The following is a 230,686-nucleotide window of genomic DNA, read 5'->3' on the forward strand; positions in this document are numbered from 1 at the left end:
GCAACCGGCAAAACCAAAGATGTCTCTATCTCGATGTACTTCTTAGCGGCTATCTTCATCGCTAAATTGGTGTTCATTGGTTAATTTTCGGCGCCTTAGTTAACCACCATTGAGTCACGCACCTTGAACGCTTGGTTTAATAATCAAGCCAAGCGTTCTAATCAAATGTTAAGAAAGCTAACTGTACGGAACCTACGACGTATTTAAACGCGTTACACCTCGTACTCCTTTTTTATGACCCTACGCAGTTTGTAGAAGTCATTATTTGACTGTCATTCGCTTGTGAACATAAAAACAAGCAGAGGAATATCAAATGAAACTTCTGTATACCCTAAATGAAAGACCCCCTCATGGGCTCACCCTGCTACTTGCTCTGCAACATATGCTAGCCTCCATTGGCGGCATTGTTGCAGTACCACTGATTGTTGGCGCGTCCATTGGTTTGCCCAGCACTGAAATCGTCTCGCTCATTAACGCGGCTTTGCTGGCATCGGGGATCGTCACCGTCGCCCAATGTCTTGGTTTTGGCCCAATTGGTATCCGTTTACCCGTAGTGATGGGCTCCAGCTTCGCCTTTCTCGGCGTCGCGATCTCTATTGGTAATGAAGGTGGCGTGAGTGCAATTATGGGCTCAGCCCTGATCGGCTCCTTCGTGGTGATTGCAGCCAGCTTTTACATGGATAAGGTAAGGAAACTGTTCCCTACCGTGGTAAGTGGTGTAGTGGTTACTCTTATCGGGCTAACCATTTTACCGGTTGCCATGAATTGGGTCGGAGATTCACCTGCCAACAGTGAACAGTTTGCCACGCTACCGAAACTCTTTTTAGCGCTGGTCTCTTTGGGCATTGTGGTTTGTGTCTCTGTTTACTGCAAAGGCGCAGTCGCTGCCTCCGCGATCGTGATCGGCCTTGCGGGCGGTTACATCGTGGCACTATCACTTGGCATGGTAAACCTAAACCAAATTAGCTCTGCTGCTTGGATTGGTGGTCCTGAACCTTTCAAATACGGCTTCACATTCTCAATGAGCGCCATCATTAGTATGAGCTTGGTGTACATCGTGGTTATTGCTGAAGCAACAGGTGACTTCATGGCGCTTGGCAACAACTGCCAAACCCAAGTCAGCGGTAAAGATCTAAAACGCGGTCTTCTGGGCGATGGGCTTGGTAGTACGCTTTCTTCAATTCTCACCGCTATGCCGCTCGCATCGTTCAGCCAGAATGTAGGTATCGTTGGTATCACTGGGGTTGCCAGTCGCTATGTGGTTGCTGCAACAGGTGGTTTGCTGATCCTCGGTGGTCTGTTTCCGAAACTCGCGGCGATTGCCGTCACTATCCCTAAGCCAGTATTAGGGGGCGTGGGTTTTGTTATGTTCGGTATGATTGCCTACGCGGGTATTCGTATGTTGATAAAAGCTGCGGACACTAAACGAAACGCGCTAGTGATCTGTGTCGGTCTGGCTTCTGGGCTTGCGGTAACCTTCGAACCACGACTGCTACAGCACTTACCTCATGATTTAGCGAACTTCCTACACTCTGGCATTACGACCGGGACAATCATGACAGTTTTGCTGAACCTGATTTTGCCTAAGTCGTCACGAGCTGAAGAGCAAGAAGCACTCGCCGAAAGCCAAGCTCAAGTAGAGCTAGAGATGCAAGAGCAAGCTGAAATGCGAGAACAGGAAAAGCACGCAGAACTACAGCAAAAAGAACAAACTGAAACAACAGAAGTTAAGGCAAACTAAACGCCTTAGATTGGCTAGTGGTTTCAGGCTTAACTGACTTAATGAGAAGTACGAACACTTACATCAGTTAAAGAAGCATACAGCAGTGGGTTGAGAAACGCGCTGCTTTATAAACCCTTATCGTTAACAATACAAAACCAAAGACCCTCTTCCCTGAAAAGGCTGAGATGGCTAAGGACTATTATGAATGGAAACCATCTGGATTAAGAATCCACTCGCAATTTACACTGGCACAAGTACCAATGCACAAGGCGGACTCGTCGTCAGAGGTAATACCATTGTCGAGTTAGTAGGCAAACATCAAGAACCAACTATCCCTGTCGACTACAGTGTTGATGCCTCGCGTCATGTTGTCACACCAGGGCTGATTAACGCCCACCATCACTTCTATCAAACTCTTACTCGTGCCTACCCTGGCGCGCTCAACAAAGAGCTTTTTCATTGGCTGAAAAGTTTGTACCCAGTTTGGGCAAACCTCGATGCCGAAATGATGAGCCTTGCCACTGAGCTGGCCTTGGTCGAACTGATGATGTCTGGTTGCACCACGGCTTCCGACCACCATTACCTACTTCCTAACGGGCTTGAACACGCCATTGACTTGCAAGTCGAAGCTGCCGAAAAGCTCGGTGTTAGGGCTATCTTTACTCGCGGCTCAATGAGTTTAGGAGAAGATGAAGGTGGGCTACCTCCAAGGCACACCATCCAGACTGAGCAAACCATCATCGATGATAGCCAGCGCTTGATCCGAGACTACCATCAGCGAGATGAAGGTGCGATGGTTCAAATTGCCCTTGCGCCGTGCTCACCATTCTCGGTCACCACAGATTTGATGAAAGAGACAGCTCGAATTAGCGAGCGTGAAAACGTGATGATGCACACTCACCTATGCGAGACCCTAGATGAAGAAGATTTCTGTATTGAGAAGTTTGGATTACGCCCGGTCGATTATCTCGAAGATGTGGGCTGGCTCAATGACCGAACTTGGTTAGCTCACGGTATCCACTTCAATCCGGAAGAGATAAAACGTTTAGGGGCGGCAGGCGTTGGTATCAGCCATTGTCCAACATCGAACATGATGCTTGCTTCAGGCATATGTAAGAACAACGACCTTGAAGCCGCTGGCGTGAAAGTCGGTCTCGGTGTTGATGGTTCGGCCTCGAATGATGGTTCGAATATGATTGCCGAAGTGCGAATGGCAATGTATCTACAAAGGCTGCAGTACGGCTCTGCCAATGTCTCGCACTTTGATGCACTTCGCTGGGCAACATCGGGGTCTGCACGTGCAATGGGCCGTACCGATATCGGTACTCTTGAGGTTGGCAAACAAGCCGATATCGCTATGTTCAAGCTTGATGATATTCGTTTCTCTGGCAGTCACGATCCGCTCGCCGCACTGCTTTTGTGTGGTGCCCAACAAGCAGACAAAGTAATGATAGCCGGACAATGGCGTGTCAACGATGGCGTAGTGATAGGTGTCGATATGGAACATCTCATGCACCGCCACCACGCCGCCGCAATGAGGCTTGGTAAGCTGGCAATGAGTGCCTAACCAAGTGTCGCTGCTATTACAAATTTGAGGCCTGCAATTGCAGGCCTTGTTTTTGAATTGAAATAGATTATACCAATCGTAGTAAATAATTGCTCACCCTAGCTTGTTAAAATGCTCGATAACTGCGTTAGAATTTTTGATTGTAGAATAACTACTTATCGAAAAATGCTGCCTTGTTCTCAAGCCTTTTTCCTGCGCTATTTTTGATCACTTATTTACTGTGATTGGTATTAGCTTTTTACGCCACACCCTTTTATCACCAACTGTGTGATGAATTTAGCGGCGTCTTCGTAATCTTGGTCATCGAGTTGGTCTTTTTTCATCACACTGCAAATCTGCCAGCCGAAATCAGCATAGGTTTGAGTCGCGGCCCAGATAGTGAACATCAGGTGATGTGCAGGCACGTCGTCCATCAGACCTTGTGCAGACCAAGTAGCAAACTTGTCGATGATCATCTGGGATTGTTTATAAAGCTCATCACCTATCTCTTTTGGTAATACTTTGGCGCCCGACATCACTTCATTGGCAAACACTTTGGAGGCGTGTGGGTGATCACGAGAGATGATTAATTTGGTTTGGATGTATTGCGACAGTGCTTCGACAGGATCATCGAGCTCTTCAATTGGACGAGAGGCTTCCAACAAGGGTTGCGTCACCGACTCCAATACCGCGTTGTAGAGTTTGTCTTTTGAACTGAAGTAATAGAACACGTTAGGCTTTGGAATGTCGGCAGCTTTGGCGATATCAACCATTTTGGTCGCAGCATAACCGTGCATCGCGAACTGCTCACACGCCACTTGAATGATTAAGTCTTGGTTCTTCTGCCTGATTTTAGACATATCATATCCCTACAACCGATTGATTTAGCTTTAGTGTCCTACGATACAAATAACTTTGACCGCCCCTTTATTGTGCATGAGACGGCCAATCGATTGGTTCATATATTTTAATAAATGAGAGGGAGGTTAACTTTAAAGTATCAAAATCGCTCGAAAGTCGTTTACGTTGGTCAGTGTCGGCCCCGTTGTTAGTAGCACATCAACCTTGTCAAAGAAGTCATAACTATTATTAGCATCTAAATAAGTTTCCGCTTTCAAAGACAGTGCCTCACTCTGTTGCCACGTATTCGGCGTGATCCAAGCCCCTGCGTTATCTTCAACCCCATCAATACCGTCGGTGTCCGCCGCCAGTGCGTAGATGTTGTCATGCCCTTTGAGTTCATTGAATAAACTTAACAAAAATTCACAGTTACGCCCGCCTCTACCATTGCCCTTAACGGTTACCGTCGTTTCTCCACCTGAAAGTAATACGCAAGGCGTCTTAAAAGGGTGCTGTCGACTAGCCACTTGTTTCGCCAGCGCAGCATGCACCTTAGCGACCTCCCTCGCTTCGCCCTCAATGCAATCACTTAAAACATACGCAGGAACTCCTAACCCTTCAGCTTCCGCAGCGGCAGACTCTAACGCTGACATCGGGGTCGCGATAATATGGTGTTCAGCGCTCTTCCAACATGAATCATCAGGTTTGATGGTCTCCGATTCTGGATTATTGAGCCACTCAAATACTGACGTTGGCATATCAATTCGATAACGCTCTAAGATGGCGAGTGCATCAAAGCGAGTCGTGGTATCCGGAACGGTTGGACCCGATGCAATCACACTGATGTCATCACCGGGTACATCTGAAATGGCCAATGAAACTACTCTTGCAGGATAGGCTGCTTTTGCAAGACGCCCGCCTTTGATTAGCGATAGGTGTTTGCGCACACAATTCATCTCATCAATTGCTGCGCCAGACTTAAGCAGAGCTTTGTTGATCTGCTGCTTCTCAGCAAGAGTGATATCACCACCGGGTAGACTCAATAGTGCCGAACCTCCGCCTGACAATAAGCAGATCACTGTGTCATCAGCACTTAAGTTCTTCACCAATTTTAGCATTCGCTGGCTCACCTCTAGCCCCATTTCATCGGGTACTGGGTGCGCCGCTTCGATGACTTCAATATGCTCACAGGGTGCGGTATGTTCGTAACGAGTGACCACCAGACCTTCAAGCTCTCGAAGTGCGAGATCATGCTTTTTCTTATCTCGCCATACAGCTTCTAACTCTGCTGCCATCGACGCAGCCGCTTTACCCGCACCGATCACCACCGTACGTCCAGCCTGATTGGAGGAGCGATAAAAAATAGATTCAGAAAGAAAAGGTTCGATGTGGTTTCGCGGTAGCGCTTCATTAACTGCGCTAGAGAAAAGGGTATGTAAAAACTGTTTAGCATCGATGTCCATCAGCCACTCCTTAGTCGACGGAATAAAAAAAGAACCCTAATACAAGGACACAGGTGCCTGCTAAGAAATAAGTTGGAAAGGAACAACTTCAACCTCTGCCTTATATTAGGAACGCGCATAAAAGGAGACGAAACTACGCGATTTATAAACAAACTGCTTGAGCCTGTGGGGTCGGCCACCCACCCTGGAGAAGTGGCAGCCTAAGTTCGTTACTCTGGTTTCATGAACCATGCATTCAATACCAGAGTAACGAATAGATTTACCCTAGATCGGGTACTATCGGATTGAGTGATCCGAGCGTTTTTCAATGGCTTGAATGAGTGCTGAGTGATCCCAACCTTCACCGCCCATATCAGCACACTCACCAAACAGTTGTTGAGCCGTCGCCGTATTCGGTAGTGATACACCTAATTCTTCGGCGCCAGTCAGTGCAAGGTTAAGGTCTTTCTGATGCAGCGAGATTCTAAATCCTGGGTCAAAGGTTCCTTCCACCATACGCTCACCATGCACTTCCAAGATCTTAGAGTTAGCAAAACCACCCAACAGCGCCTGACGCACGCGAGCAGGATCGGCCCCCGCTTTAGAGGCAAATACCAGTGCCTCAGAGACAGCTTCAATGTTTAACGCTACGATAATTTGGTTAGCGACTTTACACGTTTGGCCTGCGCCATTATCGCCAACCAAGGTAATGTTCTTGCCCATCACTTCAAATAGAGGACGCGCCTTATCAAAAGCAGCCTGTTCACCACCAACCATGATGGTCAGTGTTGCATTGATAGCACCCACTTCTCCCCCTGATACCGGAGCATCAAGATAGGACGCACCGCCTTCGTTAATGCGAGCTGCGATCGCTTTGGTGGCGATAGGAGAAATTGAACTCATATCAATCACCAGCTTTCCAGCCGCACCACCTGCAGTAAGGCCTTGCTCTACGCCGTTGTCACCAAACAGAACATCTTCAACTTGAGGTGTGTTTGGCACCATTAGAATGATCACATCGGCCTGCTCTGCCACTTCCGCAGGTGAGTGGTAAACCGTTGCACCAGCAGCGACAAGATCAGCAGGTGCTGGGTTGAAATGGTCTGAAAGAAGGATTTCGTGGCCAGCTTTTTGAAGGTTGCTCGCCATTGGTTTGCCCATGATACCTGTACCAATAAATGCAATTTTAGACATGTTGTTCTCCTTAACGTTTTAAGATAACCAGACGCAATTAACGGTACTGGTGCAGCCAACCAAGGCCTTCTGTAGTGGTCGTTTTCGGTTTGTACTCACAGCCCACCCAACCTTGGTAGCCCAATTCATCTAGGTAGTTGAGCACAAATGGGTAGTTGACCTCCCCCGTTCCCGGCTCATGACGACCTGGATTGTCAGCCAATTGGACGTGAGCTATCTGACCAATGTTCTGCTGCATAGTTGGCGTAAGATCGCCTTCCATGATCTGCATGTGGTAGATGTCGTATTGAATCGAGAGGTTGTCGCTCCCGACTTCTTTAATGATCGCTTTCGCCTGTTCCGTGGTGTTGAGGAAGAAGCCCGGAATGTCGCGCGTGTTGATCGCTTCAATCACTAAACTTATTCCTTCAGCCGCCAGTGCGTTTGCCGCATAGTGAAGGTTAATCACAAACGCAGAGTGCGCATCTTGCGGAGTCACCCCTTGCGGCACAATTCCCGCTAAGCAGTTCACCTGTTTGCAACCTAGCGCTTTGGCGTACTCTATTGCTTTCGGCACGCCCGCTTGAAACTCTTCAACTCTTGCAGGGTCAACCGCAATACCTCGGTCACCCGCCTCCCAATCACCAGCCGGCAAGTTAAACAGCACCTGTTCTAGGTTGTTCTCAACCAACTTCTGTTTGATCGCTTGCGCGTCAAAAGCATATGGGAATAGATATTCGACGCCTTGAAACCCTGCATCGGCAGCCGCTTCAAAACGATCCATAAAATCCACTTCAGTGAATAACATTGACAAATTAGCCGCAAATTTCGCCATGACTCTGTCCTTCTTATCTGTATTCTTTGGGCACTAAGCCTGTGCCCATTGACGTTCCGTTAAGCGACTATCGGCTTAACGGAAACACATTATTTGTGCGCAAGCGCGGTCGGCGCGTCTTCGTGAGTCTCCGCTAGCGGCTCAAACTCGTTGATGGCATTGATCTCAACACCCATCGAAATGTTGGTCACTCGCTCAAGAATCAATTCAACAACGACTGGCACTTTATGCTTGTTCATAAGCGCTTTAGCTTGTTCAAACGCCGGCGCAATTTGCTCTGGCTCGCGTACTCGAATCGCCTTACAGCCCAAGCCTTCTACAACGGCAACATGGTCTACACCGTAGCCTTCAAGCTCTGGCGCATTCTGGTTATCAAATGCCAGCTGTACACAGTAATCGATATCAAACTGACGTTGAGCTTGACGAATCAGACCTAGGTAAGAGTTGTTCACCAGTACATGGATATAAGGCAGATTAAACTGTGCACCTACCGCCAACTCTTCAATCATGAATTGGAAATCGTAGTCACCGGAGATAGCCACGATGTCACGATTTGGATCAGCAGCTCGAACACCTAACGCAGCAGGGGTTGTCCAACCTAGCGGGCCAGCCTGACCACAGTTGATCCAGTGGCGCGGTTTGTACACATGAAGGAACTGAGCCGCAGCAATCTGCGAAAGACCTATCGTACTCACGTAACAGGTGTCGCGGCCAAAAGCTTTGTTCATCTCTTCATAAACACGCATTGGCTTCATCGGTGCTTCTTCGAAATTGGTTTTGCGTAGCATGGTCGCCTTACGCTGCTGACATTCCCCCGCCCAATCGCTTCTATTTGGCAACTTGCCTGCGTCGCGCCACTCTCGAGCGACTTCAACCATCAGCTCTAGTGCAGATTTAGCGTCAGAAACAATGCCTAGATCTGGGCAGAACACTCGACCAATTTGAGTTGGTTCAATATCAACATGCACGAATTTTCGACCTTCAGTGTACACATCCACAGAGCCGGTATGACGGTTTGCCCAGCGGTTACCAACACCGAATACAAAATCCGAATTCAACATAGTTTCATTACCGTAACGGTGGGAGGTTTGTAGCCCTACCATACCGGCCATTAATTCATGGTCGTCTGGAATCGAGCCCCAACCCATCAGCGTTGGTATAACAGGAACACCAGTGATCTCTGCAAACTGCTGAAGAAGTTCAGAGGCACCCGCGTTGATCACGCCGCCACCAGAAACAATCAATGGCTTCTCCGCTTCCGCCATCATTGCGAGTGCTTTCTCGATTTGTTGTCTGGTTGCCGTTGGCTTGTAAGGCTCTAGCGGTTCATAAGAGTCAATATCGAACTCAATTTCCGCCAACTGAACATCTAACGGCAAATCAATAAGAACTGGACCCGGTCGACCAGAACGCATCAAATGAAAGGCTTTTTGAAACGCGCGAGGCACTTGGGCGGGTTCGAGTACCGTCGTCGCCCACTTAGTGACAGGCTGAGCGATCGATTCAATATCTACCGCTTGAAAGTCCTCTTTGTGTAGCCTAGCTCGCGGAGCCTGACCTGTAATACATAAGATAGGAATAGAGTCAGCCGAGGCTGAATATAGACCGGTAATCATGTCCGTTCCCGCTGGGCCAGAAGTACCGATACAGACACCAATATTATCCTGATTGGTGCGAGTATATCCTTCTGCCATATGCGAAGCGCCTTCGACATGACGAGCTAGAACGTGATCAATACCACCAAGCTTTTTCATCGCCGCATACATAGGGTTAATTGCTGCGCCCGGAACACCAAATGCGATGTCTACTCCTTCACGTTTAAGCACTTCAACCGCTGCTTCAATCGCTTTCATAATTGCCATTCGAACCTCCAGTTCAGATTGTATACAATTAAATAAACTTTTGTGTACTATGAGCCATTCTCAGCATTTATCAAGTCCGATCTGAAACATTTTTGTTACATCAAACGCGCGTTTTAAGTGAGCACTAACCCCGAAAAGCTTACAATTCATTGCTTTACATAAAATATCTTTACATAAAAATAAATTACAATTATCTCGAATGATAATTAAATGTTAAATAGGCTTTGATTGTTTACAGTTTTTGCCATATAAATAAACTTAAAAATAGAATTTTGTATACAAAATGACATCGTATTGTTCAAAGGAGACAGACAATGATGAATGACGTAAAAGAGAGAGAAGAGGCTTTGTGTATGCAGGTACTTGGCAATATGGACAACGCTGAGTACAAAAAGATCCTGTCTAAAGATGCTTTGATCTTCTTAGAAGCACTGATGAAAAAGTTTGGAGAGCGCCGTCAAAACCTGCTAACTGACCGCGAAGCTAAACAAGCCCAATTCGATGCGGGTGCATTGCCTGATTTCAGAGACGATACGGCAGCGATTCGTGACGACAAAACGTGGAAGGTCGCGACACCGCCACCAGAACTATTAGACCGCCGCGTTGAAATCACCGGTCCTATTGAACGTAAGATGGTCATCAATGCGCTTAACTCCGGCGCTAAAGTTTTCATGTGTTGCTTTGAAGACGCTTCATCTCCGACTTGGGAGAACATGGTCGACGGTCAAATCAACCTTAGAGATGCCAACCTTGGCACCATCAGTTACTACGATGAAAAGAAGCAGAAGAACTACCAACTGGTGAATAACCCTGCGCTGTTGATCGCGCGACCACGTGGTATTCACCTGCCAGAGCAGTCTATCCAGTTTAACAACCAACCTATAGCTGGCTGCTTAATGGACTTTGCTCTCTACTTTTTCCATAACTATCACTCACGTGCAGAACAAGGTTTAGGTGTGTACTACTACATTCCAAAGCTTGAAAGCATGGAAGAAGCACAATGGTGGGACGATATCTTCAGCTTCACCGAGCAATATTTCAAAGTACCAAAAGGCACGATTCGAGCAACAGTACTGATAGAAACACTTCCAGCTGTATTCCAAATGGATGAGATTCTTTATGCGATGCGTGACCACATTGTTGCAATGAACTGTGGCCGTTGGGACTACATTTTCAGCTACATCAAAACATTAAAGAACCACCAAGACCGTATTCTGCCTGATCGTCACGGTATCGGTATGGATCAAGAGTTTCTTAACGCCTACAGCCAACTGCTAGTGAGAACCTGTCATGCTCGTGGCGCGCTGGCGATGGGCGGCATGTCGGCATTTATCCCAGCGAAAGATCCTGCAGAGATGGAGCGCGTTACCGCCAAGGTTATTGAAGACAAGCAGCGAGAATCTAAAAACGGTCATGACGGGACTTGGGTCGCGCACCCAGCATTGGTTGACCTTGCAATGTCAGAATTTGACAAACATCTAGATGGTAAGGTCAACCAAATCGACTTCCAAAGCCCACAACATGAGATCAGTGCAGAGCTTCTGCTGAAGCCTTGTGAGGGAACCCGCGACGAAGCAGGCGTGCGTAAGAACATTCGTATCGCTCTCTACTACATCGAAGCATGGATTCAAGGCCATGGTTGCGTGCCAATTTATGGACTGATGGAAGACGCTGCTACGGCTGAGATCTCTAGAGCCAATATTTGGCAATGGATTCACCACGGCGTCACGTTAGACGACGGCCAAACCTTTACTAAAGAACTCTTCCACTCTTGGCTATACCAAGAGTTAGACACCATTAAACAAGAAGTCGGAGAAGCTCGCTATGCTGCAGGTCGATTCGAAGAGACAGCCGATCTCTTCTATCAACTGTCTACAGCAGAAGCGTTCGCCGCCTTCCTAACTTTACCCAGCTATGGGCTACTGCAAGCGTCTTGACCTGACGCCTGACCAGCTTGAACTTGTGTCGCTTTAATTCTTAAGCGAATCGGGAACAAGCTGGTTTAAGCCCCTGAAAAACAGGAGATAACATGGGAAGTTTGACTCTACAACAAGCGTTAACCATCATAGATGGAACCTTTAAAGCAGGCAGAAAGATCCATACTGAGCCGCTAACCGTTGCGGTTTTAGACAGCGGCGGCAAGCTCATCTCTCTGCAACGTCAGGATGGCTCTAGCATGATGCGACCAGACATCGCCATTGCTAAAGCTTGGGGAGCGCTCGCACTCGGTTGCTCTTCTAGAAAACTCGCCCAAGATGCTGATAACAGACCAGCATTTATCTCCGCAGTCAACGTGCTCGCACACGGAAACATGGTGCCTGTACCAGGGGGTCTACTCATTAGAGATAAAGATAGAACCGTACTCGGTGCCATTGGCGTCAGTGGTGATATCTCAGATATCGACGAAAGCTGCGCGATTAATGGAATTGGCTGTGCAGACCTTTACAGCGATGAGATGCTGCAAGCCTAATGGCATTCTGACTTACCTTTAAACGGGTATCTACAATCAATAAAAAAACCGAAGCACTGAGCTTCGGTTTTTCGTTTTAACTTGGCGGCACTTATTAAACACCAATAGCTAAACGGTTATAAATAGTTAAACGGCCATCAATAGTGAAGCGCCAAAGAACTTATTCGTATGCACTTAGCCATGTTTTCAGCAGTTGATTGGTATTTTTCTTCTGACTTGCGGAGAGAGTTTTCACCAACTTCTTCTGCATCTCAACATGTTCAGTCATCATCTCATCAATCAGGGTTAGGCCATTTCTTGTGAGCTTAACACTCACACTACGACGGTCTTCTTTGCTGTGCTCACGGCTAATAAGCCCCTTGGCTTCTAGCTTATCTAATCGGTTAGTCATGGCACCAGAAGTCAACATCATTGAACCAATGAGCTCTGATGGGGTGAGTCGATAAGGCTTACCAGAGCGTCGTAACGTCGCCAATACATCAAACTCGCCTAGCTTCATATCGTATTGTTTATGAAGGTCGGCAACTTGTGTCTCCATGTATTTGGCGATACGCATTACTCGGCCCATAATCGCCATCGGCTCTGTCTCTAGGTCGGGCTTTTCCTTTGCCCATTGTTCTACCACGCGGTCAATAGCATCCATTTGCAATCACGCTCCGTTATTAGTCTTAGTTGCTTCAAACTAGTTTAACATAAAGATACTTTACAACCACTAGTTATGGGTATACTCTTCACACCAAGAGTTATCTTAACGTAAAGATATTTTAGATGAATATACTATTAGCAATGATCCCCGCCTTCTTCTGGGGTACAACTTATGCAGTGACGCAGTTTACGCTACAGGAGTGGCCACCATTACTACTTGGTGCTCTGCGTGCTTTACCTGCAGGGTTATTATTGCTTGCTGTGAAACCTACTCTACCTAAAAAAGGCGAGTGGCAGATCATTTTCACACTAGGTTTAATCAATATTGCGACCTTCTTCGGTCTGATTTTTGTTATGGCTCTCACCTTGCCTTCTGCCATTTCAGGCGTAGGTATGATCTCAGTGCCTGTATTCGCAATGATTTTCCATTGGGTTGTTAAAAAGCAGCGCCCTAACCTGATTCAAGCTCTGTCGGGTGTAGGTCTAATTTCACTGGCGTGGATGCTGTTCAATCCAAGTCAGATCTCGCTCAGCCCTGTCGGGTTAGGTGCTATGTTTGCCGCTATCATGTGTATCATTGTGGGCAGCAGCATTACTAAATCGCTCGGCGATCGCATGCATTGGTGGAAAGTACTGACTTGGCAATTGATTCTTGGTGGTGTGATCTTGTCGGTGGCTTCGGCGACTCACGCTTTCATCGACCCGCAACCTTACGTCAACGCGGTAACGCACTTCGATTCGCGTAACTTTATGGGTCTGCTATGGGTAATTGGTTTGAATACGGCGCTGGGTTACGGCATGTACGTGTGGCTTCTGCAGCGTATGTCAGTGGTCGACTTTACCTTTGGTGGTATTGCTAACCCAGTCGCTGGTATCGTAATGGGTATGTTGTTGATGGGTGAATCATTCACTGCTACTCAGTACTCGCTAATGACAGGTATGATTGTGATGTCACTACTCCCTCAAGTCATCCTTGCGATTCGACAACCTAAAACAGTACCCGCGCCGAACAAGCCGATAAAAGCAAGATAACCGGTGCAAGCTGAAATAAAGCTACGCCATTACTAACTCCATTCAGATACAATAAAGCTCCAATGGCGACATTGGAGCTTTTGTTTTATTCAAACTTCATCAAAGCAATCTAATACCAATCGTAGTAAATAATTGCTCACCCTAGCTTGCTAAAATGCTCGATAACTGCGTTAGAATTTTTGATTGTAGAATAACTACTTATCGAAAAATTCTGCCTTGTTCTCAAGCCTTTTTCCTGCGCTATTTTTGATCACCTATTTACTGTGATTGGTATAATGCTAACGCCAGCTAAAGTAGCGAACTTCGTTACCATCTTCTGGAATCTTAGGAATGTTCAGAGACAGTAACAAAGAGACACCCGCCATCGCAGCACCAATAAAAAATACCGTTGCTGGCGATGCCAACCAGATAACACCAAACACCACAGGGATTACAACCGCTGCGATATGGTTGATGGTGAAAGAAACCCCTGCCGTTGAAGCCATGTCTGCGGGATCTGCGATCTTCTGAAAGTAGGTTTTAATCGCCAATGCCAGTGCAAAGAACAGATGATCAATCACGTACAGCGCAGCAGCCCACTCAGCACTCTGCACTAAACCGTAGCCAACGAATACACCAATTAGACCGACGTATTCAAACATCAATGCTCTGCGCTCACCAACGACTCCGATGAACTTACCGATACGTTTTGCAAACAAGAAGTTGAATAGATAGTTAATCAAGAACAGTAGCGTCACATCGCCTGCAGAATAACCAAACTTCTCTACCATTAAGAATCCCGCAAACACGGTAAAGATCTGTCGACGAGCACCACTCATAAAGGTCAATGCGTAGTAGAGCCAGTAACGCTTACGCAGCACCAATTTCTTATTCTGCGGGGTCTCGGTTTTAAATTCGGGAAAGCCAAAGGTCATTACCAATACGAGCAAAAAGCCTATCCCACCGGTAATACCGTAAACCCATGCAAAGTCGAGCTTCAGTTGCTCCAACATCACCCAAATCGAACTGTAAGTGATCAAAGACGCCAATGCTCCTACAGAGATCATCTTACCCAGCATTTCCGGCGCTTCTTCTTTACTCAACCATTGCAGCGACAGAGATTGTTTTAGGGTTTCAAAGTAGTGAAAGCCTGTCGACATTAAAATCGTTGTAAGAAGAAGCCCTGTCAATGTTGGAAACAGCCCCGTGATCGCCGTACCCACAGTCAGCATTGCCAGTGAGACCAACATGAATCGCTGCTCGCGAATAAAGGCCAACACAAGCACAACCGTAAACGCAAGAAAGCCTGGGATTTCACGCACACTCTGAAGTAACCCAATATCAGCACCGTCAAAGTTAGCTCGCTCAACAACAAAGTTGTTCAACAGCGCCATCCAGCTAGAAAACGCGATCGGGACAATAATCGAAATCAGCAATAAAAAGTTCTGCGGCGTCTTCCAGCTTGCAGTTTTATCGAACATCAACAAACTCCTGTTCGTTCATTTCACTGAGCGCTTTTTTCGTTAGCTGCTCAGTGTATGGGTTAATCTTCCAGTGATTTGGGCTCCAGCCCTTAACAAAGCGTTGAAAATCAGCCCATGCGGTTGCAAACATAGGGCGCCAAGCCGCTTCGACTTGCACTGCATTTAATTGTGGCCGATAGAGTGCCAGCGCATGAGCAAGCTGTTCAAAATAGACTTTTAACACCTCACTCTCTAGCTCGGCACAATCTCTTGGCCTAATCGCACTGCCCATAAACAGCGCCACATCCTTCATGGCACAGCCAAACCCTACGTATTGAAAATCGACTGCTGCCGCATTTTTATTTTCAACATCAAAACAGAAGTTGGCTAGCTTGGCGTCACCGTGAACGAGTGTCGGATAAGGACAATCCTTCAACTTTTTATCAATTTTCTGTGCGTTTCTCTTCAGATATAGGTCATCCAGCACGTTCAGTTCATCAGGGCGCGTTGCCAAATGCCAATAGGTACCAGTTTCCCACAAACTCGATACATCACTCGGGTTTATGTTGATATGTTTCGCGTGGAAATGCGCAAGCCAGCGTAAACAAGCATTACGTTGCTGCACCTCTTCACGACTATAACCCTCAACTTCACTCGCTAGCACATCAAAGTTGGATATGTTTGAGAAACCGATCGTCTTCAAGTCTTGCATGACAATTAGCCATTCACCTTCCGTTTGTTGACATTGCAGGCCAACAGGAACAGGACAATGTGGATCATACTCTTGAGTAAATCCTTGATACCAAGAGGTTTCAACCTGGTAGGACTTCACTTTTCTCTGGTGTGAAAGCTGGGTATTCCACCCCTTTGGATGTTCGGTTTTATCCGGAAGGGCGACATGTTTAACGATAACACTGGTCACGCCCTGTGCTTCTGGGAAGTGCAAGCGAACTAGCTCTCCGTACCCTCCCCATAAGCGCTGAATCACTTCGACTTGGTGGCGCTCAGAACCATGAATAGAGTAGGCAATAGCATTGTACAATCGTGTTGGAGAATCTGTGGTTGAACAAGGCATACTTTTGTCGTTATGCCTCATCCGCGAGTAGATGAGACCACTGTTTTTGCCTTGCCATGTAGTGCACAACATAGCTGCAGACAGGGACAATTTTAAAGCCCGCCTTTTCGATCTCTGGAAGTACCGCTTCCATCATCACTTTACCCATGCCTTGCCCTTGTAGCTCATCCGGAACGCGAGTTGAAGTAATGTGAAGCACCTGTCCTTGTTGCTGGTATTTCACCACGGCATACTGTTCGGGAGCTAGTTCTACCGTTATTGTTTGGACTTCCTGATCCCATTTTACTGCCTGCATTCTCAACTCCTTTAAATATTCGACATGCTAAACGATAAACATTTGAAGTATTGGATTGATATTAATAGACTAATGTTCGCACATATAGATGAAACGGTGCAGTGGGAATTACAAATAGACCTAAAATGGACACGACCACAACAGATTCAGTATCCAATCACTTCATATACTTAAATCTAGCACGTAAGAACCATCTATTGTCAGATAACACATGTTGGCGCATGGAGAAAATACAATGAACGCACCACTAAAGAAATCTGTGGAGCCTAATCAGTCACTACAAGACCCACGCAATCGCACCGTATCAACCATCAATAGCACGGACGCATTGGCAATGATTGAGCATGGCAGTGAACTGACTCTCAACATTACCACCCCAGTTGGCAGCAAGTTCCTAGCCACCACCAAATTTATTGGCACTCACAGTGAAAACTGTATCTTGATTGAAGTTCCTGAAGTCTCATCAGACGATCTCGACTTTTTCTTCCAAGAAGGCTTTTGGATGACTGTTCGCGCATACTCCCTTCGAGGTGAGGGCGCATTGATCCACTTTAGAAGTCAGATTCACCACAATATCGGTGAACCATTCCCACTGCTGATCTTGTCGACACCTAGCACCATGCAGGTAACACAGCTGCGTAAAGAGACTCGTTATGAGGTTAATTTGGCTGGCAAGATCAACATCAATGATCAGCGCACCGATTGCGAAATCCGCGACCTTTCAAAGAGTGGTTGTCGATTTGTCACTTCACCGACCTCAAGAAACCTTCAGGTGGCTGACCGCGTTTCGATTGAGATCTCGCAAGATAACTACAATGGCCCTTTATTGCCGCCGTTGCGAGGTGTGATCTGCAATCTTCAAAAATCAACCCACTACGCCAGATATGGCGTCGAGTTTGACGAAGTTGGACGAACGAATGCACGCAACCTGCTGAGCAAATTGAAATTTGATGGAACGAAATTGCGCTTAAGACAAGGTTAAAAGGCAACAAATGTTTATCCACCAAACGCCTGTTTACCAAACGACTAACTAATAAAAACAGCCATCGAATTTGATGGCTGTTTTCGTTAAGAACGATGACACAAGCTAGGCTGTTTCTTGTGTCTATCTGACTATTTTCTCAGCGCATTGAGTTTCGCTTGAGCAATACCAAAGATGGTATCAATCGGATAACTGCCCTCATCACTTGGTTCACCCGCAGGTTTCCCCGTAAATAGCTCGATCGCTTCAGTCACATGCTCAATAGCCCAGATGTTAAACTCACCTTTCTCTACCGCCTTCACGATATCGCTACGTAGCATCAGGTTATGAACGTTTGAACGCGGAATAATGACACCTTGAGTATTGCTGCGCCCTTTGATTTCGCACACATCGAAAAAGCCTTCGATTTTCTCGTTCACACCACCGATCGGCTGCGACTCGCCAAACTGGTTCATAGAACCCGTAATCGCGATGTCTTGACGGTTAGGCTGTTTTGAGAAAGCAGACACAACGGCACAGAACTCCGCCATACTCGCACTGTCTCCATCTACTCCACCATACGACTGTTCGAAGGTGATGTTGGTGGTCAACGGCACTTTGGCGGTCTTACCAAACACAGAAGAGAGATAAGCGGACAAGATCATCACACCTTTCGAGTGGATGCTGCCACCAAGATCAACGTTTCGCTCAATATCGATCACCTCACCATCACCGTAAGCAGTAGTCGCTGTAATACGGTTCGGCGCACCGAACATATGGTCAGTCGTGCTCAGCACTGACAACGCATTCACCTGCCCAATAGCTTCCCCCTCAACACGCATCAGAGTTGTGCCGTTAGTGAAAGTTTCCATTACACTATCTTGCAATCGACCAACACGCAGTAATTGATTGGCCAGTGCTTGTTCAACGTGACCTACACGGATCAGATTCGAATTCGAACTTTTGGCTACATAGTTCGACTCACGCAACAGATTAGCGGTATGCGCCGAGTGTAGAGACAGCTTGCTCTGATCACCTGCCTGGCGTGAACTGTGCTCAATGATGCGAGCAATCGCCTTGCGGTCACAATGCAGCATACCGTTGTCATGAACGATGCTCGAAATGAAGCGCGCATAATGCAGTTCAGAATCCGCAGTTCGTTTCATCTCATCTTCAAAGTCAGCGGTCACGCGGAATAGCTCACCAAATTCCGCATCGTAATGTTGAAGCAGTTGGTAAGTACGATAATCACCAAACAGAATGATTTTCACATCGAGTGGAATAGGCTCAGGATCAAGCGAAACCGCACCGGTTAAGGTAACCTCTTTCTCAAGTGAAGTTAGGCTTAACTGACGTGAGCGAAGTGCACGCTTAAGGCCATCCCAAACATAAGGCTGCTCTAGCACCTTTACTGCATCCATCAGCAACACACCACCATTCGCGCGGTGTAAGCTACCCGCACGAATCAAAGAGAAGTCAGTAAATACCGTGCCCTTAAACGTCGCCGTTTCCACATAACCAAACAGTGAGTGATAGTTCGGATTGTCTTCTACAACAATTGGCAGCTGCTGTTCTTTCTGGCTGACCAATACATTGACTTTGTAGCGACGAGGCAGCTTTTTATCCAACGAAGCTGTAGCGATTTCCGCCTGTTCGCTGCTCTCTTCTAGAAAGATTTCGGCATTCTCGACAATGTCTTTGCGCAGTGCCGTAAGGTACTTTTTGATCTCAGGGTACTTGCTGTAATCCTGCTTCAACTGTTTGATGAAGTGAGTGATTACATCGCGTGTGGTGTCATCATTGAGCTTCTGAATCTTCTCTGTATAGGTCTCTTCCAGTTCAGTGAGCTCTCTAGAGATGGTTCGCAACCCGACTTCGAGTGCATCAATGCTCTTGTCGAACTGTTCTTGCTCCTCAACAGAGAGTTGGTCGAAAGTCTCTTCCGTATGCAGCTCTTCACCGTTCATCGCCACAAACTGATAGTCGCCTTTCGAGGTGATGGTCAGGTTAATGCCCTTCTCTTTGGCCTCTTGACTGATCGCCTCAAGTGCCACCTGCTGTTTACTCGCAAGTTGGTTCTTTAGTGTATCTGCACGACCAAAATACATCTCGTTGTCGAACGCCAACGGCATCGCTTTTAGAAGCTTACGCATCAGCTTTTCGATGTCTTGTTTTAAGCTAATACCCACACCACTTGGTAACTTGAGCACCTTTGGGGTACGAATATCGTCGAAGTTCGCGACATAACACCAGTCGAACAACTGGTCAGGCTCTTGTGGGTGACGATTAAGGTAACGCAAAATCATGGTTCGCTTACCAAGACCATTACGGCCAATCGCATAAATGTTGTAACCCTTTTCCTTGATCGACATAGCGAACTCGACCGCTTTCTGTGCACGTTCTTGTCCGACTATTTCATCAATGGGAGCCAGTTCTTTGGTCGACTTGCAGGGCAACTTTTCAAGTTCAGCTACCTGATACAGTTGCTCTGAATTGAGTCTTTGAATCGCCATCGCCGCCTCCTTAATCCTTTATTTATGGGTATAGTTAAAACAAGTGTAGATGTAATTTCTTCTAAATTTAGTGACTTACGCTACACCACAGTTCAACTGAGCAAATAACGAACGATTTCACTGCAAAACAATGAAACTAACAGCAATCAATGACGCTGAAATGAACAAACACTCAAAATATCAAATGGTTTTTGTTTGCATTTGATAATAAATATCATTAACATTCTTTGGTCTTATAATTTAGAGGCTGAGAAGATGGATTTAGAACGATGCTGGATGCACTACCTTAAAGCGGAACAACTCATGGATCAGGGTCACTGGCCAGAAGCTCAACGTCTGTACGGTGATGTTCTGAGTTCGCTTCCCCACCATATTCAAAATGCCGCTTTCCAAAACGACATCAAACCTTGTCAGTTCGCTTGCTTACTGACAGGGTTGCGCGACGCCAGTATTTCTCAAGCAGAGATCCTCAATAAACTGGGTCAGCAGCAAGATGCCTTTGACACATTGAATCAAACCTACGCCTTGATGCAGTTCATCTCATTGGAAGACAACTCTCTCATCAAGCGTACTCATTCGCTGCTAGAGCAGCAGAGTGAAGAACTTCTCAGACATTTGATCGCTTTTTGTAGCGCACAACGCAATGCTCACTGGATGTTAGAGCTAGAGCAGCTTCAACGAGCGCATCACTACTTTGGACAATTGAAGTCGACATACGACACCTACCCATCACCTAATGTCTTAAACTGAATAAGGACGTATCATGTCAGACAAAGCCATCCTTAAGGTCAATAACCTTTCCGTGAGTTTTAAAACCAATGATGGAATCATTGATGCGGTAAAGGGCATTAACTTCACGCTCAACCAAAGCGAAACCCTAGCGATTGTGGGTGAGTCCGGTTCTGGTAAATCGGTATCTTCCAACGCTCTCATGAGTCTGTTGCCAGATAACGCCATCATACATCCAGAGTCGTACATCGAGTTTGAAGGCGAATCGATTCTCGATAAGTCCGAGCGTGAGATGCAAGCGGTACGTGGTGATCGTATCGGCATGATTTTCCAAGAGCCGATGACGTCGCTAAACCCTTACCTACGTGTCGGTATTCAAGTGGCTGAAGCCATCATGTGTCACCGCAACGTATCAAAAGCGCAAGCCAAAGAGCGTGTTTTGGAGCTATTTGATCTGGTGCACCTGCCGAATCCAAACCAAGCTTATACGAAATACCCGCACGAATTTTCTGGCGGTCAGCTGCAACGCATCATGATCGCTATGGCGTTGATTAATGAGCCAGACATTCTTATCGCTGATGAACCTACAACAGCTCTAGATGTAACGGTACAGGCCGAAGTGCTGTCTCTGATCAAAGAGATCCAAGCCAAAATGGGCATGGCGATCCTATTCATTACCCACGATTTAGGTGTAGTAAAACACTTCGCTGATCGCGTATTGGTAATGTGTAAAGGTGAATTGGTTGAAGAGGGCGAGACTGTGCCGCTGTTTGAAGCACCAAGACACGAATACACGCGCATGCTGATCAACTCAGTGCCAAAAGGTTCAAAAACACCGATTGAAGAGTCAGCGCCACAACTATTGGAAGCAGACGACATTCGCGTGAAGTTCCTCGTTAAGCCACACTTTATTAAAAGCCGTTGCCAATACTTTGAGGCAGTGAAAGGCATCTCGCTTAAGCTTAAGCAGGGTGAAACCTTGGGTATTGTTGGTGAGTCAGGTTCAGGCAAGTCGACCTTGGGCCGTGCTCTAATCGGTCTTCTGCCATCTACCGGCCGCATTGTTTACAAAGGCCAAGATGTGAGTCTGTTAACGGATAAAGAGCGCCATAACCTTAAGAAAGATGTGCAGATGGTGTTTCAAGACCCATACGGCTCCTTGTCACCACGTATGACGGTCGGTGAGATCATCACTGAGGGGTTAACCGTCCACCAGCCTCATCTGACTAAGAAAGAGCGTTTGGAACGTGCACGTAAAGCACTGGTTGAAGTTCGCTTAGAACCGAATTCAATCAACCGCTATCCGCATGAGTTTTCGGGCGGACAACGTCAACGTATCGCGATTGCACGAGCACTTATCCTTGAGCCATCGTTCATCTTACTTGATGAACCAACGTCGGCACTTGACCGTTCAGTACAACTAACCGTGATTGACCTTCTGAAAGACATTCAAGCCAAACACAACATCGGCTTCTTGTTCATCAGTCATGATTTGTCGGTAGTAAAAGCCCTGTCCGATCGCGTATTAGTGATGCAGAAGGGTGAAGTAATGGAGCAAGGTACAGCAGAAGATATCTTCCAAAACCCACAACATGAATACACGCAGAAACTCATCGATGCATCATTCGATCTTGATGAAAAACCAAAAAAAGATGCTGCGTAATTGGAACTAATTCACATTAACAACGTCATATAAATACATTCTGAAAATTTGCATTAATGGATTGCTACAGAGTGGATATAGCAAAAATTGGTTTGGCCGCCAAAAATGAAAAAAGTCGCACGGATGCGACTTTTTTTGTGCCTCTTTTTTACACCTAAAGAATGAACGATAGCTAAGCGCTCAATTCCTTAATCCCCATATTCCACAGAGTAAAAGCGTAAGTATCTGCCGATAGATCAATCGCTTTATTGAGCGGCATGCCTGCGCCGTGGCCCGCATTCACATCAATACGAATCATCACGGGTTGCTCACCTTTGTGTTTAAGCTGCAGTTCAGAGATAAATTTGTATGAGTGCGCAGGGACAACACGATCATCGTGGTCCGCCGTTGTCACCAATGTCGCGGGATAAGATTGACCCTCTTTAACATTATGAACCGGTGAATAACCCAGTAGGTACTCGAACATCTCTTTGCTTTGCGCAGACGTGCCGTAGTCATAAGCCCAACCCTCACCAGAGGTAAAGGTGTGGTAGCGCAGCATATCCAGTACACCAACCGCAGGCAGAGCCACTTGGAACAGCTCAGGGCGCTGAGTCATACAAGCTCCAACTAACAAGCCACCGTTAGAGCCGCCTCGAATCGCTAATTTGCTGGAGCTCGTGTAGTTGTTCTCTATCAAGAACTCAGCCGCGGCGATGAAATCATCAAACACGTTCTGTTTCTGCTGCTGTGTGCCGGCGTTGTGCCACGCTTTACCATATTCACCGCCGCCACGCAGGTTAGGCACTGCATAGATACCACCAAGCTCCAGCCAGCTCGCGACATTACCAGAGAACGAAGGAGGCAGGCTGACATTGAAGCCGCCATAGCCATACAAAATCGTTGGCGCAGAGCCATCGAGCTTAGTCCCCTTTTTGTAAGAGATAAGCATCGGCACTCGTGTACCGTCTTTTGAGCTGTAGAACACTTGCTCTGACTGGTACTGTTCACTTTCAAACGGCGCTTGTGATTTTTCAAACACTTTGGACTCGCCCGTCTCAACATCAAACGAGAAGATGGTTGGCGGCGTCACGTAGTTGGTAAAGGTGTAGTAAAGCGGTGTCTGCTCGCGCTCACCACCGAGCCCACTTGCCGCTCCTTGCGCTGGCAATTCAATATCACGCACCTTGTTACCTTGGTAATCAAACTGCTCATACTTTGACAGCACATCCACCATGTAGTGTGCCAATAGATAGCCACCACCGGTTGTGATATCCAGCGGCTGCTCTCGCTCAGGAATAATATCATTCCATTGCTGAGTCTCAGTATCTAGGCTCACCACACGACCGTTTGGCGCATCAAGGTTGGTGTACAGAATGAATTGGCTACCCTGGTTATCAATCAAATGGGTATCACTGTCGACGTGATCGACCACTGTGTGGATGGGTTGTGACTCATTGCTTAGGTCGATGTAGAACATACGATTACCCGATGTCGACTCTTGAGCCAAAATGATCAGGTAGTTGTCGTCTTCTGTGGTGTATCCATGGACGTAACGATGTGCTTGCTCTGGTTTGGCACCAAATACCGCCTTATCGCTGCTCTGAGGCGTTCCTAGCTCGTGATAGTAGAGCTTATGCTGCTCAGTTCGCGCAGAAAGGTGACTACCATCGGGTTTGTCGTAGCTAGAGTAATAAAAACCCTCATTACCAAGCCAAGATACGCCTGTGAACTTTGCGTCAACAATTTCTGGCTCGAGCTGCTGCTTGGTTTCTGCATCGATCACAAAGATCTTACGCCAATCGCTACCGCCTTCCGAAATACTGTAAGCCACCAAGCTGTAGTCTTTGGAAAACGACACCGAGCCTAATGAAGTAGTGCCATCTTCTGAGAAGGTATTTGGATCTAAGAAAACTTCTGGCTCGCCCCCATCTTTACGGCGATAAAGAATGCTGTGGTTTTGTAACCCATCATTTTTATAGAAGTAGGTATACTCACCGCGTACAAAAGGTTGCGAACTCTTTTTGTAGTCTTGTGCCTTAGCAATGCGCTCACGCAAGGCATCACGAAAAGGGATATCTGACAGATAACCGAAAGTGAGAGCGTTTTGCGACTCTACCCAAGCAGCCGTTTCTTCACTGGTATCATCTTCCAACCAGCGATAAGGATCCTTTACTTGCGTACCAAAGTAGTCGTCAGAGACGCCCTGCTGCTTTGTATGTGGGTAGGCGTTGTTGTTCATTCTTACCTCTTCCTTAGATTTCAAATGATAATAATTCGCAAATAAGATGACGAATTGATGCGGCTAAATCAAGTAACCAATTGCACCAAAACGTAACCTTAGAGTGAGATCAACTTATTAAAAGTAGTGCGAAATAGCCAAATAGCGGGCACGAATGTGCTCAATCAACATCTTGATCTTATTCGGTGGTTGACGGGTAAACGGGTAAACGGCGTAGATGCCCAGTTTTTTACCAACGATATCTGGGAACAGATCCACTAGCTGGCCATTACGGATATCGTGATACACCAAACAGCGTGGTACATAGGCGATACCGTGCCCACCTAGCGCAGCCTTTCTCAACGCCGTTGCGTTATCTGTAGAGAACGAACCTGAAACACGCACTATGTACTTATTATCACCTTGCCCCTCTCGAATGAACTGCCACTCACTTGCGCCGGTTGTTTGGTAGGCATATTGCAAGCAGTTATGTTTGACTAAATCAGTCGGGATAAGTGGTTTACCATTACGAGCTATATAAGAGGGCGAAGCACATACTACCCATTGCGAGTCCAGAATATGGCGCGCAATCAAGCTTGAATCTTCCAGATATCCGGTACGAATCACCAAGTCGAAACCATCATTTACCAGATCAACAAAGCGGTTATCGAGTGACATATCGACAGTCAGGCCCGGATGCATGTTACAAAACTCCGCCACAGCGTCGGCCAAAATCAAATCACCAGAAATACTCGGGACAGACATTTTGATGTGACCGCTGACATTTTCACCAAAGCCTGAAACAGCGTCCATAGCCTCTTGGGTTGCCTGCTTCACATTTTTGGCTCCATGCAAGATCGCCTTGCCCGCCTCAGTCAGCGTTAATTTACGCGTTGTACGATATAATAATTGAACACCTATTTCTTCCTCCAAACGAGCAATTCTTTTACTAACTACCGAATTTGTAAGGTTATTTTGCTCGGCAACCTTACTAAATGAACCCATTTCTACTACCTGTGAAAACAGGATTAAGTCGTCTGCACGCATATTATTATGTCAATTTTGGAATTAATTATTTTCATTATTTCCCTATATCTACAAAAAATAAAGGGGTAAATTCACGCCAAATTAACAAACCCATTACAACCACTGCCGTTGTAATAACAAAAAACAATAACGTGTAAGTCACTTCAAACCGACAAGGATTGAGGCAAGGACGAGGAAGTACCCATGAATGAAACTCTATTAGCTCTATTGGCATTTTCACCAATAGTTGTGGCAGCTATCTTGCTGGTTGGCCTAAATTGGCCAGCAAAAAAAGCGATGCCGGTGGCCTTTGGCCTAACCGTACTTATCGCACTATTTGGTTGGGACATGTCGAGCACTCGTGTGTTGGCATCTGTATTCCAAGGTTTTGGTATTACTGTATCGGTTCTCTGGATTGTGTTCGGCGCTATCTTCTTACTTAACACTTTGAAGCACACCGGAGCCATTACAACTATTCGTAACGGGTTTACCGACATTTCAGCAGACCGCCGTGTACAAGCTATCATCATCGCTTGGTGTTTCGGTTCCTTCATTGAGGGCGCATCTGGTTTTGGTACTCCAGCAGCTATCGCGGCACCTCTACTGGTTGCTATCGGTTTCCCTGCGCTTGCAGCGGTACTAATGGGTATGATGATCCAATCTACACCCGTTTCTTTCGGTGCGGTAGGTACGCCTATCATCGTTGGTGTAAACAAAGGTCTAGATACACACAACATTGGTGAAAGCCTAGTGGCTCATGGCTCAACATGGGATGCTTATCTACAACAAATTACATCAAGCGTTGCGATGATTCACGCAACTGTCGGTGTAATGATTCCTGTACTAATGGCAATGATGCTGACTCGCTTTTTCGGTAAGAACAAGAGCTGGACTGAAGGCCTAGACATTCTACCGTTCGCACTATTTGCAGGTGCAGCGTTCACTATCCCTTACGCACTAACTGGTGTGTTCCTAGGCGCTGAGTTCCCATCTCTCATTGGTGGTCTGGTTGGTCTTGCAATTGTTGTTACAGCAGCAAAACGTGGCTTCCTAGTACCAAAATCACAGTGGGACTTCGAGAGCGAAGACAAGTGGCCAGCTGAATGGCTAGGTTCTTTAAAAATCGACCTTGATGACAACACGGGTGAGAACAAGATGAGCATGGCTCGCGCTTGGGCTCCATACGTACTACTTGCAGTAACGCTTGTTGCGAGCCGTGTTAGCCCAGAGTTCAAAGGCTTCCTGAAGAGCGTTAGCCTATCATTCAGCAACATCCTTGGTGAAACTGGGGTGAGCACGGCGATTCAGCCTCTTTACCTACCGGGCGGTATCCTAGTATTCGTTGCTCTAATTGCTGTTCTGATTCAAGGCCGTAGCGCTGCGCCGCTGGCGAAAGCATTTGGTGAATCAAGTAAAACACTGATTGGCGCAGGTTTCGTACTGGTGTTCACCATCCCTATGGTTCGTATCTTCATCAACTCTGGCGTGAATGCGGCAGATCTAGCAAGTATGCCAGTAACAACAGCAAACTTCGCCGCTGACCTTGTAGGCTCTGCTTTCCCTGCATTGAGTGCAACAGTGGGTGCTCTGGGCGCTTTCATCGCGGGTTCAAACACAGTATCGAACATGATGTTTAGCCAATTCCAGTTCGAAGTCGCTCAAACGCTGACTATCTCAAGTGCGGTGGTTGTTGCTCTACAAGCGGTAGGCGCAGCAGCAGGTAACATGATTGCGATTCACAACGTGGTTGCAGCATCAGCAACAGTAGGTCTGCTAGGCCGCGAAGGTGCAACACTACGTAAGACAGTTATCCCAACGTTCTACTACCTAGTAATGGCAGGCATCATCGGTCTTGTGGTTATCTACGGATTCAACGTTACTGATGCTCTGATGCATTAAGCTTAAATTCGGCGGTGTTGTTAGCACCGCCACCCAACTTGGCGTCAGCGTTCATTCCCCGACACCGCGAACGTTTGTACTGGTTACTCGTTGACTACGCACCTTCTGAAAGCCAGCGACCTAGCAATTACTGTGTACGTTGACGCCATTTTATTTCCAAACGCCTGTTCCAACTGGCACCACATTCGACAGAGTAAGCCTTCAAGAGAGGCGAGCCCTAACCTTAGGATAAAGATTATGATTATCTCCGCATCTACAGACTACCGAGCTGCTGCCAAATCTAAGCTACCTCCATTCCTTTTCCATTACATTGATGGTGGTTCATATGGCGAGCACACTCTGCACCGCAACACAGCAGACCTAGCTGAAATCGCGCTTAAGCAACGTGTTCTTAATGACATGTCGGAACTGAGTTTAGACACTGAACTGTTCGGTGAAAAACTGGCGATGCCTATCGCACTTGCTCCAGTTGGTCTAACAGGTATGTACGCTCGTCGCGGTGAAGTTCAAGCAGCAAAAGCCGCAGACAACAAAGGCATCCCATTTACGATGTCGACAGTATCGGTTTGTCCAATCGAGGAAGTGGCACCTAAGATTGAACGTCCAATGTGGTTCCAACTTTACGTACTTAAAGATCGTGGCTTCATGAAGAACGTTCTAGAGCGCGCAAAAGCGGCAGGTGTAACGACGCTTGTGTTCACTGTAGATATGCCAGTACCAGGTGCTCGCTACCGTGACATGCACTCAGGCATGAGCGGCCCGAACGCAGCTGTACGTCGCATTTTCCAATCAATGCGTCACCCAAGCTGGGCATTCGATGTGGGTCTATTTGGTAAACCACACGACCTTGGAAATATCTCAACTTACCGTGGCACACCAACCAAACTGGAAGATTACATCGGTTGGTTAGGTGATAACTTTGACCCATCTATCTCGTGGAAGGATCTCGAATGGATTCGTGACTTCTGGGATGGCCCAATGGTGATAAAAGGTATCCTTGACGAAGAAGATGCAAAAGACGCAGTTCGCTTTGGTGCCGATGGTATCGTGGTTTCAAACCACGGTGGTCGTCAGCTTGACGGCGTACTTTCAAGTGCCAAAGCACTACCTGCGATTGCCGACGCAGTAAAAGGTGACACTAAGATTCTGGTCGACTCTGGTATCCGTACGGGCCTTGATGTAGTTCGTATGATGGCACTGGGTGCAGACTGTACTCTACTGGGGCGTTCATTTGTGTACGCTCTAGCAGCACAAGGCCAAGCGGGTGTTGAGAACCTGCTTGATCTGTACGACAAAGAGATGCGTGTAGCGATGACGCTAACAGGCGCGAAAACAATAAAAGATCTTACCCGCGATTCACTGGTTAACTTGACCAAGTAAGCGACAACAAGTAAGACGGAAGCCTAGGAAAACATTTGGGCCACCTCTCCCTCCTGAGTGTGGCCTTTTTTATACCTGTAACCTGGACGATCACAGTTGTTCAGCGAGCTCAGCAAGCGCCTTCGCATCCAGCGTTTGTGCCTGAGCACCTTGGGCAATCAAATCAATCACCTTGTAGTCACTCATATCACCAAACTCCTTGTTCAGGTAATCACGGAACGCCTTCTCGTTCGGCCATTTACCACGAACTACGTACCCCTCATCAAGGTCAAAATCTTCTGTTTCAAAGAATGAAAAGTCGGTGCTGCCGATGTTGTGACAGTAAAGAACAAGATACATCGCGTTTCCTTAACGAATTGAAATTAGTAAAAACTAACAGGGAGATAGAAGTCCAACTCAAAGGCTTCTTCACTGTTGAGAAAATGGTTTTGATGATAGTGAACATAGGCTGGTGTCGAACGCTGCTTGAAGCCTGAACTTGGTAACCATTGCTCTAAAACCTGACTGATCTGAGGCAACAGTTCACCATAAATACCAGTAAGACGAAATACCGCATGCAAACCACCCGGTATCACCATCTGATTAACCACACTGCGATATTTTATCGGCTCATCAATCGCGATACAGGCAACATAACGGCACTGATCCATTTCAACCCACGCTGGGTTGGAGTGATGCAGTCCAAATTGGCGACTAAAATCGCGCTCTTCAGCATTTGCCCACGCTTTTAAGATAAGCCAAGCATTACGTATCGAACGATTATAGCCAGTGTGCCTGACATAGGCCGCCAAACGCGGTGCCACCTCCATGATCTTAGGAGCAGGCAGTTCTCTCTGTGCGACACGATGGTAACCCGCCGCGATCTCAGCATCTTTAAGATACGGCTTTTCTGCTGTCTGTAGATCGTGTTTTCTCCACTCCCCCGGCGCCATATGAAAGGTCGCCTTAAATGCGCGGCTGAACGACGAGAGCGAGCTAAAACCACACTTGTTGGCTATCTCGGCAACAGAAGAGCCGGTATCAAACATCAACTGATTCGCCGCATACTCCATTCGGGTCCGACGGATGTATTGATGAATCGACTCTCCCACCACGCTTTTAAAGATTCGGTGAAAATGCTGCTCTGAATAGGCTGCAACTTCCGCCAACTCTTTAGCGGGCAAATCCTTGCTGATGTCTTGATGAATATAGAAGAGCACATCATTGATTCTGGATATGTGTTGGTGTGACATTTTCTAAATAGCATAAATGGACATATCTAAGAGCATAAATGGACATATCGATTTTTTCAATGCCATGTAATATCACTGGATAAACAAAAAAGCAGACACAACGAGATAACTACATATGGAAATCGCAAAATCATTACAACAAATCCAATCTTCCTACATTCGCGAAATTCTCGCCGCTGCGAGCGACAAAAACGTCATCTCCTTGGCCGGCGGTCTGCCAGATGAACAAACCTTTCCGATTGAGTTGATGAAGCCGACCCTAGAAAACTTGGCGAACATGCCAGAGGTATTTCAATACGGCTCAACCGCTGGTTACGGCCCGCTGATCGATCACCTTAGCGATACTTACCAATTGCCAGAATCACACACTGCGATGATCTGTACAGGCTCACAACAAGGTTTAGATTTAATCGCTCGTGCTTATGTTGATCCGGGTGATATGGTTGTGATGGAAGCACCAAGCTACTTAGGTGCGATGCAAGTATTCGGTTTAGTACAAGCGAACATTGTGACTGTTTCTCAAACTGAGTTCGGACCAAATCTAGACGAGCTCGAAGCCTGCTTCAAACAGCAAGCACCGAAAATGTTCTACGCGGTACCCGATTTCCACAACCCAACGGGCGTATGTTGGACACTAGAGAGCCGCCAGCAAGTCGCTGCACTTTGTGAACAATACAACGTCGCTTTCATTGAAGACGCACCTTATCGTGAACTGCGTTTTACCGGTTCAGAGCTGCCACTTGTGTCGTCGTTCTGCCCGGATCACTCTATCGTACTGCGTTCATTCTCTAAGATTGCTTCTCCGGGTCTACGTATCGGCGCAGTAACCGGCAAACGCAGCTACCTTGAGCCACTCATCAAAGTAAAACAAGGCGCTGACCTACACTCAAGCGTTCCAATGCAAGCGCTTCTGCTTGGTCTTCTTAAGCACCAAGATTTTGTCCTGCATATGGAGAACATCCGCAACCTATACAAGTCTCGCTACGAAGTGCTGTTCTCTGAATTAGAGCAGAAGCTGCCTCAAGGTTGTGCATTGAAACCTGTTGATGGTGGCATGTTCATTTGGGTTGAGATTCCAGAGTGCGATACTTTTGAACTGGCTAAGAGCCTGCTTGGTAACGGCGTAGCGGTTGTACCAAGTCCTGTGTTCTACCCAGATGCAAACGGTGCTAGAGCGGCATTGCGCCTTAACTTTACCAATGCGAATCCAGATGAACTGCGCGAAGCAGTGTCTCGCTTGGCAGAAGGCTTAACTGCGATTAGCTAGTTTCTAGCAGAGTTGATGGCGATTGGGGCGATTGCTGTTTCATCCTAATGGCAGCCAGTGCTAAAATGCTCCAAAATTAACAGTCGCTAGTTTAAAGGTAAGGTAATGAACCCAATTATTGCGCTATTAAAAGAGAACAACATCGGTGATGAGCAGATCAACAACATTTTCAAAACGTTGACTGAAAATCCGCTAGCTGCAATGGCAACCATCAGCCAGCTTGGTTTGCCTCAAGAGAAGCTACAACTTCTTATGGGCCAAGTAATGCAAAACCCTGCACTTATCAAAGAAGCAGTAGAAGAGCTTGGCCTAGACTTCTCAAAAGTAGAAGCAGCAAAAGAGCAGCTAAACAAGCAAGGCTAATACGGCTTTCACCCAATACAAAACGCGCCCAACAGGTTATGACATAACTTATTGGGCGCGTTTTTTTGTCACTGATGAAAACGATATAACGCAACTTATGGATGAATCTTTCACCAAGCGGAAAAAACAATAAAACCACACAAATAGCAGTGCTAAATAGCCCTAACTTTGGTTGGTTTTTGTGCTCGACAAGCTTAGCTATACTCACGCCGAAAACTATTTATAAATCCCTCACTGACAAGTGAGATTGCTCTGGAATTACGCTCCAGCTCGCGAAAGGAAAAATCATGTCTCAATATGTTGTATGCGCACTCTACAAGTTTGTCGCACTGGATGATTATCAAGATATCCGCCAACCACTTACTCAACTGCTTCTCGACAACCAAATCCGTGGCACTCTGCTGCTTGCCCAAGAAGGCATTAACGGCACAGTTGCGGGCTCACGCGAGTCAATCGATGCGCTGCTTGCTTGGTTCAAGCTTGATGAACGTCTAGCCGATGTTGTCTATAAAGAGTCGTTCAACGAACAACAACCGTTCAACCGTACTAAAGTTAAGCTCAAGAAAGAGATCGTGACCATGGGTGTTGAGGGCATAGATCCTCGCCATGTTGTGGGCACATATGTGAAACCAAAAGACTGGAATGAACTGATCTCAGATCCTGATGTGGTACTGGTCGATACCCGTAACGACTACGAAGTCGATATCGGCACCTTCAAAAATGCAGTGAACCCAAACACAGAAACTTTCCGTGAGTTCCCACAATACGTTGAGGAAAACCTAGATCCTGCTAAACACAAAAAGGTAGCGATGTTCTGTACCGGTGGTATTCGCTGTGAAAAGTCGACGGCTTACATGAAAGAGCAAGGCTTTGAAGAGGTGTACCATCTTGAAGGCGGTATCCTGAAATACCTTGAAGAAGTACCTGAAGAAGAGAGCATGTGGGAAGGTGACTGCTACGTGTTTGATGGCCGTGTTGCGGTTAACCACCAGCTAGAAAAGAGTGGCTACGACGTGTGTAACGCGTGTCGCTTACCAATCACTGAAGAAGACAAGCAGTCTGCTCATTATGAAAAAGGCGTAAGCTGTCCTAAATGTATCGACAAACACACTGAAGAGCAGAAACAACGCTTTAGAGAGCGTGAAAAGCAGGTACAGCTTTCTGCTGCTCGCGGTGAAACTCACGTCGGTGGCGATGCTGCTCAGTTGATCGAACAAAGAAAACAGCAAAAACTTGAAAAGAAAGCTCAACAGCGAGCAAACAATAAATAATTGTTATTTTTGAGATAGATAGGGCACTTTTAGTGCCCTTTTTATTGCTTTCGAGCTTTGCGTTCAGTGACACATTTCTTTAATGGTTATGCTTCTATACTGGTAAGCAAACAAATTAATGAGGACACTAGAATGCTCAATGACAACCACGCTTTTATCCTAGACTTCCCAGAGTTTAAACTCGATATCGTGCAGCTTAACCACGATGACCCGAAGTTCAAAAACAACATGCAGAAATACCACGAGCTCGACTACACCATTCGCGAGCTTGAAATTTCTGGCAGCCCAATCGATGACGACAACATGCACAATCTAAAAGTGGAACGCATGGAACTGAAAGACACACTTTACAAGCAGCTATCTCGCCACCATCAGCTTGCTGAAGAATCCAAATAACAAGAACTCGAATTCAAGTCACAGCAACACATAAATATGCAGATACAGGGACGTTCTTTCAACAATGAGACAAGGTGTCGAATCACTTCCATTACACTACACCCCCATTCTTCCTTCAGAAGTCGAGACGCAGTTTTCGGTGATAAAAGAGGCGCTTTATTCCCATGTTGAAGCCATCTTTGGATGGGATGATGAATTTCAGAGGCAACGGATAAGCAATGACTATCAACCAGACTGGTTTTATTGGATACACGACCAAGATGAGCGAGTCGGATTAGTCTGCTATAAGCCCTATCAGCAAGCCTATCACGTGCATTTGTTGATCGTGTTCCCGCAGTACCAAAATCGAAAACTAGGGTATCGAGTGATGAAAGATATCCAAGATCTCGCCATCAAAGAAGAGCGTGAAGCTATCACCCTTTCGAGTTTTAGATGCAATCAACAAGCGATCGCTTTCTATCAAAGGTTAGGCTATCAGATAACCGATGACAGCGAAGCGGACTTTGTCAGTCTAGCGCTTCGTATCACCAAGTAGAGATGGCTCTGAAGACCATCTCAGAACGTTTTTCAGTCGATTACTTTCGAATATCAAGCTTATCGATTAGAGATGAAAAGCCCCAACCATCTTCTCCAGCCACAACTTGCTCACCAGTTAGGTATTCAAACAAGGTCGGTGCCAGTGAGCCATTCGCTTCAATAGTCAGTGGGGTTGAGTTTTCGCCAATTGGGTCTCCCCAGAAACCAATGAAAGCGTCTTTTTCCAGATAATCTTCACCAGCGTGTCTCCCCGGTACCTTAGTGTTGTAACCCATTCCCTCTTTCGGGAACAGGTTCACACTACCGGCTCTGTCTTCCAAATAGATATTGGCTAACTGGTTTACTGAGTCAGGTCTTGGCGTAAAGCGTGTTAATTGTGTCCATTCGTTAGCTCTGCACCAAGTCGCAGGTTGAGACTTAACGGCGCGATTCAAACACTTATCCACTAGGCGAGAATAAACCGCAAACTCAGATTCCGTAGGTTGAGGAAGGTAAGGGTTAAGTTGCTGAGTATTCAGAAGCTTCGGACGCTGGCCAGCTTCTAGCGACTCATAGAACAGCTTGCCCCCTTTCCGGGTGATAATCTCATCCAAACGCTGTTTATCACGATTACCAATCACTCGTACCGAGCAACTATCCGCATTACAAGTGTCCTCGCGCACAACCATATAGTCTAGCGATTCAGGTAGACGCTTCGCTATCTGATCTATGATATCGATACTGGTCCCTGTAGGCGCAGCCAGTGGAGCCCAATCGGTCAGCTCTTGATAAACAGGTTGAACCTTCCAACCCTGCTGTGAATTGAAGAAGTCCATCATAAAATTACCACCAGCAGTAGAAGCGACGACTACATCCACCGCCTTAAGGCTTGGGTAATCAAGAGCGTTAGTGATCTTCGGCCCTTCCCCTTCATCAGACGAAATCTTCTCAACCACGATTGGGTAATCAAGCTCTTGCTGTAAAGCTTCGAGTACCTGTTTCTCTGGGTTCAGCGCGTAGAACACAGGTGTTAAACCGTGGTCTCCGGCCATACCCCACAGGGTTTGCGAATACACGCCTGCTGCTTTATAGGTATTCTCAACTTGTGTCAGCCAGTAATCCAAGCGGTTGAGTTCACCTGTCGGCATTAAGATCTCATCACTGAATGGGCCCGTGAAGTGCGCAAAATGATCCGGCCAAGGGTTATAGATCAAGGTGTAATCCGGCATACCTTGTCCATCTAACTCAGCATATTGAGATATCGCCTGTTCAACCTGTGCTTTTTTGGCAAGCTTAGTAAAAAGATCAAAGCCTGAAATCCTTTCGTAAGTTTGGATATCTTCGATTAACGCTTGGCGCATTTCCGTTAAAGTTAGCTCTACATCCGCTCGCTGCTCTAACTCTTTCAAACAGCGCTTCTCACCGTAGTCACGCAGAGATTCACCAAAACCGAGATTCACTAGGCCATCGTATGTGGTATGTGCATTCCAATCGTATTGAGCGTTGCAATTCAGTGTTTTTAGGTAGTTAAGGCGATCAAACATGGTTTGCACCTTATTGTCCGCCATCAACACATCTAACTGCAGCGCATCATTACCAAAAAAGTAGTAAGCACGGTCGATATCTCGATCAACAAAATGAAAGTTCGGCACCCCTGTACCACCTTCACCCGAGACGCGTGCGCCAGTTTTAATGATCGGCAGATTACGAACACTGATGGTTGGCGTCGATGACACACCCACTCGACTAATATTGGTTTTATGTTCGCTATACAGCTTCTTAAAGAAAGGCAGATAGTGTTGGTCTTGATACGCCTGTTCAGCCAGCTGCGCCATAAAGCCCACCTGTTGTACATGCGGCGGTTCAATCACTGGTTCGAGCTTAGGTTTATACTGCTCACGATTTTGATGATGCTGATTCGCAACCGAGATAAACGGCACACTAGGGTCAACCAACCCCTCAATCAAACCTTGCTGCAAGCCATCAACGGTCACTTGGACCGCAAAGCGGCGGTTTTGCTGCGAAGAGAGGAACTCAATCAAATCTTGTGGATTGTCGTCGAAGGCTTGCTGCATCCAATCATCGAGCGCTTCGGTTCTCTCTTCTTTGAAAACAAACTGTCGATAAGCCTTAAGCAAGTTAAGACGGACAAAATCGATCAGGGTAACTGTCAGCGCTTGCGCCTTGTTATTCGGCTTATTCGCATTTTCCTGCTTGCCATCTTCAACGATGGTCATCAATGCTGAACGAATGTCGCTTGGCTCCATGCCTTGCGCAGCCTTTTCAATCAAACCCACGACAATCGGTTGGATTTTATTGATGATCGCCAGATCTTCTTCACTATCCGTCAAATAGGTATAGCTATCTGGTAGGGTGTCCATGTCTCGCCACACACCGAGATCGAATAATGCATCGTAGATCACTACCATATTGGCAATAAACTTATCATCAACTCGAATCCCCTCGTGGTGCCCCGTCGCTTCTGTTGAAGTATCAGGATGTTGGTGATTCTCAGAATGCGTTTCTTTCTCTGCAGGCGCATCCCCGAAACGGTACAAGCTATGCTCAAACCCCTTTAACGTCGTTTCGTCGTAAATCGTCGCCAGATACTCTTTGAACACATCTTCATTGCCAATGCCCGCGTAGCGATCGTAATAGCTATATAGAAAGTACCCCAGCGGAATTGAATAAGCAGGATTTGATAGTTGAGCAATCACGCGCGCTTTAGTTTTCGCATCTAAAGGAAGCGCCAATATGTAAACATCTAACGTCACACCAGCGATCGTAAACAGCGTCGCATCACGGGTCAGAGTCGCTGAGTAACTCAAACTAGAAACAACCTGATTTTTCAAGACTTCACTTGAACTGAATACACCACCAATCACAGGCGTTTCTGAAAGTTGCGCATGCACACTTCCCGCCACAAAACTAAGCGGTAATACACTTAGCAATGCCGTTGAACAAGGAAAACGAAAAAGCTGTTTCATTAGGTATCCTTTGGCGAAGCAATCGATTTATAAGACTGGCGTATTGTTCCATTCCATGTTTATTAGTCAACCTTAGTTTGCAACGAGAAAAAATGACAATGCACCGATTAGCCAATGGATTAATTCTTACTTGTTGATTTATTTATATGAAACTTAGAGACCAATCACACTATTTGCAGTTATTTGTATCATTTATTGGAGCAATTTAACCTAAGATTAGAGCATTGATTTCCACTACGGCACATAAAATGAACAAGTTGGTCGGAAGACACTTAGAAGAGATGGCTGATATTCGTTCGACTCGAAAGCAGAAAATCGTTTACTCCTTTTCACTTATCTCGGCAGCGTTATTCATTTTCTACACTTGGGCTTATTTCCAAGATGGCTATTACACCCTTTCCGTCTTTGAAATGATGTTCGCCGTTATTGCTGTCATTAACGCCATCTATATCAAGAAAGTTCAAGAACCCCACTATTGTGAGATTTTGTTGAGCTGTGTGTTGCTGATTCAAGGCGTGGTGCTGTTTCTCTACAGCGGAACCATTCCAGAGCGAATGCTTTGGCTCTATCCGATTCTGGCCGCAGTGATCTTCATTAACGAATTTCGCATGGGTTTAATTCTCAGTGCCTCCTTCTTACTATTTCTTGGTGGTTTGGCGGCATTGATACCCCATAAATTCGTTCTACCGTTTAACAGCACTCACCGCTTTTCTCTGAGCCTGGTGACCATGAGTGCCGTGTGTCATGTCTCTTCATACTACTTCACTAAGGCTGTTGGCTATATTCAGCGTCTATACCAAGAGGGGATTGAAGACCTCGCCTATAGAGACCAGCTCACAGGGCTCGCTAACCGTTGGAGTTTTGAACGATGGGCGATTGAAAAGCTGAACACCGTCAATACCAACAACAGCGTCACTGCTTTAGTGTTTCTAGATATTGATAACTTTAAGACCATCAATGACAGCTTCGGGCATGATGTTGGTGACAGTGTGTTACAACATTTCGCTCAGCGTCTAAAGAATAATGTTCGCACCAAAGACAGATCGACTCATAAGCATGATTACTCGATTGCCCGTTTCGCTGGCGACGAGTTTGTGTTGATGCTTTATGATGTAAGAAGCAAGCAGGACTTGGATGGTATTTTACATAGAATCAGTGGCTTGTTTGATAACGAGAACCTTACTAATAACCAAATAGGTAAACTCACCTTGAGTATTGGAGTGGCGATGTACCCAACCGATGCTAAAGATCTTGCCGAACTGACGCGTTGTGCTGACAAGGCAATGTACTTTGCCAAACACTCTGGAAAAAACCGTTTCGCTTATTATCAAGACAATCTCACGACGCCTTTAATTGAAGATGTGAACCGTTTTGAACCGCCTAAACCTATCGAGTCAATACCAAGTAATGTCACTGCTTTGCACCAACAATCCAACTAGCCAGCCATATACATAGCCCATAAGCTGATAAGTCCAATAATCACTATCCAAATAACTTGGCGCTGTTTACTCGGGCTCATTTTTTTGGGCTTTAAAACGGAGTTCAGAGCCGCGTTTTTCGCAGACAGAAAGAAAGGTCTATCGAGTTCTTCTTTCTTTTTTCTGCGTCGACACGCCGCGTTTGCTACCTCAGTAAAACGCTGACGTTGATCTGTGGTGAAGTCGTTCTCAAAACCAACTCGGCCACTTCTATCGTTGTGTTTAGATCGCACAGCCATCGTCGCCTCCTTGACTAGACCATCCCTATTGTAAGTATAGTCAGTAATCACGAATTTTCTGATATTCAAGTATGCGATTATCACATTTATGCAGTGCAAGTAACGTTTAAAACGGCCTTTTAGCTCCTTATCACCTCATTGCTGCCTATAAGTAATAGTGCCAATGACTGGTCAAAATCGCTAACTCACACTGCGAATAACAGTTCAGTGTTCACTTGTTCAAATTTTTCAAACAAGCCCTTCAATTTTGCACTCTGTTTGAAGTAATGCTTCCTGCTTAAACTATGAGTATTGAAACGTTTGGAGATAACAACCATGGAAAATCGACGTATTACCCAAATCATAGGTGCACAAGCAACGTCTGACGGCGATGGTGTGAAGATCCAACGAGTAGCAGGTTTTAACAACGCCAACTTTTCTCCCTTCTTGATGGTTGATGAACTCAAATCCGACGAGAGTAAAGATTACGTAGGTGGCTTTCCTCCTCACCCTCACCGAGGTATTGAAACACTGACTTACATGCTTCAAGGTCACTTCCAGCACAAAGACCATATGGGTAATGTTGGTGAGCTTCGTAGTGGCGGAGCTCAATGGATGGCAGCTGGTCGCGGGGTGATTCACAGTGAAATGCCGATGATGGAAGAGGGTTCTCTGCATGGGTTCCAAATTTGGATAAACCAACCCGCTCGCAACAAGATGAAACCCGCTCAGTACCATGACTTTCAAAGTGACACGGTAACGGAATTCCGCAGCGAAAAAGTCGGACTGTTGCGTCTTATTGCCGGCAACACATCAATTGAAGGCACTCCGTTAAGCGGGCCGTTACAAACCACAGGCGTACCACTTACTATTAGTGACTGGCGCGCACAATTGGGCCAAGTAGCAAGACTGACCACAGAACGCCACCACAATGCATTCGTTTATGTTTATAAAGGTTTGGTTGAGTTAGGCTCACAAACTTTAGTTGCAGGACAATTGGCGTTATTGAGCAAGGCTGACACTCTGGAGATAAAAGCGAAAAAAGAGTCTGGTGTGCTGATTTTTTCAGGAGAGCCCATTAATGAGCCCGTTGTTCACTACGGACCGTTTGTAATGAATAGCATGGAAGAGATCGAACAAACTATCCATGACTTTAATAATGGCGTCTTTGAAACCTATTAAGAATTTTGTCTTCTCGTTGGAAGGCTACTAAAACGTGACGTTATCCACTGCCAAGAATATCGTTCACTAGTTCGCCACGCTCATTCAGAGCGTGGCTTTTTTTAGTCGCTAAAAGTGTTTAGCAACCCATGATATTACAGGTACTCACAAAGGTAAGCTGTTGCTTCTTCAACCTTAACGTCGAAAGAAGAGTCACCTGCCACTTCAAACGAATCACCCGATTTAAACGTCGACCAATCATCTTCACCTACACGCTTAATCGTTAGTGCACCTTTTACTACTGTCATTCTTTCTGGGGCAGCAGTACCAAACGTAAACTCACCCGCTTGCATCACACCTACACTAACATCTTCACCCTCTTGTGAAAAACCAAGAGACTTAACGCCACCATCGAAATAGGTATTTTCTTTAATCATTGTACTTCCTTGTCTTTATTCAGAACGGTGTGAGCTTATAAAATGCCTCATCACCAAAATTACGTGCTTGATTGTTTTAACGAATTCATCCGTTTCCTACAAGCAATTAATCGTCATAAGTTAGTGCTTTTGAGTGTTCAATCAACTCACAATAACATTGTGTTAAATACCAAGCCGATGTTAACTCGAAATACGAGTTTACTTCGCAATGTGGATCCTGCTTCTAACTTTGACAACTCTCATTGCAAACTGCATATCCAATAAATAAAATTGTCTTTTGTAATATGAAGAAAACAGCGGTAAAAATGGGAAAAAAGGATTTTAAAAGTAGGGATTTATTAACACAGGCGCTGTTTTACCTGCTTTTATTGGCTGGCCTTATCGTAGCCGTCTTTGCCAGTTATACCGCTTATCAAACGCATCAGAAATTCATCGATCCAAGCAATGTCTACGGCACATGGATTGAGGTAGGTGCGCCTCCTTATGACACCGATATCCTCTCGCTATCAGAGCAAGGGGTGGTGATGAACCACCGCCTGATCAGTACCAACTTCAAGTTCAATGGCAAAACCATCACCATCAACACCGGCTCTGGAGAAACCGTGTATGCGATAAGTGGCACCTACGATTCGCCTCAGCTTAAACGCTTGGTCCCAAATATTCCTACACAGCAGTTTGTAAAGGAGGGCTATGAACACACGGCTATCCCTCTAAATAGCAGCGCAGTGCAGCAAAGACGTGCTTCATTGGCCGAACAATTCAGAAAATAAGTCATTTCTTACCTACTCCTCTAAAAAGAGTGGCTTCAAAAAATACTACACCGCTTCCACTTATCAACATAAAAATATGCAATATCAAAAAATTGCACCACGTCATGTCGTAAAAACCCGCCTATAAGACTTTTCCACTAGCAGTGGTGATTTTATAAAACATGGACTCAACCTCTCACCCACTGCGCAACAACTTTGTAACAAGTTGTGATTTTTTCGTTGTCCATCGAAAACGGATTTATTTTCACTTATGAAATTAAAACTCTCTCGAATACTGAACTCGACGCCCCACCTTAAGGGCTGACATGAAGTAGCAACCGATTTAACCGATCAGCGTGTACTTCAACCACATTCAAGGAGTGAGAAAAAATATGATTCGTTTAAACACGTGTGCGACCGCCATAGCACTAGCGCTATCAGGCACCGCACTGGCCGCACCTACCGCACCAAGCATTGATATGTATGGTTCCAATAACCTGCAGTTCTCTAAGATTGAACTTGCGATGGAGACCACCTCTGGCTACAACGACATGGTTAAATACCACGACAAAGCCAAGATAGCGGTTAAGTTTAACCAATGGAGTGGCACCTCTGGCGACACGTACAACATCTATTTTGATGGCGTAAAAGTGGCGACGGGCGCGATCACCGGCAGTCAAACCACCGCGTCATTTGAATACGGCCAAGGTGGCTTATATCAAATGGAAATTGAGGCTTGTGACGCGACAGGATGTAGCAAAAGTGCACCAGCACAAATCACCATTGCCGATACCGATGGTTCTCACCTTGCTCCACTCACTATGAACATCGACCCAAACAATAAGACTTACAACACTGATTCCAATACGGTAGTGGGTACTTACTTTGTTGAATGGGGCATTTATGGTCGAGACTATACTGTCGACAACATACCTGCTGATAATCTGACCCACATCCTTTACGGCTTTATCCCAATCTGTGGTCCGAATGAGTCAGTGAAATCCGTCGGTGGCAACAGCTTCAACGCGCTCATGACAGCGTGTAAAGGCGTCAATGATTATGAAGTTGTAATTCACGACCCTTGGGCTGCCTTCCAAAAAAGCTTTAACCAGGCGGGCCATGAATACAGCACGCCTATCAAAGGCAACTACGCGATGATGATGGCTTTGAAACAGCGCAATCCAGACTTGAAAATCATCCCTTCTATCGGTGGCTGGACTCTGTCTGATCCTTTCTTTGATTTTACGACCAAAGCCAACCGAGACACTTTCGTCGCTTCTGTTAAAAAATTCTTAAACACCTGGAAGTTCTACGACGGTGTTGATATCGATTGGGAATTCCCAGGTGGTGGCGGTGCTGCAGCTGATTTGGGAGACCCAGTGAACGATGGTCCTGCTTACATCGCTTTAATGGCTGAGCTGCGTGCAATGCTAGACGAGCTCGAAGCTGAAACTGGCCGTACCTATGAGCTCACATCTGCGATTGGGGTTGGTTATGACAAAATCGAAGACGTGAACTACGGCGAAGCGATTCAGTACATGGATTACATCTTCGCAATGACCTACGACTTCTACGGCGGCTGGAACAACGTGCTAGGTCATCAAACGGCACTCAACTGCGGTAACTTCATGCGTCCTGGCCAATGTGATGGCAGTGGCATTGATGAAAATGGCGAACCGTACAAAGGACCAGCCTACACCACAGACAATGGTATTCAGTTACTACTGGCTCAGGGCGTGCCTGCAAACAAGTTGGTGGTTGGTACAGCAATGTATGGTCGAGGTTGGAAAGGTGTACTTCCATCGACTCTGAGCGATCCGACAGATCCAATGACAGGCGTGGGTAACGGTAAGCTTAAGGGCAGCACTGCACAAGGTGTGTGGGAAGATGGCGTCATCGACTACAAAGGTATTAAAGCCAATATGCTTGGGGCAAACAATCAAGGCATTAATGGCTTTGAGTACGGCTATGACGAACAAGCGGAAGCACCTTACGTCTGGAACCGTACCTCAGGCCAGCTGATCACCTTTGATGACGACCGCTCTGTGAAAGCGAAAGGGGCTTATGTGCGTAGCCTTGGCTTAGCTGGTCTATTCTCTTGGGAGATTGATGCAGACAATGGAGATATCTTAAATGCGATGCACGAAGGCTTAGCTGGCGGTACGACAAACCCAGTTAACCGCAAACCAACCGCATCGGCAGGTGCAGACCAATCAGTTGAAGGTCCAGCTTCTGTTTCTCTAGATGGCAGCGCTTCAAAAGACAGCGATGGCACCATTGCGAGTTACGCTTGGTCTCAAGTGAGCGGCACAGCAGTAACACTGGCTAACGCTAATGCCGCTGTTGCAAGCTTCGATGTTGCTGAAGTCGCTCAACAAGAAACACTGACGTTCAGCCTAACGGTAACGGACAATGAAGGCGCAACCTCGACAGACACTGTGGTTGTAACAGTGACACCGAAGAACACTGTGCCAGTTAACACAGCTCCGGTCGCTGCTATCTACGCACCGGCTGAAGTCAATGCTGGCGATGTTGTGGTCGTGGATGCTTCGGGCTCAACCGATGCAGACAACGACGCATTGAGCTTCACTTGGGATATACCATCAGAGCTTAATGCAACGGTACAAGGTGCCTCTGTAAGTTTCGTTGCCGCTGAGTACACTCAAGACACACTGCTGAACTTCTCTGTTACTGTCAGCGATGGAACCGAAACCTCTGTGGCTTCAGCTTCGGTGAAGATTCTTAAGAAAACGACGGGCGGTGGCACATGTAGCAATGCTTGGGATGCGGACACTATCTACAATGGTGGCGACCAAGTGACTCAAGGCAATACGCTTTGGGAAGCGAAATGGTGGACCAAAGGAGACGATCCTTCACAATCTGGCCAATGGGGTGTTTGGAAAGAAATTGGCCCAGCAAGCTGCGCTAACTAAGATCATTTAAAACCCAAGTTCAGCTAAAACCTAGGCTCAATTAAAACCTAGACCTAATTAAAACCAAAGGCCAATGTCATTGCAGATTGGCCTTCTTCTAACATTTATCTAGAACGACGCGATCAAATCAATGCGTCGAAGCTTTCAAAGACTTGTGGGCACTTCATCACTCGACCATGTCCTTGACCTTGCGTGGTCACCAAAGTCACTCGCTCCATCTCGTTTGCAGCGCGCTCAGAGACTGAGTACTTGGTGAACTTATCTTTTTCATCGTGCACGATGATCGTATTCGATTGACGAAGCGCCAGTTTGCCGTAAGGGTCAACCGATTGGATTGGGTAGTTAAACTGCTCTTCAACTTCACCCACCACAGCTTCAAACAGTTTCATTGAGTAACCAGAACGAGCCACGCTGCCGAACAAGTTGTCTAGGTAATCCAGTACTGGTGCTATCAGAAGCAGTGGTTTGCTCTCAAGCTTCGCGTGTTTGCACTCCAGAGCCGAAGCGGTACCCATACTGTGTCCGACTAAACCAGCAACGTCTTCTATGGTATCTAGAATGGCTTCCAAACCGTTCACAAATGCAGGGATGTGACCATAAACACCATCACTACCACCATGAGCTGGGTGATCGTAAGCAAGCGCGGTAAAGCCTTTGGCCGCAATGTGTTCCATTAGAGGGTAAAACTGACTTGCCGTACCCGACCAACCATGCGTCAGAACCCAAACAGGGCCACTACCAAGTGTATAGGTTTTTAGCACACCGTCGCGGGTTGCAACTTCACCTTTAATCAAACCTTGTGGCTCGCTGTTTTTCGGCTCTGAACGCACAGGCGTCAGTAGCAGCTTACGCGCGGTTTTCTTGGCGTGGCCTGGGGCAATAATGTAGTGCAAGTTAGTTGTCGCACCAATCAGGCTGCGTTTAATGCTGAATTTTGTCGAGGTGTTGAAATAAATTTTGTCACTCATGACCGTTCCTTTTGTCCACTCTAAAATGAGTTGGCCTGTAAGCTCAGTCGAAAAAGAACGACCGTGCTTTTTGTTGTTTTAAAAAATGGCACCCGTACACTAGGTGCCAGTTTGTCTGTATTCTTTTTTAACGACTTACCGTCACGATTTAGCGCTTCCAACTCGAGATTAAGCGCTCTACCCCACTCCAAAAATGGCTGTGGCTCGCCTGTTGGCCGTGCAGCGAGTAAAATAAATTCGCGCTTAAATACAAGCCATACAACTCAAAGATGGCCTGTTTAGGTTTCAAGTCGGCTCGAAATTGCTGATTATCGATAGCTTTGGTTATCTGAATCGTCAGGTAGTCAATCCAAACCGCTATCGATTTCTGCAATGCTTGCTGGATAACCGACTTATCACTACCTACATCTTTCCATGCATCAATAAACATACAACTGCCTTGAAAAGAGTGATTCCAACCAAGCCAGTTGTCGAGTAACTGTTTGAGTTTCACCTCAATATCACCATCACCTAACTCACGGGCGGGCATGATGACGCGTTCAGTGAACACTTGATTCGAGTATTCAAGTACCGCTAACTGCATGTTCTCTTTAGAATTGAAATGAGCAAAAAGACCACTTTTCGACATGCCGCATTGCTTCGCCAGCTCGCCGATGGTCAGACTCTCCAAACCATTCTCGCTCGCCAAAGCAAATGCATGACTTAATATATGCTCTTTTGTAATTTTTCCTTTACTCATCATTCATCACATCAAATTGAGACCTGTCATTTTTAGCACGTTCGTTCTTTTTTGCAATTATTATTTTGCTTCTGCTCAAAATTTGATTTCTTTGTTGCCGATGTTTGTGGAAAAATGCAAAGTTATCAATGCGTTTATTTCATCGTCGCTTACTGCTGCGTTTGCTCTTTTTACAACCTCTTGCAAGGACTGCATATGACTTCACTTTGGCAACAATTCGCGTTTTCAGCCTCGATCACTGGGCCTATCTGTCTGATGTTGGTACTCGGTGTCATGCTCAAACGTGTTGGGTTGATCAATGAGAACTTTATCGACGTCGCCTCAAAAGTGGTTTTCCAAGTCACCCTTCCAGCGATGTTGTTCTTGAGTATCGTTCAATCTGATCACGATTTCGCTGCCAGCGGTAAGCTCGTGGTGTTCGGAGTCGTCGCAAACTTTCTGTTCTTCCTATTTACTACGCTGTCCACTCGCCTAGCTTTTGCAGAACCAAAAGATCAAGGTGTCATCGTGCAAGGGGGCTTTAGAGCGAACACCGCCATCATAGGTTTAGCCTACGTAGCGAATATTTACGGTAATGATGGCGTTGCACTGGCTGCAATTTATGTCGCTTCTTTAACTGTGCTGTATAACATTCAAGCCGTAGTCGCTCTGACACCAAAAGGCCAAGAGTCCGGCCAACAAGCGGTACAAGTTATCGTAAAAACCCTGACCAAGAACCCTTTGATCATCGCTATCTTGCTTGGAGTCGTGTTCTATGCATTGGCGATTCCCGTTCCCAAAATGGTGTCTGATGCGGGTCAGTACTTTGCCAACATGACGCTGCCGCTCGCCCTTTTATGTACTGGTGGGTCGTTAGATATTGGCTCTCTAAAGAAAGACCAAACCTCCACTTGGTTTGCCACTAGCTATAAATTGGTACTGGCTCCACTCGCTATTACTCTCGCGGCACTACTTTTTGGCTTTAAAGAGCAAGAGCTGGGACTGATCTTCCTTATGAGTTCAGCCCCAACCGCCGCCGCAAGCTATGTGATGGCGCGCGCAATGGGGGGAAACTCAACCTTAGCAGCCAATATCATTGCGCTGACAACAGTGATGTCACTAATCACTTGCACGCTGGGTATATTCACTTTGAAAGCAACTGGATTGATATAGCTGCGAGTCGCTTCAAACAAACGGGCTTTGATTGGGTAGAAACCAGACTCTCTTTTGATTTAACGCTAGAGCAAGACCCAAGAACACTGCTAACTTCTTGGAAAATTTTTCTAAGAGTCTTGTTATGTCTACAACTAGTTCAAAATCGTCTACATATATTGCCAGCCTAGAGTTAGGTCGTGTGGTCGCTATTTTGGCGATCATCGGCTTACACTGCCAAATGGCCCTCTCTTATGCGTTAATCGATGAGGTTCCATGGGTAGGTTATACCCTCAACCAAGCGGCTCGTTTTGCCGTACCGTTGTTCTTCCTCATTTCCGGTTACCTTATTCAGCCTAAGCTTACGTGCTCGCCATGGGAAACTTTGATAAATTATTCCAAACCACTGCTTAAGGTTTGGTTAGCTTGGAGCATCATTAGCTTATTGATGCCGTTCAATCTCGGTAAAGTAATGGAAGTTGGCTACCTAGCCGAGCGAGAAGGCTACTGGGGCTTCCTGATGTCGACACCACTGAATAGCTTATTCGAAGGGGGTTTAGTGCACTTATGGTTTATCCCCGCCCTCATCTGTGCGGTTGCGATTCTCGCACTGCTCATCGAAATGAAGCTAACCAAAGCGATCTTGCCTTTGGCGCTAGTGTTATACCTCTACGGCGTCTTGGCGGGTAGTTACGCACCTTTGACTGAATTGGAAGCGCCGATTTTCACACGCAATGGTCCCTTCTTTAGCACACTGTTAGTCGCTGTTGGCTTTATGATTCGACAAAACAGTTGGCGACTCACTTCGATGCAATCCATCGCGATGGCCGTATTAGGAATGGCAATCCACTTTGGCGAAGCGGCTTGGTTGATGGGATATGATGTCGCATTCAATATCAATGACTTCTTAGCGGGCACGGCACTGTGGGGCATCGGCGTGTTTATGTGGTTGCTTGCAAACCCAACCGTCGGTGACAAGCGTTGGATTCAGGCTATTTCCAGCCGTATGCTTGGTATTTATGTTAGCCATCTACTGCTGATCATCGTGATGTTTAATATCTGCGGAATGCTCGGTATTACAGGCTTGTCTAAGGATGTTCTCACGTACAGCATGACGATAATTCTCAGCTTCGGCTTAGTCGTCGTGCTTGAGAAAAGCCCTTTGCGCAGTGTGCTACTTCGCTAATTCATTGTCTAGCTTAGCCAACTCATGGAGATAGACCAAGGTCGTGGCTTGCAGAGAACCACGACCTTTTTCTTTAACTGCTACGACCAAAGGCTCGCGATTCCCATCCAATTTTATCCTATACTCATTCTTAATAAGTCTTTATTTTTCAGGAAGAAGAATGACACTATTGCGGCTCATTACGCTTGGCTTTTTCACCTATTCAACACTTGTTTTTGCCACTCCTTGGACTTTTGTAAAAAGTGACGATGGGATAACAATCCATAAACGCGACCACGGCAATGGCTTGGTAGAAATACGAGCTCAAATGCAAGTCGAGACCAGCTACTCCGGTTTCCTGCTATTACTTGAAGACAGCGATAACGTGCCCAACTGGATCGATAATGTGTCCCACACTGAAGTGCTGATGCAGATCTCTGCCAACGAAAACATTGTCTATACCCAATTCAAAGCCCCATGGCCAGCCCGAGATAGAGACATGGTGACCTACTCCAAATATGAAGTGGAAGAGGGTCAATTTACTCTGACTATTAAAGACGCGTCGAACTACCTTGCAAAAGAGTCTGGCTATATCCGCATTCGCGATGTGGACGCTGTATGGACACTGCAACCTCTCACTAACGGCTTCACACACATCAACTACATAGCTTATGCAAACGCCGGGGGCATATTACCTGATTGGCTAATGAATCGCTTGTCGGCAAACAACGCCTTTAGCACCTTTCAAAAACTCAAACGTCAGTTGCCAAAGTACCAAGGGAAACAGCACCCCAACTTAAGCCAATAGCGTGTTATTTTCAGTCGTCAGAGAATTTACCAGCCAATGCTTTAATTACGCCTCGCCAAGTCGCGAGCAAGAATCAAAGCCAAGCCAGTTAAGACAATCATCCATGGTGGAGGTAGGCGTAACGCCATGGCAATCCTTACATGAGTTTATCAAATGGAAGATAAATCAAGTTTAGGACAACCAGAGACACCATGCTGCCAAAGGTTAAATACATGCCTCGCTTTCTGCCTTTTAGACTACGCGCCAGAATACTTTTACCGTGAATAATACGACCGACGATAAAAGCGATACCGATAATATGAATCAACCACACATTGGCACCATTGAACTCTAACAATGCCATTAGAATCACAGTTATCGGGATATAGTCCATCGCATTACTCTGCGCAGAGCGAGCGATTTGCAGCGATTCAACACCACCATCTGCATGGGCGACCTGATTCTTCCTTCTCTGCTTGATCACTTCAATGGCTAACCAAAGCATAATAAGGGCGAGTAAAGAGGCATATAACGCTGTAACCATGGTGTTTCCTTTTCCTAAGCGATAACAATCAATAATGAGCAACTTAAAGGAGTATCAAGTTTGCTCGTCGGTTTGTAAGAGATCTCTTACAGCCACTGTAAGAGATCTCAAATAAGCTTCGCAGAATATACTCAAAACACAAACTCAACTTATTGTTTTCTAATGTTCCGCGCACAATTCTTCCTATTTATTGAGCTAAATTATCAATTTTCTCCATTGCGAGTAACATCACTAACGTGTTTAATTGAATTGTCGACAGGGAGTTGGCAGGAACAGGAAAAACCTAACGGATTAGGTATCTTCAGGAAGAAGATTTGATAACACAGGAAGCGTTATCAGCAAGGAAGTCGCACTCTAGGATGAGTTACTTATCAGGATGATAAGATCAAGGACACCGCTAGGAAGGCGATGAATTGGATAGGTTAATGGAGTTAACCAAGTCAAGGAACGATGCAGGGAGCATACGTTACCTTATTTAATAACAAATAAGATACAACGTTGGTAGCAGGATGGCTACGTAAAAGAACAGACCCCGTTTGGTGTATGCCAAACGGGGTTTTCTTTTTATGACTTCAAACATTAACCATTTGAATTAATTAGAGTTCTATCACACTACGCTCCAATAATTGGGTCTACGCTTTTACGCGTACTGATTCGGCCAACCACATGGAGCGTAAATTATGGCAAACACAAAGGTTTTCGCCTTTCTATTCGCGATTCTTCCTTCATTATCTTTTGCCAGTGAGATAGGTGCGGTTCATTCGCTCGACCTCACGCAATCTTTCATCGGCTATCTCTGTCTTGCCATTTTTGTCATCGCTTATGTGTTTGTAATGATGGAGGAATACCTTCAGCTGAGAAAATCCAAACCTGTTCTGCTCGCGGCTGGCCTTATTTGGATTGCGATTGGCTTAACCTACCAGAATTACCAACAAATCGAGGTAGCTCAACAAGCATTAGAGCATAACCTGTTGGAGTACGCGGAACTGTTACTGTTCTTATTAGTGGCTATGACCTACATCAGTGCGATGGAGGAGCGACGCCTGTTTGATGCACTGCAAGCTTGGATGGTAGGCAAAGGCTTTAACTACCGTTCACTGTTTTGGCTCACGGGTATTTTGTCGTTCTTCATCTCTCCAATTGCCGATAACCTCACCACGGCTTTGCTCATGTGTGCTGTGGTTCTGAAAGTTGCAGGTTCGAATCCGAAGTTTGTTAACCTCGCCTGCGTTAACATCGTCATTGCTGCCAATGCAGGAGGCGCATTTAGTCCATTTGGTGACATAACGACTCTGATGGTCTGGCAAGCGGGCTACGTGAGCTTCTCCGAATTTATGCCGCTGTTTATTCCATCAGCGGTCAACTATCTCGCGCCCGCGTTGATCATGTCTTATTTTGTTCCGACCACACAGCCAGACACAGTCCACCAGCACGTGGAGCTCAAACGCGGTGCCAAGCGAATTGTATTTCTATTCATCATGACAATCGCTACTGCGGTTGCCTTCCACGCCGTCATTCATTTCCCTCCAGTCATTGGCATGATGATGGGACTGGCTTATCTGCAGTTCTTTGGCTTCTTCCTCCGAAAAACCCTTCCTAAATCGTTAGCCAAGAAAAAAGCGATGGCAATCGCCAACCACGACGAAGCGGCACTGAAGCGCTTGGGCTCAGTGGTTCCCTTTGATGTATTCCGACGTGTTTCACACGCAGAGTGGGATACTCTGCTGTTCTTCTATGGCGTTGTAATGTGTGTCGGCGGGTTGAGTCTACTTGGATACTTAGAATTAGCTTCTGGCGTCATGTACAGCCAATGGAACCCAGTTTGGGCCAACATCATGGTGGGAGTACTATCTGCAATCGTAGATAACATTCCGGTGATGTTTGCGGTGCTCTCTATGGAGCCAACAATGTCGATCGGTAACTGGCTTCTTATCACATTAACAGCGGGCGTTGGAGGGAGCTTGCTCTCAATTGGTAGCGCCGCAGGTGTAGCCTTGATGGGAGCAGCTCACGGAAAATATACCTTCTTTGGTCACCTTAAGTGGATGCCTGTTATCGCGATTGGTTATGCATTGAGCATTTTCGTGCATCTCATGATGAACTCGAGTCTGTTTTGACACCAAATTTAGTCGATTATTGGCAATGAACAGGCACCTTGAGGGGCTTGAAACGGAAATCATCGCCGAAGTGATTCAAGATCACTCGGCGAATTACTGTCGCGGTTCGGGGACGCGTGTCCAAACGTTACTCAACTGTAGGCCTGGACAGCCGTTGCAGGTCAATTTTTTGCCGTCATTATGGATGCGCATGACTAACCCAGGCCCCATTTTGCTACTCGCGGAGTTGAGCTCAATACTGATCAAGTCATCATCAACGCTGTAGTCACGCGTGATGCTGGTATCCACTGTTTGATAACGTACTTTCCCTGATTCAAAGATCAAATAACTTTCGTTATCTGGGTTTTCATATATACCGCTGAAAAGGATCAGTTGAGGGACCTCAAATGGCTTGGTCGTTTCGCTCAAACATCCAGTCAACAAAACACTGCTACACCCAATCGCCGTAATCATTTGTCGGTTCATAGAGGCTTTCTACTTTTATATATTTTTCCTAATTTATAAATGATAAGCAGTGAACTATTGAAACACCAGAAAACAATAAGAGTATTTATTCAACTTATTGATAAAATACCTTCTAATCGGAGCAATGCTGATTTTCTCTCTATGCCTCCAGCATAGCCTGTCAGTTTACCGTTTTTACCAATCACGCGATGACAAGGCACTATAATAGAAATTGGATTTTTTCCGTTAGCCAACCCAACCGCTCTTACCGCTTTGGGGTTACCAATCTCATCCGCAAGTTGTTGGTAACTCCATGTTTCACCAAAAGGAATACGCGTCAAGGCTTGCCAAACTGACTGCTGAAATGGCGTTCCCTCTGCCGCGATAGGTAGTGAGAAATGGTTCAGTTTCCCAGAAAAGTAATCATCGAGCTGACGCTTAGTTTCTGCAAACAGCGCAAAGGTATCATCTTGTTGACCAAGGTCTTCTGGCTTCGTGGTATAGGTTTCAAACCAAACACCCAATAATCCCTCCTCACAGCCTTGTATCGTCACAACACCTAGCGGACTCGAGTAGTAAGTAAATCGTTTAATCATTGTTTTTTATCCTAGTATCGGGAATGACTGACAAGTTTAGAAATGGCTCCAACAATGGAAGGTCGCATAGCTGCCCCACGGTGATACCTTGTTTGCTGTTATACTGACATGTTGATCGATAAATTTCTTTACGATCAAATCGCCAGTGAGTAGGTGATCCGGTTCACTCAAACCTCTCAACAAGGCATATTGCACTGTCCATGGTCCTATTCCTTTCAGAGCCAGCCATTTGCTTGGGTGTTGATGCGGGTTTTCAACCATATACATAGCAAATCGGTGCAAAGTGTCTTTGCGACTCTGTGGCATTCTTAAAAAGCTGATGTCTGCGTGCAACACTTGTTCAGGAGTTGGAAAGTAGAGAACTCCGTCTTTCGGTGACAGCTGTTTGGCCAGTAAATTCAATTGACCGATAGCGGCTTTGACCGAAACTTGCTGCCCTAAAATCGCACGCACACCCGCTTCCCAAGGTGACCAAACACCGGGGATACGAATACCCGATTCTTTAACAAGAGTAGAATCTACCTTACCTAGGTGCGCTTCAACTTGGTTGATATCGACATCAAGATCGAACATACGACGTATTTGGCGGATAAGGTTACGCAACTGATTCATCTGGCTAAGTTCAAACTCTACTTCCAGAAAACTGCCAGCTTGCTTGTTGCTGTTAACGCAACGAATGCAAAACTTAGCGGTAGCATCATTGATGGTCACCGTGCGTTGGTAATAATCATCTCCCACCTCTTCGACACCCTCAATCATACGCTTGCGATAAAAGTTAAGCATATGAGGCCAATTCACAGCGCCTTTAACAGGCAAACGCACCGTGTTAGTTGAGCTTTTTTCAGCACCAGATTTTCGAATCTGCGATGGCGAAAGCTTCATCACCTTCACAAAAGCATCATTGAAACGGCGCGTACTCTTAAATCCACATGCAAAACCGATGTCGGTAATACTCATCTGACTGTTATGTAACAGCTGCTTCGCGAACATAAGCTGGTTATAGATGGCGTACTGTTTTGGCGAGACCCCCATATATTTGCTAAACAAGCTTCGTAGGTAACGATCAGAGATACCCAAACGTTGGCACAAAGCAACACTGCTCCCTTCAGCCAATTCGCCATCTTCAATAAGCTTAAGTGCCCGCAAAAAAGTGGTTTCTACGCCTTTCCATGCTGGCGAAAAAGGAGCGCTATCTGGGCGGCAGCGCAAACAGGGACGATAACCCGCTCGCAGCGCTTGCGCTTGGTTTGAGAAATACTCAACATTTTGCTCTTTAGGTGGCGAAGCCGGACAGATTGGACGACAAAATATGCCTGTCGTCTTTACAGCAATGAAAAACAGACCATCAAAGCGCGCGTCTCTAGCAAGACGGGCTTGTTGACACTGCTCGCGGCTGAGGCCGCTGTATCGATGAATGTTGCCTTCCATGTGCCTTTTAAAATCCATAACGTCAAGTGAATAAAGAAAGTGTATCCACAAGCCGAATGAACGCTAGCCACTTTCGGAAGTGAATATGTATTAAATTTAATTTTTTAATTTGCTTTTGACAAAGTTGGACTAATCTTAGAAGTAAGAAAAGGTTTCTCTCGCAACGTCACAGCTCTCACTTGGGCGCCTAAGATGCCAAGGATGGCTGAACCAACAAGGATAATTGGCTATGGATCTGCACACCTGTCGCATTGTTCTTAAGAACAAGCAAGTTCTCACCTGTCAGTCTGTTGAACAATCTCTCGGTTTTCTAGAAGGCACTTCCGAAAACGGCATTTCAATGATTGAGATTGATGCGACTGACGGTCATCAAATCCACTCTTTCCTGTCTCACTCGCTGGAAGAGTCCATTGAGAACCTAATGAATTTATGACATCTCGCATGTGTCACTCGCCTTCAAAGGCTTAAAACTATAATGGCTCTCAACCGAGAGCCATTATTTTATGCATTTAATCTTGCTGTTCGTTTCCACCAATCAACAATGGTTACTCAGACAACGGTTACTCAGACGTGGTCTCCGCAGCTTGCTGCAGAGTGTAAGCGGTAGACGGGTCGATCTCTTTCACCAGTTCTTCTACCTGCACAATCGCATCCACCGAGGTACTCGATTTACGGTAGCTGAGGTAAATCGGGCGATACCAATCTTCTACGCCTTTAACCTTATGTAGCTGCCCTGATTCAATGAAAGGCTCAACCAAAGATACCGGTAGATAAGCACTGCCGCCTTTTTCCAAAATAAAATCCAAAGCAATACGCGCTGTCGATGTACGCAAGTATGGTGCAGAAACTTTAGGGTGGCGATCCGCATGTTCAGAACCAAAGCGAGTCCCCCAATCGACATACACATATTTGCCTTGAAACACGCTTTCAAGATCGTCAGGCTCTGTCGATACCAATACTAAGACTAAATCCGCAACCTTTTTACAATTCAGCTCTTCAGCTTTAATCTGATCAAACGCAAAAGCCATATCTAGCGTACGCTCCAGCAGATTACGGTTGAGCTGCTCACGACCCATGACTTCAGCCATGAAGCCGTAGCCACCGAACGAGTCAGTAACCACACTCAAACAATTTTGCAAGTACGCATCCCAAATATTAGGGGTACCGCCCAAGGTCAATTGCAGCGCCTTACCACTTTCCAATGAGAGCTCAAACTTAGCCTGTTGAAGTGTAGAGACCATAACTTCTGCGTAGCCAATTAAACGCTCGCCAGAGGACGTCAACTTTATATTGTTGCGATCACGAATAAAAAGCTGAGTATCAAAATAGCCTTCAAGTTGCTTGATACGGGCACTCACAGCTGCTTGAGTTAAATACAAGTTTTCAGCGGCACGACCAAAGTGGCGCACCCTTGCGACCTCTAGAAAGGTTCTAAATACTTTCACATCCATCAAATACATCTCTGTAATAAATCTGCTAACTAGCGGATCTAGGATTGTTTATCGTGAGGGAAAAAATGTTTTGTTTTCCATTTTTACCTTTTAACAATATGTTCGCATGAGCAACAAAACACTAATTTCAATCCAACCACATTACTGAGGCTGTTATGTCTGAGACCGAATTCCGACACGGAAAAAAACGTTTTTATGACACCACCAAATTCCCAAGAGGGTTTGCTAAGTCAGGTGATTTTACTCTTGTCGAAGAAGAAATCCTAACCTTGTTTGGTGATACCATGTTAGCACTTGAGTCCGGTGAACTTGCACCGATCAACGCTGAAGAAAAACACTTTGTAAAAGTGTTATCGCACCCTCACAAGGCGAAGTCTAAGTTAGAGCGTGTTTGGTTAAAATACATCCAACTTGCTCGTGGACGTCGTCGCTTCCACACTCTTAATGGCTGCAAACGTGGTGAAGTGCCAAGAGAAGAGTACGACAACGAGTTGGTGTTGGAAGATTAATCTTCTGAGCTCAAGGTGTATCTACGCCTTGAGCTTACTTGTTAACACAACATCTAAAAATTTAGCGAATCAAGACACCTTAACAATATTTTTATAAGTTTCATAATGATAGCGTACAATAATTTGCTGTCAGGGTTGTTCACATCTACGATTTTCCTTCGAGTTTGAATACCGATTAATTTGATTTAACCTTCCATTCAAAAAATCATCCATTTTTCTAACCTGTGAATTATCCGCTAATTCCCACTCATAACATTCTCAAAAAAGCCTTTTATGACAAGCAGATGAAGCTTGTTTAACGATAATAATTATCCCCGTGAATACTATGCAAGTTTGACACTTAGTGTCACATATATCATTAAAAATCTAAAAATTTGACCTAAAACAATGGCAGAAATAGATCACTTATTTTATAATGCGAATTAATGTTTCAGCACACTATAAATTATTTATCTTAGGGGCTAAAAAAATGAGACTTATTCCTTTAAACAACGCGGCACAAGTAGGTAAATGGGCAGCTCGTCACATCGTTGATGCCATCAAAGCATTCAACCCAACAGCTGATCGTCCATTCGTTCTTGGTCTACCTACCGGTGGCACACCACTAACGACTTACAAAGAGTTAATTGCACTATACAAAGCAGGTGAAGTTAGCTTTAAAAACGTTGTTACTTTCAACATGGATGAGTACGTAGGCATCGCTCCTAACCACCCTGAGTCTTACCGTACTTTCATGTACACAAACTTCTTCAACCACGTTGATATTCAAGAAGAGAACATCAACCTACTAGACGGCCAAGCAGAAGACATCGATGCTCACTGTGCTGCATACGAAGAAAAAATCCGTTCATACGGCAAAATCAACCTGTTCATGGGCGGTATCGGCATCGACGGTCACATCGCATTCAACGAACCTGGTTCTTCTCTAGCTTCTCGTACTCGTATCAAGACGCTAACTGAAGAGACGCGCATCGCGAACTCTCGCTTCTTCGACAACGACATCAACCAAGTGCCAAAATACGCACTAACTATCGGTGTTGCGACTCTACTAGACGCTGAAGAAGTCATGATCCTGACTATGGGTCACAACAAGGCACAAGCTCTACAGGTTGCTATCGAAGGTTCTGTAAACCACATGTGGACGGTTACAGCGCTACAAATGCACCGTAAAGCTATCATCGTTGCTGATGAGCCAGCTCAACAAGAGCTAAAAGTGAAGACTCTACGTTACTTCCAAGAACTAGAAGCCGAGAACATCCAAGACCTATAACCTAAGGTTTTGTTGAAACAAAAAGCCACTTCGGTGGCTTTTTCTGTGCCGGTCATTTTAACAGCGAGGCGCAAATTTGAGCGCATGGAAAGTGCTAGCCAAAGCGACAAGAGACTTTGAAAGCAGGGAGGTCATGAAGAAAGCGAGCTTTCCCTAACTCAAGTTGGCAACCCATAGGGGAAGGTTGGACTAAGCCGAGCTGACTACACTCAAAGGCTAATACTTAAAGAAAGGGAAAGCGGTGCAATTAGGTAGTTGAAACTAAAGAAACTGTTAATTAAAACAGAGAAAATAACTAAACAATCAATGCGTTATCACGACAAAGAGTGTTGATAAGATCCGTAATCGCCAAAACGATGGTCGACTGAACTTTTTGATTATGGCGCCCCATAAACATATCGAGCATTGGACCTGACATCGACTCGACCAATTCAGCATCGTACTCAATCGGCATTATCTTTTGAATAGCGTGTGTTTTGTTCAGTTCAAATAGAACATTCGGGTCAGTGAAAGAAACCTCTTCACCTTGAATTTTCGCCCACTCTTTCAAAGTGACAAAAATCTCTAGGTCATCATAGACATCTTTACTGATCACGCCCAACCCAAGCAGTAATTTAGCACGAACCATGATCTCGCCTAGCGGACCTCCGCTATTGAGGAGAGGCTCGACGACAAATTTTACTGCTGTGTCATCTTTCTGGAAAATGCCTTTTAGAACCGCATCTACCGTATCATCCAGTGCATCATAAGCCGCCATAAAACAAGCATTAGCAGTTGTCGCCTCAGCTAGTGCTTCTAGGAGTTCTGTTTCATGGCTAGGATGTATCGGCATAACGGCTCTGTAATAAGAAAGTGCCACAGGAGTGGCACTTTGATGATTTATCATTTCAATGCTTGGTAAGCTTGTTCCGCTAGTTTAACAACTTCTGAGTCGATATTCAGCTCAGAATAATGCGCTAATGTCTCAGCAAAACCTTTTTCTGCGAACATTGCTTGAAGTTCAACCGCTTGAGGGTCATCTTCGTTCTTGTAGTGGAATGCCGCAGCAATCGCTTTAATCAGGTTCTCATTGGGTAAGCCGTATTCTAGCGTACCGTTCAATGGTTTGACTAGACGATCTTGTGGGCTAAGTTTGCGAATTGGTTGACGACCAACACGGTCCACTTCATCACGAAGGTATGGGTTTGCAAAACGCCCTAGAATTTTCTGGATGTAAGCTGCGTGAGCTTCTGGGTCGAAACCGTAGCGCTTGATCAGAACCGCACCACTCTCTTCCATCGTCGCGGTTACTTGCGCGCGGATTTCGTCGTTTTCGATAGAGTCTTTGATTGTCTCAAGACCAGCAAGCACACCAAGGTAAGCGGTAACAAGGTGACCGGTGTTCAGCGTGAATAGCTTACGCTCAACAAACGCCATTAGGTTATCCGTGCACTCCATACCAGGGATACTTGGAATTTCACCTTTAAACTGAGTTTCGTCTACTATCCATTCGCTAAAGGTTTCAACCGTTACTGCGAGAGGATCTGTCTCACCCGCTTCTGCTGGCGGTACGATACGGTCTACCGCTGAATCAACGAAACCGATGTTCTCTTCAGTGAACGCCTTCATCTCATCAGACAGGTGCTCAAGAACCGCAGCCTTCAGTTGGCTAGTACCACGAACCATGTTCTCAGCTGCGATGATGTTCATTGGTGCCGTGTTGCCTGCTGCTGCGCGCTTCTCAATGCCCTGTGCAATCGACTTAGAGATGATCTTTAATACTGTAGGGCCAACGGCAGTCGTGATTAGGTCTGATTCGGCGATGCAGTCAACCACTGCGTCTGTCGCCGAGTTTACTGCTGTCACGTTCTTAACTACTTCAACAACACACTCTTCGCCAACAATCTTGACTGGGTACTCTTTACGCTCGATTAGCGCATTAACCACAGTCTCATTAACGTCTGCAAACGTGACTTCAAGACCTGCGTCAGCAAGCAATTTACCAATGAAACCACGACCGATATTACCAGCACCGAAATGTAACGCTTTCATAATTTTTAGACCTTTTAACTATGTAATCTATATAGGTGACGGTTCAACAACATACTTCTAAACCGTGAGCTATCTAGACTGGGAAAATGAGGCCAGGGGGGGGGGACTGGCCTCGGTTCACTCAGGAGCTTGACTTAAAGCTTCTTACTATCCATTTAGAATCTTCAGAACATCCTCTGGGTTGGTGGTGTTCTGCAAGCGTTCCACTGCTTCTTCGTCATCAAGTGAATTCGTGATAGCCATCAATACCATGTTGTGCTCGTCACCTTGAGCAGCGATACCGATTACCATCTTCGCGATGTCGTCTTCGTCTTCACCCCACTGAATACCTTCAGGGTATTGACAGAATACGATGCCGGTCTTTTGTACGTACTGTTTCGCTTCAATCGTGCCGTGTGGTACTGCAATAGACTCACCTAGGTAGGTCGATACCAGTTCCTCACGAGCGAACATGCCATCTACATATTCAGGTGCTACGTTGCCAAGTTTCACAAGTTGCTCACCAGCAAACTTAATCGCTTGGTTTTTGTCTGTCGCTTTAAGACCAAGGAATACCGCATCGCTTGTTAGCGCTAGGCCTTGTTCTTTTGACGTCTCTTGCGCTGGCGCTGCTGCAGGTGCTGCTTTTGCTCCACCGCTTTGTGCTTCAACAAGCTCTGCTACTAGGTTGTCGTATACCGCACCGTCTAGGAAGTTGCTTAGAGACATGTGCATTGCACCTGGAATGGTGTTGCGAGCACGGTCAGTTAAGTCTTTATGTGTAATAACAATCTGTGAATCTGCTGGCAGGTTGTTAATCGCATAGTTGGTTACAGTGATGTCTAGACCTGCTGCATCCACTTTCTTACGAAGTAGACCTGCACCCATTGCACTTGAACCCATGCCTGCATCACATGCGACGTATACTGCTTTCACGTCTGCTAGGTTGATGTCTGCACCTGTTGTTGCACCTTTAGAAGACGCTTTCATGTCTTTCATCTGTGCTGATGCTTTCTCTAGTGAGTCTTCGTCGTCACCTTGCGCTGATGTTTTTAGAAGAATTGACGCGACAAGGAACGATACCGCTGTTGCTGCGATAACCGATAGAATCACACCGATGTAAGAACCTTTTGGTGTCATCAGTAGGATTGCGAAAATAGAACCAGGAGACGCAGGAGAGATTAGGCCCGAGCTGAACATTACGTTAGTGAATACGCCCGCCATACCACCAGCAATAACCGCTAGGATTAGACGTGGGTTCATTAGTACGTAAGGGAAGTAAATCTCGTGGATACCACCTAGGAAGTGGATGATAGATGCACCCGCCGCAGACTGCTTCGCGCTACCTTTACCAAAGACCATGTAAGCAAGCAGTAGACCTAGACCTGGACCCGGGTTTGCTTCGATTAGGAAGAAGATTGAACGACCAACCTCTTCAGACTGCTGAATACCTAGAGGAGAGAAAATACCGTGGTTGATTGCGTTGTTTAGGAATAGGATTTTCGCAGGCTCAACGAAGATAGATGCTAGCGGAAGTGCGCCGGCTTCAACCATTGCGTTAACACCAGCAGCTAGGCCGCCAGAAAGCACTTTTACTGCTGGACCAATTGCTAGGAAAGCAATGATTGCACAGATCATACCGATGATACCGGCAGAGAAGTTGTTCACTAGCATTTCGAAGCCGCTCTTCACTTTACCGTGAACAGCTTCATCGAATTTCTTAATTGCGATACCACCTAGAGGGCCAACAATCATCGCTCCCATGAACATTGGAATGTCCGTACCTACGATAACACCCATAGTTGTGATAGCACCTACAACCGCACCACGGTCGCCGCCCACCATTTTACCACCGGTATAACCGATAAGTAGTGGGAGCAAGTAAGTGATCATAGGACCAACCATAGACGCTAACGTTTCGTTAGGAAGCCAGCCAGTTGGAATAAATAGTGCGGTAATGAAACCCCACGCAATGAATGCGCCGATGTTTGGCATTACCATATTGGATAAGAATCGACCAAAGTTTTGGACCTTGATCTTCGCTTCTGGTGATAACATAGGTAGAACCCCGTAATGTATTGGTTGGTCAAATGACCGAAAGTGTGTGCTCAAAAGTTGAGTAAAATCTAACACAAGATTATAAAAACGCACGTTGATGAGACTTTAGTGATGCAGATCACGCACAAAATACAACAAGGAGTTAGTAGTAATGATTCAGATCACAAAAATAGGCTGAATCTAAATTACACCGCCAAATTAATGAGAATAAATATCAATTACACACGACAAAGATCACACTTTTTAAATTGATAACCAAAAATAAATAGTGATGCAAATCACAATTTAAATAACAAGTCTCAATTAACCACATCTCACAGGCTAAAAATCAATCATATTGAGTTCACTTTATATGCACCTCAGTTAATCAAAGTGCCACTTATGTAATTTAATTACACAATTGGTATATTGGTAACTTTGAATACTAATTGAAGTTGAGTTCCTCCGTTCACTAGAACTCCTACTCTCCTTCTTTACAATTAATGATATAAAGAGAATTGCTAAACACTTCAGATACCGACGGTTCAAAAGAGTGCCCTTTATGACATCAGATAAACTATCAACATCAGCGCTTGCTAAGCTGAAAGACCTAGAACCTAAAACTCTTTTTAGTCAATTAAAGAGCGCCGGCTATATTGTGCGTGGTAGAGATAAATGGGTATTAACCGAACGTGGTGAAGCGTTTGGAGGGGAATATGTCGATCACACAAAGTTTGGACAATTTATCGTTTGGCCAGAAAACCTATTGATCGATACCGCTTCTACTGCAGGAACCACTCTAACAGCGACGCAGCTGGGCCAATCCCTCCAGTTAAGTGCCAAAAAGATCAATCTACTCCTTAATGAGTTGGGCTGGATTCGCCGTGAAGAAGATGGATGGCACATTACCAATACCGGGCTGAAGGTCGGCGGAGAACAGAGAGAAGACAAAGCCACTAATAACGTCTTTGTAGTTTGGCACGATACTGTGGCGAAAAACAAACGCTTGAAACAGTCTGTGGTTGAGTTTCTCGGTAAAGATGCCGAAAGCCATTCAACCGATGTTTCTTTCTCTAACTTTAGACAAAAATTCGAAGCCAAACATCGCACCTTAGATGGGCACTATGTTCGTTCAAAAGGTGAACTTATCATTGATAACTGGCTTTATATGGCGGGTGTCGTCCATGCTTATGAGCGACCTCTTCCGATTACCACTGAAGTGGTCAGCGACTTCTATTTACCCTCAGGTAAGGTGTATATCCAGTTTTGGGGCAGTGACAAGGGTGCCATCGACACCAAGCAAAAAGAAACAAAACAGAGAGTATATAAAGAGCACGGCTTCGCTCTGATAGAAATCTACCCAGAAGATATTCCTAACCTCGACAGTGTGCTTCCTCCTCTTTTGAGACAATTTGGCATTAAGGCGTATTAAAAACGCTTTCAGCCCTTTTTACTGCGAATAACCCAACATACCTCACATGATTATGGACATTTAAGTCCATAGTCATTTGAGATCTTCGCTATTTTTCTCCCTCGCGAGTTCCTTTATCTTACACCCATCGATTTGAGCTACCGCAGATTCTCGATCATTGGGGCATGTTCGATGACCAGTTAGGTTGTCCGTTTATTGTTGACGTTACTGAACATTAAACCCTAAAACATTTATTCATATAGATACTAGGAGCCAACATGACTCATCCAATCATCAAAGATTTGAACACACGCTACACCGCTAAAAAATACGATGCTGACAAACGCATCTCTGCGGAAGATATGGAAATCATCAAAGAAGCGCTGCGTCTATCTGCGTCTTCTATCAACTCTCAGCCTTGGAAATTCATCATCATTGAGAGTGACGAAGCAAAACAACGCTTCCACGATACATTCGAGAACATGCACCAGTTCAACCAACCGCATGCGAAAGAAGCGTCTCACACCATTCTTTTTGCTCACGATCCTAAGTTTACAAAAGAGAAGTTTGCTAAGCGTGTTGACGCTGAAGTCAGCTCTGGTCACCTTCCGGCAGACATGTACGACACGTTCATGGGTGCTTACGCATTCGCAGACATGAATACAGACGAACAAGGCTTCAACGGCAACTGGACTAAAGCTCAGGTTTACATTGCTCTGGGTAACATTCTGCACACACTAGCGCGTCTAGGCATCGCTTCAACTCCAATGGAAGGTGTGGATTCAGCACTTATCGGTGAGAAGTTCGCTGAAGAGCTAGAAGGTCACGTGGTAGACGTTGCATTGGCTATCGGCTACCACAAAGATGGCGAAGACTATAACCATGGCCTACCAAAAGCACGCCTAGCACTAGAACAAGTGGTAGAGACGCTATAATCCCTCTTTAAGACTCGCGATTAAAAATAGCACACTACACTGCTTTTTTTGGCCAGACATACGTCTGGCTTTTTTACGTTTGCAGCGAAAGAAAATCGAAAGAGAACACCTCAGGTACTGAGACGTTAAGTTAAAATGAAGCCAACAGACCTCATTAAACGAGCCGTTAACGACAGAAACTTGAGAGCAAAAAAATAGGCTGTTCAAACACACTGAACAGCCTGATGATTAACTCAAGAAGAGCGATGCTGAGTTACAAATTTAATAAAGATAAAAGGTAGCACGGGTTGCGAGGCAGTGGTGTAAGTGACTGTAAGCCGCTTCGCTCAACATTTCCTTACTTTGTTAAAACATTGAACTTTGCCTATAAAAAAAGCTCTACAATTCACGTAGAGCTTTTCTTTTAAACGACCAATTTAAGGCGGTTGATACATTTACTGCATTAACCAATAAACGAGATGTAGCCTTGTAGGATGATCAGGTTAACAATATCGATGAAGAATGCACCGACAATCGGCACCACCATGAACGCTTGTGGCGATGGACCAAATCGGTTCACCAGCGAGCCCATATTCATCACAGCGGTTGGGGTTGCACCTAAGCCGAAACCACAGTGACCACCTGACATTACCGCAGCATCGTAGTTTGACCCCATCACTTTAAATGTCACGAAATACGAGAACAAACCCAGAACGACCGCTTGAACACTCAAAATCACCAAGAACGGAATCGCTAGGTCAAAGATGTTCCACAGTTTTAGGCTCATCAACGCCATCGCTAAGAACAGAGAAAGAGACACGGTACCTAGAATATCAACCGTTTCACTGTCTGTTTTGTGCAGCTTTGTCACTTCAAATACGTTGGTGATGAACACACCGATAAACAGAGCGTAAACAAAATCAGGAATCATCAACCAAGCAATCTCAAAAGTCGCCACCCACTGTTCTAGGTATTTCGCACCTGTGATACAGATAAGGAGAATGAACAATACTTCAATCACCTTCTTGGCTGTTACTTTATCTTCTTCATATTCGTTGTACGTCACCAGCTCTGGGAAACGCTCGTGCGTTTGTGTACCCGTGCCGTACTCAGATTCAAGGTTGTTTTTGTCGATCAACTTTTGTGCCACCGGGCTACCAATGATACCGCCAATGATCAAACCAAAGGTTGCCGAAGCCATCGCAATTTCTAGCGTATTAGCAATACCATAAGTATCAGCGAAAGTTTGAGACCAAGCAGCACCTGTACCGTGTCCACCAGACAGAGTAATTGAGCCCGCGATAAGCCCCATGAGTGGGTCTAACCCCAACCCCGTTGCCAAGGTGACGCCAACTCCATTCTGAATAATGATGTACACCGATGCCACAGCTAGGAATAGGAACACCTTTGCGCCCCCTTTCATCAACTGGGTATAGTTCGCCGCTAGACCAACGGTTGCAAAGAACATCAACATGAATGTGTTTTGCAACGGTAGAGAAAACTCAAGATCAATACCGTTGAAATGAAGACCTGTAATTGCAAGCGCAACGATTAAGCCGCCGACAATAGGTTCTGGGATATTGTACTTTTTGAGAACCGGAAGCTTTGCGTTTACAAAATGGCCTAGAAACAAAACGCTAATTGCGATTAGGAAAGATTCTAGTGGGCCTATTGAAATTAAATGATTCATATCACCTCTATATTTTTACGTTCCTCATCTTCCCTAATGAGTCTAGTCTTGTCTGTAGCTTTTAGTGCTGCTCTACCTGTGTTTATGAAAATGATGAATTAGTGAGTTTAGAAAACGCTCCACAATAGTGTGAAAGACGACCAAGATGTTAGTCCTAGGTCAATTTTAGCGAGGATCAGGGTGTTTTTTGACCTTAATCACCTCTAAAATTCACCCCGACATCTGAAAAATTTTTACATTAACTATCATTCTGGAAACCTAAAAAAGCAAAAAGGAGCTATTGATAGCTCCTTTTGCATTACCAGCGTGGGTAATTAGAATTTTTTCGGTGCGTAACCAGTCATAACCTCTAAACGAAGCTCTTTACCGATCTTCGTCATTGGATGAACAACGACAAGTCCCTTTACAGACTTTTTCAGTTTACCCATGTCCGCTTGCTCAGCCTTGGTAATTTCACGGCTAAAAGGCATATCTAGCAGTGCTTTACGCTCTTTGTTTACATCGTAGCTTTGCTTGTGTTTCAGCTGTGCGATTTTCTTGGTTAGCTTTTTGATTTCGTCTTCAAATTGACGAACAACAGGACGATCATTACGAACCTTAGCAGCCGCTAACTTGTGGCGACACTTGTCTAGACGGTTGTTAATTTGTTGAAGTTCGTTTTTAGCACTCATAATAATTTCCTAAATTAAGCAAGCCAATGCGGATTGGGGCGCGGAGTATAGCACAAGGGTTGACGCGAACCGAAATTTATCTGCTAAATACACACCAAGCTAAATATAGCCTACACTCACAAACGATCGTTAGACTCTAAATTTCGACACTAGTGGTCAAAAACAGAACAATAGGAAGGGAATATGCAGGCCATCAGGAAGACTATGACACTCGGTATTGTAACATGTACGCTACTTGTCACTGCTTATGCGTCATCAGAAACACGGCTCCCTGATAACATTACTATCGAATATCTGAAGCCTACTAATCAACAAGATTCGACTATTAAAAAAGCTATTCAAGAGAGTGAAATTAACGACACACTTATCACGTTGTCAGAGCAACTGTTTCCATTCAAAACACCATTGGTCATTCGGTATGGTGGGAGCGAAGGTCCGATGTACGACCCCAGTACGCATATCGTACACATGCCATACACCTTCTATGCGGAGTCAGTGAACTACTACCGTAAAAACCAGTACCAAGAGAAGTATGATAAATCACCGCAAGCAGGGGCCGTTGATACTTTACTGCACACACTTCTACACGAAGCTGCTCATGCTTACATCTACGATCACAAAATACCGGTTCTCGGGAAAGAGGAAGATGCTGCCGACAACTTTGCGACTCTAATGCTGATTGATTACATTGAACATGGAGCTGACGCAGCAATAAGTGCGGCAGACTTATTCGCTTATGAGTCAGATGATCGACCTGAGTACTACGACATGGGTGATTACATCGATGAGCACAGTTTCGATCTACAACGCTACTTTTCGACACTCTGTCTCGTTTATGGCAGCGATCCGGATACTCACCGCAATCTATTGGATGAAGTTGAAAACGACTACTTAAAAGATCGCAAAGAGTTTTGTATCGAAAACTACGATACCCTGAGAACCAATTGGCACCACTATTTAACAGCCCCAAAAGACAATTAAGTTCACTAATAATGAGAGCACGTTTGCCTCCACGCTTCATGAACGCAGTTTCGTGGCCGTTTGATCGAAAGTAAATGACGTAGCGTATAGCTATCACAACCAATCTTCACAAATCACAGCAAGTTTGGTGTTTGATACTCTTTTACTTTTTGGGGCAAACTCTCTATGGAAACAAAAATCGACTACGCAATCTTCCCATTGCCGCTCTTTATTCTCCCCGGCGGCCGACAACGCCTGAGAATTTTTGAGCCAAAATATCTGACTATGGTGGCGCACGCCGCTCAAGGAGACGGTTTTGTTATAGCTAGCCACGATAACCGCAATAACAGCCCACTTAAAGATTGGGGTACTAAAGTAAAAATCGTCGACTTCAACCTCTCAGACGACAAGTTACTCGAAATTGATGTGGAAGGTGAGTCATTGGTTAGACTCTTCAATACTCGAAGAGATGATACTGGCCTTTTGAAAGCAGACTTTGAGACACTTCCTCATTGGCCAAACCTGGATTGTCAACTTCCACCTGTATTCAGTAACTTTCTCGTTCAACTGTTTAGAGAACATGATGCAATAAGGGAGCTTTACCCTCACACTAATTTCGACGATCCACAATGGATTTGCGCGCGCTTATTAGAGGTGATGCCATTACCAATCGAGAAGAAAGTCCGCTTCACTTCACCATCCAGTTTCCCTGCAGTGGTTCCTTTTTTAAATCAGATAATTACTGGTAACGACTAACTCAAACTTTTTTCTTTTTGTTTGATCTAATCATCACTTTCCTCCGTAGATATTGCAAAACCCGGATGAAGGTTAGTCTATTATGCAATTAGGTAAAATAAAAAACGAAAAAGCCAAGGAGTCTGTCATCGCGTCCGACAGTAAAGTGCCGCCAGAGTTATCCAGCTGGCTAGTTTTAGTTGCATCTCATAGAGACAAGCAAGCTTTCACACGCCTGTTTGAATTCTTCGCACCCAAAATTAAACGTTTCGGTATCAACAAGTTAGGTAGCGAAGCGTCTGCCAATGAGCTAGTGCAAGACACCATGACTAACGTGTGGAAAAAGGCGCATCTCTACAATAGCGAGAAAGGCGCCGCAACCACGTGGGTGTACACCGTAATGCGTAACGCAGCTTTTGATATGTTACGCAAGGTGAAAGCGAAAGCGGAACAAAATGTCGCTGATGACATTTGGCCTATCGATGCAGCACTATCTGAAGCAAGCGACGATGAGAGCGAATACAGCGACCACTTGATGAGTCGTCATGTACGCAATCAAATAGACAAGCTGCCTCCAGCGCAGCGAACCATTGTTGAAGGGGTTTATTATCAAGAGCTGTCTCAAGAACAATTGGCGCAGCAACTCGGAGTGCCACTCGGCACAGTGAAATCAAGACTGAGACTCGCACTCGCCAAGTTGAAGCTTCATATGGGAGAACAGAACCATGATTAAACATCACCCAACAGTACAAATACTCAAAGACTTCGCGACTGGTGAACTTCCTGACTCTCTCTCTTTGGTCGTATCCAGCCACGTCGAGATGTGTGAACAGTGCCAAGCAGAAGTGTTACGCCTAACTGAAATCGCTGCAATCGACAGCTTCGGTTCTGATGAAAGCATTGCCGAAGAGCTGATCGAAAATCAAGTTAACGCGGTACTACACAGTGCTACAGACGACCATAACTCAGGTCTAGACATGAGTTTAATCAACTCGATTACTGCTAATGAACAATTGGAAGACGTCGAGGCTGCTCAAAACCACTCACCGCAGAAGATTACGGTCGCTGATACGGAGTTTGAGCTGCCACGAGCACTCAACCAAGTCGCGAGGAAAGATTGGCTCCACTTGGGCAAGATTTCGCGTGCTCGCCTCGATTTTGAGGATGGTGAACATCACACCAGCCTTTTGCATATCGATAAGGAAGGAACCGTTCCTTGTCACACACACAAAGGGTTTGAAATTACCTTACTTTTGGAAGGCAGTTTTGAAGACGAGATGGGTGAGTACCACAAAGGCGATTTCATCTGGCTTAATGGTGAGCATACCCATCAACCTTTCACCAAGGAAGGGTGTGTGTGCCTAACCGTTTCAAGTGATGCTCTATACTTCACAAAAGGTGTGAGTCAGTTGTTCAACCCAATTGGCAAATTCATTTATTAACAATTGAAAAATATCAATAGAAATACCAATCTTATATACAACGTTTTGAGTAATGTTTAAAAGGATTTGACCTATGGACAAAAAAATAAAAATCGGTATCAGCGCTTGTGTTGCAGGACACAAGGTTAGATTCGATACAGGTCATAAACGCTCTCGTTTCTGTACGGAAGATCTGGCTGACTATGTTGACTTAGAGCCAGTGTGTCCGGAGATGGGAGTGGGGCTTCCCACGCCTCGCCCAACAATTCGTCAAACCAGAATGTTAGATGACGTTATTCACGTCTCTCGTCCAGATGGCACTGGTGACGTCACTAACGAGTTGATCGAATACGGGCAGAACTACGCAAAAAACAACGAACACATTGCGGGCTTCATTGTGTGCCAAAAAAGCCCAACTTGCGGCATGGAGCGAGTAAAGGTTTATCACCATCACGGTCGCGGTTCTGAATCAACAGGCATAGGCATGTTTACCAAGCAGCTAATGGATCACAATCCACTGCTGCCTATAGAAGAAAATGGTCGCTTGAACGACCCGATTCTTCGCGAAAACTTCATGACACGAGTGTTTACGTATCAGAAATGGCTCGACTTGGTCGATGAAGGTATCACCAAGCACAAGCTCATTCAGTTCCACAGTGCCCATAAGTATCTAGTTATGTGTCATCACGTCGAAGGCTACAAAGAGCTCGGCAAGTTGTTGGGCGAAAGTGACCTAGAAATCAACGAGTTGGCGGATCGTTACATAGAAGGCTTGATGACTTCACTGCAGCACCATGCTAACCGAGGCACGCACGCCAACACGCTTCAACACTTGCAAGGCTACTTTAAGAAGCAGCTCAGTAGCACCCACAAACAAGAGCTTTCGCGACAAATCAACGATTTCCGTGAAGGTACGATTCCATTGCTGGTGCCACTTACGCTGATTAATCACTATTTGATGGAGTACCCAAACGAATACTTACAATCACAGGTTTACCTAAACCCACATCCACAAGAACTTAAGTTGAGATACGGATATTGAGCACTCTACTCTGGATACGACGCGATCTTCGCGTTCATGACAATCCGGCTTTGATCTCTGCAATTGAAAACGGCGCTACTCACGCCGTTTTTATTTCTACACCTAAACAGTGGCAACAGCACCATTTAGCACCGATTAAAGCCGACTTTATATACCGCCACTTAACCCTGCTGTCAGAACAGCTCACCACACTTGGCATTGAGCTTGTTCATCTAAAAGCATCCGACTTTGCCGACCAAGCAACTACGCTTGTTAACTACTGCCACGAGCATAACATCACCCAAGTGGTCGCCAACTCTGAACCAGAAGTGGACGAACTACAGAGAGATGAAGCGGTACGTGCCCTAGACATCACATTGACCACCTTTGATTGCGACGTGATTGTTCCCGTAGGACGAGTCCTTAATCAGCAAGGAGAGATGTTTAAGGTATTTACCCCTTTTAAAAAAGCTTGGCTCAAGTATGTTCAAGCCTCTGGCATCGATTGCGCTCCCTATCCGCACGTTAACTCGGAAAGCGCACGATCGAATCGAGAAACCTTTTCAAGGGAGTACGACTTTGATTTCCCAAGAGAAGAATCTTCTCGCTGGCCATTAGCTGACGATGTGTTGGGGCAAGTGGTGCCTCAATTTCTTGCAGAAAAGCTCTATCAGTACGCGGAAAATCGAGATTTTCCATCAATAAAGGGCACCTCTGGCCTATCGCCTTACCTTGCCATTGGTGCGATTAGTCCTCGTTGGTTGGCGATTCAACTGATTCAAGAACACCCAGAACTGCTGGTCGACACCCAGTGCGCTGAGTTCTCTTGGCTCAATGAGCTTATCTGGCGTGATTTCTATAAACATCTGATCTTCCACCACCCGAGATTGGTTAAAGGTGAGAACTTCCAAGAAAAGTACGATGGGCTGACCTGGCACAACAACCCGGAAGATTTCCAGCGCTGGTGTGAAGGTAAAACCGGCTACCCTCTGGTTGATGCTGCCATGCGCCAACTGCTCGAAACAGGGTGGATGCACAACCGTCTCAGAATGGTCGTAGCTAGCTTTTTAACTAAGCACTTATTGGTAGATTGGCGGTGGGGCGAGCGCTTCTTTATGGAACACCTGATTGACGGTGATTTCAGTGCCAACAATGGTGGATGGCAGTGGGCTGCGAGCACTGGCTGTGATGCACAACCGTACTTTAGGATTTTCAACCCGATAACTCAGAGTGAAAAGTTTGATCCTAAAGGAATTTTTATCCGTAAATATCTACCAGAACTGCAAAACATTCCTGATCGAGACGTGCACTTCCCGCACACGTTTATCGCGAAGAGTGGACGAGGCAGTCGTTACTGGGGACCTATTGTTGAACACAAACAAGCACGGCTAAGGGCCTTAGAATTTTACAAATAGCACGACAGACGAAAGTGAGAGTGAACTCATGGAAAATTCACGATGGCTAGATAATTTTCTTGATATGTATAGACAGCTAGGCACTGACGATTTTGGTGCATTACAGGATGTATACCACCAGCAGATTGAATTCACAGATCCACTTCATCAAGTGAACGGGTTAGACGCGCTAACCCGTTATTTCGAGAACATCTACACCAATGTTGCCACCTGTAAATTTACGATCATCAGCGCGTTCGAGTCTGGCGAACAAGCAGCCGTTTACTGGTCCATGGAATTTACCCACAAACAGCTTAATGGACGCAAGCCGATAATCGTAGAAGGACACTCTCACCTAAAAACGAAAGATGGTCTTGTGATATCTCATCGCGATTATCTCGATGTGGGTGCGATGCTGTACGAGCACGTTCCCATTCTTGGTTGTGCAATCAAATCCATTAAGCGAAGAGCGAGCCAATAACATGAGAATCCTTATTACAGGCGCTACTTCAGGCATCGGTCGAGAGCTAGCAATCAAGTACGCTCAACTCGGTCATTCCGTTGTCGCTTGCGGTCGTAGTCAAGACAAGCTCGATTCATTGACCAGCGAACAAATCAACATTGAACCACTCTGCTTTGACCTTCTCGATTACGACAACTACCCAGACCTCACCTCAGGTGAAGCTTTGGATATGGTTATCTTAAACGCCGGAGATTGCGAGTACATTGACGATCCCGTCAACTTTGATGCCAAACTCTTCGAGCGCGTCATCAACATCAACCTGATCTCTATTGGCTACGCCTTAGAAGCTTGGCTTAAATGCATAAAGCCAGCAGGCAGAGTTGTACTCGTCAGCTCCAGTGCAGGCTTTTTGCCATTGCCACGAGCTGAAGCTTATGGAGCTTCAAAGGCTGCCTTGACCTATTTAGGTCGTACGCTGGCTGTCGACCTAGCAGCACACAATATTCACGTTTCTATCGTTCATCCTGGTTTTGTAGATACCCCACTGACCGAGCGAAACACGTTCGCTATGCCTATGATTATAAGTAGCGAACAAGCCGTTCAAAGAATCATCAGTGGACTCGAACAAGGAAAGAGCGAAGTAGATTTTCCTCGCAGGTTTGTCTTCATCATGAAGTGCCTGCGATTTTTACCCAAGTCGGTTTGGCATAAGCTTGCCTCAAGGATGGTATAACAATGAAAAAGATTGCCATTATTGGCTCCGGTATATCCGGACTCACTTGCGCACACGTATTAGATAAACACCACGACGTCACGGTTTTTGAGAAAAATGACTATGTAGGCGGGCACACAGCCACGGTCGATATTGAACACCAAGGCAAGGCATTTTCTATCGATACAGGTTTCATTGTTTTCAATGATCGCACCTACCCTAACTTCAACAAGTTACTCAAACAGCTTGGCGTCGATCGTCAAGAAACAGAAATGAGTTTCAGTGTTCACAACACGGGGACTCAGTTTGAGTACAACGGTCACAGCATCAATTCCCTGTTCGCTCAGCGCAGTAATATCTTCAAGCCACAATTTTGGACCCTGATTCTCGAGATCATTAAGTTCAACAAACTGTGCAAGGAGCGCTTTCAAAACCATCAATTCGTCGAAGAAGAAACGCTAGGCGACTTTCTAAACCACTACCGTTTTTCAGACTTTTTCAGCCAACACTACATACTGCCTATGGGTGCGGCTATCTGGTCCACAAGCCTAGAAGAGATGGAACAGTTCGAACTTAAGTTCTTTATCCAGTTCTTCTTCAATCACGGGTTACTCGATATCACCAATAGACCGCAGTGGTACGTGATTCCTAAAGGTTCACGCTCCTACGTCGATGTTATTCTATCTCGCCTATCTAAACCCGTTCAGCTCAACAGCCACATCAAGCAGGTGACCCGCTATGAAAGTGAAGTCGCCATCGAATTTGAATCTGGCGAAACACAAATTTTTGATGAAGTGATCTTCGCTTGTCACTCTGACCAAGCACTGGCGCTGCTCGGCGACGCGACTGAACAAGAGAAGGCGGTGTTGGGTGAAATTCCATACAGCCGCAATGAAGTGGTGCTTCACACCGACACTAAGCTGCTACCTGATCGCAAGCTAGCGTGGGCGAGTTGGAACTACATGCTAGATGGCAACAGTAAACGACCAGCCTGTGTCACCTACAACATGAACATTTTGCAAGGGATTGAAGACGATACCACCTTCTGTGTCACCCTCAACCAGAGCGAGGCCATTAACCCAGATAAGATCATTCGTCAGTTTGTCTACCATCATCCGGTACTCAACTCCAACACTGTTCAAGCGCAACAGCAGCGTGAAACCATGTGTGGGCACAATCGCACTCATTTTGCGGGCGCTTACTGGTACAACGGCTTCCATGAAGATGGTGTGCGCAGTGCGCTCGATGTGACTAAGCGTTTTGGATTAGAGCTATGAGCACGCTAACTCGCCACTTCGACGACAACACTGAGCGCAGTGGCATCTACTGGGGCAGCGTAAGGCACCGCCGTTTCGGCGCCATTACCCACGAGTTTAGCTATCAGTTGTACATGATGGGGCTCGATCTGGATGAGATCGAGCAGACAACAGCGCGTAGCTGGATATTCGGTACCCGTTGGTTCAACCCTATCCGCTTTGTTGAGACAGATTATGTCCCGGAGAAGACCTTCGACGGAGACGAGTCGCTAGACAATCATGAATCTAAAATTAATGATAAAGCGTCAAATCGCTATAAAACGCAAAACAGTAATGAACTAAAAACTCTAAAGCAGCGTATAGCACTCAAAGTGAAAGCACTGGGTGGACAGTGGAGCGATTCCAACCGAGTCACCATGCTCGCACAGTGCCGTTGTTTTGGGATTTATTTTAGCCCGATCAATTGCTTCTTTTGCTATGACGAAAACTTGAAGTGCCGTTACATGCTGGCAGAGGTAAGCAACACTCCTTGGCGCGAACGACACTATTACTTGATAGACATGCAGCAAGAAATGAAGGCGAAGAAAGACTTCCATGTGTCACCATTTATGGATTTAGACATGACTTACCACTGGAAGATTAAGCCTCCATCACGCCGCACTTTAGTCCATATTGAAAATCATAGGGACGAGCAATATCCCGGAGACAAAAAGGTATTTGACGCTACATTGGCACTCGAAAAACAACCGATGACTGCCGGTGATATACGACAAACACTGATTCGAACTCCGGCCATGACCACTAAGGTTGTGCTAGGCATTTATTATCAGGCTTTGAAACTGTTTCTTAAAAAGGTGCCCTTTATCCCGCACCCAGACTCAGTATCTAAGCCGTCATAATACAAGAATTAACTAACACGAGAATTTTCTCAGCGAGGTCTACATGGAACAGCTTGCCAAACAAAATCACAACATCAAGCAGCAGCCTCAAACCGCAGTGCTGAATAAAAACTGTAAGTACCGAAGCCTTGTTTTCACTATTCTGGAACGCTTACAGGGAGCTCAACTCGAAGTCATCGAAGGTGATGAACATTCAATATTTGGTGACCGAGAAGCCAGCCTTCACGCCGAGATTGTCATTCACGATTCTAGTTTCTTTAAAGATGTCGTCCTTAACGGCAGTATTGGCGCTTCAGAGGCGTACATTGACGGCAAATGGACAAGTCCACACCTAACTCGTGTCATTCAAATCATGGCTCGCAACCAGCAGCAACTCGACGAGCTAGATGACAAGACACAGTGGCTGTCCAAGATTAAAAATCTGTTTTTGAGAAAGCAGAACGCCAATACAGAGCAAGGCTCGAAACGTAACATTCTGGCTCACTACGATATTGGCAATGAGCTTTACGAGCGCTTCTTAGACCCATCAATGCAATACTCTTCAGCTATCTATAGTGAACAAGCTACCCAGCTCGCAGACGCTCAGCAAAATAAGATGCGTACCATTTGTGAACGCTTAGAGTTAACACCAGAAGACAGTGTGGTTGAGATAGGCACTGGGTGGGGCGGACTTGCGATATTTATGGCGCAAAACTACGGCTGCCACGTTACAACCACAACTATCTCTGATGCTCAGCACGAACTTGCCAAGCAGCGCATTGAAGCACTCGGACTAAGCGACAAGATCACTCTGCTTAAAGAGGACTATCGCAATCTATCAGGTCAATACGACAAGCTTGTCTCTATCGAGATGATTGAAGCGGTTGGTCATGAATATCTACAAACCTTCTTTACTACCTGCTCTCAGCTTCTCAAGCCAACAGGCAAGATGTTGATACAGGCAATCACTATCGCAGATGGACGTTATGAGAAATACCGTAAAGGGGTCGATTTCATTCAGAAATATATCTTCCCAGGTGGCTGCCTACCCTCTGTTGCTGTCATGACAGGTCACCTTGCACAGAGCACCGATCTTGTCGTCCAAGAAATTGACGACATCGGCTTACACTACGCGCGCACGCTAAACGATTGGAATGTCGCGTTTGAGCAGAGCTGGGATGAACTGCACAGCCTAGGGTATTCAGAAGAGTTCAAGCGATTGTGGACCTTCTATTTCTGCTACTGCGAAGGCGCCTTCCTTGAACGCGTGATCAGCACTCATCACATTGTGGCGCGTAAGCCTCGCTACTATGGAGCAAAAGATGAAACGGTTCTGGATTATTAACCTTGTTCTGTTTCAAGCCACTTGGGTAAGCAGTGCTTTCTTTACCGAGCAAGCGGTCTTTATAGCGCCACTATTGGTGGCGCTGCATTTTCTTCTTTCACCCACTCGTCGTGACGACCTCAGAGTCTTACTCTTGCTACCAATCGGTCTGATTCTCGATAGCTTAATGATTGGCCTTGGCGCCTTTTCTGCACACCCAAGTATCGCTAACCAAACTTGGTTCCCGGTGTGGCTCGCCTGCTTGTGGGTGATGTTCTTAATCAGCTTTAACCATAGCCTCAATTGGCTAATGAAATGTCCGAAAGTGATCCTCATTCTCCTCGGTTTCGTAGGAGGTACTAGTAGCTACTGGGGCGGCATCAAGGCAGGTGCCCTTCAGTCCACATGGCCAGATGTGTGGGTGTTATCCACGCTTGCGGTCAGTTGGGGATTAGTGATTCCCTTGTTAGTGGTCGGCTACTCGTATCTAAACAAGCCTAATATGGCGGAGACAACGAGGTGACTTATGGCTTATTCATCACAGGGTCGTGCTAAAGTTCAGCGCCACCCTTATTCGCAATGGAAGCGTTACTTACTGTCAGCGCTTGCAACCCTGTTTGCGTGCAGTGCACTTATCTTCCACAACGCCGCTAACGCCTCTCCCGTCGGTGATTTGAATAAGCAGGGCGAGGGAGAGATGACTTATCTCTTTTGGACCCTCTACAACGCCGAGCTGTACACCACACCCACTCGCTCTGAGCAAGCACTGAAAATCGAATACTACCGCGACATTGATAGCAAAGATCTAGTCGATGCAACGCAAGATCAGTGGGAAAAACTCGGCTACTCAGACAGCAAAATCAAGAGCTGGATCGCTCCACTCTACGAAATGTGGCCGAACGTAAAACAGGGCAGCACACTGACTATTCGCGTTTCAGAAAACCAGCACAGCCAATTCTATTTCGACGAACAACCAATCGGCACCATTACAGACACCCAATTTGGACACGCCTTTCTCTCTATTTGGCTGTCAGAAAACACGTCGGAACCAAAACTCCGCCAACAGTTGTTAGGGCTCAATAAATAAAATAGGACATAATGAATGAAAACAGGATGGCTACTTTTACTTTGCTCTCTTCTAATAGGGTGTGGCTCTGCCAACTTATCCGAACATACGGGCACCACACCTGAACTCAAGCTCGAACAGTTCTTTGACGGCGACCTAATCGCTTATGGCATCGTGCTCGATCGCTCTGGTAATCTACTACGACGTTTTGAAGCGGATTTAGTAGCAGAGTGGCAAGGCGACCAAGGGGAAATCAAAGAGTGGTTTCGCTTCGCTGATGGTGAACGGTCCACTCGAATCTGGAAGCTGGTTAAAACTGGCGACAACACCTACACAGGCACAGCGGGTGACGTAATCGGCGAAGCTTATGGTGAAACCCAGGGCTCTGCCCTTTACTGGAAGTACACACTAGAAATCGAAGTCGACGGTTCACTGTATGAAGTGACGCTGGACGACTGGATGTTTTTAATGGACGACAAGCGCCTGTTCAACAAAACCGAAATGTCCAAGTTCGGTTTCAAGGTCGGTGAAGTCATACTGTTTATCGAAAAACGCTAGTCGTCCATAGCACAGATTACACAAGCCTCGACTCACTCTTTGAGTCGAGGCTTTCTGTTTCCATCATCTCAAATCAACCTTCACAGCGCTGGTTGAACCTACCTATCACTAGATTGACCTTTCAATAGCTTTTGCCTTTCATACTTGATAGCTATCTCCTATTAGAACAATAGAAACGTCCGAATTTACCCTCTGAGCCTGTCGAGGCAATATATCTCCATCGACGCAAGGCAGCGTCAAAACAACAAATTAAAGAGAGTAAAATCATGATCAACACAGAAATCAAACCATTCAACGCAACGGCATTCAAAAACGGCGAATTCGTAGAAATCTCAGAGCAAGACGTGAAAGGTAAGTGGGCAGTATTCTTCTTCTACCCAGCAGATTTTACTTTCGTATGTCCTACTGAACTTGTAGACCTACAAGAGAAATACGCAGAGCTTCAGTCTCGTGGCGTGGAAGTTTACTCAGTATCAACTGACACACACTTCTCTCACAAAGCATGGCACGACACTTCTGACAAAATCGGTACTATCGAGTACTTCATGGTAGGCGACCAAACTGGCACTATCACAAACAACTTCAACGTAATGCGTGAAGGTCAAGGCCTAGCAGACCGCGCTACGTTCCTAATCGACCCAGAAGGTGTTATCCAAGCAATGGAAATCACTGCTGAAGGCATCGGTCGTGACGCTGAAGACCTACTACGCAAAGTGAAAGCGGCTCAGTACGTTGCAAACAACCCAGGTGAAGTTTGCCCAGCGAAATGGAAAGAAGGCGAAGAGACACTAGCGCCATCTCTAGACCTAGTAGGTAAGATCTAAGCATCTGCTAACCCGTTCTACAGGCGTGCCTTAGCCTGCCTCCTAAAGGGCTTTGGCGCGCCGCTTTAATTCTCAAAACCACATCCATGCGATGTGGTTTTTTTGTTTTTATTCAATACTTTGGGTCGCCTTGATGGCTTTAATAAGTTTTTCCAATTATCGATAGGTTTTACCTACCAAACTAATAGAAACGTCCGAATTTACCAATTGTGATGGTCAAGGCAATATAGCTCCATCAGCGCAAAAGAGCGCCCCCGAACAGAAAAGAAAAGTAGGCATATCATGTTAGACCAAGCAATGAAGCAGCAACTGCAAACATACTTAGAATTCCTAAAAAATGACGTTAAGCTCGTTCTTAGCCTGGATGAAAGCGAAACAGCAAGCAAACTAGAGAAGCTGGCAAACGACATATCAGAACTCTCTGACAAAGTTGTGGTTATCCGTGACGATAGCGCGAGTGACCGCAAACCAATCATGCAAGTGCTGAACACCGAGAAAGGCACAAGCATCGGTTTTGCTGGCCTACCTATGGGTCATGAGTTCACTTCATTAGTATTGGCATTGCTACACAGTGGCGGTCACCCTATCAAGCTTGAAGACGATGTTATCGAACAGATTAGAAACCTTGGTCAGCCATTGAATGTTGAAATCTTCATTTCGCTTTCTTGCCAAAACTGTCCTGAGGTTGTGCAAGCGTTCAACATGATGTCTGCAATCAACCCGCTGATCAAAACAACCATGATTGATGGCGCAGCCTTCCAAGACGAAGTGAAGTCACGCGACATCATGGCGGTACCAAGTGTCTTCATCAACGGTGAACTGTTCGGGCAAGGCCGTATGTCTCTGGCTGAGATCCTAAACAAAGTCGACTCTGGCGCAGCGCAGAAAAAAGCGGCGAGCCTAAGCAAGCAAGCACCGTTTGACGTTCTTGTTGTTGGTGGTGGTCCAGCAGGTTCTTCTGCAGCAATCTACGCAGCACGTAAAGGCATTCGCACGGGTGTAGTTGCAGACCGTTTCGGTGGTCAAGTAATGGACACAATGGCGATTGAAAACTTCATCTCAGTGAAAGCGACCACAGGTCCTAAGCTGGTAGCAAGCCTTGAAGAACACGTAAAAGAGTACGGCGTAGAGGTGATGACCGAGCAGCGCGCGGCTAACATCATCGACGCTGAAGACACAGAAGACGGTTACATCCATGTTGAGCTAGAGAGCGGTGCAACACTGCGAGCTCGCTCAGTAATCACAAGTACCGGTGCACGCTGGCGTGAAATGAACGTTCCGGGTGAGCAAGAGTACCGCAACAAAGGCGTAGCGTACTGCCCACACTGTGACGGTCCACTGTTCAAAGGCAAGAAAACAGCCGTTATCGGTGGTGGTAACTCAGGTATCGAGGCTGCAATTGACCTAGCAGGTATCGTTGAGCATGTAACAGTTCTTGAATTTGCAGACACACTGCGTGCTGACCAAGTACTTATCGACAAGGCGAATTCAACGCCTAACATCGAAATCATCAAGATGGCACAAACAACACAAGTGCTTGGCGATGGTAACCGAGTAACGGGTCTTGAGTACAAAGACCGTAACACTGATGAGCTTAAGCGCATCGACCTAGCGGGTATCTTTGTTCAAATCGGCCTAATGCCAAACAGCGAATGGTTGAAAGGCACTAAGGTTGAACTATCACCACGTGGTGAAATCGAGATTGACGCACACGGTGCAACATCAATGAAAGGTGTATTTGCAGCAGGTGACGTAACAACCGTACCTTACAAGCAGATCATCATCGCGATGGGTGAAGGTGCAAAAGCGAGCCTAGGTGCATTTGACCACCTAATTCGCAACCCAGCGCCAGTCGCTAAAAAAGTGACAGAAGTAGCGTAATCAAATAACGCTGCAAGCCTAAAAAAGAAAAAGCCACCACTGAACTCAGTGGTGGCTTTTTGTTGTTACAGCCCTTCAAACTCATCAATTGCAATGCGCGCTTCTGCCAGTGAACAGCCAGATTCACTGACCAATTGAGCGACGGTCATCGAAGGCGTTTTTTGAAGCAACTGTTGTAAACAAACGGTTGGTTTAGGTAATACTTTATCAATCGCAGTCACCATCCAAAGTAAGGGAGCATCGCTAAGTTGCTCCCTTAATTTATGTAGCTGCGCCTCTTCACCTACTAACATCCAATTCCGAGAGCGTCGAATGCGTTTTAACTGACAACCATTCGCGGCTGCTAGGGCAATCACCTGTGCCTTATCTGACACTCGGTGGACAAAGCTATTGAGTACAACTGAAAACATAGTGTGGGTTACGAGTCTATCTCTACCGTGATCTCGGTTTTTACAGAATTGGCAATGAAGCAGTTACTGTGTGCCAGATGATGCAACTTTTCGAGCTGTTTATCCGTCGGGCGCTTATCACCAACAAATTGAATTTGGGGTCTAAGCGTAACATGACTCACCCAAGCACGCCCCGCTTTATCCTCTTCAAGAACACCAATCGCGTCATCAATGTAAGACTCGATCACGTATTTACGCTTAGCTGCAATGCCCAGAAACGTCAGCATATGACAACTGGCAATCGCCGCAATAAAGGCTTCTTCGGGATCAACATTCTCTTCAACAGAGAGCGGTAATGGCACAACATGAGGCGATGACGACGCAGGTACAATAACACCACCATCAAATTCCCACGTATGCCCGCGACTGTATTGATTATCGCTAAATACCTCATCGTCGCCTTTCTGCCAGCGAATCAGGGCACCATAATCAGACATGTTTTCTCCTTAGCGATCCGCAGGGTGGTTCACACCATCGTTTGTCACCACATCACCGATATCAAAAGGGTTCACTCCTTCCAAACAACCAATATTGAACCCGTATTCATTTGGGCTAGAGCGACGTTGATGATGGGTATAGATACCGCAGTTCGAACAGAAGTAGTGCTTCGCGGTGTTAGTATTGAATTGATATAACTTGAGATGCTCTGCACCTTTGAGGATCTTGATACCATCCAGCGCAACAGAGCCAACAATCGCCCCTTTACGACGACAAATAGAGCAATCGCAGCGACGCGGCTTTTCGATGCCGTTAGGTAGGCTGAGCTCTAACTCCACCGCACCGCAATGGCAGGTCGCTTTATGAAATGGTTTGATCACCGTGTTGCCAACTTTTTTCATTGTTCTCTCCAGTACATCCATGTATTGCTCACATCATAACCAGTCTAGTCAGTTCTGTCCGCAGTCCCGTTTTCAGTTCGAGAGTTTTGTCATATCTCGTTAATTAATTGATTTATCGGTCAAACGGCCAAAATTATCGATTAGGAAATCCAAAAATAGTCGAATTCGCTTAGGTTGATACTTCTTGCTGATGTACACCACATTCAAGTCTGCGCTTGATACAGAGGTCGAGGTATTGAAGTTTTTCATATAGCCGTTGAGCAGCGTGACAAGGCGTTGGTTATTGATGTCATCTTGCACATCCAACACTGATTTGAGCGCAATACCCTCACCTTTTAATGCCCAGTAGCGAATCACTTCGCCATCGTCTGAGAATCGCTTTGGTACAACGGTAATCGACTTCTTCATGTCGTGATCTTGGAAATGCCATGTTTTCAGCTCTTCATTACTGCGTAGCATTGCTAAGCAATCATGGTCTGCTAAATCTTGAGGCGTTAATGGCGTTCCATGCTTGGCAAGATATTCAGGAGAAGCACACAGCACACGTCGGCTCGGGGATAAACGTCTTGATATCAAACTGCTGTCGACTAACTCTCCGTAGCGAATTACCACATCCATGCCCGACTCTGCAATATTTGACAGGTTATCGTTCAAATATAGGTAAGGGATCACGTCGGGATATTGCTGACAGAACTCAGAGAGAATAGGAAGAATATACTGCTTGCCGATGTCTTTGGGAGCGGCGATTTTTAAGGGGCCTTTAACCTCTTTAACACCGTTTTGAATCAGATTTTCTGCTTCGCTAACGTTATCCAATATCTCCAAGCACGCCTTGTGATACAGCTCGCCAGAGTCAGTCAAAGACACATGTCGAGTACTTCGATTCAACAGCTTCACGCCATATCGCTCTTCCAGTGCCTGCAGCCTTGCGGTCATGGTCGCAGGAGATAAGCCTAGCTCTCGCCCTGCTGCCGCTAAACCTTGATGCTTCACGATACTGACGAACATCGCCATGTCTGAAAACTTATCCACTCTTACGCCTACCATTCATTAAAACCGAACAATGAATTCATATTTTAGTCAATTATCAAATCCAGTCGAATAAATAAAATAGTCCCTATCAGCAGAAGATAGGAATCCTGAGCATGACAAAATTATTCCATAAGACACAATTAAAAGGTCTAACGCTACAAAATAGTGTCGTGATGGCACCCATGACCCGAGCTCGAAGCAGTCAGCCGGGCAATGTACCCAACGATATGATGGCAACCTATTACCAACAACGTGCTAGCGCAGGGCTTATCATCACTGAAGCGACGCAGATCTCTGATGACTCTCAAGGTTACTCATTCACTCCCGGCATTTACACCGATGCACAAATTGAAGGTTGGAAATCAGTAACCACAGCAGCAAAAGCACAAGGTGCAGCGATATTCTGTCAGCTATGGCATGTCGGTCGAGTATCTCACCCAATCTTTCAAAAGGGTGAACTGCCGATTGCACCGTCGGCTTTGGCTCCAACAGAGACGCAAGTTTGGATTGCTGATGAGAATGGCAACGGCAGCATGGTCGATTGCATTCAGCCAAGAGAGATGACCCAAGCAGACATCGATCGTGTGGTGCAAGATTTTGCGAACGCAGCAAAGAAAGCCATCGAAGCAGGGTTTAATGGCGTTGAGATCCACGGTGGTAATGGTTATCTTATCGATCAATTTCTAAGAACCAATTCAAACAAGCGCACCGATAACTACGGTGGCAGCCGCGAGAACAGACTTCGCTTTTTGATTGAAGTGGTTGATGCTGTTATTGCAGAGATAGGTGCCGATAAAGTCGGTGTGCGCTTGGCGCCTTTCATTACTTTCAAAGACATGAACTGCCCAGACATAGTGCCAACAATTTTGGAGGCTTCAAAAGCGCTGCAAGCTCGTGATATTGCTTATCTACACTTGTCAGAAGCCGACTGGGATGATGCACCGGTTATCCCTGAAAGCTTCCGTGTCGAACTAAGAGAGCTGTTCTCAAACACCATCATCGTCGCAGGCAGCTACACGCCAGAGCGAGCCGAAGAAGTGTTAAGTAAAGGCTACGCGGATCTCGTCGCATTTGGTCGCCCATTTGTGGCTAACCCAGACCTCGTATCACGCCTACAAAACGGCAGTGAGTTGGCACAACTCGACGGAACCACTCTTTTCGGTGGCAATGAAAAAGGATATATCGATTATCCTGCGTTAAAAGAGTCTCAACCTGTGTAGACGCTGAATGACAGGCAAAAGAAAGGCTCGCGTGACTAGTGCGAGCCTAATGCTGTTTAGGGGGTAAACTGCATAGATTAAAATGGAGATTATTTGTTTAAGTGTGTCGCAGTTCAAACCTAAATTTGGGCGACTCTCCGCTTGTAAGTCTCAGTTTTAAATGATTAACGAGAATTAATCAACTTTTATAAGTTAGGTTTAGGTAAATTTAAAAACCTTATTTTTTACAATGACTTATTAAGTTAACTAAGCTAAGCCTCTCATTTGCCAATACCCTTCACCATGGGTTGCCAGATCACGATGCAAAAACTCTAGGATATCGGCAACCTTACCTGCAAGTCCTTGTGGCGGATTAAACAGCAGCAGTCCGCTACCAATGAGTCGATCATCCCCTTTCGGGTCTCGCAATCTCAGTTCAGCCTTAATGGGGTTTGGTAACTCTTCCGCTTGCATGGCATCAAAGCAGTGACTGAGGATCAACGAGCTCTTATCTTCAGTGTACAGTGGGTACCAAATTAATGCCGACACCTTATCTGACTTCTGATACGCCTTAGCCAGCGCATCGATAACCGCAAGGTACTCATCGTCACTCTCATAAGGCGGATCAATCACTACCAACTGATGCCTGTCACTCTTGGCGACGATATCAGGAAGTGCTTTCAACCCATCTCCAGCACTGACATGCAACGCACTTGAGACGCCACGTTGCTGCTGAATCTCTTCGATATTTGAACGCAACAAATCGGCTTCAGATTGCTGAATATCGGAGAAGTAGAAGTTATCTTGGCTGCGCCCATGTTGATAAGCAATCGCTGCCGAACCGGGGTAATCAGTAATCAGTTGATTAGGGTTGTAGTACTCCAAGATCGAGATAAATGATGAGAAGGCATTTGGTAGATATCCCTTGTTGCGCCATAGATACCCGACGCCTTCGGCAAACTCGCCCGCATGATTACTCGGCGCTGTGGTTAGGTCGTATCGCGCAGTCCCTGAGTGCGTATCAATCACGATTAAACTTGAGTGCTGCAGCATGAGCATTTTAACGAACTCGCTCAATACTGGGTGCTTAAGCGCATCACCGTGATCACCTACATGACATTGATGTCGATATTCCATTGCTTCGCCTCATTTCCAACTAACATCTTATAAACATAAGTCATATTGGATAGAGGTGCTGCGCCAATTTGCGAATTTTTGAAATAGAGTCGCTTTATCTAAACTATTGACCGCACTAAAAATAAGGCCCCAAAACTGAAACCAGTCTTGAGGCCATGTATTACGTTGAACTCTCAATGCGATGCGCTAGCTTAGCTCGTATCATATTGGATTAAGGGCGGCTATCTTCCAACTCATCAACCGGCTGCACTTGGTAATGGCAGGGCTGTAAGCCAAGCAATTTAGGTAGGGTGATACCCACTGAGATTGAAGACCAAGTACCACTCGCGATACCCACAACCAGTGCAATCGCAAAGCCTTGTAGCGCCGCGCCACCAAGCAACCAAAGGGCTGACACCGTCAGTAGTGTCGTACCGGAAGTCACCATAGTACGAGAGAACGTTGCTTTGACTGACTCGTTAAGCAAGTTGTCGGTATCGCCGTTAGGGTTTCCACGCAGCATCTCACGGACACGGTCAGCAATGATGATTGAGTCATTCAGTGAGTAACCCAGAATCGCTAATACCGCCGCCAGCACCGTTAGGTTGAACTCAAACTGAGTCAAGGCGAATAAGCCGAAGATAATCGTCACGTCGTAAATGATCGCAGCCAAAGCACCTAGAGCTAAACGCCATTCAAATCGTACACTTAGGTAAAGCATGATCATTAAGAAACACACCAATACCGCTAAACCACCTTGGTCAACCATGTCTTGACCCACTTGAGGGCCAACCACACTGCTGTTAAGCACTTTCACTTGGTCACTCACCGATGCCAAAGCGTCAACTAAGTTGATCTGCGGTGCGTCTGTCAGTTGGCTGTAGCGAATGGTCCAGCGGTCTTGTTCTGCCATACCGACCACTTGAACGTCTTGTTGGAACGCGGCATCAAGCTGCGTTTTCAATGCGTCTTTGGTCACTTGATCAGAAAGTTGAACTTCAGCAACCACGCCACCAGTGAAGTCCAAGCCCCAGTTAAACCCTTTCACTGCTACCAACATTACTGAGCTCATGAACAGCACAATAGAGATTACCGACATCACTTTACGAAGAAGAGTCATATTACTGTCTGAAAAATAGCGGTTTGACATAGTCATTTTTGAAGTACTCATACTTAAATCCTTACATCGTGGCGTTGGTCACGACCCCAAACCAAATTGATGATCGCTCGTGAAGCAAAAATGCCCGTAAACATACTGGTTAGAAGACCTAAGCCCAGTGTCAAAGCAAAGCCTTGAATGGGTCCGTTACCAATAGTGTAAAGAGCGACAGCGACAATCATGGTGGTGAAGTTAGCATCGAAGATAGACGAGAACGCGCTATCGAAACCGCGATCAATGGAACTCGCAAAGCTGCGCCCTTCTTGCATTTTGTCTCGAATACGTTCGAAGATAAGTACGTTAGTATCCACCGCCATACCAACGGTTAACACCAAACCAGCGATACCCGGCAACGTTAATACCGCACCCGGTAGCAGCGCAATCAAACCAAATAGCGTTACCATGTTCAGGATTAGCGCGCCATTCGCGACCCAACCAAGGCGGCGATACCATAGCGCCATAAATGTGAGAGTAAGACCAAGACCAAGAGCCAGAGCAGCGAAGCCATTAGTCACGTTTTCCGCCCCTAAAGATGGACCTATAGTGCGCTCTTCAATAATAGTAACTGGCGCAGTTAATGAACCCGCGCGAAGCAGTAGAGCCAGCTCTCGCGCTTCTGCCATAGTGCCTGCACCTGTGATTCTAAAGCGGCTACCCAATTGAGATTGGATGTTTGCAACACTGATCACTTCACTGGTTTTCTCGCTATTACCGGCTCTATCGCGGCTGTACTCACTGTACACAGTCGCCATAGGTTTACCGATGTTGTGACGAGAGAACTCAGACATTTTCTTACCACCCGCAGAATCTAGGGTGATGTTGACTTCTGCGCTGCCCATTTCACCAATGCCGCTACGTGCATCAATGATGTGCTCGCCACTCAATACCGCTTTGCGAGCGACAACGACACGGTTACCATCGGTATCTGTTAGCGTCTGAGTATTGCGCGTCGGGTTATCGTGAACCGAGTAGAACGCCAGTGAAGCCGTCGCGCCAATCACGTCTTTCGCTGCGGCTGGATCTTGTACACCTGGCAATTCAATACGGATGCGACTCTCACCTTGGCGCTGAATTGAAGCTTCGGTGATCCCCAACTCTTCAATACGGCTGCGCATGATTTGCAGGTTTTGTTGCACCGTAAGGTTACGCAGCGTGCGTTGTTCATCTTCAGATTGCGTCAGGGTCAGCTTTTTGTCTGAACTGTCACGTAGCCATTGTGGGAACTCTTCACGAATCAGCTTTTGCGCCTTTTCGAAGTCCGCCTCGGTACGGAAGTTGAATTCCACTTGGTTGTTGACCACTTCGCCACGGGCATAACGCACTTGGCTAGTAATCTCATCGACCATAGCCTGAGCTTGCGCGTGATAAACAGGTGCCATATCCACTTCCAATAAGAACTGCACACCACCACGCAAATCAAGGCCTAGCTGGATCGGAGCAAAGCCCATATCAGTCAACCATTGTGGTGCTGCAGGCTCCATAGCTAGCGCGACGGTTGCGTTGTCTAGCAGACGCTCATTCAGCACTTCTTTGGCTTTCGCTTGCTGCTCGGCATCTTCTAAGATCACCACTAAACGGCTATCTTTCTGATAAACAGACTTAGCTTGAATGCCCTCAGTCGCGAGGTATTGAGTCACCTGTGTTGCATCAATTGTCTGCTCAGAGCGGTTGTTAATTTGAACCGAAGCGTCTTCACCATACCAAGACGGTAGCGCGCTCAGAATCATGATGATGATGGTGGTGATAAGCACCATATATTTCCACTTCGAGTAGTGGTTGATTTGTTTTCTTGGAATGCGTTTTTTCACAGTCAAGATCTCTTATTTTAACTAAGTTTTGCGAACGCGAACGATGGCTAACCGCAACCAGACCAAACTGATTGAACGGCAGCAGAGTGCATTCGCGAATTGTTTTGAGGATTGGATAGAACAACGGACACAAGGGATCGTCGATGCGACCAATCAGGGGCAAACGATTAGCTAAGAAGTTCTCGGAAATGTGAATATTGGATGTTGCCCTCTTTCCACCCCGACAAACGGGAAGGCGGAGAGCCGACCATACTGGTCCAGTGTTGTTTGAGATCCAACATCGGGGTTGTCTCTAACAACGAAGCCAGTAGAGAAGGGGGAGAGAAATCAATCAGCAGGTGATAGACAGGCTCGATATCACTCGAACCATCTTGTTCATTGCTGAGTATTCGACGAAACGTGCTCGCTTGTAGACTCGACTCAGAGTCATGATAGTGCGAGCTGTCCTCTATCGGAGGCGTGAACTTGGTCTGCTCACAGGCGTGTCGTACTTTAAAGACGTCTTTTTGAGAAGTTTGTGTCGGTTGCTGACACAAGTGACCACTTGAAGTCGTGATTTGAAAAGGTTTTGCTGGAAACGAATAGCCGTGACTGTTCACTAAGCCAAAACTCAGTACTAACAGCATCAACAGTAAACGCGTGCCCAACTTCAGCAATTCAAAACAATCCTAAATGGTAGAAACGACGACAATATATAACAGCAATGAAAGATACAATTGATTTAAAAGCCGCGTTAATCATATTTGACACAAAGTTGACAATCTTGAACCCATAAAAACCCCCAATAATTGGTGTTCAACTATTGGGGGGTTAGTTCATACGCTTGGCCTTTACTCTGCAATTTTCACGCTACGTAGTCAGTGCTCGGCTATTTTTTAGGACGCAGAATATTCTTGTAGTGGCGGCTATTCTCACCAAACAATCGTTCAGCGAGCGCATCCATATCTTGACGAGAGATAGAATCTACCGTGCTTTCGATATCAAACAACGCCTCAACACCGAAGTCATAAATAACATAGCGGGATACAAACCAGGCTTGGTCCACAGGAGCCGCTTCTAATGGTGCGAAGTCATTCACCAGTTGTTTGCCCGCCGCCTTTAGTTCATCATCAGAAATGCCTTTCAGCAAATCGGCCATGACTTTATCAATCGCAGTCTCAATTTTATCCGCACTGTCCGGAGCAATTAACGCACCAATAAACCAGTCGTAACTGCGCTCACCATCTTGTGAGATCGAGTAGTTATAAGGAGAATAATCCAAACTCAACTCTTCACGGACATACGCATCTAGACGTGTGGTTAAAATACGTTGCATCAAATCCGTCATAAACACCTCTTTAGCGGTTACCCCAACCTGCGCCTGAGAGTTTGAAGTCTCTGCAGCAGGAATATCGGAGATCACTCTCAGAATGTATTCAGAGCTAGTTTCGGTGTTGACTGATAAGTCGATACGCTCTCTATTCGGTAGTTTATAAGGCACTGAAAAATCAGGAATCGACGCCTCTTGCAAAGGGATAGAAGCGACATATTGGCTGACGAGTGGCTTCAAGATACTTGGATCAATATCACCGACAACCACTAACTGATTGCGGCGGTCTTTGCTAAACAAGGTGCTATGAAGTTGGCGAACTTGTTCAACCGAGACATTATCTACCGCGCTGCCATCAATCAAATAGTGGCTGCTATTGAGTTGGTAGGTATTGTGGTTCATCGCCTGTTCAAACTGCCCTATTGGGCTCTCTAAATAAGCTGTTCGACCCTGTATAAACTCTTGTTTTACCGCATCCAACTGTTTTGGTGAGATATTCGGTGAGGTGGCGATCGAATAAAGCGCGGCAAAAGCTTGCTCCAAACCATCTTGGTAGAGTTTAAATTCAATGCCATGACGGGTTGCATCGATAAAGGAGTACAGATCGATCGTTTCTCGATCAAGATGCGCTTCAAGCTCGGAACCCGTAAAGCTACCTAAACCACTTCGAGCAATGGTGGCAATTGCAAGCTCTGTCGCTGGGTATAGGCTCGGATCGAGCGCCATTTTTCCGCCAAGACTGGTGTAATACATCCCAACCTCGTCATTGGCATAAGTGTCACGCAGATACCACATATCCACACCATTACTGAGGGTCCACTTTTGGATGTTGGGATCAGCGTATTCCTGCTCGACAAGCACCACTTCTCCGGAGATGCTTGGAACAGCAAAGCCGTGATCATTCGTAGCTTGCGTCACTTTAGCTCCAGATGCAGCATAAGCGGCTTTAAGGCTTGCTGTCGTTTGCGTGATAGCATCCTTATCTTCACTACTATCGACCCCAATAACTAAGAAGTAGTTGCTCGACAGTAGACTGCGGATATTGGCATTGATGGTGTTTACATTAAGATTCTCGACAAAAGCTCCTAAGCTGGCCTTTTCATCTTTCGCCGATTGCAGTGGCCCTTCAACCACTAAACTACCCACCTTGTAGTTAGCGAAATCCAGCCCATTCATGGCATCCCATTCACGTTCTACATTTTTTAGCCAATCTTTGTAGTACTGTTTCTCACTAACGATGTCATCTTCTGAGACACCATGGTCTCGTAGTGAGGCCAGCGCAGAGATAAATTGTTGCTGAGAAGCCTCACGAGATCCGACAGGGAAAGCAACACTGGCCAATGAGTAACGTTGATACTCCATTGAGTAGCGTTCTGATAAGAGCCACTGAGTAGGCAGAGCTGCATCATTAAACACCGCCCCCAAGCGCTGCTGAATAAGACGCTGCGAGAGATCATCTAACCAGCGTTGATGCTGCTGCTCATGAGTGTAGACCACTTCTGAGCCTCGATTGAACATTAGACTGAGGCTTGGCGATTCCCCACTTTTCACATACTCGACAAAGTCATGTTCATTAAACGAGGTGATTTTCTGCTTCTCTGGCCGAGGTGTTCGCCCACGCTGCCAGTCAGAAAACTTCTCTTTAATCAGTGCAACTGCGTCTTCTTTGTTGATGTCACCAGCAACCACAACTTCAACGAGCTGAGGCTGATACCAGGTTTGATAGAAGCTTCTTAACTCTTGCTGATCTGCCGCCAACACTGAGGCTTTAGTACCCAGGGCATCCTTAGATTGGTATTGACCACCTTCAACGAAGTAGTCGTAGAATTTATCGGCTAGTTGCTTGTCTTCAAGTCGTGCGTAGCGAAACTCGCCCAGGATCACACCCTTCTCTTTTTCCACTTCAACGTCAGCAATATCCAGACCATCACCTATGTCGCGCATCCAAGTCAACGCTTGAGTTAATTGAGTGTTATCTGGCAGATCGAGCTGGTAGACAGTCTCTTGGTAAGAGGTGTAAGCGTTTAAATCGGCACCAAAGCTAACGCCTGCATCTTCGAATAGGCTGATGACATCGTTTTGCGAGAAGTTTTCACTACCATTAAACGCCATATGTTCAATAAAGTGGGCATAACCCTTCTGTTGTTCAGTTTCTTGGAACGAACCCGCGTGTACCACAAGTCGAACCGATACAGGCTGTTCGTGATCGCGGTAAACGTGATAAGTCAGTCCATTTTCCAGCTGACCAGAAGCCCATGCAGGATCGGATTGGATTGGGTGCTCTGTAGAGATAGAGCTACAACCGATCAAGGTCACGCTCAATCCGGCTAATAAACAATAATTTTTCATAACAACCTCTTACATGCCATTGCGTGACAATATACAGGTCGGATAAATAATTATCGTTTAATACTAAATTACATGAATACCTTTGTGATCAAGATCGTCGTTCTACAAAGCTCGACGTCCTATCTGTTATACCAGTCGCCTAGTTACATCCCTTTAAAAAGCGCTTGTGATGAACGGCTTACCGGTAATTTAATCCCTGATACATAAGCAGACATCTGCCCTGACAAACTCTTGCTGACCTTATCAATAGCGGCAACTCGCACCACTACCGATCGATGTATCTGCCAAAAAACATCCGGCTCTAACTGACCAAGCAACTCTTTGAGCGACGTGCGCAGAATGAACTCCTCAGCAGCGCCAGCTTTTCCAATCTTAAATACTGACACATATTTATCTTCAGCCTTGAAATAGAGCACGTCTTCCACTGAGATAAGATGGATATCATCACCCGAATGGGCTTTGAGCCAGGTGAGATATTGCGGTGTGGCGACCGTTTGAGAAAGCTGTTGGATATGCTCCATTAACGATCCCATATCAACGGAAGAGGAGTTAGATTTGCGCACCTCCAAGCGCTGTTTGAGTTTTTGACAGCATGAAAATAGTCTTTCCTCGTTGATCGGCTTGAGTAGGTAATCTGCGGCATTACGCTCAAACGCTTGCAACGCATATTCGTCATACGCAGTAATGAAGACTACCAGAGGTGGGTTCGCCAGTTTTTGCAGCTGCTTTGCGAGAGCCATACCGTCAAGCTCTGGCATTCGAATATCCAGAAACACCACATCCGGTTGGTGTGCTTCAATCATCTGTTTCGCCTCGGTCCCATTTTGTGCCCGACCAAGGATGTCGAGCTCTGGCCAAACATCAGCTAAGCTCTTATCTAGGTGATGGCGAAGCAAGGGCTCATCGTCTGCAATGATGGCAGTAAAGCCGGTGTTGTTTGCCATATTCGCCATTATTCTTCCTTAAAATTCACACTGTAAATCGCCATTTCTATTGGCCTAAGAGCGGCAGTCTTAACTGAGCCACCACACCACCAGCAGCTTGCTCTTTGATTGATAAGCTTGCCTGTTCATCAAATAACATCGCGATACGTTGGCGGATATTACTCAACCCTACACCATGACCGCCGCTATTGGACGATCTCGAAAACCCTAAGCCATTATCAACCACATCGATCATTAGACACTCTTGATCAGTACTGAATCGAATCGAAATCTCACCGCCTTCAGCCTTGGGCTCTATCCCATGAGTGAGGGCATTCTCAACCAAGGGCTGAATCAAAAATGGCGGGATCACTTGTGTTGAATCGACTTGGCTCTTGTCAATATTGAAGGTCAAGCGCTCACCCAAACGAATTTTCTGAATATTCAGATACGCATCCAGCAGGTCACTCTCTTGAGCAATGGTTGATTGTTCACTTCGACTATTACGCAGTGTGACTCGCAAAAGCTCTGTGAGCTTATCCAACATCAGCTTTGCCTTATCACTGTCAGTCTCAATCAAAGCGCTGACTGTTGCCAGAGTATTGAACAAGAAATGCGGTTCAATTTGGCTTTGTAGCTGCTTTAACTGGCTGAGTACAACCACTTTCTCTTGGTCGGCTTGGCGACGTTTAGCCACTTCTAATTCATTGTCTGCACGGAGCTTTTGTTCTCTGGTGTAGAAATAGTAGTAGCTGACCGAGCAGAAAATGACACCGAGGAAGATCACCGACTTAAGCTCTGATATGCCTTCCCCAAAAAAGCTATTCAACCAGTAGTGCGCGTTGAGTGTTCCGACCGTTAGAGCAAACACCATTGAGATGGCGATCTCCAATAAGCGTGACGTATCAGGAAACAACTTAATCAGAACAAAAGAAGAGAACACCGCGCTATAACCAAAGCCAAAACTTATCATGGCACTGGTGAACAGCGATCCTCCCCAGATACTTTGAGTTGTGACGCTAATCGCAATACAAAACAGGGTGGTTACTAACCAACTCTTAAACCAAGAGTACTGTTTACATCCAGATTCACTCATTAAAATCGTCCTTTTATATTTAACAAAATCATATGGCTATCGGGCAAATTAGCGTAAGCAGAATCCTTGTTTCCACCTAAAAAGCGTGCGGCAAGTTCCAGTTCAACCGACGCACTGCCATTGTCTATTGCTTGATAGTTAATCCATTGTGTTGCAATGATGCCGCCATCTTGAGGTGCGAACATCAGGTCTAGAGTTGGGGTAACATCATCTAGCCACGCCCATACAGAAGCATCATCAGCAAACCAGTGTCGCCAGCCACTTGGTTCTAATGACCAGTGCGCCATCAGATTGTGCTCAACAATATTGGCGTGCTGATATCCCTGTGCGTAAGCACTTGCCAAAGGCTGGGTGGAAGGCAACTGCGATAAACCTTGTGCTCTATGGATTGCGGCTTGCCACTCGGAATCACTCCATGCGCGACTGTCATACCAATATTCGAGTACGATGTTGTGCCCGGTATCGTTAGCCCATGTCAGCCCGACAAGAACTTGAAAGGCGTCACCCTGCTCCTCCAGTTGAACTGGCTGATATTGTTCATCAGGCAAACTGTACCCTAGGCTGTGGCGTTGGTAGACCATCGACCCATGAAACTCCCACGCTAGGTTAAGTACCGACACTAAGCTCGCCCCAAGCAACCCATGTCTGACATCGTCATAATAGGCGAGCCATTGATACTCATGGTCACCAATTAAGTTGTAGCGCTTAACCCCCACACCTTGTTGTTCACTGGCTCTTTCAAGTTGATTAACCTCTTGAGAGCCCCAAGAAGAGTCACTGTAGAGCAGAGTCCACTCACCGCTATCGTCAAACACAGAGAGTAATGCGACGCCCGCGCCCTCCTCCGCAACAATACCTACCGGATTTTGTCGGTAGGGCTTTATCACATCCAATGGGCGGTAGCCGTAACCGACGCCCCAGTCGAGACGCATTTTGCCTAGCGTGACGTCGATATACTGGTCTCCGAACAGCCAATTAGACAAGCTAACACTGTGCTGCCAAAACAGCTCTCGCACAATCAGCTGTGTATCACTGTGACTATCGGGGATCTCTTGTCGGCTCTGTTCGTGGTAAAGGTCGTCGCCTTTAATCGAGAACAGGCCAAGCCATTGAGCATAATTCACTTCAAGATCGAGTAACGCATTCACAGACTGGCGATGATATTCAGGCTCATTCAACCATGGCGTGTCCCGTGATTGCACCGCTTCAGCGCTGACCTGCCAGTCCCAAGCTAGGCTGAGTTGGTCATCACCTGCCAATACGCTCGCGCTCAATAGAGAAGTTGCAGCGGTACTTATTGCGACAGCTCGCGCACACCCGCGTTTGGCACTCCCATCTCTCGTTTTCAAACAAGCCAAAGTGTTCATCGCCACCAACCTACAGTCCAGACACGCTATTACGAGACAGATATGCAGGGTTGTAGTACTTATCCGCCAGTGACTGTTCGCTGATCTCTTGATACTCAATCAAGGTGCGCTTATTCGGCTGAATCTTATCAAGCAGACTCATCGCCACGACACTGGGTAGACCATTGCGCTCTCCTTCATCAAACCATGCCTGTTTGGCTAGCTTTCCTGATCTCAAGTACAGATCAGCCTTGATTGGGAACGCGCGATCAGTGGTTAACCACAAGTCGATCGACTGATAACTCGCACCTTTGGTTTTGGCGGTCAATTTCAATTTATGTGTCATGACTTGCTCACCACTATCTAACTCAATGCTCTCTTGCTGCACCCACTCACCTTGATAATCTTCACTCCAAGTCAGTGTTGAGATGTCACCCACCGAGGCTTCACCCAAAAGTTTCTGCATTGGTGTGATGCGAATAGGTCGACGCGACTTCGGCATGAGCAACCAGTAGTTGTCTTCAATCATCAGCATCTTTTGACCGGCTTCCACTGCCGATTTGAATATCACCAATGATTCTCGGTTTGGACGCGTGTAGACGTTGTACTGGCGGGTCTTATCCAACTTATCATTGTCAAAGAGATGCACCACAGACACCACCTTCGAGGCTTGCTCACTGTTGAGTCGGTAGCGATCGGCTTTCGCAATCATCTCTGTTACTTGGTCGGCATCAACCGCCCAACTCGATCCACTAAACACAAACGACAACATCAATAAACACGTCATTACTGTGTGATGCCAAACTGTTTGGCTTGCGCGTCTATTCGAAATGGCATTTAGGTCATTAAACATAAGTCAGCGCCTCCGTGATAGGTTTGTTTACACCTTTGCGAGCAGCGAAATAAGCTGCAATAAGACAGATCGCAGTCACACCAGCCATGGCGTAGGCCACTAATTCAAATGAGAAGTAGATATTTAACGGATAACCATCAGTTCGACCTGGAGGCGGTGGCATTTGCACATCCACAACCAGTAATAGAACCGTCACAGCTGCGCTGGCGAAGGCGCCGAGCAAACCACCAAGCAGTGCCAACAAACCCGCCTCTTTCAAGAATCCGGCAATGATTTCAGATGGATAACTACCCAATGCCGATAAGGTCCCCATCTCTCGGGTGCGCTCTGTGACCGACATAGTCATGGTGTTAAACAGAGAAACGAAAACCACCAACGCCATCACCGCCCCCATGATGCCGAAGATCCGATCGTAGAGATCTTTCACTTTGACGTAGAAGAACGCGCGATCTTGCCACGGAGTGATCTCGATCTGCGAGCTGTCTGTATCGCCGTTACGCTGTGCCAGCTTTTGTTGCAAGCGTTGATCAACCTGACTTGTCAATTGAGTCTCAAACAAGAATACCGACAGCGTGCTCACTCGATCTGTAGCCAGTAGCTCTTGTGCTTGGCTGATATAAACGTACAACTGGCGTTTATCTAGCTCAGGAACGCCAGTCGAGTAGATTCCTTGCACCTTAAAATCGAAGGCGTTGAGGGCTCCATCACTGGTGGTCGCGAGCAGCGTAACCCAATCGCCAATGCTCACCTTCAAGTTGCGCGCTAAGTCTTTCCCTAGCATCACTTGCGGCTCGGAATCGTCGTATCTTGGAGAATCAATACTGGTTAGAGTTTGCCCTTGTCGAACATCTAAAAACGGGCCCTTCATGTCGAATTCACGTTCGTTAACGCCCGTTCCCATAAAGATGGTTGACTTCGAGCCGTTAGAGACAAGGCCACTGAAGTAGACACGTGGCTGAACACCGCGCACATCGCTGTCGCCAATGATCATCTTTGTCAGTTCATCTGCGTTGTCTAAACCATTGCTCAACGGCGTATCTTCGTCCTGCTCAAAATAACCCGGTGTGCTGAGTGTTAAGTGCCCAGTATCGCGCGCGGTCGACTCTCGCAAAGATTCATAGGTATAAAGTCCATACCCACCTGCGGAAGTGAGTGCAAACACGGCAATCGCGACTATCAAAACCGACAACAAACTACGACGTCCATTACGCAGGAGATTGAGCCACGCGAGGCGCAGCGAATGTAGAAGCCCAAACTGCATTAACTTGCCCATGAGACGGCCTCCTGCTTCATTGTTGAGGTCACGATCTTGCCGTCCACCAGCTCAATCACTCGATCGCAACGGCTGGCCATTCTTGGATCATGGGTCGCGACAATAAATGTGGTGCCAAACTCGTGGCCAAGCTCACGCATAATGTCGATCACTTTATTGGCGGTGTGGCTATCCAAGCTTGCTGTCGGTTCATCGGCGATCACTAACTTAGGCTTGTGAACCAAAGCACGAGCGATCGCGACGCGCTGTTGCTGACCACCAGAGAGATTATCTGGCCGATGGTGAACGTACTGCTCTAAGCCAACACGCATCAGCATCTGCTTTGCTTGTTTATGCTGTTCTTCAAGGCTTAAACCATTGAGCATCAGAGGGTAAGCAACGTTTTCTAGCGCCGTCATGACAGGCACCAGATTGAACTTTTGAAATACAAAACCTAAAGCGTGGCGACGAAAACGCGCAGCGGGAATAGCTTGTTCAGGGTAGGGCTGCCCTTCTATCGAAATCATCCCTTGGTAATCTCGGTCCAACATTCCTAAGATATTGAGCAAGGTACTTTTACCTGAACCTGACGGGCCGCATAACGCCACCATCTCGCCTTGCTCAATCGCTCCTGATACTCCATTAAGGGCATGCACGACCTGTTCACCCGTTCTGTATCGCTTTTTAATCGCTTCGAACACTACCATCTTGTTATCTCCCTTGTTCGAACGGATATTATTGAGCCTGACTGACGAGTGCTTTCGCCGTCATGGTTTCAATATTGCTGCTATCTTTCTCTTCCATTACAGCCAACCAAGTCTGTGCTTGTGCGAAGTCTTGTGCTCGAATCGAAGCGGTAATCGCATAGCGGTAAATCCAAGCGGTAGCAGCAAAGTTTTGGTGTGAGAACTCCTCTTCAGACAGCAGGTCTAAATAGAGGTCATAGCCACGGTCAAAATGGTTAAACATATCTGGAAGTGAGGTATAGGTGGTCGCCGCCATCGCGCGGGTGAGATAGGCTTCTGGCAAGCCTTGAACTCTCGCCTGTTCAGTCACAGGCTGTTCGATGCTATTTAAGAGAGTCAAAGACTTATCGATGGTCGCGAGCCCTTTTTCGACATACTTCATCTTATTCCAAGGCAGAAAAGCATCGCGCCCTTGCAGGGTTTCTGTACTACCCAAGTAGACCAAGGTCAGCGGTGTTGCCCCCTCTTTGTCGAGGATCGATTTCAGCGCATCATGCGCTGCTTCAACCATCTCTTCATCACCTTGAGCAGCTTGATTATACATAGAGAGTGCTTCTGGCGTTGGGTTTGCCCATGCCGGTGCATTTACTGCTAGCCCAAAGGCAAGTGTTGATACAAAGAGAGACGTTTTAATCGATTGCAGTGAATTGACTGGGGTGTGACTTGCTTTCATCTTGGTATTCCCTTTCCTGTTTTGATGATGAAAGGTTAACCACAAACTGTCACGCCGTTTTATCAATGCGACGAATGGCAATTATGAGGAGTGAATGGTTGAGTTGGGAAATGAATGGAAAATTCGAAAAGAAGGAATACAACAGATAGGTCAATACATAATCTGATATTGCCCAATTTAGGCCTAAATCAGAGCTGACTCATTTCTGCCCCAAAGTGCGTTAGCACTAAAAATCCAGCCTATTTCACACGCTGATAACTGGCTTAAAAATTCTAATAGATTGGGTTGCCATCTTTTGTAACTTGTGATCATTTGAGCTAAAAAATTAATTTTAAGCACACTTCACCATTCTATGGTTAGATTGCTTGTATCGGGTAAGTGATTGTATTCATATCATCCTACCGTATTTTGCTATAAAATTTGAAAATTAGTGAGACTTGTGCACAGAAAGACTCATGAATTTCATTGTGCGCCTTATGGAGATGAGAAATGAGTAACGATGTCAAACAACAGAGCAATCCATTTTCTACTGGAGGTGGTGGCGTAAACTTTGAAACTAGAGTTCAAGCAGCTTTTGTACTGTCATTGCTAACAAAATCTTGTGTTCCTTGTTTATCACAGTCTATGAGGGCAAAAGAGTTAAAATTTCAGAATAAATATGATGGTGTAAATACGGATGACTTTGTTTTAGTTGCGACTGATAAAGCAAATAACAAAAGTCAACTTTTTGCTCAGATTAAGCACGAAATAACTATAACTGCGTCTGCTGATTCAATGTTCGCTGAAGTTATTAACAGTGCATGGAAAGATTTTAAAAGTACTAGGTTTAACTTTGAAAATGATTCAATTGCATTAATAACTGGACCAATGCCAAAGCTTGATGTTAATAATACTCTCCCTATATTGGAATGGGCTAAATACTCGTCAAACTCAGAAGACTTTATTAAAAAATCAAAAACTAAAGGTTTTACCAGTAAGGCAAAGCTCAACAAGCTAAACATATTCAGATCACAATTAACCAATGCTAATGACGGAGATGAAATTACTGATGACGAATTATGGCTATTCTTGAGATCTTTTCAGTTAATTTCCTTCGATTTAGATGCCAAATATTCAACCGTTGCAAATTTGTTATGCTCATTAATTGAATATTACACTGATGAATCACCATCTCTTGTTTTTTCTAAATTAGTTACTTGTGCACAAGAATTTAACCAAAATGCTGGAACATTAACTCAAAACAATGTGCCTGAAGAAGTTAAATCATTATTTAATATGGCAAGTAAAGTTAATTTTGAAAGTGATTTCATAAAGTTTAAGGAGCGTAGTGATCATATTTTTGAAGGAATATCAAATACTATTAATGGTTTTCATATAGATCGAGAGGAGCAACTGGCAAAAATATCTGAACTATACGGTGTAAATGACTTTATTTTTGTTACCGGCACTAGAGGTGTTGGAAAGTCAGGTGTTGTAAAAGATTTTATCTCAACGAAAGGTAAAGATGTACCAGTTTTCTATTTAAGAGCTGAAGATTTAGATAAAAGCCACCTTAATGATGTATTTACATCTATCGGAATGAATTCCACATTAGGGCAAATTGAAGGGTACTTCTCGTTACTTAACGAAAAAATACTTGTTATTGAATCTCTAGAAAAAATTTTAGAGCTAAATCACCAAGATGCTTTTTTAGACCTGCTTCAATACATAAAAAATCAATCGGGTTGGACTATTATTGCTACTGGGCGTGATTATGCATATCAACAACTTACTTTTAATTATCTTCAGCCTAGTGCTATCCAGTTTGACAGTGTAAATGTAGAGGGGCTTACCACTGTTCAAGTTACCCATGTCTGTGAAAATATTCCTGAACTAACAGGGATAATATCTAATGATTCATTAGTTGAATTACTTAAAGTACCATTTTTTATCGAGATTGCAGTAAGAGCCATTGGTAATGGCGCACAATTTAAATCTGGTGACACTGAAGTAAACTTTAGAAATACTGTTTGGGCAACAGTCATTTCAAAAGAAGCAGATAGAAAATCAGGAATGCCGTATAAACGAAGAACAACGTTTATTAATATTGCAAAACAACGTGCAAAGAAAATGCTGTTTGGTATTAGAGCTAATGAGTTTGATCCAGAAGTAGTTGCAAAATTGGAAGAAGATCATTTAATTCACCGTGACCAGAAGTCTGCCACTATCAGTCCTATGCATGATGTCTTAGAAGATTGGGCATTAGAAGAATACATTGATGGCGAGTATGTTGAAAATTCACATGACTTAGTTAACTTTTTATTAACTATTGGTAATGAGCCGGCAATAAGTAGGGCTTTTCGATTATGGCTTTATAGCAGATTAAAGTCTGATAATGCAACCGATGAATTTGTTGAAGAAATATTAACGACGGATTGTATAGAAAGTTATTGGAAGGACGAGGCTATTGCAGCGATCATGCAACATGAGTCGCCAGAAGTTTTTCTGCATTCACTGAAGTCTCAGCTTTTAAAAGATGATTGTGCACTCTTGATCCGGTTTTGTTTTATTCTCAGAATAACCTGTCAAAGACCAAGCTCACTATATAATGATTTATTGGCTAAAGATGAAAAATCAGGGATTTTAAAATCTTTGTTTTTACAACCGTATGGTAATGGTTGGGAAGCACTGTTTGATTTTATCTATGAGGTTAAACACGATTTAAGCGACTCTATGCTTACTCAAGTTGTTGAAGTCATCAATGAATGGTGTGGAATCATTAATATATATGATGATCTACCAAAAGCCTCTCACAAGGTTGGTTTGTTGAGTTTATGGTTGCTTGAACAAGTTAAAGATTCTTATCGTGATAAAGGGCGAAGAAAAAAAATACTTAATGCTTTGTTAAAAGTTTCAACAGCAGTTAAAGACAAATTTGATGAATTAATGGAACAGGATGTTTTCATATCCAAGGTAAAACCAAGAAGATTAGCCTATGTTGACGAGCTGACGAGTTTGGCCCTTGTAGGCATTAACGTGCCTATGTTGTGTAAACGTTACCCCGACTTTGTTGTTAAGCTTTCACTGCATGAGTGGTTATTGCAAAAACCAGAAGATGATGAATTCGGTTACGGTTCTTATGGCCGAGTTGATGTTGAAGAATCTTTTGGTTTAGATAGAGAACGAGATTTTTTTCCTGCAAGTGGTTCTAAAGGGCCTTTTAAGTATCTTCTTCAATCAAAACCTAGACTAGCGTTAGATTTCATTATCAAGCTATGCAATATAACGGCACGAAAATATTCAGAATCTGAATTTTCTAAACCTCATGATAATGAGGAAGAGACTATTTATGCCTATGAAACAGTCGTAAAGCAAGTAGATATAACACTCAATGATGGCACAGTAGTTAAGCAGTATTCATCACCTTATCTGTGGAAGGGCTATCGAGGACAGTCTACGTTGCCTTACCTGCTACAGTGCGGGCTTATGGCACTAGAGAATTGGTTAGTTGAATATATTGACAAATGTGGCGAGGACAATGAAATACAATGGATTTATGATTACTTGCTGAGAAAGAGTAACTCTGTCATGCCTACATCTGTATTATCTTCTGTAGCCACAGGCTTCCCTAATAAAGTAGGAAAAGCAGCATTTCCTTTACTGAAAACCGCTAATTTATACCATTTAGATTTGATTCGAAAGACTCAGGAAAGGGGCGGAAATGAATTTCATTTCTTTGGCTTTGACAGAGATCCAATGTCGGAAATCTACATAGAAGAGAGGAGACAAGCTGCACTTAGACCATGGAGATGCGAGTCATTAGAAAACCTATTAATAAGGTTTCAATTCGTAAATGAGCTTAGGGATGACGCCTTAAAAATTGTCGATGAATTGAAAGCTGAAGCGGTTGACCGCAATAAAAATATTCTTCGGTATATGTTACACCGAGTTGATACAAGGACTTGGGAGGCTGTTGAGGATAAGGATAATAATCGAATATTGCTTCAAAGCTCGTCTGAACTTCCGGCTGATTTAAAGCAAGATCAACAAGAATTTAATGAAAAAAATGCAATTGATAGCATTGTAATTAGTTTAAATTTATGGGGACGAAAGCTATTCGAAGATAAATTACTAGAAGAAAAATATTTCTCTTCATATCAAGATGCATTAATAGCAGCAAAAGAATTACTCAATTCCCTCCAAAAAGGTGAAATACACAACTTTGCCGATATGGCTGTAGGTACAATAACAACCGTTGCTGCCGTTTGTGTCCGTGATGTTCTTTTAAACTTGAGCGATGAAGATAAAGAGTGGTGCCTAGGAGTTATCCTAGAGTCAATATTTATGCACGCAGATAATATGAATGGAACAACAGCACATGATAAAACTGATCATTATGGCTCTGGAGCGTGTGCATTTGTCTTACCTAAGTTATTTGATTTAGAGCTAGATTCAGAACAAGAAAAGTATTTGAAGTTTGCTTTGGCTACAGCGTTAACACATGAGAACATTAATGTTAGTGCTTATGCAGCTAAGGGCGTAAGGGAATTTCTTTGGTCAAGGGATGCTCAATTAGCATCCCGTTGTATAGGTGGAATAGTTGAGTACGCAAGATTCAGAAAAGAAGATAGTGTGGTACGTAGGTTCTATCATTTACAAGGTGCTGAGTTGCAAGCCGCTCACGAAAACTGGAATACTCTTATAACAATATTTCGCAATGAATTAATTGATGGGAAGTTTAAGCTTTCGGTTAACGATATTTCTTTGGAAAGCCACTGTTCATGGTTTTTTCATTTACCAATGTTAATGGTTCCATATTGTCCTACGGATGATGATCAGATCCAGTTGGTTAACAAGTTAGTGAATTTTGTATTTGATACTGAAAATCAAAATCATCGTTTAAGTGGTGATGAAAAAATAAATCATGACATAATAAAACAGATCCAGGATTGTCTTTCTGAACATATTATTTTTTCAAGAAATAATAATTACATGCCCTTTAAGGAACTATTGGTATTGGGCTGTTCAAAAGCCCCTAGTTTTATTTATTCGTTAACACTCTCATATAATGTAGTAGTAGAAAAAGAAGATGATTATGACGCTGTCTGGTCACTTTGGAGTTTGTTAGCACCAGAGGCACATAAGATAGCCATGAATGATGTCAATGATCGTTATGTAGGGTTACAGAATGATTTAAATCAGCTATTACGTGGACTAATGCATGCGGATACTCCTTGGCAAGGTCATCCTAATGAAGAACGTGACATGAAAACTGGGGCACACTATTTATTGGGATTTGCCAACCAATCTGCGGGTAATAGCCACGTTTTTGAAGCTTTAGCATCTTTAATATATCATTTTCATGGCGTGTTCTTTGATAAAGGCATTCATTTGTTAGCTTCAAAATTCTCTGTGAATTCAGATCTTATAGGTAAGCAAATTAATACTGCTTATTATTTAGAAATGTCGATAGGACGATATCTTCAGATAGAAAATAGAGGTCCATTAAATAGAAAAATGTATAACTCATGCCTTGAGCTACTAAATGGAATTGTAGAAACTGGTTCTGCAAGGGCTTATTATCTACGAGAGCACATGATTAGATCGAGAAAAATACGTGTTTAGTTATACTAATTTTCGCTTGCTCAGACTTGATCTTACAGTCATCAAGTGCGTCTTGGTGGCTGTAGGCTGTATCTGAGCCAGAATATTTACAATGTAGGTCTTCGATATTTTTCTCGTCTAACTTAGTAGACATAGGGCAAAGTCCTAACTCATTTTTGTCCAATAGTGAGTTTCAGTTCCAACTCTTTCACTGCATCCCTAAGTTCACACAAACAAAAATAGCCGCTGATTCGCGGCTATTATTAGTTATCTAAACCAAGCTTTTGTGAGTTTTACTTCTTAGTCTCTTCAACCACTGCTTTCATCAATACCGAAGTATCCATGCGACCTTCGCCTTGAGCAGATAGAGCTTTGTAAGCATTATTGGTTTTTTCCGTCAATGGAAGTTGAATACCTTGGCGCTCAGCTTCATCTAAACAGAAACCTAAATCTTTGATCATCCAATCAATCGCAAAGCCAAAGTCGAATTTGTTTTCCGACATCGTCACCGCGCGGTTCTCCATCTGCCATGAACCAGCAGCGCCGTTTTTAAGGCAATCAACTAGAGTTTGAATATCCAAGCCTGACTTTTCAGCAAGCACCAAGCCTTCAGATAGGCCGTTCAATACACCTGCGATACAGATCTGATTAACCATTTTCGCGCGTTGGCCTTGACCTACTTTACCCATCAGAACCGACGATTTCCCGTAAGCGTCAAATACAGGCTGAAGGTCATTGAATAGCGATTGATCACCACCACACATGATAGTCAACACACCGTTTTCTGCGCCCGCTTGACCGCCTGAAACTGGTGCATCCATGAAACGAACACCGGCTTTGCTAGCCGCAACTTCAAGCTCTTCCGATAACAGTGCAGACGTCGTAGTGTGGTCAACAAGGATTGCGTTTGGCTTCATTGCGGCCAATGCGCCCGTTTCGCTGGTTGTCATACTGCGAACGTCATCATCGTTGCCTACACAAACCAACACTACGTCAGCTTCTGCTACACACTCCGCCACGCTCTCAGCGGCTTTACCTTGGTATTTATCAGCCCAATCGAGTGCTTTGCTGTGAGTACGGTTAAATACCGTTACTTCGAAACCGGCTTTAACTAGGTGACCTGCCATTGGGAAACCCATGACACCCAGTCCGATAAAACTTACTTTCATTTGTTGCTCCTTTTTATGAGGCGGGCGCTTCATGGTGAAAAGATCGAATGCTCTCGATCAGTGCATCAATCAGTAGCGTCAACGCCTTAGGCTGATATTTTCTCTCTTTGTACACTAAATACGCCTGTCGGTCACCTCGATGGTATTCAGGTAGGAGTTGAATAAGGTTCATATTAGGTGAGATATGACGAAACGGCAGTGAAGCGACGCCTAAGCCATTCTCAACGGCTTCTGCGACTCGATGGATATCATTGACCACAAACTTGGGTTGAATGCTGATATTGCGCTCAAGGGTATCTCCTTTATAAAGCGGAATGTCCGTCACATGGTCAACACTGACCCAATCTTGCTCCGCCAACTGTTCTGGTGTGGTAACGGCACCTGTGCGCTCTAGGTATTTCTCGCTAGTAAAAAAGCCGTGCTTAGCTTTAAACAGGGGACGCGCAACCATCCCTTCTAGGTTGGAGACATTAAAGGTCACGAGCAGATCACGATCCGTTTCCGGGACTAAATGTTGCTGACTCAGGACTAAATCCAATTGAACCTTTGGATACTGGATCAGAAAATTCTCAATGGTGTTGCTCAGAGAACTGCCATAGAAATTGTGTGGGACGGTCAGCTTGATCTTGCCTTGAATCACATCCTTGCCTTTGAGCAGATCCAAAAAGCCGGCTTGCAGCGACTCCATACCACTACTAAGGGATTGAAACGCCGCTTCTCCGTCTTCAGTCGCAACCAACTCTCGCCCTTTCTTCTCTAGTAGACGAACCCCAAGTCGCTCCTCTAAAGCAGATAAACGGCGGGACATAGTTGAGACTGGAAGCTGTAGTGAACGCGAGGCAGACAGCAAAGAGCCTTTCTCTACCACGGCACAAAATAAAAACAGATCATCAATATTTCCATATATGGAATTCATAGTTCTTTTTATGCCTATTTTTCTCATTTGTGGATAGGAGTAACCTTAACTCAACGAACAAGAAAAATCATCAGGATCAGAGATGAACAAAAAACTTCACTATGTCACTGCAACACTCTCTTCATTGGTCATGGCAATACTGATGTCAGGCATTATTTCAGGCGCCAAGATGGGCTTCAGCCACGATTGGCCTCCAGTATGGTTAAACAGCTTTTTGTTGGCGTGGCCATGTGCACTGGTACTTAGCCTTACGCTACTGCCAAAAGTGAAAAAGCTTGCAGAATGGATATGCAAACCAAGAAAGTCACAATCGTCTCAGGTAGAGCTATGTGATGAATAGGGAGGCGATGAATGGTTTTTGAAATGATTAAAGCCAAAAAGCACCGATTTTTTCATCGTTCCGGCGGAACAATGATCAAGGTAAAATCGCAGACATAAAAAAACCGAGCACATGGCTCGGTTTTTAGTAGAGAAATGACAGCTCAGTGAACGGTCACGACAACGCAGAATTACAGCTCAGCGTTGTGGTAAACCTGTTGTACGTCATCACAGTCATCTAGAAGGTCTAGGAACTTCTGGAATTTCACTGCATCGTCACCCACTACTGGCGTGTGAGTTTGAGGTACGAACGTGATCTCTTCAACGTCTAGTGTTAGATCTGGGAAAGCAGCTGTTAGTGCAGTCTTAGTCTTGAAGAACTCTGTTGTTGGAGCGAATACAGTGATTACGCCATCTTCTAGCTCAACGTCAGTTACGTCTACGTCTTCCATCATCAGCGTTTCTAGGATGATTTCGTCATCTTCGCCTTTGAATTGGAATACCGCTTGGTGAGCGAACATGTGAGAAACAGAACCTTCAACACCGATTTTCGCACCAGTCTTAACGAAACATTGGCGAACGTCTTGGAAAGTACGGTTACCGTTATCTGTTAGACAGTCAACGATTACGCTTGTGCCGCCAGGGCCGAAACCTTCGTAACGAGCTGGTACGTAGTCTTCACCACCACCGCCGTTTGCTTTATCGATCGCTTTGTCGATAACGTGTGCAGGTACTTGGTCTTTTTTCGCTTTAGCAATCAGGTGCTTAAGCGATAGGTTCATATCTGGATCTGAACCGCCATTCTTCGCACACATGTAAATTTCTTTACCGTACTTGGAATAAACTTTAATTTTTGCGCCTGCTGTTTTCGCCATAGAGGCTTTACGCACTTCAAAACTTCTTCCCATCGGGATCTTCTCTCTGATTCAATTAACGGGGCAAATTCTAGCAAAATACCGCATCATTTCAATTCTGCGGCATTGCTGGGGTAAGCGTGGTCTGCAATTATGCGACACCCATTACCTGTTTGTATTTCTCTACAGACTGCTCAAACCAAGCTTTCTCTTGTGGGTCGGTGAGCTTCATTGCTTCTTCAACAATGGCTTCAGGGCCACATTTTGCCTGCTTCAATTGCCATACGAGGAATGAAGCTTGCTTATCCAGCTCGATCTTGTTTTTCTCATCGGGTGGAAGAAGGGAAAGGTTGATAGACATTTTCAGCCTCAGTCTGTAGTAAACTTGGCCGAGAAATATAGCATATAGGGGTCGAGTAAAACCAATATTATAAGAATAATTCAGTAAGAAAGAGGCTCACACAGAGCCCCTAGCTTGCCTATTTAAGCGATGATGGCACTCTCATCACAAATAAATCACAAATCCCCTAAATGCTTGACGTAACTCGTCAACAATATCGTTGTTAGACATCCGGTCTGAACTCATCGCATTTGGCCGCGCAGATAAAATCGTTGTTATGGAGCCCCTTAATCGAGTGACTCCACCATGTCACGGTCACTTTGCCCCATTCCAATAATATTGAAGGGTGATGAAACTCTTCTTCAGCCAATTCTGCGACTTGATTGCTGAATGCCCACGCCAGCTTAAAATTCTTAAAGCGATAGGTTTTCTCCAACTGAGGAATGCCCGCTCTCACGACAATCTCCCAGTCATGCAGCTCTTTTAGTAGAGTCTGTTGCTCTGATTCATTCAACGCTTTGGCATCACTGGTACAGGCTTCGCATTTTAATTCATTCAGCATGTGTCGCTTCCTTTGGTTCAAAAAGTGGTGGTAACAGCCCAGACTGACGAGCTAAATCAGTTTGGGCAATGAGGTCTTGTTGGCTTAACTGAAACAAGTGCGCTAAACCATCAATAACAAAATATTTAGGCTGCATGATGTCTATTCGATAAGGCGTTCTGAGTACAGTCTGAAGATCGAACGTTTCTCGAATGACGTTTGGCTCTTCCAATGCATACAGTGTTTCTGCTGGCGATGACAGGATCCCACCACCATAGATTTTAGTTTGTCCTTGCTCTTTCACTAAACCGAACTCAACGGTAAACCAGTATAAGCGAGCAAGATAAGCACGCTGCTTTGGCGTCGCAGCTTGACCCAAGCGGCCATAGTGTTCGGTGAACGACGCAAAACTGGCATTGGTCAGCATCGCACAGTGACCGAATATTTCATGGAAAAAGTCTGGCTCTTGCAGATAGTCGAATTCGTCACGGGTTCTTAAAAAGGTCGCGACAGGGAAACGCTTACTGCCAAGCAGTGCAAAGAAGCGGTCGAAATCAATCAAAGCGGGCACAGGTTCTACCTGCCAACCTGTGGTGGAGGCTAATACTCGATTGATTTCAGGTAGTTGTGGTACTCGGTCTAAAGGCAAATCCAATAAGCGTAACCCCTGCAAATAGGCGTCACAGGCTCGATTTTGGATCACATTTAGCTGCCTGCTTACCAAGTCATGCCAAATCGCATCTTCTTGGCTGTTCCAATCTACCCACCCATCTTGGCTGACAGGTTTAGAATGATAATGAGTCACTGCTTCCCTCCAATTGCTTCCCTACTTTAAGCGTATCTGCCCTCCCCTTAACCGCCAGTTTGCACAGATGGATTGGCAACACGAAAGCTGTAACAAATATTTTACATTAGTTTTAGTTATATGATTTTATTGAACTTTTAAACGAATAACAGTGGGACTAACACCACCTTGGTAACTTAAGGGCTATACAAGTGAGGTGCTAGCGTGTTGATAGCCATTGTTTGACTTTGGAGATCGTCGGTACAAGACTGAATCTATTAATTTTTTATCGAAGAGGCGCTCATGGATAAGAGTGAACCAATCTGGCAACCAAGCTCAGAACGCATTGCTCAAGCGAACATCACAAGGTACATGGATCAGCTAAACCAACAGGGGTTAAGTTTTGATGGTTACTCCGCACTGCATCAATGGTCTGTTGAGCAACCAGAGCGTTTCTGGGAGCAAACCTGGGAGTTTTGTGGTGTGGTAGGTTCACAAGGAAAACATACCGCCATTTTAGGTGAACCACGTTGGCAGCAGTCACAGCCCAATCGAGATACCTTGTGGTTCCCCGAGGCCAAACTCAACTACGCCGAAAACCTGCTTAAGCATGCCCACCAGCAACAAGACACTCTTGCGATATGGTTCGAAAATGAGTTGGGTGAACAGACTCAATACACTTGGCAGGCACTGTATGACGATGTCTCTCGTGTTCAACAGTGGCTGATGGAGTGTGGTGTCACCAGAGGCGATACCGTCGCTGCGTATACTCCGTATTTACCAGAGGTGGTGGTCGCGATGCTCGCCGCGACCAGTTTAGGAGCAACTTGGACATCAACTTCACCCGATTTTGGTGTTGAGAGCGTTTTGGAGCGCTTTGGGCAAGTTCAACCTAAGGTGATGTTTACTTGCGATGGTTACTCTTTTAATGGCAAGCACTTCGATATGTCTGAGAAAAACCGTGCGCTTTCTCAGCAAATATCCGGGTTAGAGCAAGTCTGCCAGATAAGCTACACCAACAAAGCCAGTGCACCAGCGTCCCCCTCTCACCAAAACTGGCAAGCGATTATCTCTTCTTACCAAGCTAGAACCATTGAGTTTACTCAAGTGGATTTTAATGAGCCGCTGTTTGTTCTCTACTCCTCTGGGACCACAGGCAAACCAAAATGCATTGTGCACGGCGTCGGCGGCACACTGCTCAACCACCAGAAAGAGCATCAACTGCACTGCGACATCAAGCCACACGATCGCGTATTCTATTACACCACCTGTGGCTGGATGATGTGGAACTGGCATGTCTCTGCACTGGCGAGTGGGGCTTGCTTGGTGATATTCGATGGCAGCCCAATGTGCCCAAATCCAAGCGTATTATGGGATCTGGCTGCGCGAGCCGACGTAACCCTATTTGGTACCTCAGCGAAGTATTTAGAAGCGCTCGAAAAGGTTCCATTTCACCCTGAAGAGCACACCGCTTTGCCTGCGCTGAAGACGCTCTGCTCTACCGGTTCAGTGCTCTACCCTGAGCAGTTCGATTTTGTCTACCAATCGATAAAGTCAGACTTACATCTCGCTTCGATTTCTGGTGGCACAGATATTTGTGGCTGCTTTGTGTTGGGCAACCCTATCTCAGATGTGTATCGTGGTGAGTGCCAACAGGCAGGGCTTGGAGTCGACATTAAGGTGTTCAATGCTTCCGGTCATGAGGTCAATAACGAGCGTGGCGAGCTGGTGTGCTGCAACTCACTCCCCAACTTCCCACTTGGCTTCTGGAGTAATAGCGGAGAGCGCTATCACAACACTTATTGGGATAGGTTCGAGAATGTGTGGCATCACGGAGACGAAGTAGCACGCAGCGCTCACGCAGGCTACCAGTTTTATGGGAGAGGCGACACCACACTCAACCCCGGTGGTGTGAGAATTGGCACTGCCGAGATCTACCAGCAAGTGAATACTATGGATGGTATCATCGATTCTATCGCCGTCGGTAAAGATGTCGACCGCAATGAACAGATATGGCTGTTCGTTCAACTAGAGTCGCAAGCAAAGCTAACCGAGTCTTTAAAGACCGACATTAAGAGTCGTCTGAAATCGGCATGCTCACCAAGACATGTCCCAAGCCAGATATTTGCGATTAGTGACATACCTAAAACCCGCTCCGGCAAACTGGTAGAACTGGCGGTCAAACAGGTCGTTAACGGGCGTGAAGTTGAGAATATAGGCGCGATCGCCAATGCAGAAGTACTAGAAGAGATAAAGCAAATAATTATGAAAAAGGGATAGCCGCTCATACGGCTACCCCTTTTACAATCTCGTTGCTAATTATCCCTCAGATTAACTGCCCGCGTCTTCTTGGTTCTCGGGCAGAGCATCAACAAAGGCCTGCTGTTGGTTACACGCTGCAACGATCGCGTTAATCAGCGGATAAGGCGACATATCTACCCCAAACCTTTGTGCGTTATACACTTGTGGCACCAGACAGATATCAGCAATCGAAGGTGTATCAGTCACACTGAAGCGACACGAACCGTGCCTCTCTCTATGCTGTGCAAGTTTCTCTTCAAGCGCCGAGAACCCTTGCCCAATCCAGTGGTGCATCCATTTCACCTTCGCTGATTGCTCACAATCTAGCTCTCGCTCCAAGTACTGCAGAACGCGCAGATTGTTAAGCGGATGAACATCAATCGCGATGTCTTGAGCTAACGCCAATGCGTGATAGCGCAGCGGCGTTTGCGTCGGAATCACCAAATTAGCGGGGTACTCGTCATCCAGATATTGAATGATAGCTAAAGATTGATTGAGGCAAATTTCGCCGTCCACCAGCACAGGCACTAACTCGGCGGCATTCAAGCGGTGATATTTAGCACTGTGCTGCTCACCGCCTTCACGCAACAGATGAATCGATTGTGACTGGTAGCTAAGCTGTTTTAGGTTGAGACAGATCCTGACTCGATAAGCCGCCGATGATCGCCAATATCCGAAAAGCTTGATCCTTTCACTCATCGCTTACCCTCTACTTACGAGCCTTGATACTTAATCACTTGCTGATCAATAGCACCGAAGACCGACTGCCCTTCCCTATTCAACATCTCTAGTTTGATCGAGTCACCAAAGGTCATAAAGCGCGTCTTGGGTTGACCATCGCGGATGGTTTCAATCATGCGCACCTCTGCGATACATGAATAACCAACCCCGCCCTCTTGAATGGACGTGCCGTGATCAGTGCCTTGTTTATTCGACACCGTGCCAGAGCCTATGATGGTGCCTGCCGACAATGGACGCGTTTTTGAAGCGTGCATAATCAGCTGCGCAAAATCAAACGTCATATCAACCCCCGCATTGGGGCAACCAAACGGCTCATTGTTATAGGTCGAAATCAGAGGGAGATGCACCTTGCTCTGATGCCAATCTTGACCTAACTCGTCAGGGGTAACGGCTACAGGTGAGAACGCAGATGAAGGTTTTGATTGGAAAAAACCAAAACCCTTGGCTAGTTCGGCTGGGATTAATCCTCGCAAGGAGACATCGTTCACCAGCATTAACAAGCGAATCGACGCTTCTGCCTGCGCGCGATTTGCTCCCATTGGCACATCACCAGTGATCACGGCGACTTCCCCTTCAAAGTCTATCCCCCATTTATCACTGGCAAATTCAATATCATCGCGAGGGCCAATGAAAGAGTCGGAACCACCCTGATACATCAACGGATCGCTCCAAAAGCTCTCTGGCATCTCCGCACCACGCGCCTTTCTGACCAATTCAACATGGTTGACATAAGCGCTCCCATCCGCCCATTGGTAGGCTCGCGGCAGTGGTGATTCACAATCCATTGCCTCAAAAGGTTCGCTCTGTTCGACGCCCTGATCGTTGAGTGCTTCATAAAGCTCAGACAGTGGTAATTCTACCTGTTGCCAATGATCCATGGCTGTCTGCATCGTCGGCGCGAGATGCAAAGCGTGGAAAATCTCCGTTGCAGGGACACATCGAGAGAGATCTCGGCTCACGACCATCAATAGTCCGTCGCGAGTCCCATTTTTCTTTGTTGCTAGTTTCATCCTTGCTCCCTACTTCTCTTGCCAACTGTAGACATACTGTTTGTTCTCTACCGCATCAAGCTCATCAGCGAACGACAAAGCATGACGCGTATCAATCATGACGGCCACTTCATCGGTAAAGGTTTTCTTATGCTCTAATCCCGCTTTGAAGGCTTTAGGATGTGGGCCATGCGAAAAGCCTGCAGGATGGAACGTCACCATCCCAGCCTCGATGTTGTCGCGACTGAAAAAGTCCCCCGCATGATAGAAAAGCACTTCGTCATAATCGTCATTGTTATGGTAAAACGGCACTTTCAGTGCACCGGGGTCACTCTCTATCGGACGTGGTACAAAGGTACAGACCACAAATCCAGCTCCCACAAAAGTCGTGTGGGCAGATGGAGGTAAGTGATAACGGTGTGACATTAAAGGTCGGATATCGCGCCAATTGACCTTCACAACCGCCAGATCACCATGCCAACCAATCGCATCTAACGGATTAAATGGATAGGTGATCACACTAGTCTGGTCATGGCGCTTCACATGAACTTGTGTCTCGTTTTCTGAGTATTGAGCTTGAAACGCCTCATCGATAGAAGGCACCTCAAGCACGGCAGGATCGAACACCGCATGATTGCCAACCATGCCTTTCTCCGGCAAGGTATACGCAGCATCGGTGTTTTCAATCATCAGGATAAACATCGGCTCATTTGGCTCTAAACGCCAGCTGGTGGAGCGCGGGATCATGACGTAGTCACCATCCCTCACTTCTAAGTGTCCGTAGTCACAATAGAGATGCGCGCTACCTTGATGAATGAATAACAGCTCATCACCATCGGCATTACGGACTAGGTGCTCCATACTCTTTTCAACTTTCCAAACCCGAATCTTGCAGTCCACATTGTGCAACAAATGTGGCACCTGCCAAGGCGACGCCTGAATAGCGGATTCAACGCGAGTAAAGTCAAACGCGCGAGGACGTAGATCCCCCTCCCATTGCGACCAACCCGTGGGAGCGTGTTGATGATGGAAATGTGCAGCGGGGCCAAAGAAGCCGCTTCGACCAGCTTCGCGCTCATAAATCGCCTCCTTAGGAAAGTCGGCGTGCGCTTGCTTAGAGCAAGTGCCCTCACGATGAGGAAAAGGGATCCATTTACTCATCGGTCAATACTCCGCGTCGGATCTGATCCTCTTCAATCGATTCAAACAGCGCTTTAAAGTTACCTTCACCAAAGCCCTCGTTACCTTTGCGTTGAATGATCTCGAAGAACACCGGCCCAATTACGGTTTGCGTGAAGATCTGAAGCAAAATGCCATCTTTGGTGGGTGCGCCATCGATCAGGATACGCAAATCACGTAGGCGATTGGTATCTTCACCATGGCCTTTAACGCGCTGGTCGACTTTCTCATAATAGGTGTCAGGCGTTGGCATAAAATCCATGCCTCGGTCACGCAGGGTCGAAACCGTTTGATAGATGTCGTCAGTAGTCAGTGCAATGTGTTGAATCCCTTCGCCGTTGTATTCGCGAATGAACTCCTCAATCTGAGACTTATCATCAGAAGATTCATTGATTGGGATGCGGATTTTGCCACACGGTGCGGTCATAGCTCGGCTAACAAGGCCAGTGAGTTTGCCCTCGATGTCGAAGTAGCGAATCTCTCTGAAGTTACCAATGCGCTCATAAAAACCTGACCATAAATCCATGTTGCCCTGCTTCACGTTGTGGGTCAGATGGTCTATCTCGTACAAACCGACATCGGCATCTGCTAGCCTTTGGTCCGCATCATCATAGAAACGGAAATCGACGTCGTAGATACTCTGCTTTCCATAGCGGTCAACAAAATACAGCAGGCTCTCGCCGATGCCATATATCGCAGGGATACTGAGCTCCATCGGGCCAATATTAGTGATGTACTCCTCTCCACCTTTGACCAGTGCTTGTTTCAGCGCCACATTAGCATCATGAACACGAAAAGCCATGCCACAGACCGATGGACCATGCACTCTCGCAAACTCCTCCGCTTGGCTGTGAGGCTGCGCATTGACGATAAAACTGATGTCCCCTTGTCGATATAGCCACGCCTCTTTTGAGCGGTGCTTGGCAATCTCAGCAAAACCCAGTGACACAAACAGCGCCTTAAGTTGCTCTATCCCTTCATCATTTGCGGCTGTGTACTCAACGAATTCAAAACCATCCGTACCTAACGGGTTGTAGCTATCGACCATGTCTCTCTCCTTGTTAGAATTGAAGCACGTAGAACGCGCTTAACTTAAACTTGGAACAGAACTCGTGAGATTGAAAATCCTCAACAAAATCAGCAAAAACGCCCTCTAGCACGAAAAAATGTAAAGAGAATGTTACACACAAAAAAGAGAAGGCTGAAAGCTAGCTCGAACAAGTGCTTGAAGAGCAAAGGTCGGGTTTACACGGCAATCTAAGTGTGAATGAATTGTTACATGAGACGTATCTGCAAAATCCAGTATCGTGCTGACAATAAAATAAAGCGAAAATAAAACGGGCCATACAACTTGTCTTATATGGCCCGCTTACAATGAATAAACAGTTAGATGATTTGCTGCTCGACACCATCCTTGTCTGGCGATTTCTTCGATACTGTCAAAAACTTCTCGGCTGCAGTCTGTAGCTTATGCTGATTAACAGGCTTAGCGATAAACTCATCCATACCCGCTTCGAAACAGAGGTGTTTATCTCTTTGAACCACGTTGGCAGTTAAAGCCACAATCGGCACATGCCGTTCAGACCCTTCCTCTATGGCGCGAATCATTTTGGTTGCTTCAAACCCATCCAGTACAGGCATCTGACAGTCCATAAACACGATTTCGTAATCAGTTTTTTGATACATCTCCACGCCGATCTTGCCATTCTCTGCGATGTCTACTTCAAGACCCAGTTTTTTGATCATCATTTTGGCAACTTGCTGATTCACCCGTGAATCTTCAACCACCAGCGCTTTACCTTCAAACTGAGGTAGCGGCGCTTGCTCTACTTGAGGCGCAGCTGCGGGTTTCGATGACTCAGTTGCAACAGCTTTATCAGCTACAACAGTGTTAAAGGCGGCTTCACCGCGGTTAAAGTAGGTAAAACCTTGTTCAGAGTCTCGATTGGAGAGAACACGGTTCACTGTCCACTTAAGTTGGTTGTCTTGATATGGGCGTGCGATGTATGCGACATACCCCACCAGCTTCGCTCTCTGTTCGTCTTCAAGATGCGGGTCAGCGGATATCATCACGAGTAGTGGGCACTGGTCTTTAAATCGTTGAGTTAAAGTCTCGGCCAATTGGAAACCATCGACTGATGGCATCACTTTGTCGATCAATATCAAATCATACGGGATATTTTTCTCTAGCGAGTTAGCAACAAGCTCCACGGCCTTATCAGCACCATCACAGCTCTGTGACTGACAACCAAGTGCCTTCAATTGTGCTGAGGTAATACGCATATTAAGTTGACTATCGTCCACCAGAAGCACCGAGACCTTGTTCATGTCCACCTGTGTTTGCGTCACTTCGCTGCACACATCAAAGTCAGCCGAGAAGTAGAAAGAGCTCCCCTTGCCTTCGATACTGTATAGCTCAAGCTTAGAGTCCATCAGGGTGACTATTTTCTCACAAATAGCGAGACCGAGACCGGTGCCCCCGTAGTTACGAGTGGTGCTGCCATCGGCTTGTTGGAACTTCTCAAAGATGCTGCGCTGCTTGTCTTCCGCGATACCTATGCCGCTATCCTTCACTTCAAACTTGATTCGCGCTTTGTCTCTGTTTGGTGCGCCATTCAACGATGGCTCTAGAGACAGAGAAAGAGTGACATGCCCCTGCTCTGTAAACTTAATAGCATTACCCACTAAGTTGTTCAGAACCTGACGAAGTTGGGTACCATCACCTTTGATCACAGCTGGAATACGCGGGTCGGTAACCAATTGGAACTTCAAGCCTTTCTGTTCAGCTTTGATGCGGAAAGTCGATTCTACATCATCGATAATATTTGCAATCCGGAAGGGTTCAGCTTGCAGGTCGAGATGCCCCGCCTCAATTTTTGAGTAGTCTAGAATATCGTTGATTAAATCCAACAGTGTTAATGACGATGTGTTGAGCATACGCACATACTCTTTCTGCTCTTTGGGCATATCCATATCAACCAACAAGGATGACAAGCCTATGATCCCATTCATCGGTGTACGTATCTCGTGACTCATATTCGCCAAGAATTCACTTTTGTTTTGGTTGGCCACTTCAGCGGCTTCTTTAGCTTGCTTTAACTCTTCATACTGTTGGCGAATACGTTCTACTGATTGGTTATAACTGTACTCGAGAGTAGTGATCTCATCAGAGCAAGCATGGTCTACCGGTGCTAGCTTTTTCGGTCCAACTTTCTGGTCCTGTTCATCTATCTGGGCCGAAATTGTCATCAAGCGTCGAACAACTAGGCGATAAACGACCGTCAGGCAGACGAGTGAAAGTAGGAACACCTTGATTGCCTCAAACACAGCCAAAACTAAGACGCGATCAACAAAGTCATTCAAAATCAAATTGAGATCGGACTGCACCGTCAGTTTTGCGAGAAGATAATCTTTTCCCCCCATCTGATAAACCATATCCCAAGTTTTCGAATACGCTCTTCCGATAATCGGCTGGCCTAACTCGATCACGGCTTGGTTGCTATCTTCGATAAGCAGGTAACTGACGGTAGGTAGCCGAAAGACACTCTCCGCCTGGACTTGCAGTTGGTCACGATCTTCCACCCACAGGCTTGAGGTTAATCCAGGGAGGTGACCCGTTTTTACGTGGTCAATTTGGGTACTGATGTAAGAAACGCGATCTTGGTACTCAACATATAGGCTGAGCCCTGTCACAATAACAGTGAACAAAGTGCTGATAGCGATGATTATCCCGATCAATTGACGAGATAGTCCTATATAGCGCTTTCCTTGTTTCACCATAAATAAATTCCGTTTTTTAAGTTTAGTAAATTACTATTACTCAACTAGTATAATAGTAGTCGTCCTACAAATAACCAGGGAAGGTTATGAAAAAATATCTTCTTTCAACTGCAATAGCAGCTTTATTTTCAAGTGGTTACGCTATTTCATCAGAACCACTTCATTACTACATCATTGCGAGCCAAGCTCAACCTTTTCAGATAGAAAAGGAAGGGGGTGCTCACGAAGGCATAGTCACCGATATTGTTGAAGCCGTATTCCAAAACAGTAATTACGACATCAACTATCACACCTACCCGTTTAATCGCATGATCTCTAAGCTCGAAGCTCGCGAGAACAATAACTGGGTAACCTATGGCAGCCCAAGCTGGGGAAATATCCAAGCGGAGAACCTGTCAGACATTCCGATTTACAATGTAAAGCACTCACTCCTGAGTAGCGGGAAAAAGCCATTTGAGTTCAAGACCATCGACGATTTAGAAGGCAAGGCTATGGTACTCTTACTCGGCTTTGAATACCCAAACCTAGACCCTTATATTGCTCAAGGCAAACTGAATGAGATTCGAGTAAAAGACTATACCGCTGCCTTCCGTGTTCTTAATCGCACTCCGGGCGATACTGTATTTGTCGAGATGGAGTCACGCATCAAATACAACCTTAACAAGCAAAACCTCGATATCAATGACTATCAACTACAAAGGTTTGGCTCGGTGATCAGTGATTACCCAATTCACCTCGCCTTCGACCCTCTAATGAAGCCTGAACTGCAATCATTTATCAATCAGCGCTTGGTAGAAATGAGAGACAATGGGCAACTTGATGATATCGTTAGTAAATACCTTTAATTAGCTAAATACATCAACCAAAGCAAAGCCAGCCTCAAGTCTATCTTGGGGCTTTTTAATGATGCACTTTAAAACTCTCTCTAGGGCGTGAAAACAGGAGTGGTACTGAAAGGAAGTCACGCTGTCCGTGGGTGTCTAAAGGCTTTAAGCAGACAGGCTGATCGTTTAGCTGACTGCGAACACTCATCAAGATCTTACCGAGATGATTTTGGCCTGTACCGTCTCCCCCATCGCCCCAGAAGCTGTCTTTGTGCGAGTGCTCCTTGATGACAGAGTCTCCGGTGTTTATAAGAAATAGAGCAAAACAGGGATTCTGTTTGAATTTCTCCGTCACAATAAAGCGCATTACATCGACGCGAATCTCATACCAATCTTCACGCACGTGCTCATCAAAATCGCGACTCAATGCAAAAGCTTCAGCGGGAGAGTTGGCCATGTAAATCTGCTGTCTGAGCTTCTCGCAGTTAAACTTCATTGCTTGGTAATAATGCTCGCTGGTCGCCCATACATCATCGCCGACACGAATCGGACAGGCCGCGAAATTTGAAAGGTAACCGTTTGGATCTTCAGGCTCGTAAAACAGAACCTCTTTGCAGTTCGCCATCGTCTATTCCTTACCAACAGTGCATCTCAGCGCTTATCTTTTTCTTTAAAACTAGTGCCGCGTACGAGTGGTGTCAAATAGAGGGTATAAGTGAAGTGTAAGTCTGTGAATGGAGTTTGATTAGCCGAAAGGACAACGCTCTGTAAATAGAGTGGGAATACAGATAGAGCGACGCTTAGTCGCTCTAAAAGGAACAATCAAAGATTAATGAATCAAACCTAGTTCTCTCGCTTCTTCGAGGCTCAGACCGCTTTCTCTGATTTCTCTAAGAGCCTCTATACGACGGCGAGCTTCAGCCGATTTCATCTGTTTCTCTGGTTTTAGTGATGATACTTCTTCATCATCATCCCACTTGTTGGCAATGTTCGTCATTTCATCATGGTTAATTGAATTAATGGACATGTTTTCCTCCGAAAAGCACCATGTAATGGACAGCTAATCTGTAGCAAATGCCATTTACGTTGTTAAGATTTTCTGTACCGAAATGTGATGGTTACAACGCTTCAAAAAGCTAATTAATAAATACCTCATTTAAACTTTGCCAAGACAAATTTATGCCATTACATTTAAAAGATTACCCATGAAAAGTGTGGGTTGATCTAACTCTCATTTTTCGCCCTCTAGCCTCTAATTTTCCTCACCTGAAACTTCCTGAAACAGCGACAGATTAATTTCGAGTCACTTCAATGTTTCTGTGATCTAAACTGTTCCTAAACGCACAACATGATATTGATAATTATTATCAATATCATAACGAGCGATACCTATGTCCAAGGAAATAAAATCTGCGCCACTACTAGAGGTAAAAAACCTCTGCGTGGACTACATCACCGATGACGGTGACTTCAATGCGGTGAAATCCGTCAGTTTTCATATTAGCAAAGGGGAAATTTTTGGCCTCGCCGGTGAGTCTGGTTGCGGCAAAAGCACCATCGCCTTTGCCATTAACCGTCTGCACAAGCCGCCCGCGTTTATTTCCGGTGGAGAAATCTTGTTTGATGGGCAAGATCTTCTAAAACTCTCAGACTCGCAGCTTAATACTCTACGATGGAGCGAGATTGCCATGGTATTCCAAAGTGCCATGAACTCGCTCAATCCAGTCTTAACCATTCAAGAGCAGTTCGCCGATGTGCTTCGACACCACAAAGGGATGAGCGACGAGCAAGCTAAAGACCGAGCCGAAAAGCTCTTAGACTTGGTGAACATTCCACGCAGTCGTCTTCCTGAATATCCGCATCAGTTCAGTGGCGGAATGCGACAACGCCTGGTTATCGCAATCGCGCTAGCACTCAACCCTAAGCTGATCATCATGGATGAACCAACCACGGCGCTGGATGTTGTAGTACAGCGGGAAATCTTGCAGAAGATACACCAACTACGTGAAGAGTTTGGCTTCTCTATCCTCTTCATCACCCATGACTTGGCGCTAATGAGTCAGTTGTGTGATCGCATTGCCATTATGCGTTTTGGCCAGATTGTCGAGGTCAACGACGCGCATGAGATCCGCAATCACCCACAGCATGAATATACCCAAAAGCTGTGGAGTTCATTCCCAAATATTCACCAACAATCACACGCGATTGCGAACTAGGAGAGCATGATGCAACAGCCAATTATCCAAGTTAAAAACGTCGTTAAAGAGTTCACTGTCGGTGGTGGATTGGGTAAAGAAGAGATTTTTCGAGCGCTACACGGAGTTAGCTTTGATCTCTATGCCGGTAAAACCCTAGCGCTGGTGGGCGAATCGGGCTGTGGAAAAAGTACCTGTGCCAGATTGATGACCAAGGTCTACCCCGCGACTGAAGGTGAGATTTTGTTCAATGGTCAGGACATTTCTACGCTCAAAAGCCGCAAAGAGGTTCTCGACTACCGCAGCAAGGTACAGATGGTCTTCCAGGACCCATTCGGCTCACTCAATCCGACCCATACTATTGAACATCATCTGACTCGCCCACTTAAGATTCATAAACAGGTCGACTCTAAACAAGCCCTTGAGAGCCGCCTCAAGGAGTTATTAGAACTGGTTGAGCTTCCTATCGAAACCTTAGCTAAGTATCCGCATGAGCTCAGTGGAGGGCAGAGACAGCGTGTGAACTTAGCAAGAGCATTAGGTGTAGGCGCACAAGTCATCTTGGCTGACGAGCCAACCTCAATGCTCGATGTGTCGATTCGTTTGGGCGTACTCAACCTCATGCAGCGAATGAAGAAAGAGCTCGGTATCGGTTTTCTTTATATTACTCATGATCTTGCTACCGCTCACTACATCGCTGAAGAGACCGCCGTCATGTACAAAGGGCAGATCGTCGAGTGGGGCTCAACTCAATCGATCCTCACCAACCCGCAACACCCATACACCAAGCTGCTGATCTCAGCCGTACCGGATCCCGATCTTCCATTTGGCGAACTGGTAAAAAATGAACCAAACTATTCGGTAGATGCGGACCTCGTGCGCGAGCGAAGTAGCATTATTCAGCATAAAGTGAATCAAGTTGCTGAAAATCACTATGTAAAACATTGGGATAGTGTTGCATGAATGAACTAGACGCATGGTTAGAGAGCGTTGAAAATTGGTATCGTTCTCGAAAGCATGATCAAGTACGTAAACTTGAGAGTCTGATCTTAACGCCTCCAGACGCGATCTGGGGGCCGTTAATCGATGATAAGCAGAGCAAGGCCATTGCATGTTGGCTTGATGGTTGTTTGCGGGTCTATACCCACTACAAGCAATCCACTACCGACCAGTCAGAGAAGGCCTTTCAGTTTGTGATGTTTGCCTACAGCAAACTTCAGGCAGTGTCGATCAACGCAGCAGCTGAAACGGAGCTTCGTGATTGGTGCACTAAACGTATGCAGCATTTGTGCGTGCTCGCGCTTGAATTTGCCAACCAACAACAAGATCCACGATGGCAAAGCGAGTCGGAAAAATTGATCGAATCTCATATCAAGTTCATGACTCACCACCCTCATAACCGTGATCACGCCGGTTACTCCCCCTACCCTCACTGATCACGGAAAGATGATCAAGGTAATTAACAGGCGTTTCGATCTCACTCTTGATCATGCTTTCGATAATCAAACAAGATCAATTTCGTTGATCGGGAATTTACCTACTGATTTTTAAGCAAAAAAAAGCGAGCTCCAATGGAACTCGCGAAAAATCTATTCAGTATGATGTAACAAAATATGAGCCAATCTATTAATCATAAGAAAGGACAAAAGGTTGTCTATTCGGGATAAATAGTAACCAGTAGCTGCGTGGCCAATGTCAGTGAATTGTCAGCGTTAGGTGGATTTACCATCAACGCCCAATTAATTTCATTGAACGATTCATAACATCATTGTTTACTCAGCCTTGACCAAACACTCTCAATCCTAGCCAAGCACGAATCTAGTGACCGATAGCCATTTCATCAAGTGCCAAAAAGACGTTTTCGTCTAAATGCCCTTCATGGATCTGTTTACACACTTTGCGTCTTACAGCCAAACCTGAGATCAAACGTTCGATCGATAAATGTTTGTTGGTATCTCGATCGTTGTACAACTCAATCGTGCGACTTAACGTTTCGTACGGAACTACCTCTTCCGCGACTCTTAACCAATCAAGCTTCTCTACAAGCTCTGAGCACTCTTCTTTAATCGAGGCGTGTGAATGTCCTGTCATAGCTGAAAGTGCCGTTATACTGCGTTCTAGAGCCTCTGGAGAGGTATACTTGGAGAGAGTAATGGTAATTTCATCAGCATTGATCTCTACAGAGTGTTTGCGCAGCTTCACTCGACGACCCAATTTGCCTCGTGGAGACGGCGCTTTCCGCTGGATAGGCTCAAACTCACCATCAATTATCTCCGACAGCTCTTCCAGTTTCTGTTTGGAAACCATTTCGTTACGCAGTGGGTTTGGCAGTGTCGGCGCCATATTACGTTTACCCGCATTGGTGGTACGAGCACGCGAATAACGCAATACTTCCTCAACATTACATTTAATATCAACCTGGTAGTCGACGGTTTTGTCTTTTTCGATCATTGAAGTGATCGTTAGATGGTAACCCCATAAATTGACTAAGAAAGTATCGTTTTGATCGCTTACTTCACCCAACTTTCTTAATTCTCGGATCAAGTCCATTGAAAAACGACGCCAATCGATGTTTCTCGCCAGTTTTTGGTTAAGTTCACTAAGCAACATGCAATCTGAATGACGGCGTGCCATACGGCTTCTGAAGTAAGAGTAGAGCTGGAATACCAAGGTATGCTGTTTCAGGATCTCTGGTGGAAACAGGAAGAAATAGTCTCGAGTAAGCAGCTCTTCGTAAAATGAGGGCTCCCAAACAAGAATGTACAGATTCGGTTTAATACGGATTTCACCGTCAGCGCCTTCTGTTGGTGCTTCTTCTGATGCCGTGATGGTGCGCGCTAGAAAGCGGAATCGGTCACTTTTGAAGCCCTCAGGCATATTCTCACTCAACCAACGGCCTGTTAGCTCATGTAATTGAAAATCAGTGAATTCAATACGATCAATGCTATCGCGAATCGAATCTCGAGCAGGGCCGCTATCCTTCTTACCACGCAAAGAAAGAATATCAGTAATGTATAACGGGGTTTTGTTTGGTGTTAATTTCGCATCAAGATGGTAGTCATCTTGATGGTGATCATGGTACTGCACGGTCAATGTAAACAAGGCAAAAAGCGTCATGAGATCATCAACAGTCATGATGTTCTTTGATGATCTTGTTTCGATCACAGCGCGTGTTCCAGAGATCGAAACCATCGACTTTTGGTAGCTTTTACGAGTACGTGGTGGCGCTAACGCTTGATCGATAATACCGGCCCAATTCGTTGGAGAGACAATAAACTGATCCGCTTCATCCTTCATGGTTGGTGGCGTATTTAAGCCATGTTCATTCAGTAATCGTTTATTCACTTTTGTTTGAGCCAACGCTTTAGAACGTTTCTGTTTTTCGTTCTGTTTAACGCTTTCAGTCACTAAGCTTGTAGCGCCCAGTACAGAAATTAATTGGTTTGGATTAACAAAGCGATGAAGCATGGTCTTTCCGGCCAAGCCTTCTTCAAAACGCACAGGGATCTGCTTGAATAGACCAATGTTGACGGCTGCTCTTAGTCGTTGCTGAAGAGCAGCACGAGTAACTTGACCATCTGTCGCATCAATGATTTCCGTTGTGGATACATACCCATCTTTACTGCTAAAGCCACGTAGGGATATAAGATTAAGGAGTTCAACAATACTCTTGGTCACCCCTTTAAAATGTTGGTATTGATCTATCCATTCTACTGCGCTTTCTGATACCTCAAATAAATGACCATCTTTGTGGCTTCTCGCCTTAATCAGTAATTTTTCATCTGGTTTCATTTTTGATCCGTATCACACTGGCCGTAATTTCACTATAGTTCCTGAAGAATAAAGAAAAAATGATCATAAATAAAGAGAATTTATTATCTTTTAAATAACTGATCTTTTTGATTAATCTGATCTTAATTGATTAAGTGATCTAATGATCTAGCTACAAGTTAATCTGTAAGTTATTGAATTTTAGGAGTAAAAATAATTTTCGCTTGAAAGCATGATCATATAGAGCCTGAAAACATGATCAAAGAAACATTGAAAGCATGATCAGTGAATGCCAGAACAATGATCACTAAAGAGATGTAACGATGATCATACTAGTTCTGAAAGCATGATCATTAGCACTCTACAGTTTATCCACAAGTGAAGGGCAAACTTTAAACGCAGTATATCGAATGTGGTTGATAATTTGAGTATCTTCACTGGAACGATGATCATGAAAAGGTCTATTTCAAGGCGATTCAGACATAATTGTTGAATGTTTAAACGTATTCCACACTCGAAGTATAAAGAAATGGCCTCATTCTGGTTTGATATTCTTACAGGAAGCATGATCAGGATAGTCAAAGGGATTTTAATTTCAATTGTGTGTCGATTGATTTATCGAGTAGAAACATGACATTTGAGCTCAAAGCCCAGTCTATCTACATTCCTCCGTAATTTAGCGTTAAAAATTCATGCTTCCGGAGCTATATACACTTGATCATTTTTCCGTAAATGGATCTTGTGCAAATTCAACTCGTGGTGATCCAATGTTTGGTTAATCCCCCTTGATCATGCTTCATAATGTGGAATTTTACGAAAGCATGAAAAAGAATGCACCTTGATCATCGTTCCGATTCTTAAACGTTTCTAAAGTGTAGATACCGCCATCCTGGTCTTAGTTTGTTTTTGATTCGTAATTGTCTATGGTCGATCGAGTCAAATGTACTTGTATTTTTTACTACTTATAAACCGCTTTAGTAGAAATCACATTCACCGTAGTTTGTGCTTGAATTTCAATCGTTCCGAGGAAAAACGACCTATTTATCATTTACATTGTAAATCAGTGACAATGTAACAATTTAAATGTATACCTAATCCTTAGCATCTGATTCTGGATTTTTTCTATCTAATCTGATTTCCTAACATAGAAAACAGCATATTCCATCAATCTTATGTGATTTTACTCATAAATGAATGTTCATGTTTTTGTTGGATTTATTGTTATTTGCTGTACAATCTTAACTAAGTTAACCATAACGGAAATTGGCAATGAAAAGAGAACAAACGATTGATAAGCTCTATCAGCTAGCCGAACAGACTCAACAAGTTCAGGCTGACCGAATTGAGATCATCTTAGAGGAGCGAAGTGATGAGCATTTTCCTCCAATGTCTAAGGCGATGATGGAGACACGCTCTGGTCTGACTCGTCGTAAGTTGGATGAAGCGATCACAAAGCTTGAATCTGAAGGTCATCAGTTTACAAAAAATAACGCCAACCACTACTCAATTTCTCTTACCGAAGCACACATGCTAATGGATGCTGCGGGTGTTGCTAAGTTCCACGAACGTAAGAAACACGCAGATAATAAACCTTGGATCATCAACGTTCAGAACCAGAAGGGCGGCACCGGTAAATCAATGACTGCAGTGCATTTGGCGGCGTGTCTATCTCTTAATTTAGACAAACGTTACCGCATCTGTCTGATCGACCTTGACCCACAGGGTTCTTTACGTTTGTTTTTGAACCCACAAATTAGTGGGACAGAGCATGACAGCATCTATTCAGCGGTTGATATCATGTTGGATAACGTTCCTGAAGGGCAAGAAGTTGACTCAGAGTTCCTACATAAGAACGTTTTACTTCCTACGCAATATCCAAATTTGAAGACTGTGTCTGCATTCCCAGAAGACGCAATGTTCAATGCCGAAGCTTGGCAAAGTCTGTCTCAAGATCAGTCTTTAGATATTGTTCGTCTATTAAAAGAGAAGTTGATTGACAAAATCGCAGACGACTTCGATGTGATTATGATTGATACTGGTCCTCACGTTGACCCCCTAGTATGGAATGCTATGTACGCATCTAACGCGCTATTGATTCCATGTGCTGCGAAACGTCTTGACTGGGCATCAACGGTTAACTTTTTCCAACATCTGCCAACCGTTTACGAAATGTTCCCGGACGACTGGAAGGGGCTCGAGTTCATTCGGTTGATGCCAACAATGTTTGAAGACGACAATAAGAAGCAGGTCTCTGTATTAACAGAGATGAACTACTTATTGAATGACCAAGTTATGATGGCAACCATTCCTCGTAGCCGTGCATTCGAAACTTGTGCAGATACTTACAGCACGGTTTTTGACTTGACGACCAGTGATTTTGAAGGTGGTAAGAAGACACTTGCTGTCGCTCAAGATGCTGTTCAAAAGAGTGCGCTTGAACTAGAGCGAGTATTACATAGCAATTGGCCTTCACTTAATCAGGGATAATCAACATGGCAATTAAAACATCTGATCTAAATGCGAAGCTATTTGGTAAGGCGAATAAGCGCCGAGTAGCGACTCCTCAAGAAGCACAAACGGCAGCAAAAGAGCAGGCCCAAGTTATCGAGTTGGCAGTTGCCGGCGAACAGATGGTCTCGTTTGAGCTAGTACGTATTCCTGCTGAGCAAGTTGAAACCCAGACCGTTGTATTTGAAGAGAACGCTCGTGAGCAGTCTTTCCTAAATGAACACGCACTTTCTGACGTTTTAACTACTCTGAAAGAGCGTGGCCAACAATATCCAGCCGTTGGTCGTAAGAACAAAGATGGCAAGATTGAGGTTTTAGACGGCAGCCGTCGCCGTATGTCTTGTATTCTTGCGAACAAAGAGTTTCTTATCTATGTCGCCGATAACATCAACGGCGAACATGCTAAGTTCCTTTCTGATGTGGCTAATGCACACAAACCGTTGTCTCTTTATGAGAAAGGTAAAGAGATGCAAGCGAAGTTAGATAAAGGCGAAGCTGAAGATCAAAAAGCGTTAGCGAAAATGTTTCAGTGTAGTGAAGCATTGGTGAGCGGTGCTTTAAAGGCAGCATCACTTCCGTTGGAGCTGCTACAAGCATACCCAAATGTGAGCGATTTAGGCCGTCCAACAATCGTTAAACTGCACAAGCAATTTGGCGCTCTTAATGAAGAGCAGAAAAAAAACTTACTAGCCAAATGCGATGCGACAGATGGTTTTGTTTGGCAGCGTAGCGAGGCTCAAGGTGTTACTCGTCTAACCAAAGACGTGACAGAAACACTAGAAAACTGGATTTCTGAACTTGCTCCTGCACCAAACAAAAAGGCGACGCCAAAGGTTGAGCTTGTTAAAGGTCGTGCTTCTTACAGCCGTAAAGGTTCCAACCTCGCATTGAATCTTAAAAAGATTGATGATGCGACTATGGAAGAAATTCTCTCTTTTGTTCAATCTAAGCTGAACTAAGCTCCTCACTTACCGATTAAAAGCCGCTTGATGCGGCTTTTTCTTTACCTGTGATAAACTGTGTTTAGATGAATTTGGACGCAATTTATGACGACTCTCCCTTTCTTAACTCAACTTTCCACAGTAGCCCTAAATAATAACCACCGCTATGGTGTTCTACTTGAAGGCGATCCAGCATGGCAATCTCAACAGCTTGAATCTTATCTGTTTCATTTTGACTGTCCCATCGCTTTTGTTTTGGGTGAACTTAGTGTACCCGGCGCAAAAAATATCGCCTTTAATAAAGGTCAACAACTATTAGGGCAAGAGTGCCAAGTACTGATTTGTGATTTTAGATCTGGATTTGATGCTAATAGTTTTACCGCAGCGTTAGGTGCGTTAGTCGGGGGAGGGGTGTTATTTGTCATCCCACCAGCAAACCACGAAACTACTTTATCGCAAGTTTGGCTGACACGTCAGTTGGATAAGCTGATCTGTTTATCGCAAAGTGCGCTGTCACAAGATTCTGAAATGCCAGCGCTACCTGAAATGATTGTCACACCAAATGGTTTTGATAAGTATGAGCAACAAAAGCTCGCGATAGAAGCGATTGAAAAAGTGATGTTTGGTCATCGCAAGCGCCCACTTGTTTTAACCGCCGACCGTGGCCGTGGTAAAAGCTCCGCGTTAGGTATCGCATCGGCCAATATTATTAAGGCTAAAAAATCTGTAACGATTTTAGTCACTGCACCTAACGTCAAAGCGATACAGCCTTTGTTTGACCATGCGCAGAAACTGCTTCCTAACTCTTCAATGGAGAATCGACATACGCTCGTTCATGAACAAAGCAAAATTGTCTTTGTTGCTCCAGATGAATTACTCAGAACGCAGCCTGCTTGCGACCTGTTGCTTGTCGATGAAGCTGCAGCAATTCCGATACCCATGTTGAAGCGTATGGTTGAAAGCTATCATCGCATGGTTTTCTCAACCACGGTTCACGGATATGAGGGAAGTGGACGCGGCTTTGGCATCAAGTTTGAAAAATGGTTGTCTGAGCATCGCCCTAATTGGCGCTCGTTTAAACTTGAACAACCAATACGTTGGAATGAGAACGATCCTTTAGAAAGTTGGTTATTTGATACCTTCTTGTTGGATTCTGACATTGAGGCTCTACCAAAGGATGTTGAACTTGATGGGTTGTCTTGGCATCAGTTTGACAAACAAACGTTACTCAGCAATCCCAAAATTCTAGCTCACTGTTTTGGGTTGTTGGTCAGTGCTCATTATCAAACGTCGCCCAATGACTTGACTCAACTTCTAGACAACCCTCAAATGTCACTGTATGCGCTGTTTTCAGACCAAGATTGCTTGGGGTGCATTCTAACGGCTGAAGAGGGCGGATTGTCACATGAACTCATTCAAGATGTTCAGCTTGGCAAGCGTCGGCCTCGCGGTCATCTTACTCCAACACTGCTAGCCAACCATTTAGGTCTTGATAAAGCGGCGGCTCAAAAATGTCTTCGAGTGATGAGAATTGCGGTTCATCCTGATATCCAAGGGCGAGGATTAGGACGTAGAATGATTGGCCTCTTGGTCGAAGCAAACCGTCACTTCGATTACATAGCAACAAGCTTCGGCGCAACCAGTGAGCTTGTCGATTTCTGGACGAGTAACGATTTTGTCCCTTTGCATCTTGGGCACCAAAGAGATCAATCAAGTGGCTGTCATTCATTACTCATGTGCCGTGCTTTGCACGAACAAAGTCGTCATTGGGTTGAAGAAGGGAATCTTTATTTTAATTCCAGCCTTCGCTATCTGTTATCTACGACATACAGATCACTTGAGCTAGCGATTGTACGCTCGCTGATATCCTCTCAACCGCGCCCCAATGTTGTTGCGGATATTAATCCTCTGCTTGGTTATTACGTCGATGGTGGGAATAGCTTTGATAGCATTGGTTTCATGCTAGAGAATTTGATCTATAGCTTGGATAAAGTGCAGTTAGACCGAACGAGTGATTTACTGCTTTGGAAAGTTGTTCAGAAAAGAACTTGGACAGAGTGCAGTGAGTTAGCCAATCTTGCCGGTCGCAAGCAAACTGAGTCAGCCGTTCGTCGCGATCTTGGATTGCTGCTCTCCAGTTTACAGTGTAAATAGCGCCTCAACTTAAACCACCTCAATTACCGATTTACAGTGTAAAGTGAATGACAACTCAATTTACACTGTAAAGTCACTTCCTCTAAGTGTACTCATTGTTCTCTTATCTTCTGTTAGCCATTTGAAATTTTCGAAAATTGTACTAGCGACACTGAAATTGGATGTGTTGAACAATAGGGAGAATATCCTGTATGCCAGCACATAATTGGGTTTTGACGATCTCGTCCGGGACAATTTAGTGCTTTAAGTCAACAAGTTGCTACTTGATGTGTAGTAGCTCATTACTGAGAAAATGCCCAGTAAAGTGACTTATCCCTTGTTATTGAATAAGGAATATGTTCACAAAACAGTATCTTCTATAAACTGAAATCATACTGTTTTGCTAAGGAAGTGGCAGTCGTATGTGGGACAACATAGTTACATTGTCTGATGATGGAAAAGAGGTGATTGCTCGTTTGCAATCTGGTTTTGTCGTCGACAGCAATTTTGACCAAAAAGAGTTTCCGGCATCATTGGATAAATTGGATGCGAGTCAATTTTATTGTTTAGAAGATGAAGTCATTCGCTTTGTCAATTCAGCAAAAGAGGGTAAAGGCGAAGCATACGAAGGCGTGGCTGTTGCTGAAGTACGCAATGCAAGCATGGTTGTCGAGTTGTCTGACGATGAGATGCTTGCCAGTATTACCGTCACTGGTGCTTATGCCGGAAGAGGGCTAAGAGGTGCTGAGATTGTACATGCACTTGCCCAGGCTCATGTGACTAAAGGCATAAATAAGCTAGCGCTGAAAAAGGTGCTAGTGATGAGCAATAAACTTAAACCGGGAGAGAAGTTTACCCAGGCTGTTGCTCAAGGCAAACAACCCATTAAAGGGAAAGACGCCAAATTCGAAGCACTCGTCCCTGACATTACACATCAAGTCCTTAAGCCACGTAGTAAAGAGTCTGGAAAAATTGATATGCGGGACTTGGGCGCAACCATTACAGTTGGAGAAAATGATCCTGTGATGAGGCGAACGCCTGCAACCAAAGGGACTGCTGGTTTTACTGTTTTAGGAAAACTCCTTCCTCCGCTTCCTGGTAAAGATAGCCTGCTTAAACCCGGTAAAGGAACCACAATCTCCTCAGACGATCCAAATCTGCTGGTCGCTAGCTGTTCAGGGTTGCCACTCATCAAAGAGCGCACCATTGAAGTGGATGAGGCGCTATGTCTAAATAACGTTAGTGTTGCGACAGGGCACATTAAGTTTAAAGGTAATGTTTTTGTCTCAGGCAATATCGATCCTGGAATGGTAGTGAAGGCGACAGGGAGTGTCACGGTAGGGGGATTTATTGAATCCGCTGAAGTGCAAGCGCAAGGTGATATTAAAGTCGCCAAAGGTATCATTGGTCACACGGTTAAGGAGGGTGAGTGCAAAAGCTGTAAAGTGTTAACCAAAGGAGCCATTGAAGCGAGCTACGCCCAGTACTCAGAGCTGCAAGCTGGTACCGATATTAGGCTAACAGTACACAGCATGAGTAATGAAATACGCTGCGGTCGTGACTTGATTATCGTTGATGGAGTGAAGAAGCACGGCACATTGAGTGGCGGAGAAGCCAAAGTCGGTGGCAAGGTCGAGTGTGTCTTCCTTGGCGTTGAGGGCGATACTGCAACCAAGGTTCATTGTTTTGCTCGCTATGACAGCTATAAGCAGAAGATAGGGGAGTTGAGAGACGTTTATAAAGCGGCTCAAGAGAAAACAATGGATGTGATTCGTCAGGAGTTGGAATTCAAAAAGCGACCTAAAGCGGAGCGGACGGACGAAGAGGCGCAGCATATTGAATCGATGAAAGAGCGCAACAGTCAATCGCTCGAATCTACCAAACAGCAGATTGATAGTCTTGAAGCTGAATTTGATACGCTACTTGAAGAATGTACTGTCGAGGCGCACGAAAAAGTCTACACCCGTGTGACGATTCAATATGGAGACGAAACTGTCACGACTAAGCGTACTCATGGTGGCAGTGTGTTCTCGTTCAACCAATACGAGATTCAATGTTCGTTCAAGATGGAAAAAGAAGATATTGGCGAGCAGTTGTAGTTGCGTCATTCATTTCCTCTAATCAAAGAACAATAAGAATAAAAAAAGGAGCCAATGGCTCCTTTTAACAAGCTAGGGTGAGCAATTATTTACTACGATTGGTATTAGCTAACTGCTCTCACTTTCCCTTGTTTCAGGTCAGACAGTACTTTGGCTTTTGGTCCATCAGCAATGATGCACCCTTTCTCCATTACAATCACACGGTCTACAACATCTAGCATCGACGTCTTGTGAGTGATAAGGATAAGTGTCTCACTCGGTAGCAACTGATTGAGTTGGTGTTTGATGTGCATTTCAGAACGGTTATCCATCGCGCTGGTTGGTTCATCCATGAGCAGCACGGGAGGACGGCCTAGGAAAGCACGAGCGATAGCCACCGCTTGACGTTGTCCCCCTGATAGCAATCCGCCACCTTCACCGACCTGACGTTCTAAACCAGCAGGATCTTGTTGAGTAAAGTTAGTGACACCTGCTCGGTTGGCAGCGTCCATCACATCACGATCATCCACTAATGGTCGACCTAGCGTGATATTGTCACGAATAGAGCCATAGAAGAGGTTGCTGTCTTGGGGAACGCAGCCTATATTGCGACGTATGTCGACGTGGTGTAACTGGTCGATATCTGTATCATCGATGCGCACGTGGCCCTCTGTAGGCTTGTACAGCCCCATAATCAGACGCTCTAGTGTTGTCTTACCTGAACCAATGCGACCTATGATGGCAACTTTCTCTCCCGGCGAAATGGTTAAACTCAGATCGCGCACAGATGCGATTGGAGAATCAGGGTAGTGGAAGGTCACTTTATCTAGAGCAATATGGCCTTGAATAATTGGGCGATGGATATAGCGTTTACCTTCTTCCTGTTCGTCAGGCATAGCCATGACTTGTTCGATCAACTTCATCGATGACTTCGCTTGGTTGTAACGAGTGGAAAGAATCGAAAGCTGGACTAACGGGCCAATCGCACGGCCACTCAGCATCGTCGCTGCAATCAAACCACCCATAGTAAGATCGCCTTCGGCAATCAAGTACACACCAAAGATGATCATTCCCACGTTAGTACTTTGTTGAACGAACCCAGCTGTATTCTGAATACTATCGGTAATTCTTCGACTCTTAATATTCCAGTTCGCCATGTGAGCAACGGCTTCTTCCCAACGGAATTGAAACTGACTTTGCGCACTGAAGAGTTTAACCGTTTCTAGACCTGCTAAGCTTTCGATAAGGTTTGCATACTTTTGTGAAGCAAGACGTGAGCCTTCTTCGATAGTGCGGCGTAAAGGCCCTTGAATGATGATGGCATAGACAACCAGAATCACGACACCGACAATCGGTACATACACCAGATCTCCAGCCATTAGCCAAATCAGAGTCAGGAACAGAATTGCAAAAGGAAGATCTATCAAAGAGCCAATTGTCGCGGAAGTGAAAAACTCTCGAATCGATTCAAACTCTTGTAAGTTCTTTGCGAAAGCGCCAACTGAAGCCGGTTTCGCTTCCATACGAATCCCCAGAACCTTGCTAAACAGTTTTGAAGAGATAAGAATGTCAGATTTTTTACCGGCAATGTCGATGAAGTAGCTGCGCATTAATTTGAGCAGTAGGTCGAAAGTGAAGACGACAAAGATACCACTCGCCAATACCCAGAGCGTCTCAAAGGCGAGGTTCGGAACCACTTTGTCGTAAACCAAGCGTGTGAACATAGGTGCCGCAATCGCGAACAGGTTGATCAGAATCGAGGCGATCAACACATCACGGTAGATTTTCTTCGACTCCCAGATCGTGCCCCAAAACCAATGACCGTGACGTGTCTTTAGAATCTCAGGTGAGCGTTCGTCGTAACGGAACTGTTTTTTTACTAAGAAGTAGCGTCCTATAAACTGTTCTTTTAGCTCATCCAAAGGAATGAGAATCGGCACCATGCCACTTTCCGCGGTGATGATCTCGGCTTCTTGTTTCTGAAAGTCAATTCGGTTTAGAACACACGCTTCCCCCTGCTTGAGTAGCAGTACCGCAGGTAGAATCAACTCTGGGATACTCTCAAGGTTGGAGCGATTCTCCTTGGCGACTAACCCTGCACGCTCTGCTGATCGAGGAAATAAAAAAGGGGTAAGTTTACCATCCGCAAGAGGCAGCCCATTGATGAGCGCCTCTGGAGAGTTTGCTAGACCGTAGTATCGGCTGACGTATATCAGCGAATTTAGTAATGGATCTTGCATTAAATAACCACCTTACTACTTATCGACGATGAAGCCTTGGAAAACTTCAACGTAGTTATCTGACAATGTATCAAGCTGCGTTTGAGTCTCGATACGTGAGGCGATGGTGGTGATCCCTAAGTTATGCGCCGTTCTAGAGATCGACGTTAAGGTGAATTTCTGTTTCTCGTCATCCAAATTGTGAGTGTAGAGATAATCCAACTTAACGTAACCAGGCCTGAACTCATTGATGTACTCCAGAGACTGGAAGTTGCGACCGTAATTGTCGACACCAAATACTGCGTTGGTATTACGTATCGCGGTACACAGTAGGGCTGTGTAGTGCGGCTCGTTGACGAAGCAGTTCTCAGGGATTTCAAAATGAAGCATGTGACAGATAGTTGCGTTCTTGCTTAGTGTCTCACCGACCCAACGGATGAAGCTTGGCTCAGAGATACTGCTTGCGGAGATGTTGATCGCTACAGGGGTTGTGATCTCTTTAGCATGTATCTTCTCAATCATTTTCTCGATTACGTACTGATCGAGCTCGTGGCTTGCGCCGAGCTGTTCAAGCGCGAATAGGTATTGAGCCGCGCTGTATCGAACCCCATCTTTTTCAATTGCAGAGAACACCTCTTGGTGAAAGGTCTTGCCGAAACTGTTATTCGCCGCTTGCAGGCGGAAAGTGAAGAGATCATTAATGATTGCTTCTTCAACCAGTGTGCGCCACTGCTGTTTGCCCATCACAGCGCCATGATCATCGGCAGTGATGTAGCCGTAAGCCATTTCACGGTTCGCTTTTGCGACAGAGAGTGCGTTGTCCACCAGCGACATGATCTCTGTACTGGTTTTGTTTTGGCTACTATGAGTGACGCCGAGTGAGATGTTCGCGCGGGCGGTTCCTGTTGGATCGGAACCTAGCCCTTGGACACAGTTAACGATACTGTCTGCGATGAGTTTAAGTTCGCTTTCATCAATGTTCGGCAAGATAAAGCCAAACTCATCTTTTGAAATTCGAGCAATAGTAAGATCTGGTGACGAAATAGAAGATTGTAAGTGCTCGGCGAGTTCGTGGACCAATGCATCGCCCTCTTGATAACCCTTATCATCGTACTCGTCAGCAATGAATTGGGCTTGCAAAACAGCCAAGCCACCAACGCTAGATTCCGCCAACCATTGATTAAGTTGAGACATGTAGTACGCACGGTTACCCAGTTGTGATACTGGGTCAATGTAGGCACGTTCACGCAGGCGCTGAGCTTCTTGAGCTTGATTTTTAAAAGCTTGTTCAACTTGCGCCGACATATGGTTGATACCGTCTACGACTAAGATCAGATCTTTTGTTTGTGGCCGTTCAAGTGGTTCGCCAAACTGGTTTTGCGCTATCTGGTTCATTTTGGCGATGATCAAATCCAACGGTTTCAGCGATCGTTTTACGATCCATGAAATAGCCAATAAGCCAATGACAAAAATAAGAGCAAAGACAGTCGCCAAGCGAGTAAAAGATTGCCAAAGTTGAGCATAGGCAGGACCTGGGTGGCTGACAATTTCCACTTCCGCCAACTGCATCCAACCGCTGGTGATAACACGGCGGTCATGAATCGGTTCAAACAGATTGAGCGAAGTAAACCAGCTAGGTACATTGCTTGGTTTTACTGGATATGAACGCAGGATGTCGTCACCACTATCGAGGAAGATGAGTCTCACAACAGAATAGGAGCTGCCATCAAACAATGCATTGATGACCGACTCAACCGCGATTGGGTCTTTGTCCTCAAGATAAGGAGCTAGTGCTAAACCAACGGTATTGATGGTATTACTTACCTCTGAACGCTGTTGCGCTTCTAGGTGACCTCGAGTGGTATTAAATTCGATCATAAATACTGACGTCATCAGTAATATAAAGACCGCTACCATCCCGACTACAAGCTGTTTATATAAAGTCATTGTACCTACTCATCGTAATTGATAATGGGTTTGTTTAATTTTAGAGAGCGCTTGCGTGAACGAAGATCGTTCCACAAGCTCAATCTGGATGATTTACCTGCAAGTTGTCCGTTTCCTGCTGAAGACTTCATTAGCCATAGGTTTTTACCGTTAAAGCTGTATATCGGCAGCAAGTCTCGACGAGTTGACGCTCGTTTAATTTCTGGATTCAAGTTATCCAAAATGACGGGTTCTGCGCTGGGCGTGGAGTAGTAGGCAAGTACCATGTGAAACTGATTCAGCTCCAACGCTTTTACGTAGACCAGTCTTAACTTTTTGTCGGGAACACCGAGCTCCAATAGCGAGAAGTATTTAGCGATGGTGAAGTCCTCACAGTCGCCTGCATTACTTCCTAGAAATTCGAGTGGCGTAGCCCAGTAATCTTTTTGACCCCAAAGCACGATATCGTCGACAAAGTAGAGCTGGTTGAAGAATCGATTTACCGATTCCAGTTTTTGTGTCTCACTTTGTGTGGCGAACTGAGCAATATTAGACCGCCATGTCTTGACTCGCATAGCGGCCCTTTGCCCATAGGTTTCCGATACCGCACTCACCCAGCGCTGCTCAGTGGTGTTTAACGCAAATGATGCACAGGACACACTCAATGCGAACAACGCAATTGCGGAACGAATTTTCATTAGTGAACAGCCTTTTTACATTGGCAGTCATCTGCGTAGAGAGGGAAAAACATCAAACCCTTACTCTTTTAATGCATTGTTTTGAGCGCTAAGTATTGGCTTCAACATGTAATCTAGAACAGTGCGTTTACCTGTAATGATGTCAACCGATGCTGTCATGCCAGGAATAATCGGCAGCTCTTCGTTGTGTCCAAAGCTGTATTTCTCAGTACGCACACGTACGATGTAAAAACTGTTGCCCTCTTCATCCTGAGTCGTATCTGCACTGATGTGTTCTAGCACGCCTTCAAGACCGCCATATTTAGTGAAGTCATACGCACTGAACTTAACGATGGCTGGCAGTTCTGGGCGTAAAAAGGCGATGTCTTGCGGTGCAATCTTAGCTTCTACAAGCAGTGAATCTTCGGTTGGGACAATCTCTACTATATCCATACCTGGTTGAATAACACCGCCAACAGTATTAATACCTAAAGTCTTAACGGTGCCTGTCACCGGGGAGATAACCACTGTCCGATTGACTCGGTCTTCCAAACCAACGGCGGACTCGGTGAGGGCAGAGAGTTTATCTTGCGCTTGGTTAAGCTTCTCTTGCTGCTCTGAACGGAATTTAAGTGCTGCGTCGACGCGGCTGAGCATAGACTCTTTAATAGCTGAGCGCAGCACAGGGATTTTAAGCTCGCTAGAGGTTAGCTCTCGACGGGTATCATTTACTTGTCGTTGCAGTTTAAGAAGTTCGATACGCGGTACCACACCCTCATCAGCAAGCGGTTTGGTGATATCCAACTCTTTGCGTGCAAAGTTGTAGCTTTGGCGTAGGTTAGCGACACGAGCTCTAACCTCGACTAAGTCTTGCTGCTTTTGCTCGACTTGTTGCTCAAAAACGGAGAGTTGGTTACGCAAGTTATTGAGATCTTGGCGGTACTCGGCTCTTTGGCGTTGGATTAAGTCAGGTTGTCTTTCAATAAACTGTGGTGGGAACGCCAGCTTACCGTAGTTGAGTGTGACGCTCTTTTTCCAGTTGTCGACAGAGAAGTCTTCATCGATGACAACACTGGTGAGAGACGCCGAAAGCATTAGCACACTTGCTGTGAGGTTAGCCACTTGTTGCTCTCGTTCACGAAAGTCGGAACGAAAACGGGTATCATCGATAAGAAGCAGTTGCTGTCCTTTTTGTACCTGTTGGCCTTCTTTGACAAGGATCTCTTTAACCAAGCCACCTTCAAGGTTTTGTACGACTTGAATTTGAGAAGAGGGGATTACTTTGCCTTGGCCGACCGTGACTTTGTCGACTTCTGCCCAAGAAGCCCATCCAATCGCAGCAACAAAGAACAGAACGATAACCCACAGCATGATGCGCGCGCTGGTTGGTGTATTGAGTAACAGTGCGGCTGTTTTATCATCGACATACTCAAGTTCAGTATCGTTCAGCTTGTTGTAACTTTTTTGGCTCATAACAATCCTTGTCTGCGAAATTTAGTGCAAGCCTATTGAGTGTATTCTTAGTTTTAAGAAATGTTAAGATCTTGTTCCCATAAAGCGTTGTATTTATATATGTTTCATTACTTATCGGTTTTTGAAATCCGTTTTATCTAGTTGGTGTTTACGTAATTTGTCATACAGCGTTTTCCGAGAAACTTGTAACTCTTGTTGAACCTCTTTAAGCATACCCTGGTGGCGATGTAGGGCTTCTATTAAGATAATCTGTTCAAAGTTATCGGTTCGTTCGCTGAGTGAGAGCTGTTTGATCGTCGTATTAGCTTTCTCTTCGTTTGGGCTGCAGTTATCTTGATCTAGCTCCTCTGGCGGCTTTGCTTGAGTGAGTACTCTAAGCTCCGCTTCTTGGCGTAGTTGACGCAAATTCTCAGGCCAAGGCTTAGCAATCAACCGCTCAACATCCTGTTTGGTGATGATAGGGGGCGGTAATTGATATCGACTAGCCGCACCTCGCGCGAAATGTTTAAACAGTGAACCGATATCCTCCGGCCTTTCTGTCAGTGGTAGCAGCTCAAACTGACGAAACTCTCCCTTTATTGTAGCGGGTACTGCGGTGGATGCGATAATGATACAAGTTGCATTTGAATTGCACTCATTTTCATGAAGCAGCGTTGATTTTACTTGCTTAAACCACTCCCATTGCTGAGACAGTAATACTTCTGTTTCATGGATATAGAGAGTTCCTCCGCGATGTTTGACACACAGCTGTTTGAGAAATTCGCAAAATGTTTCTTGGTCTGACTTTGGTAGGTTGAACGCGGCGATAGGGTAGAGCTCGCCTCTTTGATGGCTGTGTAAATCGTGAGTGTATTGTGCGGTTATGCGTTTCCCCGTTCCTATCTCGCCTTTGATAATGATGATCGGATCTTTGTTGATGTCGAGTGTGATCAACTCACGTCTTAGCGTCACCATTGATGGAGATTGCCCAATGAGTTTTGGGCCTACATGCGTTTGCATTGCGAGCTCTTTGCGCAGGAGATTATTCTCTTCAACCAGAGCGAGCTTATCTGCGGCTTTATGAATTGCAGCCATTAGAGCATCAACAACGAATGGTTTTTCAAGAAAGTCACATGCTCCTACCTTCATCGCGGTCACCGCGGTTTGTACGTCGCCGTGCCCCGTTAATACAATCACTTGAAAACGAGGGTTGTGTTTTAAAAGTTGCTCAGTGAATTGAATACCGTCCATCACCGGCATATGTATGTCGGTGATGACGACACCCGCTTGGGTTAGTGGGATCTGTTTTAGTGCTTCTACAGCGTTAGGGAAACAGCAAATCTCAATACCTTCAATGAGCATTGCTTGTTCTACCGAATCACGAATCGCGGGTTCGTCGTCAATAAAATAGAGTGCAGGCATGGTTGTCAAAGCGACATTCCTTGTTATGAGTTATTGTCATCAGCACGACTAATCAGTGCTTGAGGTTTTATTGCATGCGTTGTGCAAGGGAATTGTTAGTGAGAATACCATGCCACAAGGCTTGCGCGGTGTCGCAGTGATGGTGCCGTGATACGCTTCAATAATCCGCTTTGAGATCGATAGACCGAGGCCGAGCCCTTCTGGTTTAGTGGTGAAGAAGGGATCAAAGAGTTGAGATAGCTTTGATTCTGGTAGTCCGACGCCATTGTCCCAAATATCAAGGACACAGGTTTCCGGTTCTAGCCGCCAATCTAGGCCGATCTGAGGGCTAGGTTGTTGATGCAGTGCTTGGGCGGCGTTATGGATTAAATTCACTAGCACTTGCTCCAACTCGGTCGGATGAATCGCAATCTGAATATCGTCACTGATCGAGGCCATTCTCAGTGTAATACCGTGCTTGATAAGGAGCGCGCTTAAGATTCCCGTGGCATTGTTGACTGCTTGGTGAAGGTTGGCGGTGTGATGTTCTTGCTTGGTAACCTTACGGGTGAAGACTTTTAAGCGTGCGATGATGTCGGTGATGGATAGATTAAGCGTCAGCATCTTTTCTAAGTTACTTTTCACCATATCATTACGCCCCATTTCAAGCAGCTTGAGACTATTTTCGCTGTAAGTTCTCAAGGCGGCCAGTGGTTGATTTATCTCGTGGTTAATGCTCGCTGAGAGTTCGCCTAAGACCGCAAGTTTAGCCGCTTGAGTCAGTTCTTGTTCTGTCTGCTTGAGCTTACTTTGCGACTCTTGGTATTGGTGTATGGTTTGCTGTAGCTGTTGGTTTGATTGTTGTAAGTAAAGGGTACGCTTATTCACCGTCTCTTCGAGCTTATGGTTGAGCGTTGTCAGTGCCACTTTTGCTTTGTAGGTTTGGCGCCACGACCAAGCGATCAGCAGCACTAAGCTATATATCACTAAGAATATCGCGTCGATCTGCATGACTTTTTTCATCTCTGTGTCGCGTTCCTTCAGTGCGATGACTTGATATTGCTGACTACTGGCTGCTGCCGGGTAGATGTTAAATGTGCCCATCCGACTGAGTTTTTCATTTGGCAAAGCAATATTGGCTTGTGGTAAATCGAGGAAGTCATCAATCAACGTGATTTTGTCTAATCCATACTGACGCTGCTCGGCAATTTGCTGTTGCTGAATCGGGGTAAGTGGTTGCAGGGAGTGATAGAGCCAATGCGGCTGGCTTGATAAGAACACCACTTGGTTGTTGTCGAGTACGACAATGTCGAATCCGTCACTGGTAAGAATCTCCTCGATGTTTTCTAGGCTCACTTTTACTGTTAACACGCCCACAATCTCTTGTTTTATGTACAAGGGAGAGGAGAGAAAGTAGCCGCGCACATTCGATCTCGCGCCAAGTCCAACGTATTGGGAGTTCAAACCGTTGATCGCCTGGCTGAAATAGGGGCGAAACGCAAAGTTCTCACCGACAAAGGTTTTTGGATCCTGGTAGTTGCTCGATGCGACTACGGTACCGCTATCGTCGTGAATGTAGATGGTATCGGCTAAGCTCTGGTTAGCCCACTCTTCCAATAACAGGTTGAGTTGTTGAGCTGACGTTTGTCTTGAAAAATACCCAAGGATTCGAGGGTCATGACTTAGGATCGCGGGAACTTGCTTGAATTTTGCGATCTCAGAATCGAGTTGAAGACTGGCCTTGTTGGCGGCTTCTTGCAGCTGTTCACCAACCAGACGTTGCTGAAATTGCTCTGCCAATAAATGGGTGGCGGCAAACCCCGCTGCACCCAATGACAGTGAAGCGATAACAAAAGGGGTGAAAAAACGGGATATTTTGAAGGCCAAAGTGAACTCAGATCTGGTTGAAAGTGTATATAGATTAACAACATGGCAATCTAAGTACCGAGATCTTGGTAACACCGAATCCAAGAGATAGTACAATCGGCTACCACAGGCTTGTATTTCGTTATGCGAAAGCGCAGAATCACAAAAAAATGAAAAGGAGCAACGAAATGGAACTGAAAGATATTCGCCGTGAATATGCTCAGGGTGGATTGAGACGCAAAGACTTAGCGGCTGATCCGATTGACCAATTTAATCTTTGGCTTGAGCAGGCTATTGAAGCCAAACTTACCGACCCAACTGCGATGACAGTGGCAACAGTCGATAAGGACGGCCAACCTTTTCAGCGCATTGTGTTGCTTAAGAATGTTGATCAACAAGGTTTCGTTTTCTACACAAACCTTGGTAGCCGTAAAGCGCAGCAGCTAGAGCACAATAGCAAGATCAGCTTGCACTTCCCGTGGCACCCACTAGAGCGCCAAGTACACATTACTGGTACTGCAGAGAAGCTAAGCGCAGTGGAGAACATGAAGTACTTCTCTTCTCGTCCAAAAGAGAGCCAACTGGCGGCAATCGCAAGTAAGCAGAGCAGCCGAATTTCTGCGCGTGGTATCTTGGAAGGCAAGTACTTAGAGCTTAAACAGAAATTTGCGAAAGGTGAGATTCCAGTACCGAGCTTCTGGGGAGGCTTCCGTGTTCGAGTGGACAGCATTGAGTTTTGGCAAGGTGGTGAACATCGTCTGCATGACCGTTTCTTGTTCTCTCGCCAAGATAACCGTTGGGATATCGATCGACTTGCGCCGTAGTCAGGCGTTCCGAGTTTACCAAAAACACCGCGCTGTACTCTTAAAGGGTTGGCGCGGTGTTTTTTTGTCGCTCTTGTCGAGTTAGGGTGAGCAGCTATTTATGACGATTGATATTAACGGGTCGTCGTTACTTCACTGTGTAGCACCACAGAAATCTGCCGATTGAGCAGGCTTTCCGGGATCACCGAGCCAAGACCTGAGTCCAGTGCAAATTCAATCAGTTGGCTCTTACTTTTGGCATCGAATTTTTGTTTAAGCCGCGCCACGTGCCCCTCGACGGTTTTGATCGAAATCGTCAGGGTCTGTGCAATGTACTGAGGCTTTTTGCCAAACAGCAGCAAAAATAGTACTTCAGATTCGCGTGCTGTGAGTTTTTTATTGAGTTTTGACTGACGAGGCTCTGAACCCGCAATCGAACCATCACATGTTTTGGCACTGGTTGCTTGGCAAACCCAGTGACCTACCTCCAAAATGGCAGTATCGGTGAGCTCTTGACCATAGAATATTGTTCCCTGCACTTTACCATCATCATCGAACCAAGGCGTTTTGGTGAAGATGTGAGCGTGCCAACGGCCATCTGGATAAGGGTGAATATCTAGAATTTTTAAAGTCTTACGTGTTTCCATCACGTACTTATCTTGCGCTCTGAAGTCTTGCGCACATTCCGTTGTTTGGCTTGGCATATCAAAATCGGTCAAACCTGCGCTGCTTTGATTGTCGGGCAAACCAATCAGTCGATTGTAGGCTTGGTTAGCATAAACAAAGACAGAGTCCGTATCTTTGCACCCCCAGCAGCCCGGCAACTGTTCAAACAGAGAGCGTTGTATGGAGTTAAGTGTTTTCGACAAAATATCATCTCAGTTTCGGAACTAAGTTAATAATATCAGTTTCTTATAACGCTGTATTGCAATTAATGAACGTTGCTTAAACGGAGAGCAAGGGAAGAATGATCAAGGTAAAGGATATCTGCGAGCATTTGGATATGACGAATTGATCCACCACTGCACATAGGACAAAAAAAAGGTTCATCGCGGCTTTCCGGGGAAAGCCGCTTTTATCTTCAAGAAGAAGTAGTCAGTATCTCGATAACCATACCCCATTCGCTTGATTAGCTTTATCTTGTTGTTTATCCCTTCAAGCGTGCAGGTATTTAACGGATAACTTGCCGATGCGATAACCCCGTGAAGATATGGTCTGAGTTTTCGTGCGAACTCTTTTAATGGCTTAATCCCACTCTCTTGCACTTGTTCCCACCACGCGTCCCAGAGCTCCTTAGCGCGCCCTTCTGATTCACAATACCAAAGCTCTTTGAGTTGAGCTCCGAGTATATAAGTGGTCATTAAGTCCTTATTGATATTCAATATTTCAGTAAGATAGCTTTCTTGGCGTGTATTTAAGTTGCCTCTATTTTTCAGCAGTACCCAGCGTGAACGCTTCACCCATTGCCTCGCTTTTTTGTCTTGCTTAAGTTTGTTGGCTTGGTCGACTCTAACTCTATCCATCACCTCGCGACCGAACTTAGCGACAACATGGAATAAGTCGTAAACGATTTTTGCGTTCGGACAGTGTGCTTGAACTTCAAGATCGAAAGCCGTATTCATGTCCATCGCGACGGCTTCGATATTTATCCCATGCTCGCCTAATTGCTCGAAGAACGGTCGTATGTCTTTGCGGCTACGACCTAATCCTATCCAAATGACTTGGTGAGTCTTAGCATCAGCGATGACCGTGGCATATCGATGTCCTTTAAAGATGGCGAACTCGTCCATGACGAGTTGCCTTAGGTCTTCCCATTTTATTGACGGTACAACTTGTCTAAGCCGGCGTTTATCTATCTCTTTAATTGTGTGCCAATGAACGCTCGTTAACTGGGAGATATGCTTAATAGGGAGAAGAGGTAATAGTTGTTCTATATAGCTTTTTAGGCGCTTCGTTATGCGAGCATAAGGCTCTAACCAAGATAGAGACTCTGTTTTTATGCCGCAGTCGCGACACTTAATCCTTCGAGTTTGAACGGAAAGTTCAACTGGAACACCGAGTAACATGGCATCCTTTACATGACGCCATTGATACTCATGGATAGCTTCGTCTTCAAGACCACAGAGGCATTTAGCTTCAGAGTTAGGTTTAAGAGTAAGGGTAATAAGTGTTGCTGTCTGGTGAGACTTTACTATTTGAAAGCCTTCCCAGAATGAAGATAGGAAAGTATGATTCGGCATGGAAACGGTAGTTTGTGTATGATTTTTGTTTGGCGACTAAACCATATCACTTACTACCGTTTTTGTTTTAAGTTCCCGCTAATCCGCGATGAACCAAAAAAAAGCCAGCCTGAAGACGGGCTGGCTAAAGACAAGATTTTCTTGTCGACGTGTAGAAGATTTCAGATTAACTCACGAGGGCCATGAAAATTAATCTGAGGTATCAGTGAGATACCCAGAGTGACTTACTACTCTGCCGACAAATCTACTCTTTGCTCCACGTTTACAAAAGGGGGGATTTCCCTCAATCACTCAAGAAAGTCAATCGGTACGAGGATTGAAATAACCAATGGATTGTTCTGGCATCATCATTTTGGTGCTTAGTAAAGTTGGTTTTACATTCTCCGTAGTTTATGTGCTCTTGATCATCTTTCCGGAGGCATGATCACGATGATCGCAACACTAATCTAACGACGATCCCTTGTGCTAAATGACTCTCATGATCATTTACAAATTCATCTTGAGCTAAAATCAGAGTATTATTCCCGATCCGTAATTATCAAAACTGCTTTGACATGCCAAAACTACCTATCATGCCCAATCTCGATCTTTCACCGCTAGGCTTAGTCGCTCCTCGCCCTGCTGAGATCGTGACTCTGCCATCTCATATGGATTGTCACGAGCACCAGTATTCGCAAGTGGTGATTGGGCTTAAAGGTCAAGCTGAGTTCGAAGTCAGTGGTAAGGGCAACTTAGTTGGGCCAGGACAAGGCTGTGTGGTAACGGCTTGTTCTGATCCTTACGAATCCCCTCATAATTTCTATATAAAACAATGAGTAGACGCACATCGCTCATTCTGATCTAATGAATTTCGCCAAAAACACACCTGAACAAATGGATTTAATAGGGAGCCCTAACGATGCGCGACATTCAAATTCTACAGCAAACGATTGAGAATCAATGCCCCGAAATTCACAAAAAACGACTTAGTTCTCTGATACTTGCAACCAAAACGGTTCTTGATGGCTCTGAACTAACACTCACCAAAATTGGAAGAGCTCTCGACACTGATACCACAGTGAAACATGCTATCAAACGTATCGACCGATTACTTGGTAATAGCAATCTACACCGTGAAAAAGAGTCCATATATAAATGGCATGCCTCCTTCATTACCCGTGCCAATCCTTTTCCCGTGGTTCTGGTTGATTGGTCGGATGTTCGAGAGCAACTGCGCTATATGACATTACGCGCTTCAGTGTCTGTTAAAGGTCGTGCCGTCACGCTTTATGAGCAGGCATTTGAGTACAAAAACTATAACTCACCCAATAGCCACCAACACTTTCTCGATAAGCTGCAGTCTTTACTCCCAGAAGGTTGCACACCTATCATTGTTTCCGACGCAGGCTTTAGAAATACTTGGTTTCGACAAGTCACCAACAAAGGTTGGTTCTGGGTTGGACGTGTACGTGGTGAAGTCTCGATTAAGTGTGGCGAAGACTCATGGCAATGGAATAAAACGTTTTACCCTCAAGCAACAGATAAGCCGCAGTTTTTAGGGGAAAGCCAACTGGCTAAACGCTCACCGCTTAAGTGCTTTGCTTACTTATATAAGAGTCATCCCAAAGGCAGAAAGGCCCATCGGCACAGCCGAACGTGCCAAAAACACTCGGCAGGAAAAGTGTTCCATAAAGGAACAAAAGAGCCCTGGCTTCTGGTCACTAATATCCCCAACCATGTGCTTAACGGCATTAAAGTAACCCGTTTATACGCCAAAAGAATGCAAATTGAAGAGTCATTCCGAGATCTAAAAAGCCCAGCCTACGGATTGGCGCTCCGCCATAATCGAACACGTTGCACCAAGCGCATTGATATCTTATTGCTTATGGCATTGATGGCCGAAATCATCATGTGGTGGAATGGCTTAATCGCCATGCAAGCGAAATGGCATTATGACTTTCAAGCCAACACCATCAAGCATCGTCGGGTACTCTCCATTCCAAGGCTTGGTAAGGAAGTTCGTTGTCATAGAAGATACCGAATACAAGAGTCCCAATATCAATGGGCAATGGTGGAATATCAGCGCCTAACGCATACTTGTGGGTTGGGAGAATTATGAGGGGATCCGCCAGGTTCTGATCATGCTTTCGGTGGCGTGGTGGGTCAGTCTGATATTTTGGTATTGAATATGCCTATGCCAAGTAATGACGACCCTTTGATGTTAGAGAAGATCAATCAGCTTGCGTCATCTAACGTTTACTTTCAGTTGGATGGACAGATTCAGAAGCTGATCCAGATGCTGGTGCAGGAGATGCAAGCAAGTCCTGACGATCTCTTGTTAAGCCGAGCCTGTAACGACACGGTGATCGCATTACTGCAACGTCATATCTCTGAATTTGAAACATCGATAAAAGAATCACGCTTTGATCTTGAAGCGTTGGATCGCTACATCGAACAGCATTTGGCGAACAAGATCTCTGTTGCGCAACTGGCAGGCAGTGTATTTTTAGGCGAAAGTCAGTTCCATGTGCTGTTTAAAGAGCAGATGGGCATCACGCCACATCAGTATGTACTAGGCAAGCGAATCGACCGTGCGCGCCGCTTAATTGAACAAGGAAACCTTAGCCTTGGTCAAGTTGCTGAGCTAGCAGGTTTCTCCGGCCAGTCCGCCTTTACTCACACTTTTTCCCGTCTTCAGGGGATGTCACCATCTCAATACAAAAAGCAAATAAGTGTTAAATAGTGAAACAGAACGGCACATTCGTTTAAAGTTTCATATGTGATGATGTTTTTGTTTTGTTAATAAAGCGAGTTTTTAGCAAAAAACTCGGAGTTTTTGACAAGTATTCCTTATATACTCTCAATACACTGCAGCCATTGTAGAAATCTCGGACGTCTTTTTGTTCGGGTGTGAGATTAAGGAAAACGCATGTTTACAGCTACTGATGTGTTAAAACCAGAGTTCAACGAGCAACCGCTTAGTGAGCTATGGTCGCTTATCTCACCATTATATATGGTGGATGAAACCCAATGGCTAGAGCAGCTTCTGCCGCTAGCTACGCCTTCTGAGTCTGAAAAGCAACAAATTACGGACAAGACAACCTCGCTTATCGAAACGATTCGAGCAGACAAAACGTCGATTCAAATGATCGATGCACTGCTGCTTGAATACAGCCTAGATACGCAAGAAGGTATTTTGTTGATGTGTCTTGCTGAAGCTCTGATGCGTATCCCTGATGCTGCAACTGCGGATGCATTGATTCGTGATAAGCTCAGCGTTGCTGACTGGAAATCTCACCTGAAGAACTCTGACTCTGTGTTTGTAAATGCATCCACTTGGGGTCTAATGCTAACGGGTAAGGTTGTGGGTCTTTCATCAAATGAGCAGAGCCCAACTCAGGCGGTAAACCGTCTAGTCAACAAACTTTCTGAGCCGGTGATTCGTAAAGCGATGCATCAAGCGATGAAAGTAATGGGTCATCAGTTTGTACTGGGTCGTAGCATTGCTGAGGCACAGAAGAACGGCAAACCTATGCGTGACAAAGGCTTTACCTATTCATATGACATGCTAGGTGAAGCGGCACTGACGACTGCAGACGCAAACAAGTACTTCAAAGATTACCTAATGGCGATTGAAGCTGTAGGTCGAGACACTTATGTTTCTCCAAAATCGAACGTTTCATCAAAATCTAGCCCTGCGCCATCAGTATCTATCAAGCTTTCTGCGCTGCACCCACGTTACGAAGTTGCGAATGAAGAGCGTGTACTGACTGAGCTTTGCGACACGCTAGAGCAGTTACTGCGCCGCGCAATCGAGCTTGATGTTGCAATTACCATTGATGCAGAAGAGGCGGATCGTCTAGAGCTTTCCCTAAAACTGTTTGAGAAGCTTTACCGCAGTGAACTTGTGAAAGGCTGGGGTAAATTTGGTCTGGTTATTCAAGCGTACTCTAAGCGTGCCCTGCCGGTATTGGTATGGCTGAACCGCTTAGCAAAAGAGCAGGGTGATTTGATCCCACTGCGTTTGGTAAAAGGCGCGTACTGGGATAGCGAAATCAAATGGTCGCAACAAGCGGGCTATGATAACTACCCAGTTTACACACGCAAAGAAGCGACTGATGTTGCTTACCTAGCCTGTGCACGCTACCTATTAAGCCCAAGTGTTCGTGGCAATATCTTCCCGCAGTTTGCAAGCCACAACGCGCACACTGTGTCTGCAATTGCTGTAATGGCAGACCACAAAGATTTTGAATTCCAACGCCTGCACGGTATGGGTGATTCTCTATACAACCACGCGATGGAGGCTTACCAGCAGTCAGTGCGTATCTACGCGCCAGTGGGTAGCCACAAGGATCTACTTCCTTACCTAGTTCGTCGTCTGCTAGAAAATGGTGCGAACAGCTCGTTTGTACACCGCTTGGTGGATGCTCGCTGCCCTGTGGCAGAATTAACGCAACACCCAGTGGATATGCTTCTAGCGTTCGATACGCTGAACAATACTAAGATTCCACTGCCACCATCTGTGTTCCCAGAGCGCAAAAACTCTTACGGTGTCAACATTGATATCGAAAGTGAAGCGCACAGTTTTGAAGAGCAAGTAAAAGGCTTCTTGAATAAACAGTGGACGGCTGGCCCGATCATCAACGGTGAAGCTCTTGCCGAAAGCATGATCAAGGCTGATCAGAATGTTGAGCAAGTAACAGCACCTTACGATCGTCGTATCAATGTTGGTCAGGTGGCTTTCGCAAACCTTGATCATGTTTCCGAAGCGATCAGCGGCGCAGATGCGGCGTTCGCCGGTTGGAATGCGACTTCTGTTGAAGTTAAAGCTGCGGCTCTTGAGAAGTTGGCTGACTTGATGGAAGAGAACCTTGCTGAGCTGGTGGCAATCTGTCATCAAGAAGCGGGTAAGACAATTCACGATAGCATTGATGAAGTGCGTGAAGCGGTCGACTTCTGTCGTTACTACGCAAAGCAGGCAGACAACCTACAAGAATTTGAACTGAAAGGCTTTGATGGCCAAGTTCGTTTGGCATCTCGCCAAGGTCGTGGTGTGTTTGTATGTATCAGCCCTTGGAACTTCCCACTGGCGATCTTCCTTGGTCAAATTACAGCTGCATTAGTTGCAGGCAACACTGTCGTTGCAAAACCAGCAGAGCAAACCAGCTTAATCGCTGCTCGCGCAGTTGAGTTGATGCAACAAGCTGGCTTCCCGGCAGGCACAATTCAGCTTCTACCGGGTCGCGGTGCAGAAATCGGTAGCGCACTAACTAGCCACGATGCGATTGCAGGTGTGGCGTTTACAGGCTCTACACCAACCGCTCAGCGTATCAACGTGTCATTGGCAAGTCGTACAGCTAAACCTGTTCCATTTATCGCGGAAACAGGCGGCCAGAATGCGATGATCGTTGACAGTACGGCGCTTCCAGAGCAGGTAGTACGTGATGTTATTCGTTCAGCGTTTGCTTCTGCAGGTCAGCGTTGTTCAGCACTACGTGTGCTTTACATCCAAGAAGACATTGCTGATCGCGTTGTTGCTCTTATCCAAGGTGCGATGAACGAGTTGAGTGTCGGTATCCCACACCTGCACAAGACTGACGTTGGCCCTGTTATCGACAGCAATGCGAAACAGAAGCTAATGGCTCACCTTGAGAACATGACCAAAACGCAGAAGCGTGTTGCTCAGTTAACCCTAAGTGATGCGTGCGATCATGGTGACTTCGTGCCACCAAGTGCTTTTGAGATCAACGATATTAGCTGCCTAACTGAAGAGCAGTTTGGCCCTGTGCTGCACATTGTTCGTTACAAGGCGAGCGAATTGGCGCAGGTGGTTGAACAGATAAACCAAACAGGCTTCGGGCTGACTATGGGCATTCATAGCCGTAACGAAACCACTTACCGTTGGATTGAAAAACACGTTCGCGTGGGTAACTGCTACATCAACCGCGACCAAGTGGGTGCGGTGGTAGGTGTTCAACCATTCGGTGGTCAAGGTTTATCAGGAACAGGACCGAAAGCGGGTGGACCACACTACCTATACCGCTTTACCGATGTTCACTTTTCTCAAGCGCAGGCATAAGGAGCGATATCATGGTTCATCAAGTGACAGGTTTTTCCGATGCATTTCAAGCGTGGGAACAGTGGAACCTAACCGATTTTGATCACAAGAGTGCTCAAATTCTGGCATTAAAATCTGAGATCGAGAGTCAATCAGCGCCACTTGCGGTGGTTGCGGGTTATCACATCGAGCACGCTTCTTCTCTGTTAGCAGAAGAGCATTTGCTCGTTGGGCCTACGGGCGAAACTAATGAGTTATACGCTGCGGGTCGTGGTGTGGCTTTGGTTATCGTCGATGATGCTCAAGATTCACTACCAAAACTGCAAACTGCAACGGCAATGCTGACGGCTGCGCTGATTGCGGGTAACAGCGTGATTGTGTGTAGTGACGACACTCAGTTCAATACTCTGATTGCGGATGCGGCAAAACAAGCAAATCTGCCATCAAACCTTGTTCAAACGACATCATTCGATGCGTCTCAACAGCTGCTTTCTTGTGATGTTCGAAGTGTGGCGTATGTGGGCAATCCACAAACTGAACAAGCGATTAATTTACAACTTGCTAAGCGAGACGGCGCAATCGTCGGTTTAGTGTCTGAAACGGATCTAACAGCAATGCATGTTGCTCACGATCCACACCTATCGTTGCGCTTTATTACAGAGCGTACACGAACCATAAATATAACAGCCGTGGGTGGTAATGCGACCTTGCTCGAGCTTGGGAGTGAAGCCCACTAACCTTCAATATTACTGATAAGTGGAGGCAGCTTCGGTTGCGCCGTGATATCAGGAACCCTATCTGACAAAACTTGGCCAACATCGTGTTGGCTAAGTTTTATTGGCTAGGCATGGAAGGATTTTTCTAAATGAGGACTATCAAATGATAGAAAACAGTTTTGCAATAACGTCAACGTTCATTGCGTATCTAATTATGATGCTAGCAATCGGGGTTATTGCTTACAAACGTACATCTAACTCAACTGACTACTTTCTTGGTGGTCGTGCACTAGGCCCTTGGCCTGCAGCACTTTCTGCTGGTGCGTCGGATATGAGTGGTTGGCTACTATTAGGTTTGCCTGGCTACGCGTATGCAGCAGGTTTCGAAGCTTTCTGGTTGGCTGGTGGCCTACTAGTGGGTACTTGGGCTAACTGGTTAATCAGTGCTAAGCGTCTACGTACTTACAGCATTACAACAGATGCATTGACTCTGCCTGAGTTCCTATCTCGTCGTTTCAATGATACGTCTAAGCTGATCCAAACAATTTCTGCTTTCTTCATTCTTCTTTTCTTCCTTTTCTACACGAGCTCAGGCTTGGTAGCGGGCGGTAAGCTGTTTGAAACCGTATTTGGTTTAGACTACACAACTGCGGTGATCATCGGCACTGTATGTGTAGTATCTTACACGCTATTTGGGGGCTTCCTTGCGGTATCTTGGACTGACCTTGTTCAGGGCCTATTGATGTCTGCAGCGCTACTTATCGTGCCTATCGCAGCGATGAACGGTGGTCTTGGTCAACTGTCTAGCGACCTGCACAACATCAACCCAGAGCTGCTAACGCTATGGAATGATGCGAAAGGCGAGCCTCTTTCAGCGATTGCAATCATCTCTCTTGCTGCATGGGGCCTAGGTTACTTCGGTCAGCCACACATCCTAGCGCGTTTCAAAGCAACACGTACTAACAAAGACTTAGGTACAGCGCGTCGTATCGCAGTGGTATGGACTGCACTGTCTATGGCTGGTGCGATGTTAGTGGGTCTAGTTGGTCTAGTGTACGTCACCAACTCTGGCGCACCTAAATTGGATGATGGCGAGAAGATCTTCATGCTTCTTGTGAACGCAATGTTCCACCCTGTTATCGCAGGTATTCTACTAGCAGCTATCCTAGCGGCAATCATGAGTACTGCGGATTCACAGCTTCTTGTATCTTCGTCTGCAATGGCAGAAGATTTGTACAAGCAAATACTGAAGAAAGACGCGACATCTGAAGATATCGTACGTGTCGGTCGTTTTGCGGTTGTGATTATCTCACTTATCGCACTGTTCCTAGCGATGACACCAGACAGCTCTGTTCTTGGTCTTGTATCTTACGCATGGGCAGGCTTCGGTGCTGCATTTGGTCCAGCTATCGTACTTAGCCTGTACTGGTCTCGTATGAACCGTAACGGCGCTCTAGCGGGTATCGTTGTGGGTGGTGTGACTATCGTAATGTGGAAACAGCTAACAGGTGGTTGGTTCGACGTGTACGAAATCGTACCGGGCATCATCTTCTCAGCTATCTCTATCGTAGTTGTGAGCCTAATTACTGGTGAGCCAGAAGAGTCAGTTAAGAAGCAACACGAGAAGTTTGAAAAGCAATTAGTTGAACTAGACTAATTCTTCACACGCCAATCTATTGAAACAAAGAGTCACTTCGGTGGCTCTTTTTTTATGTCTGAACATTTTTGTCACACCGCAATCTTGTTGACTAAGCGGCAAGTTTGTAAGCATGTGCCTAGCTTCTCTCCTTTTGGCGTAGTGTATTTCTCCATAGCTTTGGGGCCAAATGCTTGGTCGATGCCTCAAACTAACAGAATGAAGAATTAGAATTGTCTTTGCGATGACTTTCTGAGCAAGTTTACATTGTAAATTATCGCTGCTTTGTGATGGAGTTTTTCATCGGATTGAATCAAGACTAAGCCCGCCTTGCTTCAAAAAACCGTTTACCGTTATGGTATTTTTTTGAACTTGGCGCTCATTTTTGTAAATCATACGGTGAATGTTTGAACTGAATTGGACATGATGTGTCAATTGTCAGTAATGAGGACAAGCCGGATAGGATAAAGGTATGCCAGATCTATATTGCAAAACATGTAAGAAAACCACTCACCATAAGTCGATCATGAAGCGTTGTGAGATCGCACCGGAAACCTTATCGGGTCGCATGTTATTGCTTACCTCAAAACTGTTCAGTGGCACTCAGTACTATGATATGGAAGTTCAACACTTTTGCAGAACGTGCAATAGCCGAGCAGAAGAGCTTCCTAAGAAAGAGAGCGAAAGTGTCGCTCCGCAAGTCGGGTTAGCTTAGTCTTTTACTGCAACTCTTTGACTGGATTACATCTCGCTAAAGACGGATAGAGTGTTGAGCTTAGTGATAAAAACCTCCACGAGGGAGGTTGATGTGTTTAAGTGGCTTGCTTGAGGCTCTGTGGTGCAACGAGAAAGCCGTCTAACTTTACTTCCCAGCCATAGCTAGAATATTCGTATGCGAGTGCTTGCGCGACCTCTTTAGATACGGTCGCGCGGACCCATAAGCCAATGCCGTAAGGTTTGTATTCGATTTCTTGTGTTTCCATATAGAGCCATCCTTTCTCTTAGTGCAATCTATTATTCACATTGCCTCCCAAAGATACTTTTCTCTATAGCTCAACTTATTTGTTAAATAGGTCAATTTTATAACACTATATTAACGGTCTGAATTTGAATTTATAATTCACTAGTATATTCGATTATCTTTACATCTTTGTTGTGAATACAGTGTTGCGGAGCTGTTTTTAAATTCTGTGAGCCGTGCTCTGCAGGTTTTGGTCAAGCATGGAATATACTCACCCTATATTGAGACTGTTTATAGAGATGTTATGCCTCAACACCAATTGGATCGTATTGACAAAGAGATACTACGAATCTTGCACATGAAGGGCCGACTGCCAGTTGTTGAACTGGCTAAGCAGGTAAACCTCACCACTTCTCCATGTTCGGATCGTTTAAAGCGTCTCGAGAAAGAGGGCTACATTACTGGTTATCATGCCGAGTTATGTTCAGAGAAACTTGGACTTGATGTGCAGGTGTTCATTCATATCCGTTTGGACCAAACCAGCTTTTCGATTTTCGATAAGTTTGCACAGGCCGTAGAGATGATGCCAGAAATTGAAGAGTGCTATTCGCTCTCTGGGGATTTCGACACCATGATCAAAGTACGAGTTAAAGATATGAAGGCGTATCAGTCGTTTATGTCGACGAAGCTTGGTACGCTACCGGGCGTCATACAGACGAGAAGTGAAGTGGTTATCGAAGAGCATAAAAAGGGCTTTGGCGTGAACCCTGAGTTACTCTCTACCTTGAGCTAGTTCTTTGTTCGTCCTGATTTTGAAATATAAAAAATGGAAGCTATATGGCTTCCACTTTACGTTTTAAAGCAGACGTTTTATTGTTTAGAGAGTAATCGCTGCCGAGATAACGCCGATGACGCCACCAAAAACACCACCCCATACGACAAGCCAGCCAAGGTGCTCTTTGATCATTTTCTGCACCATCTCTTTTACTAGTTTAGGTGTCAGTTCGCTCAAGCGCTGATCGATGATCGCCTCGATGTTCTCTTTGATTTCGTCCATCATTGCCGGAGACTCAAACTGCTCTTTGAGGGCATTTTTCACAGTGTCACTTTGGCCAATCTCAATGATGGAAGCCTGCATCTTCTCGACAAACGGTTCTTTCAGCGGTTGAAGTGCTTCTGTGCCGCCAAGCATGGCGAGCATTCCACCAAATTGAGAGTTGGCGATCACTTCGACTAAGGAATCGAACGCAGGGTTAAGATCAATCTTCTTGATCACTGGTTCTAAGTTCAGTGATTGGCCGCTAGCCATTTCACTGCTTAAGAAGCGGTCGATGTTACTTTCGGTAAAGAACTGTTCCATCATCAGCTGCTTGATTGCCGCTTTAAACTGTTCAAAACGAGCTGGAATCACACCAGAGCCATACAGTCCCGGTACTTTTTCAAACAGCATGTGAATAGCAAGCCAGTTGGTAATCGCGCCAGAAAATGCGAATAGGCCAGCGTAAAGTAAGTATTGGCTAGCGGTGAAGTAACCCGCAGCCAGCAGAGCTAAAGCCACCGCGTTAGTGATAACACTCTTGTTCATAGTTTTTCTCTAGATTAAGTCTTGCGCGCATTTTAAAAAAAATTAGGCAAGAAACAAATAGAAAGCGGCGAGCTTGTTCATCGATTTAGGTTAATCATGGAATTTAGCTTGCTACGAATTTTATCTTACCGTGGATTACAGCTTGATCGTTGACTTTGTTTGATAGTCAAACTACATTGACAAACAAGTATTTTGATAATCAAATTAAAATGGAATAATAATGAATCCTCAAGTTAAGCATTCACACCACTTTTCTGCGCGTAACCAAGCGGGTGAAAGAAGGACTTTTTATGTCTTGTTATTAACCGTAGTCACTATGGTGGTGGAGATTGGGGCAGGGACAGTATATGGCTCCATGGCTCTGTTGGCCGATGGTTGGCATATGGGGACTCACGCTGCCGCATTTTGTATCACGCTGTTTGCGTATCGCTATGCGAAGAAGCATGAAAACAGTGACCGATTTTCATTTGGTACGGGGAAAGTGAGCGTATTAGGTGGTTATACTAGTGCCATTGCGTTGGGTATTGTTGCCTTGTTGATGTTTACCGAATCGGTGCACCGCCTGCTGAACCCTCAGTCTATTCAGTTCAATGAAGCGATAGTCGTGGCTTGCATTGGTTTGGCTGTGAATGTGGCGAGCATGTTCCTATTGGGCGATCATCATCACGACCATCACAACCATCACGACCATGACCACAGCCACCATCATCATGATCACAACCTCAGAGCTGCTTATATGCATGTGTTGGCCGATGCGCTCACCTCTTTGTTGGCGATCGTCGCGTTGTTATTTGGCAAATTCTACGGCTGGAATTGGTTAGATGCAGTTATGGGTATGGTCGGTGCTGCCGTCATCTTAAAGTGGACAATGAACCTACTTAAACAGACGAGTCCGATCCTGCTTGATGAGAGCATTGACTTAAACTATCGCCGGCAGATTATTGAGGAGCTTGCCCCAGATGCTGAGGTGATCGATCTGCACATATGGAGAATCAGTGGTCATCACTATTCGGCAGCGATTGCGCTGCAATCTGATGGTGATTTGAGTGTGAATGACTTTAGGCAACGACTGGCGAAGTTTGATAAGATTAATCATCTTACTCTTGAATTAAATTAGTCATTTGTCATGCAAAACCTTGAACACCTAAGCCAGCTTATTACCGAATTTTACGACAAGATGTCTTCTTGGGAGCAATCGGTTGTGAAAGAGACGGGCTATTCATTAGCTCAGGTACACACTATCGAAGTACTGGGTGTTCATGGTGCTCTGCGTATGAAAGAGCTCTCTGAAAAACTTGGAATCACGACAGGAACGCTGACGGTTCAGATTGAAAAGTTGGTCAAAGCGGAGTTAGTGAAGCGCTGTGAGCACCCCACAGACAGGCGCGCTATCGTGGTTGACTTAACGCCAGCAGGGCAAGCGATTCATAATCAGCATAACCAGCTGCACCTCGACCTTGTGAATGACTTAACCAGTGGCATCTCTTCCAAAGAGACTCAGATTCTGACGGCATGCTTAGAGAAAATGAATCGCAAGTTTTAGTCAATAAAAATCCAGTTAGTAAAAGCTAGCCAATAAAAAAGGCTAGCCTCCCCCCGAAGTCTAGCCTTATTCCAGAACGCGCAAGCGAAGCGTCTTTGTCTGTTAGTCATATTATATAATTACGACATAACATTCTGCCACGTTCAATTTACGACTATCTAACAAATTAGTGTGAATCGTCCCGCATATTTAAAACTGCATACAAATTAGGTATTGGGCGTCAGTTCCAAATCATCTCCGATGAAGCCACCCGTTTGGTGATTCCACAGTTGAGCATAGATGCCATCTTGTGCGATGAGCTCTTGATGTGTACCTTCTTCAACGATGTTGCCTTGGTCGAGTACGATCAAGCGATCCATTGCTGCGATAGTCGACAAGCGGTGCGCTATTGCAATTACTGTCTTACCTTCCATCAGTTCAATCAAGCTCTCTTGGATTGCAGCTTCAACCTCAGAGTCGAGTGCAGATGTCGCTTCATCCAGTACCAATAGCGGTGCATTCTTTAGTAGGACACGAGAGATAGCGATACGTTGACGCTGACCCCCTGACAGTTTTACACCTCGCTCACCCACTTGCGCGTCGTAACCTAAGTTGCCGAACGGGTCGGTGAGGGTTTCGATAAACTCATGTGCGTGAGCCTGCTTAGTGGCTGCATATAACTCTTCGTCGGTTGCTTCAGGGCGACCGTAAAGGATGTTGTCTTTGATAGAGCGGTGTAGCAGTGAGGTGTCTTGCGTCACCATACCTATGTTGCTGCGCAGCGAGTCTTGTGTGACGTCAGTGATCCCTTGCCCATCAATCAAAATTTGACCTTTTTCAACGTCATGGAAGCGAAGCAGCAAGTTGACCAGCGTTGATTTACCCGCACCGGAGCGTCCTACTAGCCCCACCTTTTCACCTGGCTTGATATTGAGATTAAGATTATTAATGACCCCTTTATTTTCACCATAGTTGAAACTCACGTTATCAAAGTGGATGCCACCTTGGGGTACTTGCAGTGGTTCTGCATTCGGTTTGTCTTCAATAGCAATTGGCTTTGCTAGCGTTTTTATGCCATCGATGACGGTGCCCAAGTTTTCAAATAGACCACCGATTTCCCACATGATCCACTTAGACATACCATTGATACGCAGTGCTAAACTGACCGCAATAGCGATTGCACCAACGGTGATCGCGTCATCTAACCATAGATAAATAGAGATACCAGCAATACTGAAAACCAGAAGGTAGTTAGCAAACTCAACCCATACGTTAAAGCCTGTCACTAAACGCATTTGACGGTAAACCGTGTCGAGGAAGCCTTCCATTCCCTCTTCTGCATATTCCGTTTCACGCTTGCTGTGTGAAAACAGTTTAACTGTGGAGATATTGGTGTAGCTGTCGACAATGCGACCTGTCATCAGTGAACGCGCATCGGCTTGTTCAGACGAGACATCTTTTAGCTTAGGTACAAAATGCAGCTGAATACCGACGTAGACGAATAGCCAGATAAGCATAGGAGCCATTAAACGCCAATCGGATTCGGCCAACATGAACAGCATTGCCGTAAAGTAGACCGTCACATAGACGAATACATCGACCATCTTGGTCACGGTTTCGCGAACGGCCAAAGATGTTTGCATCACCTTAGTTGCGACACGTCCAGCAAAGTCATCTTGATAGAAAGAGAGGCTCTGCTTAAGAAGGTAGCGGTGAGCAAGCCAACGAATCGACATCGGGTAGTTGCCCAGCAAAGTTTGATGAAGCAAGAGAGAATATACCGCGATCATGACTGGCATGATGACCAACAACAGAACCCCTAAACCAATCAAGGTTGATTGGTTATCAGCAAGGAAGGTCTCTTTGTCACTGGTCGATAACCAATCCACGAGCTGACCCATATAACCAAATAACGCAACCTCGATGATTGCAATAGTCATGCTCATTAAGCCAAGAAGCAGTAACGGCTTTTCAAAGCCACGTGTGTAATGTCGACAAAAAGCCAATATGCCACTTGGGGGCTGTATGGGTTCGTCTTTTGGAAAGGCTTGGGTAAAGCCTTCAAATTTCTTATACATAGGTTTCCCTTAGTCAACCTCAGCATCTGTGTGCAAAGTTGTAATTATTGTGGTGATTTTAGGTCACGAGTAAAACAAGTCTATGGCAACGCACAAAGCGAAATCACAGTTATTTTTTATTGAGTTAGGGTTGATGTGATAAGAGACGTTGACTGACTGCCGCGGGATCAACGTGTTATGCAACAGGGTTATCCTAACGCTAATTGGGTTAAATTGTAACCAAAACTGACACTTAGCGTAATATTGATGTATGAATATAGTACGGTAAATGGACAGATGTTTGTGTTGAGAGTTGCGCAGTAAAAACTAGGGAAGATCGGCTATTTCGCAGGAATTATTGAGGTTAGCTAATGAAATTATCAATAATTCAGTGATTTTTCTCGTAACAACCTGTTTACAATTGGCGGGTAAATTCCAGATAGGGACAGTTGAGATGTTAAACCTACATGAAAAATCACTGCAGACAACCAATGTACAAAATGCAAACTGTGTAGTGATGGTGCCACCTAAAGAGTTTCGTTTTAACGAAGAGACCGCGCGTGACAATGAATTTCAGCAGCGCGTTAACTTGACTCAAGAAGAAGTAAAATCGCAAACCATGACTGAGTTTAAGGAAATGGTGAAGGTACTTCGCAAAGAAGGCGTACAAGTAGTCGAGTTTGATTATCCTGAACTTGGTGTTGAAACACCGGATGCGGTTTTCCCAAATAACTGGTTTAGTACTGTTAGCGATGGCAGCTTATATACTTTCCCAATGGCGTGCGAAAATCGTCAACATGAAGTGAAGCCTAACGCTCTCATCGAAGCGCTCGAAGCGGCTGGTCGTATCGTCAATCATGTGGATACGCTTGAATCTTATTTACAGCAGGGTGCTTACCTTGAAAGTACAGGCGTAATGGTGATCGATCACATCAACAAAACCATCTATGCGGCCCTTTCTCAACGCTGTGATAGAGAAGTATTGGAAGATTACGCAAAGCGTATCGGTTATTCGCGAGTGGTTTCTTTCCAGACAGCTTTGCCTTCAGGTCAACCGATTTACCATACCAATGTGATGATGGCGATTGGTGATAATTTCTGCGTAATCTGTGATGAAGTGATTCCGGAGTTCGAGCGTCGCTTCGTTGTGAAGTCCCTTGCTAAAGACAAGCAAGTGATCTCGATTTCGATTGATCAAATGAACCGTTTCTGCGGCAACATCCTTCAACTTGAAACGGTAAATGGCGATAAAGTGATTGCGATGTCGCAGTCGGCTTTTGATGCGTTCTCTCCTGCACAACGCGCTCAGCTCGCGACGCACGGAAAACTGCTGCCATTCAATGTGAAAACCATCGAAGATATCGGCGGTGGCTCAGTACGCTGTATGCTTGGTGAGGTGTTCTTACCTACCAGAGTGAATCGCTTGTAATTTTCAGAGAACAAAAAACCACTTCAGTTGAAGTGGTTTTTTGTATCTTGATTGTCCCTAACGAAAACTCTTATGTTCAATGAAGTGGCTGGAACGCTGCACCACTTCTTTCGAGTACACCAGTGCGGTGTGATTAAGGTTGAGCGCGCAGGTGTCGGTTGCTCCTTTTAGGTTGGCGTCCTCCAGTGTTACCGTGCCATCACCTTGATTCTTTCCGAGTACAATTCGGCCTACCCCCGCATCATAAGTGCCAGTGATAACGCCAATCGGGACATCGTTATCATAGTCTCCTAGCCCGTCATTTAGGATGTGTTTGGTGGAGCCAAAAATGAATCCGAGTCCATGATTTGACAACATTTTGGCGATGGTTGCGCCGTTGTGTGGCGTTCCTGCGGTAATGATGCAGGTATCGGCAAACTTTGGCTGATAATGCTTGAAGTAGTGACGAATCAGTAAACCACCCAGTGAGTGCCCAAAGAAGTAGACCTCATCATTTTCATCAAAACGGGCAGTGACAAATCGATTCAAGCGTTTGGACGCGGAAGGAAAGCGCAAAGAGTTATAGGCAAACTTATGAGTTTGAAAGCCGCGCTTTGTAAAGTTTCTATCTAGATACTGCATGATCAGTGCAGGCATATAGAGGCCGTGAATTAATATTATGTGTTTGTTTTTATTGTTCATTTCACCTCCGATTAATGCTCTCTTCAGTGTATTTATTTGCCCAAGCAAACTCAATACAAATCGATCGCGACGGAGTGAAAACGGTACATGATAAAGCGGAATCATCAGTGGCTTTAATTAAACAAGCCTCAAGTGACAACGCATGGTCCAAAAAATCCGAGTGCTGCGCAACACTCGGATTTTTTGACTTAACTCGCTTTGTTTTTTGACTTAACTCACTTTGTTTTTTAGCCAATCACTAGGAAGAAGAGAGCGGTTGCGACGATACCGATCAGTGCGTATGGGAACTGAGTCGTTGCGTGTTGCATTGATGTACAACCTGAGCCTTGTGCTGACAGAACCGTTGAATCACTGAAGAAACAAGAGTGGCTGCCCGCCGCTGATGCTGATAGAAGTGCCGCTACAGTAAGGTGCAGTGGTACGCCAAGCTGTTCACCTAGAGGTAATACGATTGGCATTGCGACTGCGAATGTGCCCCATGAAGATGCGGTCGCGAATACGAGCGCTCCGGTGATCATGAAGATGATTGCAGGAAAGTAAGACACGGATAGGTAAGGGCTTACTGTTTCGATGACATACTGGGTCACGCCTAGAGAATCGTTAACCGATTTTAGCATGAAGCCGCCAATTACCGTTGCCAGTGGCAATAACATTACTTTGATACCGTCGTAGACTGCTTCGAACATATCGTTCATTGAGATAAGACGCTGCACACCGTAGAAACAGATAGTAAATATGATTGCGACAAACACACCAGCGAGTAGATCGATACCGAAGTACCAGCTCGCTGCAACCAACACCACCATTGGTAGTAAGAAGTTGATTAGGCCCATAGTTGGACTAGTGTGCGCCGAGGTATCCTCGCCAAAGTCGATGTCTGCTGCACCATCTGGGCGAACTTGTCCTTTTTTCGCGCGCTCTTCAGCCACCTTCATTGCACCCAAGTCAGGCAGCTTTTCCATTGCAACGAGAAGCACAATTGCTAGTGTTACCCAGCCATATGCCATGTAAGGAATGGCTTCGATGTAAGTTTTGATACCTTGGCCTGCTTCAGCAACGTCATTTGCTTCCAGCAATGAACTAAAGAAGATTGCCCACGTTGAAATTGGTACCAGAATACAGATAGGGGCCGCGGTCGAATCTACGAGGTAAGAGAGTTTCTCACGAGAAATGTTGTAGCTATCCGTGATCTTCTTCATTGAAGAGGATATAGCAATCGCATTTAGGTAGTCATCAATGAAGATCAGAATGCCGAGGAAGAAGGTCATCAGCATGGATTGCTTACGACTCTTAACCTTAGTTACCAGCATGTCAGAGAAGCTTAGGATACTGCCGCCCTTTTCTAGAATTGCAATTAAGCCGCCCATCAGGCCACAAACAAGCACGATCCATGCAATGGTTTCGTTCATCATCACATCCATGGAGATGCCAACGAGCAACTCCACCGCTTCGGTTGGGTTCAGAAGCAGAACACCTGCGATTGTGCCGCTAAATAGTGCTTCTACGGTGCGATGCGTCGTGAGTGCGAACACCAACACCAGAGCCGTTGGGAGCAAACTCATCCACCCGTAAGCTTCTCCTTCTTGGTGGTTCAATCCAATTGAAGTGAAGAAGACAAACGTCGCCACTACCAGTAGGGATACCATAATGTGTTGAGTGTTGATCTTCAGCGGCGCGTCCAACGCCTTGGTTTGCGTAGTCATACGTATATTTCCTTTATTTATGCTGAGTGCAACATCCATTCGATTTCTAATGGGGTGATTTCGCGTTCAAAGTCGGCGAGTTCACTCCGTTTGCAAGCTATATATAAATCGATAAAGTCTTTAGAGATGTACGGAGCCAGCTCACTGCGTTCTAGCTGGTCGAGTGCTTCTGACATACGCAGTGGTAGGTCAATTGCATCATCACTGAGGGCTTTAGGACATTGGTCTTTGGTATAGTTTTCACTCGCTAATACCGCGGAAAGTACTACTGCAGCGAGAATATAAGGGTTAACGTCAGCTCCTGCTATACGATGCTCAATTCGGCGATTTTTACTATCGCTGATGGGCACGCGCATCGCAACACCGCGGTGGTTTTCTCCCCAATCGGCTTTCGTAGGTACGTAAGCGCCAGGAACAAAACGGCGGTAGGAGTTTACGTTAGGACAAATCAACGCCATGGAGTCGGATGTTTGAGCTAACATCGCAGCCATAGTTTGATAAAAGAGGTCACTGGCTTCGCCATCGGTTTGGCTAAAGTGGTTGTTGCCGAGTGCATCCACCAAGCTAAGGTGAATATGCATGCCATTGCCAGCTTGGTCGCTAAACGGCTTAGCCATAAAGGTGGCATCAAAACCGTGCTGGTGGGCAATCTGGCGGATCAGACGTTTGGCGATGATCACTTCATCACATGCGTTGAGCACATCTTTTGAGTGGTTAAAGTTAATCTCAAACTGTCCCGGTGCGGATTCAGAGAGTGCGCCAGAGGTATTTAACCCCTGTTCTTGGGCGACCTTGTTAAGGTCGGAGAGGAAGTCGGCGTAGTCATCGAGACCGTCTAGGTCGTACACCTCAGTATCTTTCTCACGTGACTTTTTGGTTGGGTTAATAGCCGTTTGTAGAGCACCCATCTCGCCACGCTTTTTGTCGATGAGGTAGAACTCCAGCTCTAAGGCAACGCACGGGTACTGGTTTTTAGCATGCAATTTATCGAGCATGTCTTCAACGATATTACGAATGAATAGTGGATTGGGTTGTTCCGCTGTCTCATCCATCATACTTAACAACACTTGACCGACTGCCTCATTTGCCGTTGGCATCAGTGTGCCAGCGACAGGGAAACAGATGTTGTCTGGCTCGCCTAAATCTTCGCCTAAACCAGCGCTCTCTACCACATTGCCTTTAGTATCAAGAGTAATAGTAGAGAGTGGTAGCGCAACCCCCTTCGATAACTTATCTAGTGCTTCAACTGGGATTCTTTTCCCTCTTGGTGTGGCATTGATATCGGTGAAAATGAGGTCAACAAACTCGATGTTGGGCCATGTTTGTCGAAAATTTTTAACTTCCTGTAGATACGATTCCATTGAGTTCTCCAACTAGCCTCTGTACAGCAAATTTAACGAAACAAAAAACAAACAACTGTGTTGCGCATATTAGACAAAAGTCTATGTGATTTGTTTTATTTGCTTAAAATACAATGATTTATTTTGATTTATCTTTCAGTTGCAAGGTTTTAGAAAGATGTTTTTGTTAACTATTTTGTAACAGGTGGGTGCTTTTTGCTCAATATAATGAGCAAAATTAGATGTTTTTTTAACCAAAAAAGGGGCATTGGTCACGTTTTGGTCAGAATATCCAACATTGGCGTTGATAATTTTGTACATGGTTTGTAGTGTGAGTGTTAAATAAATCGAGCACGGAAATGACATGTCTACACAAAGAAAACCCATTATTGGAATTGTTAGCTGCGCGAAAGAGTTGGGTGGTTATCAAATACAAGCCGTTAATGATTTCTATCTGGCGGCAGTAAAAGATTTCGGCGGGTTGCCGCTGATGTTAGCACCAGATATGTCGAATGAAGATATCGAACAAATCTTCGAAATGTGTGATGGCTTTTTATTTCCGGGCAGTCATTCGAACGTAGCACCGCACCATTACAACGCGACGCATCAAGAGGCGAAGAGAGATGAAGCGCGTGACGAGCTCTCTTTTTCATTGCTACGTAAAGCGATCGATAAAGACATTCCATGTTTAGGGATCTGCCGTGGCTTTCAAGAGATGAATGTGGCGCTGGGTGGATCGTTAAATCCAGCAGTTCACGATTCGGGCTTTAATGATCATCGAGAGATCGACGTCGACGACTTTGAAGAGAAGTACGCACCATCACATGCAGTACTGGTGCAAAAGCAGAGCCTTTTTGAGAAATGGCTGACAGAGAATCACTGGGAAACCACAGTCTTTTTTGAAGTAAACACGCTTCATAATCAAGGTGTTGACCAACTTGCTCCACAACTGCAGGTAGAGGCGAAAGCACCAGATGGTTTGGTGGAAGCGTTCAGCCTTCCAGGACAAAAATTCTTCGTTGGCGTGCAGTGGCACCCAGAATGGAAAGCGAAAACCAATCATTTCTCTCAAATTTTGTTCAAAGAATTTATGATGGCTGCCTCTCTATAAGTTAGGAGCCAGATACATGGACAATCAAGAGATTGGTAAAAATATTGTTCAGTTAAGAAAAGAACATGGATTGTCACAACGAGAATTAGCCGAGCGAGCTGGCATTACACATAGTGCTATCTCCTCTATTGAGAACGCTAAGGTCAGCCCTTCAGTGAGCTCGTTGCAAAAAATAGTGAACGTTTTTTCTTTGTCGCTATCGGAGTTTTTCACCTTTGAAAAGCCAGCCAGTGATGAAGTAAAGGTTGTCGTTACCCCTGATGATTTGGTGGAGATGGGCAGTGAGTCTGTTTCAATGAAGCTAGTTACCAATGGCAGTAAAGATCAGGTCATCGGGTTTTTAATCGAAGAGTATGCCCCACATGGAACGACTGGTGCGGCAGAAATTAAACATGAAGGCGAAGAGATCGGGACCATTCTTGAGGGTGAAATCACACTTGAGTATAAAGACCAATCTTACGTCCTTAAACAAGGCGAGTCGTACGTCATTGATACAACTCAGCCGCATAAGTTTACAAATCACACAGACAAGGCTTGTCGAATGGTAAGCGCGCATACGCCAACCACATTCTAAGTGGGCCTTGCCTTGTTGTGATAACAAGGAGAGCGTATGAAAACCCAGGAACAATGGATTGAATTACAAAACAGTCTAAACATCGAAAATCGAGCATTCATTAACGGCGAGTATACTCTTGCCATCGGCGGTCAAATGCTTGATGTCATCAACCCAGCAACGGACGAAACGCTTACAGAGATCGCGCGTTGCCAAGAAGAAGATGTTGATCTTGCGGTAACATGCGCTCGTCAAGCCTTTCAAGCGGGTGAATGGAGCAACAGTGCTCCATCTCATCGTAAAGCTGTCCTAAGTTTATTCGCTGATCTTATTGATGAGCACCGTGAAGAGCTAGCGTTACTAGAAACACTCGATACCGGTAAACCTATCAATCACAGTGTCTCTACCGATATTCCGGGCGCTGCAGGCTCTTTGCGATGGTACGCCGAAGCGATTGATAAAGTCTACGGTGAAGTCGCACCAACCGAAAAAGATGTACACGCCTACATCTCTCACCAACCTATTGGTGTTGTCGCCGCGGTGGTTCCATGGAACTTCCCTCTATGGTTAGCCTGTTGGAAGCTCGGCCCTGCGCTCGCGGCTGGTAACAGCGTCATTCTCAAGCCGTCAGAAAAATCCTCACTCACTGCAATCTTCCTTGGCAAGCTTGCCAATCAAGCAGGTCTTCCTCGTGGCGTATTCCAAGTCATTACTGGCTATGGTCATGAAGCTGGGGATGCACTAGCTAAACACCATGATGTTGACTGCATCGCCTTTACCGGTTCAACCCGAATCGCTGGTCAGTTAATGGTTCGCTCTGGTGAGACTAACCTCAAACGTGTCTTTGCAGAAGCGGGCGGTAAGAATGCCAATATTGTGTTCGAAGACTGTGACGATCTTGACCGCGCAGCGGCTGAAACGGCAGGTGGCTGCTTCTATAACCAAGGTGAAGTGTGTGTCGCAGCAACTCGATTGTTGGTTCATGAAAGCATCAAAGATCAGTTTGTTGAGAAGGTGATTGAAGCGTCTAAAGCCTTCACGCCCAAAGACCCAATGGACACCACTTGTTCGATGGGCGCGCTGATCGATCAAGGGCATAAAGCCAAGGTGCTGGAGTACATCCACCTTGGTCAAACTGAAGGTGCTACGCTGCGCTGCGGTGGTGATGTAGATGGTAAAGGCGCGTTCGTTGAGCCAACCATTCTCGACAATGTAGACAATAAGATGCGTGTCGCGCAGGAAGAGATTTTTGGCCCTGTGTTGTGCGTGATTCCTTTCAAAGATGAGCAAGAGGCGATCGCCATTGCTAACGATTCTAAATATGGCCTAGGTGCCGCTCTTTGGAGCAGCAATATTAATCGTGTTCACCGTGTGGCTAAGCAGCTTCAAGCGGGTTCAGTCTGGGTCAATAACTACAACGAAGGTGACATGACTGTCCCATTTGGTGGATTCAAAATGAGTGGCAACGGCCGTGATAAGTCACTGCATGCCATTGAAAAATTCACAGAAACCAAAACGACTTGGATTCGCCTACACCCTTAAGCCTGCTGACGAATAACAAAGGAATAAAGCAATGAATAAGCATACGGACTCGTTTTACGCGCACTCAGTACCAAACATGCCAGATTTCCCACAACTTCAAGACAACATCGAGTGTGATGTGTGTGTGGTTGGTGCCGGTTTCTCTGGTTTATCTTCAGCACTGCATTTGGCAGAGAAAGGCTTCAAAGTGGTGGTTCTAGAAAGTGCGAAAGTTGGTTTTGGCGCAACCGGTCGCAACGGCGGTCAGATCGTTAACAGCTACAGCCGAGATGTTGATGTGATTGAAAGCCGTTACGACCAACCTCAAGCTAAAGCACTGTGTGACATGATATTTGAAGGTGGCGACATCATTCGTGGCCTTATCGATAAGTACGATATTGAATGTGACCATAAGCGCGGTGGCCTATTTACAGCACTAAACAAAAAGCAGCTCGCTGGTCTAGAGCACCATAAGAAAAACTGGGAGCGCTACGGCAATGATCAACTGACTCTGCTTGATGCCAATGAGGTAGAAGCAGCAGTCGGTACTCAGGTTTACACTGGCGGTCTGCTCGATATGCGTGGTGGTCACATCCATCCGCTAAAACTGGCTCTCGGTGAAGCAGCAGCGTTTGTATCTCTGGGTGGTCAAATTTTCGAACAGTCTGCAGTAACCTCGCTAGAGAAAGGTGTAAACCCTGTGGCTAGAACGGCTCAGGGCAGCGTGAAGTGTAAATACCTAGTGTTGGCAGGTAATGCTTACCTTGGTGGTCTTGCACCGAATATCAGCAACAAAGCGATTCCGTGTGGTACCCAAGTGGTGGCGACAGAGCCGCTGACTGATGAGCAACTTAAGCAAGTACTACCAAGTGACTACTGTGTTGAAGACTGCAATTACCTACTGGATTACTTCCGTCTAAGTGCTGATAAACGCCTGCTGTTTGGTGGTGGCGTAGTGTACGGTGCTCGTGATCCAGAGAATATCGAAGCCTTGATTCGTCCTAAGCTAGAGAAGGTTTTCCCTCAATTGAAAGGGATTAAGATTGATTACACTTGGACGGGCAACTTCCTTCTAACTTACTCGCGTATGCCTCAGTTCGGCGCATTCGACGACAACATCTACTACCTACAAGGTTACAGCGGCCATGGTGTCACTTGTACTCACCTTGCAGGCAAACTATTGGCGGAAGCCTTAACCGGACATGCAGAGCGATTTGATGCTTTCGCAGCATTGAAGCACTACGCCTTCCCGGGTGGCCGCCACTTCCAAATCCCATTCACAGCAGTGGGTGCAGCGTATTACAACCTAAGAGACAAACTGGCTATCTAATCCAGACACAGATAAGGAACATCGAATGAGTAGAGTAGTGAAATTTGCAGCCTTACAACTGACTAAGAGCTGGGATCTGGAAGATAATCTGAACAAAGCCAAGCAAGCGATTCGTGAAGCAGCAAGTAACGGTGCTAACGTCATTCTGCCACAAGAGCTGTTTGCGGCTCCTTACTTCTGCAAAAAGCAGGAAGCGAAATACTTCGAGTTGGCAGAAGAGACAGAAAACTGCTCACTGATTAAAGAGATGAGCGCACTCGCTAAAGAGCTGGGTGTGGTGATCCCAGTGAGCTATTTTGAAAAAGCGGGCAACACCTTCTTTAACTCGTTAGTGATGATCGATGCGGATGGTACGGTACTCGACAATTACCGCAAGTCACACATTCCAGATGGACCGGGCTACAGCGAGAAGTACTACTTCAGCCCTGGTGACACAGGCTTCAAGGTTTGGAAGACCAAGTATGGCACCTTCGGCGCTGGCATCTGTTGGGATCAATGGTTCCCAGAACTGGCTCGCAGCTTAGCATTGCATGGCGCTGAAGCGATCTTCTACCCAACTGCGATCGGTAGCGAGCCACAAGACCCAACCCTTGATTCACGTGATCATTGGCAACGCACGATGCAAGGCCATTCTGCTGCGAACTTGGTCCCCGTCATCGCGTCAAACCGAGTGGGTACTGAAGTGGATGATGGTATTGAGACGACCTTCTACGGCTCATCTTTCATCACCGACCATACTGGTGGCAAGCTTGCTGAAGCGCCACGTGAAGGTGAAGCGATCATCTATGCAGAAGTCGATTTAGCGGCAACGGCGCAGGCGCGTCACTCGTGGGGATTATTCCGTGACCGTCGACCAGATTTGTACGGCAGCGTCGGCAAACTGGCGGTATAAGGGGGCACTATGCAGCTATCGACCACGCCTCGACAAGATGGCTTCTACTTTCCGGCAGAGTTTCAGCCGGTAAGTGAAGTGTGGCTTGCTTGGCCTGAGCGAAAAGACAATTGGCGTGAACAAGCACAGCCTGCACAGCGCACCTTTGCCCGCATTGCCAACGCGATTTCGGAAGTAACCAAGGTGTGCGTAGCGGTTAGCTGTAAGCAGTTTGATAGAGCTCGTGCTTTGCTTCATTCCGACGTTCGACTTGTCGAGATCCCATACAACGATGCTTGGATGCGTGACATAGGTCCAACGGTAGTGGTGAACGAGCAAGGCGACCGCCGCGGTGTCAGCTGGCAGTTCAATGCGTGGGGCGGGGATTACAATGGTCTGTATGACAACTGGCAGCAAGACGATTTAGTCGCGAGCTCGGTGTGTGACATCATTGGCCTTGATCATTATCGAGCCCCGTTTGTTCTAGAGGGCGGCGCCATTCATACCGACGGCGAAGGGACCCTGTATACCACTCAAGAGTGTTTGCTTAGTCCGGGGCGCAACCCTGAGATGAGTCAGCAACAGATAGAAACGAACCTAAAAGAGTATCTTGGTATCGATAAAGTTATCTGGCTACCAAAGGGGCTGTTTAACGACGAGACCGACGGTCACGTCGATAATCTGATGCACGTTATTGCACCGGGTAAGGTTGTGTTGAGCTGGACTGATGATCCAAGTGACCCGCAGTTCGACCTGTCACGTCAAGCGGAACAAGCACTTAAATCGCAAACTGATGCTCAAGGCCGAAACATCGAAGTGATCCGCTTGCCGTTGCCGGGGCCTTTGCATTACAGCGAGGCTGAAGCCAACGGTGTTGATAAAAGTGAAGGCATGGTGCGCGATGCGGGAGAACGCTTAAGCGCCTCTTATGCAAACTTTCTTATCGTAAATGAGTATGTCTTTTTACCTCTGCTCGATGATACAACCGACTCGCAAGCGATAGAGATACTGCAACAGGCAATGCCTGAGCATCAGGTGATTGGGATCCCATCACGTGAGGTGTTATTGGGTGGTGGCAACATCCACTGTATTACCCAGCAGATCCCTGCTTAGCCATCATCAATTAAAATTACTAATAGCCGCGGATGACTGAATCAGTCAACAGAGAGCGGCACTGTTTAGCTGTCAAAAGGAATCACCATGCAACAAATTAACAACCAAACATTGCTATCGTTTATGGTGTCGGACCAAGAGCAGGGCATTGCTGTCACCAACCCTGCTACTGGTGAAGTGTTGGGTTATGCCCCAGTCTCTTCAGAGCAAGCCATTTTAGATGGTGTTGAACGCGCAAGTGTCGCGCAAAAAGAGTGGGCGGCAATGCCTGCAAAAGCACGCGCTGCTCTATTGAACAAGTGGTATCAACTGCTGCTTGAAAACAAAGAAGATCTTGGCCGTCTAATGACGCTAGAGCAAGGTAAGCCGCTCGCAGAAGCGCAGGGCGAGGTACTCTATGGTGCAAGCTTTATCGAGTGGTTTGCTGAAGAAGCTAAGCGTACTTATGGCGAAACGATCCCTGCCCCGAGTGGTGATAAGCGTCTTGTAACGATCAAGCAGCCAATTGGTGTTGCATGTGCAATCACGCCATGGAACTTCCCAATTGCAATGATCACTCGCAAAGCCGGGCCTGCACTTGCTGCAGGTTGTAGTTTCATCGTGAAGCCATCGGACTCGACACCGTTGTCTGCATTCGCTGTCGCTGAATTAGCGTACCAAGCGGGCATTCCGCGCGATGTATTGCAGGTGACTCTGGGGGAAAGCTCTCGTCAGATCGGTGCGATTTTTACTTCTCACCCACTGATTCGTAAGTTCTCGTTCACGGGCTCAACTCAAGTGGGTAGCGTTCTGATGCAGCAAAGTGCCCACGACATCAAACGCACCTCAATGGAACTGGGCGGCAACGCGCCATTTATAGTGTTTGATGACGCAGATATCGACGCAGCCGTAGCGGGTGCGATGGCATCTAAGTTCCGTAATGCAGGTCAAACGTGTGTGTGCGCCAACCGATTCTATGTTCACAGCAAAGTCTACGATGAGTTCGTGACCAAGTTTGATGCAGCGGTTCAGCAGCTCAAGGTCGGTAATGGCTTAGATGAAGGCGTGAACATTGGCCCTGTGATCAGCGAGTCAGCGAAAGCAGGCATTCAAGCTCTGATTGATGGTGCAATCGAGCAAGGTGCGCAGCCAGTTTCGGAAGTGCCGAATCTTGATGGCCTGTTCATGCAGCCGGTGGTACTCAAGAACGTAACTCATGACATGCATATTGTCTCGCAGGAGATCTTTGGCCCTGTCGCCCCTGTGATTGCATTCGATAATGATGAGCAATTGATCGAGATGGCTAACGACACCATCTACGGTCTCGCATCGTATTTCTACAGCCAAAACATCCATCGCGTTTGGAAGATTGCTGAAGCGCTCGAGTACGGCATGGTCGGCATTAATGAAGGCATGATTTCTACCGAAGTGGCTCCGTTCGGTGGTGTAAAACAGTCCGGTATCGGACGTGAAGGGGCAAAACAAGGTATCGATGAATACATGGACATCAAATATCTCTGCTTTGGCGGCAACTAATTTAAGGACAAAACAATGACTAACCAACAACTACACCAAAGAAGAAGCCAAGTAATCGCTCAGGGTATGGGCGCACTTTATCCACTTTACGTTGAGAAAGCAGAGAACGCCCATGTGTGGGACGTAGATGGCAACAAATATATCGATTTTGCTGCAGGCATTGCGGTAACCAATACCGGTCATTCAAACAAACGCATCAGTGAAGCAGTGAAAGCGCAGCTGGATAACTTCTCTCATACTTGTGCGATGGTGACACCTTACGCTTCGTTCGTTGAACTGGCGGAAAAACTGACTGAACTGGCACCGGGCGATAGCGAAAAGAAAGCGATTTTCCTAACCACGGGCGCAGAGGCAGTAGAGAACGCAGTGAAAGTTGCACGTGCCCATACTGGTCGTAGTGGCGTTATCGCATTTAAAGGTGGGTTCCACGGTCGTACTAACATGACAATGGGTCTGACAGGTAAAGTCGCGCCATATAAAGCGGGCTTTGGTCCTTTCCCGAATGAGATCTTCCATGCACCATACCCAAATGCCTTCCATGGCGTGAGCACCGAGCAGAGCCTGCAAGCGCTTGAAGACCTGTTTGCATGTGATATCGAGCCATCACGTGTTGCAGCTATCATCTTCGAACCTGTTCAAGGCGAAGGGGGCTTCTACAAAGCGCCAACTGAATTCGCACAAGGGCTACGTGAAGTGTGTGATAAGCACGGCATCATGCTCATTGCCGATGAAATCCAAACTGGCTTTGCGCGTACCGGTAAAATGTTTGCTACGGAATACCTAGGCATTGAACCAGACATGATGACTATGGCAAAAGGCATCGCAGGCGGTTTCCCTATCTCTGCTGTGGTAGGCAAAGCGGATGTGATGGATTCGGCACTGCCGGGTGGCCTTGGTGGTACATACGCAGGTTCACCTCTGGGTTGTGTAGCGGGTCTTGAGGTTCTTAAAATTATCGAAGAAGAGCAGCTGTGTGCGAAAGCGATGGGCATTGGTGAGGTGGTTAATGCTCGCATGACTCAGCTTCAAGAGTCAGTGCCTGCAATTGGTGAAATCCGTACTACGGGTGCGATGATGGCGATTGAGTTTGCTTGTCCTGAAACGGGCAAACCTCTGCAAGACCTTACCAAAGCCGTTATCAGCAAGGCACAAGAGAATGGCTTAATTCTATTGTCTTGTGGCGTGAAGGCGAACGTAATCCGCTTATTGCCACCATTGACGATCGAGTCTGAGGTTCTTAGCGAGGGTTTGGATAAGCTCGAGAAGATCATTCTTGAAGTTGCGTAACTCAAGTTATTCATTTTAATTCAGAGAGAGCACCATTGAGTGCTCTTTTTTTGTGCGGATTTACAATGTAAATGTGGCTTTTCACGAGTTTACTCATGTCTGAGAGCTTTTGAGTCTCTTTACTCTCTGAGCGTCTCTCAGTTTGTTTAAACTTTTTTCTGCAAAGGTGCGTAGGAAAATCAAAAAATCACCCTGTTAAAATGGCCTCTAGGTGCCTTAAATTGGCTATTTTGGGGTGTTTTAAATACTTGTTTTTAAAGGTTTTTAAAATCGTGACTTGGTCTCGTCCTAATGTTACGTTTCGGGGACGCAAATAAGGAGCGGCCATGAAAACCAAAAAACATACCTATCATCAGCACGATTTCTCCCATCAAGACCTTAGTTATTTGGCTTTTGAGTCCTGCACTTTTTTGGAGTGTAACTTTCATAGCGCCCAACTAAAAGAAACCACGTTTAAGCACTGCAAGTTTATTGAGACTTCCGACATGGAAGGCTGTCAGTTCAACTTTGCTGATCTGAGAGATGCGAGCTTTCAAGACTGTAAGTTAGCGATGGCAAACTTTAGTAATGCCAATTGCTTTGGTATTGAATTCAGGAGCTGCGATCTAAAAGGTGCGAATTTCTATCGAGCAAATTTTTCCAACTATATAACGCAAAAAGTCTTCTTCTGCTCGGCTTATATCACAGGCTGTAATTTGTCTTATACGAACCTAGAGAGCGCCAATTTAGAAAAATGTGAGCTGTTTGAAAACCGCTGGATAGGCGCACATTTGGTGGGAGCGTCGATGAAGGAGTCGGACTTGAGCCGCGGTGTTTTTTCAGAAGATGCTTGGACTCAATTTAGTTTCCAAGGCGCAAACCTATGTCATGCTGAGCTAGAGGGGCTTAACCCGAAAAGGGTGGATATGACAGGTGTTCAAATCTCAGAATGGCAACAAGATCAATTGCTTGAAGCTATGGGTATTGTGGTGATGCCGGACTAAACGTGCTGTGGCTAGTCTCAAATGAGCGACTTAAGCGCTCATTTGAGTTAGAAGCCTGCTAGTTAGAAACATTGTTGTGATAATCAGGCTCAGACAGATTCTCAGCAAAGCCTATCTCACCGATGATATACAGAGCACTGCCAATCGCATCGAGAGTATCATTGGAGTTTCTCTCAGGCACGTTAACTACAGTGATGTTGTCGTAATCGTTAGAAGTCGAGCTGGTCTCGAAAGATGCGTAGTTGTTACACACTATGCTTTGGCAATCATGATGCAGCTCTGGCGCTGCTGGTAAGTGTTGAGTTGATAGGTTGTGGATTGGCAGGTTTTTAATCGAACTGATATCCAAGACTTCCGAGCTTTCTGCACTTGAACCCTCTGTGCTTGAAGTTCCTGCACTTAGGGCGTAACCAGAAAATATTAGTAATAACGGTGTAATTACTTTCATTATAAAACCTTGAATTACTCATAACCTGGGTCAATAGTATCGGATTTAAACCATAATTGCACAGTGTTTTTTATAGTCTGTATTCGATACCGCATAACGCTAATCGCTTCGATAATAGTCATTAACTCTTCAACTAAGTCGGACTTTTTAAAGGCTGCCAATCATGCTTTTAGCCAACACTATCAATATGAATCATCACTGAATCTGGTCGCCAGTACTCGAATTCGCAATCCATCAGCTCACCATCTTGCTTGTAGTTCACACGGCAAATCTTCAGCACTGGTTGACCTTCTGATAGGTTGAGTGCCTTGGCGACATGGGCGGGCGCGGAGGTGGGTATCACATCAAATCGAGAACGCTGGGTTTCGTAACCGTAGTTCTTCTTGTAGATATCGGTGAGTGACATCTTGAGATCGTGCGAGAGGATCTCAGGAAACAAACTTGCCTTCAGTACGTTCTCCACAAACAGCACCACTCTTCCGTCGATGTAGCGCAGCCGTTCAATAACATGAACTGGTGTGATGCTTTCCACTTTCAGTGCCTTGGCGTATTCACCTGCGGCCATTTCTGAACGGGTATTGATAAGACGAGTCTCCGCAATTCGATTTTGATCGCGAATCATTTGATGAAAGTGAGAGCGAGATAGAGGGTTGTATCGGATACGCTCAGGAGACACAAACCAACCACGTCGATCCTCACGATAGATTAGCCCTTCAGTCTCAAGAGAGATAAGCGCATCTTTGAGCGTGATGCGAGTGGTAGCAAAGAGCTCACTGAGTTCTCTTTCTGAAGGAATCTTTTGCCCCTCTTTATAGATCCCAGACTGGATCTGTTCGCGGATACTGTTTTTGATTTTTCCTAATTGTGTCTCTGAATGGCTGTTGCCCGGCATTCTCATTGTTGATCTAGTCCATGATTCGCTGTTGTTACCAGTATATGTCGGCTGTTTAACAGTAATGTGACAGCACGTTGTGGTTAAAAGCTGGGCTGTTGAAATAGTTCTGCCATATAAATGCATTTGAACTGTCAAATAAGTTGCCATAAACCGTAACAATCCGCCTCTAGCATACAAAGTGAACTTACTGACCTAGTCCAGAAGGATAGAGACAATGAAAACTTTGCTTTGCCGTTCAACGCTATCACCATCAAAACTGATTGGCGCAACCTTGATGACAGCGACCATTTCAATGCCAGCGATGGCGAATGACGCAGATTTAGACGCACTAGTAAAAGCCGCTCAAAAAGAGGGCGCGGTTTACAGTGTGGGTATGCCAGACAGTTGGGCGAACTGGAAAGACACTTGGGCGGACCTAAAGGAAAACTACGGCTTAAAGCACCAAGATACAGATATGAGCTCGGCGCAAGAGATCTCAAAATTTGAGGCTGAGAAGCGCAATGCAACCGCTGATATTGGTGATGTGGGCTTTGCTTTTGCTCGCGTTGCAGTGAAGAAAGACGTGACTCAACCCTACAAACCATCAACTTGGGATGACATTCCTGAGTGGGCGAAAGACAAAGATGGTCACTGGGCACTGGCTTACACAGGCACTATCTCGTTCATCTCAAACAACAATCTAGTCAAAGACGCGCCTAAGACATGGAGTGACCTACTTGAGGGCGACTACAAGGTGACGGTCGGTGATGTAGGCGTTGCAGCACAAGCAAATAACGCAGTACTCGCAGCCGCGTTTGCCAACGGTGGCGATGAAAGCAACCTAAAACCTGCGATTAAGTTCTTTGGTGAGCTCGCAAAACAGGGTCGTCTGTCTTACACCGATCCAAATATGGCGAACCTAGAAAAAGGTGAAGTTGAAGTGGCGATCATGTGGGACTTCAACGCACTGAACTACCGCGACAAGATTGATCGTGAGCGTTTCACCATTAGCATTCCACAAGATGGCTCTGTTATCTCGGGTTACACCACCATCATCAACAAGTATGCGAAGAACCCTAACGCGGCGAAGCTTGCTCGTGAATACATCTTCAGCGACCAAGGCCAAATCAATCTAGCTGAGGGTTACGCGCGTCCAATTCGCACCAACATCACTCTGCCTCAATCAGTACAAGACAAGCTTATTGCGAATGAAGAGTATGGCAATGTTCACCCTGTGACTGACTTCTCTGCATGGGAAAAATCAGCACGTCGCCTGCCACGCCAATGGCAAGAAAGCGTTCTGATTCACCAGCAATAATCCCCATTTGAGTAAGAGAATAAATCATGAGCAATAAGGTCATCCTTGTTGTTCTAGATGGACTGAATTATCAGGTAGCCCGCAATTGCATGGGCTACCTGAATGGTCTTCTAGAACTGAGTCACTCGCCCAGTAATCAGAGTGATTCACCAAGCCCATTTCAGGGCAAAATGCGTGCGACGCTTTATCCGATGCAGTGTGAACTGCCATCTATGTCGCGCCCTCTCTATGAGTGCATCCTTACCGGTGTTCGTCCTGTGGAGAGCGGCATCGTTAACAACCAGATTGTGCGCCTTTCCAATCATGAGTCGATCTTTAGCTTGGCAAAAGCGCAGGGCAAAACCACCGCTGCTGCAGCGTATCACTGGGTGAGCGAGCTTTATAATCGTGCGCCATTCAATCCGGTTCGAGATCGTTTTACTCATGACGAGAGTTTGAACATTCAACACGGCTGCTTCTACCACTGGGACCACTACCCAGATGAGGCGCTGTTTCTAGATGCCGAGCACTTGCGTTTAACGTATCAGCCAGATTTCTTATTGGTCCACCCAATGAATATTGACGATATGGGCCACAAGCATGGACTGGACTCTCGCCAGTATCGCAATAGTGCGCGTGGCGCCGATATCTTCCTATCGAACTACATAAAAGGTTGGATTGAAGATGGCTATCAAGTGATTGTGACTAGCGATCACGGTATGAACGACGACCTTTCTCATGGTGGCATTCTGGCGGAAGAGCGCGAAGTCCCATTCTTTGTGATTGGTGACAAGTTCACACATCAAGATTGCCAAGTAAAGCAGACCGACATCTGTGGCACTGTGTGCCAACTCCTTAATTTAGAACACAATAAATCTTACACTCAGGAATTGTTAGCACTATGAGCAGTCCTGCCATTACCCAAAAATCGAATTCACTAAACGCAAACGCGTCGAAACCTAAGGCCTCTTCTTGGTTCAAACGCTTTAAGCCCGCTTTATGGTTGGCGCCGTTTGCGCTGTTTTTCTATCTGTTTCAGCTAGCCCCTATGGTTTGGGTACTGATTAACAGCTTCTTTTACGACGGTGAGTTGTCGCTCGAAAACTACACCGAGGTGTTTGATTCTGCTTTCATGATGCAGGCTTTTGGTAATAGTTTGTGGCTGTCCGTGTGGTCGAGCGTGTTTGGCTTAGCGATTGCGACTCTGTTGGTTTCTTCTCTGCGTCGCGTTGACTGTAAAATTCGCGACGGCGTGATCGCCTTTACCAACATGAGCAGCAACTTTGCCGGTGTCCCGCTCTCTTTCGCTTTCATCATCATTCTTGGTACCAACGGTGCGATAACTTTGTTGCTGAAGCAATATGGTCTATTGGGAGATTTTGACCTGTACGGAAAGTGGGGCTTATTGGCGATCTATATCTACTTCCAAATTCCATTGGCGGTGTTGCTGTTGTATCCGGCGTTTGATGCGTTGAGCGACGATTGGCAGGCAGCATCTGCATTGCTTGGCGCGCAAACGTGGCAGTACTGGCTTAAGGTTGGTTTGCCTGTCTTATCTCCAGCGCTATTCGGCACTTTTATTATTCTGATCGCTAACGCGATAGGTGCTTACGCCAGTGTCTATGCACTCACTTCTGGTAACTACAACGTCATTACTATTCGAATCGCGAGTCTGGTTTCGGGTGATCTGTTCCTTGAACCAAATCTAGCCGCTGCAATTTCTGTGATTCTGATGGCGATGCTGGCATTTATCACCGTGATTAACCAATGGCTTATCAGTAAGAGTTATGCAGGGAAGAAAAGCTAATGCAAAACGTTAATACTCGCTTTCATAAAACGGTGGTTTTCTCGATCGTTGGCATCATGATGATTCCAATTCTTGCCACGTTCGTTTACTCGCTGTCATCACGTTGGGGAGCAACTATTCTGCCTGATGGTTTTACTCTGGATTGGTACGTTAGCCTACTGACGGACCCGCGCTTCCTACAAGCGTTTGGTCGTTCACTGTTTATCTGTATCGCGGCATTAGCACTGAGTGTGGTGCTGATTCTTCCGGCAATATTTGTGGTGTTCTACTATTTCCCGAAACTGGACAAAGTAATGAATATCATGATCTTATTGCCGTTCGCTGTGCCACCAGTAGTCTCTTCTGTCGGCCTGCTACAGCTGTATGCCGATAGCGAAATTGCACTTATCGGCACACCTTGGATCTTGATTGGCACCTACTTCACCATTGCGCTGCCATTCATGTATCGCGCTATCGCTAACAGCTTTCAGGCGATCAATCTGCATGATTTGATGGATGCCGCGCACCTGCTCGGCGCGAGCACCACAAAGGCTTTCTTATTGATTATTTTACCGAACCTGAAGAAGGGCTTGATGGCTTCTCTGTTCCTATCGTTCTCGTTCCTACTGGGAGAGTTCGTGTTTGCCAACATCTTGGTTGGAACACGTTACGAGACGCTACAAATCTATCTATACAACATGCGTCAGACCAGTGGTCACTTTACTTCAGCCTTGGTGATGACCTATTTCCTATTCATTTTCTTACTGACTTGGATGGCAAGTCGTTTTAGCCGTGGAGTCAAATAATGAGTTATGTAAACGCACACAATCTAACGAAACGCTTCGGTGACAACACCGTTTTTGAAGACATTCAATTTACTATCGAGAAAGGTGAGTTTATTACCCTGCTTGGGCCAAGTGGTTGTGGTAAATCTACCCTGCTACGTAGCTTGGCTGGGCTAAACCCAGTCGATGATGGCCAAATCTGGGTCAATGGTGAAGACATTACTCACCAAGCGCCGCAACAGCGCGGCATCGGTATGGTTTTTCAATCCTATGCATTGTTCCCAAATATGACGGTAGAGGGCAACATCGCCTTTGGCTTGAAAATGAAAAAGCTGGCTGGCGACGAAATCAAACGTGAAGTAGCAAAAGTGATTGAGCTGGTGGACTTGAAAGGTAAAGAGACCTTCTATCCACATCAGTTATCAGGTGGTCAGCGTCAACGCGTTGCTCTAGCGCGTGCTCTGGTGGTTAAGCCACGTATTCTGTTGCTTGATGAACCGCTTTCTGCATTGGATGCCAAGATCCGTAAGCACCTTCGTCAGCAGATCCGTGATATCCAAAAAGAGATGGATCTGACGACTATCTTTGTTACTCACGACCAAGAAGAGGCGATGATCATGTCAGATCGCATCTTCTTGATGAACAAAGGCGAGATCGTTCAGGCAGGCACACCTGAAGAGATCTACACTCAACCTGCGAATGAGTTTGTCGCAGGCTTTATGGGACACTACAACTTAGTCCAAGCGAACAAAGCTAAACAACTTTTCGATATCGACACCGACTGGAAGGTCGCGATACGCCCTGAATCTATTTATGTCAAAGAGCTGGGAAGACAATACGGTGCACATATTTCAGCACCCAAAACGGGTACGATCCGTAATCATCAGCTGCTGGGCAACGTGATTCGCTATCAAGTTGATGTGGATGAGTGTGAGCTCACTGTCGACCTATTAAATCGCTCTTCTGAGCGTTTATTGGCTAACGGTAGCCAACTAGAGTTGCTATTTAATTTAAACGAAATTCAGCCTGTGAGAGCCTAAGATGTCTAAGCCTTTGTATGTATTTGATATGGATGAAACCCTAGTCAACGGCGATGCTGCGATGATGTGGAATGAGTTCTTAGTCGAAAAAGGTATTGCGAGTGATGCAAGTTTTGTTGAAGAAGATCAGCGCCTTATGGGACTCTACACCCAAGGTAAGCTGGATATGGAAGATTACCTAACATTCGCCATGCAGCCGCTTGCTGATATGACAACACAACAAGTGAATGCCTTGGTTGAGGAGTGCGTTGACACCAAAGTTCTACCTAATCTGTTTAAGCAGACTCTGCCATTGATAGAGCAACTAAAGCGCGATGAAATCGACATGCTGATCATCTCTGCCAGTGTGACTTTTTTGGTTGAAGTCGTAGGACAAAAACTCGGCATTTCTGAGGCACTTGGTATCGATCTGGTCGAGAAGCAAGGGCGCTACACATCCAAAATAGAAGGCGTGCCGAGCTATCGAGAGGGTAAAGTGACACGCTTAGAGCAGTGGATCGCTGCACAACCGACAACGTACTCAGAGATTCATTTCTACACTGACTCGATCAATGATCTGCCGCTTTGTGAGTATGCGGATTATGTGTATTTGGTGAACCCATGCCCACGACTGAAGGCATTGGCCGACAGACCGAATTGGCAGACCTTGAATTGGGACTGATGCCGATTGTGGCCGCTTGAACAAAAAACTCTGACATCGCGTCGGAGTTTTTTGTTTTTACATCGAGACAAAGCTTATGACTGAAAGGGTTTTAGTCACCAAGAGGTTGTCGGTCGCCCCCTCCTCGGTAGGAGTCTAAAGCAACTTTCAAGCGGCGCAATTTATCGCGCGAGCGGTTCTTGTGATTGACTGCCATGCCCATTGAAAGTACATCCACTAACGCCAGCATCGCGTAGCGAGACGCCGATGGTTTGTAGATGAAATCAGTTTCCATGTGCTTAATAGGTAATAAGATATCCGCAATGTTTGCTAGTGGTGTATCTTGTGGCGTAATCGCGATGATCTTAAGTCCATATTGTTTCGCTAGTTCGGCAGTTTCGGTGATAACGGGCGTAAAGCCTGTCGCGGAAATCATCACCATCACATCATTGGCATCGGCTGTAGCGGCAACCATGCGTGACATTAAGCCATCGTTGTACGACACCACTGGATAGCCTAAACGAAACAGTCGGTGTTGCAGCTCTTGAGAGGCAATAGTTGAGCCGCCACCCATGCCAATAGCAATAATCTGTCTGGCGTTGTGTAGCCAGTTTACCGCGGTTTCAATGTCTTGTTCTTTGAACAGAGTGCGGTTGATGTCTAGGCTCTGCTTGATCGACTCGTAGATACCTTGATAACCCGTTTGGTTCACAGGTTCGAGAATAAAGCGCTGGCCAACTGTTAGGGTTTGAGCAAGCTTGATCTTCATGTCACGTACGTTGTTACAGCCAATCGCCTTAGCAAAACGGGTAATGGTAGCTTCGCTCACTTGCGCGTTTTCAGCGAGTTCTGTAATGCTGGCTTTGGCGGCAAACTCAATGTCATCCATGATCAGCTTGGCGACTTTTTTCTCGGCATCACGAAGAGCGGGAAAACGCTCGGTTATCTGTGAAATGATATCTACTTCTAAACTCAAGAATCCTGATCCTTTATTGATGGGGCTATGCCTTAGCCCCGTTAGTATATCTGAATGTTTGGCTGATTCTAGCCTATTGAAAAATCGAGCTAGAAGCAGGTCTCTACCCAGTTTGTTACCTGATAGTCGTCATCGCTGATAGCAATGTAACGCCACTTATCGAAAGTCAAACATGGGTGTGAGGTTGAGAACGCAATCATGTCACCCACTTCAATCTCTGAAGAGCCGTCCGTTTCCACAAAGGTATGTTGATCCATCACGGCAGTCGCCGTCAGACCTTTTACTGAGATAGCGTCACCATCGCGATATCCGCGTTCAGCAATTGGTAAACCCGCATCAAAAGCCACATCACGTTTACCTAGCCCAACCACCAGTTTGGTTGGCTCAGGACGAGAGATAACATATGCCCAAACCTCAAGCGCCGACTCTAAATCCCCACCTAATTCACAGGCGTAACCTTGGTTTACCTGCGCTCGTTGCAACACCTTGCTTTGAGCATCTAGGTAGATCCCAGTATCGTGAATGGCATAGCAGCCTGGGCGGATGATCGCTAAGTAATCGGTCAGATTTGCCAAACATTCTGCCACCACATCATACCAAGCAGAACCTGCACCAGTGATGATTGGCTGCCCTGTGATCAGCCCATCTGATGTAAGGCTTTCGACAGAGCTTAGCGCTTGCTTTATGAAGGTACGAATATCTTGCTCGGCATTGTCGCCATGAATCACACCTTCGTACACTTCGATGCCTGCAAGAGAAAGTGCAGGCGCTTCTCGAATGGTTTGTGCCAGCTCCAGAACTTCTTGTGGTGAGCGACAGCCGCAGCGCCCGCCTGGTACTCCAAACTCGATCAGAACTTTTAGCGATTGCTCGGTGTTAGCAAAGTGTTGACTCAATTGCTGCACGTTCACTGGTGAATCGACACAGCAGTAAAAGTCGACGTCGAATTCACGAATAAGTTGTTCGATGATCGCAATATTGGTTTTACCTACCAATTGGTTGGCCATGATGATTCTTTTTGCCCCCGCCATTGCTGCAACCTCTGCTTGTGCAGGTGTCGCAACAGTAATTCCCCAAGCGCCATTTTCTAGTTGCTGGCGAAAGAAATCAGGTGTCATCGATGTTTTACCATGTGGTGATAATTTCACCTGATGATGATCGGCGAATGATTGCATCCAATTCAGATTATTGGTTAAGGCTGATTGTTTGATAATTGCTACCGGAAGCGAAATATCCTCATCGACCAGTCGATAAACGCCGTTCTCAGTTCGTGATACTGCTCTCCCTTTTTGGCCTCTTTCAGTCAAGACGAAACAATCTTTTTGATACTTTATAACATCTTTTTGTGCAGGGTTATGTTTCATTGCTGATTCCTAACATGTTTTAAGTGGTTGTTATTTAATGTTTAATTCTATCTACTATTTGTTTTGTGGTAGAAACTATCACACAAATTAAAATATTATGTGTGTTTTGTCACTGAAAATCATCGGTTGGATTTTTAATATAGCTCCATCAAGAGAGTGGATTGAGAGAGTGAGAAATGTTGTTCGATACGATAATTAAAAATGTAGAGGTGTTCGATGGCACCGGCGAACAATCGTTTTGTGCCGATGTAGCAATCCGAGATGGAAAAATCGCCGAAATTGGCAGCATTGATCATGAAGATTGTGCCCAGTTGGTTGAAGGAGCAGGCTTAGCATTGGCTCCTGGATTTATCGATGTGCACACACACGACGACACCAACGTCATTCGTTACCCTGACTGCTTGCCAAAGATCAGCCAAGGTGTGACAACCGTGATTGTTGGTAACTGCGGTATCAGTGCGTCACCGACGGTTTTAGCTGGTGACCCTCCAGATCCTATGAACCTTTTAGGCGCTCAGGCTGATTTCAAATACCCAACCTTTGCCGCGTATGCACAAGCGGTGGAGCAAGCACAACCTGCAGTAAACGTCGCAGCCTTAGTGGGTCACACCACACTGCGTAACCAAGTGATGGATGACCTGCAACGCACTGCAACAGAAGATGAAATTGCAAAGATGCAGAACAACCTTGATTTAGCGATGGAACAAGGTGCATTAGGTTTGAGTTCGGGCTTAGCTTACGCAAGTGCGAAACAAGCGAACGCGAATGAAGTGATGCAGTTAGCCAAAGTGCTGTCTAACCATGGCGGTATCTATACCACACATATGCGTACTGAATTTGAAGAGATCTTAAGCGCGATGGAAGAGGCGTTTGAGACTGGTCAATATGCAAAAGTGCCGGTTGTTATTTCCCACCTTAAATGTGCAGGTGCGGGCAACTGGGGTAGAACCGTTGAAGTGCTTGATTTGATGGACAAGGTTTCAGAGCATCAAGATGTGTCTTGCGACTGCTACCCATATTCTGCGAGCTCTTCGACATTAGATTTGAAACAGGTGACGGACGATTTCGACATCTTCATCACTTGGTCTCAAGCAAAACCAGAACATGCAGGCAAAACCCTAAAGCAAATTGCTGATGAGATGAACCTACCATTGATGGACGCCGCGAAAGCGCTTCAACCAGCTGGTGCGGTTTATCACTGCATGGATGAGAACGACGTAAAACGTGTATTGAAATACAAGCTGACCATGGTTGGTTCCGATGGTCTGCCTAATGACCCGCATCCACACCCGAGATTGTGGGGCACCTTCCCGAAAGTGCTTGGTCACTACTGCCGAGATGAAAAACTGTTCGCGTTACCAGAAGCGATTCACAAAATGACCGGAATGTCGGCTAAACGCTATAACCTCGCGGGAAGAGGCGAAGTTCGCCAAGGGGCATTTGCCGATTTAGTTTTATTTGATCCAAAGAATATTAAAGATACAGCAACATTTGAAAATCCTATTTCAGTTGCTGAAGGAATAGAAAGTGTATTTGTAAATGGTGAGCTAACTTACCAGAAAGGAAAAGTAAGAAATAATCGTTCTGGCGTTTTTATTTATCGTAATTAATTGAATAAGCGAAAATAAAAAGACGAATTAATTTAAATATATTGGAAAGCAACCAATATTATCTATAAAGAAGTGGAGTTAAAAAATGACTATTAAACGTTACGGTGTTGAAGGCGGAACAGGTACTGGCGGACAACATTTACCATTTGCACGCGCAACGGAAGCGGGGGGGGTCCTATACGTTTCTGGCCAGACACCGATGACAGATGGTGAGGTAGTTGAGGGGGGCATTATTGACCAGTCTCGTCTAGCGATCCAAAACTGTGTCGATATCATGACTGAAGCAGGCTACGGCCTAGAAGACGTAGTACACGTAAAGGTTGTACTAACAGACTCTCGTTACTTCCAATCATTTAACCAGGTATTCAAAGAGTTCTTTGGGGCTAACCCACCGGCACGTATCTGCATGGTTTGCGACTTAGTTGTAGATGTGAAAGTTGAAGTCGATGTGACTTGCTACCGCGCTGATCGCGTTTAGTTATAACCTAATCACAATAACCGACTTAGAGAGTATTAGGGCGTAGTTATCCCTGTTATTATTCCTTAATACTCTCACCCTACATTTATAAAAATTACTTTAATTAAAATACAAAAAATAAAGTAATTATATGAAATATAAAATGAATGAATCATAAATAAAAGTTCAGGAATGAACTTAATATTTCACTGAGAGGTGTCAAATGAACAGCACTCTTTTTCTTACAGGCTTCGGCGTGTACGTATGTTTTTTAATTTGGTTAGGCTGGTTTGTCTCGCGTAATCAAAAATCTGGCGAAGATTTCTTATTAGGTGGCCGTGGCCTGCCACTATTTTTAGTACTTGGTACAACGGTAGCGACGATGGTCGGTACGGGTTCAAGTATGGGTGCGGTTGGCTTCGGCTACGCAAATGGCTGGGCTGGAGCTCTGTACGGAATTGGCGGTGCTGTTGGCATACTATTGCTTGCGTTATGGTTTGCTCCGGTTCGTAAGCTGAACTTCATGACAATGAGTGAAGAGCTCGCGTATTACGTGGGTGCTAACCGAATCGTGAAAAACGTAGTTGGCCTACTTATCTTCATCGCATCCATCGGTTGGCTAGGTGCACACATTCTTGGTGGTGGTATGTACCTAGCGTGGATTGCTGACATTGACCTTAACCTTGCGAAGATCATTATTGCAGCGGCATTCACTATCTACGTTGTTATCGGTGGCTACACAGCAGTTGTATGGACCGATACTATCCAAGCAATCATCCTTTTTGCTGGCTTCATCTTGATGGCGGTGATGTCGGTGAACCACATTGGTGGCATGGATAACCTTTACGCTGCGATGGACCCTGCTGCTACGAGCTTTTTAGCAATCGATAAACTAGGTATTCTGCCTGCGGTTTCTCTGGCTGTGGTCATCGGTGTTGGTGTATTGGCAACGCCTTCATTCCGTCAACGCATTTACTCTGGTAAAGACGTTTCAACCATCCGCCGTTCATTCGTAGCTTCTGGTGTGTTGTACTTTTTCTTCTCTATCATTCCAGCAATCATTGGTATGGCAGCACACGCTATCGCCCCTACGCTGGATAACCCTAACTTCTCGTTCCCTTACATTGCAGCAACGGTACTTCCAGTTGGCGTTGGCATGATTGTTCTTATCGCCGGCCTATCTGCAACTATGTCGAGCGCAAGCTCAGATGCGATTGCTGGTGTGTCTATCCTGCTGCGTGACGTATACGTGATGTTCACAGGTCGTGTACCGAACAAAGAATCAATGATGAACTACTCTCGTTTAGCTTTGGTTGTGGTGATTGGTTTTGCACTGTTGTTTGCACTGACGTCAAACGACATCATTGGCTACATCACTAAGATGATTTCAACGGTTATGTCAGGCATGTTCGTGTGCGGTATGTTGGGTAAATTCTGGAAACGCTACAACTGGCAAGGTGCAATTGCAACGCTAGTGGGTGCTTCTGTGGCTTCATTCATCGTCATGCTCAACGCAGACCTCACTGCTTTCTGGGGTAATCCTGTGATTCCTTCTTGTCTATTCGCGCTCACAGCAGGTGTGGTCGTGAGCCTAGTGACTCCGGCTAACCAAGTAACACCAGAAATGGCAAAAGCGATTCTTGATGACGAGCGTGCTCTGATGGAGATGGAAATGTCTGAGACTGGCGTACTTGAAGAAGAAGCGGCACCTCAACGCCCTGCAAATCAAACAAGCTAAACCTAGTCTCCACAACTGGTTTGCTTAATTCAGGCCCTGTTTAGTGGCAGGGCCTTTTCACCTCGTTTATCTCTCTATTTTAGGATCGGCTATGCCTGTATCTTCTCACTTCAATATTGTTTTTTTTGGCGAATGTATGGTCGAAATCAGCGGCTCTCCATTAACCAAAAAGTTTGGCGGTGACACGCTAAATACCGCGCTTTACCTTTCTCGCTTAACTCAAAACAAAGACCTATCAGTGCATTACGCGACAGGTCTTGGTGGCGATGAACTGTCTCAAAATATGATTGATAGCTGGCAGTTAGAAGGTATTCAAACCCATTTCGTAGAGCGTATTGCGAACAAGCTTCCAGGTCTCTACATGGTCGAAACCGATGAGACTGGTGAACGACACTTTCATTACTGGCGCAACGACGCGGCAGTCAAATCTTATTTCCAAGCGAATGATTTGAATAAGCTTGAAATCGCGCTGACAGAGAAACAAGTCGACGCGGTTTACATCAGTGGTATTAGTATCGCGATTTTAGATAACACCTCACGTGAACGTCTGTTGAAAGCCATTGGCGTGTTCTCAAATCAAGGCGGTAAGGTCATTTTTGACAACAACTATCGCCCACAGCTTTGGACGACTGACCAAGCACAATACTGGTATGCCAACTTACTTCCAATGGTAGACATCGCGCTGATCACCGAAGACGACGACTTGCTTGTATGGGGTAACTCAGAGAGCGTTCAACAACGCTGCTTGCGCTTGGGTTGCCAAGAGATCGTTATCAAACGTGGCTGTGAGCCATGCAAAATCGTTCAGGTAGAAAGCGGCAAGGTAGTAGAAAGCTACGTATCAGCGACAGCTGTTGCGAACGTTGTTGATACGTGCGCTGCCGGTGACTCCTTTGCGGCGGGTTACTTAGCGGCACGTTTAACGGGTGAGAGTGCTACCGAAGCTGCTGAACTCGGCCACCAACTGGCTTCTACCGTTATTCAATATTCAGGCGCCATCATCCCGGTAAGCGCTATGAACCACTTAATTAAAAAATAGAAAGATAAAGCGAAATTATTATGTCTCAAGAAATGATCAACACACTTAAGCAATTCAAAGTTATCCCTGTTATTCAAATCAACAAGGTGGAACACGCGATTCCACTAGCAAAAGTGTTAGTAGAAAACGGCCTGCCAGTAGCAGAAGTGACGTTCCGTACCGAAGCGGCAGCGGATTCGATTCGTGCAATGCGTGATGCCTATCCAGAGATGTGTATCGGTGCTGGCACAGTATTAACCCCTGAGCAGATCGATCTTGCGAAAGAGGCGGGCAGTGAGTTCATCGTAGCGCCAGGTTTGAATCCAAATACGGTTAAACGTTGCCAAGAGATCGGTATGCCAATCGTACCTGGCGTAAACAACCCAAGCCAAGTAGAGCAAGCGCTTGAACTTGGTCTTAACTTCTTGAAGTTCTTCCCAGCAGAGGCGTCTGGCGGCATCAACATGGTGAAATCTTTGCTAGCGCCTTACGTTGATGTGTCACTCATGCCTACAGGTGGTATCGGCAAGCACAACGTGAACGATTACTTAGCTGTTGATCGCGTGGTGTGCTGTGGTGGCACGTGGATGGTGTCTCCAAAGATGATCGAAAACGAGCAGTGGGACGAGATTGCCGTGCTGGTTCGTGAAGCGGTTGAGCTGGTTAAGTAGCCATTGTTTAAATAGCTACAAGCTAAAAGCAAATAGCTCATTTGTTTTGAATTGACGACAACTAGCAGCAGTGGCTGATGGTTCTGTTTTGTGAATCGCCTCCGAGAAACCAAACAGAACCGCTCTTATATAGGAAAATTAATAATGAAAAAAACTATATTATCTCTATTGATTTCAGGTTCAGTAGTGTCCCCAATGGCGTTAGCAATGGCTCCGAATACCGATCTTAACTTAATGCCGTACCCTCAAACGGTTGAACTACAAGCAGGGCAAGTACAGGTCGACGGTAACTTCAAGGTTTACATCAAAGGCTTTAATTCTGATCGTGTTGAGTACACGGCGAAACGCTTTGTCGATCGTTTGGTACGCCAAACCGGTATCCCGATTCTGAATTGGCAGGTTGATAGCGCAGACGAAGCAAACCTGATCATTGATATTGACGCAGATCCAAAGTCTGAAATTCAGAACATCGACTCAGACGAGTCTTATAAGATTACCACTCAGGGCGAACAAATCACGCTGAGCGCCCCAAGTCCTTATGGCGCTATTCACGGTATAGAAACCCTTTTACAGCTCGTTGAAACAACAGCGACTGGCTACCACATCCCTGCCGTTACAATTGTTGATGAACCTCGCTTCCGTTGGCGTGGTGTTTCCTACGATACCTCTCGTCACTTTATTGAATTTGATGTGTTGATTCGTCAGCTAGATGCGATGGCTTCTGCAAAAATGAACGTGTTCCATTGGCACTTCTGGGACGACCAAGGTATCCGAATTCAAACGGAAGCTTGGCCGCGCCTATGGTCAGAAACTACCGATGGTGATTACTACACCAAAGACCAAGTTCGTTATCTAGTCGAGTACGCTCGTAACCTTGGTATTCGTGTGATTCCAGAAGTCTCACTGCCAGGGCACTCTTCTGCTGTGGCGCATGCCTACCCACACTTAATGTCGGGTGGCGAAGGTCAAAGTTATGACCAAGAGCGCGGCTGGGGTGTGTTTGAGCCATTGATGGACCCTCTAAACCCAGAACTTTATGAAATGCTGGGTGATGTGTTTGATGAAGTGACCGAGTTGTTCCCAGATGAGTACTTCCACATTGGTGGTGATGAGCCGAATTACTCTCAATGGATCAATAGCGAAAAGCATCAGAAGTTTATCCAAGAGAATGGTATTGATGGTGAGCGAGGTTTGCAGTCTTACCTCAACGTAAGAGTTGAGAAGATGCTGGAAGAGCGTGGCAAGAAGATGACGGGTTGGGATGAGATCTGGCATAAAGATCTGCCAACTTCTATCGTGATTCAAAGCTGGCAAGGTCACGACAGTATCGGTCGTGCTGCCAAAGAAGGTTATGCGGGCATTCTGTCTACTGGCTATTACCTAGACCAGCCTCAGCCTACGAGCTACCACTATCGCAATGACCCAATGCCAACCGGCATCACGGTTGATGATAAGCTTCACAGCGGTGAGAAATTCGTGACTTACCAGTGGCAAAAGCCTCGCTCTAAAGGCAGTCCACGTAAGGGAACGCTTACTATCATTGAAGCAAAAGACGGTACTTTCCGTGCGTTTAGCGATTACAACGGTAAGTCTCGTGAAGAGATCTACATCCTTGATTATGTGCCGGGCAAAACTTTTGTCGGACACTTCGATAACTTCATGTCTTACACTGAGTTCAACCTGAATCTCAATCCAAATGGCTTCTCTGAGGGCAGTTATCAATTGATTGGTAACGTGCGCTGGCCAACCACAGGTGAAGTGATTGCGAGTAGCGATATTGAAGGTAGTGTCATCCCTGAGCCTAATGGTGGTTACCCTGCTGAGCTTACTGACAAAGAAAAAGAGTTGATTCTGGGTGGCGAGATTACGATATGGCTTGAGAACAAAGACAGCCTCACGGTAGAAAACTACCTATGGCCTCGTAGTTACGCGATTGCAGAACGCTTCTGGTCGGATGCTGAACTGACCGATGAGCGTAGCATGTACAAACGCATGAAAGCGATGGACACATGGTCGGAAATCTCAGTGGGTCTGCGTCACCACGCGGATGCAGATATGTTGCTGAAGCGTATTGCCAGAGGCCAAGATATCGAAGATCTTCGTATTCTTTCAAAGTACACCGAGCCAGCACAATACTATGCTCGTAACTGGGAGAAGTGGAACTCAACAGAGCCTAAAGGCACTTTGTACAGTCAATACGAGCGCCTAAATCGCTTTGTTGATGCGCTGCCAGTAGAAAGCTACGCGGTGTATGAGATGCAAGACTTGGTCAACGAAGTTGCGACAGGCAATCAACAGGCATTGGAGCAACTTACAGAGCATTATCAGCAAGCAAAATCGGCTGCACTTGCCGCTAAAACTATTTTTGCTGCTAATGTCTCTTCGGTAGAGACTGTGGTGGTGGCAGAGAAAACGGTCGAAATTGCCGATCTGGCACTCACCTTGATTGCGAAAGCGAAAGCGGGTGAGCAAGTTCGAGAAGCAGACGCAAATGCCTACCAAGCTATTCTATCTGATGCTGCGAAGATCTACGATGAAGCGATCATTGCGATTGTTCGTCCAACGGAGAGCTTGTTAAACCACTTAAATCAGTAACTCTTCTCCAAGATATATACGAATTTAGCCGCCCAATGAGTCGTTGGGCGGCTTTTTTTGTCTGTGATACTCATACGATTGGAAGTCGCGTCCTTGCTCGTAAAATGACCAAGTTACCCCCGAAACTATCGAGTAATAAACATCATACCTCAAATCTTTATAGTTTTTATTTAGAGGTCAAATTATTGCCTAAGGTGTTGTTTTTATTTGTAATTGTGACTTTTTCGAGAGCTGTTTGTATCCATTTTGTTAAAATAATCATTTGAACCCTAACTAGTTTTCTGTCATTTTATAATTAATTGAACGTTCAATAAAAAATAAAAGGACTCGAAAATGCCCAAAGTAGGGATGCCAGATATCCGAAAACCACAGCTCGTACAAGCCACAATGACGGTGATTGATCGCGTTGGTTTGCATTCGGCCAGCATTGCGTTGATCAGCAAAGAAGCTGGAGTCTCTACTGGAATCATCAACCACTACTTTGGTGGTAAGCACGGGCTACTCGAAGAGACGATGCGTGAGATCTTGCGCCAACTATCGGTGACCATCACCAAGGCTCTAAGAGAATTACCGACTCATTCTCATCAACAAAGAATCAACGCCATTATCAATGGAAATTTTGAAGGCTACCAAGCAGAGAACAAGGTCGCGAAGACTTGGCTGGCATTTTGGTCCTACTCAATGCACGACGATCAGCTCAAACGGCTGCAACGCGTCAATGAAAAACGTCTAATTTCTCATTTGCTTATCGAACTAAAGGCATTGTTAGATCCGGAGCAAGCTGAGTTGGTGGCACATGGTATTGCATCTCTGATTGATGGCATTTGGCTACGTGGGACGCTTAACCCCGAAGGCATTGATGCAAACAAAGCACGCGCAATCATTAACGATTACCTCGACAAACAGTTGACCTTCTACTCGCTGAATGTCGATTAGCACAGTTACATGCTTGTCATTTTAATTGGCCAATAGAGCCGAAATAGAAACTAAGTCAGATACTGAAATGGAAATGAACTCTTTATACATAGATGGAAAAACGGTTGCTGCTACGTCTGGGGAAACCTTCGTTAGCACTAACCCTGCCAATGGTGAACCTATTGCGATCATTGGCCAAGCATCTCAATCCGATCTCGATCGAGCGGTTGAATCGGCGCAGCGTGGTTTTGCGGTGTGGTCGGCAATGAGTGCTGTCGAGCGCAGTCGTATTTTGAACAAGGCAGTAGAAATACTTAGAACACGAAACGATGACCTTGCAAGGCTTGAGGTTGCTGATACGGGTAAGCCATTGCAAGAAGCGATTGAAGTAGATGTGGCTTCTGGTGCAGACGTCATTGAGTACTACGCAGGTCTCGCGCCGACTCTGCAAGGTGAACAGCAACCTTTGAGTGAAAGCCAGTTTTTCTATACACGTCGAGAGCCTCTGGGGGTTTGTGCTGGCATTGGCGCTTGGAACTACCCTATTCAGATAGCGATGTGGAAATCCGCACCGGCATTAGCTGCGGGTAATGCAATGGTGTTCAAGCCTTCAGAAGAAACGCCGCTTACTGCACTAAAATTGGCTGAAATTTTCACGGAAGCAGGTTTGCCTGATGGTGTGTTTAATGTTGTTCAGGGTGATTACCGTGTGGGACAAATGCTGACGGCACACCCTGATATTGCCAAAGTCTCTTTTACTGGTGAAACAGGCACGGGCAAAGCGGTCATGGCTGATAGTGCAAAGACCCTTAAGTCGGTCACTATGGAACTTGGCGGTAAGTCGCCAATGATTATCTTTGATGACGCCAAGCTTGATGATGCGGTATCTGCAGCGATGGTGGCTAACTTCTACACCCAAGGTGAAGTGTGTACCAATGGTACGCGTGTTTATGTCCATGAAAACATCTATCAAGAGTTTGTCGACCAGCTAAAGGTGCGCACAGAAAAGCTCGTGATCGGTGATCCAATGGACATTGAAACACAAATCGGTGCACTTATTTCCAAGCAACACCTATCTAAGGTTCTTGAAGCGATTGATATGGCTAAACAGTCAGGTGCAACGCTGCTGACAGGCGGTTATCAAGTCACTGAGAATGGCTTAGGCGATGGCAATTTTGTGGTGCCAACCGTGTTTGTGGATTGTGATGATGATATGCCTCACGTCCAGCAGGAGATCTTTGGGCCTGTGATGTCGGTACTTAAATTTACTGATGAAGATGATGTTATTCGCCGCGCAAACGACACCCATTATGGCTTAGCTGCGGGTGTCTTTACCCAAAACCTATCGCGAGCTCACCGCGTTATCCATCAAATGCAAGCCGGTATTTGCTGGGTAAACACTTGGGGCGATTCACCTGCCGAGATGCCTGTCGGTGGTTATAAGTTATCTGGGATTGGTCGCGAAAATGGGCCAGAAACCCTACTTCATTACACCCAAACCAAGAGCATTCTTATTGAGCTAGGCGACTACGCCAGCCCTTATGCATAACGCTTAACCTCTCACGGAGAACAGAACATGGAACAACGCTACGATTATATTATCGTCGGCGCGGGTTCGGCCGGCTGTGTGTTGGCCGATCGGCTCACTGAAAGCGGCCAACATAACGTTTTATTGCTAGAAGCGGGTGGTACGGATAAGAGTATTTTTATCCAGATGCCGACAGCCCTTTCTTACCCGATGAATACAGAAAAGTACGCTTGGCAATTTGAAACTCAGCAAGAGTCTGGTCTTGATGGCCGTCAGTTGCACTGTCCTCGTGGCAAAGTGCTCGGTGGTAGCTCATCAATCAACGGTATGGTTTACGTTCGCGGTCACGCTTGCGATTTTGACGAGTGGGAAGAGCAGGGCGCTGTGGGTTGGAATTACCAAGCGTGTCTCCCTTACTTTCGTCGTGCCGAGTCTTGGAATCAGGGCTGTGATGCTTATCGTGGCGGTGATGGACCTGTTGGAACTTGTAACGGTAACGACATGTCGCTCAACCCGCTGTATCAAGCGTTCATTGATGCGGGTAAGGATGCAGGTTACCCAGAAACCAAAGATTACAACGGTTACCAGCAAGAAGGTTTTGGCGCAATGCATATGACGGTGGACAAAGGGGTTCGCGCCTCGACATCGAATGCCTACCTGCGTAGAGCGTTAAAACGTTCCAATCTCACTCTTATCAAAGGCGTGGTGGTTCGTAAGGTATTGCTAGAGCAAGAGTCTGACGAATGGAAAGCGATAGGTGTTGAGTTTGAAAAATCAGGCAAGATTCAAACGGCATCGGCTTCAAAAGAAGTGATCTCTTCGGCTGGGTCTATCGGCTCAGTTCAGTTACTTCAGTTATCCGGTATTGGTCCTAAAGCCGTGCTTGAAAAGGCGGGCGTAGAGCTTAAGCATGAACTCAGTGGTGTGGGTGAAAACCTGCAAGATCACCTCGAAGTCTACTTTCAATATCACTGTAATGAGCCCATTACGCTTAACAGTAAACTCGGTTTAGTCAGCAAAGGCATGATTGGTGCTGAGTGGATTTTGACTCGCAAAGGACTTGGTGCGACCAACCACTTCGAATCCTGCGCCTTTATCCGCTCTCGAAAAGGTCTTAAGTGGCCGAATATTCAATACCACTTTTTGCCAGCCGCGATGCGCTATGACGGACAAGCTGCGTTTGATGGTCATGGCTTCCAAGTCCACGTTGGCCCGAATAAGCCTGAGAGTCGAGGGACAGTGGCGATTACATCGGCCGATCCGCATGACAAACCTGAAATCATTTTTAACTACATCTCGACAGAGCAAGACCGTCAAGATTGGCGTGATTGTATCCGCTTAACGCGTGAAATCCTGTCTCAACCCGCGATGGACAAATTTCGTGGAGAAGAGATTCAGCCAGGAGCAGATATCACCTCCGACGAAGCGATCGATGAGTGGGTAAAACAGAATGTAGAAAGTGCGTATCACCCTTCTTGTGGCTGCAAGATGGGTTCAGATGATGACCCAATGGCGGTTCTGGATGAAGAGTGTCGAGTACGCGGTGTTGCTAACCTACGTGTGGTCGATTCGTCGGTATTCCCAACCATTCCCAACGGTAACCTAAATGCACCCACCATCATGGTCGCCGAGCGTGCCTCTGATTTGATATTGGGTAAAACGCCACTAGCGGCAGCCGATGTTCCCGTTTGGATAGCACCGCGATGGCAAGATACGCAGCGCGAAAACGAGCCGTTAAGAGCCTTAGCCAACGAAACCTAATTACAAATCTAGACTCAGTCGTCAATAAAGACTGAGCCATAAAAGTATGAGTCAGAAACCACATCGATGTGGTGAAAAGGAAGAATATAAGGAATCACTATGACAATTATCCAAACCTTGACCAAAAAGACAGTGGCCGCTAGTGCGGTGAGCTTATTTGCGTTTAACGCCTATGCAGCTGTAGAGCCTCAACAATGCGAACACGTGCGCTTTGCGGATGTTGGCTGGACCGACATTACCGCAACGACAGCGGTGACGACCGAGCTACTAAAAGGTCTGGGATATACAACCAAAACAGACCTGCTCTCTGTGCCGGTGACTTACTCATCAATGGCGAATGGTGACATCGATATTTTTCTTGGGAATTGGATGCCAACGATGGAGGGTGATATTGCCAAGTACCGTGAAGCGGGCACTGTTGAAACAGTTCGAGCTAACCTAGAAGGTGCAAAATATACGCTAGCTGTCCCTAAATATGTCTACGATGCCGGTGTGAAGAACTTTGCTGACCTTGCTAAGCACGCCGATAAGTTTAAAGACCGCATCTATGGTATTGAACCTGGCAACGACGGTAACCGCCTAATCCAATCGATGATCGATTCAGATGCCTTCGGTTTGAAAGACTTCAGTTTAGTTGAATCAAGTGAAGCTGGCATGGTGTCACAAGTGTCTCGTGCTGCTCGTCGCAACCAATGGATCGTTTACTTAGGTTGGGCACCGCACCCAATGAACAGTAATGTTGAGATGGAGTATTTAGACGGGGGTGATGACTATTTTGGCCCGAATTACGGGGGCGCCAATGTTTACACTAACGTGCGTGCAAACTACCTGTCTGAGTGTTCAAACGTCGGTCAACTTCTTCAAAACCTAGAGTTCACTCTCGATATGGAGAATGAATTAATGGAAGCCATTCTTAATCAGAACGTTCAGCCAAGTAAAGCTGCTCAGCAGTGGTTAAACAGTAACCCAGAGCAGGTGGAAGCATGGCTCAAGAATGTAAAAACTCTTAAAGGCGACTCAGCGCAAGATGCGGTATCAGCGTATCTAAAGCAAGTAAAAGCGTAACTAGAAGGAAATGGTGAGTTGTTTTCGCAGCTCACCACAGAAAAGGCAATATTGTGAATTTTATTACCGACAACAAAATCCCTGTGGGTCAATGGATGGAAGCGAGTGTCGATTGGCTAACGCTCAATGCGGCAGGACTGTTTGATGCTATCTCTATTTTTTTGGAGACGGTTATTCTGTTTCTTGTTGATGTATTTAAGTGGATGCCACCTGCTGTGCCGATTTTAATCACAGCGGCAATCGCATGGTATTTACATCGTAAGATTTCACTGGTGGTGTTTGTCGTGGCGGCGCTACTGACCATCCTAAATCTTGGGTACTGGCAAGAAATGCTGGAAACCTTTGTCCTTGTTTTTGCTGCGACAACGATTTCCGTATTAATTGGCGTTCCATTGGGCATCATGGCGGCACATCGTCCTTGGCTCTATACCGTGTTAAGACCGATCCTCGATTTGATGCAAACTGTTCCAACGTTTGTTTATCTGATTCCAACCTTAGTGCTGTTTGGATTAGGGATTGTACCTGGGCTGATATCCACCATCATCTTCGCCATTGCTGCACCGATTCGTTTGACCTATCTCGGAGTCACTAAGGTGCCAGAAGAGTTGATCGAAGCAGGCAAAGCATTCGGTGCCAGCCGCATGAAATTGTTGATGAAAGTTGAACTGCCAGCCGCTCTACCAAGCATCATGGCAGGCGTAACTCAGTGCATCATGTTGTCACTGTCGATGGTAGTAATCGCAGCGTTAGTCGGTGCAGATGGCCTAGGAAAACCGGTAGTTCGAGCGTTGAATACCGTAAACATTTCTCAAGGTTTTGAAGCGGGCTTAGCGATTGTTCTTGTGGCGATCATTCTTGACCGATTGTGTAAAACACCTAATCAGAAGGAGGCTTAATCATGAATCACGATAAGCAAAAAATGGATGCGATTACCATTAAGAACCTCGATGTTGTATTTGGCGATAAGACCCAATTGGCACTTGAGAAACTCGATCAAGGTATGTCTCGTCAGGAGATTATCGATGAGACAGGCCAAGTAGTCGGTGTCGACAACGTGTCTTTGAATATTCAAGAGGGTGAGATCTGTGTGTTGATGGGGTTGTCGGGTTCTGGCAAGTCATCACTGCTGCGCGCGGTGAATGGTTTGAATCCAATCAGCCGTGGCTCACTTGAAGTGAAAGATGGTGACAAACAGGTCGATCTTGCGCAGTGTGATGAAGCGACTTTGCGTCACCTTCGTACTCATCGTGTATCTATGGTGTTTCAAAAGTTTGCTCTTATGCCTTGGATGACCGTGTTGGACAACGTGGCCTTTGGCTTAGAGATGCAAGGTATGGCAAAAGACGCACGTCGAGCGAAAGCGCGTGAGCAACTTGAAATGGTAGGTCTTGCTGAATGGGAAACCAAATTCCCACATGAGCTATCGGGTGGTATGCAGCAACGTGTTGGTTTAGCAAGAGCGTTCGCGATGGACACGGATATTCTGCTGATGGATGAGCCTTTCTCTGCACTTGACCCTCTGATTCGAGCTCAGCTGCAAGACGAGTTAATTATTCTGCAAAATAAGCTTAATAAAACCATTTTGTTCGTTAGTCACGATCTCGATGAAGCGCTTAAAATCGGTAACAACATCGCGATCATGGAGTCGGGTAAATTGATTCAACATGGCAAGCCAGAAGAGATCGTACTTAAGCCAAAGACCGAATATGTGAAGGACTTTGTTGCCCATACCAACCCATTGAATGTGCTTAAAGGGCGCTCCTTAATGCAGCCTATGGCAGACCTTGAACAGCAAGATCAGAGCTGGAAAATTTGCGCGAGTAAAGACGTATGGATAGAGCAAGTCGAAGGAGCGTTCAGCGTAAAAGGAGAAAGCGACTTCAACCTTCATACATGGCAGGCGTCAGATTCAGAACATTTGGATCTTGAGCCGTCTACTCTGGTGTTGGCGAGTCCTGACATTGGTATGCGTGACGCAATCAAACTCAAACAGCAGAGTGATTACCCAATCTTGCTGGTGGAAGACCAACAGCTGGTAGGTATTTTGGATGATAGCGAGTTCTATAGTGCGTTGACCGGAGATTTTCAGCTCAACAGCGCAGCCTAAGCCGCTCTAATCGGTAAATGAGACGGCCTTCGCTTGTAGTCTCATTTACATTTAAGCTCTATATCAATCATGCTTTTATCCTGGGTGATTTCACAAAAGTGCCATATTGCGCAGGGTTAGAGTTTCAGAAAAGATTGAGAATAGTATTAACATAAGTACAATGCGGAAAAATCAATGAATTAATCTATCAATTTACAGTGTAATTCTCATCTCGCCGGCAGTATAACCGCGCGACTCGATTTGCTCTGTAAACTCACTCACAGCAAAAAAGAACAAAGGTCTGCATCTTGGACAAACATGACGAAATCCTGGTCGCTATTCGCCAAATTATTCGCGCTATCGATTTACACTCGAAAAAGCTGAGTAAAGAGTATGGATTGACTGGCCCTCAATTGATTTTAATGAGAGCAATCCAAGAGATGGGCAATGTGACGATCAAAGAGTTATCGAACCACACTAATGTGAGTCAAGCGACGACGACCACCATCATTGACCGTTTGGAGCAAAACGGCTATGTACAGCGTGTGCGCAGTGTGTCAGACAGACGTAAGGTTCACGCGAATCTAACCGAAAAAGGTCAAGACCTGCTAAACAGTGCGCCACCGCCTCTTCAAGATAACTTTGTTAACAAGTTCCAAAACTTAGAGCCGTGGGAACAGAGTCTACTTCTCTCTTCGATGCAACGCATCTCTTCGATGATGAATGCAGAAGACATTGATGCAGCGCCTGTGCTTCAGCTAGAAGGCATCGCGAATACGATTAAAACGGACGAGTCTGCGAAATAGTCTGCTTAAAGACAAAGCGAACGCCACTGTGTCGATTAAAATACAAGACCACGCATTTTTGCGTGGTCTTTTCGTTTGTGTTGTTGCCATTTTACCTGAATGAGTCAACGGGCATTTGTCTCTTGTTGGTTGTGGAACTTGGCAATCAGAGCCAACACATCTTCTTCGGTGACCGGCGTTCCGTAGTAGTAACCTTGCAGGTAGTTACAGCCCAAGCGAGTTAGGAAGGTTTCTTGCTCTTTGGTCTCAACTCCTTCAGCCACAACCTTAAGAGAGTAATTTTTGGCTAAGCGATAAAGCACATTTACCATTTCTTGTTTGGAGGGGTTGTTATTGAAGATTTGATCAACGAAGGATTTGTCGATTTTCAAGGTGTCAAATGGGTAACGAATGAGCTGACTGAAAGAGGTAAACCCAGTACCAAAATCATCGATGGCTAGGTCTACGCCAATCTTTTTCAAATCAAACAACACGTCTAGTTCAGTGGTTTCATCCGGTACAAACGCAGTTTCCGTGACTTCAAATTCGATGTTCTCAGCCGGTACCCCAGTGCTAATTAGCATACGATTGACGTCGGCAGGAAAACCCGGTGACATTAACTCCAAACTGGAGATGTTGATAGAAAATTTGAGTGAACGGTTTCCTCTATCAATAATTTTTTTGGCGGCCACGAGACCATTACTGATCACCCACATGTCGATGTCACGAATCATACCTGTCCGTTCGGCGCATGGGATAAACTCATCTGGGCCGATATTTTTCTCGGCCAGTTCTGGGCAGCGCAATAACAGTTCAAAACCCCGTAGCGTTTTTGAAGCAGCATTGATGATCGGCATGAATGAAAAGTTAAACCCATTTTCATTAAGTGCTCTTATCAAAGTCTGCTCAATCAGGAGCTCTTTAGCGACTACCTCTTCGAGAGCTGAGTTGTAAAAGTAGTGGCGAGCATCAGATTCTTTAGCCACATACATTGCTCTATCCGCTTGAATCATCAGCGAGTCTGTAGTGAGATTCTCATTATGCTCGTTGATCTCAACCACACCCAAGCTTATCCCTACACGATAACGTTGATCACCGAGAAAAAAGTTGGATTCAAACTGCGCTTCAATGCTTTCCAGTACGCTCAAAATGTCGGAGAGGCGAGTTATACCATAGATGTAAATGGCGAATTCATCCCCACTGAGCCGTGCAAAAAGGTAAGATTCAAACAGACGAGCACGTGAGCGTTGCAGTATTTGTTGAGTGGATGACGCAAAGCGTATTAAGAGCTCGTCACCTGCATCGTGACCGTAATTATCATTAATCGCTTTAAATTTATCGAGGTCGATATAGATAAGATAACTTGTACCGTGGTGCTCTTCAGAGAGCAGTCTCTTCAAGTTTTGCATAAAGAAGGTGCGGTTATCAAGACCAGTAAGCGTATCGGTTTCCACTAACGTTTTGACACGTTCGAATACTGATTGATAGCGAGGGTCCATCTGCTTATCTTTGCTCGGTTGAGTTGGGTCGCTTGATTTAAATGTATCGATCTCTCGAGTATAAGCCTGAAGAGGCTGGAGTACTTGTCGATAAAATAGGAAGTAACCACCACAAATGAGCAGTAGCGTTATCGCTAAGGTAGCGCCGCCTATTGTAATCTTGGCTTGATTGAGTTGGTTTTGGTAATTTTCAGGGAAAACACGTAAGGATGCGGAAATGAAAGGGTCCGTGTGTTTAAAAGCGACACCATCAGAGTAGTTCACTTCCATCTTCATCGAGCGGCTGTCAAAGGCGTGATAGTTGGTCAACGCAACCACTAACGGCTCTGCCTCGTGTGGCGAAAACATGCTTCTCTCTTTACCAGTTAGAAAGCGGTAGTCAAAAGCGAACCCTAATGGCAGTTGCTCTTTTAAGGTAGCTTTGAAGTCATCGAATACAGAAATGGGCAATATGAGGATTGCAATGCGGTCATGGTAGCCGTCTAAAGTGCGTGCGGTAATGGCATAGAGTTTGCCATCTATGATAGAGAGCTTTTCTGAGTTGTTTGGGTCAGAGAGGTAAGTACGGCTTGTGTCTAGGAATAGTTGATTGGATTGATGCTTTAACGTTTGTACTGAGCTCGCAATGAGGTTGGAGTGCGAATCGATGATGGCAAACGAGTATGAATTGTCGATGTTATAGTCAAATCGCGTGCTGCCTAATTGTGTATCGATCGACGAAAACGCGTCGTAGACTGTTCGATTTAAGTCTACTCTCTTTATAAAACTCTCTCTTTCTACGATGTTGTTCAAGAAGGCTTTTTGATCCCGAAGCTCTTCTCCGATCTGTTTCACCACAAACTCAAGCTGTACACACCACTTACTTACGATCTGGTTCTTAATTTGCTTTTCATAGACCAAGTAGTAAGCGATGCCGCTAGAAAAAACAAGGATGAAAATAGCGGGTATAAAAATGCGAGCGGCCCTGTTCGTTAAATCCATATAACACTCCAATCTCCCAGTCGTCATTCACTCCTGTCGACTGCTATGCTACCTTGCACATAATTGAAGTTAGGTCAGATCGATGACCTTTGCAAAGGGTTTTGAGGGAGTATTTTGTAAAACCATCAATGTAAATATGTTGTTTTAGGGGAGATGCAGCATTCACATAAATAATCGCATTTCCAATCATCCAGAGTCGGTTTCTGTTCGTATACAGAGAAGTTAACTTTGACGGAGTTTTTATGTCGGTAAAAGAAAGGAATATCCCAACCCACAGAATTTCACGCTTCGGTAAGTTTGCGTCGCTGGCGACTCGTGTTGCGGGCAACGTACTGGCAGAAGGGACCAAGCAAATAGCTCAAGGTAACCGACCGAAAGCACGAGATCTATTATTGACACCACAGAACATTGCTCGCCTTACTGAACAGCTCGCACATCTTCGAGGGGCGGCTATGAAGCTAGGGCAAATGTTGTCGATGGACGCAGGAGATGTTCTTGAGCCTGAGCTCGCCGATATATTGAGCAGGCTTCGATCGGATGCGGACCCTCTCCCTGCCAAGCAACTGAATCAAGTGCTGGAAAATTCACTCGGACCCAATTGGAAATCGGAGTACATCGCTTTTAATTTTAAGCCGATCGCGAGCGCCTCGATTGGACAAGTGCATCAAGCGTATAGTGATGCGGGTGATAAATTGGCGGTTAAGGTTCAATACCCGGGTATTCGAAAGAGTATCGATAGCGATGTTGATAATGTCGGTACCCTACTTAAAGTGGTGGGGTTGATTCCTGAGTCAGTCGATTACAAGGGCTTGTTGGAAGAGGCGAAAAAGCAGCTGCATGATGAAGCTGATTACCAGCGAGAGGCGCAGTTTGCCATTCGTTATCATCAAGCACTGCAGGCTGATAGTCGTTTTCTCGTACCTAAAATCCACTCTGTAAGCTCGTCTGATACGGTACTTACCATGGAGTTTATTGAGGGGCAATCGGTCGAGTTGGTTGAGCACACATCACAAGAAACACGCGATTTTGTCGTGTCCAGTCTGCTTGAACTGCTGTTTAAGGAGCTATTTGAATTGAAGATGGTGCAAACCGATCCCAATTTCGCTAACTACCTCTACAATGAAAAAACCAATCAGATCGGCCTACTCGATTTTGGAGCGACGCGAGAGTATAGCGACAAGTTCAGTAACGGTTATCGTCAAGTGTTTCGCTCCGTGATCGAGGGGGATGAATTAGGTCTCAACCGAGCTCTAGAAGAGATCGGATTCTTCAGTAATACCATTGTGGATAGCCAGCGTCAGGCAGTACTCAACCTTGTCAAGATGGCGTGCGAGCCTATGCTGGTTGAAGGGCAGTATGACTTTAAAAAGAGTGACCTTGCCAAGAGGCTCCGGGAAGCTGGAACGATCTTGAGTATGGAGCAAGAGTATTGGCACACGCCTCCTGCCGATGCTCTATTCCTGCATAGAAAGATCGGAGGTATGTATCTGTTGGCCGCGAGAATTGGTGCTAAGGTCAACATCCGCCAATTGGTGCAACCTTATCTAAAAGTGTTGTGAATCGCTTGCAGTAGTGATCAAAAGACGCTCAGGGGCAGTACAACCAGTATGGTTTCTAACTGAGAGAATAACATGACGAGATATCTACAACTTTTGGTTGGCTTTTGCTTAACCTCAATAACGACACTCTCTTTTGCGGCAGCGTGCCCAGATATACTAAAAGGCTCACAACGTTTGCTAAATTCCACAGAGGAGGTGAGCTTGTGCGAGGAGTTCCAAGGAAAAACATTGCTAGTCGTCAACACCGCAAGCCAGTGTGGATTCACTTCTCAGTTTGGACAACTTGAGTCGCTCCATCAAGAGTACAAAGATAAGAACTTCACAGTGGTTGGATTCCCGAGTAATGACTTCCGACAAGACAAAGGTAGCGAGGCAGACAGCGCCAAAGTGTGTTATCTCGATTATGGCGTGACATTCCCGATGATGGCGCGCTCTTCAATCTCAGGGCCTGACGCCAACCCAGTGTTTAGTGAAATCAAGAAGCAAGCAGGCGTTTCTCCTCGATGGAATTTCTACAAATACTTAATTGATAAAGATGGCAATGTTGTCGGTACGTTTGGCAGCTCGACTTCACCTTCAAGCGCTACCCTGATAAATGTCATTGAGCAACAACTGTAGGGAGGCGATATGTCACAAACAAGAAGCACCATGCTAAGGCTAGGTTATCTTGGCCTGACACCTTTTGCGTACGGTCTGTTGTTGATGCATGGTGTCGCTTTCTAAGCCAATAAAAAAGAGAAAAGCTCTCGCCTTTCTCTTCCTGATTTATCTTGCGTTATTTCAAACCTATTTAGATTTGGTCTGCAAAGCTCATTAGGTGTTGTTTTACTTCGTCTGAAGCAAACGCGTTTTCTACAGAGTATTTGTAGATTTGAGCGTAATCTTCTTTGGTCAGGTCGAACGTTTCACATACACGCTTAACTTCGTTCGTCATGGTTGTGTTCGACACTGTGCGGTTGTCAGTGTTGATCGTTACCACGATACCGTCTTTCTGGAATTCAGAGATAGGGTGGCCGCTGAACTTGTGAATACACTTGGTCTGAACGTTACTTGTTGGGCACGTTTCTAGCGCAACTTGTTTCTCTTTCACGATGTTGTACGCATCTTCGTTACCTTGAATGTGAACACCGTGACCAATACGTTCAGCGTCTAGTAGCGTTACTGCGTCGTAAACGTTTTGACCGTGCCATTGCTCACCAGCGTGTACTGTCACGCGGTAGCCTTTTTCGATGGCGTATTTTGTGTACTCTGGGAACTCTGCACAGAAACCTGGCTTCTCACCGCCTGCGATATCAAATGCTACAACGCCTTTACCTAGGTAAGCTTGGCCTGCATCGATCACGTCTTTGATAGAGTCTTTCGGGAACATACGAAGAACAGAAAGGATGTAGTTACCTTTGATGTCGTACTTCTCTTCTGCACGCTTCATGCCTTTCACAGCGCTTGCGATGATCGTATCAAGCGACAGACCTTTGTTTACGTGAAGAATAGGTGCAAAACGCACTTCAAGGTATTTCACGTTCTCAAGAGCTGCGTCTTCGTAAAGCTCGTAAGAGATACGCTCAATCGCTTCTTCAGTTTGCATTACTTTAAGCGGCAGAGAGAAACACGCTAGGTACTCATCTAGGTTCTTACAGTCTTCTGGCACAGTAAGAGACTCAACTACGGCATCACGGTCTGCAGGTAGCTCAATATCGTATTGCTTTGCAAGATCAATGATGGTGTCTGGACGAACGCTTCCGTCTAGGTGGCAGTGAAGATCAATCTTAGGGAGTGCTAGAAAGTTCATGAGTATTCCTTAGTTCTATTATTCTTGAGTAGTTAACTCATAGGTTATATGGGTCTAAATTACCAACTTCATGATATGATTGAAAGTGACATAAAATCATTTTTGATGTGAATCTGAGGAATATCATGGTTGATGTGAAGCGATTACTGAAATGCGATATGAATCTTTTGCTTTGCTTGCACGTTTTACTCGAAGAGCGCAGTGTAAGCAAGACCGCACAGCGCATGTTTTTGAGCCAATCCGCAGTGAGTAAACAACTGACAAAACTTCGTACTTTGTTTGATGATCCTTTGTTCGAACGTGAGTCTAAAGGTCTGTTTCCTACACCAAAAGCACTGGAAATAGCACCGAAAGTGCATCAAATATTACTTCAAGTTGAACAGCTTACAGTGCCTGAGGATTTTGACCCTCTTGGTAGTGATCGTACCTTTAACATTGATCTCGTCGAGACGGCCTACACTGCGATCTATCCCCAATTTATGCCCAACGCGCTAGCGCAAGCCCCCAACATCACCATAAACAGTACGACGTGGACAAGTGAAACCTACAAACGCCTGTTAAAGCGAGAGGTGGATTTCGGTATCGGTATTTTCGAGCTAGACGAGCGCGCCAGCACGCACGTTCATAGTATTCCGTCTGATCTGAATTACGTCGAGCTACTTCAAGATTACTCAGTCTGTTTGATGCGTAAAGATCATCCAGCATTGAAGGAAGAGTGGAATCTAAACATCTTCCTCAAATATCGACACATTCAGTTGGTGACGGGTGGGGTAGGCGATTGGTTATTGTTAGAAATACTGCAAGCGAAGCAGCTTAAGATCAACAAGGCAGCCAACGTCTCTGATATATCGAGTGCGGTGAAACTCTGTAAGCAAAGCGATTTATTGATGTGTTATCCCTACAACTCGGTAAGAGACTACATTGAGAGTGGCGAACTGGTGATGAAACAGATACCGATCGAGTTGGTGCCGGGTGGTCTATTTCTCCTTTGGCACCGTTACTACGACTCTGAGCCAAGCCACAAATGGCTAAGAGAGCTGATCATCGAACAGACCCGATAGATGTTTTCGATCAAACGTCGAAGGCACTTGCCTGTTTGTTGTTCGAAATAACGTCTTAGTCTTCTACAGACCCGCAGCATTACGTTGGTCTCAGCAACCGACTTGCCCAAAAAAGGACAGAAAGCCGGAACTGGTAACAAGCTGATTTAATGAGAGTTCAGATAAAGAAGACTTGGTTGTTATACGGTGAACTATAAAAGGTGATTGACAGGGATAGAATGATCGTTCTACCCTATAGGTAAAACAAGTATTCTACCACCGTGAGTGCGTTGATCTATTTTCTCTGAAACCTATTGAGATTGCTCTATGTTGAAAGAACAAATTGCCGCAGCGCTTGAAGTTGCATTTAGCCAACACGGTTTTGCTGAACCAAGTGTTGCTCAATTGAAAACGGCTTGTGGCGTGAGCTTAAGAACCTTGTACAAACATTACCCTTCAAAAGAGGCGATGATTGTTGGAGCTCTTGAATATCGCCATCAGCGTTATCTGAGTCTGTTACGCGAAGAGGCACCGCAAAGCGCTAAAGAGTGTATCGAGCATGTATTTACGCGACTGCAAAATTGGATGGAAGAGTATGCACCACACGGTTGCTTGTCTATGAACGCGATTGCAGCGTTTCCTGACAATGAGTTGATTAACCAAGCTGTACTCGACCACAAACATGAAGTGCGAGCGCTACTAGGTCAGTTGAGTCACAACGACGCGTTATCTACTCCACTATTTCTATTGCATGAAGGCGTTTCAAATGCATGGCCTGTACTCGGTCAGGCAGCTGTCGCTTCTGCAAAAAGCACAGCTAAAACGCTGTTAATTGAGGATTCATTATGAGTTTTGATGTACCAGCAACGATGAAAGCCGTTGAAATGTTAGGCCATGGCGGAGAAGAGATGCTGCAATACCGAAAGGGTGTTGCGGTTCCAACGCCCGCGCCTAACGAAGTATTGATTAAAGTGATGGCGGCGGGCGTTAATAATACAGACATTAATACGCGCATTGGGTGGTACTCGAAGAGCGATAATTCTGATGATGCCAGTTGGTCTGGCGAGTCTTTGAAATTCCCGCGAATTCAAGGTGCGGATGTATGTGGTGTTATCGTTGCAGTGGGTGAACAAGTTGACACTTCTCGTATTGGTGAGCGTGTGATGATCGAACCATGTCTAACGGAAGTGTACGGTCGAGAACTCCCTCAGCCTTGGTACTTTGGTTCTGAGTGCGACGGCGGTTTTGCTGAATACACGAAGGTTGCGTCTAAGCATGCTTACGCGGTTCAAAGTGAGCTATCTGACATTGAACTTGCTTCATTTCCTTGTTCCTATTCAACCGCAGAGAACATGCTCACTCGCGCTCAAGTTGCTGAGGGTGATCGCGTGTTGATCTCGGGCGCTTCTGGTGGTGTAGGCTCTGCTGCGATTCAGCTTGCTAAGGCGCGTGGCGCGTATGTGATTGCGATGACCAGTCCGAGCAAGAATCAGCAACTGCTAGATCTCGGTGCCGATGAAGTGATTCCTCGAGATGCGAACCTTATTGAGACGCTTGGCGTAAATAGTGTCAATGTGGTGATTGATTTGGTGGCGGGAGAACTGTGGCCGCAGTTTTTGGAAGTGTTAAAACCAGGCAGTCGCTACGCCGTCTCAGGTGCTATCGGCGGTGCGATGGTAGAGTTAGATGTGCGCACACTTTATCTCAAAGACTTACGCTTCTTTGGTTGTACAGTGCTTGAGCCTGAAGTGTTCCAAAATCTGATTAATCGAATCGAAAAACAACAGATTCGCCCGATCGTGGCTCAGTCTTTCCCATTGGCTGATATTCATCAAGCACAGCAACAGTTCTTGAAGAAAAACCATGTCGGTAAGATTGTATTGGAAGTCGCGCAACGCTAAAGACAATCGACTAGCTTATTGGCCAGTCAGTGTTAACTTCCAGTCCCTAAGCGCTTTAATGTGTTTAGGGCCAATACCACAACAACCGCCGATAATGGTTGCGCCTAGCTGATACCAACGTTGCGCATAAACTAAATAGTCTGCAGGAGACAGCTCTCTTACACATTGAAGTGTATCGTTCGCCTCATGTTCGCTGCTGATCGGTGCAAAGTTATTTGCATATACACCAATCTCGATTGAGCTGTCTAACTTACTCAGTACCTGCTTAGTCTCTTTAATTGCTTGTTCCATCACCTCTGGAACTGAGCAGTTAAATAGCACAGCTGCTGCGCCGGACTGAGCCACAAGCCTGATAGCGTCGGTCACAGCTTGCCCTGATCGTAGCATTGCTGAAGAACCCGTCTCATCACTAAGGCTGAACGCGTAGTAGCAAGGTTTGTCTGACTCTTTCAATATATTATGAATAGCGCTGAACTCTTCTAAGCTGCATAACGTTTCGACTATCCATAGATCGACATACGGTGCTTGTGCATTGTACAAGGTTTGCACGATAGGTTTTGCTTGCTCAGCTTTGAATAGATCAGGTCGGTAGCTACCAAATGGTGGTGGGATAGCACCGGCAACTGTCACAGAGTGATTTGCAGATTTCGCGACTGAGTATGCCAGTTTTCCAGATAGCTCTGCGAGGTTAAAACCTTGCTCAGAAAAACGTTGCTCACCAAGGTGGAAGGGAACACATGCATAGCTGTTGGTGATGATCAGCTCAGCACCTGCATCGATAAAGTGTTGATGGGCTTGGGTGACAAATTGTGGAGCTTCGATAAGTGCTTGAGCGCTCCACAGTGGCTGTGAAAACGGAGCGCCAATCTCTTTGAGCTCTCTGCCCATACCACCGTCCAATATTGTGAGTCTGTTCAAAGTAATACCCATATCCGTGACAGAAAGACTAGCGACAACCATATCAGACGCGAAGGATTAAGACTACGTTGCTGTGATGTTCCACTTTAACTTTGAGTATCGCTCATGAGTGAATCGGATGACCTGAAATTACAAAGGTTGTTTGACTCTTCGTCTCTTCGCGGCTTGAAGCATAGTGTAGGGCGACAGACCCATCACTAACATGGTGCCTATGATGACAAATACTGAACCAAAGATAGTATTGATGCCGATGTGTTCATCGAGAAATAGGTGTCCCCACAAAATACCAAATACTGGCACCAAGAAGGTAACTGAAAGTGCAGGTGACGGACCCAGTTCATTCACTAGGTTGAAATAGAGTAGGTAGGCTAAGCCAGTACAGACTGCACCTAATAATATCACTGATGTGGCAATGGTTAAGTCGGGGGCTTCTCTTACAGGAATAAAGAAAACAAACGGCAAAACTAATAGCACCGAGGCCCACATGCTTCCGTGAGCATTGCTGAATGCCTCCACTTTTGGGGCTATTTTGGTGTAGTTAGAGGCGATGCCATAACTGAGTGCGGCACCCACAGCAGCTCCAATTGGTAAAATCGCTTCACGGCCAATGTTGATCGCATCCCACCCAACCAGAATCCCAACGCCTGCGACGCCAAGTCCAAGCCCTAAAATTAAGCGACTATCGAGTGGGGTCTTGGTCCAAATCGCTCCGATAATTGCTGCCCAAATGGGTGCTGTCGAGTTAAGAATCGACAATGTGGAGGCATTCAATGTTTGAGCTGCATAGGCAAATAGTAGAAAAGGTAGTGCCGTATTGAATAATCCAAGAATAAAGAAGTGTCGGGTATGCGCGGTAAACTTGAGGGTTTTCTTTAGATAAATCGAAACCAGCAACAGTGTTAATGCCGCAAAAAGTACGCGAGCTTCAATCAGCATCGCTGGGCCAAGGGGCGTCGCGGCTATCCGCATAAAAAGAAAGGAACCACCCCAAATAGAGGCGAGTATCAGTAGTTTAGCGAAGCTTAACATGGCTCATAACCTGACCGTTCAAAAAAGCGACTATGGAACAATTAGTTGCAATACACAAGATAATGTTACAAATATGTTGTCCAGTTCAACTTCAAGCTTGTCGACACTCATTTAGAGCAAGGCATATGAATCATTTTGTTGAAAAACTCGTACTCAGTTTCCGAGTTAAAATTCAGTTCGGTATGTCTTGCTATCTTAATTTTTTATTTTCCTCTCAATAAAACCTATTTTCTTTTATCTCAATAATATACAGAGCACTTGGTTCTTAAATTCAATCATCCTGAATAAAAAAGGTCAAAAATTGGTTGTTGAAACCGATTTCAAGATGTATCTTTTGGTGGTCTTGAAATCGGTTTCAGGGTTGTTTCGTGAAATTCTGGTTTCTGTTCGGTAAATGTTTTTTCTTAGTGAGTGATGGTATGAACAACGAGTTTCCAAACGATTTTTTATGGGGTGGTGCAGTTGCAGCACATCAATTAGAAGGCGGCTGGGATGCAAATGGCAAAGGTGTAAGTGTTGTCGATGTATTGACCGCTGGCGCACATGGTGTGCAGCGTAGAATCACCGATGGTGTGATTGATGGTGAAAACTACCCAAATCAAGTCGCTGTGGATTTCTACCATCGCTACAAAGAAGACATTAAGTTATTTGCTGAGATGGGCTTTAAGTGTTTCCGCACCAGTATCGCGTGGACGCGTATTTTCCCGAATGGTGATGAAGCTGAGCCGTGTGAAGCGGGCTTAAAGTTTTACGATGACCTGTTTGATGAGCTTCTGAAATACGATATCCAGCCTGTTGTGACGCTGAGCCACTTTGAAATGCCTTACCATCTAGCGAAAGAATACGGCGGCTGGATGAACCGTAAAGTGATCGATTTCTTCGTTAAGTACTCAACTACGGTGATGGAGCGTTACCAGCACAAAGTGAAATACTGGATGACGTTTAACGAGATCAATAACCAGATGAACACCTCAGCGGACATCTTCGGTTGGTTATGCTCTGGCGTGAAGTTCCCACAGTGCGAAAAGCCGCAAGAAGCGATGTACCAAGCAGTTCACCATCAGTTTGTTGCGAGCGCATTGGTGGTGAAAAAAGGTCACGAGATCAACCCAGGTCTGCAGATTGGTGCGATGTGTGCGATGGTGCCTTTCTACCCTCGCTCTTCAAAGCCAGAAGACATCATGGTGGCGCAGCAAGCGATGCGTGATCGCTACTTCTTCTCTGATGTCATGGTTCGTGGTCACTATCCAAGTTACGCCAAGCGTGATTGGGCACTGAAGGGCTTCAATATAGAGATGCAGCCTGAAGATGAGAAAATCCTAAAAGAAGGTAAAGCGGATTACCTCGGCTTTAGCTACTACATGTCAAATACCTTGGACTCGTCTTCTCACCAATCAACAGAAGAAGCGATGGACGGTGGTCATGAAAACTCAGTAGAGAACCCGTTCATCAAATCGAGCGATTGGGGCTGGCCGATTGACCCAACAGGCCTGCGTTACTGCTTAGCGTCTCTTTATGAGCGTTATGAAGTGCCACTGTTCATCGTTGAGAATGGTTTTGGTGCGGTTGATACCATCGAAGAAGATGGCAGCATCAATGATGACTACCGTATTGCCTACCTTGGCGATCACATCAAAGAGATGAAAAAAGCCGTTGCGATCGATGGCGTTGATCTAATGGGCTACACCCCTTGGGGCTGTATCGACTTAGTATCGTTCACCACAGGTGAGATGAAAAAGCGTTACGGTTTCATTTACGTAGACAAACACAACGACCAGTCAGGAACACTAGAGCGTAAGCGCAAGAAGTCTTTTGAGTGGTACAAAGGCGTGATTGCATCTAACGGTGCCTCTATTTAGAATGCCTGCAATTAAACGGCAGCGAGCGTTGCCGTTTCACTAAGCAATACAATTAGCTGGCTTAGGTCGGCTGATTTTTTATAGAAGGGTAAGTGAATGGTAACCATGCTTGATGTTGCGAACCGCGCTGGCGTCTCGAAATCGACGGTCTCTCGCGTGCTGAACGGCAAGAACATCGTAAGGCCTGACGTTGCCAAGAAGGTCTTTGATGCGATTCAGGAGACGGGCTATCGACCAAACTTGTTGGCTCAACAGTTGGCGACCAAGAAGACTAACTTTATCGGTTTTGTCATTACTAACGAGCTTTTCAATGGCCCTTACTTCTCATCTTTGATGTATCACGCCGCTTCTTACAGTGAAAAATCCAATCATCAGTTGGTGATTACCGATGGTAAACACAGCGCTGAAGACGAGCGCAAAGCCATTAACTTTCTGCTCGATATGAAGTGCGCCGGTATCATTATTTACCCGCAATGCTTGAGTGAATCTGAAATCGCGCAGATCATTGAGAGCACAGACACTCCCATTCTTGTGCTCAACCGTGAAATGCCATCTTCACCTGAACATGCGATCACCACAGACCACTACCAAAGTGCTTGTGTGATGATGGAGCATGTTATTGAACAAGGCCATCAGCAGATCGCTGTGATCCGAGGAAAATCAGGGTCATCGACTGACGAACAACGCTTCGCCGCGTATCGCGATACCTTGTCCAAACACAAAATTGCTTACGACGAATTGAGAGTCGTACAAGGCGATTGGACAATGGAGAGTGGTTATACCTCAGCGCAGGATCTGTTGGCTAACAATATCTCTTTTACCGCGGTGCTGTCGGAAAATGATGATATGGCGATCGGCGCGATGAAAGCTTTTCTAGAGAAGGGCTACAAGCTACCTCAAGATATCTCTATCGTGGGCTTTGATAACAGCAAAGTGGGCGAGTTTTTAACGCCTAGCCTAACCTCTGTGAGTGTCCCATTAGAGCAGATGACGCAAAAAGCCATCTTGAAAATCGTCGGTGACTCAACGCAAGCAGATGTCATCAACACCACAGGTAGTCTTGTCATTCGAGATTCAGTACTCAGTCGCTAAGATACTCGACTTAAAGGAATGCCTAGAAGGTTCTGGAGTGAATCACTTCTAGGCAGGGGATGTTCGGTAGAGTGTTGAGACTAGTGAGCTAGCTTGGCGATGATTTTGCCAACCGTGCGTTGGTTTCTCATATCCAGTAGCGCGTGACCAATCTCTTCGAGAGTAATCACCTTGAGGTTAGGAACTACTACGTCACCAGATTCAACCAAAGCATTTACCGCGTTGCCTGCATCCACCAAGGTTTTCATACCCTTGGCACCATTCACATGACCTGATCCTAGGCTAAGTTGGTGGAAACTGAGACCTTTAAGGAAAGCATTGTCGTAGCGCTCAGGTGCCACGGTTTGCACTAACTCCACCATTTCGCCTTCATAAGCCAATACATCAGCGGCAAATTTGTCGTTGTCGCCGCCGACACAATCCAGCGCAATATCCACACCTTGGTCTTGAGTAATCTTCATCACTTCTGCAACGACATCTGAGCTGCGGTAATCAATGGTGTGAGTCGCACCAAGCTCACGAACCGCCTCATGATTGGCTTGTGAGCAAGTCGTAATTATGGTTTTCACACCAAGTGCTTTGGCAATTTGAATCGCAAAGCTGCCCACGCCACCTGAACCACCAGTGATGAGTAAACTCTCTTTGTTGCTGGCATGCAGTTTATCCACCAAAGCGCGGTAGGCCGTCCATGCTGCACATGGCAGAGAGGCCGCTATCTCTGGAGAGGTATTTGGATGTGGAACCAAAGTGCGAGCGTCTTGAATGGCGAGTTCTGCAAAACCACCATGAGCGCGTCGCATATTGCCGTGATACAGCACTTTGTCACCCACCCGCCAATTTTCTACCTTGCTGCCGATCGCGATGATTTCACCTGAAACGTCTAAGCCACCAACAAATTGATCGTCCATGTTTGGCACCATTCCATGCCAAAAGTTGATTTTTGCATCTACGGGGTTGAGTGCGACAGCCACAACATTAACCAAGACATCAAATTCACTTTCTAAATTGGGTGTTGGGAGTTCTGACACTGAGAATGTATCACTCGATTTTTGGTAGGTAATTGCTTTCATTATCGCCTCTATTCCATGATCTATTATCACTAGAATAGCGTGCATTTCATAAATTGATAATTATCGATTGTTTAGCCTACCATTACATTTTGTTATTAGGTTATAGGGAAGATTCAGCCTAATTATTGGTCGTCGGTTAGTTATTTTTATTGGCAAAATTGAATCGCAAAAGTGTGCGCGGCGTTGATTATTGTGTCAGTACAAGCCTCTATAATCGGCGAAAAGTTTTTGGTAAGTAGATAAAGAACATGAAAACAGAAAAACAGAAGATGTTGGCTGGAGAGCCTTATTTAGCATGGGATGAAGAGTTGTACGCAGAACGAATCGAGTGTCGTAAGGTTCTACAAAAGCTCAACAATAGTATCCCAGACAGTGACGAGTGGCGTTCTGCCATTGACACCTTGATCCCTGACTCTGAAGGCGCTTATTTAGAGCCACCATTTCGATGCGATTACGGCTCAAACATTAAGCTGGGTAAGAATTTCTACGCCAACTTTAACTGCGTGGTTTTAGATGTAGCAGAAGTGACGATTGGCGACAATGTGCTGTTTGCCCCTAATGTACAAGTGCTTACGGCAGGTCACCCATTGGATGTGAAGAGCCGTGTTGATGAAGGCGTTGAATTCGGTACGCCAATCTCGATTGGTGACAATGCTTGGATTGGTGCTGGAGTGATCATTTGCCCTGGCGTGAACATTGGCAAAAACAGTGTGATCGGTGCGGGTAGTGTGGTGACCAAAGATATTCCAGACAATGTTGTCGCAGTCGGAAACCCATGCAGAATTTTGAGAACAATTGATAACGATTAATAGCACCATCAAATAGACAAAGCCCGAACCTAGATTCGGGCTTTGTTTTTTCTATTTTAGCTAGATGCTAGATGCTAGATGCTAGATGCTAGATGCAGCGACTTGTTGAGTCTGTTTCTTGTCTAATAGACCACTGAATCGAGTCAGTGCTAGTGCAACTAAGACAATCACAGCGCCAATCCAAGGTGTGTTCATTAAGCCAGACTCTGCGACAATGATACCGCCTCCCCAAGAGCCCAGAGCGATACCTACATTGAAGGCAGCTATGTTCAAGCCTGATGCTACGTCTACTGCATCTGGCGTGTATTTCTCTGCCAGCTTAACCACGTAGACTTGTAAGCCTGGAACATTACCGAAGGCAAAAGCACCCCAAATCAAAATAGTAGCGACTGATGCGTACGGGTTAACCGCCGTGAAGTTGAATACAACCAGTACCGCAGCCAGACCAGAAAAGATAACCGTTAGCGCTTTGATTGGCCCCATTTTATCGGCCATCTTACCACCCCAGATGTTACCTACCGCGACTGAAACACCGTAGACTAACATGATTAGGCTGATTGCACTTGAGTCGAAACCAGACACATTTTCTAGGATCGGAGCGAGGAACGTAAACGCGGTAAATGTGCCGCCGTATCCCAGTGCTGTAATTGCATAAACCAGTAGCAATCTTGGTTGAGTCAGAACTTTCAATTGAGCAGAAAGCTTCGTTGCTGGTGGCTGTTTTAGGTTGTTAGGCACCAATAACGCACTGCCGATCAGAGCAATTAAGCCTAGTAAAGCCACGATCAAGAAGGTCGCTTGCCAGCCAAATGTTTGACCAATATAAGTGCCTAGTGGTACGCCAGTCACGAGTGCTACGGTTAGACCGGTAAACATAATCGCGATCGCACTTGCCGCTTTCTCTTTGGCCACCAATCCCGTAGCGATGGTTGAGCCAATAGAGAAGAACACACCATGAGCCAAGCCCGTTAATATACGTGCGGCGATGAGAGTGTTGTAGCCAGGTGCTTGCCAAGCCAACAAGTTACCCACCACAAACAGCGACATGATGGTGAGCAGTACCAGTTTTCGATTCCACTTACCGGTAAGTGCAGTCAGTACTGGCGCACCAACGGCAACACCCAGTGCGTAGAGGCTAACTAACAGGCCTGCAGAAGGTAGGGATACGTTGAGATCGGTTGCCATAGTTGGTATTAAGCCAACGATAACAAACTCTGTGGTTCCTATGGCAAAGGCGCTGAGCGTCAATGCAAGTAAAGCTAAAGGCATAATTATTTCTCTTAAAATGGGTAACACATAAAAGTGGGAGTCGGTTGTGACTCGTTTCGTTGGCAGGGATTATGTGAGAAATCGCTTTTGCTAAAAATAGTGTGATTAACAAATTACTTTTGTTATAAATGCAATAGTTGCACTATCTATTACTTAGGGGGAGCGGGTGATAACACGTTCGGATGATTTAGAGATTATGCTCACCGTGGTCGATAGCGGCGGGTTTTCAGCAGCTGCGCAGGCGCTTGATATTCAAGTAGCGAGAGTCTCCCGAAGTATTAGTAAGATAGAGAGTCAGCTGGGTGTTTCCCTGTTCAATCGTACGACGCGACGCGTAGAGCTAACCGAAGAGGGCAGGCAGTTTGTCGACTCGATTCGAGCCGGTTTAAGGATCATTCATGAGGCAGAAGAGGAGATTGTTTCGCGTGGTGAGCTTCCCAAAGGCCGGCTACGAGTAGACGCAGCCAGTCCGTTTGTGTTTCATCAACTCGTCCCTCTAGTCAGTGAATTCAATAGCGCTTATCCAGACATCGAACTAGAACTGACGTCAAATGAGGGGTTTGTTGACTTGATCGAGAAGCGAACAGACGTGGCAATACGAATTGGTCAGTTAACCGATTCGACGCTTCACGCTCGTCCATTGGGTAAGAGTTTGCTCTATATGGTGGCTTCCCCTGAGTATCTTGCTAAGCGCGGAATCCCTCAAAAGTTTGAAGAGCTCTCTAGCCATCACACAGTCGGCTTTACTGGAGCTAAGGTGCTTAATCACTGGCCGCTCCCAAACCAAAACTATGTTGAACCAACCATCACAGCCAGTAACGGAGAAACGGTGCGCCAGCTCGCTCTGGCAGGCAATGGTATCGCTTGTTTGTCTGGCTTTATGGTTCATCAAGACATTGCAGCAGGGCGACTCATCCCTTTATTAGAGCAGGAGAAGCTGACCAACACAGGGCGTGAAACAATCAATGCGGTGTACTACAAGTCTTCCTCTGTCTCTAAACGCATCTCTGCGTTTATTGATTTTATACAGCCAAGGTTGAGTTTGTAAAGTTGTACTTTTCAAAGGGCCGTTTAAAAATAGAGTTTAAGCGGGGTGTTAACCTTTTGATTTTTAATAAGATCGCGCTGATATTTATCGATGTATCACATGGAAACGCTCAAGAACCAACATCATATCCTCGCGCGGCTCAATATTGAGCTCAGCACACTCTTTGGAAAAGAAGTTCCAATGTGCTTCCCTCCACCATGCTAAAGACAGATCACCTTCACCTTCTGCTTGGGCAAATTCAGCGGTTACTTCGTTGTATGGGCACTGAGTGACGGTATCTATTTCTATAATGCATACAGGATTGCCGTGCCAATCGACCACTACTTGCAGATGCCCAACCGTAGGCATCGGTTCTTCGCCAGACTCGTACCAGTAAGCCATGCTGCAAGTCGCCGTTTTCTTCCCTTGTTTGATAAGTTCAGCGCACAAATTGGCATTGTATTCGTCGCCGCAGAAGTAGTCAGAACTAGAAGAGTGGTACTTTGCGCGTGATTGTTCGGTGAGTGAATTGAGGAAACTGTCTAAGTAACGTTGCGATCTATCGTCCATGAGAGCCTAACTGTTTTGAAAGAGTGAATTGTACAATATCTGCCAAAAGAGTATCACAACTCGCCTTCGTCCAGCAGTGTCATGATTATTGCGCAGTTCGTGGGTAAAAGCGCAAAGTTTGATATATTTCATTAATAAGGACTTATAAACTTACCGCCCCGAAACCGCTAGGGTTTGTAGATCAACCACCATTAAGGAATGGAATTAATGCTTGCGCTTAAACGCATCAGTGTCTCTTTGTTACTCATTGCTACATTAGGTGGCTGCTCTTCGTTACCAGAACAAGTCAATCATGCTCAAGAATCTGTTGTCGTCCCACAACAAGGCGCACTTTGGAGTATGAGCAATCAACACCCAGCTCAATCTGATGACGTCGGCGACAGTGCGGTACTTATCCAAGAGGCAGGCTGGGATGCTCTGTCTCAACGTTTGGCACTGGTTGAAGCTGCAGAATACACCTTAGATATTCAGTATTACATTTGGAACTCTGATGTCACGGGCGGCTATCTGGCTAGCCGACTGCTTGCCGCAGCCGATCGCGGGGTAAAAGTTCGTGTGATGCTAGATGACATCAACTTGAATGAAAGAGAAGCGCTATTGAATGCGTTAGATGCGCACCCGAATGTCGAAATTCGAGTCTTTAACCCTACTCCTAGTCGTAGTGGCTTTTCTAAATGGTTCAGCTTCTTATCAGATTTCTCTCGTCTAAATCGACGCATGCATAACAAATCCTTCACAGTAGATGGCGTTTTCTCAATAGTCGGCGGACGCAATATCGGTGACGAATACTTTGATTATTCCGATGAAATCAACTTCAGAGATCGAGATGTACTGGTCAAAGGTGATGTGGTCGGTGAGATCCAATCGAGCTTTGTTGAGTATTGGAATAGTGAATGGTCTTACCCAGTGTCTCTGCTCAGCGAGGATAAAGCGCCAGACCTATCATTATTAGAGGGACTTAGCACGCCAAGCTACGTCAACTATCCATCGTTACCGGAAGGAAAAGAGCAAGCAAATACGTTCCTTGAGCAACTAATGGAGGATATGGTCTGGGTAGACGCGCACTTTGTGTATGATCGCCCCATTCCTGTCGATTCAGGTGAAACCAACCAACCGAAAGAGACCGCTATGATCCTAGGAGAGCTCGCGCAGAAATCTCAACAAGAGATCTTATTGGAGTCTGCCTACTTGGTGTTTGATGATGGACAGCTTGAAGAGTGGCAGGTGCTTAACAAGCAGGGTGTTGAAATTAGAGCGTTGACCAACTCTATGGCGTCTAACGATCTAGTGACCAACCATTCGGCTTATGCGGGTCGTCGACAAGAGATGTTAGAGCACGGCATTGAATTGTTTGAGTTAAGGCCGGACTCAGCATTATGTGAAGCCTCAACGAAAGATGCGCAAAAATGTGCGCCGTATGTCGCTTACGGTCTGCATGCGAAATCCGTGGTATTTGACAAACGAATTGCCAGTATCGGATCGTTTAACTTCAACCTTCGTTCAACTTATCTGAATACAGAGTCTGTTTTGTTGATCGACAGTCCCGAAGTGGCCGGTGAACTGGCTTCGACAATCAGTGAAGCAATGAACATCGATAATAGCTGGCGACTCGATCTCGAAGATGGCAATGTGCGGTGGTATTCCAGTGACGAAAGCTGGAACTCCGAACCAGAAACGGGTCAATGGGAGCGTGCGCAATCTGGATTTTTGCAGTTGTTACCGATTGAAAAGTATCTGTAGAACGGTGGTAGCGGATACACTAATGAAACAAAGGCTCCTAATGAGGAGCCTTTGTGGTTTATATGTGTTTTAGAACTTAACTTGGTAGTTCAAAGTGTAAGTACGGCCTCGGCCTTTGTACTCAAACATTGCAGAGTTTCCGTACCAATGTTTGGCTCGTTGGCTCCAAATTGTCACATAATCTTCGTTAAGCAAGTTTTCGATACCGAAACCTAGGCTGCCGATGGGTAGTTGATAGCTACCCACTAGGTCAAATAAAGTGTAACCATCGAGTTCACGTTTATCTGCGTCTTTATAATCAAACATAGTTTGACTTTGTAGCTTCACGCTATAATCGAAGTCATACCAACCAGCCCAAGCAATGGCTTTTGACGTACTGGCTTCCATAGCTTTGAAGTCTTCCCAGCCATTGCTACCCTTCTCTTCGGTAACAACGTAGTGGCCAGACGCGCCTAACTGAAGGTTATCCGTCATCCAGTATGCTGCTTGTGCTTCAATACCGTAAACGCGTTTGGGATCTGATAAACCAGAAATCGTAAATTCATTCGTGTATTCAACAGTCGCATCGGTATATGAGTAATAGGCCGCCGACTGAAATGAGATATCGTTTATCGATGTACGGTAGCCGATTTCATAACTGTCGGTGGTAATGCCTTCAAGTTTTGAATCCGAGACATTACTGTTAGCATCTTTACCGTAGTATTTTGCCGCGTTCGGGATATCAAAACCTTGAGAGAAGTTGGCCCATACTTGTGAGTCTGGCGTTAGCTTGTAAATTGTACCTAAGTTAAATAGGGTTTCTGAGTAGTCGGTGCTCCCGCCAGGAACAAAGTCTGAATTTGCATTTTTTTGGAAGTCAGAAACTTTGGTATTGATGTATTGGTAACGCACGCCAGCTTGAACAGACCAGTCTTCTGAGATCAAATACTCGGCTTGTAGGAAAGTTGCCAATGCGTCTGTATCAACACCAGGGTATCGGCCAGCCATTTCATCAATGACATGTACAAGACCACCACTCCCTTCAGTTATTGATTGATCATAAATCGCATTGTCACTATCAAACTTATCTAGATAACCATCAATCCCATAAGTGACTGTTGCCTTACCAAAAGACTTATTGAGTGCTAGTTTTAGAGCAAAAATGTCAGTAGATTGGCTTGATGAGCTTGTTTTTAATGTACTGCGTCCTGCTGATGTATAAGGTGAGAAGGTGTGCTCCTCAGTACGGTACGAGATTTCTGCGATCAGCTGATGAGCCAAGAAGTCATCATTGTTGTATGCAGCGCTGAGCATTACGCGCTCAGTACCTTGTTGTCTGTCTGCTGAGTAGCCTTCGCGCACGTCAACGAATTGGTAGTTACCATTACTGTCTTTTTCAAAGTACAAACCGTACGGAGAATCTTGCTGACTATCATAATATTGAGCAAGCAAGTTGAGACGTTGTCCCTCAGCTAGGTTTATTTGTAAGTTACCCAGTAGATCGACTGTTTCGTTGAATTGCGTAGAGCCTTGAGTGATGTCTGGTGTGACGATGTCGCCATTAGCATCGAAGTAGCCTTGATTTTTGGTGTAGGCGACGGAAGCGCGGCCTTGAACTTTTTCGTTACCGCCAGCAACTGATTGTGCTAGCTTGTAGTCGAAGTCTTCACCCTTGGTAAAACCGGAAGTTCCTCCGACGAAGCTTTCAAACTCAACTTCTCCCACGGTTCCTTTTTTAGTGATGATGTTGATCACACCGCCTGCGGCACCAGCACCGTATATCGAGGTTGCGCCTGATAGCACTTCGATACGTTCAATATTAAATGGATCAATAGAGTCGAGTTGACGGCTGATAGAACGGACCGATTGTAGAGAAACTCCGTCGATCATGACCATGATGCTGCGGCCACGCAAGTTTTGACCTGAGTGAGTCCGACCACCACTCGCGACATCCAGTGAAGGGATTGCTGCTGCTAGAATCTCATCTAATTTTTTGCCACCTCGGTACTCTTGTTCGATCTGCTCTGCGTCAACATACCAAACTGTACCTGGAATATCGCTGATCGCTTTTGGTAAATGGCTCGATACAACAACCATTTTTTCGTCGGTCGAGTGCTCTTGAGCTTGGGCTGTGAATACGGAACTTACCGCCGCTACTGCTAGAGCGACTGTGGAAAGTTTGAAACTTCCTTTTTCGGTTTTCATTTTATTCTCTGCAATTATCAATGAAAGGCTGTACACATTCTTTAACGTGATGACTTTATTTTTATTGTCCTTATTGAGAATCAAGCGTTGGAGTCTAGAACAAGCGTATAGTTGCCTCTAAGTTTGATTCTAAATAAGAATCATTATTATTGTGTTTTTGTTGCGAAAAGACAATATGTAAATGCGATTTATTTTCAAATGCAACAATAGGCAATGAGGTGATAGTTAGTCTTTATTTGGTTGAGATATTCAAGTTGCTGATTTGTAAGGTTTGTTTTGGTGGTTTGCGGCAGGGTGAGGGCGGTGCGGTGAGTGGCCGCCCTGTTGATCAATGGTTTTTTAGAGCAATACTATTGATGATTTGTTCTCGTTGCTCTTGAGATACGTTCATCACATCTTGGTAGGTACGCTTCATGACGCGAACATCATTTTCAAGTAGCTCAGCGAGTTTCTCTGAAGCGGCTTGGTTATTCCCATCTAAAACGAGTTCGATGATATCTAGACGTCGTTGACATGACCGGCTGACGGAAGATTGGATATGCATAGAGACCAAATCGGTCGCTTTACGCAGTCGGTTTTGTTGCTGCATCATACCCAATAGGAAGCGGTTTCCGGAGCTTGCTGCGAGGATTTCATGGAAGTCCGCACTTAGTGTGAAAAGTTGGCTAGCAGTGATTGAATCTGGATTCTTGATAGCATGAACATGGCGTTCGCGACACTTTTCAAGCGCATCACGTTTGAGGTTCCACGTCGCTTCAAGTAGACCAGCTGGTTCAAAAATTAAACGACATCGGTAACTTTCGGTGTGTCTTTCAAGGGAGTTGAGTACACCATCCAGTTGCCACTTGTAGCCTGGGCTGCGTCGGAATATTGCATCGTTTTCCAATAATCTGAGTACTGACTGCACCTCACCACGATTGGCATCATAGCGTTGCTGGAGTTCATTTTCTGAAAATGAATCGCTGATCTCGCCGAAAAAGATGTCCATGAGTAATCTTAGATAAAGCTGCTCTTGACGGGCTTGTTCTTGATTGTTTTGCTCGCCAGTTTCGATATCACATGCATCGATCTGCAACACAAACCCCTTGTATGGAACAGATTTAGCAACACCTTGATCGGACAAATGCTTGAGTACGGCTCGCATCGGCGTTCTTGAAACCTCAAATTGCTGCGCAAGAGAGGATTCATTTAAACTGCTCCCTGCCACGGCGTTCTCCTCTTTGAGCCGCGTGACAACTTTGAAGAGTAAATCTCGTTGAAGGCGTGTGATTGCTGATGTGTCCATATCGTCCAAATTGTTCAGAGTATTGTTAAACCTGAGGTCGGTTGTTGCGCCTAAGGCAGGTGGTTGCGCTCATGGTAAACATAAACACGAGCGAATACCATAAATTGTGTTTCTGTTGCAAAAATACAAAGTCTTGTTTCGAGAAGAAAAAAGCCCAGTGATTAATTGGTCACTGGGCTTTCTTAGCGAGTCTTGGTTAGTGAAATCGCGTTAGCGTCTCATCAGGTAGAGGAAGTAACCTCCACCAATCAAAGAGGCGAGTAGACCCGCCGGGAACTGCCACGGGAACCAGAGTGTTCGACCAATCCAATCGGCACAAACCATGATAACGGCGCCGAGTACGGCAGCGGTGAGCATTTGAGGCATGGCGCGATATTGGTGAAGTGAGCGGGCCATATGGGGAGCCAATAGACCGATGAAACTCAGTGGGCCGATTACAATCGTGCATAACGTGGTAAGTGCCGCGACAAGCAGCAACAACGCTAAGCGCACTAGGGTTGTGTTCATACCCAAGCTCGTTGTGGTGACTTCGCCTAGGTTGATGAGTTCTATCCAGCGATGCAGCGACAGTGACAATGAACCGATCACCAAAACGCCGACGGCAAGCAAAATGACATCACTCCATGCGACAAGGTAGGTGGAGCCGGATAACCAAGTCAGAAGTGCGGTTGCGTTTTCGTTGCCAGAGCTCATCGCAATTCGTAGCAGAGCGTCTAAGCCTGCACTGAGTGCAATACCTGTCAGTAGAGTTTGGGTTGGGGCAAAGTTGTGTTTGCGCCCCATTAACCAAACCACACCAGTGACCGATGCTGCGCCTATGGTTCCCAATAACATCTGCTGTTCACGCTCAATCGCACCACCCATCAAAGTACCAAGTACCAGTGCCAAAGCAGCGCCAGAACTGATGCCGAGAACTTCCGGGCTAGCCATTGGGTTGCTTGATATACGCTGAATGATAGTACCAGCAAAGGCCAATCCAATACCGGCAAACAGTGCAACAAGTACCCGTGGTAAACGAAGTTCAAGCAGAGATGGACTTAACTCTAGGCTCCAACCAAGTTGGTTTCGCCCGAGTGTGATTGAAACCGCACATACAATGACGAGTACCAACAGCATGACAACAAGCACCTTGCCAGTGGCAACATGTTTGAAATGTTCAATGTGTTCACCGCGACTTTTCAGTTCGGAGTTCAGCTTAGTTCGTTGAAGGAGCCACAGTAGGAAAGGTGCGCCAATCAGAGCAGTCATGGCTCCAGTTGGCAGAAGTTCACCACCTACGCCAGAAAAGGGTTGGATGATTAGATCGACGGTGAGCAAGATAGCCGAACCAATGAGCCCACTGGTTATGACCTGTTTGGCAAGTGCTCGCACGCCGAGCATACGCGCAATGGCTGGTGCAACAATCCCAACAAAACCGATAATTCCTACTTCGCTTACAACCGCTGCGGTGATGAAAATCGCCAGTGACAAGCAAAGAAGTTTCACTTGTTTGATGTTAACGCCCAGCGATGTCGCGACATTATCGCCAAACTGAAGTGAGGCTAGGGGGCGCTGTAGCATCAGCAGCAGTAACGTAGGGAGGCAGATCAAAGGCAACAGAATCTGAGTACTGGTCCAATCGTTTTGGTTGAGCACGCCTGCTCCCCAGACAAACAAGCTTGTGAGTTTCTGTTCATGCAGCATGAGTAACATGGTATTCAACGAGCCCAAAAACAGGCTTACGACCATACCAGAAAGCACCATGTGCAATGGTGAGTAACCACGAGTTGAGCTCAGCAAGAACACTAATCCGGTAGCTAAACATCCGCCGATGAAGGCGGGAATGAAGCTTGGAAAATTCAGACCTGCAGGCAAAAACAGAATACCCAGCACCATGCCCAATTCTGCACCTGCTGCCACACCTAGAGTTGTCGGTGAAGCAATTGGGTTTCTCAGTACAAACTGCATTACACACCCCGCGACTGCAAGAGCAAATCCGCAGAGCAGGGCGACGGTGATTCTAGGCAGGTAAGTTAAATGAGTAATGATGTGTTGGTAGTTGGTGGGGTCATAGTCAAACAAGGTGTCCCAAATGAGGCCAACCCCTTGAGAGTATGGAGCGGTTATCTGAAGCAGTGAACCGATCACCAAAACAGCAGTGACGACTAGCCCTGCTGTTTTGATTCCAAGTACACCAAATTTTGGTGGTGAAGCGTGAACTGAGATCATGGTTGTTGATTTAAAGGTTTGTTGGTCAATTGCGCGGTAATGTGATCGCTAAATCTTTGGGCTGCAATCAGTCCACCAAATGTCCAGATTGCGGGTAATTCGTAGACCGAGTCAGTACGAGTGAAAGCCATTGCTTGCCAAAGTGGAGAGCGAGTCAGTTGATTACGTTCGTCATCGGTCAGAGGGCCAAATACCATCACATTGGCTGTTTGATGTTCTGCGATTTTTTCGATTCCAGCTGTGCTAAAGCCCCAAAGGTTTGTTTGTTCATTCCAGTCGTTTTTCAGGCCCATTGCATGGATAGTGTCTTGAGCCAATGAACCTTCACTATGAATTCGCAGCGTTTTGTCATTGATAAAACGCGTGAAAAGAAGTGGTTGAGTCGAATTACCTGCTGCGTTTACTTGCTCACCGTTTGTTGAAAGGCGCTGCTCGGTTTTGCTAATCACTTGCTGTGCTTGCTCTTCACGTTCAAACAGTTGTCCTAATGAGCGTGTGACCGATTTTGCTGATTCCAGGGGTTGTTTCTTCTCGCTATAGATACTAAAAACTAATACCGGAGCGATTTTGTTAAGCGGTTCATAGGCTGCGGCCATGTGTTTGCTGATCAAAATGACATCAGGTTGAAGTTTGGTGAGTAGTTCTAGGTTCGGTTCTCTGCGAGATCCCACATCAACTGCCTGTTCGTTGAGTTGTGGTTCAACCACCCATTGTTTGTAACCCTCTGCATCGGCAATGCCTTCGAGATCGACACCTAAACTCAGAACGGTTTCAGATAGCGCCCAATCCAAAGCGACAACTTTGGTCGGTGTGGTTTCGAAGCTAGTGGTGCCCATCTCATGAGTCACGTCTAAGGCATGAGCATTGAGACTGAAAGTGCATACAAGCAGGGTAAAGAATTTTTTCACAACACGTTCCTTCTTTTAGGGGATGTAGCTGATCGGTTGGCCTGTTATTGGATGGCTGAATAGCGCGAGCTCCATACCGTAGATCTTGGTGAGCGTCTCTGGGGTCATCATCTCTTGCGGAGAACCTGAGGCAATGACCTGACCAGAGTGCAATGCAATCAGATGGTCACTGAACTTAGCAGCCATGTTTACATCATGAAGTACCATGATGACCGTTAGATTTAGTGACTGATTAAGCTCGCGAATCAATGCTAAGAGCTCGTGCTGGTGGGCAACATCAAGCGCTGATGTGGGTTCATCAAGCAAGATGCATTGGCTTTGTTGAGCTAATAACATCGCGACCCATGCGCGCTGTCTTTCACCGCCCGACAGTGTGGCGACGAATCGATCGGAAAACGAGCTTAGTCCGACTTTCTCAATCGCGTCATCGACGATTGCGTAGTCATCTTTGCTGTAACGCCCAAATGCTCCTTTCCAAGGGTAACGACCAAAGCAAACCAACTCGCGAACTGTTACACCATCGGTGATCGGTGGGTGCTGAGGTAGGTAAGCGACTTGATGGGCAAATTCAAGATGACTGAACGATGCAAGCGGCTTTTGATTAAAGGTAACTTGCCCTTGAGTAGGACTATTTTGACGGCTTAATAACTTAATTAAAGTCGACTTTCCGCACCCATTATGGCCGAGTAATGTCGTGACTTTTTTAGGCTCAAAATTCAGGCTCGTAGGAGAAAGAATTGTCTTACCGTCGATTTCAAATGATGCATTGGTAAGCTGATACATAATGAAATATGAAGTTGAGTTATAGGTAAAGAGCCGTTAATGTTATCATAATGAAATTAAAATGATAATTATTCACATAATCAATAATAATAAATTCTGATCTGGCGTTTTTCATTTCGAGCTTATTCACTCTTATTACGCCCTTAAATTATGCTAGCAATTAATAATAAAACTTTTCACTTAATGTCAATTGGCCTCATTTCTGCGTTGATGGGAATAGGGCAAAATGGACTACTTGTATCCTTACCATTTTTGGTTGAACAGTCTGCTTTTGATCTGCCCACTTGGTCTGCGTTGATTGCGGTGGGCAGCTTGCTCTTTCTTCCATCAGCCCCATTTTGGGGACGATATAGTGATAAACACGGGCCGAATCGAGTGGTTATCCAAGCACTATCAGGGATGACCATCAGTTTTCTGTTACTTGCACTCTTCTCTATGGTGAGTCTATCGGAGGGGATTAATGTATCGGTATGTTTTTTCGGACTGATTATCGCAAGGGTTATTTATGGATGCACCGTATCTGGAATGGTACCTGCGAGTCAGCATTGGGCAATAATATTGTGCGGAGAACAACACAGACTAAAGGCGATAACAGCAGTCAGCATTGGATTAAGTAGTGGGCGATTATTGGGGCCTATTGTTTCTATTTTTGCACTCAAGTTGAATCCTTTCGCACCGTTATTTTTGATGGTTTTTTTGCCATTGGTTGCGCTTATTTTTGCGTTTTTCATGCCTATTCCAAAGGTAGAACCTTCTATTTTCAATAATAAGAAACGTGAATCTTGGTTACCTAATAAAAGCTTATCGCCATACCTCATTACTGGGCTGCTACTTTGTGCATCGGTCGCGTTATTGCAATACAGTTTATCGCCCTTGATCTATTCGTTTACGGAGTGGCCCTCTGAGAAACTAAGTGACGCGATCGGTATTTTATTGAGCATAAGTGCTGCAGTGACACTGCTTTCCCAGGTATGGATTGTGAAGAAAGAGAGGGTGACGCCTAGAATGATGTACTGGGTTGGCTCTATCGCCTTCTTGATTGGGATGTCGCTGTTCACTATTCCTCAGTTATTAACCTTTGGGTTGGCGATGGCTGTCACCTCTGTGGGCGCTGCATTATTGGTGCCTGCTTATACTGCGTCAGCAACGGATAAGTGGAGTAACTCGCCGGGGACGGTGGCTGGTTACATTTCTATGTCTCACACCATAGGTTATGGCGTTGCGGCGATGTTGGCATTCAGCGTTGTGATTAACCCACTGTACCCGATTTATCTTTGTATTGCTTTTTCTGCCACGATTATCGTTTTGGCCTATTGGACAAGACAATCGAAGACTAAAGTTGTTGGTTGATTTTTGTTCGAACGTCGCACAAAGAAACAAACCATCATTGTGCTCACGAGAGTTCACGTAAAAATGGGATAGTATGACCGTCCCATTTTAGTCATGAGTATTTACAGTGGAGTTAGCCTCGAACTTGAATAATGGCGTGCCTCTACATAGAGAGTAGATTGAGTTTGTAGGAAGCACTTGTGCTGCCCCTTAACCTGTTTTTGTCAAACCTAGATGAAAGTTTTTCCGTGCTCGTTGGGTCGGATATAGGTGGAGCCCAAGAATTATGTGCTGGACATGCTCTATCGAATGAATATGGAGGTCAGGTTATGAAATGGTTTTTTCTATCTTTAACTATCCTGTTTGCTGCAGGCTGTCAGTCAACCACTTCTTCATCAACTGTTGATGAGAGTGGCTGGGAGCATACAGGAAGTTGCGATCACTAATTTTCTGCGTGCTTTTCTGTCGCAACGACATAAATACCCTCAGCTCCTGCTGAGGGTATTTGTTAGGATTCTTGCAAGTAATTCTCAGCTCGTACAATAACGCTATCGACAGTAATCCGATGGCAGCACGAATTTTCATTCATCTCATTATCGGTATTGAAATGGATCATAGCGTGGCGTTCAATCTGACCTCGTTTAAGCACTTTTTATGTTCAAAAATTATCCAATGCTGTGTGCTGAGTCTCATCGTTTCTAGTTGTCAGTTGCTAAGGTGTTTAGGTCACATTCTCTAATTTCAGCCACCATACTCTAGAAAAGAGGTCTCTATGCTAGGTGAAAACCACTCTCTTATTCATGAATTTCCAGAAATGAAAGATAAAATCGCTCAACTTGTAGAGGATAATGAAAGCTTTGCAATCGATATGAAAACCTACAATGACTTGGATAAAGAGATTCGTAAATTGGAGCTAAATGGCTCGCCGATTGAAGATGGTCAAATGCATCAAATGAAACACGATCGTTCAGTGCTTAAAGACTCTCTCTATGCACGATTAACTGCCTAACTAAGGCAAATACAATGATTAGGGCGTCTTGACCTTTCACAGCAAAAATCAACACGCCCTAAGCTCCTAGGGGAGCTTTTGTTCAACGTCTTTTAATTTCTGTGGATTGCGACCGTGCAACAGAACGTGATGACCTTGTTCAACCAGTATTTTTGCTGTTTCAAAGCCAATGCCATCAGTTGCGCCAGTAATTAGAATAACTTTTTGCATGGTATCTATTCCTTATTGAAACGCTGAGTGAGTATTTGTTTGGTTGCGATGAGATGATGAGATAAAGCATAGCAAGGTTTTGAAATGGTGATAATTAGCGGGTGGGTGAAAACACTCTATATATATTTTGTTGAAAATAAAAAGCTTAGCCGGGGGAAGACTAAGCTTTTGGTTGTTCGAATTAGCTAGGTGCTATTAGCTCACTTGAGAAAAACTCACCACTTTTTGCTCAAGTGTCGTCTTTAAGTAGTCCGTCACCATTTGTTGCTCTTCTTCGCTCATGTATAGGCCAAGTTTGGTTCGACGCCAAAGTATGTCTTCTGAAGTTTGAGACATCTCTTGTGTAATCAAGTAGTCGATTTCACGTTGATAAACACCATGTGCCTCCGACGAGAACTTCTTGCCAAGATCTTCTT

General features: G+C 45.7%; 198 protein-coding genes and 4 pseudogenes (2 of these 202 only partly in view). 109 read left to right on the top strand and 93 right to left on the bottom strand.

Going from position 1 to position 230,686, the window contains the following annotated elements; all coding sequences use genetic code 11:
- The 3 genes from vsple_RS17550 to vsple_RS17560 all read left to right on the top strand — a co-directional run.
- A protein-coding gene (locus vsple_RS17550) for an NCS2 family permease (RefSeq protein WP_261883219.1) crosses the window boundary here: on the top strand, positions 1-84 show its 3' portion. 1,260 nt of this gene lie to the left of the window's left edge; 84 of the gene's 1,344 nt are visible here — the last part of the coding sequence; its start codon lies beyond the left edge, outside the window; it ends in the stop codon at positions 82-84.
- Between the two features lie 229 nt (positions 85-313).
- Positions 314-1,741 carry a nucleobase:cation symporter-2 family protein gene (locus vsple_RS17555; RefSeq protein WP_261883220.1) on the top strand — a complete coding sequence of 476 codons (1,428 nt, stop codon included), beginning with the start codon at positions 314-316 and terminating at the stop codon, positions 1,739-1,741.
- Between the two features lie 187 nt (positions 1,742-1,928).
- Positions 1,929-3,290, top strand: coding sequence for an 8-oxoguanine deaminase (locus vsple_RS17560; protein WP_261883221.1), 1,362 nt, complete (start codon positions 1,929-1,931; stop codon positions 3,288-3,290).
- 230 nt (positions 3,291-3,520) lie between these two features.
- On the opposite strand, the gene vsple_RS17565 is transcribed toward vsple_RS17560, so the two are convergent.
- The 5 genes from vsple_RS17565 to gcl all read right to left on the bottom strand — a co-directional run bounded on the left by vsple_RS17565 (position 3,521) and on the right by gcl (position 9,421).
- The gene (locus tag vsple_RS17565; RefSeq protein ID WP_261883222.1) at positions 3,521-4,129 is read right to left on the bottom strand and encodes a TetR/AcrR family transcriptional regulator; all 609 of its coding nucleotides are present in this window, start codon (positions 4,127-4,129) and stop codon (positions 3,521-3,523) included.
- Positions 4,130-4,261: 132 nt separating this feature from the next.
- A complete protein-coding gene (locus tag vsple_RS17570) occupies positions 4,262-5,572 on the bottom strand; it encodes a glycerate kinase type-2 family protein (protein ID WP_261883223.1) in 1,311 nt (436 codons plus the stop codon).
- A 276-nt stretch (positions 5,573-5,848) separates the two neighbouring features.
- Positions 5,849-6,745 (bottom strand): 2-hydroxy-3-oxopropionate reductase, encoded by an 897-nt coding sequence (locus vsple_RS17575; protein ID WP_150868416.1) that lies wholly within the window; start codon positions 6,743-6,745, stop codon positions 5,849-5,851.
- A 37-nt stretch (positions 6,746-6,782) separates the two neighbouring features.
- Complete coding sequence (hyi, locus tag vsple_RS17580; RefSeq protein WP_261883224.1) at positions 6,783-7,559, bottom strand: hydroxypyruvate isomerase; 777 nt, start codon at positions 7,557-7,559, stop codon at positions 6,783-6,785.
- Positions 7,560-7,648: 89 nt separating this feature from the next.
- Entirely contained in the window at positions 7,649-9,421 is a 1,773-nt protein-coding gene (gcl, locus tag vsple_RS17585; RefSeq protein WP_261883225.1) for a glyoxylate carboligase, read from the bottom strand.
- A gap of 314 nt (positions 9,422-9,735) precedes the next feature.
- Here gcl and aceB point away from each other — a divergent pair, with 314 nt between their 5' ends.
- Both aceB and vsple_RS17595 read left to right on the top strand, forming a co-directional pair.
- Positions 9,736-11,358 (top strand): malate synthase A, encoded by a 1,623-nt coding sequence (gene aceB, locus vsple_RS17590; RefSeq protein WP_261883226.1) that lies wholly within the window; start codon positions 9,736-9,738, stop codon positions 11,356-11,358.
- A gap of 92 nt (positions 11,359-11,450) precedes the next feature.
- Positions 11,451-11,891, top strand: a complete 441-nt coding sequence (locus tag vsple_RS17595) for a GlcG/HbpS family heme-binding protein (RefSeq protein WP_032553543.1) — start codon at positions 11,451-11,453, stop codon at positions 11,889-11,891.
- 160 nt (positions 11,892-12,051) lie between these two features.
- Here vsple_RS17595 and vsple_RS17600 read toward each other — a convergent pair whose 3' ends face one another.
- A complete protein-coding gene (locus tag vsple_RS17600) occupies positions 12,052-12,534 on the bottom strand; it encodes a MarR family winged helix-turn-helix transcriptional regulator (RefSeq protein ID WP_150868408.1) in 483 nt (160 codons plus the stop codon).
- Between the two features lie 125 nt (positions 12,535-12,659).
- Here vsple_RS17600 and vsple_RS17605 point away from each other — a divergent pair, with 125 nt between their 5' ends.
- Positions 12,660-13,568, top strand: a complete 909-nt coding sequence (locus vsple_RS17605; protein WP_261883227.1) for a DMT family transporter — start codon at positions 12,660-12,662, stop codon at positions 13,566-13,568.
- Positions 13,569-13,846: 278 nt separating this feature from the next.
- Here vsple_RS17605 and vsple_RS17610 read toward each other — a convergent pair whose 3' ends face one another.
- From vsple_RS17610 to vsple_RS17620, 3 genes are read right to left on the bottom strand one after another with little or no spacing between them, the layout of a single operon-like run.
- Entirely contained in the window at positions 13,847-15,028 is a 1,182-nt protein-coding gene (locus tag vsple_RS17610; protein ID WP_261883228.1) for an MFS transporter, read from the bottom strand.
- Positions 15,018-16,085, bottom strand: a complete 1,068-nt coding sequence (locus vsple_RS17615; RefSeq protein ID WP_261883229.1) for a phosphotransferase — start codon at positions 16,083-16,085, stop codon at positions 15,018-15,020. The genes vsple_RS17610 and vsple_RS17615 overlap by 11 nt, the downstream gene beginning before the upstream one ends.
- Positions 16,086-16,095: 10 nt before the next feature.
- Positions 16,096-16,380 carry a GNAT family N-acetyltransferase gene (locus vsple_RS17620; protein ID WP_261883230.1) on the bottom strand — a complete coding sequence of 95 codons (285 nt, stop codon included), beginning with the start codon at positions 16,378-16,380 and terminating at the stop codon, positions 16,096-16,098.
- Positions 16,381-16,615: 235 nt separating this feature from the next.
- On the opposite strand from vsple_RS17620, the gene vsple_RS17625 reads away from it, so the two are divergent.
- The gene (locus tag vsple_RS17625; RefSeq protein WP_255232361.1) at positions 16,616-17,362 is read left to right on the top strand and encodes a PilZ domain-containing protein; all 747 of its coding nucleotides are present in this window, start codon (positions 16,616-16,618) and stop codon (positions 17,360-17,362) included.
- Between the two features lie 131 nt (positions 17,363-17,493).
- Here vsple_RS17625 and vsple_RS17630 read toward each other — a convergent pair whose 3' ends face one another.
- Positions 17,494-19,854, bottom strand: a complete 2,361-nt coding sequence (locus vsple_RS17630; RefSeq protein ID WP_255232360.1) for a Lon protease family protein — start codon at positions 19,852-19,854, stop codon at positions 17,494-17,496.
- 255 nt (positions 19,855-20,109) lie between these two features.
- On the opposite strand from vsple_RS17630, the gene vsple_RS17635 reads away from it, so the two are divergent.
- Together vsple_RS17635 and vsple_RS17640 are read left to right on the top strand one after the other, a co-directional pair.
- On the top strand, positions 20,110-20,604 hold the full coding sequence (locus vsple_RS17635; protein ID WP_261883231.1) for a hypothetical protein: 495 nt from the start codon (positions 20,110-20,112) through the stop codon (positions 20,602-20,604).
- A 13-nt stretch (positions 20,605-20,617) separates the two neighbouring features.
- Complete coding sequence (locus tag vsple_RS17640) at positions 20,618-22,246, top strand: ABC transporter ATP-binding protein (protein ID WP_261883232.1); 1,629 nt, start codon at positions 20,618-20,620, stop codon at positions 22,244-22,246.
- A 172-nt stretch (positions 22,247-22,418) separates the two neighbouring features.
- Here vsple_RS17640 and vsple_RS17645 read toward each other — a convergent pair whose 3' ends face one another.
- Entirely contained in the window at positions 22,419-24,467 is a 2,049-nt protein-coding gene (locus vsple_RS17645; RefSeq protein ID WP_261883233.1) for a prolyl oligopeptidase family serine peptidase, read from the bottom strand.
- Between the two features lie 117 nt (positions 24,468-24,584).
- Entirely contained in the window at positions 24,585-25,493 is a 909-nt protein-coding gene (locus tag vsple_RS17650; RefSeq protein ID WP_032553566.1) for a LysR family transcriptional regulator, read from the bottom strand.
- 183 nt (positions 25,494-25,676) lie between these two features.
- Between vsple_RS17650 and vsple_RS17655 the strand changes: the two genes are divergently transcribed.
- The gene (locus vsple_RS17655) at positions 25,677-27,371 is read left to right on the top strand and encodes an L-lactate permease (RefSeq protein ID WP_261883234.1); all 1,695 of its coding nucleotides are present in this window, start codon (positions 25,677-25,679) and stop codon (positions 27,369-27,371) included.
- A gap of 237 nt (positions 27,372-27,608) precedes the next feature.
- Entirely contained in the window at positions 27,609-28,751 is a 1,143-nt protein-coding gene (lldD, locus tag vsple_RS17660; RefSeq protein WP_261883235.1) for an FMN-dependent L-lactate dehydrogenase LldD, read from the top strand.
- 90 nt (positions 28,752-28,841) lie between these two features.
- On the opposite strand, the gene vsple_RS17665 is transcribed toward lldD, so the two are convergent.
- Together vsple_RS17665 and vsple_RS17670 are read right to left on the bottom strand one after the other, a co-directional pair.
- Entirely contained in the window at positions 28,842-29,090 is a 249-nt protein-coding gene (locus tag vsple_RS17665; protein ID WP_261883236.1) for a hypothetical protein, read from the bottom strand.
- 23 nt (positions 29,091-29,113) lie between these two features.
- Positions 29,114-29,983, bottom strand: a complete 870-nt coding sequence (locus vsple_RS17670) for an AraC family transcriptional regulator (protein ID WP_255232353.1) — start codon at positions 29,981-29,983, stop codon at positions 29,114-29,116.
- Between the two features lie 115 nt (positions 29,984-30,098).
- Between vsple_RS17670 and vsple_RS17675 the strand changes: the two genes are divergently transcribed.
- From vsple_RS17675 to vsple_RS17695, 5 genes are all read left to right on the top strand, one after another.
- The gene (locus vsple_RS17675; protein ID WP_261883237.1) at positions 30,099-31,250 is read left to right on the top strand and encodes an aminotransferase-like domain-containing protein; all 1,152 of its coding nucleotides are present in this window, start codon (positions 30,099-30,101) and stop codon (positions 31,248-31,250) included.
- A gap of 105 nt (positions 31,251-31,355) precedes the next feature.
- Positions 31,356-31,613 (top strand): DUF2999 family protein, encoded by a 258-nt coding sequence (locus tag vsple_RS17680; RefSeq protein WP_261883238.1) that lies wholly within the window; start codon positions 31,356-31,358, stop codon positions 31,611-31,613.
- A gap of 287 nt (positions 31,614-31,900) precedes the next feature.
- Positions 31,901-32,884 (top strand): oxygen-dependent tRNA uridine(34) hydroxylase TrhO, encoded by a 984-nt coding sequence (gene trhO / locus vsple_RS17685; RefSeq protein WP_261883239.1) that lies wholly within the window; start codon positions 31,901-31,903, stop codon positions 32,882-32,884.
- A gap of 132 nt (positions 32,885-33,016) precedes the next feature.
- Complete coding sequence (locus tag vsple_RS17690; protein ID WP_255232350.1) at positions 33,017-33,280, top strand: HP1242/YdcH family protein; 264 nt, start codon at positions 33,017-33,019, stop codon at positions 33,278-33,280.
- Between the two features lie 64 nt (positions 33,281-33,344).
- Positions 33,345-33,815, top strand: a complete 471-nt coding sequence (locus vsple_RS17695; protein WP_261883240.1) for a GNAT family N-acetyltransferase — start codon at positions 33,345-33,347, stop codon at positions 33,813-33,815.
- A gap of 40 nt (positions 33,816-33,855) precedes the next feature.
- Here the strand turns inward: vsple_RS17695 and vsple_RS17700 are convergent, their stop codons facing one another.
- Positions 33,856-36,783: an alkaline phosphatase family protein gene (locus tag vsple_RS17700; RefSeq protein ID WP_261883241.1), complete on the bottom strand. Its 2,928-nt coding sequence runs from the start codon at positions 36,781-36,783 to the stop codon at positions 33,856-33,858.
- A 281-nt stretch (positions 36,784-37,064) separates the two neighbouring features.
- Here vsple_RS17700 and vsple_RS17705 point away from each other — a divergent pair, with 281 nt between their 5' ends.
- Positions 37,065-38,222 carry a GGDEF domain-containing protein gene (locus tag vsple_RS17705; RefSeq protein WP_261884007.1) on the top strand — a complete coding sequence of 386 codons (1,158 nt, stop codon included), beginning with the start codon at positions 37,065-37,067 and terminating at the stop codon, positions 38,220-38,222.
- Here vsple_RS17705 and vsple_RS17710 read toward each other — a convergent pair.
- Positions 38,219-38,500 carry a hypothetical protein gene (locus vsple_RS17710; RefSeq protein ID WP_261883242.1) on the bottom strand — a complete coding sequence of 94 codons (282 nt, stop codon included), beginning with the start codon at positions 38,498-38,500 and terminating at the stop codon, positions 38,219-38,221. The two genes, vsple_RS17705 and vsple_RS17710, sit on opposite strands and share 4 nt — an antisense overlap.
- A 315-nt stretch (positions 38,501-38,815) precedes the next feature.
- Between vsple_RS17710 and vsple_RS17715 the strand changes: the two genes are divergently transcribed.
- Positions 38,816-39,661 (top strand): pirin family protein, encoded by an 846-nt coding sequence (locus vsple_RS17715; protein WP_420833807.1) that lies wholly within the window; start codon positions 38,816-38,818, stop codon positions 39,659-39,661.
- 134 nt (positions 39,662-39,795) lie between these two features.
- On the opposite strand, the gene ppnP is transcribed toward vsple_RS17715, so the two are convergent.
- Positions 39,796-40,077: a pyrimidine/purine nucleoside phosphorylase gene (gene ppnP, locus vsple_RS17720; RefSeq protein WP_255232345.1), complete on the bottom strand. Its 282-nt coding sequence runs from the start codon at positions 40,075-40,077 to the stop codon at positions 39,796-39,798.
- A gap of 305 nt (positions 40,078-40,382) precedes the next feature.
- Here ppnP and vsple_RS17725 point away from each other — a divergent pair, with 305 nt between their 5' ends.
- Together vsple_RS17725 and vsple_RS17730 are read left to right on the top strand one after the other, a co-directional pair.
- Positions 40,383-40,847 carry a DUF2850 domain-containing protein gene (locus vsple_RS17725; protein WP_338116321.1) on the top strand — a complete coding sequence of 155 codons (465 nt, stop codon included), beginning with the start codon at positions 40,383-40,385 and terminating at the stop codon, positions 40,845-40,847.
- A gap of 371 nt (positions 40,848-41,218) precedes the next feature.
- Entirely contained in the window at positions 41,219-43,759 is a 2,541-nt protein-coding gene (locus vsple_RS17730; protein WP_261883244.1) for a glycosyl hydrolase family 18 protein, read from the top strand.
- Between the two features lie 122 nt (positions 43,760-43,881).
- Here vsple_RS17730 and vsple_RS17735 read toward each other — a convergent pair whose 3' ends face one another.
- Together vsple_RS17735 and vsple_RS17740 are read right to left on the bottom strand one after the other, a co-directional pair.
- Entirely contained in the window at positions 43,882-44,727 is an 846-nt protein-coding gene (locus vsple_RS17735) for an alpha/beta hydrolase (protein ID WP_261883245.1), read from the bottom strand.
- A 148-nt stretch (positions 44,728-44,875) separates the two neighbouring features.
- Positions 44,876-45,466 carry a TetR/AcrR family transcriptional regulator gene (locus tag vsple_RS17740; protein ID WP_255232817.1) on the bottom strand — a complete coding sequence of 197 codons (591 nt, stop codon included), beginning with the start codon at positions 45,464-45,466 and terminating at the stop codon, positions 44,876-44,878.
- Positions 45,467-45,661: 195 nt separating this feature from the next.
- Here vsple_RS17740 and vsple_RS17745 point away from each other — a divergent pair, with 195 nt between their 5' ends.
- Together vsple_RS17745 and vsple_RS17750 are read left to right on the top strand one after the other, a co-directional pair.
- A complete protein-coding gene (locus vsple_RS17745; protein WP_261883246.1) occupies positions 45,662-46,618 on the top strand; it encodes an AEC family transporter in 957 nt (318 codons plus the stop codon).
- A 124-nt stretch (positions 46,619-46,742) separates the two neighbouring features.
- Entirely contained in the window at positions 46,743-47,783 is a 1,041-nt protein-coding gene (locus vsple_RS17750) for an acyltransferase (RefSeq protein ID WP_261883247.1), read from the top strand.
- Here vsple_RS17750 and vsple_RS17755 read toward each other — a convergent pair.
- Complete coding sequence (locus vsple_RS17755) at positions 47,772-47,894, bottom strand: hypothetical protein (protein ID WP_261883248.1); 123 nt, start codon at positions 47,892-47,894, stop codon at positions 47,772-47,774. The genes vsple_RS17750 and vsple_RS17755 overlap by 12 nt on opposite strands.
- Before the next feature lie 49 nt (positions 47,895-47,943).
- On the opposite strand from vsple_RS17755, the gene vsple_RS17760 reads away from it, so the two are divergent.
- Entirely contained in the window at positions 47,944-48,570 is a 627-nt protein-coding gene (locus tag vsple_RS17760) for an START domain-containing protein (protein WP_261883249.1), read from the top strand.
- 136 nt (positions 48,571-48,706) lie between these two features.
- On the opposite strand, the gene vsple_RS17765 is transcribed toward vsple_RS17760, so the two are convergent.
- Entirely contained in the window at positions 48,707-49,093 is a 387-nt protein-coding gene (locus tag vsple_RS17765) for an MAPEG family protein (protein ID WP_261883250.1), read from the bottom strand.
- 680 nt (positions 49,094-49,773) lie between these two features.
- On the opposite strand from vsple_RS17765, the gene nhaD reads away from it, so the two are divergent.
- Positions 49,774-51,210 carry a sodium:proton antiporter NhaD gene (gene nhaD / locus vsple_RS17770; protein WP_261883251.1) on the top strand — a complete coding sequence of 479 codons (1,437 nt, stop codon included), beginning with the start codon at positions 49,774-49,776 and terminating at the stop codon, positions 51,208-51,210.
- Between the two features lie 93 nt (positions 51,211-51,303).
- Here nhaD and vsple_RS17775 read toward each other — a convergent pair whose 3' ends face one another.
- The 3 genes from vsple_RS17775 to vsple_RS17785 form a co-directional block, all read right to left on the bottom strand.
- A complete protein-coding gene (locus vsple_RS17775; RefSeq protein WP_261883252.1) occupies positions 51,304-51,675 on the bottom strand; it encodes a hypothetical protein in 372 nt (123 codons plus the stop codon).
- An 89-nt stretch (positions 51,676-51,764) separates the two neighbouring features.
- Positions 51,765-52,250 carry a methylated-DNA--[protein]-cysteine S-methyltransferase gene (locus tag vsple_RS17780; RefSeq protein ID WP_255232333.1) on the bottom strand — a complete coding sequence of 162 codons (486 nt, stop codon included), beginning with the start codon at positions 52,248-52,250 and terminating at the stop codon, positions 51,765-51,767.
- 36 nt (positions 52,251-52,286) lie between these two features.
- Complete coding sequence (locus vsple_RS17785) at positions 52,287-53,678, bottom strand: DNA-3-methyladenine glycosylase 2 family protein (protein WP_261883253.1); 1,392 nt, start codon at positions 53,676-53,678, stop codon at positions 52,287-52,289.
- Positions 53,679-53,907: 229 nt separating this feature from the next.
- Here vsple_RS17785 and vsple_RS17790 point away from each other — a divergent pair, with 229 nt between their 5' ends.
- The gene (locus vsple_RS17790) at positions 53,908-54,111 is read left to right on the top strand and encodes a hypothetical protein (RefSeq protein ID WP_255232331.1); all 204 of its coding nucleotides are present in this window, start codon (positions 53,908-53,910) and stop codon (positions 54,109-54,111) included.
- A 127-nt stretch (positions 54,112-54,238) separates the two neighbouring features.
- Here vsple_RS17790 and vsple_RS17795 read toward each other — a convergent pair whose 3' ends face one another.
- Positions 54,239-55,129, bottom strand: a complete 891-nt coding sequence (locus tag vsple_RS17795; protein ID WP_255232330.1) for a LysR family transcriptional regulator — start codon at positions 55,127-55,129, stop codon at positions 54,239-54,241.
- 155 nt (positions 55,130-55,284) lie between these two features.
- Here vsple_RS17795 and vsple_RS17800 point away from each other — a divergent pair, with 155 nt between their 5' ends.
- Both vsple_RS17800 and nagB read left to right on the top strand, forming a co-directional pair.
- Positions 55,285-55,638, top strand: coding sequence for a MaoP family protein (locus vsple_RS17800; protein WP_255232329.1), 354 nt, complete (start codon positions 55,285-55,287; stop codon positions 55,636-55,638).
- Positions 55,639-56,107: 469 nt separating this feature from the next.
- A complete protein-coding gene (nagB, locus tag vsple_RS17805) occupies positions 56,108-56,908 on the top strand; it encodes a glucosamine-6-phosphate deaminase (protein WP_261883254.1) in 801 nt (266 codons plus the stop codon).
- 295 nt (positions 56,909-57,203) lie between these two features.
- Here nagB and vsple_RS17810 read toward each other — a convergent pair whose 3' ends face one another.
- The 3 genes from vsple_RS17810 to vsple_RS17820 all read right to left on the bottom strand — a co-directional run bounded on the left by vsple_RS17810 (position 57,204) and on the right by vsple_RS17820 (position 60,976).
- Positions 57,204-57,740: an MltR family transcriptional regulator gene (locus vsple_RS17810; RefSeq protein WP_255232327.1), complete on the bottom strand. Its 537-nt coding sequence runs from the start codon at positions 57,738-57,740 to the stop codon at positions 57,204-57,206.
- 50 nt (positions 57,741-57,790) lie between these two features.
- Positions 57,791-58,939, bottom strand: coding sequence for a mannitol-1-phosphate 5-dehydrogenase (locus vsple_RS17815; RefSeq protein ID WP_261883255.1), 1,149 nt, complete (start codon positions 58,937-58,939; stop codon positions 57,791-57,793).
- Between the two features lie 147 nt (positions 58,940-59,086).
- A complete protein-coding gene (locus vsple_RS17820) occupies positions 59,087-60,976 on the bottom strand; it encodes a PTS mannitol transporter subunit IICBA (RefSeq protein WP_261883256.1) in 1,890 nt (629 codons plus the stop codon).
- A 541-nt stretch (positions 60,977-61,517) separates the two neighbouring features.
- Between vsple_RS17820 and vsple_RS17825 the strand changes: the two genes are divergently transcribed.
- Both vsple_RS17825 and vsple_RS17830 read left to right on the top strand, forming a co-directional pair.
- Positions 61,518-62,387 (top strand): glycerol kinase, encoded by an 870-nt coding sequence (locus vsple_RS17825; RefSeq protein WP_261883257.1) that lies wholly within the window; start codon positions 61,518-61,520, stop codon positions 62,385-62,387.
- Positions 62,388-62,644: 257 nt separating this feature from the next.
- The gene (locus tag vsple_RS17830) at positions 62,645-63,301 is read left to right on the top strand and encodes a nitroreductase family protein (RefSeq protein ID WP_261883258.1); all 657 of its coding nucleotides are present in this window, start codon (positions 62,645-62,647) and stop codon (positions 63,299-63,301) included.
- A 442-nt stretch (positions 63,302-63,743) separates the two neighbouring features.
- Here vsple_RS17830 and gltS read toward each other — a convergent pair whose 3' ends face one another.
- Both gltS and vsple_RS17840 read right to left on the bottom strand, forming a co-directional pair.
- Positions 63,744-64,970 (bottom strand): sodium/glutamate symporter, encoded by a 1,227-nt coding sequence (gene gltS, locus vsple_RS17835; RefSeq protein WP_261883259.1) that lies wholly within the window; start codon positions 64,968-64,970, stop codon positions 63,744-63,746.
- 314 nt (positions 64,971-65,284) lie between these two features.
- Positions 65,285-65,641, bottom strand: a complete 357-nt coding sequence (locus vsple_RS17840; protein ID WP_261883260.1) for a YibL family ribosome-associated protein — start codon at positions 65,639-65,641, stop codon at positions 65,285-65,287.
- Between the two features lie 183 nt (positions 65,642-65,824).
- Between vsple_RS17840 and vsple_RS17845 the strand changes: the two genes are divergently transcribed.
- From vsple_RS17845 to ahpF, 16 genes are all read left to right on the top strand, one after another.
- Positions 65,825-66,622, top strand: a complete 798-nt coding sequence (locus tag vsple_RS17845) for a DUF4344 domain-containing metallopeptidase (RefSeq protein ID WP_261883261.1) — start codon at positions 65,825-65,827, stop codon at positions 66,620-66,622.
- 165 nt (positions 66,623-66,787) lie between these two features.
- A complete protein-coding gene (locus vsple_RS17850) occupies positions 66,788-67,357 on the top strand; it encodes an LON peptidase substrate-binding domain-containing protein (RefSeq protein ID WP_261883262.1) in 570 nt (189 codons plus the stop codon).
- A gap of 82 nt (positions 67,358-67,439) precedes the next feature.
- Complete coding sequence (locus tag vsple_RS17855; RefSeq protein WP_261883263.1) at positions 67,440-68,069, top strand: sigma-70 family RNA polymerase sigma factor; 630 nt, start codon at positions 67,440-67,442, stop codon at positions 68,067-68,069.
- Positions 68,062-68,778: a ChrR family anti-sigma-E factor gene (locus vsple_RS17860; RefSeq protein ID WP_261883264.1), complete on the top strand. Its 717-nt coding sequence runs from the start codon at positions 68,062-68,064 to the stop codon at positions 68,776-68,778. The genes vsple_RS17855 and vsple_RS17860 overlap by 8 nt, the downstream gene beginning before the upstream one ends.
- Positions 68,779-68,851: 73 nt before the next feature.
- On the top strand, positions 68,852-69,799 hold the full coding sequence (locus vsple_RS17865) for a YbgA family protein (RefSeq protein ID WP_261883265.1): 948 nt from the start codon (positions 68,852-68,854) through the stop codon (positions 69,797-69,799).
- Positions 69,796-71,193 (top strand): deoxyribodipyrimidine photo-lyase, encoded by a 1,398-nt coding sequence (phrB, locus tag vsple_RS17870; RefSeq protein WP_261883266.1) that lies wholly within the window; start codon positions 69,796-69,798, stop codon positions 71,191-71,193. Before vsple_RS17865 ends, phrB begins: the two co-directional genes overlap by 4 nt.
- A gap of 28 nt (positions 71,194-71,221) precedes the next feature.
- Positions 71,222-71,653 (top strand): nuclear transport factor 2 family protein, encoded by a 432-nt coding sequence (locus vsple_RS17875; RefSeq protein ID WP_261883267.1) that lies wholly within the window; start codon positions 71,222-71,224, stop codon positions 71,651-71,653.
- Position 71,654: 1 nt separating this feature from the next.
- Positions 71,655-72,368 (top strand): SDR family NAD(P)-dependent oxidoreductase, encoded by a 714-nt coding sequence (locus vsple_RS17880; protein ID WP_261883268.1) that lies wholly within the window; start codon positions 71,655-71,657, stop codon positions 72,366-72,368.
- A 2-nt stretch (positions 72,369-72,370) separates the two neighbouring features.
- Complete coding sequence (locus tag vsple_RS17885; RefSeq protein ID WP_255232313.1) at positions 72,371-73,624, top strand: NAD(P)/FAD-dependent oxidoreductase; 1,254 nt, start codon at positions 72,371-72,373, stop codon at positions 73,622-73,624.
- Complete coding sequence (locus tag vsple_RS17890; protein WP_261883269.1) at positions 73,621-74,502, top strand: DUF1365 domain-containing protein; 882 nt, start codon at positions 73,621-73,623, stop codon at positions 74,500-74,502. The genes vsple_RS17885 and vsple_RS17890 overlap by 4 nt, the downstream gene beginning before the upstream one ends.
- A 43-nt stretch (positions 74,503-74,545) precedes the next feature.
- Positions 74,546-75,826, top strand: a complete 1,281-nt coding sequence (locus vsple_RS17895; protein WP_261883270.1) for an SAM-dependent methyltransferase — start codon at positions 74,546-74,548, stop codon at positions 75,824-75,826.
- Positions 75,804-76,328 carry a DUF2878 domain-containing protein gene (locus vsple_RS17900; protein ID WP_261883271.1) on the top strand — a complete coding sequence of 175 codons (525 nt, stop codon included), beginning with the start codon at positions 75,804-75,806 and terminating at the stop codon, positions 76,326-76,328. The genes vsple_RS17895 and vsple_RS17900 overlap by 23 nt, the downstream gene beginning before the upstream one ends.
- A gap of 3 nt (positions 76,329-76,331) precedes the next feature.
- A complete protein-coding gene (locus tag vsple_RS17905) occupies positions 76,332-76,892 on the top strand; it encodes a chalcone isomerase family protein (RefSeq protein WP_261883272.1) in 561 nt (186 codons plus the stop codon).
- Between the two features lie 15 nt (positions 76,893-76,907).
- Positions 76,908-77,429 carry a DUF3833 domain-containing protein gene (locus tag vsple_RS17910; protein WP_261883273.1) on the top strand — a complete coding sequence of 174 codons (522 nt, stop codon included), beginning with the start codon at positions 76,908-76,910 and terminating at the stop codon, positions 77,427-77,429.
- Between the two features lie 266 nt (positions 77,430-77,695).
- Positions 77,696-78,253 (top strand): alkyl hydroperoxide reductase subunit C, encoded by a 558-nt coding sequence (gene ahpC / locus vsple_RS17915; RefSeq protein WP_032550722.1) that lies wholly within the window; start codon positions 77,696-77,698, stop codon positions 78,251-78,253.
- Between the two features lie 282 nt (positions 78,254-78,535).
- Positions 78,536-80,134 carry an alkyl hydroperoxide reductase subunit F gene (gene ahpF / locus vsple_RS17920; protein ID WP_261883274.1) on the top strand — a complete coding sequence of 533 codons (1,599 nt, stop codon included), beginning with the start codon at positions 78,536-78,538 and terminating at the stop codon, positions 80,132-80,134.
- Between the two features lie 65 nt (positions 80,135-80,199).
- Here ahpF and vsple_RS17925 read toward each other — a convergent pair whose 3' ends face one another.
- The 4 genes from vsple_RS17925 to vsple_RS17940 form a co-directional block, all read right to left on the bottom strand.
- Complete coding sequence (locus tag vsple_RS17925; protein WP_261883275.1) at positions 80,200-80,544, bottom strand: ribosome recycling factor family protein; 345 nt, start codon at positions 80,542-80,544, stop codon at positions 80,200-80,202.
- Between the two features lie 8 nt (positions 80,545-80,552).
- Positions 80,553-81,020, bottom strand: coding sequence for an OsmC family protein (locus tag vsple_RS17930; RefSeq protein ID WP_261883276.1), 468 nt, complete (start codon positions 81,018-81,020; stop codon positions 80,553-80,555).
- 9 nt (positions 81,021-81,029) lie between these two features.
- Positions 81,030-81,422: a GFA family protein gene (locus vsple_RS17935; RefSeq protein ID WP_255232305.1), complete on the bottom strand. Its 393-nt coding sequence runs from the start codon at positions 81,420-81,422 to the stop codon at positions 81,030-81,032.
- Positions 81,423-81,521: 99 nt separating this feature from the next.
- On the bottom strand, positions 81,522-82,454 hold the full coding sequence (locus tag vsple_RS17940) for a LysR family transcriptional regulator (protein ID WP_239916194.1): 933 nt from the start codon (positions 82,452-82,454) through the stop codon (positions 81,522-81,524).
- A gap of 113 nt (positions 82,455-82,567) precedes the next feature.
- On the opposite strand from vsple_RS17940, the gene vsple_RS17945 reads away from it, so the two are divergent.
- Positions 82,568-83,674, top strand: coding sequence for an alkene reductase (locus tag vsple_RS17945; protein ID WP_261883277.1), 1,107 nt, complete (start codon positions 82,568-82,570; stop codon positions 83,672-83,674).
- Between the two features lie 246 nt (positions 83,675-83,920).
- Here vsple_RS17945 and rlmJ read toward each other — a convergent pair whose 3' ends face one another.
- The 12 genes and pseudogenes from rlmJ to vsple_RS18005 form a co-directional block, all read right to left on the bottom strand.
- Complete coding sequence (gene rlmJ, locus vsple_RS17950; protein ID WP_261883278.1) at positions 83,921-84,790, bottom strand: 23S rRNA (adenine(2030)-N(6))-methyltransferase RlmJ; 870 nt, start codon at positions 84,788-84,790, stop codon at positions 83,921-83,923.
- A gap of 211 nt (positions 84,791-85,001) precedes the next feature.
- Entirely contained in the window at positions 85,002-85,940 is a 939-nt protein-coding gene (gene secF / locus vsple_RS17955; protein WP_261883279.1) for a protein translocase subunit SecF, read from the bottom strand.
- A gap of 2 nt (positions 85,941-85,942) precedes the next feature.
- Positions 85,943-87,742 carry a protein translocase subunit SecD gene (gene secD, locus vsple_RS17960; protein ID WP_261883280.1) on the bottom strand — a complete coding sequence of 600 codons (1,800 nt, stop codon included), beginning with the start codon at positions 87,740-87,742 and terminating at the stop codon, positions 85,943-85,945.
- Between the two features lie 161 nt (positions 87,743-87,903).
- Positions 87,904-88,200, bottom strand: a pseudogene (locus tag vsple_RS22040) (hypothetical protein); the annotation flags it as partial.
- Positions 88,201-88,604: 404 nt separating this feature from the next.
- Positions 88,605-91,394: a M16 family metallopeptidase gene (locus vsple_RS17970; RefSeq protein ID WP_261883281.1), complete on the bottom strand. Its 2,790-nt coding sequence runs from the start codon at positions 91,392-91,394 to the stop codon at positions 88,605-88,607.
- Between the two features lie 143 nt (positions 91,395-91,537).
- Positions 91,538-92,347 carry a LytR/AlgR family response regulator transcription factor gene (locus tag vsple_RS17975; RefSeq protein ID WP_261883282.1) on the bottom strand — a complete coding sequence of 270 codons (810 nt, stop codon included), beginning with the start codon at positions 92,345-92,347 and terminating at the stop codon, positions 91,538-91,540.
- Positions 92,348-92,384: 37 nt separating this feature from the next.
- Positions 92,385-93,413: a sensor histidine kinase gene (locus vsple_RS17980; RefSeq protein ID WP_261883283.1), complete on the bottom strand. Its 1,029-nt coding sequence runs from the start codon at positions 93,411-93,413 to the stop codon at positions 92,385-92,387.
- Complete coding sequence (locus tag vsple_RS17985; RefSeq protein WP_261883284.1) at positions 93,413-94,780, bottom strand: hypothetical protein; 1,368 nt, start codon at positions 94,778-94,780, stop codon at positions 93,413-93,415. The genes vsple_RS17980 and vsple_RS17985 overlap by 1 nt, the downstream gene beginning before the upstream one ends.
- Before the next feature lie 10 nt (positions 94,781-94,790).
- Positions 94,791-95,546, bottom strand: a complete 756-nt coding sequence (locus vsple_RS17990) for an outer membrane lipoprotein-sorting protein (RefSeq protein ID WP_261884010.1) — start codon at positions 95,544-95,546, stop codon at positions 94,791-94,793.
- Between the two features lie 58 nt (positions 95,547-95,604).
- Complete coding sequence (locus vsple_RS17995) at positions 95,605-96,885, bottom strand: ABC transporter permease (RefSeq protein WP_261883285.1); 1,281 nt, start codon at positions 96,883-96,885, stop codon at positions 95,605-95,607.
- Entirely contained in the window at positions 96,873-97,571 is a 699-nt protein-coding gene (locus vsple_RS18000; RefSeq protein WP_261883286.1) for an ABC transporter ATP-binding protein, read from the bottom strand. The genes vsple_RS17995 and vsple_RS18000 overlap by 13 nt, the downstream gene beginning before the upstream one ends.
- 28 nt (positions 97,572-97,599) lie before the next feature.
- Positions 97,600-98,283, bottom strand: coding sequence for a hypothetical protein (locus vsple_RS18005; protein ID WP_261883287.1), 684 nt, complete (start codon positions 98,281-98,283; stop codon positions 97,600-97,602).
- Positions 98,284-98,772: 489 nt separating this feature from the next.
- Here vsple_RS18005 and vsple_RS18010 point away from each other — a divergent pair, with 489 nt between their 5' ends.
- Positions 98,773-103,887, top strand: coding sequence for an ATP-binding protein (locus vsple_RS18010; protein WP_261883288.1), 5,115 nt, complete (start codon positions 98,773-98,775; stop codon positions 103,885-103,887).
- Here the strand turns inward: vsple_RS18010 and vsple_RS18015 are convergent.
- The 3 genes from vsple_RS18015 to vsple_RS18025 all read right to left on the bottom strand — a co-directional run bounded on the left by vsple_RS18015 (position 103,862) and on the right by vsple_RS18025 (position 105,951).
- Positions 103,862-104,020 (bottom strand): hypothetical protein, encoded by a 159-nt coding sequence (locus vsple_RS18015; protein ID WP_193286101.1) that lies wholly within the window; start codon positions 104,018-104,020, stop codon positions 103,862-103,864. The two genes, vsple_RS18010 and vsple_RS18015, sit on opposite strands and share 26 nt — an antisense overlap.
- A 139-nt stretch (positions 104,021-104,159) precedes the next feature.
- Positions 104,160-105,035: an NAD(P)-dependent oxidoreductase gene (locus vsple_RS18020; RefSeq protein ID WP_261883289.1), complete on the bottom strand. Its 876-nt coding sequence runs from the start codon at positions 105,033-105,035 to the stop codon at positions 104,160-104,162.
- 13 nt (positions 105,036-105,048) lie between these two features.
- Positions 105,049-105,951 (bottom strand): LysR family transcriptional regulator, encoded by a 903-nt coding sequence (locus tag vsple_RS18025; protein ID WP_261883290.1) that lies wholly within the window; start codon positions 105,949-105,951, stop codon positions 105,049-105,051.
- An 82-nt stretch (positions 105,952-106,033) separates the two neighbouring features.
- On the opposite strand from vsple_RS18025, the gene vsple_RS18030 reads away from it, so the two are divergent.
- Positions 106,034-106,291 (top strand): DUF2798 domain-containing protein, encoded by a 258-nt coding sequence (locus vsple_RS18030; RefSeq protein WP_261883291.1) that lies wholly within the window; start codon positions 106,034-106,036, stop codon positions 106,289-106,291.
- Between the two features lie 169 nt (positions 106,292-106,460).
- Here the strand turns inward: vsple_RS18030 and vsple_RS18035 are convergent, their stop codons facing one another.
- From vsple_RS18035 to phhA, 4 genes are all read right to left on the bottom strand, one after another.
- Positions 106,461-107,177: a YebC/PmpR family DNA-binding transcriptional regulator gene (locus tag vsple_RS18035; RefSeq protein WP_261883292.1), complete on the bottom strand. Its 717-nt coding sequence runs from the start codon at positions 107,175-107,177 to the stop codon at positions 106,461-106,463.
- Positions 107,178-107,274: 97 nt separating this feature from the next.
- Complete coding sequence (locus vsple_RS18040) at positions 107,275-107,484, bottom strand: DUF3283 family protein (RefSeq protein WP_255232282.1); 210 nt, start codon at positions 107,482-107,484, stop codon at positions 107,275-107,277.
- Between the two features lie 202 nt (positions 107,485-107,686).
- Positions 107,687-108,025, bottom strand: coding sequence for a 4a-hydroxytetrahydrobiopterin dehydratase (locus vsple_RS18045; RefSeq protein ID WP_261883293.1), 339 nt, complete (start codon positions 108,023-108,025; stop codon positions 107,687-107,689).
- Positions 108,015-108,809 carry a phenylalanine 4-monooxygenase gene (phhA, locus tag vsple_RS18050; RefSeq protein ID WP_261883294.1) on the bottom strand — a complete coding sequence of 265 codons (795 nt, stop codon included), beginning with the start codon at positions 108,807-108,809 and terminating at the stop codon, positions 108,015-108,017. Before phhA ends, vsple_RS18045 begins: the two co-directional genes overlap by 11 nt.
- Before the next feature lie 282 nt (positions 108,810-109,091).
- On the opposite strand from phhA, the gene vsple_RS18055 reads away from it, so the two are divergent.
- Positions 109,092-111,068 (top strand): acetoacetate--CoA ligase, encoded by a 1,977-nt coding sequence (locus vsple_RS18055; protein WP_261883295.1) that lies wholly within the window; start codon positions 109,092-109,094, stop codon positions 111,066-111,068.
- Between the two features lie 51 nt (positions 111,069-111,119).
- Here the strand turns inward: vsple_RS18055 and maiA are convergent, their stop codons facing one another.
- The 5 genes from maiA to vsple_RS18080 all read right to left on the bottom strand — a co-directional run bounded on the left by maiA (position 111,120) and on the right by vsple_RS18080 (position 117,778).
- Positions 111,120-111,788, bottom strand: coding sequence for a maleylacetoacetate isomerase (gene maiA / locus vsple_RS18060; protein ID WP_261883296.1), 669 nt, complete (start codon positions 111,786-111,788; stop codon positions 111,120-111,122).
- A 14-nt stretch (positions 111,789-111,802) separates the two neighbouring features.
- Complete coding sequence (locus vsple_RS18065) at positions 111,803-112,840, bottom strand: fumarylacetoacetate hydrolase family protein (protein ID WP_261883297.1); 1,038 nt, start codon at positions 112,838-112,840, stop codon at positions 111,803-111,805.
- 9 nt (positions 112,841-112,849) lie between these two features.
- Positions 112,850-113,980, bottom strand: coding sequence for a homogentisate 1,2-dioxygenase (locus vsple_RS18070; RefSeq protein WP_261883298.1), 1,131 nt, complete (start codon positions 113,978-113,980; stop codon positions 112,850-112,852).
- A complete protein-coding gene (gene hppD / locus vsple_RS18075; RefSeq protein ID WP_255232279.1) occupies positions 113,973-115,046 on the bottom strand; it encodes a 4-hydroxyphenylpyruvate dioxygenase in 1,074 nt (357 codons plus the stop codon). The genes vsple_RS18070 and hppD overlap by 8 nt, the downstream gene beginning before the upstream one ends.
- Before the next feature lie 338 nt (positions 115,047-115,384).
- Complete coding sequence (locus tag vsple_RS18080) at positions 115,385-117,778, bottom strand: response regulator (protein ID WP_261883299.1); 2,394 nt, start codon at positions 117,776-117,778, stop codon at positions 115,385-115,387.
- An 86-nt stretch (positions 117,779-117,864) separates the two neighbouring features.
- Between vsple_RS18080 and vsple_RS18085 the strand changes: the two genes are divergently transcribed.
- Entirely contained in the window at positions 117,865-118,623 is a 759-nt protein-coding gene (locus tag vsple_RS18085) for a substrate-binding periplasmic protein (RefSeq protein ID WP_255232277.1), read from the top strand.
- Between the two features lie 55 nt (positions 118,624-118,678).
- Here the strand turns inward: vsple_RS18085 and vsple_RS18090 are convergent, their stop codons facing one another.
- Both vsple_RS18090 and vsple_RS18095 read right to left on the bottom strand, forming a co-directional pair.
- Positions 118,679-119,227: an NADAR family protein gene (locus vsple_RS18090; RefSeq protein ID WP_255232276.1), complete on the bottom strand. Its 549-nt coding sequence runs from the start codon at positions 119,225-119,227 to the stop codon at positions 118,679-118,681.
- Positions 119,228-119,431: 204 nt separating this feature from the next.
- A complete protein-coding gene (locus vsple_RS18095) occupies positions 119,432-119,629 on the bottom strand; it encodes a PA3496 family putative envelope integrity protein (protein ID WP_261883300.1) in 198 nt (65 codons plus the stop codon).
- A 364-nt stretch (positions 119,630-119,993) separates the two neighbouring features.
- On the opposite strand from vsple_RS18095, the gene vsple_RS18100 reads away from it, so the two are divergent.
- The 3 genes from vsple_RS18100 to vsple_RS18110 are packed head-to-tail and all read left to right on the top strand — an operon-like array spanning position 119,994 to position 122,233.
- Complete coding sequence (locus vsple_RS18100; protein ID WP_261883301.1) at positions 119,994-120,818, top strand: ABC transporter ATP-binding protein; 825 nt, start codon at positions 119,994-119,996, stop codon at positions 120,816-120,818.
- 9 nt (positions 120,819-120,827) lie between these two features.
- Positions 120,828-121,760, top strand: coding sequence for an ATP-binding cassette domain-containing protein (locus tag vsple_RS18105; RefSeq protein ID WP_261884011.1), 933 nt, complete (start codon positions 120,828-120,830; stop codon positions 121,758-121,760).
- The gene (locus vsple_RS18110) at positions 121,757-122,233 is read left to right on the top strand and encodes a transcriptional regulator (protein WP_261883302.1); all 477 of its coding nucleotides are present in this window, start codon (positions 121,757-121,759) and stop codon (positions 122,231-122,233) included. The genes vsple_RS18105 and vsple_RS18110 overlap by 4 nt, the downstream gene beginning before the upstream one ends.
- A 382-nt stretch (positions 122,234-122,615) precedes the next feature.
- Here the strand turns inward: vsple_RS18110 and vsple_RS18115 are convergent, their stop codons facing one another.
- Entirely contained in the window at positions 122,616-124,589 is a 1,974-nt protein-coding gene (locus vsple_RS18115; RefSeq protein ID WP_255232272.1) for a replication initiator protein RctB domain-containing protein, read from the bottom strand.
- A gap of 1,248 nt (positions 124,590-125,837) precedes the next feature.
- Here vsple_RS18115 and vsple_RS18120 point away from each other — a divergent pair.
- From vsple_RS18120 to vsple_RS18135, 4 genes are all read left to right on the top strand, one after another.
- Positions 125,838-127,055, top strand: coding sequence for a ParA family protein (locus vsple_RS18120; protein WP_255232271.1), 1,218 nt, complete (start codon positions 125,838-125,840; stop codon positions 127,053-127,055).
- Between the two features lie 5 nt (positions 127,056-127,060).
- On the top strand, positions 127,061-128,035 hold the full coding sequence (locus vsple_RS18125) for a ParB/RepB/Spo0J family partition protein (RefSeq protein ID WP_255232270.1): 975 nt from the start codon (positions 127,061-127,063) through the stop codon (positions 128,033-128,035).
- A gap of 87 nt (positions 128,036-128,122) precedes the next feature.
- Entirely contained in the window at positions 128,123-130,171 is a 2,049-nt protein-coding gene (locus vsple_RS18130; protein ID WP_261883303.1) for a tRNA(Met) cytidine acetyltransferase TmcA, read from the top strand.
- A 401-nt stretch (positions 130,172-130,572) separates the two neighbouring features.
- Positions 130,573-132,249, top strand: coding sequence for a DUF342 domain-containing protein (locus vsple_RS18135; protein ID WP_261883304.1), 1,677 nt, complete (start codon positions 130,573-130,575; stop codon positions 132,247-132,249).
- 104 nt (positions 132,250-132,353) lie between these two features.
- On the opposite strand, the gene vsple_RS18140 is transcribed toward vsple_RS18135, so the two are convergent.
- From vsple_RS18140 to vsple_RS18165, 6 genes are all read right to left on the bottom strand, one after another.
- On the bottom strand, positions 132,354-134,468 hold the full coding sequence (locus vsple_RS18140; RefSeq protein ID WP_261883305.1) for a type I secretion system permease/ATPase: 2,115 nt from the start codon (positions 134,466-134,468) through the stop codon (positions 132,354-132,356).
- A gap of 15 nt (positions 134,469-134,483) precedes the next feature.
- On the bottom strand, positions 134,484-136,394 hold the full coding sequence (locus vsple_RS18145; RefSeq protein ID WP_261883306.1) for a bifunctional diguanylate cyclase/phosphodiesterase: 1,911 nt from the start codon (positions 136,392-136,394) through the stop codon (positions 134,484-134,486).
- A 5-nt stretch (positions 136,395-136,399) separates the two neighbouring features.
- Entirely contained in the window at positions 136,400-137,071 is a 672-nt protein-coding gene (locus tag vsple_RS18150) for a transglutaminase-like cysteine peptidase (RefSeq protein WP_255232265.1), read from the bottom strand.
- Between the two features lie 60 nt (positions 137,072-137,131).
- The gene (locus tag vsple_RS18155; protein ID WP_261883307.1) at positions 137,132-138,523 is read right to left on the bottom strand and encodes an HlyD family type I secretion periplasmic adaptor subunit; all 1,392 of its coding nucleotides are present in this window, start codon (positions 138,521-138,523) and stop codon (positions 137,132-137,134) included.
- Between the two features lie 111 nt (positions 138,524-138,634).
- A complete protein-coding gene (locus vsple_RS18160; RefSeq protein WP_261884012.1) occupies positions 138,635-139,924 on the bottom strand; it encodes a sigma-54-dependent transcriptional regulator in 1,290 nt (429 codons plus the stop codon).
- A gap of 48 nt (positions 139,925-139,972) precedes the next feature.
- Complete coding sequence (locus vsple_RS18165) at positions 139,973-141,790, bottom strand: sensor histidine kinase (RefSeq protein WP_261883308.1); 1,818 nt, start codon at positions 141,788-141,790, stop codon at positions 139,973-139,975.
- Between the two features lie 167 nt (positions 141,791-141,957).
- Here vsple_RS18165 and pdxH point away from each other — a divergent pair, with 167 nt between their 5' ends.
- Positions 141,958-142,593 (top strand): pyridoxamine 5'-phosphate oxidase, encoded by a 636-nt coding sequence (gene pdxH / locus vsple_RS18170; RefSeq protein ID WP_032553753.1) that lies wholly within the window; start codon positions 141,958-141,960, stop codon positions 142,591-142,593.
- Between the two features lie 113 nt (positions 142,594-142,706).
- On the opposite strand, the gene vsple_RS18175 is transcribed toward pdxH, so the two are convergent.
- Together vsple_RS18175 and vsple_RS18180 are read right to left on the bottom strand one after the other, a co-directional pair.
- Positions 142,707-143,441: a helix-turn-helix transcriptional regulator gene (locus vsple_RS18175; protein ID WP_261883309.1), complete on the bottom strand. Its 735-nt coding sequence runs from the start codon at positions 143,439-143,441 to the stop codon at positions 142,707-142,709.
- A 177-nt stretch (positions 143,442-143,618) separates the two neighbouring features.
- Complete coding sequence (locus tag vsple_RS18180) at positions 143,619-144,812, bottom strand: ISL3 family transposase (protein WP_261883310.1); 1,194 nt, start codon at positions 144,810-144,812, stop codon at positions 143,619-143,621.
- Between the two features lie 554 nt (positions 144,813-145,366).
- On the opposite strand from vsple_RS18180, the pseudogene vsple_RS18185 reads away from it, so the two are divergent.
- The 7 genes and pseudogenes from vsple_RS18185 to vsple_RS18215 all read left to right on the top strand — a co-directional run.
- Positions 145,367-145,588 (top strand): annotated as a pseudogene (locus tag vsple_RS18185) (cupin domain-containing protein); the annotation flags it as partial.
- A gap of 122 nt (positions 145,589-145,710) precedes the next feature.
- On the top strand, positions 145,711-146,910 hold the full coding sequence (locus vsple_RS18190; protein ID WP_261881668.1) for an IS4 family transposase: 1,200 nt from the start codon (positions 145,711-145,713) through the stop codon (positions 146,908-146,910).
- Between the two features lie 15 nt (positions 146,911-146,925).
- Positions 146,926-147,534, top strand: a pseudogene (locus vsple_RS18195) (AraC family transcriptional regulator); the annotation flags it as partial.
- Positions 147,535-147,720: 186 nt separating this feature from the next.
- Complete coding sequence (gene putA / locus vsple_RS18200) at positions 147,721-150,870, top strand: bifunctional proline dehydrogenase/L-glutamate gamma-semialdehyde dehydrogenase PutA (protein ID WP_261883311.1); 3,150 nt, start codon at positions 147,721-147,723, stop codon at positions 150,868-150,870.
- An 11-nt stretch (positions 150,871-150,881) separates the two neighbouring features.
- Positions 150,882-151,586, top strand: coding sequence for a 1-pyrroline-5-carboxylate dehydrogenase (locus vsple_RS18205; protein ID WP_261883312.1), 705 nt, complete (start codon positions 150,882-150,884; stop codon positions 151,584-151,586).
- A 145-nt stretch (positions 151,587-151,731) separates the two neighbouring features.
- Entirely contained in the window at positions 151,732-153,222 is a 1,491-nt protein-coding gene (putP, locus tag vsple_RS18210; RefSeq protein WP_261884013.1) for a sodium/proline symporter PutP, read from the top strand.
- Positions 153,223-153,673: 451 nt separating this feature from the next.
- Positions 153,674-153,916, top strand: a complete 243-nt coding sequence (locus tag vsple_RS18215; RefSeq protein WP_032553764.1) for a hypothetical protein — start codon at positions 153,674-153,676, stop codon at positions 153,914-153,916.
- A gap of 97 nt (positions 153,917-154,013) precedes the next feature.
- Here vsple_RS18215 and vsple_RS18220 read toward each other — a convergent pair whose 3' ends face one another.
- Complete coding sequence (locus vsple_RS18220) at positions 154,014-154,184, bottom strand: hypothetical protein (RefSeq protein WP_255232258.1); 171 nt, start codon at positions 154,182-154,184, stop codon at positions 154,014-154,016.
- 282 nt (positions 154,185-154,466) lie between these two features.
- On the opposite strand from vsple_RS18220, the gene vsple_RS18225 reads away from it, so the two are divergent.
- Positions 154,467-154,955, top strand: coding sequence for an Lrp/AsnC family transcriptional regulator (locus tag vsple_RS18225; protein ID WP_255232257.1), 489 nt, complete (start codon positions 154,467-154,469; stop codon positions 154,953-154,955).
- 84 nt (positions 154,956-155,039) lie between these two features.
- Here vsple_RS18225 and vsple_RS18230 read toward each other — a convergent pair whose 3' ends face one another.
- A complete protein-coding gene (locus tag vsple_RS18230; RefSeq protein WP_261883313.1) occupies positions 155,040-155,747 on the bottom strand; it encodes a DUF445 domain-containing protein in 708 nt (235 codons plus the stop codon).
- Positions 155,748-155,967: 220 nt separating this feature from the next.
- Between vsple_RS18230 and dmeF the strand changes: the two genes are divergently transcribed.
- Positions 155,968-156,864 (top strand): CDF family Co(II)/Ni(II) efflux transporter DmeF, encoded by an 897-nt coding sequence (dmeF, locus tag vsple_RS18235; RefSeq protein WP_261883314.1) that lies wholly within the window; start codon positions 155,968-155,970, stop codon positions 156,862-156,864.
- 9 nt (positions 156,865-156,873) lie between these two features.
- Positions 156,874-157,290 carry a MarR family winged helix-turn-helix transcriptional regulator gene (locus vsple_RS18240; RefSeq protein ID WP_261883315.1) on the top strand — a complete coding sequence of 139 codons (417 nt, stop codon included), beginning with the start codon at positions 156,874-156,876 and terminating at the stop codon, positions 157,288-157,290.
- Positions 157,291-157,496: 206 nt separating this feature from the next.
- Here the strand turns inward: vsple_RS18240 and vsple_RS18245 are convergent, their stop codons facing one another.
- Entirely contained in the window at positions 157,497-159,347 is a 1,851-nt protein-coding gene (locus vsple_RS18245; RefSeq protein WP_261883316.1) for an ABC transporter ATP-binding protein, read from the bottom strand.
- A gap of 433 nt (positions 159,348-159,780) precedes the next feature.
- Here vsple_RS18245 and vsple_RS18250 point away from each other — a divergent pair, with 433 nt between their 5' ends.
- The gene (locus vsple_RS18250) at positions 159,781-160,755 is read left to right on the top strand and encodes an arginine deiminase-related protein (protein WP_255232252.1); all 975 of its coding nucleotides are present in this window, start codon (positions 159,781-159,783) and stop codon (positions 160,753-160,755) included.
- Positions 160,756-160,812: 57 nt separating this feature from the next.
- Here vsple_RS18250 and vsple_RS18255 read toward each other — a convergent pair whose 3' ends face one another.
- From vsple_RS18255 to vsple_RS18265, 3 genes are all read right to left on the bottom strand, one after another.
- Positions 160,813-161,436 carry an esterase/lipase family protein gene (locus vsple_RS18255; protein WP_261883317.1) on the bottom strand — a complete coding sequence of 208 codons (624 nt, stop codon included), beginning with the start codon at positions 161,434-161,436 and terminating at the stop codon, positions 160,813-160,815.
- A 227-nt stretch (positions 161,437-161,663) separates the two neighbouring features.
- Positions 161,664-163,139: a Na+/H+ antiporter NhaC family protein gene (locus tag vsple_RS18260; RefSeq protein WP_261883318.1), complete on the bottom strand. Its 1,476-nt coding sequence runs from the start codon at positions 163,137-163,139 to the stop codon at positions 161,664-161,666.
- 17 nt (positions 163,140-163,156) lie between these two features.
- Positions 163,157-164,500 carry a glutamine synthetase family protein gene (locus vsple_RS18265; RefSeq protein ID WP_255232249.1) on the bottom strand — a complete coding sequence of 448 codons (1,344 nt, stop codon included), beginning with the start codon at positions 164,498-164,500 and terminating at the stop codon, positions 163,157-163,159.
- 343 nt (positions 164,501-164,843) lie between these two features.
- On the opposite strand from vsple_RS18265, the gene vsple_RS18270 reads away from it, so the two are divergent.
- The 9 genes from vsple_RS18270 to vsple_RS18310 all read left to right on the top strand — a co-directional run bounded on the left by vsple_RS18270 (position 164,844) and on the right by vsple_RS18310 (position 174,763).
- Positions 164,844-165,590 (top strand): gamma-glutamyl-gamma-aminobutyrate hydrolase family protein, encoded by a 747-nt coding sequence (locus vsple_RS18270; protein ID WP_261883319.1) that lies wholly within the window; start codon positions 164,844-164,846, stop codon positions 165,588-165,590.
- 16 nt (positions 165,591-165,606) lie between these two features.
- Complete coding sequence (gene puuR, locus vsple_RS18275) at positions 165,607-166,164, top strand: HTH-type transcriptional regulator PuuR (protein ID WP_261883320.1); 558 nt, start codon at positions 165,607-165,609, stop codon at positions 166,162-166,164.
- A 36-nt stretch (positions 166,165-166,200) separates the two neighbouring features.
- Entirely contained in the window at positions 166,201-167,685 is a 1,485-nt protein-coding gene (locus tag vsple_RS18280) for an aldehyde dehydrogenase (protein WP_255232246.1), read from the top strand.
- A 31-nt stretch (positions 167,686-167,716) separates the two neighbouring features.
- Positions 167,717-168,994: an NAD(P)/FAD-dependent oxidoreductase gene (locus vsple_RS18285; RefSeq protein WP_032553791.1), complete on the top strand. Its 1,278-nt coding sequence runs from the start codon at positions 167,717-167,719 to the stop codon at positions 168,992-168,994.
- Between the two features lie 25 nt (positions 168,995-169,019).
- Positions 169,020-169,886, top strand: coding sequence for an N-carbamoylputrescine amidase (gene aguB, locus vsple_RS18290; protein ID WP_255232244.1), 867 nt, complete (start codon positions 169,020-169,022; stop codon positions 169,884-169,886).
- A 9-nt stretch (positions 169,887-169,895) separates the two neighbouring features.
- Complete coding sequence (gene aguA / locus vsple_RS18295; protein ID WP_261883321.1) at positions 169,896-170,978, top strand: agmatine deiminase; 1,083 nt, start codon at positions 169,896-169,898, stop codon at positions 170,976-170,978.
- A gap of 87 nt (positions 170,979-171,065) precedes the next feature.
- Positions 171,066-172,493, top strand: a complete 1,428-nt coding sequence (locus vsple_RS18300; protein WP_032553797.1) for an NAD-dependent succinate-semialdehyde dehydrogenase — start codon at positions 171,066-171,068, stop codon at positions 172,491-172,493.
- Between the two features lie 15 nt (positions 172,494-172,508).
- Positions 172,509-173,780, top strand: coding sequence for a 4-aminobutyrate--2-oxoglutarate transaminase (gabT, locus tag vsple_RS18305; RefSeq protein ID WP_261883322.1), 1,272 nt, complete (start codon positions 172,509-172,511; stop codon positions 173,778-173,780).
- Between the two features lie 326 nt (positions 173,781-174,106).
- Positions 174,107-174,763, top strand: a complete 657-nt coding sequence (locus vsple_RS18310; protein ID WP_261883323.1) for a Qnr family pentapeptide repeat protein — start codon at positions 174,107-174,109, stop codon at positions 174,761-174,763.
- Between the two features lie 58 nt (positions 174,764-174,821).
- Here vsple_RS18310 and vsple_RS18315 read toward each other — a convergent pair whose 3' ends face one another.
- Together vsple_RS18315 and vsple_RS18320 are read right to left on the bottom strand one after the other, a co-directional pair.
- Complete coding sequence (locus vsple_RS18315; protein ID WP_261883324.1) at positions 174,822-175,211, bottom strand: hypothetical protein; 390 nt, start codon at positions 175,209-175,211, stop codon at positions 174,822-174,824.
- Between the two features lie 169 nt (positions 175,212-175,380).
- On the bottom strand, positions 175,381-176,109 hold the full coding sequence (locus tag vsple_RS18320; RefSeq protein ID WP_261883325.1) for a UTRA domain-containing protein: 729 nt from the start codon (positions 176,107-176,109) through the stop codon (positions 175,381-175,383).
- Between the two features lie 211 nt (positions 176,110-176,320).
- On the opposite strand from vsple_RS18320, the gene vsple_RS18325 reads away from it, so the two are divergent.
- Genes vsple_RS18325 through vsple_RS18350 form a run of 6 tightly spaced genes read left to right on the top strand, consistent with a single transcriptional unit; the run spans position 176,321 to position 181,654 of the window.
- Positions 176,321-177,403, top strand: a complete 1,083-nt coding sequence (locus vsple_RS18325) for an ABC transporter substrate-binding protein (protein ID WP_261883326.1) — start codon at positions 176,321-176,323, stop codon at positions 177,401-177,403.
- A gap of 26 nt (positions 177,404-177,429) precedes the next feature.
- The gene (locus tag vsple_RS18330) at positions 177,430-178,287 is read left to right on the top strand and encodes an alkaline phosphatase family protein (protein ID WP_261883327.1); all 858 of its coding nucleotides are present in this window, start codon (positions 177,430-177,432) and stop codon (positions 178,285-178,287) included.
- A complete protein-coding gene (locus vsple_RS18335) occupies positions 178,284-179,189 on the top strand; it encodes an ABC transporter permease (protein ID WP_261883328.1) in 906 nt (301 codons plus the stop codon). The genes vsple_RS18330 and vsple_RS18335 overlap by 4 nt, the downstream gene beginning before the upstream one ends.
- Positions 179,189-179,974 (top strand): ABC transporter permease, encoded by a 786-nt coding sequence (locus tag vsple_RS18340; protein WP_255232237.1) that lies wholly within the window; start codon positions 179,189-179,191, stop codon positions 179,972-179,974. Before vsple_RS18335 ends, vsple_RS18340 begins: the two co-directional genes overlap by 1 nt.
- Positions 179,974-180,993: an ABC transporter ATP-binding protein gene (locus vsple_RS18345; RefSeq protein ID WP_261883329.1), complete on the top strand. Its 1,020-nt coding sequence runs from the start codon at positions 179,974-179,976 to the stop codon at positions 180,991-180,993. The genes vsple_RS18340 and vsple_RS18345 overlap by 1 nt, the downstream gene beginning before the upstream one ends.
- Position 180,994: 1 nt before the next feature.
- Positions 180,995-181,654 carry an HAD family hydrolase gene (locus vsple_RS18350; protein WP_261883330.1) on the top strand — a complete coding sequence of 220 codons (660 nt, stop codon included), beginning with the start codon at positions 180,995-180,997 and terminating at the stop codon, positions 181,652-181,654.
- A 91-nt stretch (positions 181,655-181,745) separates the two neighbouring features.
- Here vsple_RS18350 and vsple_RS18355 read toward each other — a convergent pair whose 3' ends face one another.
- Together vsple_RS18355 and vsple_RS18360 are read right to left on the bottom strand one after the other, a co-directional pair.
- Entirely contained in the window at positions 181,746-182,609 is an 864-nt protein-coding gene (locus vsple_RS18355) for a MurR/RpiR family transcriptional regulator (RefSeq protein WP_255232234.1), read from the bottom strand.
- Positions 182,610-182,698: 89 nt separating this feature from the next.
- Entirely contained in the window at positions 182,699-183,973 is a 1,275-nt protein-coding gene (locus tag vsple_RS18360; RefSeq protein WP_261883331.1) for an amino acid deaminase, read from the bottom strand.
- Positions 183,974-184,149: 176 nt separating this feature from the next.
- Between vsple_RS18360 and vsple_RS18365 the strand changes: the two genes are divergently transcribed.
- The 13 genes from vsple_RS18365 to vsple_RS18425 all read left to right on the top strand — a co-directional run bounded on the left by vsple_RS18365 (position 184,150) and on the right by vsple_RS18425 (position 200,223).
- Complete coding sequence (locus tag vsple_RS18365; RefSeq protein ID WP_261883332.1) at positions 184,150-185,583, top strand: N-acyl-D-amino-acid deacylase family protein; 1,434 nt, start codon at positions 184,150-184,152, stop codon at positions 185,581-185,583.
- Between the two features lie 85 nt (positions 185,584-185,668).
- Complete coding sequence (locus vsple_RS18370) at positions 185,669-186,061, top strand: RidA family protein (RefSeq protein WP_261883333.1); 393 nt, start codon at positions 185,669-185,671, stop codon at positions 186,059-186,061.
- A 202-nt stretch (positions 186,062-186,263) separates the two neighbouring features.
- Entirely contained in the window at positions 186,264-187,778 is a 1,515-nt protein-coding gene (locus vsple_RS18375) for a sodium:solute symporter family protein (protein ID WP_261883334.1), read from the top strand.
- 91 nt (positions 187,779-187,869) lie between these two features.
- Positions 187,870-188,817, top strand: coding sequence for a sugar kinase (locus vsple_RS18380; protein WP_261883335.1), 948 nt, complete (start codon positions 187,870-187,872; stop codon positions 188,815-188,817).
- A gap of 20 nt (positions 188,818-188,837) precedes the next feature.
- The gene (locus vsple_RS18385; protein ID WP_102424957.1) at positions 188,838-189,467 is read left to right on the top strand and encodes a bifunctional 4-hydroxy-2-oxoglutarate aldolase/2-dehydro-3-deoxy-phosphogluconate aldolase; all 630 of its coding nucleotides are present in this window, start codon (positions 188,838-188,840) and stop codon (positions 189,465-189,467) included.
- Positions 189,468-189,611: 144 nt separating this feature from the next.
- Positions 189,612-192,062, top strand: coding sequence for a beta-N-acetylhexosaminidase (locus vsple_RS18390; RefSeq protein ID WP_261883336.1), 2,451 nt, complete (start codon positions 189,612-189,614; stop codon positions 192,060-192,062).
- A gap of 333 nt (positions 192,063-192,395) precedes the next feature.
- Positions 192,396-192,998 carry a transcriptional regulator BetI gene (betI, locus tag vsple_RS18395; protein WP_255232227.1) on the top strand — a complete coding sequence of 201 codons (603 nt, stop codon included), beginning with the start codon at positions 192,396-192,398 and terminating at the stop codon, positions 192,996-192,998.
- Between the two features lie 67 nt (positions 192,999-193,065).
- Positions 193,066-194,526 carry a betaine-aldehyde dehydrogenase gene (betB, locus tag vsple_RS18400; protein WP_261883337.1) on the top strand — a complete coding sequence of 487 codons (1,461 nt, stop codon included), beginning with the start codon at positions 193,066-193,068 and terminating at the stop codon, positions 194,524-194,526.
- A gap of 27 nt (positions 194,527-194,553) precedes the next feature.
- Positions 194,554-196,266, top strand: a complete 1,713-nt coding sequence (betA, locus tag vsple_RS18405; protein WP_261883338.1) for a choline dehydrogenase — start codon at positions 194,554-194,556, stop codon at positions 196,264-196,266.
- Between the two features lie 99 nt (positions 196,267-196,365).
- Positions 196,366-197,331 carry a choline ABC transporter substrate-binding protein gene (locus tag vsple_RS18410; protein WP_255232224.1) on the top strand — a complete coding sequence of 322 codons (966 nt, stop codon included), beginning with the start codon at positions 196,366-196,368 and terminating at the stop codon, positions 197,329-197,331.
- A 53-nt stretch (positions 197,332-197,384) separates the two neighbouring features.
- Positions 197,385-198,227 (top strand): choline ABC transporter permease subunit, encoded by an 843-nt coding sequence (gene choW / locus vsple_RS18415; protein ID WP_261883339.1) that lies wholly within the window; start codon positions 197,385-197,387, stop codon positions 198,225-198,227.
- Positions 198,228-198,229: 2 nt separating this feature from the next.
- The gene (gene choV / locus vsple_RS18420) at positions 198,230-199,438 is read left to right on the top strand and encodes a choline ABC transporter ATP-binding protein (RefSeq protein ID WP_261883340.1); all 1,209 of its coding nucleotides are present in this window, start codon (positions 198,230-198,232) and stop codon (positions 199,436-199,438) included.
- Positions 199,439-199,725: 287 nt separating this feature from the next.
- Positions 199,726-200,223, top strand: a complete 498-nt coding sequence (locus vsple_RS18425; protein ID WP_255232221.1) for a MarR family winged helix-turn-helix transcriptional regulator — start codon at positions 199,726-199,728, stop codon at positions 200,221-200,223.
- Positions 200,224-200,327: 104 nt separating this feature from the next.
- Here vsple_RS18425 and vsple_RS18430 read toward each other — a convergent pair whose 3' ends face one another.
- On the bottom strand, positions 200,328-202,682 hold the full coding sequence (locus vsple_RS18430) for a putative bifunctional diguanylate cyclase/phosphodiesterase (protein WP_261883341.1): 2,355 nt from the start codon (positions 202,680-202,682) through the stop codon (positions 200,328-200,330).
- A 242-nt stretch (positions 202,683-202,924) separates the two neighbouring features.
- Here vsple_RS18430 and vsple_RS18435 point away from each other — a divergent pair, with 242 nt between their 5' ends.
- Positions 202,925-204,241, top strand: coding sequence for an ABC1 kinase family protein (locus vsple_RS18435; RefSeq protein WP_255232219.1), 1,317 nt, complete (start codon positions 202,925-202,927; stop codon positions 204,239-204,241).
- 72 nt (positions 204,242-204,313) lie between these two features.
- Complete coding sequence (locus vsple_RS18440; RefSeq protein WP_261883342.1) at positions 204,314-204,859, top strand: glutathione peroxidase; 546 nt, start codon at positions 204,314-204,316, stop codon at positions 204,857-204,859.
- Between the two features lie 172 nt (positions 204,860-205,031).
- Here the strand turns inward: vsple_RS18440 and add are convergent, their stop codons facing one another.
- The gene (add, locus tag vsple_RS18445) at positions 205,032-206,030 is read right to left on the bottom strand and encodes an adenosine deaminase (protein ID WP_261883343.1); all 999 of its coding nucleotides are present in this window, start codon (positions 206,028-206,030) and stop codon (positions 205,032-205,034) included.
- A gap of 125 nt (positions 206,031-206,155) precedes the next feature.
- On the opposite strand from add, the gene vsple_RS18450 reads away from it, so the two are divergent.
- The 3 genes from vsple_RS18450 (at position 206,156) to vsple_RS18460 (ending at position 208,971) form a co-directional block, all read left to right on the top strand.
- Positions 206,156-207,091 (top strand): LysR family transcriptional regulator, encoded by a 936-nt coding sequence (locus vsple_RS18450; protein WP_261883344.1) that lies wholly within the window; start codon positions 206,156-206,158, stop codon positions 207,089-207,091.
- Between the two features lie 306 nt (positions 207,092-207,397).
- On the top strand, positions 207,398-207,919 hold the full coding sequence (locus vsple_RS18455) for a TetR/AcrR family transcriptional regulator (protein WP_261883345.1): 522 nt from the start codon (positions 207,398-207,400) through the stop codon (positions 207,917-207,919).
- Positions 207,916-208,971 carry an alcohol dehydrogenase family protein gene (locus tag vsple_RS18460; protein WP_261883346.1) on the top strand — a complete coding sequence of 352 codons (1,056 nt, stop codon included), beginning with the start codon at positions 207,916-207,918 and terminating at the stop codon, positions 208,969-208,971. Before vsple_RS18455 ends, vsple_RS18460 begins: the two co-directional genes overlap by 4 nt.
- Positions 208,972-208,986: 15 nt before the next feature.
- Here vsple_RS18460 and vsple_RS18465 read toward each other — a convergent pair whose 3' ends face one another.
- Together vsple_RS18465 and vsple_RS18470 are read right to left on the bottom strand one after the other, a co-directional pair.
- A complete protein-coding gene (locus vsple_RS18465; protein ID WP_261883347.1) occupies positions 208,987-209,889 on the bottom strand; it encodes a homocysteine S-methyltransferase family protein in 903 nt (300 codons plus the stop codon).
- A gap of 129 nt (positions 209,890-210,018) precedes the next feature.
- Positions 210,019-210,858: a DMT family transporter gene (locus tag vsple_RS18470; RefSeq protein WP_255232811.1), complete on the bottom strand. Its 840-nt coding sequence runs from the start codon at positions 210,856-210,858 to the stop codon at positions 210,019-210,021.
- A 479-nt stretch (positions 210,859-211,337) separates the two neighbouring features.
- On the opposite strand from vsple_RS18470, the gene vsple_RS18475 reads away from it, so the two are divergent.
- Both vsple_RS18475 and vsple_RS18480 read left to right on the top strand, forming a co-directional pair.
- Positions 211,338-212,777: a 6-phospho-beta-glucosidase gene (locus tag vsple_RS18475; RefSeq protein ID WP_261884014.1), complete on the top strand. Its 1,440-nt coding sequence runs from the start codon at positions 211,338-211,340 to the stop codon at positions 212,775-212,777.
- Between the two features lie 96 nt (positions 212,778-212,873).
- The gene (locus vsple_RS18480) at positions 212,874-213,869 is read left to right on the top strand and encodes a LacI family DNA-binding transcriptional regulator (RefSeq protein WP_261883348.1); all 996 of its coding nucleotides are present in this window, start codon (positions 212,874-212,876) and stop codon (positions 213,867-213,869) included.
- A gap of 80 nt (positions 213,870-213,949) precedes the next feature.
- Here vsple_RS18480 and vsple_RS18485 read toward each other — a convergent pair whose 3' ends face one another.
- Positions 213,950-214,939, bottom strand: a complete 990-nt coding sequence (locus vsple_RS18485; protein WP_261883349.1) for a zinc-binding dehydrogenase — start codon at positions 214,937-214,939, stop codon at positions 213,950-213,952.
- 248 nt (positions 214,940-215,187) lie between these two features.
- On the opposite strand from vsple_RS18485, the gene vsple_RS18490 reads away from it, so the two are divergent.
- Positions 215,188-215,748: a sugar O-acetyltransferase gene (locus tag vsple_RS18490; protein ID WP_261883350.1), complete on the top strand. Its 561-nt coding sequence runs from the start codon at positions 215,188-215,190 to the stop codon at positions 215,746-215,748.
- Positions 215,749-215,829: 81 nt separating this feature from the next.
- On the opposite strand, the gene vsple_RS18495 is transcribed toward vsple_RS18490, so the two are convergent.
- Positions 215,830-217,017: an MFS transporter gene (locus vsple_RS18495; RefSeq protein ID WP_261883351.1), complete on the bottom strand. Its 1,188-nt coding sequence runs from the start codon at positions 217,015-217,017 to the stop codon at positions 215,830-215,832.
- A gap of 166 nt (positions 217,018-217,183) precedes the next feature.
- On the opposite strand from vsple_RS18495, the gene vsple_RS18500 reads away from it, so the two are divergent.
- Positions 217,184-218,065, top strand: coding sequence for a LysR family transcriptional regulator (locus tag vsple_RS18500; protein ID WP_261883352.1), 882 nt, complete (start codon positions 217,184-217,186; stop codon positions 218,063-218,065).
- 84 nt (positions 218,066-218,149) lie between these two features.
- Here the strand turns inward: vsple_RS18500 and vsple_RS18505 are convergent, their stop codons facing one another.
- Complete coding sequence (locus vsple_RS18505) at positions 218,150-218,614, bottom strand: ASCH domain-containing protein (RefSeq protein WP_261883353.1); 465 nt, start codon at positions 218,612-218,614, stop codon at positions 218,150-218,152.
- 207 nt (positions 218,615-218,821) lie between these two features.
- On the opposite strand from vsple_RS18505, the gene vsple_RS18510 reads away from it, so the two are divergent.
- Complete coding sequence (locus vsple_RS18510) at positions 218,822-220,354, top strand: phospholipase D family protein (RefSeq protein ID WP_261883354.1); 1,533 nt, start codon at positions 218,822-218,824, stop codon at positions 220,352-220,354.
- A 69-nt stretch (positions 220,355-220,423) separates the two neighbouring features.
- On the opposite strand, the gene vsple_RS18515 is transcribed toward vsple_RS18510, so the two are convergent.
- From vsple_RS18515 to vsple_RS18535, 5 genes are all read right to left on the bottom strand, one after another.
- Positions 220,424-222,538, bottom strand: a complete 2,115-nt coding sequence (locus tag vsple_RS18515; RefSeq protein WP_261883355.1) for a TonB-dependent receptor — start codon at positions 222,536-222,538, stop codon at positions 220,424-220,426.
- Between the two features lie 328 nt (positions 222,539-222,866).
- Complete coding sequence (locus tag vsple_RS18520; protein ID WP_261883356.1) at positions 222,867-223,823, bottom strand: GntR family transcriptional regulator; 957 nt, start codon at positions 223,821-223,823, stop codon at positions 222,867-222,869.
- Positions 223,824-224,033: 210 nt separating this feature from the next.
- The gene (fhuB, locus tag vsple_RS18525) at positions 224,034-226,031 is read right to left on the bottom strand and encodes a Fe(3+)-hydroxamate ABC transporter permease FhuB (RefSeq protein WP_261883357.1); all 1,998 of its coding nucleotides are present in this window, start codon (positions 226,029-226,031) and stop codon (positions 224,034-224,036) included.
- Positions 226,028-226,939, bottom strand: a complete 912-nt coding sequence (locus vsple_RS18530; protein ID WP_261883358.1) for an ABC transporter substrate-binding protein — start codon at positions 226,937-226,939, stop codon at positions 226,028-226,030. The genes fhuB and vsple_RS18530 overlap by 4 nt, the downstream gene beginning before the upstream one ends.
- A gap of 15 nt (positions 226,940-226,954) precedes the next feature.
- On the bottom strand, positions 226,955-227,722 hold the full coding sequence (locus tag vsple_RS18535; RefSeq protein WP_261883359.1) for an ABC transporter ATP-binding protein: 768 nt from the start codon (positions 227,720-227,722) through the stop codon (positions 226,955-226,957).
- Between the two features lie 150 nt (positions 227,723-227,872).
- Here vsple_RS18535 and vsple_RS18540 point away from each other — a divergent pair, with 150 nt between their 5' ends.
- Both vsple_RS18540 and vsple_RS18545 read left to right on the top strand, forming a co-directional pair.
- Entirely contained in the window at positions 227,873-229,072 is a 1,200-nt protein-coding gene (locus tag vsple_RS18540; RefSeq protein ID WP_261883360.1) for an MFS transporter, read from the top strand.
- A 751-nt stretch (positions 229,073-229,823) separates the two neighbouring features.
- Entirely contained in the window at positions 229,824-230,060 is a 237-nt protein-coding gene (locus vsple_RS18545) for an HP1242/YdcH family protein (protein WP_261883361.1), read from the top strand.
- Between the two features lie 72 nt (positions 230,061-230,132).
- Here vsple_RS18545 and vsple_RS18550 read toward each other — a convergent pair.
- Positions 230,133-230,270, bottom strand: a pseudogene (locus vsple_RS18550) (SDR family NAD(P)-dependent oxidoreductase); the annotation flags it as partial.
- A 195-nt stretch (positions 230,271-230,465) separates the two neighbouring features.
- Positions 230,466-230,686 carry the end of a glycerol-3-phosphate dehydrogenase gene (glpD, locus tag vsple_RS18555; RefSeq protein ID WP_255232197.1) on the bottom strand. It continues 1,339 nt past the right edge of the window, so the window shows 221 of its 1,560 coding nt (coding positions 1,340-1,560); its start codon lies off the right edge, out of view; it ends in the stop codon at positions 230,466-230,468.

This window comes from Vibrio pelagius (assembly GCF_024347575.1).
Lineage (GTDB): Bacteria > Pseudomonadota > Gammaproteobacteria > Enterobacterales > Vibrionaceae > Vibrio > Vibrio pelagius.

Bases quoted from the DNA above. Each gene is read 5' to 3' on its own strand.
- vsple_RS17555 (WP_261883220.1), top strand. From the start codon at position 314: ATGAAACTTCTGTATACCCTAAATGAAAGACCCCCTCATGGGCTCACC.
- vsple_RS17560 (WP_261883221.1), top strand. From the start codon at position 1,929: ATGGAAACCATCTGGATTAAGAATCCACTCGCAATTTACACTGGCACA.
- vsple_RS17565 (WP_261883222.1), bottom strand. From the start codon at position 4,129: ATGTCTAAAATCAGGCAGAAGAACCAAGACTTAATCATTCAAGTGGCG.
- vsple_RS17570 (WP_261883223.1), bottom strand. From the start codon at position 5,572: ATGGACATCGATGCTAAACAGTTTTTACATACCCTTTTCTCTAGCGCA.
- vsple_RS17575 (WP_150868416.1), bottom strand. From the start codon at position 6,745: ATGTCTAAAATTGCATTTATTGGTACAGGTATCATGGGCAAACCAATG.
- hyi (WP_261883224.1), bottom strand. From the start codon at position 7,559: ATGGCGAAATTTGCGGCTAATTTGTCAATGTTATTCACTGAAGTGGAT.
- gcl (WP_261883225.1), bottom strand. From the start codon at position 9,421: ATGGCAATTATGAAAGCGATTGAAGCAGCGGTTGAAGTGCTTAAACGT.
- aceB (WP_261883226.1), top strand. From the start codon at position 9,736: ATGATGAATGACGTAAAAGAGAGAGAAGAGGCTTTGTGTATGCAGGTA.
- vsple_RS17595 (WP_032553543.1), top strand. From the start codon at position 11,451: ATGGGAAGTTTGACTCTACAACAAGCGTTAACCATCATAGATGGAACC.
- vsple_RS17600 (WP_150868408.1), bottom strand. From the start codon at position 12,534: ATGGATGCTATTGACCGCGTGGTAGAACAATGGGCAAAGGAAAAGCCC.
- vsple_RS17605 (WP_261883227.1), top strand. From the start codon at position 12,660: ATGAATATACTATTAGCAATGATCCCCGCCTTCTTCTGGGGTACAACT.
- vsple_RS17610 (WP_261883228.1), bottom strand. From the start codon at position 15,028: ATGTTCGATAAAACTGCAAGCTGGAAGACGCCGCAGAACTTTTTATTG.
- vsple_RS17615 (WP_261883229.1), bottom strand. From the start codon at position 16,085: ATGCCTTGTTCAACCACAGATTCTCCAACACGATTGTACAATGCTATT.
- vsple_RS17620 (WP_261883230.1), bottom strand. From the start codon at position 16,380: ATGCAGGCAGTAAAATGGGATCAGGAAGTCCAAACAATAACGGTAGAA.
- vsple_RS17625 (WP_255232361.1), top strand. From the start codon at position 16,616: ATGAACGCACCACTAAAGAAATCTGTGGAGCCTAATCAGTCACTACAA.
- vsple_RS17630 (WP_255232360.1), bottom strand. From the start codon at position 19,854: ATGGCGATTCAAAGACTCAATTCAGAGCAACTGTATCAGGTAGCTGAA.
- vsple_RS17635 (WP_261883231.1), top strand. From the start codon at position 20,110: ATGGATTTAGAACGATGCTGGATGCACTACCTTAAAGCGGAACAACTC.
- vsple_RS17640 (WP_261883232.1), top strand. From the start codon at position 20,618: ATGTCAGACAAAGCCATCCTTAAGGTCAATAACCTTTCCGTGAGTTTT.
- vsple_RS17645 (WP_261883233.1), bottom strand. From the start codon at position 24,467: ATGAACAACAACGCCTACCCACATACAAAGCAGCAGGGCGTCTCTGAC.
- vsple_RS17650 (WP_032553566.1), bottom strand. From the start codon at position 25,493: ATGCGTGCAGACGACTTAATCCTGTTTTCACAGGTAGTAGAAATGGGT.
- vsple_RS17655 (WP_261883234.1), top strand. From the start codon at position 25,677: ATGAATGAAACTCTATTAGCTCTATTGGCATTTTCACCAATAGTTGTG.
- lldD (WP_261883235.1), top strand. From the start codon at position 27,609: ATGATTATCTCCGCATCTACAGACTACCGAGCTGCTGCCAAATCTAAG.
- vsple_RS17665 (WP_261883236.1), bottom strand. From the start codon at position 29,090: ATGTATCTTGTTCTTTACTGTCACAACATCGGCAGCACCGACTTTTCA.
- vsple_RS17670 (WP_255232353.1), bottom strand. From the start codon at position 29,983: ATGTCACACCAACACATATCCAGAATCAATGATGTGCTCTTCTATATT.
- vsple_RS17675 (WP_261883237.1), top strand. From the start codon at position 30,099: ATGGAAATCGCAAAATCATTACAACAAATCCAATCTTCCTACATTCGC.
- vsple_RS17680 (WP_261883238.1), top strand. From the start codon at position 31,356: ATGAACCCAATTATTGCGCTATTAAAAGAGAACAACATCGGTGATGAG.
- trhO (WP_261883239.1), top strand. From the start codon at position 31,901: ATGTCTCAATATGTTGTATGCGCACTCTACAAGTTTGTCGCACTGGAT.
- vsple_RS17690 (WP_255232350.1), top strand. From the start codon at position 33,017: ATGCTCAATGACAACCACGCTTTTATCCTAGACTTCCCAGAGTTTAAA.
- vsple_RS17695 (WP_261883240.1), top strand. From the start codon at position 33,345: ATGAGACAAGGTGTCGAATCACTTCCATTACACTACACCCCCATTCTT.
- vsple_RS17700 (WP_261883241.1), bottom strand. From the start codon at position 36,783: ATGAAACAGCTTTTTCGTTTTCCTTGTTCAACGGCATTGCTAAGTGTA.
- vsple_RS17705 (WP_261884007.1), top strand. From the start codon at position 37,065: ATGGCTGATATTCGTTCGACTCGAAAGCAGAAAATCGTTTACTCCTTT.
- vsple_RS17710 (WP_261883242.1), bottom strand. From the start codon at position 38,500: ATGGCTGTGCGATCTAAACACAACGATAGAAGTGGCCGAGTTGGTTTT.
- vsple_RS17715 (WP_420833807.1), top strand. From the start codon at position 38,816: ATGGAAAATCGACGTATTACCCAAATCATAGGTGCACAAGCAACGTCT.
- ppnP (WP_255232345.1), bottom strand. From the start codon at position 40,077: ATGATTAAAGAAAATACCTATTTCGATGGTGGCGTTAAGTCTCTTGGT.
- vsple_RS17725 (WP_338116321.1), top strand. From the start codon at position 40,383: ATGGGAAAAAAGGATTTTAAAAGTAGGGATTTATTAACACAGGCGCTG.
- vsple_RS17730 (WP_261883244.1), top strand. From the start codon at position 41,219: ATGATTCGTTTAAACACGTGTGCGACCGCCATAGCACTAGCGCTATCA.
- vsple_RS17735 (WP_261883245.1), bottom strand. From the start codon at position 44,727: ATGAGTGACAAAATTTATTTCAACACCTCGACAAAATTCAGCATTAAA.
- vsple_RS17740 (WP_255232817.1), bottom strand. From the start codon at position 45,466: ATGAGTAAAGGAAAAATTACAAAAGAGCATATATTAAGTCATGCATTT.
- vsple_RS17745 (WP_261883246.1), top strand. From the start codon at position 45,662: ATGACTTCACTTTGGCAACAATTCGCGTTTTCAGCCTCGATCACTGGG.
- vsple_RS17750 (WP_261883247.1), top strand. From the start codon at position 46,743: ATGTCTACAACTAGTTCAAAATCGTCTACATATATTGCCAGCCTAGAG.
- vsple_RS17760 (WP_261883249.1), top strand. From the start codon at position 47,944: ATGACACTATTGCGGCTCATTACGCTTGGCTTTTTCACCTATTCAACA.
- vsple_RS17765 (WP_261883250.1), bottom strand. From the start codon at position 49,093: ATGGTTACAGCGTTATATGCCTCTTTACTCGCCCTTATTATGCTTTGG.
- nhaD (WP_261883251.1), top strand. From the start codon at position 49,774: ATGGCAAACACAAAGGTTTTCGCCTTTCTATTCGCGATTCTTCCTTCA.
- vsple_RS17775 (WP_261883252.1), bottom strand. From the start codon at position 51,675: ATGAACCGACAAATGATTACGGCGATTGGGTGTAGCAGTGTTTTGTTG.
- vsple_RS17780 (WP_255232333.1), bottom strand. From the start codon at position 52,250: ATGATTAAACGATTTACTTACTACTCGAGTCCGCTAGGTGTTGTGACG.
- vsple_RS17785 (WP_261883253.1), bottom strand. From the start codon at position 53,678: ATGGAAGGCAACATTCATCGATACAGCGGCCTCAGCCGCGAGCAGTGT.
- vsple_RS17790 (WP_255232331.1), top strand. From the start codon at position 53,908: ATGGATCTGCACACCTGTCGCATTGTTCTTAAGAACAAGCAAGTTCTC.
- vsple_RS17795 (WP_255232330.1), bottom strand. From the start codon at position 55,129: ATGGATGTGAAAGTATTTAGAACCTTTCTAGAGGTCGCAAGGGTGCGC.
- vsple_RS17800 (WP_255232329.1), top strand. From the start codon at position 55,285: ATGTCTGAGACCGAATTCCGACACGGAAAAAAACGTTTTTATGACACC.
- nagB (WP_261883254.1), top strand. From the start codon at position 56,108: ATGAGACTTATTCCTTTAAACAACGCGGCACAAGTAGGTAAATGGGCA.
- vsple_RS17810 (WP_255232327.1), bottom strand. From the start codon at position 57,740: ATGCCGATACATCCTAGCCATGAAACAGAACTCCTAGAAGCACTAGCT.
- vsple_RS17815 (WP_261883255.1), bottom strand. From the start codon at position 58,939: ATGAAAGCGTTACATTTCGGTGCTGGTAATATCGGTCGTGGTTTCATT.
- vsple_RS17820 (WP_261883256.1), bottom strand. From the start codon at position 60,976: ATGTTATCACCAGAAGCGAAGATCAAGGTCCAAAACTTTGGTCGATTC.
- vsple_RS17825 (WP_261883257.1), top strand. From the start codon at position 61,518: ATGACATCAGATAAACTATCAACATCAGCGCTTGCTAAGCTGAAAGAC.
- vsple_RS17830 (WP_261883258.1), top strand. From the start codon at position 62,645: ATGACTCATCCAATCATCAAAGATTTGAACACACGCTACACCGCTAAA.
- gltS (WP_261883259.1), bottom strand. From the start codon at position 64,970: ATGAATCATTTAATTTCAATAGGCCCACTAGAATCTTTCCTAATCGCA.
- vsple_RS17840 (WP_261883260.1), bottom strand. From the start codon at position 65,641: ATGAGTGCTAAAAACGAACTTCAACAAATTAACAACCGTCTAGACAAG.
- vsple_RS17845 (WP_261883261.1), top strand. From the start codon at position 65,825: ATGCAGGCCATCAGGAAGACTATGACACTCGGTATTGTAACATGTACG.
- vsple_RS17850 (WP_261883262.1), top strand. From the start codon at position 66,788: ATGGAAACAAAAATCGACTACGCAATCTTCCCATTGCCGCTCTTTATT.
- vsple_RS17855 (WP_261883263.1), top strand. From the start codon at position 67,440: ATGCAATTAGGTAAAATAAAAAACGAAAAAGCCAAGGAGTCTGTCATC.
- vsple_RS17860 (WP_261883264.1), top strand. From the start codon at position 68,062: ATGATTAAACATCACCCAACAGTACAAATACTCAAAGACTTCGCGACT.
- vsple_RS17865 (WP_261883265.1), top strand. From the start codon at position 68,852: ATGGACAAAAAAATAAAAATCGGTATCAGCGCTTGTGTTGCAGGACAC.
- vsple_RS17875 (WP_261883267.1), top strand. From the start codon at position 71,222: ATGGAAAATTCACGATGGCTAGATAATTTTCTTGATATGTATAGACAG.
- vsple_RS17880 (WP_261883268.1), top strand. From the start codon at position 71,655: ATGAGAATCCTTATTACAGGCGCTACTTCAGGCATCGGTCGAGAGCTA.
- vsple_RS17885 (WP_255232313.1), top strand. From the start codon at position 72,371: ATGAAAAAGATTGCCATTATTGGCTCCGGTATATCCGGACTCACTTGC.
- vsple_RS17890 (WP_261883269.1), top strand. From the start codon at position 73,621: ATGAGCACGCTAACTCGCCACTTCGACGACAACACTGAGCGCAGTGGC.
- vsple_RS17895 (WP_261883270.1), top strand. From the start codon at position 74,546: ATGGAACAGCTTGCCAAACAAAATCACAACATCAAGCAGCAGCCTCAA.
- vsple_RS17900 (WP_261883271.1), top strand. From the start codon at position 75,804: ATGAAACGGTTCTGGATTATTAACCTTGTTCTGTTTCAAGCCACTTGG.
- vsple_RS17905 (WP_261883272.1), top strand. From the start codon at position 76,332: ATGGCTTATTCATCACAGGGTCGTGCTAAAGTTCAGCGCCACCCTTAT.
- vsple_RS17910 (WP_261883273.1), top strand. From the start codon at position 76,908: ATGAAAACAGGATGGCTACTTTTACTTTGCTCTCTTCTAATAGGGTGT.
- ahpC (WP_032550722.1), top strand. From the start codon at position 77,696: ATGATCAACACAGAAATCAAACCATTCAACGCAACGGCATTCAAAAAC.
- ahpF (WP_261883274.1), top strand. From the start codon at position 78,536: ATGTTAGACCAAGCAATGAAGCAGCAACTGCAAACATACTTAGAATTC.
- vsple_RS17925 (WP_261883275.1), bottom strand. From the start codon at position 80,544: ATGTTTTCAGTTGTACTCAATAGCTTTGTCCACCGAGTGTCAGATAAG.
- vsple_RS17930 (WP_261883276.1), bottom strand. From the start codon at position 81,020: ATGTCTGATTATGGTGCCCTGATTCGCTGGCAGAAAGGCGACGATGAG.
- vsple_RS17935 (WP_255232305.1), bottom strand. From the start codon at position 81,422: ATGAAAAAAGTTGGCAACACGGTGATCAAACCATTTCATAAAGCGACC.
- vsple_RS17945 (WP_261883277.1), top strand. From the start codon at position 82,568: ATGACAAAATTATTCCATAAGACACAATTAAAAGGTCTAACGCTACAA.
- rlmJ (WP_261883278.1), bottom strand. From the start codon at position 84,790: ATGGAATATCGACATCAATGTCATGTAGGTGATCACGGTGATGCGCTT.
- secF (WP_261883279.1), bottom strand. From the start codon at position 85,940: ATGAGTACTTCAAAAATGACTATGTCAAACCGCTATTTTTCAGACAGT.
- vsple_RS17970 (WP_261883281.1), bottom strand. From the start codon at position 91,394: ATGAAAAATTATTGTTTATTAGCCGGATTGAGCGTGACCTTGATCGGT.
- vsple_RS17975 (WP_261883282.1), bottom strand. From the start codon at position 92,347: ATGGCGAATATGGCAAACAACACCGGCTTTACTGCCATCATTGCAGAC.
- vsple_RS17980 (WP_261883283.1), bottom strand. From the start codon at position 93,413: ATGAGTGAATCTGGATGTAAACAGTACTCTTGGTTTAAGAGTTGGTTA.
- vsple_RS17985 (WP_261883284.1), bottom strand. From the start codon at position 94,780: ATGAACACTTTGGCTTGTTTGAAAACGAGAGATGGGAGTGCCAAACGC.
- vsple_RS17990 (WP_261884010.1), bottom strand. From the start codon at position 95,546: ATGACGTGTTTATTGATGTTGTCGTTTGTGTTTAGTGGATCGAGTTGG.
- vsple_RS17995 (WP_261883285.1), bottom strand. From the start codon at position 96,885: ATGGGCAAGTTAATGCAGTTTGGGCTTCTACATTCGCTGCGCCTCGCG.
- vsple_RS18000 (WP_261883286.1), bottom strand. From the start codon at position 97,571: ATGGTAGTGTTCGAAGCGATTAAAAAGCGATACAGAACGGGTGAACAG.
- vsple_RS18005 (WP_261883287.1), bottom strand. From the start codon at position 98,283: ATGAAAGCAAGTCACACCCCAGTCAATTCACTGCAATCGATTAAAACG.
- vsple_RS18010 (WP_261883288.1), top strand. From the start codon at position 98,773: ATGAGTAACGATGTCAAACAACAGAGCAATCCATTTTCTACTGGAGGT.
- vsple_RS18015 (WP_193286101.1), bottom strand. From the start codon at position 104,020: ATGTCTACTAAGTTAGACGAGAAAAATATCGAAGACCTACATTGTAAA.
- vsple_RS18020 (WP_261883289.1), bottom strand. From the start codon at position 105,035: ATGAAAGTAAGTTTTATCGGACTGGGTGTCATGGGTTTCCCAATGGCA.
- vsple_RS18025 (WP_261883290.1), bottom strand. From the start codon at position 105,951: ATGAATTCCATATATGGAAATATTGATGATCTGTTTTTATTTTGTGCC.
- vsple_RS18030 (WP_261883291.1), top strand. From the start codon at position 106,034: ATGAACAAAAAACTTCACTATGTCACTGCAACACTCTCTTCATTGGTC.
- vsple_RS18035 (WP_261883292.1), bottom strand. From the start codon at position 107,177: ATGGGAAGAAGTTTTGAAGTGCGTAAAGCCTCTATGGCGAAAACAGCA.
- vsple_RS18040 (WP_255232282.1), bottom strand. From the start codon at position 107,484: ATGTCTATCAACCTTTCCCTTCTTCCACCCGATGAGAAAAACAAGATC.
- vsple_RS18045 (WP_261883293.1), bottom strand. From the start codon at position 108,025: ATGCTGAATGAATTAAAATGCGAAGCCTGTACCAGTGATGCCAAAGCG.
- vsple_RS18055 (WP_261883295.1), top strand. From the start codon at position 109,092: ATGGATAAGAGTGAACCAATCTGGCAACCAAGCTCAGAACGCATTGCT.
- maiA (WP_261883296.1), bottom strand. From the start codon at position 111,788: ATGAGTGAAAGGATCAAGCTTTTCGGATATTGGCGATCATCGGCGGCT.
- vsple_RS18065 (WP_261883297.1), bottom strand. From the start codon at position 112,840: ATGAAACTAGCAACAAAGAAAAATGGGACTCGCGACGGACTATTGATG.
- vsple_RS18070 (WP_261883298.1), bottom strand. From the start codon at position 113,980: ATGAGTAAATGGATCCCTTTTCCTCATCGTGAGGGCACTTGCTCTAAG.
- hppD (WP_255232279.1), bottom strand. From the start codon at position 115,046: ATGGTCGATAGCTACAACCCGTTAGGTACGGATGGTTTTGAATTCGTT.
- vsple_RS18080 (WP_261883299.1), bottom strand. From the start codon at position 117,778: ATGGTGAAACAAGGAAAGCGCTATATAGGACTATCTCGTCAATTGATC.
- vsple_RS18085 (WP_255232277.1), top strand. From the start codon at position 117,865: ATGAAAAAATATCTTCTTTCAACTGCAATAGCAGCTTTATTTTCAAGT.
- vsple_RS18090 (WP_255232276.1), bottom strand. From the start codon at position 119,227: ATGGCGAACTGCAAAGAGGTTCTGTTTTACGAGCCTGAAGATCCAAAC.
- vsple_RS18095 (WP_261883300.1), bottom strand. From the start codon at position 119,629: ATGTCCATTAATTCAATTAACCATGATGAAATGACGAACATTGCCAAC.
- vsple_RS18100 (WP_261883301.1), top strand. From the start codon at position 119,994: ATGTCCAAGGAAATAAAATCTGCGCCACTACTAGAGGTAAAAAACCTC.
- vsple_RS18105 (WP_261884011.1), top strand. From the start codon at position 120,828: ATGCAACAGCCAATTATCCAAGTTAAAAACGTCGTTAAAGAGTTCACT.
- vsple_RS18110 (WP_261883302.1), top strand. From the start codon at position 121,757: ATGAATGAACTAGACGCATGGTTAGAGAGCGTTGAAAATTGGTATCGT.
- vsple_RS18115 (WP_255232272.1), bottom strand. From the start codon at position 124,589: ATGAAACCAGATGAAAAATTACTGATTAAGGCGAGAAGCCACAAAGAT.
- vsple_RS18120 (WP_255232271.1), top strand. From the start codon at position 125,838: ATGAAAAGAGAACAAACGATTGATAAGCTCTATCAGCTAGCCGAACAG.
- vsple_RS18125 (WP_255232270.1), top strand. From the start codon at position 127,061: ATGGCAATTAAAACATCTGATCTAAATGCGAAGCTATTTGGTAAGGCG.
- vsple_RS18130 (WP_261883303.1), top strand. From the start codon at position 128,123: ATGACGACTCTCCCTTTCTTAACTCAACTTTCCACAGTAGCCCTAAAT.
- vsple_RS18135 (WP_261883304.1), top strand. From the start codon at position 130,573: ATGTGGGACAACATAGTTACATTGTCTGATGATGGAAAAGAGGTGATT.
- vsple_RS18140 (WP_261883305.1), bottom strand. From the start codon at position 134,468: ATGCAAGATCCATTACTAAATTCGCTGATATACGTCAGCCGATACTAC.
- vsple_RS18145 (WP_261883306.1), bottom strand. From the start codon at position 136,394: ATGACTTTATATAAACAGCTTGTAGTCGGGATGGTAGCGGTCTTTATA.
- vsple_RS18150 (WP_255232265.1), bottom strand. From the start codon at position 137,071: ATGAAAATTCGTTCCGCAATTGCGTTGTTCGCATTGAGTGTGTCCTGT.
- vsple_RS18155 (WP_261883307.1), bottom strand. From the start codon at position 138,523: ATGAGCCAAAAAAGTTACAACAAGCTGAACGATACTGAACTTGAGTAT.
- vsple_RS18160 (WP_261884012.1), bottom strand. From the start codon at position 139,924: ATGCCTGCACTCTATTTTATTGACGACGAACCCGCGATTCGTGATTCG.
- pdxH (WP_032553753.1), top strand. From the start codon at position 141,958: ATGGAACTGAAAGATATTCGCCGTGAATATGCTCAGGGTGGATTGAGA.
- vsple_RS18180 (WP_261883310.1), bottom strand. From the start codon at position 144,812: ATGCCGAATCATACTTTCCTATCTTCATTCTGGGAAGGCTTTCAAATA.
- vsple_RS18190 (WP_261881668.1), top strand. From the start codon at position 145,711: ATGCGCGACATTCAAATTCTACAGCAAACGATTGAGAATCAATGCCCC.
- putA (WP_261883311.1), top strand. From the start codon at position 147,721: ATGTTTACAGCTACTGATGTGTTAAAACCAGAGTTCAACGAGCAACCG.
- vsple_RS18205 (WP_261883312.1), top strand. From the start codon at position 150,882: ATGGTTCATCAAGTGACAGGTTTTTCCGATGCATTTCAAGCGTGGGAA.
- vsple_RS18215 (WP_032553764.1), top strand. From the start codon at position 153,674: ATGCCAGATCTATATTGCAAAACATGTAAGAAAACCACTCACCATAAG.
- vsple_RS18220 (WP_255232258.1), bottom strand. From the start codon at position 154,184: ATGGAAACACAAGAAATCGAATACAAACCTTACGGCATTGGCTTATGG.
- vsple_RS18225 (WP_255232257.1), top strand. From the start codon at position 154,467: ATGCCTCAACACCAATTGGATCGTATTGACAAAGAGATACTACGAATC.
- vsple_RS18230 (WP_261883313.1), bottom strand. From the start codon at position 155,747: ATGAACAAGAGTGTTATCACTAACGCGGTGGCTTTAGCTCTGCTGGCT.
- dmeF (WP_261883314.1), top strand. From the start codon at position 155,968: ATGAATCCTCAAGTTAAGCATTCACACCACTTTTCTGCGCGTAACCAA.
- vsple_RS18240 (WP_261883315.1), top strand. From the start codon at position 156,874: ATGCAAAACCTTGAACACCTAAGCCAGCTTATTACCGAATTTTACGAC.
- vsple_RS18245 (WP_261883316.1), bottom strand. From the start codon at position 159,347: ATGTATAAGAAATTTGAAGGCTTTACCCAAGCCTTTCCAAAAGACGAA.
- vsple_RS18250 (WP_255232252.1), top strand. From the start codon at position 159,781: ATGTTAAACCTACATGAAAAATCACTGCAGACAACCAATGTACAAAAT.
- vsple_RS18255 (WP_261883317.1), bottom strand. From the start codon at position 161,436: ATGAACAATAAAAACAAACACATAATATTAATTCACGGCCTCTATATG.
- vsple_RS18260 (WP_261883318.1), bottom strand. From the start codon at position 163,139: ATGACTACGCAAACCAAGGCGTTGGACGCGCCGCTGAAGATCAACACT.
- vsple_RS18265 (WP_255232249.1), bottom strand. From the start codon at position 164,500: ATGGAATCGTATCTACAGGAAGTTAAAAATTTTCGACAAACATGGCCC.
- vsple_RS18270 (WP_261883319.1), top strand. From the start codon at position 164,844: ATGTCTACACAAAGAAAACCCATTATTGGAATTGTTAGCTGCGCGAAA.
- puuR (WP_261883320.1), top strand. From the start codon at position 165,607: ATGGACAATCAAGAGATTGGTAAAAATATTGTTCAGTTAAGAAAAGAA.
- vsple_RS18280 (WP_255232246.1), top strand. From the start codon at position 166,201: ATGAAAACCCAGGAACAATGGATTGAATTACAAAACAGTCTAAACATC.
- vsple_RS18285 (WP_032553791.1), top strand. From the start codon at position 167,717: ATGAATAAGCATACGGACTCGTTTTACGCGCACTCAGTACCAAACATG.
- aguB (WP_255232244.1), top strand. From the start codon at position 169,020: ATGAGTAGAGTAGTGAAATTTGCAGCCTTACAACTGACTAAGAGCTGG.
- aguA (WP_261883321.1), top strand. From the start codon at position 169,896: ATGCAGCTATCGACCACGCCTCGACAAGATGGCTTCTACTTTCCGGCA.
- vsple_RS18300 (WP_032553797.1), top strand. From the start codon at position 171,066: ATGCAACAAATTAACAACCAAACATTGCTATCGTTTATGGTGTCGGAC.
- gabT (WP_261883322.1), top strand. From the start codon at position 172,509: ATGACTAACCAACAACTACACCAAAGAAGAAGCCAAGTAATCGCTCAG.
- vsple_RS18310 (WP_261883323.1), top strand. From the start codon at position 174,107: ATGAAAACCAAAAAACATACCTATCATCAGCACGATTTCTCCCATCAA.
- vsple_RS18315 (WP_261883324.1), bottom strand. From the start codon at position 175,211: ATGAAAGTAATTACACCGTTATTACTAATATTTTCTGGTTACGCCCTA.
- vsple_RS18320 (WP_261883325.1), bottom strand. From the start codon at position 176,109: ATGAGAATGCCGGGCAACAGCCATTCAGAGACACAATTAGGAAAAATC.
- vsple_RS18325 (WP_261883326.1), top strand. From the start codon at position 176,321: ATGAAAACTTTGCTTTGCCGTTCAACGCTATCACCATCAAAACTGATT.
- vsple_RS18330 (WP_261883327.1), top strand. From the start codon at position 177,430: ATGAGCAATAAGGTCATCCTTGTTGTTCTAGATGGACTGAATTATCAG.
- vsple_RS18335 (WP_261883328.1), top strand. From the start codon at position 178,284: ATGAGCAGTCCTGCCATTACCCAAAAATCGAATTCACTAAACGCAAAC.
- vsple_RS18340 (WP_255232237.1), top strand. From the start codon at position 179,189: ATGCAAAACGTTAATACTCGCTTTCATAAAACGGTGGTTTTCTCGATC.
- vsple_RS18345 (WP_261883329.1), top strand. From the start codon at position 179,974: ATGAGTTATGTAAACGCACACAATCTAACGAAACGCTTCGGTGACAAC.
- vsple_RS18350 (WP_261883330.1), top strand. From the start codon at position 180,995: ATGTCTAAGCCTTTGTATGTATTTGATATGGATGAAACCCTAGTCAAC.
- vsple_RS18360 (WP_261883331.1), bottom strand. From the start codon at position 183,973: ATGAAACATAACCCTGCACAAAAAGATGTTATAAAGTATCAAAAAGAT.
- vsple_RS18365 (WP_261883332.1), top strand. From the start codon at position 184,150: ATGTTGTTCGATACGATAATTAAAAATGTAGAGGTGTTCGATGGCACC.
- vsple_RS18370 (WP_261883333.1), top strand. From the start codon at position 185,669: ATGACTATTAAACGTTACGGTGTTGAAGGCGGAACAGGTACTGGCGGA.
- vsple_RS18375 (WP_261883334.1), top strand. From the start codon at position 186,264: ATGAACAGCACTCTTTTTCTTACAGGCTTCGGCGTGTACGTATGTTTT.
- vsple_RS18380 (WP_261883335.1), top strand. From the start codon at position 187,870: ATGCCTGTATCTTCTCACTTCAATATTGTTTTTTTTGGCGAATGTATG.
- vsple_RS18385 (WP_102424957.1), top strand. From the start codon at position 188,838: ATGTCTCAAGAAATGATCAACACACTTAAGCAATTCAAAGTTATCCCT.
- vsple_RS18390 (WP_261883336.1), top strand. From the start codon at position 189,612: ATGAAAAAAACTATATTATCTCTATTGATTTCAGGTTCAGTAGTGTCC.
- betI (WP_255232227.1), top strand. From the start codon at position 192,396: ATGCCCAAAGTAGGGATGCCAGATATCCGAAAACCACAGCTCGTACAA.
- betB (WP_261883337.1), top strand. From the start codon at position 193,066: ATGGAAATGAACTCTTTATACATAGATGGAAAAACGGTTGCTGCTACG.
- betA (WP_261883338.1), top strand. From the start codon at position 194,554: ATGGAACAACGCTACGATTATATTATCGTCGGCGCGGGTTCGGCCGGC.
- vsple_RS18410 (WP_255232224.1), top strand. From the start codon at position 196,366: ATGACAATTATCCAAACCTTGACCAAAAAGACAGTGGCCGCTAGTGCG.
- choV (WP_261883340.1), top strand. From the start codon at position 198,230: ATGAATCACGATAAGCAAAAAATGGATGCGATTACCATTAAGAACCTC.
- vsple_RS18430 (WP_261883341.1), bottom strand. From the start codon at position 202,682: ATGGATTTAACGAACAGGGCCGCTCGCATTTTTATACCCGCTATTTTC.
- vsple_RS18435 (WP_255232219.1), top strand. From the start codon at position 202,925: ATGTCGGTAAAAGAAAGGAATATCCCAACCCACAGAATTTCACGCTTC.
- vsple_RS18440 (WP_261883342.1), top strand. From the start codon at position 204,314: ATGACGAGATATCTACAACTTTTGGTTGGCTTTTGCTTAACCTCAATA.
- add (WP_261883343.1), bottom strand. From the start codon at position 206,030: ATGAACTTTCTAGCACTCCCTAAGATTGATCTTCACTGCCACCTAGAC.
- vsple_RS18450 (WP_261883344.1), top strand. From the start codon at position 206,156: ATGGTTGATGTGAAGCGATTACTGAAATGCGATATGAATCTTTTGCTT.
- vsple_RS18455 (WP_261883345.1), top strand. From the start codon at position 207,398: ATGTTGAAAGAACAAATTGCCGCAGCGCTTGAAGTTGCATTTAGCCAA.
- vsple_RS18460 (WP_261883346.1), top strand. From the start codon at position 207,916: ATGAGTTTTGATGTACCAGCAACGATGAAAGCCGTTGAAATGTTAGGC.
- vsple_RS18470 (WP_255232811.1), bottom strand. From the start codon at position 210,858: ATGCGGATAGCCGCGACGCCCCTTGGCCCAGCGATGCTGATTGAAGCT.
- vsple_RS18475 (WP_261884014.1), top strand. From the start codon at position 211,338: ATGAACAACGAGTTTCCAAACGATTTTTTATGGGGTGGTGCAGTTGCA.
- vsple_RS18480 (WP_261883348.1), top strand. From the start codon at position 212,874: ATGGTAACCATGCTTGATGTTGCGAACCGCGCTGGCGTCTCGAAATCG.
- vsple_RS18485 (WP_261883349.1), bottom strand. From the start codon at position 214,939: ATGAAAGCAATTACCTACCAAAAATCGAGTGATACATTCTCAGTGTCA.
- vsple_RS18490 (WP_261883350.1), top strand. From the start codon at position 215,188: ATGAAAACAGAAAAACAGAAGATGTTGGCTGGAGAGCCTTATTTAGCA.
- vsple_RS18495 (WP_261883351.1), bottom strand. From the start codon at position 217,017: ATGCCTTTAGCTTTACTTGCATTGACGCTCAGCGCCTTTGCCATAGGA.
- vsple_RS18505 (WP_261883353.1), bottom strand. From the start codon at position 218,614: ATGGACGATAGATCGCAACGTTACTTAGACAGTTTCCTCAATTCACTC.
- vsple_RS18510 (WP_261883354.1), top strand. From the start codon at position 218,822: ATGCTTGCGCTTAAACGCATCAGTGTCTCTTTGTTACTCATTGCTACA.
- vsple_RS18515 (WP_261883355.1), bottom strand. From the start codon at position 222,538: ATGAAAACCGAAAAAGGAAGTTTCAAACTTTCCACAGTCGCTCTAGCA.
- vsple_RS18520 (WP_261883356.1), bottom strand. From the start codon at position 223,823: ATGGACACATCAGCAATCACACGCCTTCAACGAGATTTACTCTTCAAA.
- fhuB (WP_261883357.1), bottom strand. From the start codon at position 226,031: ATGATCTCAGTTCACGCTTCACCACCAAAATTTGGTGTACTTGGAATC.
- vsple_RS18535 (WP_261883359.1), bottom strand. From the start codon at position 227,722: ATGTATCAGCTTACCAATGCATCATTTGAAATCGACGGTAAGACAATT.
- vsple_RS18540 (WP_261883360.1), top strand. From the start codon at position 227,873: ATGCTAGCAATTAATAATAAAACTTTTCACTTAATGTCAATTGGCCTC.
- vsple_RS18545 (WP_261883361.1), top strand. From the start codon at position 229,824: ATGCTAGGTGAAAACCACTCTCTTATTCATGAATTTCCAGAAATGAAA.